The organism is Chryseobacterium sp. sg2396, assembly GCF_042610505.1.
In the GTDB taxonomy this organism is placed as follows: domain Bacteria; phylum Bacteroidota; class Bacteroidia; order Flavobacteriales; family Weeksellaceae; genus Chryseobacterium.
Window position 1 is genome coordinate 56,181 of sequence record NZ_JBHGAQ010000004.1, and the last position, 230,686, is coordinate 286,866.

Sequence of the window (230,686 nt, forward strand, 5' to 3'; positions counted from 1 at the left end):
TCCGGATACTCTTATCTTACGGACAATTCCATATCTTCCGTTTTTCCTTCTACAGGATTAAATGAAAAAGGAGAAAAGGGTTATGAATATTATGCAGAAGTGCTTCCTTGTGAAACGGGCTCACAGGTATATGGAAGCTATCAGGCTAATGCCAGAAAGAAACAGGCTTTATTCCTGTTTTATGAGAAACCAAATCCGAACAAATCCAACTTTGCAGGAGACTTTTATATTGCCAAGATGGGAGATTATTTTGTTCAGCTCTTTAAGAGATTTCCTGAACCATTACCCTCAAGTGTCGGTGGAAAATTCTTCAGGAATATTTCTTCCATGGAAGACGAAGCTGCTTACCTGGCCCAGTTAGCATATACTTATGAGGGAGATAAAATCAATGCTGCTCTGGTGCGTGATGCCTTAATGAGAGAGTATCAGTTTTTTACCGGAGACAGAAGATTTGAAGAAACCATAGGTAATATTTCTTCTATTCCAGCTGATGCGATTGGATGGTGTGCAGAACAATTAGAAAGTTTAAAACCCACAGAAAAGCATTACAATCCCGAAGCTAAAGACTATTCTCCTCTTGTTCCTATCATAGGAGCGGTTAACCTGAATAAGGCTGCACAATTCTTTGAGAGGTTAGGTGAAAATCCTTTTGTTCAGGGAGCAGAAGTTGCTTTCTCAAAAGTATGGTCATTGGTGAAACAGGCCGCAAGCAAAGTTAAAGATGCCTCAGTAGAACATCTTCCTGACGCTTTTAAAAAACTCATTAATAAAATTACAGGTGTTATTAATCATATTCGGTCCTTTCTTACCAATGTAACAGATAATATTAGTGAAATGGCTAAACAGGGAATAGAAATTCTTAAGCTGGCCAATGCTTTTTATTGTGGTGTTCATAGTGGGCTTATCAGCCTTATCCAATGCTTATTGTATATTTTAGAGTTTCTTTTACAGCCTGCGACAACTTTTTCCTACCAACAATATCTTGAAAGAAGAGATTTAATGGAGAAAGCAGAGGATGCAGTAGACTGGATAACAGAGAATGTTCCTAAATTCTTACAGGGCGTAAAAGATCTTTTTAAAGCAAGCGGAAGTATTTCTCAGTCTGATATGGAAGGAATATTTGATAAGATGAAGGAGTATTTTGGTGATATTTCTCGCTATACGGTAGCTTTTTATGTGGGTATCTTTGCATTTGAATTACTGATAAACATTCTCCTTCTAATCTTTACAGAAGGTGCAGGTAATGTGATAAAGGGAGCCACTTATGTACAGAAAGCAGCAAGCTTATTAAAGGTTCTGGCAAGGGAAACGGTTTCTGTAGCCACCTTAGGAATTACGGATTTGCCGGCTTTTCTTTCAAGATTTATTGTTAGATTTGGGAAAGCTTGTGCCAAGGGATTTAAAGGATTTATCCGCTTCATTGAGGATCTGTTACAAGGTGCTAAAAATGGGGCTAAAGCTGAGGATTTAGCCATGACAGCAGAGGAAATTGAGGAAGTTGCATTAAAAGGAAAGAAGGTCCAGAGTATTTTCAATATCCTGGCCAGTGCAAGAGCAGGATTTAAAAAGGTGGGGATTGAGATTGTAGCAAAAGTTGATGGCTATCTTCTGAAATGGAAAGAAAAACCTATCTTCAGAGGAGATTTTAAAGAGGTTAATGCATTCTGGAGTAAAATTCTGAAACCTAAATTAGGTGCCGGGACAGGAGGAGCATTGAAATATCTTGAAGTCCTTTCCAGAAATATGGTTGCTCAAGAGCATAATATGTCTTGTGCTGCTGCTTGTATAAGGCAGTTGGCTAAAGATAATGGTATTGAAATGACTGAATCTGCAATACGAAAATTAGCAGGAACTACAGAAGAATTAGGAACTTATGAGAAAGGGATGTCTGATGCAGCACAGAAAATCTTTAAAGAAAATGAATTTAGCGAGGGAACAATAGACCATATTCCTGTAGAAACTTCTGAATTGATTGAGATACTTGGTAAGAAAAACCATTGGATTGCCTGGATAAAAGAATCTCCTAATGGAGGTAACCATGCTATTATTATAGATAAGTTTGAAAATGGCTTAGTCTATATTAGAGACCCTTGGCCAATAGAAGGAATAAATAAAGGGAAAGGAGTAGAGGCAACCATAAAATTAGAAGATTTTGAAGTAGCATGGAGTAGAACAGGTAAATATGCATTTTGGTTTAAAAAATAAAAAGTAAATTATGAATATCAACCAATTACAAGAAGAATTAGAAAGTTTGGGATACTATTGTTACAAAAAAAATGGAGTGTTGTTTTCTGGTATTAAAGGAGATAAAGGTCCTATTGAAGGTACTTTTGTTTTAAATAATACATTTAGCATTAGTTTAATAAATAAAATAACTATCAGTTATCTAGTGGGTCAGATTTCTACAGAAAAAGAATTTAAAACCATTAAAGAACTTCTTAAGTTTGTGAAACAAGTGTTTCCATTAGAAGAATAATCCTTATAACAAATAAACCATTCCTGCTCTTGGAATGGTTTTCTCTATAATTATAAGAACAAGTATCAGTTAGTTCTATTTAAAGTATTCAACACCATTTTCTCCAACATAGGCTTCCTTTCCATTATCAAGAAGGATTTTATAGATATTAAAGCTTTTATTAAAGCCAGTATTAATCCTAGTTTTATTAAGGATTTTTTTATACTTAGCATCTACATATTTCAAACTATCCTCGTCAAAAAAACCTTGTTGATGATTATTAATCAAAATATTCAGCTCTTCGAAGGTTCTATTGATCTTTTCATAATTTACAGGAACAACAATCCTTTTTAAGCATACTAAACCATATGTGCCAGCCTTATTTACTTTAAAAATTGAATTTTCCCCATTTGCCATAAATAAATCAACTTCATCAAAGTTTAATTTAACAATTTCTTTTCCATCCACTAAGCTAAGAACCCCTTTAAATATACCTTTTTCAACAAAAATTAAATTATTATTCTTATCTATTCTAAAAGAATCATACTTATCTGCCAGATATTGCTCCACCTTACTTACTGTTTCATTAGAAACCCGTATCCTTTCTGATGAATCCTGCATTCCCCCTGCTTCCCCGGGTGAACTTTCTTTATCAGCTTTTATCTTTGTATCAAAAAACTCATCCATTTTACAATTCATATACATTCCCTCCTTCGAGGCTTTCCATATAAAGTTTGAATTGCTGTTATTATTTTTTTCTGAAAAAGTGATATACTTATATTCTAAAGGTATTATTTGTTTTCCTGAAGAATTAATAAGTCCATAATACCCATCTCTTTTTACAATAAAGCTTTTATTGGACTCTGCGGAAATATCGTTATAAATGCATGGTATCAGCTCTTTATTATTTTTGTAAAGACCCATTTTCCCATTTTTATAAATGTAAATTTCGTCTTGATCAAACTTTCTTATTTGTAATGAATCATACCTATTATTTTTAGGAATCAAAGCTTTCTGGAGATTATCTATGACATAATAGTTCGAGTTCTCTTCCTTTATCACAAATCTTGATTTGGATGTAAAAACGTTATACTTTATATCTCTAATTTCAGATGCAAAGGGCTTGACTTTTATGTTTCCAAGAGAATCACAAAATCCCCATAAATTATTATCTCTGTAAGGAATAAGCAACTCTTCTTGTAAATCTTGTGCTGTTAGGAGACTCCCAAACAGAATAAGTAAAATAATATAATTTTTCATAAAAGTATTTTGTTCACAAATGTATAAAAATGATATTACTATAGGAACTGGAGTGGTAATTTACAGGGTGAATTGAAATGATGTAAAAAACGGTAAAACTGACCAACTGATTTCAGTTTAAATTGGAAATGCTTGGTCAATATCACTAATATTACTTCATTGAAGAAACTCTTAAAATACATTTGTTGTAAAACTTTGGCAGAGAATTTTATAAAAATGGCTGATAACAAGTATAACATCCAATATACTGATTCCCAATTAGGTTTAGAAAAATATTCTACTAACTCTGAAGAAGGTCTTAAGTTTGTGAAACAAGTGTTCCCAATAGAAAAATAACTAACTTAATCTGTCAAAATAGAACCCTTCTTGAACCACGGTAAAGAACGGTTTTTGCTATGTATTATCAGAAATCGGCTTCCAAATTACATTCTTAATGTAGCCAATTTTATAAAATCTTCTCTACAATCTTCTGCACACTCAGCTCTTCCAGACACGCCCAATCTCCCCGGTAACATTCTTTATCCCCAAAAACGGAACATGGCCTGCACGTGAGGTCTTTGATCTGCACCACATCGTCTTCACTTTGTCCGAAACCCAAAAATCCGGCATACGGATGCGTTTGTCCCCAAATGGAAACACACCGCGTTCCCATCAGGCTCGCCAGGTGCATATTGGCCGAATCCATGGAGATCATCAGTTCAAGTCCGGCAATCTTTTGTAGTTCTTCGGTAAGGCTTAATTTTCCGGCGAGGCTGAAGGTGTTCGGGATTTCCTGTTCCCATTTTTCGAGGGTCTCCGTTTCCGTTTTTCCGCCTCCGAAAAAATAAACGGTATATTTTTGGGCTAAAATCCGGGCCAGTTCATACGATTTTTCCAGTGGCAGCATTTTCCCGCGGTGTTGGGCAAAAGGAGCAAACCCGATTCCTGATTTTTCGCCGGGAACAGGTCTCAGCTGATGCGAAAGTTGAACCTGAAATCCCATTTTACGGAAAACATCAGCGTATCTTTCGACCGTTTTTTTTAACTGGACTTTATTAAGGTTCCAGACATCGGTCAGGTGTTCCTTTTCCTCTTTTCCTTTATTGATTTTAAATACTTTAAGTCCTTTTCTGCGGTAAATCCTATCCAGTATTTTGGTTCGGATCACATCATGGAGGTTGGCCACAATATCCGGATGGAATTCTTTTACCAGCTCGTTCGCCAGTCTTCTCAGTCCGAAGACCCCCTTATACTCGTCGAGATTAACTCCTTTAAAGGTAAGATTCGGAATATCAGCAAATAAACCTTTAAAATTCTTTCGGGAAACCATGATGATTTCCACCTCAGGATTCTGTTCCAGAAATTCACGGAAAACCGGTGCCGTCATGGCAACATCACCGAATGCAGAAAAACGATATGCTAAAATTCTTGTCAAAACTAGGACTTCAGTTGATAAGCTACGGCGTAGAATTTAATTTGTTTGGTCATGGCCATCAATCCGTTGGCTCTGGAAGGGGAAAGAAATTCCTGCAGTCCGATCTCGGAAATAAAATCAAAATCGGAATCCAGAATTTCCTGGGTGGAATGGCCACTGTAAATACTTATCAGCAGGGAAACGATGCCTTTCGGGAGAATCCCGTCGGAATCGGCATTGAAAAATAATTTTCCATCACGGAACTCTGCGTCGATCCATACTTTGCTCTGGCAGCCTTTAATCAGGTTTTCTTCCGTTTTTTTATAGTCAGGAAGACCTTCCAGTTCTTTTCCGAGGTCGATAATATATTCATACTTCTGTTCCCAATCTTCAAGAAACGCAAATTCATCGATGATTTCCTGCTGTTTTTCTTTAATGGTCATGCTAAACTAATTTCTTATGGCAAAGATAGCCAATTTAAAAAAGATAAAATAATACGGTCCGGCCGGATTACAATTTTTGGTTTTTATGTTACGACCTGAAATTTTGATGTTTTGTCAAAAACGTTCAGCAATTTTACCTCTTCGTTTTCCCAGCACAAAATAGCAGCCGCCTTTTCAAGTTCGTACAGATAGGATTCTCTTCCTCTATTTAAAACAGCCTGAATAGCTTTTGCAATATCCATCGGCTCATGGCTGGCAATAATTTCCCCAATGTCAAATTGTCGCTTAATATTCTGCATTTCAGGAAGATTTGACAGAATGACCGGAACCCGCGCCTGAATGCTATCGAGGACTTTATTCGGCAGAGAATAATAATAGCTCTCTCCCCCATTTTCTTCAATGCTCATTCCGCAATCGGCCGTGAGGGTAACCTTTTGAAGATCTTCAGGCAGCAATTTACCTAAAAACTCCACTTTATGCTGCAGGTTTTCCTTCAATACCAGGTTTTCATATTCCTTTTTCTTTGGGCCGTCACCTGCAATTTTAAAAATTACATGATCCAGATGTTTCATCGCCAGAATTGCCTTATCAATTCCGCGGAAGGGATTAATGGCGCCTTGATACAAAACGATTTTAGGATGGTTATCAGGAATCTTCTGGTTAAAATTTAATTTCCTCGGTGCATTCTGTACAACTACCGGATCAACACCATATTTTTTTTTAAACCAGTCCGCATACCCTTTACTTGCCGTAATCATGAATTGTTGGTCCGGTACCAGCTTTTTTTCCAGATACCGCCAAAGTTTTTGGGACATTTTACCCTGGATCGCAGGCATTTCAGAAAAAATCTCATGGCTGTCGAAAATCAGCGGAATATTTAATTTTTTAGCTAAAATATAATTCGGAAGCAAAGCATCCAGGTCGTTGGCATGAAGAATGGTATCTAGATCCACCCTCTTTTTCAATTCTTGGTACAATTTCCAGTTGAATTCAAAATAGGCGGTCTTCAGGCTTTTCGAAACCAAAGAAATACGGGAAAACGAATATGGACGTGTCATTTTTTCAGCACCGTTCCAGTTGTTTCCGATCAGTTCAATTTCGTATCCCTTCTCATGTAATGTCCGGCAGACCTTTTCGATACGCTGATCCGTGTATAGGTTACTGAATGCGGAAGTAATGATCTTTTTTCTGTTCATTATTTCTTTTTATCCGCCAGGAGATGATAAATTTGGATGAAGCAGATCAGTCCGTTCGGGATGATGACCGGCCAGAGCATTCCGCTGTAGATTCCGTAGATCACAAAGCAGATACAGCCGATCATATTCACGATCCTGATTTTCCTGATGTCTTTCAGTATAAAGCTCAGCACGATAAACAACGATGCGGAATATCCTATGTAAGTGACAATTTCAGGAATCATGAGAAATTTTTAAAGGACAACAAACTTAATCATTTCCAATAAGATAATAAAATTTTTTCTGCCATAAAGTCATTTCTTGAAATTTGGTAAAATATTTGTAATTTAGATAATGAATAAATGGCAATGTTGCAGTTATTCTAATGAGATATATTATGGATTATAAGTTTTCACAAGGTTTGAGCCAAGTGTTCAAACAAAGCAAGAGCGAAGCGAAAAGGCTCAAAAGTGAATTTCTTAATACAGAACATCTACTTTTAGGTATTATAAAAACAGAAAACTCTGCAAAAGAAATCCTTCAAAACCTTAATGCGGATTTAACACAAATCAGAAGAAAAATTGAAACTTTAAATACAGCAAGTCTAAATCCTATTTCTGAAGAGGTTCCCAATATTTCTTTCACGAAAATGGCTGATCATGCCGTTAAGCGTGCAGAACTCGAATGCAGGCAGTATAAAAGCAACGAGATTAATACCGTACACCTGCTTTTAGGCATTCTTTATAAATATGAGGATCCAACTTCAAACATATTAGGCGCATATGACGTTGACTATGAGGGTGTTTCAAAAGAATATCAGACGATGCTTAAAAATTCCGGACAGGCACCACAGATGAGTGCTTACGATGACGATGACGAGCGGGAAGATTTCGAGCAGATGAGAAAGCCTACGGGCAATCTCGGTTCTGCAAAAAGCAAAACACCAACACTGGATAATTTCGGAAGAGACCTAACTTCATTGGCAAGAGACGGAAAATTAGACCCGGTAATCGGCCGTGAAAAAGAGATTGAAAGAGTTTCCCAGATCTTATCAAGGAGAAAAAAAAACAATCCGCTTCTTATCGGGGAGCCGGGTGTCGGTAAATCGGCTATCGCCGAAGGATTGGCTTTAAGAATCCAGCAGAAAAAAGTTTCCCGTGTCCTTTATGGAAAACGAGTGATCACTCTTGATCTTGCAAGCTTGGTTGCCGGCACAAAATACCGTGGCCAGTTTGAGGAAAGAATGAAAGCGATCATGACGGAACTGGAAAAAAACAGGGATGTCATCTTGTTTATTGATGAGCTTCACACCATCGTAGGAGCAGGAAGTTCAACAGGAAGCCTAGATGCATCCAATATGTTCAAACCGGCTTTGGCAAGAGGAGAAATCCAGTGCATCGGAGCCACAACGCTTGATGAATACCGTCAGTACATCGAGAAAGATGGTGCTCTGGAAAGAAGATTCCAGAAAGTAATGGTCGAACCGACTTCCATCGATGAAACCATCCAGATCCTGAATCAGATCAAAGATAAATACGAAGAGCATCATAATGTTGTCTATACACCGGAAGCCATTGCTGCGTGTGTGAATTTAACATCAAGATATATTACGGACCGTTTCTTACCGGACAAAGCAATTGACGCAATGGATGAAGCGGGCTCCCGTGTTTATATTAAAAACATGAAAGTTCCTACCGAAATCATCGATTTTGAAAAGAAGATCGAAGAGATTAAGGAATTGAAGCAAAAAGCAGTAAAGGCGCAGGATTATCTTGAGGCCCGAAAACTGAAAGATGAAGAAGAAAGACTCCAGATGGAACTGAATTCTGCCCAGGAAAAATGGGACAAGGATGTGAAGGAGAAAAAAGAAACCGTGAGTGAAGAAAATGTTGCGGAAGTAGTTTCGATGATGAGCGGTGTCCCCGTGACGAAAGTAGGTAAAAATGAGCTGGATAAACTCGCTGGAATGGATGGAAACCTTAACGGAAAAGTAATCGGCCAGGAAGATGCGGTGAAGAAAGTAGTCAAGGCGATCCAGAGAAACAGAGCTGGTCTTAAAGATCCGAACCGTCCGATCGGTACTTTCATTTTCTTAGGAACAACCGGGGTTGGTAAAACCGAATTGGCGAAGGTAATGGCAAGAGAATTATTCGAGTCTGACGAATCCTTGATCAGAATCGATATGAGTGAATATATGGAGAAATTCGCCGTTTCCAGATTGGTTGGTGCGCCTCCGGGATACGTTGGATATGAAGAAGGCGGTCAATTGACGGAAGCCGTCCGAAGAAAACCTTATGCGGTGGTTCTTCTGGATGAAATCGAAAAAGCACATCCGGATGTATTCAACATCTTATTACAGATTCTTGATGAAGGACACGTTACCGACAGTTTAGGAAGAAAAATCGATTTCAGAAATACGATCATTATCCTTACTTCCAACATCGGTACAAGAGATCTTAAAGATTTCGGAGACGGTGTAGGATTCGGAACTTCTGCGAAAAAATCCACTTCGGATTCAAGAGCAAGAAGTACGATTGAAAATGCCCTTAAAAAAGCATTCTCTCCTGAATTCCTGAACAGAATTGATGATATCGTGATCTTTAACTCCCTTGAAAAAGAGGATATCAAGAAAATCATCGATCTTGAGCTGAACAAACTGTATAGCAGATTGGAAAAATTAGGCTATAAAGTTCAATTAACCGAAGAAGCCAAAGATTTCATTTCTGAAAAAGGATGGGATAAAGACTTCGGTGCAAGACCATTGAAACGGGCGATCCAGAAATACATTGAAGATTTATTGGCCGAAATGCTGGTCAACAAGCAATTATCTGAAGGGGAAACTGTAGTTCTTGATGTTAATGAAGCCAAAGATGGCTTAGCAGGTAAAAGTTCAAAAACCAAAAAATCAACGGCTGAAAAATCTTAGTCTTAAGTAAATAATTTAATCATTAAAAAGCATCGGAATTTTCCGGTGCTTTTTATTTTTAAGCAATACAAAATTTTGCAATGATCCTGAATTGTTTACTATTCCTCTTACAATCCTACCACGAAACCGATATTCGGAGACAGCCCGCTTGAGAAAATACTTGAATTCTCTTTCCACAATACATTGTACATCAGCCCCAACTGCAGGAAAGAATTGTTCCCGATCCGCTGCATATAGCCTCCGCCCAGATACAAAGCATCTTCGTTGGCATTGGCTTTAACATCATAAATTTTATCTTTATAATTGATGAAATAATGCTGGTAATTCGCACTAACAAAGAATGTTCTGGCGATGTAATAGTTCAGAAACGGACCGATGCCGAACATGGTTGAACTGTAAGCATTGGACTTTTGCCAGGAAACACTACCCAAAACGCCCCCTTCAAGATCGCTGGTCAGCATATATCCGACCCTCGGTGCTGCTGAAAGGTTAAAATAATTATTGCTTCCAAAGCCGAAGCCGATTCCGCCTCCGAAAGTCCAGCGGTTATTAGTTTGCACCGGAGTTTCTGCAGCTTCCTGCGAAAACAGTAAACCTGAAAACAAGACGGATAAAGAAATAATAAGCTTTTTCATAGACATTGTTTTTATCGATGTCTAAAATTATCATTTTTTTACGAATCTTTTTAATTGTATTTTTGCAGGGTCAAACTAAGAACTCCCGTTAAGAGTTTCGTAAAATTGAAATACAATGAAAGTAGTGGTAGGCCTCTCCGGAGGCGTAGACTCAAGTGTAACAGCCTATCTGTTACAACAGCAGGGGCATGAAGTAGTGGCCCTGTTTATGAGAAACTGGAACGACGCTTCCGTAACCCTGGAAGACGAATGTCCTTGGATTGAGGACAGCAACGATGCCCTGATGGTTGCCCAAAAGCTTGGAATCCCTTTCCAGGTGATCGATATGAGTGATCTATACAAAGAAAGAATCATCGATTACATGTTCGATGAATACCAGAAAGGGCGTACGCCGAATCCTGATGTTCTTTGCAACCGCGAGGTAAAATTTGATGTTTTCCTTAAAACGGCCATGTCGCTGGGCGCTGATAAAGTAGCCACCGGACATTACGCCAGAGTCGGTTCAACGCTTGATGAAAATGGCAAAGAAATTTTCCACCTTTTGGCCGGAAAAGATAACAACAAAGACCAGTCGTATTTCTTATGCCAATTAAGCCAGGATCAGTTATCCAAAGCGTTATTTCCGATCGGTGAACTGACGAAACCCCAGGTAAGGGAAATTGCAAAAGAAATCGGGTTGGTAACAGCGGACAAAAAAGATTCCCAGGGATTGTGCTTCATCGGGAAAGTAAGTCTACCCCAGTTTTTACAGCAGCAATTGGTTCCGAAAGAAGGAGAAATCGTAGAAATTTTTAAAGACTCCCCGTTATTTGCCCAGGAAACGCCTGAATTTTCTTCAAAACAGGAAGAACTTGACTACCTGAGCCGGAAAATCGAGTATAAAAAATCCGACGGAAAAGTGATCGGAAAACATCAGGGCGCCCAGTTTTTCACGATCGGGCAAAGTAAAGGGCTGGGAATCGGAGGTCATAAAGAAAGCTGTTTTATCATCTCCAGAGATATGGAAAACAACATCCTTTTTGTAGGGGAGGGACATCAGTTTCCGGGATTGCTGAAAAGAGCTTTAAAAATTGATAATTCCGAACTGCATTGGGTACGGGAAGATCTGAAGCTGAAAAACGGAGAATCGAAGGAAGTAATGGCAAGATTCAGATACCGGCAGCCTTTACAAAAAGCGACTTTATATCAGTTTGAAGAAGCATTTTATATTGAATTTGAAGAACCGCAATCTGCCATTGCAGAAGGACAGTTTGCCGCATGGTATATTGATGAGGAACTGATCGGAAGCGGCGTGATTTCGTAATATGTATCTTAATTAAATATTAGGCCCGAAGCATTTTCGTTTCGGGTTTTTTAATTTTTTAAAAAAGAAATCCTGCTACCTGATCTTTCGATTTATATGATTTGAATTAATAAACAGAAAGACAATAATTTCCATTATTAAAATCAGCAGTAGAAAACCGACGGGTTTTCCCAGAAAAATTCCTCTTATCAGCTTGGTTGCACCCAATATAAAAATGAAGATCATCCCATAACGCGTTACCCCCGATAATGGTTCTTCAGCTATTTTCAACGCAAAAACCGAAGCGTAAAATCCAAAAAGAAGAATTAAATAGAACCTTAAAAAATCAGGACCTTTTAAAGCAATCGGATTCATCGTATTTCCTGTAAAGAAAAGCCAGATCAAACTGATGACCAGCGGAACTGAATGAATGATCATTTTTTTCATAGCAGGTAATGGTTTAATCTCCTCCGCATCCGCCACATCCTCCGCAGCTGCTTACGCATGAATGCCCGGAACCGGATGAATCATCTCCGCCGCAGGTCCCCGAAAAACAGGAGCTTCCACCAGAGTCATTGTCCTTATTATTTCCCCTTAACGATTTAATGATTATCCAGATAATGAAGATGAAAAAGATTCCTGTAAAAGCCATATTACCGTTTCCCGAGCAGGAAATTACCATCAGCAGCAACGGTAAAAGTGCTATGAAATGAAAATCTTTTTTAAAGAATTTGAAAGATCTTCCTTTCTTTTTCCTGAGCCAGATTTCTTCCGGTGGCATTTCTCCAAACACTTTACAATAGTTTTCCAGAGTTTCCTTGAACCAGTTGCTGTGCTTTTCAGCCTCGTCTTTGCCACCATTTGATGGGTGATGATGGAGTTTCCGCTGCAGGATATCCGGACAGAATTCTTCCCAATAATTTTGGGTATACGTCAGGTGCAGGTGCCAGACCTTATCTACAACTTCACCTGGAGAAGCCCCATTAGGCAATATACAGCACAGGTAGACGAATTTTTTATATTCTTCAATGGCTTTTTGGGTAAAGCTTTCCGTCCAGTTTTCTTCTTTAGCCAGTTTTTTGGAAAAAGGAAATTCCGCATCGGGATGATCCAGCTGGAAATGCTGCAGCCTGTTCCACAGCGGGTCGTTTTCAGGTAATGTGACTGTTTTCATTATATTGACTTTTAGTTTCTATTCAAATATTATTTGATTTTAAAATATAAAAGTCTTAACAGAGTCTCATTTGGTTTTAAATAAATCTTATATTCGTCTTAAATAAAACGGAATGAAAAAAGAAGATGTCCTTCACCTTGAAAAGCTGATGAATTTTCTGGGGATGCAGTTCCTGAAGAAAAGCCGTTGGGAAGATATTTCCAAGACCGAATGGTCCTATATCGCTGCCGAGCTGAATGATTTGATTATCAAAGAATACGAAGAAAAAGAAATCAAGAAAAAGCCTGATCTCCTCGGCTCCAATTATCTCTACGAACATTTGATTATCAATAAATTAAAAAAGTTCAGCCAGAACGAAAACGCCGTTCTCAGCAAACCGAATCTTGCCAAGCTGAGCCAGATCGTCAAAGTATTGGGGTACTCCAGCTATATCGATTTCATCAACTCCAATACGGAGTCTTTCAATTTCAACGACCTGCGGATCGAGATGAACAATGTAAAGCAGAATACGGAACTGCTGGACCGATTGGTGGGCTGCTGGTATTCTTATAATCGTAACCTTCCGGAAAACCCTTTGCAGGCAAAAGACAACCGGATCTGGCGTTCCGCCACGGAAATCTACAAATCCGAAACCACCGGTGAGTATTTTATTGAGCGGAGCGGCGGCGACCGCCATAAATATTTCGGGAAAGTAACGGCATATTCCGACTATGTTTTCATCATCATGAACAGCAATACCTTCATCCGGCAGCGGCATTTTATCTCAAGGATAAAAGATATCAAGGAAAAGCTGAAGAATCCAGATTATAAGCTCCATGAATTGCATTTTATAAGTACGTGCATTAGTTTTAACCAGGAACCGATCGCCCTTTTTGATATCTTCCAGAAAGCAGACCGCAAAACATTCGTTACCGACTCCATCAGCTTCCCGATCGACAGTGATGAAATCCCGAAATCCATTGTACAACAGCTTGAAGATACGGAGTCTAACCGAATAGATTACAAGTAGTTATACCTATGATTATAAATGATGAATGATAATTGATGCCTCATCTTTGTCAGCTGACCAACCAGTCTTTGAAATCCTTGACGCGCTCACGACTGACGGTAATTTCTTCCTGTGGCTGAAATTCCAGTTCTACTTTGTAATTGGGTGACGTATGGATATTTTTGATGTAATCGGAATTGATGATAAACTGGCGGTTTACCCGGAAGAACTTTTTCTCATCCAACACCTCTTCCAGTTCGTCCAGCGTAAAATCCGAAGGGTAAGTTCTTTCCTGCGTCTGCAGGTAAACGATCTTGTTTTCGCTGAAAAAACAGCTTATTTCATGAGTTTGCACGATTTTCAGGTTATACCCGATTTTCACCAGGATCCTGGACAGCGTGGATTTGTCTTTTTTAATTAACTGCTTTATTTCCTGCGAATTGACCGCATTATCAGAAGGAATGAAGGATTTGAATTTCTCCACCGCCGCAGCCAGGTCTTCATCCAGGATCGGCTTCAGAAGGTAATCGATGCTGTTCAGCTTAAAAGCTTTCAGGGTATACTGGTCGAAGGCCGTGGTGTAAATGATGAAAGCTTTGGTCCGTACTTTCTCAAATATATCGAATGATAACCCATCTCCAAGTACGATGTCCGAAAAGATCAGCTGCGGATGCTCGTTTGCCGAAAACCATTCGATGCCCTCCTCCACGGATTCTATTTTGCCAATCAATTCAATATCAGCAAATTCACTGAGCATTCTTTCCAATTTCCTTGAAGCCGGCTTTTCGTCTTCGATAATGACAGTCTTAATCATTGAGTTCCAGATTTAGTTTTAAAATTCCGAATAAAAGTAAGGAAAAATTACCGGTTTTAAAATTTGAGCGGCTGTTTTGATTTTCCCATCTCTTTTTCAATCACGCTCCTCTCCCATTCGGAATCCAGCAGGAATAGTTTTACGGCTCTTACGGTAAGAATAATTCCCCAGATTGCCAGGATAACGGATCCGTCCCAAAATGAAAAGTTAAAGATCCCTTTTTCAAAAATATCGTCAGAAAAAATAATGAAAGCCACGATAAAGAACCATAAAACGCTTTTGTAGAATTTCTTAAGGTCTTTTACCCTTTGTTGCGCCTGATTGTAGTCCATTGTATTATATTTTAAAGTTTATTAACCGATTATAAAGTCTTTGCGCTTTTTCTTTCTTCTTCCATAAGTTCTTTGATCTTACGCTCTTCCCATTCTTTTCCGATTCCGAAGGTTCCGGCAGCATGTGCAGCGACACCAATTCCCCAGCCCATCATCGGCCATACGAACCAAAGATATTCCGGTGAAGTAATCAGGTTCAGTATAACCAGAAAGGAGATAACCAAAACATAGGAAGTAAGATTTCCGTAGAACCCTTTAAGTTCTTTTACTCTTCTTGCTGCTTTTTCGTAAGCCTGTGTTTCTTTGTTGATGAATGTTTCCATAATTTTTTGTTTTAAAGATGAATTGTTTGTTTTTGTTGATACAAAGGTAGCATAGGAACCACCCCAAATCAATTTTATATAACCGAACCGTAGAATATGAACACTGAACTGTAAAAATCCCGACTCAACGGAGAATCGGGATTTTGATAGGTAATTATTAAAGATTTTTTAAAGAAGTTCAGTGGTATTTTAGGCCTAAGTGAATGAATGTATGGCCGAATTTTTATTGACCTGCATTTTATAGGACTTTATTAAACTTCAGATAATCACCTAATAAACAAACGGAATCAGTTTCTTTGTTTTCCTTCGGTATTCCAGGTATTCTTCACCGAATTGCTCGATCAGTGCTTTTTCTTCCACTTTGATCCTGTACAGGAACGCCATAAAAGGAACAGTAAAAACTAAACATAGAGAAAGCCAGTTATTTAGGTATAAACCCAGCCCTAACGAAGTAAGCAGGGAAAAAGCATACGACGGATGCCTGATGTATCTGTAAAACCCTTCTCTTTTGATCTTGTGGTCTTCGCGTATCGTAACATCTACCGTGAAATATTTACCCAGAGCCCTGATAATAACGAATCTCAAAATAATCCCGATCCAGATGCATGCAACTCCAAGGTAATGAATCCAAACCTCATCAGAAATAGGAATTCTTGTGAGGTATAAAGCTGCCACGGCACTCATAATGGACCCGGGAATAGCCATCCAGAGAATATTCAGCGTAGAGCGGTCTTTGTCTTTTTTATCATTCTCACCGGATTTCAGGATGTTCTTGTATAGAATTTCCGTGATGAACCAGGCAAACATAGAAATGGTAAATAAAATCTGTAAGGTCTTCATAGCATCAGGTTTTAAAATTTCTTAATTAAAGAATGAATAAATTACGCCTGTTTTTCTTTGTCCATCAGTTCTTTGATCTTCCGGTCTTCCCAATTACTTCCCAGCATAAAGTTAGGTATAAAAGTTCTCAGGCCCTGAATCATAACCGCAATTCCCCAAAAGAGGGGAAGTGAAAAATATTTCAGCTTCCAGATCGTTTCATCAGGTTTTAAATCCCTGTAATTCAGGTATAAAATAAAAATATTAACGGCAATATAAATAAATAAGGAACTATAAAATCTCTTTATTTTTTTTACCTGTCTCTCTGCCTCTTTGTATCTGATATCGTCTTTGCTGATATTTTCCATAATGTATTTGTTTATGGTCTGTTTCGTTTTTCTAAAATTTCCCGGATTTTTCTTTCTTCCCATTTTTTACCGATAGCAAAAACACTCATTCCATGTGCTGTAACTCCGATTCCCCAGCCCAGCATTGGGAAAAAGAACCAGATGTTACCGGGGGTTGTTATGAGGTTAATAATGATTAAAAAAGGAATGACAATACAATATGAAATTAAATTTCCATAGAAGCCTTTAATTTCTTTTACCCGTTTCTCCGCTCTTTCGTAGGCCTTATCTTTATCTCCCATTATTTCATTGGCAACATTAGGCTTAGCGAACAAAACAGGAAGCTTTACTTTAAAATAATCATCGGATTTTTCGACGAAAACATTTCGTTCCGTGAGCAGAGCATAACGCTGCACAATATTGGCCAGCCCGATTCCCGAACTCTCTTTGATCTGCTCCCTCACCTGAAGGTTGTTTTCGATGCAAAGCGTATCGTTTTCAGAGAAGATTTTAATGACCAAAGGCCTGGAGGAGGTGGCGAAATTATGCTTGATGCAGTTCTCCAACAGCAGCTGCAACGATAACGGAACGACAAATCGCCTGTAATCCTCTTTCCTAACATCAAAAACAAAGTCTACACTGTCCTCAAAACGGGTCTTTAGCAGATCACAGTAGGTCCGGGCAAATTCCAGCTCATCTTCTACCGTCACCAGCTCTTTGTCTTTCTGTTCTAAAACATAGCGGTAAATCTTTGACATAGAGGCTGTAAATTTCTGCGCCTGCTTAGGATTTTCGTCGATCAATGAGCTTAAAACATTCAGGGAATTGAATAAAAAATGCGGATCCAGCTGATTTTTAAGGCTTTCAAACTGCGCATTGGCCGATTTGGCAATCAGTTTCTGCTCGACCACTTCTTTTTTGGAAGTTTTTTTCAGTTCTTCCATGAAACCTTTGGCGTGAAGAAAAGCGGAAATCAGAAGGGCAATATTGATGGTAAACCAGTTGACAAAACCATATTTCCCGGAAAAATATTCTTCGGGGGTCGCCGCTTTCTGAAATATTACAAAATTGATGTAATTGCAGAAATACACCATGATCGTATTGGCCACCAGAATCGAAATAATACTGATAATGGCCCTTTTTGTAGTTGCTTCGGACCAGGGAAACTTCTTGTTGAGGTAATCGTTGATCAGCCCGTTTCCTGCTCCCAGGATAAATGAATACATGAAACACACCGCCACGGTAAGGATGAAATTTTCCACTGTTTTATCATTGGTAAACCCGAAGAAAAAGACCATCGATGTGGCGACCGAGATCCAGCATAAAGTAATAAGGTTCTTACGTTTCATTTCCAATTTTCTTACTTCAAAAATAGGCTATCTTGCAGGGATTAGAAATTATTTTTTCCTGAACGGTTGTTTTTTATGGCTGAATGGAAAGAAAAAACCTTCTGCAAGAGAAGGTTTTATGTACATTCTGAATTATTTCGCCGCCCCGCTTAAAAAATACTGGGCTTCAGTTTTCCCCCAGGTCGGGTCCAATCCGGTTTTCGGTTTGAAGGTGTTGAACTTTTCCAGGGCTGCCTTAAAGAGTTCCATCCCTTTCGTTTTGCTTCCTCCGAACTGCTCCGGCGTGTAGTATACATCTTCCGCTTTAATTAAAGTAACCCTCGGATTCGACGGATCCAGCTGTTCCGCCCTTTTCAGTTCCTCTTCCGCCTGTGATCCGAAGGTCCTGAACCTTTCCATCGGGTTGACCATCATTTTAAGCGAATAGATCATTTTCTGAAGCAGGTGGATTTCGGAATTGTTTTTTTCCATTGCTTCGGCGGCATCCACAAACTTCTGGGCCAGATCTGCGTTTTCTTCCAAAGCCTGGTTATTTCCACCCTGCATCTGCGATCTTCCTTTCTGGATGTAGGCCAATGCAGTGTAGTAATTGGGCTGCCATTTGTCTTTTTCCTTTTCGGCAATTCGCTGAAAATCGTTGGCCAATGCCTGCAGTTCTTCAGGAGAGCGGGTGGCTTCCAGCTTGCTTATTTTTTCAGTCATTACTTTTTCATAATTGGCCTGGGCATAAGTTACTAAGCTCATACAGCCTAAAGCGAAACTTAAAAGGTATTTTCTCATGATTTCTAAATTTTTAATATTATTCTATATTGATTTAATTAAATTATCGATTAAAGATTATTGTCTATCGCTTCCTGGGTTTTGTCGATTCCGAAGCTGATTAATGCGCCGATATAAACGAAAGTCTGGGCTGCGGGTAAAACCGGGGCACTCCTATCGCCGTTGGCAGAAAAACGGTAGCCGTATATATTTTTATTCCCTAAAATATTATTAACCCCGGCTACCAGAACAGTAAATGCTTTTGCATCTTTCTTCCCAAGATTCGGGAGGTAATTCAAACTGAAGTTCAGGGAATTGAAATCTTTCACCTTTCCTTGCGATTTCAGTATGTTTTCTCCGTTCTGCGCTATAATATTGTAGAAAGGCCTGCCGGAAGTATAGGTATAGGAAAAATTAAATCCTGTTTTCCATGAAGTAACGAACTTTTTTGCCACCAGGGAAATGTTATGCTTTGCCGCAAAGCTCGGATGGAGTTCTGTTGGGTAATTCAGGAATTCCCTTTTGCTGTCCAGATAAGAATAAGAGATCCAGTAATCCACATTCTTAATGCTTTTCTTATCCCTCCACAAAACTTCCACCCCTTTTGCAAAACCGTTTCCATAATCGGGAAGCACGACATTCTGGAAACCTGAAACTGAAGTTTTTACCAGGTTTTTATAGTCTTTGTAAAACGCTTCCATTCTTAATGTTCTGTTGTCCTCACTTCGCTGGATCTGGAAAATATAATGGGTAGCCTTCTGAAAATTTTGCTTAAAGCTCTGCGTGAGATATTTGGATTCCGGGGTCTGGTAAAAAATACCGTAAGCCAGGGAAGTTACCCATTTGTCTGATAGTCTGTATGCTGCTGAAAATCGCGGCGCCAGATTCCACTGGTTCAGAAAGCTTGAATTTTCCGCTCTTACGCCTAAGCTCGTGGAGAAATTGCGCCCGAAAGCCAGGTTATTTTCCGCAAACAAAGCGGTCGTGAAATTACTGATTGAAGTTTTCTGCTGTGGAGCATCAAAAACTGAGAGATTATTTTTATCATTCTCTGAAAGAAGCTCGAAACCGGCCTTGACATTACTCACCGCTGCAATTTTTCTTTCAAAAACGGCCCTGCTGTTCCAGTATAAACCTTCCGTATTCATATTCACCGTGCCTATTCTGTTGCCCGAATTAACTATTCCTATTTCCAGGTCATTCTTATTGATGCTGAAAGAAGTACCGAGGTTCATAAGATATCGCCCCATTTTCTTTTTGTAAGTAAGGCTGTGGAACGTGTTTTTCCCATTAACCGAAGGCTGCTGTTCGTCATAATTCTGCTCCAGGCTCGGCTGTGAAACAATTAAAGAATTGGCATCAAAACTTCCGTAATATTTCAGAAATCCACCCGATCTTGTTTTGATCCTGAAATTTCCATTGACTGAAATGCTTCTCGGAGCTTTGATAAAATCGGTTTCAAAATCCAGGACCTTCGTTACCAGCCCTAAGTCTGAAATATTGGCATCAATCCCGTAGCTGAAGGTCTTTTTTTCATTTAAATGCTGATAATTGCCCCCGAGTGAAAAAGGGAAAATATTGAAGGAATACGAACTCTGGTCCGGCATATCCACACTTTCCAATAGCAATACCGATGAAAGCGCCTGCCCGTATAAGGCAGAATAACCACCACTGGAAAATACGCTTCCTTTAAAAATCGAAGTATTAAAACGCTCTCTTCCTGCAAGACCCGGAACCGAGCTGCTGAAATAATTGTTAACCAGATTCCCGTCAATATAAAATTTTGTTTCCGCACCTGTTCCACCCCTTACGAAAAGCCCTTCGCTTTCCCCGGCGTTCTGTACACCCGGCAGGAATTTATATCCCGTAGTTGTCTGCCCCTGCGATCCTGCTGTGGTATAAATATCCATCGGGGTTAAAGCAGCCGTCGCTCTTTTCCGGTCGCTGGCTTCAATAGAGCCCACAGAAATCACGACTGCATCGATCTCGCTGATCTGTTCCTTTATTTCCGTATTTATCACCACATCCTGATTCTCTATAACAATTGTTTTTTCAACAGGTACATATTTCGGATGGGTAAAGGCCAATGTATAATTTCCTTTCTCTGCCGTTTCAAAGGAGAAGTTCCCGTCGGCATCTGTAGTCGCCCCGTCGTAGGTATCTTTCAGGGTTACATTTACCTGCCCTACCCCTTTATTTTTATAGGTTACTTTCCCTGAAATTTTAATCTGTGCAAAGGATAAGGAAAAAGATAAAAAAATGATAAGAAATAATAGTTTTGTTTTCATAGCTGTTTTTATTCCGATTCAAAAGTAAGATGAAATTCCAGGAAGAATAAATTTTTGTAACTGAACGGTAGATTTTGGAAACCGAACGGTAAGATTTGATTTTTTTGAGGGAAAAAAGCGCCTGAATTACAGATTGAGTAAATTATTTCAGTCTGCATATTTAAACCACCCTGTCAAAAATTCAGAGAATTTTTGCTACCTCTCCAAAGGAGAGGAATTTAGATTAAGGATATTAATTGCCGTTTTATGATTGAACTGAAGCTCTTCTAAACGGGCCTTGATACATTACAAACCCTGCGGACACTGTGATTGCCAAAAGAAGCGCATTGGCCATTCATCTATTTTGTTGTCAATGGTCAATTACTTCGGGTGAATCCGCTTCGCCCGTCAATTTTATGGTAGCCTGAAATTCACTTGCGCAGCAAAATTGACTCGCATCGCGAAATTGACAAGCAAGGCACATTGACCATTCACTTTAATTAACCGGAATGCAGAAATCCACGATCATTTTTCCTTCAGGGTGTTCCTTGAAATTGGTATGGTAGATTTCAAACGGGAAAGCTTTACGGACAGAATAGTCATTTTCTTTCATCCACAGAAACAGGGAGACCCAGCTTTTCTCAAAATCATCCAAAGTAATTTCCCCGCTTGCGACGATGAATTTTCCGGCTTCGATGGTTTCGGCAAAAATTTCCCCCTCCTGCTTTTCCAATTTCTTATCTAAAAGCATGCAGGCATGAATCCTCACTTTATCCGGAGACGTAACTTTGAAGCTGTCATGATACACCGAGATCATCTTCACATTCTCACCGGGAAAGAGATTTTTACCTTTTGCCCAGTCGATCAGAACATTATAAGAGAACTCTACATGGGCAATTCCCAGGCTCATCACGGCTGCAAGATTCATCTCAGCAAGGTGGATAACTTTTACGGTTAAATTCATTGTGGTCCAGTTTAAAAGATTTTCAATGTTGCAAAGGTAGGTTGTGAAAACCGCATCGGTTTGTCCGTTCTTGCTTTCCTGAAGCCGGATCTGATGAAAATTTTCCGGAGCAGATTTCCGGAATTCCGAAGGGGATTTTTCGTAATGGCTTTTAAACGCTTTGCTGAAAGCGGAATGGCTCGAAAAACCAAATTGAAGGTAAATGTCCTTAAGGCTTAACTGTTTTCTTAAAGCCAGGTAAAGGGCCGATCTCTCTATTCTTTTCCGGCTGATATACTGTTGAACCGTTTCGCCGGTCATCAGCCTGAAAATCCTGTGAAAATGAAACGGCGAATAGGCGCCTACCTCAGCAATTTTCTGCAGCGACAGGTCGGTGTCCAGATGGTCATCAATATAACTAATGACTTTAATGATTCTTTTTTTGTATTCTTCCAAGCTTTTAAGTGTTTAACGCAAAGGTATCTGTTTAGAAGATAAATGGTTTGTCTTTTATTGCTATTTTATAAAAATCCTGAAAACGTAAAGTTTTTCGGTAAATGTTTTTTAAATTTATAGAACAATCACTTTAAATCATTTACCAATGAAAAGTAAAACATTAGCCTTACTGGCAGGCTGCACGCTTTTGGCAGTTTCTTGCGGAACTACAAAAACGTATCAGGTCATGTCTAAAAGCAACACCCAAACAGGCGGAACCGCCAAATTTACCCAGAAAGGAGACGAGGTAATTATGAAACTTGCCGTGACTAACCTTACACCAGGAATCCATGCCGTACACATCCATGAGAAAGGCGACTGCTCGGCAGCAGACGGAACCTCAACCGGCGGACACTGGAACCCGGCCAAAGACGATCATGGAAAATGGGGTGCGGAACATTTCCATATGGGTGACATCGGCAACCTTACTGCGGACCAGAGCGGAAATGCCATGCTGACCTTCAAAACCGACAAATGGTGCCTCGGATGTGCGGATGTTTCCAAGAATATCATTGGAAAAGGAATGATCATTCATGCAGCAGCCGATGATTTCCATACGCAGCCGACAGGAAATGCCGGAGGACGAGTGGGATGTGTGGAGATTAAGTAATCAATTCACTTTAAAATAAAAATCGCTAGTACTATTAGCGATTTTTATTTTAAGCCAAAACTTTTCAAGCATTTCCCTTTTTTCCGGCTTTCAAAGTTTTTGGGATATTATCTGAAATCTTTGTTGAGTGGATCATTCTGTCAAAATCAGATTTGTATTCCCGATCTTGAATGGTTCTAAATTTTTCGTATTGCGTTTCTGCCAATTTTTTAGCTATGGAAGAAGATACTTTACCCGAATCTTTCAATAGATTATATTCGTTAAAGGAAAGAAAACTATCCAGCCTATTGATCCAATCTGTCATTTTCATTTCTTTCTGCCTCTTGGCCATGTTCTCTGCAAAATCCAGGTACATGGTTACGATGGTATTGAGTTCTCTCAATTCATCTTCATTCAAATAATTTTTAGCAACAGAAACATCAGTTTTCAATATTTTACCTCCACTCTTTTCATTTTTCCAAGAGGTAAGTCCCATATTGGGTTTAGCAGCATCGGCTCTGAGACTGATGAGTTCCGCCGCTGTATGGTTGTGAATTGCCCAATGAAGCTTATTCTGTACCGTTGCATAAAACTCCTTAGTAAGAGGCGATTGAATATCATAATCAATAGCTGTAGCATAAATATCCGTAATCTTTTGATAAAAAAGTCGTTCGCTTGCGCGGATCTCTCTGATTCTTTCAAGTAATTCCGAAAAATAATCTTTACCAAATAACTGATTTCCCTGTTTCAACCGTTCATCATCTAAAGCAAATCCTTTAATCAGGTACTCTTTTAAAACAGAGGTTGCCCATTTTCTGAATTGGGTGGCCTGATAAGAATTTACACGATACCCTACGGAAATGATGGCATCAAGATTGTAAAATTTTGTCCTATATTTTTTATTATCGGATGCAGTTGTCAAAATTTCTTTTACAACTGAATTTTCTTCAAGCTCTTCTTCTGTAAAAATGTTGGATAAGTGATAACTAATATTTTGTTTTGAGGTATTAAAAATGGCTCCTATCGAGTTTTGCGATGCCCAGATCGTTTCATCGTTTTTATCTACTATTACCTGCACCTTTATTTTACCATCCTGCGACTGATAAAAGATAAAATCCGATAAATTTTCTAAATTGTTTTCCATCTGTTATTCTGCTATTTTATGTTTTTTATGATGATTCAAATTTAAGAAGTTTTCTGAATAAGAGCAGATCATTACCATACATAAAAAAACCGCTGACTTCCATCAGCGGTTTCTGTATTTTAAGATTTTACACTCATGTCGGCAATAATGTTCATTGCTTCCTGAAGATACAGGTCTTTTTTAAGGTTTTTGATCCAGATCTCAGATTTCTTTTTGAAAGCTTCATCCTTTTTCTCCCTTTCAATTTCGTTCTGATACAAGGTGAACTGAAGTCCGTTCTCAAATTTCGTCAGCGACTTGAATTTATCGATCTGTGCCTTTCTCTGCTTCATCAGTTCATTAAATTTATTGATGTTCAACGTAATGGTCTCTTCTTTATCAAGCTTTTCTCGCCATTGGGCAGACTCTAATAAAAGCTGGTATTTTGCATTTTTAGCCATTCTCTCATTGCTCGCCTTTTCCAGTGCCTGAATGTTGAAATAATTCAGTTTCTGGAAGTTTGTGGACTGAATTTTATCCCAGGCCAGCGCATACTCATCATACCTTTCTCCCACCTCAGCGTAGGTAAAGAAATCTTTCATCTGAATATCGGAAACAATTCCTTTTCTCTGGGTAGATTCTCCTGTAATTCTATAGAATTTCTGAATGGTAAGTTTAAGGGATCCGAAATCATCTTCCGTATTTAAGAAACGGTTCAGGTCTACGAAAGTCTGCACCGTTCCTTTTCCGAAAGACTGAGGCGAACCAATGATCATCGCCCTTCCGTAATCCTGCATTACCCCGGCTAATATTTCCGATGCTGAAGCAGACAGTTCATTCTGCATAATCACCAACGGACCCGTCCATACCGGTGTTTCGTTCTTATTCTTTAAGGTCTGGATTTTCCCGTTTCCGTCTTTTACCTGAACATACGGTCCGGCCTGCATAAACAGTCCCATGATATCGCCTACTTCCGTAAGAGAACCCCCGCCATTATTTCTAAGATCAAGTACAATTCCCTGGATTCCCTGGGCTTTCAGCTTGACGATTTCATTTTTGATGTCATCGGAAGCGTTTCTGCCGTTCGGATTTTCAAAATCGGCATTGAAGCTTGGTAAATTGATGAATCCATATTTTTTACCGTTCGGAGAATTTACCACAATGCTTCTTGCAAATGTATCTTCGATGGCTACTTCTTCACGGATCATGGTCACATCTTTAATCGTCCCGTCCTTTTTCTGTACGGTAAGCGTCACCGGAGTTCCCTTCTCTCCTCTGATTAATCTTACGGCCTCATCCGAAAGCATTCCCACTACATTTACGGCATCTTCCTTCGGTTTGGATTTTACTTTCAGGATTTTATCGCCTTCGGAAAGCTGCTTGGATTTCCATGCCGGAGCTCCGATGGTGAGGGCACCCAGGTAAAGATTTCCTTTTTTCTCCTGAATAATCGCCCCGATTCCGATCACTTTCCCGGTAAAACTGGTATCGAAATCTTCTTTATCTTTTGGAGAATAATAGTTGGTGTGCGGATCGAACACTTCAGTATAGGCATTCATATACACCGTGAACCAATCCATCTTTTTTCTCTTCTTAAATCTCGTAAAGGTCTCTTTTACAAGATCTTTTACTTCATCCGTAGCTTTCTTAAGCTTCTGGTCCGCAGCAAGAGGCTGGTACTTAATGGTATCCTTTAAATTGTATTTCTGTACGGAATCCTTCTTCTCTTTCTGAGCCTCTTCCTTGCTGTTCATCGACTCAATTTCCTGAAGGATATTGTATTTGATAAATTTTTTCCATTCGTTATACTGCTCCTGCTTGTTAGCCGGAACTTTTTTCGCTTTAGGCTCCAAAATCAGCGTCTCATCTTCTTCCAGATTGATCGGCTTGCTGAAAATATCCTGGGTAATTTTATCAATTTCGTCAACGCGCTGGTAAAGCCTGTCGATCGTAAGCTTGTAGAATGTAAGATCTCCCTGGTTAATATAGTCGTCCAGTTTGGTTTCGTGTTTGCCAAACTCATCCATATCCGACTGAATGAAGTATCTTTTACCCGGGTCTACCAATTCGAAATAATGCTTGTATACATCTTTGGAATAAGCATCATTAATCGGTTTCGGGCTATAGTGCAAATAAGAAAGTGTATTTTTTACGCTCACCATTATCGTCTGCATCTTTTCGTCATCATTTTTAGGCGAGTTGAAACAAAACATTAGACTTGTTAATGGAATCAGGAGTAAAAATTTATTCAGCTTAAAATTTTTCCACATAAATCTGTAATGTATTTTATTAATTTTTTTATAAGTTTTTTTAATAAGTCGCCTTTTTTCCGGCACCGTTACAAACTATCAAATTTAATACCTTATTTGCAATTATCAATTACTTTTAAGAGATTTTATCAATACGTTGGTTTTCATCAATTAAGACTGTTAAAATCAACATTAATACGGAAAAAATGATAAATTTAAAAAATCCCTATGAAAACGTTTTTATTGCTTTATTCCTAATCATGTAGCAATAGAAGGTTCAGAATTTATCCTGTTCGGCAAATACTTTACTGATACAGAATGGGGTGATCAGTTTCTAAAAATGGATAAAAAATCTATATATTATTCAAATAATATTAAATACAAAGGTTTTTAAAAAAAAGCTTTTATAGTATATTTGTTAAAATTAAAATATCGATATGGAAAAGCCACTTATTCTGGTAACGAATGACGACGGAATTACAGCACCGGGTATCAGAAATCTTGTCAGTTTTATGAACGAAATAGGAGAAGTTGTGGTGGTAGCACCCAATTCCCCGCAAAGCGGTAAAGGCCACGCCATTACCATCAACTCCACTTTAAGTTATGAAGAAGTTCATTTGGACGGGCCACAGATGGATTTCTCCTGCAGCGGAACGCCGGTGGACTGCGTAAAAATGGCACTCGATAAAATTCTTCCAAGAAGACCGGATATTGTGGTTTCCGGGATCAATCACGGAGCGAATTCTTCTATTAATGTGATCTATTCGGGCACGATGTCAGCAGCGGTGGAAGCCGGTGTGGAAAACCTTCCTGCGATCGGGTTTTCACTGTTGGATTTCAGCTGGGAAGCCGATTTTATCCAAGCCAAAGAATATATTCAGAATATCGTAAAAAGAACCCTGGAAAACCCGATGCCGAAAGGAATTGTATTAAATGTAAACATACCGAAGCTAACAAAAGAAGAGATAAAAGGCGTAAAAGTCTGTAAACAGGCCAAAGCAAAATGGGAAGAAAGTTTTGATGAGAGAGTAAATCCTCACGGTAAAAAATACTATTGGCTGACGGGTTATTTCAATAATATGGATGAATCCGAGGATGCCGACGAAACCGCTCTGGCGAACGGGTATATTTCCATTGTTCCGGTAAAGTTTGACCTTACGGCGTATGAGTATATGAATACGTTGAATGAGGTGATGAAATTCGATTAAACAAAAGAAAAGAACGAAAAATTCAAGACCTGGAAGCTGAAGGCTGAAAATTAAAACTCTATCCTAAAATTCCCATAACTTGCGCGAATTCAACATTTATTTTTAATCAATATTTTTCTCGCGCTTCAAACAGTGGGAATTTTTTAACGGATCGAGTTTTAATTTTCTTAACGCTTCAGCTTCCTATGTCATTATCTATGACAGAGTGTAATGGATCAAAACAACACCTTATCCTCTCTTCTCAGTTCTTCCAGGTATTCGCTCTTATCATCCCGGTAAAAAAGGTTCATTGTTTCAAAAGGAATGAGCTTAAGATCTTTATTCACAATATGAACGCAGGATTTCTTGACGGCACGCACATCAAAATCGTGAGCATCCATAAAATTCATGATGATGATCCTGAAGAGATTGTCGTAATCCAGATTCGGAGCTGAAACTTCGGGAAGACAGCACAATAGCTGGTTGACTTTAGGCTGCACTTTATCTACGGAAATCCCTGTACTGAAAATATCCAGCAACTGCATCTGAAGTCCGGTATCCTGCTCATAGACGATCGTATTCCGGGTTTCATTGTTCAGCAAATCAGCAGGATTGATGTATCTCGTTAAAGGAATGGTTTCGCCTTCCAGTTTCAGGATATATCCCATCGCCAGAGCATCCGGGTTGCACGGAACCGGAATAAGATCATCCGAATTCAGCAGCGGAAACTGATTCAGGATTTCCTGTCTTACTTCCGTTAAAGTTATTTTTTCATGTGCTGAATCTTCCCGGTTTCTTCCGGCAATTTCTACCGGCTGAAAAGTAATTCCGCGGACACATTTCTGTTTTAAGGCAAATTCAATGATTTTTCCGATCTCGTCTACATTTTTTCCTTTCTGAAGAACAATAACGAGGGTGGTGGAAAGATTTAAAGCATTTAACTTCTCCAGAGCCTTCATCCGGACATCGGTAAGATCTTTTCCCCTGAAATCCTGCAGGACTTCCGGCTTAAAGGAATCAAACTGAAGGTAAATTTCAAATTCCGGAGCATACGTTGCCACCTTTTCAGCAAAACCCGGATCATTCGCAATCCGTACGCCATTGGTATTCAACATTAAATGTTTGATTGGCTTTGACTTGGCAATGTCCATGATCTTAAAAAACTCGGGATGGATGGTGGGCTCTCCCCCGCTAATCTGAACAACATCCGGCTCACCCTCATTTTTCACAATAATATCGAACATCGCTTCAATTTCTTCCAGGGTCCTGTGGCTGCCGTAATGCGGTGAAGACATCGCGTAACAGGTGGGACAGGTGAGATTGCAGCGGTCCGTCACCTCGACAATCGAAAGACAGCTGTGCTGCTCATGGTCTACACATAAACCGCAGTCGTAAGGACAGCCATATTCTACTTCCGTTCCGAAATGTACAGGCATTTCCGATGCTTTGTTGTAATTCCTGATATTTTTGTAATAATGCACATCCGAAGCAATTTTGGTTTTGAAAAACCCATGATCCGGGCATCTTTTGGTCATGAACACCGCTTCATCTTCAATAATGATCTTTGCACCGACTCTTTTCAGGCATTCCGGACAAAGACTGATGGTATAATCGTAATAGGTATAGTTTCTTACAGGCATAATTTCATTTTAAAGTCCTCCTCCACAAACAAATCCGCTCACCAGTCCGCAAAACAGCAGACAGATAAGCATTGTCTGGATAAACTGCTTCTTTGAAAATTTTCTGTTGTCTTTCGATTCGTAAACAAGCTTTACGATAAAAGCAACGACCAGGGAAAAAACAGAAGCGGCAAAAAGAATGACCAGGATAATCATCAGGACGAGTCCTTCCATATTACCGACTTCCAAAAGTGTCAGGGTTTTCATATTTTCTAATTTTACAGGTGGTTGAAAAGAAAGGTATTTTTAATTTTATAAATGTAATAAATAATCAGGCAAATACATACAATCTGAATGGTTCCCAGATTTCCGGCAATTTCCAGTCTCGGTTTGATAAAATCCAGCAGGAACCGAAAGGTAAAATAGCTCAGCATAAAGACCTGAAAAACAAAGCCTGAAGGATATTTATTTTTTCGAAGAATACTATTTAAGATAATCCAGAGAATAATCAGGAAGGCAATTTCATACAGTGCCACGGGATGCCTTCGATACTGGTCTCCCAAATGCATCCCGAAGATAGAATCGGTAGGAATTCCGTAGGTTTCTTCGTAAATTCCGGTAAGGAAACAGCCGATTCTTCCGATGATCATAGCCAGCATCAGAGGAAAAACGATAAGGTCTCCCGTACTTGCCTTATGACCGACTATTTTCTTAGCCAGCTCTACCCCAATTAATCCAAAAGCCAGTCCTCCGACAATCGTATTATTGGTCCAGACTGTTTTCAGATCGAAATGTTCAAAGAATTTGTACGGATTTTCCAGGTTTCCGATTAGTTTGGAACCAAATAAGGCACCGGCTGTAGCCCCGATAAGAACTGCTGCGGAAGTATTGAACGGTGTTTTTTCTTTAGACTTTCTTTTGAGATAAAAATAGTATCGCATGCCGATAAACATCCCCAATGCTTCAAAAAGCGGATGGGCAAGTACCGTTTTGCCGAACAGGTGAAAAGTGACAGGAAAATCCATGATCTCAAAAATATTGTTTTTAATTAACAAACATGATGATATTCAGAACAGATTTATAGAAAAGTATTTTTTATTTTAAGGTTTAATATATTAATTTAATTAAAATACCAAACAGATTAAAAATCATTACATTGACGTATTCAAGATGAATAGATCCATTTTCCACAATTTTAATTTGGCTGGGCCTGAAAATCGAACCTGTTCTCAGCGCTGCTCAAAAATGTTTCAATCAAAGTTTTTTTCATACATTTAAGTAAAATAATTTTCCAAATTATGAGAATAGAATATGATATTAAACTGGGATTTAAGGATGTAATGTTCCGCCCGAAGCGTTCTACGCTGAAATCCCGTTCGGAAGTGGATCTGGAAAGAGAATTTACATTTAGGCACACCCGGAAAAAATGGAAAGGAATTCCCATTATCGCTGCCAATATGGATACGGTGGGAACTTTTGAAATGGCGGTGGAACTGGCAAAGGAAAAGATCATTACCGCGGTTCATAAGCATTATTCCATTGAGGAATGGTCACAGTTTTTAAATCAGCAACCGGAAGATATTCATCAGTATATCGCTTTAAGTACAGGAACCGGAAAAACGGATGAGGAAAAGCTCCGGGAAATCCTCAGCAACCATCCGAAAATAGAGTTTCTCTGCATCGATGTAGCCAATGGCTATTCGGAGCATTTTGTGGACTTTGTGAAGAAAGCAAGGGCCAATTTTCCGGATAAGATCATTATGGCCGGAAATGTAGTAACCGGTGAAATGGTAGAAGAACTTCTTTTGGTAGGCGCCGATATTATTAAAGTCGGGATCGGGCCGGGTTCCGTATGTACGACACGGGTAAAAACCGGCGTCGGATATCCCCAACTTTCCGCAATTATCGAATGTGCAGATGCCGCACACGGATTGGGAGGCCATATTATAGCCGACGGCGGTTGTAAGATTCCGGGCGATGTAGCCAAAGCTTTCGGCGGCGGTGCCGATTTCGTAATGCTGGGCGGAATGTTTGCCGGGCACGATGAAAGTGGCGGCGAGATGGTAGAAGAAAACGGCAAAAAATACAAACTGTTTTATGGTATGAGTTCAAAAACAGCCATGGACAAACATTCGGGAGGGGTTGCGGAGTACCGCGCTTCCGAAGGAAAAACGGTAAAAGTCGCATACAAAGGTCCTGTGCTGGAAACGGTAAAAGATATTCTTGGCGGTGTGCGTTCAACCTGTACGTATGTAGGTGCCTCAACATTGAAGCAGCTTTCTAAAAGAACTACTTTTATCCGGGTGCAGGAACAGGAAAATCAGGTATTTAAAGATTGATGAGTGAATAACCTGTTTAAGCAATAGAACCTATTTCCAAAAATCTAATGTGAACTCGAAACAAAAGCTGGGTTTAAAAGGCTGGAAGAGGGAAGCTGGACGCTGGAAGTTCCTTTTGTCAACAATACTCTGAAGGTATTAATTATCAACAAATTAAACCGTTTATTACTATATAAATAAGGAAATTAATTAAAAGTCTGAATCACTAAGTTGAATTTCAATATTTCTTTCAACAATCGTTTGAAAATAAATTAAATACGGTAGAATTTACGTTAAATTTAAAGCAGAAAATCCGTCGCAGTGACGGATTTTCATTTATATTATTTAAAAAATTCTTACGTTAGTAAGCCGCCGTCTACATTTAACGTCTGACCGGTAATGTAAGAAGCCATTTCACTTCCTAAAAATACGCAGGCATTGGCAACATCCTGTGTGTGGCCCAGCTTTTTCATCGGGATGGATTCGTTCCATTTATCTTTGGCTTTATCATCAAGGGCATCCGTCATTTCAGTCTGGATGAACCCCGGCGCAATGGCATTGCAACGGATGTTTCTTGAACCCAATTCCAAAGCCACGGATTTAGTAAACCCGATTACTCCCGCTTTGGAAGCTGCATAATTGGCCTGTCCTGCATTTCCGCTGATTCCTACTACGGACGTCATGTTGATGATCGATCCTGCCCTGGCCTTCATCATCGGCTTGATCACCGCTTTCGTAAGGTTGAATACGGAATCCAGGTTAACATTGATTACTTTATCCCAATCTTCTTTAGACATTCTCAGAAGCAGGTTGTCTTTGGTAATTCCTGCGTTGTTGATCAGAATATCTATTTTACCAAACTCGGCGATTACTTCATCCACCAGAATCTGCGCAGCATCGAAATCCGATGCATCCGACTGGTACCCTTTGATTTGGGTTACAGAACTTAAAGCCGCTTCTAATTCCCTAGCTTTGTCCACAGAACCGGCGTAGGTGAATGCGATCTTTGCTCCCTGCTGGGCATACATTTCAGCGATTCCTTTACCGATTCCCCGTGTAGCTCCCGTTATTAGCGCTACTTTTCCTTCTAATAGTTTCATATATATGACAATTATTTTCTTTATAACCTATTCGCCTCCTGAAAGTTGGCTAAGATACATCATTTCGTTTCACACAAGCAAAACAGTGCGCAAAGATATTACAAAATGTTATTCATTACATTTTAAATCACTCTTTTAGCGAAATTTTTCAGCTGTTTTTTATCATAAAACAGAATGTTATTGCTTAGTCAGCAAAATTTTTGTCATTTTGTTCCGTGAAATAAATAAATTCTGTTTCCTTTCCTTTCGTGAGCCTGATGCCTTTTTTGTCGTGAATAAATTTATCATATTTTACTTCCGTCAGCGGCTCGTTTTTATGGTTGGTCACCCCGAATTTATTGTCTTTTTTCACGATAAATTCGTTGGCTCCCAGGAAAGTCGTAATATCGTCATAAACAAAAGGAACGATCTCATTTCCGTTTTCATCCATCATTCCGTAAAAGTTGCCGGTATTTTTTCCGACAAGTGCAGGATAAAGCTCGGATTCCCTGATTTCTTTAAGGTCTTTCAGTTCCCTGTAATGGCCGGTCTTTGGAGTGAATATATAATAATTATCATTTCTGTTGAGAATCAGGGTATTTGGGAATATTTTTTCGATACCGTACTCATCGCTGTTCAGGATATTTTTTAAATCTTTATCCAGGATTTCCTCTTCTTCCTCTTTTCTGAGATACAGATATTTATCACCGGAAATCGTAAGTCCTTCCACCCTGTCATATTCTTTCGGAAATACCACTTCCCCGTCCAGGCGCACAACGGCAGTCTTAGGATTTTTCTGGTCCTGAGAAGTTTTGAACAGTCCGTTAAAAAGTGGGTTTACATAATGATAATCAAGATTATATAGTTTCCCTTCTTTCTTCGAAAAAATGCTTACTTTATCATCCTTTGTGAGGTAAATGTATTCTCTTCCTACGAAAGCCTGTTCATATATTTCATCGGCGATTACATTTTCTTTTTCGTCAATGATTCCATACCTTTCTTTTGAAGCATCCAGGGTAATCAGATAAGGAAAAGCATTGATATTATCTACATTATGATTGGAAATCATACTGAGGGTATTCCCGTTATTATCGATAACTTCCCCGGATTTTTCTCCTTTCGTAAGGTAGGTTCTCCCTTTATAAAAACGGAGATCGTCGGAAAATTCCCTGTCCGATACTTTTTTACCGCTGAAATCATAGATCGTCCAAACCTCATTGTTTTTTACAAAAAACCTGTTCTCGCTGCCGAATACGATCTTTTCCGAAAAAGGGATGATCTCATTTCCGTTAAAATCATAAACGCAGTCTCTCCCCTGTCTGGTATAAATCAAACGGTCTTTGTTTTCCCAGGTCCTGAATTTAAACAAATCCATTGGAATGATTTCTTTTCCCTGAGCATTGATAACCGCCGTTTTACCATTGGATTTTCCGGATTTTGCTTTTAAGACGAACCGATCTTTCCATAAAAGTGAAATTTCGCTTTTAAAAGGATAATCAAAAGTAATAGTACCCAGAGAATCCACAATACCCGTCTTTCCGGTTCGGGCATCAGTAAATATACCGTAGCCTCTTGAGTAGGAACGGACTTCTTTACCAATCTTTTTGGTTAAAAGAATCTGCTTATACTGATCCGTCTGTCCGAGGCAGGCCGACGAAAACAGTACGAAAATTAATTTTTTCAATTAAATGGAATTATTTACAATGAGAACGATTTCGCCCTTTAAGGTCTTGCTTTTTGAAAATTCAATGAGTTCAAGAATTGTTCCGCGTTTGGTTTCTTCGAATTTTTTGGAAATCTCCCGGCTCAGGCTTACTTTGGTCTCCTCGCCGAAGAATTCCCTGATCTGCTCCAGGGTCGTATTGATCTTATGCGGACTTTCGTATAAAACGATGGTCTTTTTTTCCTCAGCAAGCTGTTTCAGTTTGGTCTGCCGCCCTTTTTTCTGAGGAAGAAACCCTGCAAAGAGAAATTCGTTATTCGGAAGTCCGGAAACAACAAGTGCCGGAACAAAAGCAGTGGCTCCGGGAAGGCAGATCATTTCAATCTGATGATCCGAACCGGCTTTCGCCAGAAGGTAACCGGGATCGGAAATTCCGGGTGTTCCCGCATCGGTAATGATGGCGATATGCTGGCCGCTTTTAAGATCGGTAATCACCTTTTCGGTCGCCTGATGTTCGTTGTGCAGATGGTAAGACTTCAAAGGCTTTGAAATCTCGAAATGTTTTAAAAGAATTCCGGAAGTTCTTGTGTCTTCGCATAAGATATAATCAACCTCTTTCAGAATATTTACCGCTCTGAAGGTCATATCTTCCAGGTTCCCGACCGGTGTAGGAACAAAATATAGGATTCCGCTCAAAATTAAGTTTATAAAAATTTATTCTCCACCAATATCCATAGCCGCTGAGCATATTCATCCACTTTGCTCCACTTTCTGGCATAGTAAAGATCACTCAGATATTCTTTAGCCTCTTCCAGTTTGTTGAAACTGTTGAGATTCGCTACCACTTCATTCAGCTCAGACTGGCTTCCTCCGAAAAGAGTTTTGGAAAAGGCAATCCTATCGTTTAAATCCAGTTTAAATTCAGGTTTTTTCTTTTCCGCTTCCATAAAATCGGTCGCCATATTGGTTCTTAATATACTTCCCGTATCTTCTCTTTTCTCTACGGGAGATGGTTTTTCTGCAGGCAGCCCCGTTTCCAGATGATCATCATCGAAAAGCGACTGAACAGCCTTGAGGCCTCTGATATTGGCCAGTTTTATTTTTTTATCATGATGATAATCTTCAATGTTTTCAAAGCTTTCATCAGATTTTAATTTTTCTCTTTCTTCGGAAACCGGAGCGTCGATATCTACAATTTTCCTTTTATCAGTGATCTCCGCCGACGTGGACTCTTCTCTTTTTTCATTTTCCGATGCCTCATTTTTGAGTTCGTTCACAATATTTTCAGCATTGGAAGTATCGGTTGCCATTTCTCCCTGTTCCATCATCATACCGGACGAAATGAAAGATTCATCGGTTTCTTCATCAGAATCCTCATTTTTTTCTTTCTCCGAAGCAGATTCAAAATTATGCAAGATCCTTTCTTCCTCTTCAAAACGGTTTAAAACTTCACCGCCGTTATCTGAAATTTCATTTTCAAATCCGTCAATTTCATTGAGCTGATTGTTGAAAACAGCCTCTTCTTCTGTTTGTTCACCATTGAAGACCTCCTCATATACATCACCATTGTCTTCAGGTTCTGCATCAGCAAGAATCTTTTCTTCATCTACAAAATGCAATGGGCTTTTGCTGGGATCAGAATCTTCGTTTTCATCAATTTCATTCAGCTGGGCATTTAAAATATCCGTACTTTCATGCAATACTTCCTGAACATCCGTTTCCGAATTTTCCTCTGCAAAATTAACTAAAGTTTCGTGAAGTTCGCCCTCTACGATCTCATTTAACTGATTATTGAAAATAGCCTCTTCCTCAGTAACCTGATCCGAATAGTTTTCCGGCTCTTTCTCATGGATTTCATTCAGTTCATTATTGAAGATGGCTTCTTCTTCCGTTACTTCGCTATTTTCACCGGATGTGTAAAAATTTTCGTTATTTTCCGGAACCGGCGAAAAATTTTCACCTCCGAAATAAGCGATATTCTTTTCCAGCAAACGCAGGAAAGAAATCCTTTCGGCAAGCTCTTCTACAAGATCCAGCTTGGAAGAAAGCTCGTCTACATGGCTTACTTTGTCCAGAATACCAATGATATTCCTGGATTCAAAAAAAATCTTTTCCTTTAAATCTTGGATGTTCTGCATAGGAGAATCTTGTTAAAAATTGCTTACTTTTGATCTTCAAAATATACGGCTAATTTAACAAATGTTTTTAGAAAATACAATTAATCATTCCAAACAAAGCGGTTGGATGGAAGTAATTTGTGGCTCTATGTTTTCCGGGAAAACCGAAGAGCTGATCCGGAGGCTGAGAAGAGCCGAAATGGCAGGGCAGAATGTGGAAATTTTTAAACCGAAACTGGATACGCGATATTCGGATGAAGATGTGGTTTCCCATAACCAGAACAAGATCCGCAGCACATCGGTGGAAAATCCCAGCGAAATCCTGCTGCTGGCTTCCAATTGCCATGTCGTAGGCATTGACGAAGCCCAGTTTTTTGATGAAAGCATTGTGTATATTGCCAATCAGCTTGCCAACAGCGGCGTTCGGGTTGTCATTGCCGGCCTGGATATGGATTTCCTGGGGAGGCCTTTCGGACCAATGCCCAACCTGATGGCCACCGCAGAATATGTTACCAAGGTTCATGCGATCTGCAGAAGGACCGGAAACCTTGCGAATTATTCGATGAGGATTTCTGAGGGAAAAGATCTTGTAGAACTCGGAGAAACAGAAGCTTACGAAGCTGTGAGCAGAAGGGTTTTCGTAGATGAAGTTTTAGATAAAAATTAAATAAATATCAAATATATTCGTATTTTTGCTTAAAATTCAATAGTAAAAACTCTCACAAAATGATATTGGAAATTAAAAATTATATAAAAATCAGCAATTCGATCGATGAGATTCTGAAAAATTCCCCTTTCAAGATGAAGTACATCATTGAGAAGAGCGGTATTTCCGAACCCACTTTTTTCCGGAAAATGAAAGAGAAAAAATTCCTTCCGGAAGAACTGCTGAGAATTGCCGAAATTATTGAACCGGAAGAAAATTCAAAAGAAGATATTCTTAAAGCCATTCAGGAAGGTTTGAAAGATGTTAAAAATGGCAGAATTCATGATCACAAGACGGTAATGAATGAGGCGAAGGAAAGACTTGCAAAAAAGAGGAATGAATATCTTCTGGACCAATAGATCTAAATCGGATTTAGAAAATCTTGAAGATTTTTTAATAGAAAAATGGGGTTTTAAAGTGGTGGAAGATTTTTACGAAATATTAGAAAGAAAGATTTCCCTTCTTGAAAACGGAAATTTAGTCCATCAAAAATATGAAGATACAGACTTTCATAAGTTACTTGTAACAAAGCACAATTATATTATTTATGAAATTGCTGCAGATCAGATCAACCTTCTTCATATGATCAATAATTTCCGAAATCCTGATGATAATTATAATTTAATCACCAAAAGGAGTTGATGAACTACAGTGTAAATCAAATTGCAGAAATCACCAATGCAGAAATTGCAGGAAACGGAAGTTTAATCATCCGGAATATTGCTTTCGACAGCAGGATTATTTACTCTACCAAAAACACGGCTTTCATTGCGATCAATACATCGAAAAATTCAGGCGAAAAATTTATTGAAGCAGCCATAGACCGCGGCATTAATGTTATTATCTCCGAGCATTATGATCCGCAGTTTGAAAATGTCACCTGGATCATTGTAGAAGATTCGGTGGTGTTTCTCCAGAAATTAGCCCGGTATCATTTTGAACATTCTCATTTAAAATCAATAGGAATCACCGGCAGCAACGGAAAAACCACTTTAAAAGAATGGCTGTACCAATGTCTGTGGAATGAGTTCCCTACCGTAAAAAGTCCGAAAAGCTTCAATTCGCAGATCGGGCTTCCCCTTTCGCTTCTTCAGATCAACGATTCTCACCAACTGGGAATTTTTGAAGTCGGGATTTCCCAGCCTGAAGAAATGGAAATACTGGAGTCTGTTTTTCACCCGCAGATCGGCCTGCTTACCCACATCGGTACGGCCCACCTGGCCAATTTCAGCTCAGAAGCAGAGCTGATTGAAGAAAAGATAAAGCTCTTTAGAAATTCTGAGGTAATCATTTATAACGGCGATCATGTTTTGGTCAAGAAAAAAATCGAAGAACAGTATTCCGGTAAAAAATTAATTGCTTACGGTTTTAGCGAACACAACCAGATTTATTATAAAAGCAATCTTCAAAAAAATGATGACGTTGTCGTACAATATTTCGACGAAGAAATCTCCTTTCCCGTACATCAGAGAGACGAAGCGACATTAACGAATGTTTTGGCACTTATTACCGTCTTAAAGGAGCTGAATATCGGAAATCAGGAGATCGTGGAAAAAATCAACGCGCTGAAGGCTGTTGAAATGAGACTTGAAGCCATTGAGGGTGTAAGAAACAATATCATCATCAATGATTCATTTAATCTGGATCTGGATTCTTTAAAGACAGCACTTCAATTTCTAAATGAATATCGGAAGCCGAAAAAATCTTTAGTACTGACTGACATCCTGGGTGTAAATTCCAATTCCAAAGAACTCTACGAAGAAGTTTCCGAGCTGGTCAACGAACAGCAATTTGATTCGGTGTTTCTGATCGGAAATGAAATATCAAAATTCAGTGAATTATTTAAAACTAAAATATTTACTTTCATCAGCACCCAGGAACTCATTGAAAGTAAACACCTTAACGAACTGGAAAATCAACTGGTCTTATTAAAAGGAGCCAGAAAATTTGAAATCGAGAAATTAAAAGATATCCTTGAGCTGAGAAAGCATGACACCGTCCTGGAAATTAATCTGAATGCACTCCTCCACAACATCAATTATCATAAATCCCTGCTTGAACCTGCGACCAGAATGATGGCCATGGTAAAAGCCAATGCTTACGGATTGGGAAGTTATGAGATCTCCGAATTTCTGCAGCATCATCATATTGATTATTTAGGGGTTGCCTTTGCAGACGAAGGCGTAGAACTGCGTAAGAAAGGGATTACCGTACCGATTGTTGTGATGAATCCGGAACAGCACAGCTATGAAACCATTATTGAATATAACCTTGAGCCGGAAATTTACAGTTTCCGTGTCCTGGAATTATTTTATGAAGCCGTTCGGAAATCCGGTTATGATAAAAAATATCCTATTCATATCAAGCTGGAAACCGGGATGCATCGCCTTGGTTTTAAAGGAGATGAGCTGGATCAGCTAAGCCTGATTTTAAGCTCGATTAACGTAAAGGTGAAAAGTATCTTCAGCCATCTTTCGTCTTCAGATATGCCTGAAGAAAAAGAATTTACACTGAATCAACTGGAAACATTTGAGAAAAATTCATCTTACTTAATAGAAAAGCTAGGTTACACGCCTATCCGCCATATCCTGAATTCTTCGGGAATTACCTCTTATACCGGTCATCAATATGATATGGTAAGAATCGGCATCGGAATGCTGGGAGAATCACCTAATAGTGAAATACAGAAGCAGCTGCAGCCGGTGGTAAGTTTTAAAACCGTCATTTCCCAAATATCGGAGGTTCAGAGCGGAGAATCAGTAGGTTACAGCAGACGTTTTAAAGCAAATCATCAGATGAGGATCGCTACAATTCCTGTCGGTTACGCAGACGGGATCCCGAGACTGATTGGCAACCAGGTAGGAAACGTTGGAATCAATAATACCCTCGCTCCTATTATCGGAAGCATCTGCATGGATATGATGATGATTAATGTCGATCACATTCCCCGTGTGAAAGAAGGTGACGCTGTAACGGTATTCAACGCTAAGCCGACCCTTAAAGAATTCGCGGCCTACTGCCAAACCATAACGTACGAAGTTCTGACTTCTATTTCACCCCGTGTAAAACGGATTTATGTAAAAGATTAAGCCATAAGCCCATGAGAAAGCTCCTGATCATTTTATTCGCATTTCAATTGCTTTTAATACAGTCCCAGGTTAAAAAAGACCTGATGATCCCTAAAAATCCAAGAATCGGGCTTTCGCTTGCCGGAGGAGGAGCTAAAGGATTTTCTCATGTCGGCGTTCTTAAAGTCCTGGATTCCTTGGGAGTAAAGGTAGATTACATTGCCGGAACCAGTATGGGTGCCATCGTCGGCGGTCTGTACGCTTCGGGATATTCCGGGAAAGAGATCGAAAAGATTGTCATGGACACCGATTTTTACTCCCTGATCATGGATCCGAAAGCAAAACGCCAGGAAACAACCTTTTTCAACAAATCCGTAGATAAATATCTTTTATCCATTCCGCTAAAGAACGGAAAGATCAACCTTCCCTCTTCCATCAGCTCCGGACAGAAAAATGTATATCTGCTGAAAGAACTCTTCAAAAACGTTTCCGGCATCCATGACTTTTCAAAACTGCCGATTCCTTTCATGTGTGTTGCTACCAACCTGGAAAGCGGAAATATGCAAATTTTTGAAAAAGGAGATCTGGTACAGTCTATTATGGCAAGTTCCGCCTTTCCTTCGCTGATGGATCCTGTAAAAATCAACGACAGCATTTATATCGACGGGGCGATGACCGTAAACTACCCTTCAAAGCCTTTAAAAGATAAGGGGATTGACATCGTGATCGGCGTAGATCTTAACCAGGACCTTTCCAAAAGAGAAGACCTGAACAGCATCATTGCCATTCTGAACCAGGTGATCGATTTCGGGATAAAAAAAGATACGGAGCGGCAGTACAAGTACACGGACATCAATATCAAACCCGATCTTCAGGGGATGACGGCAACCAGCTATGACGAAAAGAAGAAAATACTCGACAGCGGCTACTCAGAAGGCCTAAAATACACCGATATTCTGGACCAGCTGCCCAAGAGGCCTTTCGATCGGATAAGGCAGCAAATGAGCCCTATTTACTCCAATGTATATAAGATCGACAGTCTGGCCATAGAAGGCAGCAGGATTTACGCTAAAAACTATGTGCTGGGTAAAATGGGATTACGCCTCCCTTCCATGGAAACCTACGGAAGCATCAATAAAAAGATAGACAAACTTGTGGCTACAAATAATTATAAATTCATTAATTATGACATTATTTCAGACAATAAGGCAAATTATCTTAAGCTTTACGTTACGGAAGACGATACCCGGCATTTCCTGAAATTCGGGCTGCATTATGATGAAATTTTCAAAACGGGGCTTCTCCTCAATTATTCGGCAAAGCGGCTTTTATTCCGGAACTCCAATCTTTCGCTGGATGTAGTGGTCGGAGACAAGCCCAGGTATTATTTAAATTATTTTATTGATAACGGATATATTCCCGGTTTCGGAATTTATTCTTCCGGAATGAGCTTTAATCTGAAAGACACAAGCAACAATGAATACGACAAGTGGGACTGGCTCCGCAATGAAGCTTATATCCAATCCATCTGGAAAGATAAGTTTGCCATAGGCGGAGGTATAAGCCACGATTATTTTGAAGCGGAATTCAACGGTGACAACAAAAGATACAACCGTTTCCTGAATCCTTACGTATTTCTGAAAAGCGATACGCAAAACGACAGGGACTTCCCTACACGCGGGATCTATATTAACGCCGAAGGCAAGGTAATTGATCTGCTTAAATCTGAAGTAGACCGAAGGCTTGTTCAGATAAAAGCAGATATCAGGATAAACATTCCTATTTCAAAACAGTTTGCTTACAGACTAAATCTCTATGGAGGAATTACGCTGGGTGAAAACCTTCCGGAATTTTATAAATACAGGCTTGGGGGAATCTTTGAGCAGAATATCATAAACTTCCGAAGTTTCTCCGGATTTTATTTCGCACAACTGAATACCAACAACGTGATTCTGGCTTCAAATGATCTTCAGTTTAAATTCAATAAAAATTATTTCCTAAGTGGTAACTTCTCGTTTGCGAATCTTTCCAACGACATTTCTTTTGAAGATACTGTAAAACTAAACTATAGCTCCGTAGGGCTTACGGCAGGATATAAATCTCCTTTCGGACAGATCAAAGTGAATTTCAGTCACTCTCTTAAAAACAATCAAAAAGGCATATTCAGTGTTATTTTAGGACACTGGTTTTAATTACAATGATACAATTCTTTTACGAAAATTTAACGGAATCTGTAAATACGGATTACATCGCATGGCTGAAAGATCTCATTCTTTCGGAAGAAAAAAAGTTAGGTGAGATCAACTATATTTTCTGTGATGATGACTATTTGCTGAAAGTAAACCAGGATTATCTTCAGCACGATTACTATACTGATATCATTACATTTGACTATGTAAAAGGCAAAACAATAAGCGGAGAGATTTTCGTATCTTTGCAGCGCATTTCCGATAATGCTTCTAGCCTCTCCCGGGATTATGAAGAAGAACTCAGAAGGGTTTTGGCCCACGGCATCCTTCACCTTTGCGGATACAAGGATAAAACCGAAGAAGAGGAAAAACAGATGCGGGAAAAAGAAGATCATTATTTAGCGAAGTACCGTTAAGGTTCTGAATATTTTCCAGGAGCTTAATCCCGCTCTCCGTACTCGCTGTTTTCTTTTTTTAAAAAGAAAACGAGCTCAGACAAATACTGCGATCGGGGCTAAAAAAAAGACCGCGATACAGGCAATTTAAGACTGTAAAAACAGATAATGTTTCACGTGAAACATTTGTAAAAAAGAGTAAAATAAAAGGCTTAAAACAAGCAATAAAATGATTTCAGAAATATATGATGTAATTGTAGTAGGTGCAGGCCATGCCGGATGTGAAGCCGCCGCTGCAGCTGCGAATTTAGGTTCAAAGACCCTGCTTATTACGATGAATATGCAGACCATCGGACAGATGAGCTGTAACCCCGCAATGGGCGGAATCGCAAAGGGACAGATCGTACGGGAAATCGATGCGATGGGCGGATATTCAGGAATTGTAGCAGATAAATCCGCCATACAGTTCAAAATGCTGAATCTTTCCAAAGGCCCTGCCATGTGGTCCCCTAGAACACAGAATGACCGGATGCTCTTCGCTGAAGAATGGCGTCTGGCACTTGAAAACACACCGAATCTTGATTTCTTTCAGGATATGGTGAAACAGCTTATTGTTGAAAATAATAAAGTAACGGGTGTCGTTACTTCTTTAGGAATCCAAATCAAAGGTCATTCCGTTGTCCTTACCAATGGTACTTTTCTTAACGGCCTCATTCACGTTGGTGACAAGCAGCTGGGAGGCGGAAGGATGGGCGAACCCCGTGCTTTCGGAATTACCGAGCAACTGGTTTCCTTAGGTTTCGAGGCAGGAAGAATGAAGACCGGTACTCCACCGAGAGTAGACGGAAGAAGCCTGGATTATTCTAAAATGGAAGAACAGAAAGGAGACGAGAATCCTCAGAAGTTCAGCTATCTGGATACGCCTAAACTAACCAAACAATTAAGTTGCCATATTGTTTATACTAACGAAACGGTCCATGATATTTTACGTGAAGGTTTCGACAGGAGCCCAATGTTTAATGGTACGATTCAAAGTTTAGGACCTAGATATTGCCCGAGTATTGAAGATAAAATCAACCGTTTCGCAGAAAGAAACAGGCACCAGCTTTTCGTAGAACCGGAAGGGTGGAAAACCGTTGAAATCTATGTAAACGGATTCAGTTCCTCTTTACCGGAAGATGTCCAGATCAAAGCCATGAAACATATTCCGGGGTTTGAAAACGTAAAAGTTTTCCGTCCGGGCTATGCCATTGAATACGACTACTTCCCTCCTACCCAACTCAAGCATACCTTGGAGACTAAGCTGATCGACAACTTATATTTTGCTGGCCAAATTAATGGGACTACAGGCTATGAAGAAGCTGCCGGGCAGGGTCTGATTGCCGGGATCAATGCCCATAATAAAGTTAAAGAAAAAGACGAATTCATTCTTAACCGGGATGAAGCGTATATCGGAGTTCTGATTGATGACCTGATTACAAAAGGAACGGAAGAACCTTACAGAATGTTTACTTCCAGAGCAGAATATAGGCTCCTGTTAAGGCAGGACAATGCTGATATCAGATTAACCCAAAAAGCATATGATCTGGGATTGGCAAAAAAAGACCGTTTACAGAGAGTACAGGAGAAAGTAGCTAAAAGTGAAGAGCTTGAAGCTTTCCTTCGGGAAACTTCTTTAAAGCCGGGTATCATCAACCCGATTCTTGAAAACATTGAGAGCAGCCCTGTAGACCAGGCCTATCGTGCCGCTCAGATTCTTACAAGACCCAATATGACGCTGGAAAAGCTGGATGAAATTGATTTTATAAATGAATTTTCTTCTGCTTACGATGAAGAAGTGAGAGAACAGGCTGAAGTAAATATTAAATACAGGGGTTATATCGAAAAGGAAAAAGAAAATGTTGCCAAGCTGAACCGTCTGGAAAACATTAAAATCCCTGAAGACTTTGATTACACAAAGATTTCAAGTCTTTCCGCAGAAGCTAAACAAAAAATGACCAATGTAAGACCGAAGACGATTGCACAGGCCGGAAGAATCAGCGGAGTATCTCCTGCAGATATTAATGTTTTATTGGTCTATCTAGGACGTTAAATGAAAAATGTTTCACGTGAAACATTCAAAAATTATAAACGAAAATTAAGGTATTTATGAGCTTGTATCGGGCTTTGAATATCTTAATTTTTTTAAGATAAAAGAAACAAATCAAATGAAAATAAAAGATCATTTTCTTTCCCAGGAAATATTTGAAATTAAAGAAACGGAAACTAAAGGTGTTTTTAAAACTTCCCCTATCCCATCGAATATTTCCAGATACTATGAAAGTGAAGATTATATTTCCCATCACCAGGATTCAGGAAGTCTGAAAGAAAAGCTTTATAAATTTTTACAGTCCTTTAATTTACAATACAAGAAAACCATTCTGCTTGACCGTATTCCCAAAGGATCAAAAGTCCTGGATTATGGTTGCGGCGCAGGGGAATTTGTAAAATATATCGAAAATGATTTTGAAACTTTCGGATTTGAGCCGGATTCCGATGCCAGAAAAGCAGCACAGAGTAAAATTTCAAAAGCACAAATATTAGCTGATCTTAATCCGATTGAAGATCATAGTCTGGATGCAATTACTCTTTGGCATGTTTTTGAACATGTCGAAAATCAGGACGAGATACTTGAAATTTTTAACAGGAAATTAAAAGAAAAAGGTCTGCTCATTATTGCGGTTCCTAACCCAACGTCTTATGATGCGAAACATTATAAAGAATACTGGGCTGCTTATGATGTTCCGAGACACGTCTATCATTTTTCCAAGAACGGTATGGAAAACCTGATTTCCAAAAAACCAAACTGGAAACTGAGAAAAATCAAACCGTTGGTTCTGGATTCTTATTACATCTCCATGTTGAGCGAAAAATATAAAAAATCGCCTCTTTTTTGGCTAAAAGCAATGGTCTATGGAACGATTTCTAACGTAAAGGCCCTTTTTTCAAACGAATTTTCAAGTTTGATATATATTATCGAGAAAAAATAGAAAATCGATTTTTAAGCCATTTCTGAAGGTCAATTTTAATCGATTTAAGCTTAAAATTTAAAAAGTCCGGGATTCTCATCGGACTTTTTCATTTTACTCCCTCTCCCCTACTCTCCTCACCAATCAGAAAATTTTTATAAAAAATCCATTTGCTTTAAATTTCATTGTTTTTAGTTCGATATTGTTAGTAACAAGTTAGTAACTCAAATAAAAGAAGTCAAATTCTGGATAATCGTTATAATCAATTAATATTCACGAAATATCATAATCGTAAAAATTTTGGAAATTCCGGCAATGGGAACAAATATCTGAAATTTCAAATTGTTAAGAGATCAAGCAAAAAAATCATATCGATTAAGAAGTCTTCCAAAACGTCGTCGCCAGGATTTAAAATTAATTTTTTAAAATATTTCAAATGCAGGGTGAGACATCAGCAAACCAGGTTTAAAAAATAAAAAAGTCCGCTGAAAAATTTCAACAGACTTTTTTTATAAAATTTAAATTTCTTAATTATTGATCGCAGCAACTCCCGGAAGTTCTAAACCTTCCAGACTTTCCAGCATCGCTCCTCCACCGGTAGAAACATAACTTACCTTATCGGCATAACCGAACTGTTTTACGAAAGCCACACTGTCTCCTCCTCCCACTAATGAGAAAGCTCCGAGTTTTGTAGCTTCAGCTATGCTGTCTCCCAAAGCAACTGTGCCCGCCGCAAAGTTTGACATTTCAAAAACACCGATTGGGCCGTTCCAGAGAATCGTTCTCGAATTCAGCAAAACATCATTGAACTGGTCTCTTGATTTCGGACCGGCATCTAATCCCATCCATCCTTCTGGAATATCATAAATGTCGGATTCTTTTCTTTCCGCATCGTTGCTGAAACTTTCAGCAATGATCGTATCGGAAGGAAGATATACTTTTACGTTGTGCTCTTTTGCTTTTCCAAGGATCTCAAGGGCCAAAGGAAGTTTATCTTCTTCCACCAGTGAAGTCCCGATTTTTCCACCCAATGCTTTGATGAAAGTAAAGGCCATTCCTCCTCCGATGATCAGATTATCCACTGCCGGAAGTATATTTTCTATAATGGTAATTTTAGTTGAAACTTTAGATCCTCCCAGAATTGCTGTAACAGGCTTTTCACCGCTTTTAAGCACTTTATCTATTGCCTGAAGCTCATTAGCCATTAATAAACCGAAGAATTTAGTTGAAGGAAAGAATTTAGCGATAACCGCAGTAGAAGCATGGGCTCTGTGCGCGGTACCGAAAGCATCATTCACATAGGCATCCGCCAGTTTGGAAAGCTTTTCCGCAAACGCTTCGTCTCCTTTTTCTTCTTCATTGTGGAAACGCAGGTTTTCCAACAGCAGAATCTCGCCCGGCTGAAGGTCTGCAGCAGCTTTTTCAGCCTTCTCCCCTACACATTCTTCCACAAACTGAACTTCCTTACCCAATACATCGGAAACTTCATCAACGATATGCTTTAAGGAAAACTTATCAGTAGCCTCTCCTTTCGGTCTTCCCAGGTGGGCCATTAGGACGACGGAACCGCCGTCGTTCAGGATTTTATCGACCGTAGGTTTTACTGCTGTAATTCTCGTGTTATCGGTTACCTTGAGCTGATCGTCCTGCGGGACATTGAAATCCACTCTTACCAGAGCTTTCTTTCCATTGAAATTGAAATCATTGATTGTTTTCATATGTACATTTTATATTTTTTCGGGGCAAAGCAGAACCGGCTTCAGGAAATGGCTTTCGTTAAAATTTTCCGGGCAGTTCGGTTTCATGCTCTTTTTCGATTTTCGTTTCACAAATGTAAGATTTTAAAATTTTCAGGACGAGGCAGCTTTTGAAAAGTTTTAAAAAAGTTTCCCGCAGCCTCAACATTCATCAATCAACATATTTTCTTTTCTCTTAAAAAAATAAATGGGTATTGTTGTTAAGTGTTGTGAGTTTCGGGGATAAATTCTGATTTAATACTTTTTGATATTAAATCAGACCTTAACTCACATTTTATCTACATTGTAAAGGATTGTAAATAAGATTTTTATAGTAGTTATCCATAATTGTGAATAATTTTCCCAAAAACTGAATATGAATAAAGTGAGTATGGAAAACCATGGGAGTTTCTCCAGAAAACTTTGTGAAAAAATATATAGGATATTCTCCTGCCAATCTTCATTACAAAATTTTTCAATGTTACGAAAGATTTACTTTCCCTCTTTTTTCAACATTTACTCACAAGCCATTTCACATTTAATTCCCAAAAATTTAAGACTTATCCACATTATACTTAAATTTGTGTGAATAAATCTAAAAAAAGGCTTAATACAAAAATTATGAAAAGGAAAATAGCAATTGCTGCAGACCATGCAGGCTATGAATATAAAGAGATTGTGAAGAACTATCTTTCAGAAAAGTTTGATATTCAGGATTTTGGAACGTTTTCCACAGACAGTGTGGATTATCCGGACTTTGTTCATCCTGCGGCAACATCCGTGGAGAGCGGAGAAAATGAACTGGGAATCCTGATCTGCGGAAGCGGAAACGGGGTGCAGATCACGGCCAACAAACATCAGAAGATCCGCTGCGCGCTTTGCTGGATGCCGGAGATTGCAGCACTGGCCAGACAGCATAATGATGCCAACATGATTTCCATTCCTGCACGCTTTATTTCAAAGGAACTGGCAATGGAAATAGCCGATAAATTCCTTTCCACGGATTTTGAAGGCGGAAGACACCAGAACAGGGTTGATAAAATTGCATTCTGCTAGAATATAAAGGCTTGTAAATCATATTGCAAGCCTTATTTAATTTTTTATTTTGTATATTTGCAGCGTCCGACAGGTTTACCACCTGTTATTTCCATTCAAACCTGGTGAAATGGTAAAGTTACATTTCCATCAAAGGTTTTATCCATTCTTCTCCATATTTGTATTACTTTTATACAAACCTAAAACTTCCGTTATAGTAAATTTGGAAGGAAAATTGATGTCGTCATTCTGCAATCGGTAGATACAGTTAAAACAAAGCTGGTAATCACGATTTTGTTTGAAACTGTTTCTCTGTGCGGGATAAGACAAAATCTTATAACAGAAAGAATCCGGGATTGATAGATTTTCCAGGAAATATAGAGATAGAATAATAAATCACATTCAGATAAAAGAGCTGAAGCAGCAGATTACTTTAATTGATAAAAAATCAAATCTGGAATGTGAAAAGATTAATTAAATAAATTAAAATGGCAAAAAAGAAAAAATATATAAGTCAGAAAAACGACCATAAATTAAGAGAGATCGGCAAGCTGATCCTGAGATTTATGAATGGAAATTCCACCAAAGTCTACAATTACAAGCAGATTGCAGACGGAATAGATTATAAGAACCCGAGACAGCGCGAACTGGTAATCCAGTCCCTGCACAAGTTGCAGGCAGACGGAAGAATCAAGGAAAGTGAAAAGGGAAAATATATCATCAACCTTGATATTCAAGGAACATTAACCGGAACCATCGATTTCAACCAGTCCGGAAATGCCTATGTAACTGTACAGGGCGTGGATGGTGATATTTTTATCCATTCCAAAAATGTTAAAGATGCTTTGCAGGGTGATAAGGTTTTGATTGTAACCTATACCTACAAAGGAAAGAAACTCGAAGGCTCCGTATTGGAAGTTCTGGAAAGAACACGGACGGAATTCGTAGGAACTTTACAATTAGTTCCTCATAAAGATTTCGGATTTGTGGTTTGTGATAAAAAGACTATCAATACTGATATTTTTATTCCGAAAGGAAATTTCGGAGGGGCTCAGGACGGGGATAAAGTAATCGTGAAGATGACCGAATGGAGACCGGGAGATAAAAATCCTCAGGGAGAAATTATACAGGTTCTGGGAGCTCCGGGAGAGCATGAAACGGAAATTCACTCGATCCTTGCAGAATACGGATTGCCGTACGAATTTCCTGAAGAAGTGGAAAGGGATGCCGATAAGATCGACCGAAGCATCAACGATGAAGAAGTGGCCAAACGCTGGGATATGCGGGGTATTACTACTTTTACCATCGACCCGAAAGATGCCAAGGATTTCGATGATGCCCTGTCCGTAAGAAAACTGGAAAACGGAAACTGGGAAGTCGGTGTACACATTGCAGACGTTTCCCATTATGTGGTTCCGGGAACCATGCTGGATGATGAAGCTTACCAGAGAGCGACGTCTGTGTACCTGGTAGACCGCGTGGTGCCGATGCTGCCCGAAGTGCTGAGTAATGACGTATGTTCGCTTCGTCCGCATGAAGATAAATTTACCTTCTCTGCCGTTTTTGAACTGAATGAGAAAGCCGAAATCAAAAAGCAATGGTTCGGAAGAACGGTGATCCATTCCGACAGAAGGTTTACCTATGAAGAAGCCCAGGAAAGAATTGAAGGAAAAGACGGTGATTTCAAAGAAGAAATTCTTGTCCTTGACGGACTGGCAAAGATTATGCGTCAGAAAAGGATAAAAGACGGAGCCATTACCTTTGACAGAAGTGAAGTCCGCTTTAACCTGGATGAGAACAACGAGCCGATCGGCGTTTATTTCAAGATCAGCAAAGATTCCAATCATCTGATCGAAGAATTCATGTTGCTGGCGAATAAAAAAGTATCTGAATTCGTTTCACTGAACAAAAGAGGCGAAATTACCCAAAATACCTTTATCTATAGGGTTCACGACGATCCGGATCCGGCCAAGCTGGAATCGCTGAGGGATTTTGTTTCCACCTTCGGATATAAAATGGATCTGGCCAACACCAAAAAGGTAGCGGAATCTTTAAATAAACTTCTGCATGACGTCAAAGGTAAAGGGGAAGAAAACATGATCGAAACGCTGGCTATGCGAAGTATGAGCAAGGCAGTATATTCTACGGAGCCGATCGGCCACTACGGTCTCGGTTTCGATTATTACAGCCACTTCACTTCCCCGATCCGGCGTTATCCCGATTTGATTGCCCACCGCTTGCTGCAACATTACCTGGACGGCGGAAAATCCCCGAACAAAGCGGAACTTGAAGACAAAGCGAAACACTGCAGTTCTATGGAAAGGCTGGCTGCTGACGCGGAAAGGGATTCCATCAAATACATGCAGGTGAAATTCATGGAAAAACACCTTGGAGAAACTTTCAACGGGGTTATTTCCGGAGTAGCGGAATTTGGATTCTGGGTGGAAATTCCGGATAACGGTGCTGAAGGTCTTATTAAATTGAGGGACTTAATGGATGATTCTTATACCTATGATGCAAAAACGCATGCCGTATACGGATCCAGACACGGCAAAAGATATCAGCTGGGAGACAATGTTCAGATCAAGGTAGTGAAAGCCAATCTGATCGCCAAACAACTGGATTTTAAGATTGTAGACTAGACCAATCATGTAAAAGTACAAAAACCGCAAGCCATTGCGGTTTTTTTTATTTCAGTAAATGAAATTTAAAAATTATAAATTTAAATTAATACCAGTTATATTTAAAAAATAGCCTATTTTCATGTTGTATTTTGCTATAATGTTAATCTCTATAAATATCATTTTTATATGGCTCTGGCAAAACAGATAATCGTAAAAGAAATAGAACGGGAACTCAAAAGTTTATTAAGACCACAACCAATTCATTTGATTATCGACCTTTGTGGTTTTGACTATTTCTTCAATTGAATCAGACCATTGTATACACATAATTGGTATAACACCAATTTAATCATATTTAGCTTGTGTTCAGTTATTTAATTAATTTAAGAATAAAATAAAGGCTATTCATTCAGTATTCTAAATGGATTCAATTTAGTAGAATGACAGAAGATTTGGTCTGACCATCAAGACTTCCGGATCTATTTTCAAAAGGGATACTTCCAGCATCCAGCTTCCCTTTTCCAGCCAGTTAATCCGGATTCTACTGCGAGTTCATCTCTAAGTAAAATGAGTTTCGTTTCCGGCGAACCAAATTCATTTTCCTGTTTGCTTTTTAAAACATAAAGTTTAAATTTGTATAAATACATGAATTTTATTCATCGAAAACACCACTGAATGTTTGAACTTATATTGTCTGCCATCGTATTAGGATTCATGCTGAGTCTTGTTTTTATAGGACCGATCTTTTTCCTTCTGATAGAAACCAGCTTTTCCAGAGGCCCGAAACATGCATTGGCATTGGACCTTGGCGTAATTTCTGCGGACCTGCTCTGCATTTTGGCAGCCTATTATGCAAGTGCGGACATTGTAACGCTCATTGATAAGCATCCCGGTTTTTACCGGATTACTGCCATTCTCATTCTTGTGTACGGAATCGTGATGATGGTTACAAAGACCAAGATGCATATTCCCGGTGAGGAAAAATTCATGAACCAGAATTATTTCAAGACCTTTATCAACGGATTTTTCTTTAATCTTCTGAATGTCGGCGTCATTCTTTTCTGGCTGGTAACGGTGATTTCCGTAAGGAATCAGTATCCGGATACCGGCAATTTTATTTTATATATCGGGATCGTTATCGGCACATACCTTTTTATCGATCTGGTTAAAATATTCCTGGCCAAGCAGTTTCATGACAGGTTAACGCAGCGTTTAGCCAATAAAATCAGAAGGATCGTCGGCGGGATTCTGATTGTATTCAGTTTTTTCATCTTTTTGCAGAGCTTTAAGAAATTCAATCAGTTCGACAAACGACTGGAAGAAGCTGAGAAAACCGAAGTTAAATACCAAAAAAGCAGATGACAGATATAATCTTTCCCAAAGCACTAAAAAAAGGCGATAAAATAGCCGTCATTTCACCTGCAGGTTCTGTAGAGCCTGCCCAGTTGGAAAAAGGGATTGAAATGATCCGAACTAGAGGTTATGAACCTGTTCTAGGCGAACACCTGTATACTAAGTTTTCAAACGGCTACAATTATGCAGGAACCGAACAGGAAAGATTAAAAGACATGAACCGGGCACTGAATGACCCTGAAATTTCGGCCGTTTGGGCTTCCCGTGGCGGATACGGATGCCAGCATCTTATCGAAGGGCTTGATCTTAAAAGTTTTACTAAAAATCCCAAATGGTATATTGGTTATTCCGACAATACGGTGATCCAGAGTTATCTTTTTAAAAAAGGATTTGCTTCCGTCCATGGCCAGACCATAAAAACCTCAGGTTTCGGCGTAACGGAAGAAAGCTACGATCTGATCTTTGATATTTTAAAAAATAAGCATCCAAAATACATCCTAAAACCGCATCAATATAATAAACCGGGTTCAACTGAAGGAATGCTCATCGGAGGCAATTTAGCCCTTATTTATGCGCTTCTGGGTACGAAATATGCATTTGACTTCAAGGATAAAATTCTTTTCATTGAGGATATCGGAGAGAACTTCTATGCACTCGACCGGATGATCATGAGTCTGGAAATGGCCGGTGTTTTCCGTAAAATATCAGGACTGATTATCGGTGGAATGACCAATATGGGCGATGAAAAAGAAAATAAGCAATATGAAGAAAGCTTTGACGAATTTGCTTACCAATTGATTTCCGAACGGGTATCAAAGTATGATTTCCCTGTAATTTTCGGTTTTCCAAACGGACATATCAAAGACAACCGGCCATTGATCATAGGAGGAGAAATACATATGAAAATAGACAAAACGGTATCCATTAGTTATAGAAAATAAAGATGGCATATTCAAAATTTATCCTTTCTTTTTTATTGATTTCTGCAGGGATTTTACACTTTGTAAAGCCTAATATTTTCATTAAAATCATGCCTTCTTATATTCCTTTTCATTTGCAGATGGTTTATATAAGCGGCATAGCAGAAGTACTCTGCGGCCTTCTTCTTATTTTTCCTCAGACTCAAAAAGCAGGTGCTTATCTCAGTATTTTTCTTTTTATTGCCGTATTTCCCGCTAATATTGAAATGGCAAGAAAGTTTTATGAAGTTCATCATAAATATTTCTGGCTTACAGTAGCAAGGCTTCCTTTGCAGGTCGTATTAATCTGGTGGGCTTATCAATTCAGGAAATAATGGCAGACCACAACGATTTCGGTAAGACGGCAGAAGACCTGGCGGTTACCCATTTACAGAAAAATGGATATATCATTCTGATCCGGAACTTCCGGTTTCAGAAAGCGGAAATCGATATTATTGCGGAAAAAGACAAGCTGATTATTATTGTCGAAGTAAAAGCCCGTTCTACCGATATTTTTATGCTGCCTCAGGAAGCGGTGACCAAAACAAAAATAAAGCTGCTGGTTTCCGCGGCCAATCATTTTATGGAAGAATTCAACAAAGACCAGGAAGTACGTTTTGATATCATTTCAGTGCTTGCCGACCATAAAAAGAATCTCACCATCGAACATATAACCGATGCTTTTGAAGCATTTGATGCCAATTGATTATGCAAAATTTAGATTCGAACAGCATCTGCTCGGCAGTCTTGTATATTATTAAAAATTATCCGCTTACCATCCTTTTATATTGTATGGTTTGCTTTATAGCAGGTCTGCTTATCAGTCTGGTATTGATCTTGGTCATGAAGAAATGTAAGGCATTTTCCAGGATACCGAAATATTACAACTGGCTGGTAAAGCTGTATATCCCGGCTATTTTTACCATAAACAGCATTGTCTCATTACAGCTGGGCCTGTTTTGGGGTTCTTATGAAACCATAAAAAAAGACAGCTTTTCCATCTCTTCACAGATTTATTCTTCAGGTGTCGGCTCTGTTTTCAAAGATCAGAATGCAAAAGCTGAATTTATCGGAGGAGTAAGAACGGTAGTATCAGAAATAAACCGGAATAACGAAAAGGCAAAAATAAAGATAACGGATCTTGTAAGAGCCTACGATACAAAATACGGAATGATCAATCAGCCTAAAAACAGGATGGCTTCATGGCTGATGAACCGATATGGTGACCGGATCAATACCGTAATTATATATGGCATTCTGAATTCCATACCGGATGTTGAAGTTACCGGGGATCTCTCCTACCGTGAATTCGATAAAATAACAAAACAATTGTTGGTCCTTAATCCGGACGATATTGAAAAATCCATTACTGAAAAGATACAGAATCTTCTGCTGATTGCTTTACAATCACAACTTAAAAGCATGGCCGGAAGTCTGTTGATGATTTGGGTGATCCTGATGCTCATTCCGTGGCTCGAATTCTGGATATATACCTATATGATGAAAAGAGCTACCAACAGAAACAATCAAATAAATAAATGAAAACAATATTAATCACCGGAGCTACTTCCGGAATCGGAAAATCAACTGCCGAACTCCTGGCAAAACAAGGAAACAGAATCATTATCTGCGGAAGAAGATCTGAAGTTCTGGAATCGGTACAATCGGAACTGTCTGAATTTACCGAAGTATTTAGTTTAAAGTTTGATGTCAGGAATCTGGAAGAAGTAGAATCTGCCATAGGTTCTCTTCCTGAAAATTGGAAACAAATTGATGTGCTGATCAACAACGCAGGAAATGCACACGGCCTTGATCCTCTTTCAGCTGGAAAAACAGACGATTGGGATTCGATGATCGACGGAAATGTGAAAGGTCTCCTGTATGTATCGAAAATGATTATCCCTGGAATGAAAGAGAGGAATTCAGGACATATCGTAAACATTAGTTCAGTGGCGGCAAGACAGACCTATGCGAACGGCGTGGTGTATTGTGCCACCAAAAAGGCCGTCGATGTCATTTCGGAAGGAATGAGAATAGAACTCACGGAATTCGGTATCAAAGTAACGAATATCCAGCCCGGAGCAGTAGAAACCGATTTCTCCATGGTAAGGTTTAAAGGAGACAGCGAAAAGGCAGCTACCGTCTATGCAGGATATGAACCGTTAAAAGCTGAAGACATTGCGGATTCCATCGCCTATTGTATCAATGCACCGAAACATGTATGCATCTCGGATATGACGATCTACCCTGCTGCACAGGCAGAACCGAGGACGATCTACAGAAAATAATTTTCAAAATAATGCTTTACCTTTGCAGGAGTAGAGCAATTTATAAGTCAATTGCTGAACCGTTAATCATTACCTGTAAACAATGAAAATCTTATATCTTGAAACTTCTTCAAAAAACTGCTCGGTAGCCATTTCTGATAATGATAAAATGCTGTGCGTCACGGAAGAGATTTCTGAAAACTATAAACAGTCCGAAAGCCTTCATATTTTCGTAGAATGGGCGCTGGAAGGTGCCGGTATTTCCATGAAAGATATCGAAGCCGTTTCTCTTGGTAAAGGACCCGGTTCTTATACGGGCTTACGGATCGGTGCATCGTCTGCGAAAGGTTTTTGCTACGGACTGAAGGTTCCGCTGATTGCCGTAAATTCCATGGAAAGCATGATAGAGCCTTTTTTAAACCAGAACTACGATTATATTATCCCTTTGATCGATGCGAGGCGAATGGAGGTTTATACCGCAGTCTATGACGGTAATACCGGAGAAGAAATTTCTGAAACCGTAGCCAAAATCCTGGACGAAACTTCTTTCGCGGAGTATAAAAACAAAAAAGTAGTCTTTGTAGGAGACGGTGCGAAAAAAGCAGAGGAGATTTTACAGTTGCCGGATGCCGCTTTTCATAATGAGGTCTATCCTTCTGCTAAATATCTTGTAAAGAAAACCCTTGAAAAAATAGCGCACAGGGATTTCGAGGATGTTGCCTACTTCGAGCCTTTTTATCTCAAGGATTTCCACGGTGTAAAGAAAAAAAATAAAAGCGAAGAATAATCTTCGCTTTTTATTTTATTGTGCTTTAGCAGGCGTCTGGCTGGGCTGTAGCTGCTGATTGTTATTAGGTCTTTTCCTGTTGCTGTTTTCGTTCACAGGCTGCATCGGCATATTATTATTCATCATCTGATTCTGAGCCGGCTGCGGGGAATTTCTTTTTGATCCTCTGGCATTGAACTGCAGTTGCTGATCGGAAGCATTGCTATTCGCATCAGCGACATTTTGAGGAATGGTATTTCCCTTATTATCTGTGGCCTGGAAGGTCAGGTCGCTTTTCAGATAATTCAGCATTTCCTTAGCCTTTTCGCCTTCCGGGGTTTTACCGTAATTTAGAGCAATCTGCTCAAGCTGAAGGATCATAACCTCTTTCCCACTGGTTTTTCCTGAATTGAAGGCATTTAACAGATACAATTTAGGAACCAGGGCATCTTTAGGATATTGCTGGATGGTTTTATCGATAACATCCTTGCTTTCCCCGAACTTTTCAGATTCGTACAATGCAAAAGCCTGTTTGTACTGGCTTTCCACATCGCCGGAAGATTTTACAAAAGAATTGCTTTTCGGATTCCTCGCAAACTCCGCATAGGAAGTGTATGGATAATCTTTCAGTAATATCTGTTTTGCCCTTTCGGCAGCCTGCGGATTCTTCTCATAATTCATAGCGAAAATCTCGTACAAAGCCTGCAGCATCACCTTTTCTTCAGGCTTCGCATCTACCAGGTTATACAGGGTTTTTGTAGCCAGCGGTGTATTTGTGAAATAGTTCTGGTACATTACTCCAAGACCTAAAGAAGCTGTGTCCCGGTCCTTTTTCAGATGCTCAAGCTGTGCCATGTCAGTAGGTATCTGTTCAATATAGTAGGCAGGCTCAAAACGTCTCGGATTCGGTGCCGCCGCGGTTCCCAACGCATCATTTTTCATATCATCCAGCGTAGTCATTTTTTTGGAGAAACGCCAGTTATCGATTAGGGCACGGTCTCCCCATATCTGCTTAAAGGTCTGTGTTCCTTTGGAAACTGTACCGGTATTGCTGAAGTAAAATCCTTTGGTTGCTACTCCGAAATCTGCAAATGAGGTGGAGCTATTGGCAAAAATAGAGGTGGAATTATAATCTCCGGTATCAAAACCTTTGCTTCTTTCAGCACGCCTTCTTTCAAGTTCCTCTTTCTCTTCTTTAGCTTTGATTTTGGCAATATATTTTGAGAAAAAGTCTGTTTTCTGCTCCGGTGTCATCTTCGCCAGATTCAGGATGCTGTCATTTTTCTTGATTAAATAATAATTCTTTGAGATCTTTTTAATGTACACCGACTGGTCTGCCAGAAGCACCTTTGAAGGTTCATATGTCATTACGACCAAAGCGGAATCATAATATGCTCCGGCACCGATGTAATCGTTTTTATCGAGATAGCCCTTCCCTATTTCATAATACGTAAGACCCCGTACCTGGCCATCGGAAACTTTCTCTTTCAGAGATTTTCTGAAATATTCCTGCGCTTCGTCTTTCTTTCCGGCTTTATTTGCCATCAGACCCAGGGCATAATAAAATTCATTTTTACGGGATCCGTAAGTTCCTTTTTTACTGATGTCTTCCAGGTATTTCCGGGCGCCGCTGTAATCTCCGTTCCCGTTGAATGTTTTGGCAATTTCGATCTGGGATTTTACTTCGAATTCAAAGTCGTTGGCATATTTGTAGGCGGCCATAAAGCTTTCTCTGGCCTTTTCGTTTTGGTTAAGGCTTTCCAGCACCTGCCCTCTCAGGTAAGCGATCCGGCTTTTTAATTTCCGGTTGTCATTCAGCTCATAAGCATTGTCCAGCTCTCGTACGGCTTCTTCCTTTTTTCCGGCATCCAGTAAAGATTCGGAATAGTAAATGCTCAGTAACTTTTCATATTGCTTAGAGATCTTTTCGCTTTTCAATTTGGCAAACGTCTCATGGGCTTTGTGGTAGTTTTTGATCTGGTCATAGGCTAAACCCTGGTAAATTCTCGCCAAAGGAAGCCTTTTATCATCCTTCATGTGGGTAAAGACATAGTTCAGGGCATCCAGGGCTTCCAGTGATTTCCCGCGGTAAATCCTGGCCTGTGCGAGGATCATATAGGCCTCAAAGATCTGTTTGTTTTTTTCCTCCCCGTTTTTGATCACCGAATATTTGTTGATGGCTTTCAGGGCCTTTGCTTCTGCAATTTCCAGGGTAGTCGCTCCTTTCTGTTCAGGCTGGCCAGGATCTCCTGCCGGCATCCCCGGTCCTCCCGCCATTGGATTCCCTGGCATTCCGGACGGCATTCCAGGCATCCCGCCACGTGGGCCTGCGTTCTGAGCCGGACGGTTTAATTCGCCCATTTTCATGGAATTTTCCGCAAAGGCTGCAGACTGGCCCAGGTCACTTCCCAAAGGCTGGTCCTCATAGGTAAGGATAGGAATATAAGGCGCATAAAAATTGTCTTTATGGGCCTTATCCCTGGTTTCAAATTCATTATTTAAAGCATCTTTTGCATTAAATAAAGTGTTGTAATATGTGGTAAATCCTTTCATGAACTTAGATCGCTGCTCCGGTTTTTTTACCTTCATCCCGCAGGACACAACGATACACAGTACTAAAAGGAATAAAATATTCTTTTTCATTATTCAATATAACTCTCTAATCTGCTTTTTATTATCAGCAGTTTGATGATTTTGTAAAAATAACAAAATTTTATGGGGAAAACCGTTATATTTCTTTCAAAATTTTGTAAACCAAATGGGTAGGAAGGCCCATGATCGTATAAAAGCTCCCGTTTATCCTTTTAATTTTGGCCATGCCAAGCCATTCCTGGATCCCATAGCTTCCGGCTTTATCGAAAGGTCTGTAATTCTGAATATAGTATTCTGCTTCATCATCGGTAATATCATCAAACTCCACTTCTGCGACATCCGTTTCCGTAATGGTTTTTTCCGAAGTTTTAAGAGTGATACCTGTATACACCTGATGGATTTTTCCCGAAAGAAGTTTCAGCATGGCTCTTGCCTCTTCTTCATCCTCGGGTTTTCCGAGAAACCTGTTTTCAATCGCTACAACGGTGTCGGCGGTAAGAAGGACCTCTCCTTTTTCCAGTTCCCGGAATGCAGATGCTTTCAATTCAGACAGATATGCGGCGGACTCTCCTACCCTGATGTGTTCCGGAACAATTTCTTCACAGTCAATTTTTACCACTTCAAAATCAAAACCAAGACTGGCTAATAATTCTTTTCGCCTGGGCGATTGTGAGGCTAATAATAATTTCATTTTTAAAATCTTAGATGGATTGCGTATTGTCATCATGCCATTTCCCCTGTACCTTCATTACCTGTTCGATGACGTCGCGTACGGCGCCGCTTCCGCCTTTGATGGGAGAAATATAGTCGGCCACGGCCTTGATCTCCGGAACTGCATTTTCAGGACAGGCACCTATGGCAGAGACTTTCATGATGTGAAGATCAGGAATATCATCCCCCATCGTTAGAATCTCTTCATTTGTAAGGTTATATTTGGATTTAAAATCTTCGAGATCCGCAAGCTTATTATGGGATTTCGGGTAATAGTCTTCGATACCAAGATAATTGATCCTGTGCTTTACCATTTCATCATTTCCGCCGGTAATTACCCCGATCAGGTAATCGTTTTTTAAAGCTTTAACCACGGCATAACCGTCCAGCACATTCATTACACGGCACATGTTTCCTCCGGGCATCAGATAGACGCTGCCGTCTGTGAAGACACCGTCAACATCGAACACGAATGCTTTAATATCTTTTAATTTCTCTTTATAGCTCATACATTTTCTGGATTGAATGGTTCATGGTTTTATAAATTTCCAGGCTTTCATCTGTTAACAACTGTTCGTGAAGTTTAAGAATCCGTCTGTCATTTCTTACTGCCGGACCGGTCTGTGCCGATTTAGGTTCGATTTCATGAATTTTCTGAACGGTCTCATCAATTAACGGCAGGAAATAATCAAAAGGAATTTCCTGTGAATCCGAAATCTCTTTCGCTCTGGAAAAAAGATGGTTTACAAAATTACAGGCAAATACAGCCGTCAAATGGATATATTTTCTCTTTTCATAGGTGCTTTCCATTACATTTTTGGAGACTCTTGCTGCCAGTTCAGATAAAATGCTCATGTCTTTTTCATCTTCTGCTTCAATGAAAAAAGGAATTTTTGAATAGTCTAATACCTTTGATCTGGAAAAAGTCTGAAGCGGATAAAAACTGGCTTTCCGGTACTCTCCTTTCAGAACTTCCATAGGCAGCGAGCCGGAAGTATGAGCAACCAGGCAGTTTTTTTTGGTAATGATTTTAGACACATCTTCCACGGCATGATCACTGACACAAATCAGGTAAATATCTGAATCGACTAAATTTTTAGTTGAGTAAGGAATATTTAATTCTTCGGAAATGTATCGAAGTTCCCGTTCATTCCGGCCGAAAATCTGTACCGGAAGAAGCTTATTCTCTACCAATGCTCTGGCCAGATGATAAGCTACATTACCGGATCCTATAATTACAATTTGCATCCAACAAAGATAATATTTTATTTCTCCGGAAATCTTTTGTCAGTAAAAGTGCTGGATTTAACATAACATTGATTATAAAAGGAAAAACAGATACCATGATGGCATCAATTATTGTAGTTTTAGACTTACGTTATAGCAAATAATCACTATCTTGGACTAAAAATTGAATAAGTAGTTTAACTTTCAGCTATTTTTGTAATCCAAACAATGAAAGCATCTTATGAAGATTAAAGACGCGGAAATTATTTCGTTGATGCAAAGCCCACGTACTCAGGAGAAAGGAGTGCGCGCTTTGATGGATGCTTACCAAAGCAGATTGTATTGGCACATCAGAAGAATTATTGTGGACGGAGATCTTGCTCAGGATACTTTGCAGGAAACATTTATTAAAGCTTATCAGAATTTTCATCAGTTTAAAAACGATAGCCAGCTCTACACCTGGCTGTACAGAATCGCTACCAACGAAGCATTGCAGCAGCTGAATAAGCTTAAAAGAATGCAGAAGACCGATGAAGACCCGGAATACCACATGCAGAACCTGGTGGCAGATAATGCCGGAAGTGATGCCGAAGAAATACAGATCCTGCTTCAGAAAGCGATACAAAGCCTGCCCGAAAAGCAGAAACTGGTATTTATGATGCGGTATTATGATGATCTGCCTTATGAAGAGATATCCAAAATCGTGGATATGTCCGTAGGTACGCTGAAAACCAATTATCATTATGCCAAACAGAAGATAGAAGATTATATAAAGGAAAATTACCAGAATAATTTTTGAGAAACTGAAATGAAAGAGTTCGATATAGAGAAATTAGAACGCAGAAATATTTACATGGCACCGGATGATTTATTTGAAAATCTACAGGCCAGGGTATTAAGCGGAGTACATGATTTTGACCTTGAAAAACTGGAACGTAAGAATATTTATACAGTTTCCGAAAATGTATTTGAAAATATTCAGGACCATGTTACCAGTAAGGTATTGCCTCGTAAAAAAGCCCCGGTTTTTAAGATGAACTGGGCTCTTGCTGCTGCTGCATCGCTGGCCTTGATTTTTGGAGCGACTTTTGTTTTCAATAACGAAAGCGGTCCGGATGAGGTAGATCCTGAAATAGCTTATACAGTGAAAAACCAACAGTCTAAGACAGAATCTCAAATAGCTTATGAAACTTTGAAGTCTGATTTAACTTCTGTTGAAAAAGACCATCAAACTCACGAAAGCCACAAAAATGACAAGTCTGTGGCACAGAATAAGCCTCAGGCAAAAGCAGACAATAAAACGGCCGCAACAACAGGAACAGCCGTTTCAAAACAGGATGAAGCGAAGATGAACGACTATCTGGATTCCTTCTCAAATTCTGAAATCTCGGAATTGGCAAGCAATTCGACACAGGATGTTTATCTGGATTTATATAATTAAAAGAAGATGAAAAAGATATTGTTTACCCTTTTTATGATTTATGGTTTTGGTCTTAATGCCCAACAGACGGATTATGACTGGAAAAGAATGGACCCTAAGCAGAGAAAGGAAGTGATCAACAATCTCTCACCTGAAGAAAGAAAAAAGCTTCTTACCCAGTTCAGGAACAACATGGTGATGGAAAACCTGGATATCGATCCCAGCGATAAAGCGGAGTTTACCGATGTTTATAACGAATATCTGGAAAGCCAGAAGGAGATCAAAAGCCAGTTTAATTCCAACTTCAATCCTGAAACACTTTCGGATGAAGAAGCCAAAGCCAAATTGCAGCAAAGCTTTGAAGTAGGGCAAAAGCTGCTGGATAACAGAAAAAAGTATGCTGATAAGATGCAGCAGATCATTCCTTGCCAGAAAGTCCTGAAACTTTTTCAGTCCGAGGGGATGATGCGTGATAAGGTGAATGAAAGAAAACCCCGTGGAAATGCTAACAGTTTCGCCCCGAGACAGAGGCAAAACCCATAATAGTTTATTTTTTTAATGTTGGACGACCCTTGCAATTTATTGTGAGGGTCGTTTAATTAAAAAATGAATGCTTAGTTTTGCTGAAATTTTTAATCATGAAAAATATTGCTTTCATTTTTCTGCTTGCAGTTTCAGGCTTCCTGAACGCCCAAAAACAGGAACTCATCAGGCTGGACCAAAATCTGAAAGATAAAAGTTCCCGGACCCGTTCGCTTACCTTTATCGATGCAAGACCAGACAAATCTATTGGAAGTCTTGCAGATAAGGACGAAAAAGCAGAAATCGAATTCGAGGACAGTGATCTCAAAAGTCACCTTGAAAATCGGTTCGTAAGCGATAATAAAAAAGTGGGAACAAATGATATCGTCATCATGCTGGAAGATCTGAAAGCTTATGATGAGCAGGATGAAAATAAAGATTTTCCCTATGCAAAAATGAAAATCCGGATTTCCTGTTTCCTGAAAAGAAATGACCGTTATTATTTCATCAACCGTTTCGATAATGTAATCGTCTGTAATCCGAAAATAACGGTACATCCGCAACGGTTCCTCGTTCCCAGAATTTCAGATATCATTACAGATTTTATAAGAACTTCATACATGCTGAATGTTACAGGTTCCTATATTCCAGAAAACGAATTCAGTAATTATGATGCTTATCTTTCAAAAAATTACAAAGCATTCAATAATCCTGAGCTGAAAGACGGGGTATATCCGAACTTTAAAAGCTTCTACAATCAGGAGCCGAATCCCGAATACAGTATGGAAAAAAACAGAAAGGGAAAAGTGGTAAGATTGATGCATAACGGTATGCAGGTATCCCTTTCCGAAATGTACGGTTATGTGGAAGGAGGCAAAGCTTATAAACTAACACCCGTCGGTTTCGATGAGATGCAAAAAAGTGAAAAAGGATTTTATATCCATTCGTCACGGGTAAACCTTTTTCTGGAAGCTAAGAACGGAGGTGCATTTGTGGGCGCAATAGCAGGAGGTTTTGTCGGAGCCATGATCGGGGTGGCTATCGATTCAGCTTCAAGCTCAAACAACGGAGCCATGATCGGAATAGGATACAGGTCAACGTTGGAAACGGATGTGTATATCGATTCTTTAACGGGAGGATATGTTTTCACTAAATAATTTTAATCTCCGAGTGGTTGAAATGACTTAATCAACTATTGAATGAGAACATTTTTAAAATTATATCTGATTCCGCTTTCCCAATTCCTGAAAGTTGTGTAAGTTTGAAATGCCGATCATAAAATTAACCTATGAAGAAAATATTCTTTTTTTTACTATTATCCGTATTTTTATCTGCTCAGAAAACGGAACTCATCAGTTTATCCAGGCCTCCTAAAGACAATAAAAACTTTATTAAGACTTTTACCGTAATTGATCAGCGTTCTGATAAAAATATCGGCACCCTTATAGATCACAATAAAGAAGTAACTGTAGCATTCGAACATAATGCGGTTAAAGATCTTCAGGATTGGGTAGGGCAATCCATAGAAATAAAAGGGAAAAATGATTTGGTTCTATTGCTCGAAGATCTTAAAATTTCAGATGAGCAGAAAGAAAAATCGACTGTCGGAAAGCTGCAGTTCAGAGCAAGCACCTTCATAAAAAAAGCAGACGGGTATCATTTCCTGTATAGGAAAGATACGGTAACTACGGTTTCATCCCGGGTGAATCCGTTTGTTGCCCAGAACCTGGCAAGAAAATTTACCATGATCCTCACCGACTTTTTAAAAGAATCCTATGGCAAAGAAGCATGGGAAACTGGTGTTTCAGAACAGGATCTTCCACAATATGCCAATGTACTTACGGATAAACTCGACATCCTGAAAGCAGATCAGCTGAAAGATGGGGTTTATAAAGATTATCACAGTTTTTTCAGCCATCGCCCGGAGCAGGGTTTTGTTTTGGAAACCAATGATAAAGGAGTCGTGACCAAAGCGGTAAACGGTGAGGATAAAACGGCGATCCGGCGTTTCTATGCGTTTGTACAGAATGGTGTTGCCTACAAAATTATTCCCGTAGGTTATGCTGAAATTTTGAAAAGTGATCAAGGCCTTTTCATTGAGGTCAAGAAAACAGAGCTCTTTCCTGAATCATCCAATGGTGCCATGATCGGTGGAATGGCCGGAGGTCTTATCGGAGGCATCATTGGTGCTGCGATCGATGCAGGCGCCCAAAGCAGGAGAAACCGGATTCCGGAACAGGAAGTTTATCTTGATCCGCTTACAGGACAATATATTTTGCCTGAAGGATTTAAATAAGAAGCTGATTGCTATCAGCTTCTTGCTACTGGCTTTATTACAATCAGAATTTTAAAATTCTTAAATGTATTATCAAATTATTTCAAGTACTTAAATAAAATAAAAGAGAGACGCAAAGGTCTCTCTCTTTTATTTTAATATGAACCTGGAGAAAGGATAGGATTAACAGGTTGAAAGACATTACATGAAATGAAACAGAGCAAAAGGATGATGCATGATTATATCCCGAAGGGGCTTGACAATCATAACTCCGGGTGAAACCCGGAGTTAACAAAAGCAGACATCACAGCAATAACCCTTTCAGTATTCAGTCCGTTATCAAAGTAAAATCAGGTTCCTGAACAAGCATTTAAAGCGTCCGGCATCCATCTTCCAACCTATTAATCTCAAGTTAATGCAATTCATTGATGATCAGTAGAATAGGAATATGGAAAATCCTTTTCATCCGTTCCCCGGTCTTTATTGGGCTGGGAAACCATTTCAAAATTCAGTTTTGCGCTTTGCATCAGCTCCTGGTGGCTAAGCCAGTTTCTGGTATATTTCTTTCCGTTGAATTCCAGCGATTGTACAAAGCGGTTGTTCTCATTATTATTATTTGCACTAATTTCAATCGTTTTCCCGTTTTCCAGATGAATGATTGCTTTCTTAAACAATGGAGCACCCAGAACATACTGGTCCGTAGCCGGCGTTACCGGATAAAAACCCAGTGCTGAGAAAACATACCAGGCCGAGGTCTGCCCGTTGTCTTCATCGCCACAGTAACCGTCCGGTGTGGGCTGGTACAGGCGGTTCATCGTTTCCCGTACCCAATACTGGGTTTTCCAGGGTTCACCGGAATAATTGTACAGATAAATGATATGCTGGGCGGGCTGGTTGCCATGGGCATATTGTCCCATATCCGCATTCACCATTTCCTGGATCTCATGGATCGTCGATCCGTAATACGAATCATCAAAAACAGGAGGCAGCTCAAAAACCTGGTCCAGCTTTTTTGAAAAGGCCTGTCTTCCGCCCATCAGCCTGGCCAGCCCTTCAATATCCTGGAAGACCGACCAGGTATAGTGCCAAGAATTTCCTTCTGTAAAAGCATCGCCCCATTTAAAAGGGTTAAAAGGAGTCTGGAAGCTTCCGTCGCGGTTTCTTCCACGCGCCAGCTTGGTTTCAGGATCGATTACCTTTTGGAAATTCTGGGAGCGGCGGTAATATTCTTTCCACTCGGATTCCGGCTTACCTAACGCTTTTCCCAGTTGGGCAATAGCGAAATCATCATAAGCATATTCGAGGGTGCGTGCTGCATTTTCATTGATTTTTACATCATAAGGAACATAACCCAACTCTTTATAGTACTGAATGCCAAGCCTTCCCGTCGCCTGCGGCCCTTCATTATTGGCTCCGTGAAGCAGAGCCTGGTATAACTTTTCAATGTCATAGCCGCGCAGGCCTTTAAGGTAAGCATCGGCTACTACGGAAGCGGAATTGTTGCCGATCATAATATCGGAATAGGAGGGACTCGACCATTCAGGAAGCCAGCCGCCTTCTTTGTAATCGTTCATCAACCCTTTCTGCATCTCAACATTAATATTGGGATAAACTAAATTCAGGAAAGGGAAGAGCGCTCTGAAAGTATCCCAGAATCCTGTTCCTGCAAACCGGTAACCGGCTTCCGTTTTCCCTGAATACGGACTGTAATGAACGATTTCTCCGGCTTTGTTGATTTCGTACATCTTATGAGGAAAGCAGAGCATCCTGTACAGGCAAGAGTGGAAAGTACGCATCTGATCGATGGTTCCTCCCGCAACTTCCACTTTTTTCAGCTTTTCATTCCATGCCAGTTTGGCTTTTCTGAAGGTATCATCGAACGAATCCTGATCCAGTTCCCTCTGCAAATTCAGTTCCGCCTGTTCGGGACTGATGAACGAAGAAGCTACTTTAAGATTTACCTTTTCACCCTTCTTCGTGGCAAAACCGATGACGGCTCCACAGTGTTCTCCTGTAATTTCAAGCACATCTTTCACAAAATCCTTATCTTTCCAGGCTGAATATTTTATAAATGGTTTATCGGCATAGATAACAAAGTAATTTTTAAAACCGACCAGTTTTCCCCTTGAATATCTTGTGGAATAACCGACGATTTTCTTTTCGGAAGGAATGATTTTGATGCTCGATCCTTTATCAAAGGCATCCACAACAATCCATGAATTTTCAGAATCAGGGTAAGTTAACCTTAATTGTGCTGCTCTTTCCGTAGGCGTAATTTCCGCCGTCACATTATGATCAGCCAGGTAAACACTGTAATAATACGGCTTTGAAACTTCCGATTTATGGGAAAACCAGCTGGCCCGTTCGTCTTCATTGAAACGTATTTTTCCCGTTACGGGCATAATGGAAAACATGCCGTAATCGTTCATCCAGGGCGAAGGCTGATGCGTCTGCTTGATACCGCGGATCTTATCGGCATCATAGGTATACTGCCATCCGTTTCCGTTTTTTCCGGTCTGCGGCGTCCAGAGATTCATCCCGTGGGGAACAGCAACTGCAGGATAGGTATTCCCGTTGGAAAGCGAAGGTTTCGACAGTGATCCGATTAACGGATTGACGAACTCCTCAGGATGTTCCGGTGCATTTTCAATCCACTGCGACCGGATCTGAATAAACGGAACAAGTAAAAGGATGAAAAGAATCTTTTTCATGGATTAATATTAAGTGCGGCTAATTTAAACACAAATAGCAAAACAATAATCACAAATGGTATGACTTTCTATTGGTGTTTAATAAATACCCGGCCACAAATAATTTAGAATAAAATAAATAATCGAGTCAACGTTAAAAAACCTTCAAATTTTACTGTTCCGAACTCAACTTTAATATTAGAATCTGCATCTTTTGTTCCTTTTGTGGTTAATTAAAGCAAGCAGGTTTATCATAAAAGATTGGTTTAATTTAGGTTTACATCAGATTTAAAATTAAGAATCACGAATTATCCTTCATTTTATTATCTTTGCAAATTACATAGTTCTTAAATGAAAAACATACGAAATTTTTGCATAATCGCTCACATCGACCATGGTAAAAGTACTTTGGCAGACCGTCTTCTGGAATATACCAATACGGTTTCCCAAAGAGAATTACAGTCCCAGACGCTGGATGATATGGATCTGGAGAAAGAACGCGGGATTACCATTAAATCCCACGCGATCCAGATGGATTATGAGCTTAACGGCGAAAAATATATTTTAAACTTAATCGATACCCCGGGACACGTAGACTTTTCTTACGAAGTTTCCCGTTCCATTGCAGCCTGTGAAGGAGCACTTCTTATTGTAGACGCGGCGCAGAGCATCCAGGCCCAGACCATCAGCAATCTGTATCTGGCTTTGGAAAATGACCTGACGATTATTCCAATCCTGAATAAAATCGACCTTCCTTCGGCAAATCCTGAGGAGGTAACCGATGAAATCATGAACCTGATCGGTTGTGATTACGATGATGTACTTCGCGTTTCCGGAAAAACAGGGGAAGGGGTTCATAATCTGTTGGAACAGATCGTAAAGAGAATTCCGGCACCGGTAGGTGATCCGGATGCACCGCTTCAGGCTTTGATCTTTGATTCGGTATACAATCCGTTCAGGGGAATTGAAGCGTATTTCAAAGTGGTAAACGGAAGCATTACGAAAAACGAAAAGATTAAATTTTTCGCAACCGGAAAAGAATACGGGGCTGATGAGGTAGGAACGTTGAAACTGAAGCAGGTTCCTAAGAAAACAGTTGAGTGCGGTGATGTAGGCTACCTGGTATCCGGAATCAAGGATGCGCGTGAAGTAAAGGTAGGGGATACCATTACCTCATTCACCAATCCGGCAGCCGGACCGATCGAAGGGTTTGAGGAAGTAAAGCCGATGGTATTTGCCGGGATTTACCCGATCGATTCCGAAGATTTTGAAGAACTGAGGTTCTCCCTTGAAAAATTAAGGCTGAATGATGCTTCCCTGGTTTTCGAGCCGGAAAGCTCCGCTGCATTAGGTTTCGGATTCCGTTGCGGATTCCTGGGAATGCTCCACATGGAAATCGTTCAGGAACGTCTGGACCGTGAGTTCAACATGAACGTAATTACCACAGTACCCAACGTATCGTATTTCGGGTATACCAAAAAGGAACCGGAAGTTCCGATCCTGATCAACAACCCGTCTGAAATGATGGATCCTTCTACCATGGACCGGGTAGAAGAACCGTTTATCAAAGCTTCCATCATCACCAAATCCGATTTCGTAGGTGCCGTGATGACCCTTTGTATTGAAAAAAGAGGGGAGATCGTTAACCAAAGTTATCTGACTTCCGAAAGGGTAGAGCTCGTGTTTAATATGCCTTTAGCAGAGGTTGTTTTTGATTTCTACGACAGGCTGAAATCCATTTCTAAAGGATATGCCTCATTCGATTACCATCCGATCGGATTCAGGGCTTCCAAGCTGGTAAAAATGGATATCCTGATCAACGGGGATATGGTGGATGCTTTATCTTCCCTGATTCACGATTCCAACGCATACCATATCGGTAAGAAAATGTGTGAAAAGCTTCGTGAACTGATCCCGAGACAGCAGTTCGACATTGCCGTTCAGGCAGCATTGGGAACAAAAGTAATCGCCAGGGAAACCATCAAGGCGTTAAGGAAAGACGTTACCGCAAAATGTTACGGTGGGGATATTTCCAGAAAGAGAAAGCTTTTGGAAAAGCAGAAGGAAGGAAAAAAGAAAATGAAGCAGATCGGAAGGGTAGAAGTACCGCAGTCGGCATTCATGGCTGTATTGAAGCTGAATGACTAAATTAAAAGAGCCTGATAAGAAGGCAAAAGATATGAGAAATCCGCAGATAACATCTGTGGATTTTTTTTGTTTATGACTCAGATTATTTTTTATCTGTTAACTAAACCGTAACTTTGTGTAATCATAACGCAAATTTACTATATGGCAGGTTCAAAGAAGTTACAGGATATAAAAGTGGCCGTTGACGCGGTGGTTTTCGGGTATTTCGATAAGAAAGAACTCCAGGTACTGCTAATCCAAAGGAATATCGAGCCTTTCAAGGGCGGATGGGCGCTTCCGGGCGGGCTCGTTCTGGATGATGAAAACCTGGATGATGCCGTAAAGCGTGAACTCTGCGAGGAAGCCGGCATAAAGCCCGATTTTCTGGAACAACTTTATACTTTCGGCAATGTGGGCCGCGACCCGCGGAACCGGGTGGTTTCCGTAACCTATCTGGGGCTGGTAAACCCTTCTTACCATGAGCTGGCTGCCGATTCCGATGCGGATGATGCCCAATGGTTCGGCATCAACAGCCTTCCCGAACTGGCTTTCGATCATCAGACCATTATCGATACCGCATTGAAAAGGCTCCGGACTAAAATCCAGTACCAACCCGTCGGTTTCAATCTGCTGAACGAGGAATTCGCCTTTTCAGAACTGGAAAACCTCTATAAAACCATCGTCGGACAGGAAATCGACCGCCGCAACTTCCGTAAAAAGATCATGAGCTACGGGCTGCTGAATGAAACCGACAACTTCAAAAAAGAAGGCAGCGGCAGGCCCGGCAAAATGTTTACCTTCAACCAGGAGAAATACAAGGAACTGGAAGAACAGGGGTTTTATTTTGAACTAAAATAGTCTCTAACACAAATCGCACAAATACTTACACGAATTTTCACAATGAATTCTTGTTTGCTGCTATACATTACAGCGTGAAAAAATAAGAATGTAATCTTCTGACAGTAATTCTAATTCTGCCAGGAACTTTTTGGATATACAATCCGGATTAAAGCTTGTATTTTATTCAAACTTAACCAACCAGACAGAACACCAATAATAATTCGTGTCATTTGTGCAAAACATTTGTGTCATTCGTGTTTATATAAAAAATTTTCTTACTGAAAATCAATTATTTAATAAATTTAGTGTAAAATTAACGCAAATTAATTTGGCAGGTAAAGCTATATTCCTTTAAATTTGTGTAAAAATAACGCAATCATGAAATACACGATACAACAGATTATTGAAAGATTTCAGCATCACGAGAAACCGGACTTTCTGTTCTTCTGGGGCCATACAGTGAAGGAGGAAATGACCAAAGCCTGTTTCAGCCAGTGGTTTCCTGCTGAGTTTCAGGAGGGCGGAATCACTTATAAAACTGCCGAACATTACATGATGGCCGGGAAAGCAAGGTTGTTTAACGATCACGAAATTTTAAAACAGATCATCAACTCTGAAACTCCGGATCAGGTTAAAAAACTGGGAAGAAAAGTCAAAAATTTTGATCCGCAGCTTTGGGATAAGAATAAATATGAGATCGTCAAACAGGGAAACCTACTGAAGTTTTCGCAGAATGAAAAGCTTAAAGAATTCTTGCTGTCTACGGAAGATAAAGTTTTGGTGGAAGCCAGTCCTTACGATACCATCTGGGGCATCGGAATGCCGGAAACCAATCCTAAAGCCAGTAATCCATCGGAATGGAACGGTGAAAATCTTCTGGGATTTGCTTTGATGGAAGTACGGGACGAACTAAGAAGGTAAAACACAGAACCAAACACATGATATCATGGAAAAGACAATACTGCATCCGGAGATCTTCCTGATCGAAAATTTCCTGACGAATGAGGAATGCGACCATTATATTGAACTGACAAAAGACAAAGTCTTTAAAGAAGCAAAGATCAATATGCAGGGACGGCAGGTCATGAGCAAAGGCATAAGGAACAATGACCGGCTGATGGTTTTCGATAACGAATTGGCTGAAAACCTTTATCAGAGAGCCGTCGGATTTCTTCCTCAGACCCATGAAAACTATAAAGTCACAGGCTTTAATGAGATGTTCAGGATCTATAAATATTCGCCAGGACAACGGTTTAAGATGCACCGCGACGGAAGCTACATCAGGAATGAACATGAAAAAAGTTTTTACACTTTCCTGATCTATCTCAATGATGATTTTGGAGGCGGGGAAACCGAATTTGAAGGATTGTTCACCGTAGCTCCGAAGAAAGGTTCCGCTCTCGTTTTCCATCATCCTTTAAGACACGAAGGAAAAACACTGATCAACGGATTGAAATATGTGCTGAGGACAGACATCATGTACACAAGAGAACAATAAACGGATAGAATTAATTTCCGTATTGCATTAAAATAAAGCCCGGAATGCAACGGGTAACTATAAAATCAGTCTTTAACTAAAATTTACGTTATGGGAAGTACAAGATACGACATGGATGCTCGTTTCGACCGAGCAAGAAAGATGGGATATGCATCAAAAAGTGCAGGTGAAATTTTCACTCAGAACGCGGAAAGAAGGGCACACGAATCAATGAACCCGAACGGCGTCTTCTTCAGGGAAGCCCGGGATTCATCCGTACACCCGGAATCGTTTCCGATTATTTTAGGACTGGATGTTACCGGAAGCATGGGCCATATTCCGTATAACCTGATCCAGGAAGGTCTTCCTAAGCTAATGGGCGGAATTATCCAGGGCGGGGTTCCGGATGCCGCACTCCTGTTCATGGGAATCGGGGATCATGAATGCGACAGTTATCCACTGCAGGTCGGGCAGTTTGAATCCGGTGATGAAGAACTGGATATGTGGCTGACTAGAACTTATATCGAATCCGGAGGCGGTGGAAATGGCGGAGAAAGTTATCTGCTGGCCTGGTATTTTGCCGCTTTCCATACCCGGACGGATGCTTTTGAAAAAAGAGGGCAGAGAGGATTGCTGTTTACGGTGGGTGACGAGCCCTGCCTGAAAACCCTTCCTGCCTCTGCGATCCGGGAGATTATGGGAGCCGGCCAGCAGACCTTTACCCATAAGGAACTTCTGGCTGAAGCAAGAAAGAAATATGAAGTCTACCACATCAATGTTCTGCACTCAGACCAGGCGATGCGGGCTGACCGCGGATGGAAAGACCTGTTGGGAAGAAATTGCGTATCGATCACCGATTACCGGGACGTTCCGTACGTGATCAAGGAAATTGTCTGCAAAACCCGTCTAGCCGGAGCGCATACAGAACATGAACAACGGGAAGTATGGAGCGGAATGATTCAACGGTTTTTAAGATGAAAACGGCAGAAATCGTTATAGGACTGGGATTCGGGGATGAAGGCAAAGGCATCACCACCGATTTCCTCGCAGCCCGGAATCTGGAATCGGTAGTCATCCGGTTTTCAGGAGGGCAGCAGGCGGCGCATACGGTGATGATCGGTGACCGGAAGCATGTCCATTCCAGTTTTGGCAGCGGGGCATTGCGGGGCCTGCCGTCCTATTTTACGGAGCACTGTACCATCCATCCCGTTTTTATGTACAATGAATGGAAGGAACTGAAAGCCAAGGGAGGGAATACCGAACTTCATATCCATCCATTGGCAAAAGTAACGACGCCTTTTGATGTCCTTCACAACAGGAGAGATGTAAGGAATACCGCACATGGAACCTGCGGAAAAGGAGTTGGTGCCACGATGAAAAGGCATGAAAGCCCTTACCGGCTGTTTGCGGCCGACCTGATCGCACCGAGACCGATGCTGATCGAAAAGCTGAAAGGTGTTGCCCTTTATTATGGCTTTTCAGAGGGCGAAAAAATACAGCAGGCACTGGATGGTTTTCTCCACGCCATCGATGAGCTGGACTGGAATATCGAAGGCTACGGCTACCTGAAAAGTTTTGACCATCTGATCTTTGAAGGCAGCCAGGGAATCCTGCTGGATATGGACCACGGCGTATTTCCAAACGTAACCTATGCCCACACCACTTCAAAAAATGCTCATGAAGTGTGCCGGCAGCTGGGAATCGGTGATATCGAAATGTTCTATGTTACAAGAAACTATGGCACCCGTCACGGAAACGGCTGGATGAGCAATGAACGGGAGCTTCCGCTCCGGAACAATGAAGAGGAAACCTGTACGTTCAATGACTATCAGGGAGCCTTCCGTACCGGGGATCTGGATTACCAACTGCTGGACTATGCCTTAAAGATAGATGAAGGCTATGGATTTGCCCAGCGGAAAAACCTTGTGGTCACTTGCCTCGATCAACTGGACGTACCTTTCGAACCAGGAAAGCTGAATATCAGGTTTGATGAAATATGGGGATCATATTCTCCGTACTCAAAGGACTTCAGAAGAATTTAATGATCAATTATAATCAGAAAAGAGCATCATGAAGAAGATTAAATATATAAAAGGGGACGCTACAAATCCGTCAACAGCAGGAACTCAAATCATAGCCCATATCTGCAACGATACCGGAGGCTGGGGGAAAGGCTTTGTTTTAGCCGTTTCCAAAAGATGGAAGAAGCCTGAGAATGATTACCGGGACTGGTATAAAAGCGGAACTCATTTTAATCTGGGAGAAATTCAAATGGTTCAGGTGGAGGAAGACCTTTGGATATGCAATATGATCGGCCAGCATAAAACCGCCACTACTTCAAAAGGAATACCTCCGGTTCGGTATGAGGCAGTTGAAAGCTGCCTGAAAAAACTTGCTGATGAAGCTTTGTCATTAAAGGCAAGCATCCATATGCCGAGGATCGGTTGTGGCCTCGCAGGAGGAAAATGGGAAGAAATCGAACCGATTATTCAAAGTGCATTGCTTGAAAATGGTATAGAAGTATATGTTTATGATCTTGAATAGACTGTAATCATTTTATCAATAGGAATGGGCTTTAGCCCATTTTTAAAGGAAAGAAATCAAACGGCTTTAGCCAAATAATAAATAACCATGAAAACACAAACCTTATACAGACCGGTCGGAGAAAAAGAAATGCTTTTAATCATTGAAAACGGTTACAGGGCATTTCCTCCCAGACTGGAATGGCAGCCGATTTTCTATCCTGTCCTGAATGAAGATTATGCTTCCGAAATTGCCGAAAAATGGAATACCCGCGATGAAGCCGGAAATTATTTGGGATTCGTCACCAAATTTGAAGTGCTGGAGGAAGCGGTCAATAAATACCCTTCCCAAAATGTAGGGGCGAAAAACCATAATGAACTTTGGGTTCCGGCAGAAGAGCTGGAAGCTTTCAATCAGGCCATTACAGGAACCATTGAAGTTACCCAGGTTTTTATCGGGAAAGACTTCGAAGAAACGGAACATGCAGCCATTGAAAATGTATTATTCAACATTAAAAAACTCACCATGACCAATAAAGGAATGGCAAAAGATACCTTGGAAATCTTAGCCAGGAAATATTATATCAACGAAAACAACGAAAGAATAAGCATTAAAAACGAACTGGAAGCTTCTACCAGAGGAACCGTTCTGTTTTCATCTGAAGAACTTGCGGAACTTACGGAAAAAGAAATTCCGGAGAAGCATTTTGAGACCAGGTTTGAAGTCTGGAGATGCAGTTCCCTGAAAGCCATTTTACAGTTGGCGGAAGAGGAAGACCAGGAAAAAATCATGTGCCTGAATTTTGCATCAGCCAAAAACCCCGGCGGCGGCTTCATCAACGGAGCCGAAGCACAGGAGGAGAGCCTGGCAAGAACTTCGGGATTGCATGAAAGCCTGCTCCAGGCATGGGATTATTATAAAATCCACCGTGAAATGGAATCCTGCTTTTATACCGACATGATGATCGACAGCCCGAAAGTCCCGGTTTTCCGTAAGGACAAAGGGGAATTGCTGCCGAAGCCGGTTGTGTGCAATTTCATCACCTCTCCGGCAGTGAACGCGGGCGTTGTCAAGCGTCAAGAGCCGGAAAGAGCCGGTGAAATCTTCGGAGCCATGGATGTAAGAACGGAGAAGATGCTGGCGCTGGCGTTACATCAGGGAAATGAAACCCTGATTTTAGGCGCCTGGGGATGCGGCGTGTTTAAAAATGATCCGGTAGAAATAGCGGAGCTGTTTAAAAAGCATCTTCAGGGAAAATACAAAAACAAATTTAAAAGAGTGGTCTTTGCGATTCTGTCAAAAAAAGAGGAAATGATCAGGCCGTTCGAAGAAATATCATGAAACTCAAATTAAAAAAATACAAAGAACAGATACGGGACTGGCCGCAGGAAGGGCATCACCTCATGGCGCAATATGATGACGAAAAGATTATCGTGTACCGGTCTTACCGGAAAGCCATCGGGGAATTTGCCGTAAAGAACCAGTATTTCGGAGGGCCTTTCAGCCTGGAAAGGATGACCTGGATCAAGCCGAACTTTTTGTGGATGATGTACCGGAACGGCTGGGGAACAAAAGAAGGACAGGAATACGTGCTGGCCATTCACCTGAAGATGGATGCTTTCAGAAAATACCTGGAAAACGCCGTCTATTCTTCCTACAATGACCGGTTGGGAATCTCCAGGGAAGAATGGCAGGATGAGGTACAAGCATCCTCCGCCAGATTGCAGTGGGATCCGGATCATGATCCTTTCGGGGCAAAGCAGGAAAGAAGAGCAATCCAGATCGGATTGAGGAATGACCTGATCAAGTCTTTTGCCAGGGAAGATCTCATTTTAATTGAAGATATTTCGGAATTAGTAAAAGAACAGCATCAGTTTGTTTTAAATGATACACTGGATCAGCTGATGTTGCCTGAAGAAAAACCGTTGCTGTTTGATGATGAGGTTCTGAATAATAAATTAAGGCTAAAATAATGGAAGATAAACACTTACTCGCTTCGAGATCGCTTACGGGAATATCCATCGGCGATGCTTTCGGTGAATGTTTTTTCGGAGAAGAACACTCCGTGAAAAGCCATATCCAGCAAAGGATCACTCCTGAAGGGAATCTGGATTTCACCGATGATACCATTATGGCCATCGCCGTTTTCAGATCGTTGGAGCAATTCGGGGAAATTGATCAGGATTTTCTGGCGGAAGAGTTTACTGAAAATTATTATTCAGACATCAACCGCGGATATGGTCCTTCCATGCACCGGTATTTCAGAGAAGTAAAAAGCGGTGAGCACTGGAAAGAAGTGTCCTATGCGAAATTTGAAGGTCAGGGTTCTATGGGAAACGGCGGCGCGATGAGGGCTGCTGTAATCGGAGCTTACTTTTACGATGATTTTACCAGACTGAAAGAAAATGCGGAACGGTCGTGTGAAGTGACCCACGCCAACCGGGAAGCTATGGAAGGGACAAAAGCCATCGCCCTGGCTGCTGCCTTTGCGGTCCGGGAAAAGCTGGGAATGGAAAAATTCGGTCAGCAGGATTTCATCCGAAATATTCAGAACGAATTAATGGATTCCGATATGAAAAGCAAACTGAACAAATGCTTATATTTAGACGGAAATCCCAGTACGGAACTGTTATGAAAAGCAAACTGAACAAATGCTTATATTTAGACGGAAATCCCAGTACGGAACTGTTGGTGAAAACATTGGGCAACGGAACCGGAATGACGGCTCAGGATACGGTACCGCTGGTGATCTGGATGCTTTCCCGCTATCGGCACAATCTGGAAGAATGTCTCTGGAATACCGTTTCCGCATTAGGCGACCGGGATACAACCTGTGCCATGGCCGGAGGCGTAAGCATTCTGTGCTGTGAGGAAAACACGATCCCGGAATGGACAGTCACTATTGAAAACTGGAAAAAAAGCAGATTTTATGAACATTGAACTCATTAAAGGCGACATTACCAAAATACAGGTCGATGCTATCGTGAATGCAGCCAACTCCTCGTTGCTGGGCGGCGGCGGGGTAGACGGTGCTATTCACAGGGCCGGTGGAAAACAGATCTTGGAAGAATGTATCGAAATAAGGAACAGGCAGGGGAAGTGCAACACCGGAGAAGCGGTAGTAACCACAGCCGGTAATCTTCCGGCACAATACGTTATTCATACCTTTGGGCCGGTCTGGAACGGAGACGAAGAGAAGTGCTTCTCCTTGCTGGAGAACTGCTATAAAAATTCACTCAAACTGGCAGAAAGCCTTGGCGTAAAAACCATTGCTTTTCCCAACATCAGCACCGGCGTCTACCGCTTTCCGAAAGAAGCGGCAGGAAAAATTGCCGTAGAAACGGTGAAGAATTTCAAGTCAGACATCATCGAAAAAGTTGTTTTCATCTGCTTTGATGATGAAAATGAAGCGGTTTATAGAGAATTATTGGAGAACAATAATAAAATGTAAGGGCTTGCTTAAATTTGGAGCTGATTTTTTTTACCATTAAGTAATTAAGATATCTTAGCTTAAAAATCAATTTATTGAGTGCTGTCTTATTCATTAAAATTGATCTAAAAGTTTCTACAGCAGTAAAAGTTAAGAATAAACAAAGTTTATTTAAGTTCAGAAAATTAAGATTAAAAATAACAACGTAAAATTTCTGAGTTAAAATTGAAACAGGATCTAAGTTTTATGTTCTTTGCTGAGTGAAACGCCTTTGCGAACCTCTAAGCAGTTAGTTTATAAAGATTCTTTGCGAACTCTGCGTTAATTTAAAAAATAAAAACCAATGAAAAAACTAACCATATTAACCGGCGCCGGAATCAGTGCCGAAAGCGGAATAAAAACCTTCAGAGACGGAGACGGGCTCTGGGAAAATCACAGCATCACCGATGTAGCCAGTCCGGAAGGATGGCGCAGAGACCAGGCACTGGTCCTGGAATTTTACAACCAGCGCCGCCGCCAGCTTCATGAAGTGGAACCGAACGAGGCCCATCATTTACTGGCGGAACTAGAAAAATATTTCGACGTTCAGATCATTACCCAGAACATCGACGACCTGCATGAAAGAGCCGGATCGACCAATATCCTGCATCTTCACGGCGAGCTGTTCAAATCCTGTTCAAGCAACAATAAGAAGCTGATCTACGAGCATAAACATGACATTAACATTGGCGATAAAGCGGAAGACGGGTCACAGCTGAGGCCTTTCATTGTTTGGTTCGGGGAAGATGTTCCGTTGATGAGGGAAGCCACCCAAATGGCGAAAGAAGCCGATATTTTCCTGGTGATCGGAACCTCCCTGCAGGTGTATCCGGCGGCCGGACTGCTTCATGACATCAAAGACGACTGTCTTCTGATCGTGATCAATCCCAACGAAACGAACTTCGGCTACGGGCAGAGAGCAGTAGTCATGAAAGAAACCGCAACCCAGGGAATGAAACTGTTGTTTGATAAACTGGTAAACCTTGCCTGATGGAAAATAGCGTAAAAGCAGGAATTTTCGGTGTTTGTGTGGGTGATGCGCTGGGCGTGCCGGTGGAGTTTAAGAGCAGGGAAACCCTGAAAAGTTTTCCGGTCACAAATATGCAGGAATTCGGTTCCTGGAACCAGCCGAAAGGAACTTGGAGCGATGACAGCTCTTTGACCTTATGTCTTGCCGAGAGTTTAACAAAAGGCTACAATCTGGAAAAGATCGGCGAAAGTTTTGTGAAATGGGTAAAATACGGCCACTGGACAGCACACGGCAGGCTTTTCGATATTGGCGGAACGACCAGGCATTCCATTGCAAGGCTCATCAAAGGGGAAAGCGCCCGTTTTTCAGGGAATATTTTTGAAGAAGATAACGGGAACGGCTCTCTGATGAGGATCCTCCCGTTGGCTTTTTATCTTAAGGATGAAGAAGATATCGAAACTTTATACCGGACGGTAAAAGAGGTTTCATCCATTACCCACGGGCATTTCCGCTCTGTTTTTGCCTGCTTTGTCTATGTGGTTTTTGCCATTGAGCTGATTAAAGGAAAGAATAAAGAAGAAGCTTACACTCATATTCAAAAGATGGCTTTGAACTTTGCAGAAAATCAAGGTTTTAATCCAAAGGAAATACAGCTTTTTGATCGGATTCTAAAAAATGATATGTCAAAATACCCTGAAGTGGAAATAAGTTCCGGCGGCTATGTCCTTTACAGCCTCGAAGCATCCTTATGGTGTTTCCTGAATTCGGAAAGTTATTCCGAAGCGGTTTTAAAAGCAGTGAATCTGGGAGAAGATACCGATACCACCGGAGCGATTACCGGCGGGCTTGCAGGAATTTATTACGGTTTTGAAAATATTCCTGAAGAGTGGATTGATGTGTTGGCAAGAAAAGAGGATATTGACAAGCTTTGTGAAAAGTTAAATGATAAATTAAAATGAAAAGTTTTGTAAAAGCCGGAATCTTCGGCGTTTGTGTGGGTGATGCGCTGGGCGTACCGGTGGAGTTCAGGAGCCGGGAACAGTTGAAACGCTCTCCGGTTACTACAATGAGGTCGATGGGAACCCACCACCAGCCCGCCGGAACATGGAGTGATGACGGTTCGTTAACCTTATGTCTTGCTGACAGCCTTTATAACGGATACGACTTGGAGGATATGGCGCTAAAGTTTCTACAATGGTACAATGCAGAGATCTGGACACCTCACGGGCGGGTTTTCGACATTGGAATTGCCACCTCACAAGCCATTCACAGAATAGGTAAGGGAATCTTTCCTACTTTATGCGGCGGAAATTCAGAATTTGATAATGGGAATGGTTCTTTGATGAGAATTTTGCCATTGGCCTTCTATATCAAAGATCTTCCGATTGAAAAACGTTTTGATACGGTAAAAGAGGTTTCCAGCATTACCCATGGACATATCCGGTCTGTGTTGGCCTGTTTTATTTATCTGGAACTGGTTCTGGAACTTTTGAAAGGAAAAGACAAGTGGGAAGCTTACCGGATCATGCAGCAAACCGTTCGGCAGTTTCTGAATCAGCATCCGATCTGCTCGCAGGACGAAATGGACAAGTTCCATCGTATTCTGGAATTAAAAGTAGGTGACTATGAACTGGATCCGTTATACACTTTACAAGAGGAAGAAATAAGTTCTTCAGGCTATGTCCTTCACAGCCTGGAAGCATCCTTATGGTGTTTCCTGAATTCGGAAAGCTATTCCGAAGCGGTTTTAAAAGCAGTGAATCTGGGAGAAGATACCGATACCACCGGAGCGATCACCGGCGGACTGGCCGGAATTTATTACGGCTTTGAAGCAATTCCCGAAGAGTGGGTTGAGGTGTTGGCGAGAAAAGAGGATATTGAAGTGTTATGTAAAAGATTAAAGGAAAGATGTCATGAAAAATAAAGTATTCTTTACGATTGTAGATGAAAGAGAGATTATTTTTCTCGGACAAAATAATTTTCAAAAGTTTTCATCTCAAGATCAGGATATGGTTTTTGTGAATACAGTAGAAAAATGTAAAGAAATTGTACTTAAAAATTATATAGAAAACCCAAAAAACAATTACATAGGATTTGTAATAAAATTTGTAAAAGAAGAAAATGAAATTAAAGGAAAGATTAAACTAATTGATGTTTTCTTTGGCAATAAATTCAAGAATTTCACTGATGAGAGCGTAATTGATTATATCGAAGATGAGATGAGATTTTATAGAGTCAGACTTGAAAAATTTTTAGAAACCAAGTCTAGGAATATTATAGCTGATGATTATTTCATTAAACTAAATAAAGATTTTGAGACAGATGTAAAAGAGAGCAGTCGTTTAAACATAGAAGATTTAATAAAGTATGAAACCCAAAAATATAACTCTAAAAAAGAAAAGATTGCGCTGATTAATACAATAGGTGAAGCAATAGAATTTTTAGTTCAAGATTATGGGACAGAAAAAATTAATGAAATTCAAAATGAAACCGTTTTAACACAATTTAGAACAGAAAGAAATCATTTTGGGATCAATATGTATATTAGAAACTTATTCTTTTATGAAAATCAAAATGAAAATTTTATAAAAGCAATTGAAGAGTACGGCAAAATTAGTTTTGCAAATAATGGAGAGTTTGGGGAGGGTTATTTAGCAGATGCTTTTTGGAGAAAATTAAATAATTGTGAAATTAACCCTGAAATTCAGCAAAAACTTAAAAGTGCTTATGAAGAGACAGATCTTTTAACTCGTAATTATTGCAAAGGTAAAGGTGTTGAGAATGTAAATGATTTGAATGAAGAAGATTTTAATGGCCTCTTAAAAATATATAAAAGTAGAAAAAGAAAAGAATCTGGCAATTCAATATTAAGGCTTCATCTTCAGTCGTATAATATTATTGATGAAGATATAGATGAATATATTGCTATTAAAAACAATAATAAAGATAGAGAGGCAATCAAATACCAGAAATATGCTATTCTTGCTGGGGTGAAGGCAAATGAGAAAAAAACATATGAATCTCTAAAACAAGATTATTTTCAATATTATGCAATTTACAGAAGGCTAGATTCTTTTATCCTCAGAATAAAAGAACAACGCATCATTAACGATCTATAAAAATGAACGAACAACATAAAAAAAGAATCAGCAAATTTCTGAGCCTGGTTCTGAGACACAAACCTGAGGTAATCAACCTGACCCTGGATGAAAACGGCTGGGCCTCGGTGGATGAGCTGATGGAAAAATGCGCAAAGCACGAAAGAAGCTTTACGCTGGAGGAATTGACCGAAATAGTGGAAACCAACGACAAAAAACGGTTTGTTTTCAATGAAGATAAAACCAGGATCAGGGCCAATCAGGGCCATTCGATCGATATTGATCTGGCTTTGAAACCACAACAGCCACCTGAATTCCTGTATCACGGGACAGCAGAAGCAAACATCCCTTCGATCATGGAAAACGGGATTGAGAAAAGAAACCGTCAGCACGTGCATTTAAGCCAGGATAAGGAAACCGCCACCAAAGTCGGGATGCGACACGGAAAGCCGGTGATCTTAACCATAGAAACCGAAAAAATGCATGAAGCCGGAATCCCGTTTTATCTTTCCGAAAACAACGTCTGGCTGACGGATTTTGTGGATGCAAAATATATTTTGAAATAATGAAAAATAAGGTGGTATTTGAATTACACTGCTTAAAGACAGAGAATCTGAATACAGTAATTACGGTTTCAATTGATAGTAAGATTATAATTTACGGTTGTGAATACGGAAGCATAATTAAAGAAATTACCGGAGATTTTGATTATGAATATTATTTGGAAATCAATAAAATCAACACTATAAAATTTAAATTACTGAAGAGCCTGACCTCTTTTGATGATTTAAAAGATTTCTTTATTAAAAAATTTTCCGGAGAAGACGGTGTCCAAAAAATCAAAAGATTTTGCTCTCGGAATTTTATCAGGTATGAATTTAATGTTTGGAGACAATAAATGAAAAGAACATTAGCCATTGGCGATATCCACGGAGGTTTTAAAGCCCTGGAGCAGGTTTTGGACAAAGCGGGGGTGACAGAAAATGACACCCTAATTTTCCTGGGCGATTATGTCGACGGCTGGAGCGGGTCTTCCCAGGTGATCAGGTTTTTAATCGAATTGTCTGAAAAGCAGGAATGTATTTTCATCAAAGGCAACCACGATGCCTGGTGCGAAGACTGGCTTTCTTTCGGGAAAAATGAAGACGTCTGGCTGTCCAATGGTGGGAAAAGTACGGTGGAAAGCTATTCCGGATATTCTTTGGATGAACTGGAAATGCACCTGAAATTTTTTCAGCGGATGAAAAACTATCATGTGGATGCGGAAAACCGGCTGTTTATCCATGCCGGCTATTCTTCCATGCATGGTCCTGAAAAGGAAGTCTATTCCAGCAATTACCGCTGGGACCGGACGCTTTGGGAAACCGCTGTAGCAATGGATAAAAAGTTGTCGAAAAATTCCGAACTCTATCCTAAAAGGCTGCTTCTGTACAACGAAATATTCATCGGCCACACACCCACTTTACATCTCGGGAGCAAAGAACCGGTTAATAAAGCCAACATCTGGAACCTGGACACCGGAGCGGCCTTTACAGGATCTCTCACGATTATGGATGTCGATACCAAAGCATTCTGGCAGAGCGGCCCGCTTCCGTCTTTATATCCGGATGAAAAAGGAAGGAATAAAGATTAAATTAAACCTGTTAAGAGTATTCTTTCACCTAGCAGTTTAAACGACATATCCCCTGATTGTTATTTTATATAACTGAATTTCAATGCTTAATCGAAATTCCCTTCCTTCGGAGGAGTGGCTCCGGCCAAAGGCCGGAGACGGGGGTGGTCATTTACACTTAATATCAAAACTTCCGGCATCCAGCTTCCCTCTTCCCGCTTAAATCCCAAAACTTTAACTACTTTTGAAGCCTTAAACCTCCATCAATGAAACTGAACGCGCTTCTATTCCTTTTGGCTTCCTCTCTTTTATTTTCCCAAACCCATTTCAAAACCCCTTTTGAAAAAGGCAATGGCAACCAGACGGTAACTTATGACGAAATGAATTCCTGGTACCGGGAGCTGGCAAAAAATTTCAACACCATCCAATACCTGAAAAAAGGAGAGGATGATAATGGGAAACCGATCTATGTGGTTCTTTACAACCCGTTTCCGGAAAAGAAAATAGCACAACTCAGAAAAGACAAAGCGGTGCTCTTCGTCAACAACGGGATCCATCCCGGCGAGCCTGACGGAATCGATGCGACCATGATGCTGATGCGGGATCTGGCCACCGGGAAAATTAAAACTCCCCGGAATTTCATCGTGGCCGCCATTGCTGCCTATAACGTCAGCGGAATGCTTAACCGCGGTTCCTTTTCCAGAGCGAACCAGAACGGTCCCGAAGCCTATGGTTTCAGGGGAAATGCACGGAATTTCGATCTGAACAGGGATTTCATTAAAGCCGATACGAAAAATGCCAGAAGCTTCCAGGAAATTTACCAGTGGCTGAAGCCGGATGTCTTCATCGATAACCACGTGAGCAACGGAGCCGATTACCAATACACCTTTACCTACATTTCAACGTTCAAGGAACGGTTGGGAAACGTGCTCGGAAATTATTTTTACACCACCTATCAGGCGAAAAACCTGGAAGATTTAAAGAAAATCGGCTACGAAAGCACACCGTACGTCAATATCCACGGGGATGTTCCGGACATCGGATTTGCTGCTTTTGAAGATTCGCCACGATATTCTACCGGCTATGCTTCGCTGTTCAATGCCCTGTCGACGATGCCGGAAACCCATATGCTGAAACCTTATGACAAAAGAGTAGATGCTACTTACCAATACATGCTGGTGAACCTGCAAAACCTGGATAAAGAATATCGGAAAATCAAGCAGCTCAGAACAGAAAACCTGAAACAATACCAGGCCGGAAAATCCTACGGCATCCGCTGGAAAATCGATTCTACGAAATACACGGCCATGGATTTCAAAGGCTACGAAGGAAAATACAAACCGAGCGAAATTTCCGGGAAGCCGAGGCTGTATTATGACCGGAACAAACCCTTTACGAAAAACATCAAGCTCTTTACGACAGCCGTTCCGACAGGATTTATTACCATTCCGGAATATTACGTTATTCCCCAGTCACAATATCGGGTGATTGAAGAGCTCAGAAGAAACGGGATCCGGATGAAGCCGATCCAAAAAGACAGTACCATTGCCGTAGAATCCTATACAATCAACGATTTCAAGACGGCTAAAAACGCTTATGAAGGACATTATCCGCATTCTGAAACGACGGTTGACAAGTCAAACAGAAGTATCCTGTTTTCAGCGGGAGATTATCTGGTCCCAACCAATCAGGAAGGTGTTAAATACCTCATCGAAACCCTGGAACCGGAAGCGCTGGATTCGTTCTTCAACTGGAATTTCTTCGATGGTATTTTAGCACAGAAAGAATATTATTCCGCCTACATTTTTGAGGATACGGCGGCTGAACTGCTGAAAAAGGATAAAACTTTAAAGCAGAAATTCGAATCCAAAAAAGCATCCGACCCAAAGTTTGCAGAAGACGGCACCGACCAGCTGGACTGGATCTACAGGAATTCGCCGTACTTTGAAGAAAAGACTTTCCGCCAGTATCCGGTGTACAGAATATTGTAGTGATTGGTTTTTGCATCTTGCCGGTTGATTGGTTTTAATCTTCAGATCAGCAGAAGTCATGGAGATTGATGTAATCAAATACTACCCAAAAAAATGCCTCTGCTATATGGAAAGCAAGGGGTAAAGTTTTTTTTGATTTATTAATGACGGATTATGTAGTTCCTTATATTTCTTGCTGTCACAGCAGGGGATGATGGCAATCAAATTATCCGCAATATGGAAGAGCTGCTTCTGAATATTCAGCCGTGATCACGCATCAGACCGTACCCAAACGCTTACCGAACGGGCATTGACCCTGAAAACAGCTTTTCCGTTTCCATCTGCTGTAACCTCATCGTTCCTGTAGCCAAGGAAATCTTTAAATACGGCATAGGCATACTCTTTACCGATTTCAATTTCCTTACTGCCTTCTTCGCTGTTTGAAATAATCGTGACACATACTGAATGGTCTTCATCACCTTTCCTCACCCAGGCAATACAGTTTGGGTGGTCAAAATAACGGATCTGTTCACCATAGGCAAACTGATGCCTGGCTTTTAGTAAAGCGGGAAGAATTTCAACTTTGGGCATGACAATATTGATTTCTTCACCATCTTTGATATCCGTATATTCCGCGCCGAAAAGATCGGGATAAAAAACACAAGGATAAGCCTCTTCCGAAAGCAGGATGATGGCATAAGCCAAAGGTTTGAACCAGTCTTTTACGGTCGATTCCAAGGCCTGCAGCTGCTGCGTATCATGATTTTCCACAAATGAAACTGAATATAGAGGTCTTTTTTCCAAAAGGCTTCCCGTTAAAATCCGTCTGAGATCATAATCGCTGCCCTCTTCCGACGCCCTGAAAAAATTGTAATGCAACGGTGCGTCAAAACAGGAAATCAGCTCATCCATCTTGTCGGAGAAGATCCCTATTTTTTCCGCATCATCCTTCCAGAATTCTCCCAGGATATAGCAACCGGGATCCACTTCTGTTTTGATGTAGGTGATCCATTCTTTTAGAAAATCGGAGGAAAAGTGTTTGAGGGCATCGAGCCGGAACCCGTCTACTTGGGTAGTTTCAGAATACCAGCGGATTCAGTTTTTCATTTCCTGGATGACGTGGGGGTTCCGGTATTCCACATCAGCGCCCATGAGGTAGTCGTAATTTCTCAGCTGATGGCTTACGTCATCCGTCCATTCCGTACCGTATTCATTGTGGATTTTAAAAATCCCGGTTATTTTTTTCTGTTTTTCCATGCAGTATCGATCCCGCTGAAGCAGCGGTAATCCCAGATAAAATCAGAATATTTGCCTTTTCTTGCGGGAAAGGTAAACCGGGTGTTTGCAGAAACATCAAAGGGTTCGGAAATAATATTATTCCGGTTATTTTCATCCACTTCATGTACGGTGATCCATTCGTTCTCATCACCGCCCATCCTGTGGTTCAGCACAATGTCGGCATATACCGAAATGCCGGCTTCGTGGGCTTTCTCAATGGCATTCAGGTATTCTTCCCTGGTACCATATCTTGTGGGAACTCCGCCTTTTTGGTCAAACTCGCCGAGATCGTACAGATCATAAAGGTCGTATCCGCGTCCTTCCGTACCCAGGTCACCTTTGGTTGCAGGCGGCAGCCATGCGGCTGTAAAGCCCAGGTCTTTTAAAAGGATTACCCGGTCAGCAAATTCATTCCACAGATCCCCCGGATGGTACCAGTGGAAATATTGTATCATAACTCCGTTCATATCGGATTATCCGTTTACAATTAATCCTCCGTTCGGATGCAGCACCTGCCCGGTCATCTGTGCAGCAGCATCGGTTGCTAAAAATAAAAAACAGGAGGCGATCTCTTCAGGGAAAGCGTTTCGCTTCAGTGGCGGTTTGCTGTAATCTTCCTCCTCCTCTCCGAAGGTCTTTTCCGTAAGCGGTGTAGCCACAGGTCCGGGAGCTACCGCATTGACGCGGATTCCCTTAGACTTTGCCTTCAGGGCAAGAGACCTCGTAAAGGAAACAATGGCTCCTTTTGTTGCCGAATAATCCACCAGTTCCTCATGCCCCAGATATGCGACGGCTGATGTCGTGTTAATAATAGAGCTGCCTTGTTTCAGGTACGGAAACACGGCCTTCGTCAGCAAAATCATTCCGATAATATTTGAGTTGAACGTTTTTCTCACCTTTTCTTCTTCCAGGTCTGCAATACTTTCCGTAGGAAACTGGGCCCCGGCATTATTGATCAGGATATCGATTCCCCCAAATTCCGAAACGGTTTTTTCTACCGCCTGTTTACCGAATTCCGTATCGTTGATATCCCCGTCAAAATGTAAAGCTTTTCTGCCCAAAGCCGTAATTTCATTTTTTGTGGCTTCTGCATCTTCCGTGTCTTGATAATGTATGAAAGAAATATGGGCGCCTTCCCTGGCAAATAGTAAAGCCGTTGCTTTTCCTATGCCCGTAGCGGCTCCGGTGATAAATACATTTTTGTCCTTTAGCTGTAAGTTTTCCATAGATAATATTTGTGGTGTTGATGATGAGTTAATGGATCGTTAAGATTCCTCTTCTTTACGGATCTGCTGGTTTTCTATTTCTACCTTCAGGCATTCCAGCATAAATTCGCTGTAGCAGAGCTGTGCGCTGATGGAGTCTTTTCTGGAATTCAGATCCATTTTCCGGGAAAGAACAACCTTGCCCTGATAAGCGAATGAGAAGTAGGCAAATAATTTGAAATCTGATTTTTCGACGGGCGTGGCATAACCTGTGATGGCCATTCCCCAGTCGGTATTGAATGATTTGGCCACGTTCAGGGCCATGGTATCCGAAATATTCTGCGATACACAGTCACAGGCTTCCGCTTCCTTTTCGTCGACCTGCAGAAACTTCACTTTTTCTTCCAGGGTATAGACGGTGATCCCGCCCTTAAAAATTTTTGAAGCATCCTTGACCTGTGAAAAGGAAAACTGTAAAAACCCCGCAGTAACGCTTTCTGCGGTAGCAACGGTCTCCTCGGATGCCTGCAGATAGTTTCCGATACATTCTAATAAATCTTTCTGGAGGTTCATAATCAATATATTTTGTTAATACATAAAAAGTCAGGAAGTGCCTTCCGCAAGCGTCCACGGTATGATAGAAAAAGAGTAATCATGGTTGCAGTAAAAATCGGTGGCGGGATCCGGAAAACCCAAATACAGGGCTTAAGAGAAATCCGGCTTCTAATAGGGATTAGTGCTGTGGCAGAACTTCCTTCACATTCCGTAAAGTAAAACATCCGATTTTTAAATCTGTCAGAAAGAACCTTTCTCATACTCATAATGCTTCATTTCTTCCATGACAAATAAGGCTGGCGGAAGTTTTTGTGAATCAGTAACCCGAATTTCGTGATTAATACCGGATAAAGTTATGATTACAATCAAGAAGGCCGATTTATGCTGTCTATTGTGATCCTGCTCATAATAATTTCCAATAGTGGATGTTAAATTTGTAAAGACCACAACGAAAAGATTATGAAGCCGAAACAGATTCCGGGAGTTCCTATTCAGAAGAAAGGCGGATTCCATGACAGTGAAAATACCAGACCCTGTACGGACATGGATGCGGATTTAAAATTTGATATCCTTAAGCAGCGTTTTTTTTCCATCAATCAATGGAAGTCGTATGCCGGAGGGGCGTCGGCGGATTTCAGACATTTCGATTCTTTCGGAAAGCCGGCAAACCGAATGCCCGAAAAAGGGGATTTTATAAGAATAGAAATTCCGGGGCCTGCAAACCAGAAGGAAGGATACGACTGGGTGGAAATCATTTATCTGTCCCAAAGAGAAACCGGTACTTCTGAATCTTACATGATGATGTGCAGGCCCAGCAAAGAACCGCAGAAGCGCAATGAGAATATAGCCCATTTTTACAGTGCTGCGGCCACGTCCAACTTTATGATTTCAAAAGAGGGAAATACCTTAAAGGTTGGGGTTTACGGAAGGAATGAAAGACCGAACTTCAACACCGGTTTTTCAGACAAAATAAGAAATTTCTTTATTGGCATTGGCGGGATATTCGGATTCAGTAAAATACATTGGAAAAGCCTCGCTGAAGGACTATTGAAATTTTAATCACACCTATAATTTTCAGACCCATTTACTTTTCTTTAACTCCTCAGTTTTGAGGAGTTTTTCTTGTTGAAGTTCAATTTTATTGGAAGTACATCTGATTTGCTTTATCCATTCTTCCTGGGCAATGTTCTTTTTAATAAATCATCTGAGATTTTCGACATTTTGCACTACTTGGTAGCAAGCCATGCAGCCATATATTCCCTGTTCATCCGGGTGATGTTGTCGAGAGAAATCTTTTTCGGGCATTCTACTTCACAGGCGCCGATTACCGAGCAGTTTCCGAAGCCTTCCTCATCCATAGCCTGCACCATATTCAGCACTCTTCTTTTGGCTTCTACCTTACCTTGCGGAAGCAGGGCTAAATGAGATACTTTTGCCCCTACAAATAACATTGCAGCACCGTTCGGACAGCAGGCCACGCAGGCACCATAGCTGATACAGGAAGCGGCATCCATCGCTTTGTCGGCATCTTCTTTGGGTACGGAAATCGCATTGGCATCCAGCGTATTCCCTGAAGTGTTCACCGAAATAAATCCGCCGGCAGCCATGATTCTGTCAAAAGCGCTACGGTCGGTAATGAGATCTTTAATAACCGGAAAAGCAATGCTCCTCCAGGGTTCGATGACGATGGTTTCCCCGTCGCTGAACATTCTCATATGAAGCTGGCAGGTCGTGATTCCGGTATCCGGCCCATGTGCCCTTCCATTGATGTATAAAGAGCACATCCCGCAGATGCCTTCGCGGCAGTCGTGATCAAAAGCCACCGGCTCCCTGTCTTCGAGAATCAGCTGTTCGTTAAGGATATCCAGCATCTCCAGGAAAGAAGCATCAGTGGAAATATCCGAAACTTTATAGATTTCAAATTGCCCTTTGGCCTTCCTGTTTTTCTGCCGCCATATCTTTAAAGTCAGGTTTAAGTTCTTGCGTATGTTCATAGCATATTTTGATTGGTTGATTTAAAAATACGCTTAAAAAGACTGACGATTTTATGAGCAGTCTCATATTTTACTGATAAAGTTAATTTAAGTGATACAGAAAAATAAAGGTGTAAGGCAAGGAATTTGCTTTATGATTTCAATCATAATACTGCCGTTTTTTTACATTTAATTTTATTTAAAAATCCCTACATCTGCTGTAGCGGATGCAATCTTTAAAACCCTTATATATGCTGATATCAGAAGAACTTTTACGAGCTTACGGAGCAGAGCAGGAAACGCTTCAGCGTTCTCATATTATTTTCCGGGAAGGAGATAATCCCAAATACTATTATCAGGTTGTTAAAGGAAGAATTAAACTGAACCATTATAATGATGAGGGGAAAGAGCTTATTCTGGCCATTCTTGATGCAGGGCTGAGTGTTTGCGAGCTCCTTTTATTCATTGATCAGACATATCCTGTTAATGCCGTGACATTTGAAGAATGTACCCTTCTGAAGCTCCCTAAAAGTGATTTTATCAAAATGCTGGATGAGCATCCCCAGATTTCAAGGGATATCAATAAGTTTTTATCCGAAAGGCTCTATTACAAATACATCATGCTGGAAAACAATTCCTCGTTGCGTCCGGTAACAAGGATCAAGGGAATGCTCGATTATCATAAAAGCTTCCGGGAAGACCAGAGCAAGTTTTCGTACGAAGTGCCGCTTACCAGGCAGCAGATCGCTTCTATTACGGCACTGAGGGTAGAAACGGTAGTAAGAACCGTAAAGCAGCTGGAAAAAGAAAATTATCTGAAAATCATTAACAGAAAGGTATATGTTTGATTTTTTTAAGTACCACAGTTTGCTGATTCGGATCAAAGTGGTCTTATAGTTGCAGATTTACCAACACCAGACACTAAATATTTTATATTATGGAAACTAAGACAGCAACTAAAAAAGCACCGGCTAAAAAAACAACAGCACCTAAAACAACAACAGCAAAGGCACCTGCTAAAACAGCAACCAAAGCCACTGCTAAGACACCTGCAAAAAAAGGAGCCGCTAAAGAACTGAAAGATCTTTTCGAAGATTCTCTTAAAGATATTTATTGGGCAGAAAAGGCATTATTAAAAGCATTGCCTACGATGATGAAAAACGCCACTGATGAAAAACTTAAAAATGCCATCGATAACCATATCACGGAAACGGAAGGCCAGATCGGAAGGCTGGAAGAGTGCTTTAAAGCAATAGGCAAAAAAGCTCAGGCTAAAAAATGCGATGCTATGCAGGGGCTTCTGGATGAAGGAAAAAGCATTATGGAAGAGACAGAACCGGGAACGGTAAGGGATGCAGGTATTATTGCAGCTGCACAGAAAGTAGAGCATTACGAGATTGCAACTTACGGAACCCTGGCAGCCTTTGCAAAAGTACTTCAGGAAGAAGATTGCCTGAAACATCTGCTCAGTACGCTGGAAGAAGAGAAAAAATGCGATGCACTTCTAACGAAAGTAGCAGACACCAATCTCAATAGTAAAGCCATGTAAAAAGAACACATTTATTATAACGAAAGGAAACCAACTGTTGGTTTCCTTTCGTTATTATTGTTCCACGGTATTGGCTCCCTGAAACAGATCACTGTTAAAATCGATTTTACAGTTGTCGCCAAGGATATGGATTTTAAGGTTTTCCGCATAGATCGGAAAGCCTTTTTTTACGGTACGGGTATTTGTCTGCCCGATCTGTCTGGCATTGAGGATCCAGGCCATCCCTGAGCCGCGGCAGGTTGCCTTACAGCCTTCTTCAATGAGCAGTGCGGTATCTTCACTTAGTCAGATTCCCCAGCATTCCTGGTGAAGGATTACTGCGTGGGCAAGCCTTCCGAACCGGGCACGGTGTACAAAGTGTGTATCTACAATGCAGTTCTCAATAAATCCCAGTCCCGTATCGAGTTCGATATCATGTTCCAGCATGGCCTCGCCGTTCAGTGCTTCCACAATCATGATTTTGGGCATACACATGGCGCCGGCGCTGGTTCCGGCGATCATAAAGCCGTCTTCCTCCTGGTATTTTCTTTTCAGAAGATCGGTAAGAACAGACTGTTTTAAGCTTCTGCAAATCCTGCTCTGATCGCCTCCGGTAAAGAATACGGTTTTGGCTGCTTCCACTCGTTTAAAATGAAAATCCGAATGCAGGTACTCGTCACAGATGTCCAGAAAATCAAAATTCGTGTATCCGATTTCGTTAAATACTTTGGTATAGGTTTCCCGCATGCCTTCCGGTTCAGAGCTTGCAGAGGTAATTACTTCAATGCGTTCGTCTTTGGACTCAGCGAGCAGCTTGAGGATTTCTTTAGGGAAGAAATTATTGTTTTTTTTCTCCATTTCGGAATCTTTTTCGCCTTTATCTTCTTTATCGCCGATAATCAGCAGCTTTCCCTTTGGTATCATAGTTGAAAAATTTTAAGGATTTATTGTTTTTCTTCCTGTTAGTGTATTATTCGTTATCGGTTTTTCTGTCGGTGGCGTCTGGTTGTATGGCCGCCGTATCTGAAACCTGGTCCAGGGTACGAAGGGTATCAGATTCGTTATTGTTTACCGATTCTCTTTTGTTCTGCTGATCTGTATATTGAGTTTCGGATTTTGTACATGCCGATAATAAGCACAGCAGAAATGCTGCTAATAGGGACTTTTTCATAATAAAATTGATTTGATTACTTCAAACTTAATGATGAAAAACCATAAAATTTATGACGCGGGTCACAAAATCCCTGAAATAAAAAGCTCCCCGCAGAAAGGAGGAGCTAAGTGAGAATAAGTGCAAAAATTGAATAAGGATATACTTCAAAAGTATAAAGGATAATTCTCCTGGTTTATGATGTACGTCATAATTGCACCCTTAAGTTCTTCTGTTTCTTATGACCAATTCCCTACTAAAAATTCATTTAACATTTAAATTCAATGATAATTGAAAGATATATTGTTAGCGTATGGTGCAAATAGTGATTTCCTGATTTTTCTGATGCCAAACTCTAAAGCCTGTTCGAAAATGTTCCGTTGTCTCGCGGGCCGGATGTATGATAAATATAGTATGCTTTTCAATATTTCTTCTCCGGATCCCTGCTAAAAAAGACCATAATGGATTGCCTTAAAAAAGGTGAGACCGGAAGCACATACTCTTTCCAGGCTCCGATTACCAGTTAACAGCTGACTCATTTAAAAGGTCTCCTGGTAGAAACTATGATCAGGATAAAAAAATAAGCTACTCAAACAGTAGCTTATTTTATATGATAATCAATCGGCATTAAAATGTATCCCTGTAAGTAAGGTTTCCGGTGGCGCCCTGTGGAAGAAAAACCACTTTTCTCTTGATGCTTTTGGCCTTTTCCAGTGCCTTAATGGCCTTTTGACGTTCTATTTCCCTGTTAAAGTGCGAATTGATGTTTTCAGATTGTGCAGATGCTTTCATAAGTAATATTTTTTAGTGTGTTAGGATCAACCAATCTAAAAGTGTACCGTTTTTATAAATATTGTGCAAATGAGGTACCTGGGCAGATAGATGTACTGAAAAATTATTTTATTTCCGAAAAAATTCAGGACATACCGTCTGTGGCATAGTAGTTGGATACGGTAATGCAACTATTAAAAAATAAACACAATAAAGGGATCTGAAATATTTCCCGGAGCCATCCGGGAATATTTTGATTTTATCTTCAGAAAAACACCAATCACTATAAATATTAATACTTTTGATTATCCTCGGTCTGTACTGGGGATTTTTTCATGTGCTTTAATTTGAATAACTTTACGGAAAATTACAGGATGGCGTATATTATGAAAACAACATCGGATGGCCTGATCTCCATTAAAGCGTCTTACGTTATAAATGTCAGGAAGCCGAATTCACTGGAGGGCGCAAAAGTTTTGGGGCAGCCGCTTATTATTAATGCCGATCAGATCGTTTTTCTAAGTTTTAATATCGATGGCCACGTTACCTATTTTATGGCCAATGGCTTCGAGATCTCTATGAAAATTTTGTATGAAGAAGCGGAGGAAGCTTTCAACCTTGCCAAAGCCGGTAAAGAGAAAATTGTAAAGTAAATAACGTAAACTGAAGTAGAAACTGTGTTTAAAAGGCTTTAAAAAAGGAACTGGATGCTGAAAGTTTCGTCGTTCAACCTGTCGGTAACAGTCTCAAATATCAAAAGGCCTTGTTTGAAGCCCGTGAAGGACAACTCTCGAATTCACGTTAAAATAAGTAAATAAAAAAGACGTTTCCGCGGAAACGTCTTTTTTTGATTATGATCGTGGTAATCCTTTTTTCAGGGCAATCTCGGCCCTTTTGATGGCTACTTTTTCTTTCCAGTCCATGTATTTTTTCCTGAAATTCTTTTTCATCATATCGTCAAACTTGCGCTGAACGGTAAGATTCCACAAGGAGTGGGCTTTTACCGCCCAGGATTTGTCCCATGCTCTCAGTGATATAGAGAAGCTGCCATCCAGGTATTTCATCCAATGCCACCATCCCGTCGGCATAAACAGGGTGTCGCCGTGTTCAAGGTAGCATTCGATTCCTTCTACCCCATCCAATGCCGGGAACTTGGTAAAATCTGGATTTTCAATATCATAATCTTCCAGGGCATAGGTTGCGTAAGGAATCTGATAAAGCCTTTCCCTCCATTTATAATCAAAAAGGAGAATGTGTTTTCTTCCGTTGAAATGGGTATGGAAGATGTGCGCCATATCAATATCGAAGTGTAGAAAGGTTACGGAGCCCTGTCCTCCGAAGAACATATTGGGATATTTATCCAGGAATCCGCCCATTAATTCTTTGGGAGAAATGTAATCTTCCAGCAATTTCGGAGCGAATTTTATAGGATCAAAAAGGAAAATCCTGAGATCGGTAGGCTCCCGCTGAATCATATCGATGTAATCTCCGAACTTCATTTTTGCAGCGGAAGCATTGATGGGAGCAGCAGGATCCGCCTTCGAGCTGTCGTACAAAGGGACTTCTACATCACCTACAACCTCCTTCATATATTCCATCGTCCATTTCTGATACGCGGGCCATTTTTTTGCCATGTTCTTGATAACAACAGGCTTTCTTGGCTTCAAATATTTTTCAATGAACTCTTCCTGCGTAATATCATCTACAATATCAATTGGCTTTAAATTGATTCCCATTTCTTAAAATTTAATGTTACAAAATTATTAAATTAAATAGATATGTTAAGATATTTAAGCTTTTTTTAATCTATCACTCAGATTATTTTTGCCTATTTAGAATAAATAAAAATATTAAATATGGAAACAGGGAGGTTACCAAAGACATCTTCTCAACTTAAGAAAGTCTGTCCGGTAAATAATTTCAAACCATCAACATCTTTAATTTATCATTGAAAAATATTTTTCCGGATAAAGATTTTATTTCGATAAGGATAATAAGATAAAATAAAAAAACAGATTCGGCTTTTTAAGCGAAAAATTTTTAAAGCAATAACTCAAATATGTTGTGAATTATGCTCAATAAATACATCGTAATTTGCTGAATTTCTTATGCAATGGATCTCAGAATATCTTCTTAGGTTTGTGGTATGACACAAATGGGAAATTCGCGAAACCTGCTGCGGTGTCTTGCCGCAGCAGGTATTTCTTAAAGGTCATCATGATGCATCATCCGGGCCGGGTTCTTATTCTAGACAAAGGTGCCCAGCCAGAGGAAAAATTATTATTAACTATTTAAAAGCAATTTCTATGAAAAAGAAAATTTTATTCTGCGCTATGATCGGGATTTCCGTTATGGCGTTTGCAAGAGTTCAGGCGGTTTGGACTTCTACTTGCGGTGTAAAGCACTATACATCTTTTCCGGACAACTGGACATATAATCAAATGTCTAATGCAATCGCTTCAATAAATGAAGCAGAATGTGGCACAAGGCCGGATGTAACAATTAATCCTTAATCTCCAGCGGAGTCTTTGACTCCGCTATTATATAATGAATTATGAAAAAGATTTATACCTATATTGTTTTTTTTCTTTTTACTTTGTCTTTTGGTCAAAGAATCAGTTTTGAACCAACAATACGAGTTACCTATGAGGCAAATCTTCAGTTAGGAGAAAAATATCATCACAATCAAAAGTTCCTGCTAGTAGGAAATTCTCAGGATTATTATTTTGCTGCATTTCAAAATTATTTAAATGATACGGGGCAATATGGAATTAAAGGTATAGATACAAGAGCAATTAGTGATTATTTCCAGGAAAGATTAATTAAATGGAAAGATAAAACAACAGTGCTTGTCACGGTAATGGATTCTAAAATACGATATGAAGAAAACGGAAGAATAAAGTGGGTTTTGTATAGTGATACAAAAGTAATCAATGGGATAAAATGCCAAATGGCAGCAACCAATAAATACGGCAGAAGATGGATCGCTTACTTTTCTAAAGATTATCCCCAATCATTGGGGCCTTATAAATTTAATGGATTGCCCGGATTGATTTTCGAATTATATGATATAAGAAATGATTACCATTTTATACTGGAAAAAATAGAAAAATATACGGATGATTTTGATTTTAATCTTAATGAATATAAAAGTTATCCAAAAACTAAGTATTTAAAAGCTAAGTATAACATGGAATTTACTCTGGCTGGCTATCCTGCAGATATGGGCGAAGAGTTAAGAAAAGAATTGCAAAATGCATATGATAGAAAGAAAAAAATGTATAACAACCCTTTAGAGTTAAACCCTTTTGAGTGATTTTTTATTTATAATTCCGTAAAAGTCCAAGCTAAATTAATTATCAAATTACCGTTTAGATTTCCATCGAATAACAAACATATCGTAAATCCGTTGTTTATTTTTTCAGATTTTTAACCAATTCTTCCAGTTGAGAACTGATAACTTTTGCCGCCTCAGAATCGGTAATGTTGATGATAATGCCCTGCTGGATATCCTTCTGCCCATTTTCTTTATTATCATAATTATTATTTACAAATTCACTTTTGGCTTTAGCATCAAAAAGTTCAAGAATACTTACCTGAAAGATTTCTGCCAGTCTGGGAATATACTGTGATTTGATGTCCGTAGTTTCGTTTTCCCAGTTGGTATAGGTATTTCGGTCCAGCCCCAGCATATCGGCAATTTCCTGCTGGGAAAACCTGGTTTTGGTTCTTAGTTTCTTAAGATTGGTTCCTATTCCCATGGTGATGTTATTTTTTATAAATGTAGAGATTAAAAAAAAAATAGATAATCAAAAACCCTAAAATTTTATGGCTGGCTTAAAGTGATCCATTAATTCCCAAAAAAGAGAATTTTTAAGTGTCTTAAAAAGAGTTGAAAGATTTACGCTCACAGATACAATAAATATCACTATGTTTGTAGTGATAAAAAACGAACTTTAACTTTCCGCTTTTAATCCAATCTTTATAAGGGTGTAACAAAAAGCAGGAACTATTAACTAATAAGCAAATAATAAATTATGAAATCGAAAATTTCTTTATTTCTGATGATTTTTTTCTCTGTAATCGCTTTTGCACAGAAAACGGTTTCAGGAAAGATCACGGATGAAGACGGGGTTGGGATCCCAAGCGCCAGCGTAACGGTGGAAGAGCCGGGAAAAGATGCCATTCTTGCCTATGGAATCACCAATTCGAAAGGGGAATATAAAGTGACCTTCACTTCGGCGGAATCCAACGTAGATCTTAAAGTAAAGGCTTTCAACCAAAAGTCCGTAACCCGGCAGATCAGCAACAGCGACCAGACCCTGAACTTTAAAATGGAGTCAGAAGCCACGGAAATCAAAGAAGTAAAACTTAAAACCAAAATGGTTACTGCAAGGGGAGATACCATTTCATACGACCTTAAAGCTTTCGACAGCAAAAGCGACAGGACCCTCGCGGACGTTCTGAAAAAAATGCCGGGCATCGAAGTGAATACAGACGGAACGATTCTTTACCAGGGAAATGCTATCAATAAATTTTACGTTAACGGAAAAGATCTAATGGAAGGAGGATACGGAACAATCAACAACTCGCTTCCGAAAGACGCGGTACAGAAAGTGGAAGTTCTGGAAAACCACCAGCCGGTAAAAATCCTGCAGGATAAAGTGCCTTCCGATCAGGCTGCGATCAACATCAAGCTTAAAAATTCCGTTACCATGACGGGAAGAGGGGAAGTCGGTGTCGGCGCAAGTCCATTGCTGTGGAACGTTAAGCTTACCCCAATGTTTTTCGGGCAGAAAAGCCAATGGGTCGTTAACTACAAAACCAACAATGTTGGTGAGCAGGTGGAAAATGAAGGGAATATTTTATCATTCGGGAACAGGTTTGAAGGAAGAAGGATCAACGCTACCCAAAACGACTGGCTGAATGTGGAAAATGCAAGCACTCCGAATCTTCCGATAAAAAGATACCTGATGAACAGTGTGCACTATGCATCCGCCAATTACCTTACCAATATCGATAAGAAAAAAGAATGGGAATTAAAAGCCAATGCAAATTATACTAATAATGCGGTAGAAAGGGAATCATATAGCAAAACCGATTATTTTGCCACGACAAATCAGCCTGCATCAACTGTAATAAAGAATGTTTTAAATAATTTTTATACAGATAAAGCAAAGGGGGAATTAATTTTTACTAAAAATGCTAAAAAGGGATTTTTTAAAAATACCACAAGCTTTTCACAATATTGGAATGCTGACAGGGGTATTGTCGACAGAACGGTTAATAGTGTCGTAAATTCAACCCGAAATGCCGATGAAGCTATTGAATCTCCAACTACATCTTTTCAAAACTCATTAAGTACCATTGTTCCATGGAAGCAGAAAATGGTGAATATTTTATCCTATGTAAGTTATCAAACTGACCGTCAGACTTTGGATGTATCTCCCGGATCGTATCTTGATATTCCCGGATTTAATGCGGGACCATATGCAGAAACGGTGAGACAGAATTTAAGGCTTAAAACTTTTGAAGCAAATCATTCTGCCAATATAGGGTTTTCTGCAAAAGGCTGGACATTTACACCTGAAGTCGGATTAAATTTTAAATCAACTAAACTGAATACGGCTTTAACAAATCTTCAGGAAGGAACATATTACGGGTACGGACAGAATTACTATAATGATCTTGATTATACGATCGCTGTTCCATATGGAAGTGTCGGGATTAATTACAAAAGCGACTCTTGGTTGTTGTATGCCAATCTTCCGGTGAACTCTAATAATATAAAAGCAGAAGATCCTGCACGACTGGTTAATAAAGAAGTAAATAAAGTTACGTTTGAGCCTAATGTTTTTGCACAATATAATTTTGCGTCTTTCTGGAAAGCGTCTGTAAATGCTAATATTAATAATAATTTTGGTGAGATTAATACAGCATATTCAGGATTTTTAATGACTTCGCCTGAAAATCTTTTTGCTATGGCAGCAGATAATCCTATTCCGCAAAACAATTCAAAGTCTGCCGGATCCCGTTTGGAGTACAGAAACCCGTTAAATAATTTATTCTTTAATATTAATTACAGATATTCGGATGTCAAAAGAAATTTGATATCATCGCCTACAAGAAATACATCCGGACAGATGATTATGGGATATTTAGAACAGGAAAACCACGCATTAACCAATAATTATTCTGCTGAAGTTGGGAAATATTTTCCAAAATTTAAGACAAATGCTTCGGTAAGCTATAGCAATAATACCTCAAAATCGGATGCTTATCAGAATGGAGCAGCCTATACCAGCAGAAACAATTCGCAGTCATATGGATTTAAAATTAACAATACATATTTCAGTTGGATGAGCGTAGATTATAATTTTAATATTTCAGTAACCGAGCAGGTAAGTAAAAGTGCAACACCATTGCTGAATAATAAAAATTCACAAAATGGGTATAATCACAATTTAGCACTTTTCTTTTATCCAATTGAAAACCATACTATTGGATTTAATTGGGATCAAGTTAATACAAGTGCGGCAGATCAAAAGTATCACAATGGATTCTATGATTTGTCCTATCAGTTCACCTGGGCTAAGAAGAAAATTGATTTTGAAGTGAAATGGATGAATATTGCAAATAAAAGAGTATTTGAAACGTACAATATAAACCCTCAAAGTATTTCTTTTACCAGAATCCAGCTCCGTCCGAGCCAGGTCATGTTCACCGTAAAATTCAACTTTAAATAAGCAGATTTTAATATATTTTAAGAAAGAGGCTGTCACAAAAGGACAGTCTTTTTTTATTTATCGATCCAATAAAAGTCCTTATTAATAGTTTTAAATTATTGTAAATCAATTTAATATAAAAAATATAAAAAATATAAAAATATAAAACAAAAAAGTCTGTAACAAAAACTACAAAGCGTTAACTAATGATATAAACAGTCTTATTAAAATGAAAAAACTATTTTCAATATTCCTGATTGCGATTTTTGCATTCGCAAGTGCTCAGAACAGCGATTCCAAAGAAACGGCGAACCGGTTTTTCTATGAACTTAGCTTTAAGCCGAAAAAAGATTCTGCCAAAATAGAAAAAGTAATCATGGCTTTGGATATTGTTAAAGACAGATCCATTTACAGAGATTATACAGCCATTAGCCAGGACTCTATTCTTAAAGTTCAGATCGAAGCTATGCAAAAGTCCGGGGTTTTCAAAGACCTTTCCAAATCTTTTAAAATGCCTAAATTTTCAGAAAAGATCGTAAAAACGTATCCTGATATGAAAATTGAGTATATCGAAAGAATCGCAAACGGTTTTACCCCTATGAATATCGGTTATAATGAAAATGTAAAATTCAACTGGAAAATTTCCAATGAAAAAGCCAAGATCGGCGCTTATAATGCCCAGAAAGCAACAACCGAATTTGGTGGCAGAACATGGACTGCCTGGTTCAGTACAGAGCTTCCTTTTCAGGATGGGCCGTACAAATTCTCAGGACTTCCGGGGCTGATTGTAAAAATTGAGGATCAGGACAAGAACTATTCATGGGTACTTCAGGGAAATAAAAAAGTTCCGAATTGGGAAGAACTTACAAACATGGAAAAAATGTCCAACGTAGGAACAAAAGTAACGGAAATGCCGAGAGAGAAATTCGAGAAAACGTTTAACGATTTCAAAAAAGATCCTCTGGCTTCGGCAAGACCAATGATGACGCAGGAAATCATGTCCAGATCGATTCCGGGAATGGATGGGACGATCGGTGATATGATGAAGAAGCAGGAGAAAATGTACAAGGACTTCTTTAACGCCAACGATAATCCGATAGAGCTCAGCCAGCAGGATTCCGGAAAAAAGAAAAAGTAACATTCATATTTACTAAACTATATTTGAATCAACCCAAATGTTTTCATGCATTTGGGTTGATTTTTTTCATGGCACAACGTTATTTAGATTAAATTTAAATAGCGTATATTTGCAGATACAAAAATCCTGGCTTTGAAAGATAGAGGTTTACATAAGTTGAGCGGATTTCCCAAAAATAAGATGGGAAAGATATTGGGATATGACAACGATAGCCTGAAGATGCCCAACAAAATCATCGAAATGGGGCTTCTTCCCGAAACCTCTTTCAGAATTTTGTACCAGGCACCCTTCAGCGGGCCGATGTATGTGGAATTCGGTGATGAAAAAAGCCGTATTGCCCTTCGTGAAGAAGAAGGAGAATATATTATTGTTGAAGAATTGAATTGATGCAGGACAGTCAGAAAAAACAGGTGCTTTTGGTCGGAAACCCGAATGTGGGAAAGTCGACGGTTTTCAATGCTTTAAGCAACAAGAAACAGAAGACCGGAAATTATGCCGGGGTTACCGTAGCCAGTCATTCAGGAACATATACTTACAGAAATGAAGAAGTCGAGATTATCGACCTGCCGGGTTCTTACAGCATTTATCCGAGTTCCGAAGACGAGGCTATTTTTTCAAAATTCCTGATCGACGAGCAGAACAACTATGCCGGCGTCGTTTATATCCTTGAAGCATTAAGTCTGAAAAGAGGGTTGCTTCTTTTTCAGCAGATTCAGGACCTTGGGATTCCGGTGGTACTGGTAGTGAACCAGATCGACCAGGCAGAAAGAAGGGGCATTACCCTCGATATTCAGAAATTATCCGAATCTTTAGGGATAAAGATTATTCAGACCAATGCCAAAGAGCAGGTCGGAATCGATGATCTTAAAGAAGCGGTATATCATAACGAATTTGTAAAATCAGAACAGATTTCTTTTGAAACGCCGAGCGAACACAAGAATTTTATCCTTAAAGTTATTTCCCATAATGGTTTCGATAATGAATACAAGGCCTGGATGAGCCTGTCCATGGGGGCAGACCTGGGGAAAATAGAATCGATTGTCGGACTGATCGACGAACCGGATTCTAAAAGCATGGTGCCGAAAAGGCTTCAGGTCCAGGAAACTGTAAGGAGATATCAGAACATTGATAAAATTTTAGCAGATGTAATCTCTAAAAAGCCTCAGTTCAAAGAATTATTAACGGAAAAACTGGATAAGGTTCTGGTTCATAAATTCTGGGGATATGTTGTTTTCCTGATGATTCTGCTGGTGATTTTCCAAAGCGTTTTCTTTCTTGCGGAATATCCGATGAACTGGATCGACAGCTTTTTTTCATGGCTGGCTGCCTTTACATCCGGGCATTTACCGGAAGGTCCTATCAATTCACTGGTGTCTAACGGGATTGTCCCGGGGATCGGTGGAATCGTGGTCTTCGCGCCGCAGATCGGAATTTTGTTGTACTTTCTGTATCTTCTGGAAGACTCAGGCTATATGGCCAGGGTGGTGTTCCTGATGGACCGTCTGTTGCGGCCTTTCGGGCTGAACGGGAAAAGTATCGTTCCGTTGGTTTCGGGAACAGCCTGTGCCATTCCGGCGGTCATTTCTACCCGGAATATCGAAAATCTGAAAGAAAGGTTGCTCACAATTCTGGTAACGCCTTTCATGACATGCTCTGCAAGGCTCCCGGTATACAGCATCATTATCGGGCTGATTATTTCGGACGGTTCTTTTTTAGGCATAAAATACAAAGCCCTGGTGCTGATGGGGATGTACCTTTTGGGTTTTTTAGTAGCCTTATTTTCTGCGGCCGTTCTTAAAAGATTTATTAAAAACAAAGGCAAAACCTATCTGGTAATGGACCTGCCGACCTATAAAAAACCGCTTTTTGCCTACGATTTCAGAATGGTGCTGGGAAAGGTCTGGGAATTTATTACCGGGGCGGGAAAAATTATTTTCATCGTCAGTATCATCATCTGGTTCCTGAGCTATTTTGGACCGAAACAGAACCCGGAACAGTTTGTGGCGACCAATGTAAAGCTGGATCATTCATACCTGGCCAAAATGGGAAAAGGCATTGAGCCTGTCATTGCACCTTTGGGCTATGATTGGAAAATGGGAGTCGGGATCCTGACAAGCTTTGTTGCAAGAGAAGTATTTGTAGGAACAATGTCTACCTTATACAGCCTTGAGGATGATGCGCCGGAAGTGAAAGTAATCGATAAAATGAGACGGGATGTAAAACCGGACGGCCAAAAAGTATTCAGCTTTGCGACAGGGGTTTCCGTGCTTTTATTTTATGCATTTGCCATGCAGTGTATTTCCACGCTGGCAGTAGTCTACAGAGAAACCAAAAGCTGGAAATGGACCGGCTTGCAGGTAGCGATGATGACCGGTTTGGCATATTTTGTGTCTATGATAGCGTACCAGATTTTAAAATAATGGATCCTTCATTACTCTTACAATACATCATTGTTTTACTCGTCGTTGCATTCGCCTGCTATTCCCTAATCAGGATTCTCAGGAAGAATTTCGCACCGAAAAAGTTCAGCTCCAAAAGAAACGGCTGCGATAAGGATTGCGGGTGTTCTTAGCTTTAAACAACTTATAAAAATATTTAGCCGCTTCTATGCGGCTTTTCATTTGGTAATCAATTGAATGCTTTATTTCCGATATTAATCCGGGGTTTTATTTGTAATTTTGTACGTAAATATCATCTTTCCGATATCAGGAAAGTGGTATATACTAAGAAGTTTATTATTAAAAGAATAAATAAAACATTAAAATGTCATTAATAAAAAGTATTTCAGGGATCCGCGGAACGATCGGCGGCAAAGTGAACGATAATCTTACGCCGCTGGATGTGGTAAAATTTGCTTCGGCATTCGGAACTTGGCTCCAGAACAATAAAAACAAAAAAGACCTGACCCTGGTGATCGGAAGGGATGCGAGAATCTCAGGACAGATGGTTTCTTCGCTGGTTTCCGCAACACTGCAGGGGCTTGGGATCCACGTGGTGGATTTAGGGCTTTCTACGACACCGACGGTTGAAATCATGGTTCCCGAACTGAAAGCGGACGGCGGAATCATCCTTACCGCTTCCCACAACCCGAAACAGTGGAATGCCCTGAAATTATTGAATGATAAAGGCGAATTCATCAGTGGCGAAAACGGTGCGGAAGTATTGGCTTTGGCGGAAAGCGAAGATTTCAATTACGCAGAAGTGGATGATCTGGGAAAATATGAAACCAGGGATGATGCTTTCGATATCCATATCCAACAGATTTTAGATCTTCCGATGGTGGATGTGGAAGCCATTAAAGCAAAGAAATTCAAAGTGGTTTTGGATGCCGTAAATTCTACAGGCGGAATTGCCATTCCGATGCTGCTGGATAAGCTTGGCTGCGAAACCGTAAAATTATACTGTGAGCCGACAGGCCGTTTCCCACATAATCCGGAACCGCTGAAAGAACATCTGGGCGATATCTGTGAACTGGTGAAAAAAGAGGGGGCGGATTTCGGAATCGTTGTCGATCCGGATGTGGACAGATTGGCTCTGATCGATGAAAAAGGAGAGATGTTCGGGGAAGAATATACCTTGGTTACCGTTGCGGATTATCTGCTGAAACATAAAAACGGAGTGGCTGTTTCCAACCTTTCCTCAAGCCGTGCCTTAAGGGATGTGGCCAGGGATCACAACTCCGGATATTTTGCAAGTGCAGTAGGAGAAGTAAATGTAGTCACCTTAATGAAGGAAAAAAATGCTGTGATCGGTGGTGAAGGGAACGGAGGAATCATTTATCCGGATCTGCATTACGGAAGGGATTCTTTGGTGGGTGTCGCTTTGTTTTTAACACATCTGGCGAAAGAAAATAAAACGGTTTCCGAACTGAGAGCGGGTTATCCTGCCTATTTCATGGGCAAAAAGAAAATCGAGCTTACTCCGGAAATCAATGTGGACGATATTTTGTCCCAAATGGAAAAAGAATATCAGAATGAAGAAGTATCTACTGTGGACGGGGTAAAAATAGATTTTGAAAATAACTGGGTGCATCTCAGAAAATCCAATACGGAACCGATTATCAGGATTTATACAGAGGCTAAATCACAGGAAGAGGCGGATCGGTTGGGAGACGAGATCATTGCAAAGATCAGAAGTCTGATCTAATAAAATAAAGTGGGGGCGGAACTTTGGTTCCGTCCTTTTTATTTCAAAAAGGTTTAAAATTATTCAAGACAACATTTTCAAACGGTTTTAACCACTGTAATAATCAACCTTTATCAAAACGTTAAATTATTGATAATTCCCCTCTTTTTATCCACAACGGTTTGCAGATAATCTTCTTTTTACTATCTTTAAAATAGAAATTTACGAAGAGGAATGTCGAAAAAATTTCGCAACTTTGCATACATTTTGAATCTTAAATTTCAGAAGTAATAATTAATTTAAAAAAGTTTGTCGAGGTTTGTAAGCATATTCAGACATTGATTGACTAAGGATACAAGTATTGGAAGAGTATTTTGGAAATGAACTTGTGAAGAAGTTCGAAGAAATGATGGATAACCATGATGAGTTCTACTTCGATACCGAAGAACTGGAAGACATTATTGTTTATTATCTGGAGCTGGGAGATTTTAATTATGCCGATGTAGCGGTTAATTACGGACTGAAGCTCCATCCCAATTCTCTGGATATCAAGATTAAAAAGCTTGAAATTCTGCTGGAATGGGAAGATTATAATACTTCGAAAGAACTGATTGACGAGCTGAAGGGCTCTTCTATGGAAAACACCGATTTCCTGGTGTGTTATGCGAAGTATTATTCGAATCTGGGAAACCCCAAGAAATCTATTGAAATTTGCAAGAAAGCATTAGAATTGAGAGAAGAAGAAAATTTCCTTCACAATTTTATTGCGGATGAATATGTGAATCTGGGAGACCCTTTTAACGCCCTTAAACATTACAGAAAAGCACTCAAAGAAGATCCTACGGACGAATATTCCCTGGAAAACTGTATGGTGTGCTTTGCGGACCTGAATAAGAGTGATGAAGCGATTGCCTTTCTTAATGAGTATCTTGATGAATTTGCCTATTCCGAAATAGCCTGGTTCGAGTACGGACAGTTTTACTTCAACCGGAAAAATTACGAAGAAGCGATTAAAGGGTATGATTATCTGTTGGCCATCAATTCCAGTTCGGTTGGAGTGTATGCCAATAAAGCGGCATGTTATGAAGCTTTAGGACAGTACAAAAAAGCTATTGAAATTTACAAGGAAATGCTTGAGCTGGAATATACCAAAGCATTTACTTTTTACAAGATCGGGCTATGCTATAAAGCCTTAAAACAGCCGATTGTGGCCCTTAACGCCTTTCAGAAATCGCTCAGGGAAGACCCTCAGTTTTACCTGGCGATGATGGAACAGTCCTACATCTATGAAGAAATGGGCGGAATGACGGAAGCCCTGCATTTTGCAAAAGAAGCAACGCACCTGAATGAAAACAATCTGGATTACCAGAAAAGACTGGCCTTTCTGTTTATCGATTCCGGAAAGTTTGAGGAAAGTCTTTCTTGCCTGAAGAAGCTGGTGGATGCGGAACCGACAAGGTTCTACAACTGGTACGCCTATTCGGAAGTCTTAATGCTGTTGGGAGAATATGAAGAAGCGGTAATACTGCTGCAAAAGGCCGTGAAAGCGCATAACAGGGCAGAATTATTCTATCAGCTCAGTAACTGCTATCTCAACCTTAAAGATCAGGAAAAAGGTATTGCATCACTTCAGAAAGCATTGGAACTGGATCCTTCATTGGTAACGGATATGCAGAAGAAATATCCTTTCATTAAGGATGAAGTGAAAAAGGTAAAGGCCAAAGTAAAAAAGAAAAATTCATAAACGGATCGTTTATTAGAAAAGAATTATTGAACTTTTAAATACTAAAAATCCTGCAGTAATGCAGGATTTATTTGTTTATAATGTTCGGTTTCGCTCTTAAAAATATCAGCCCGGCAATGATAATGCCTGCACCTACAAACTGCGTTACAGAAAGCTTTTCGCCGTCCAGAACACCCCAGATGATGGCAACGATCGGCATCAGTAAAGTAACCGTGGAAGCAAATAGTGGTGATGAAACTTTTAGTAAACGATAGTTCATCATCATGGCGAGACCGGTTCCGAATACCGATAACAGGCTTACAAACATCAGTCCGGTCAGATGGTTCCGATCCAAGCTAAAGGTGGAGAAAAACCCGGTACCCATCAACGCAATCAGCGATGGCAGAAACAATACGAAAGAAAATACGAATGCAGAGAGTACAGTGGAAGAAACCTCCATGAGCTTTGATTTTACCGTTGTGGTGCTGATGGCATAGCATAAAGTTGCTGTTAAAAGCAGAAGGATGGGAATTAATTTAAATTCCCCCTCATCGCCGCTTCCGCCGAAAGCCAGAAGGCAAACTCCTGAAAAACTGATAAAGGTCCCGGTGATCTGCCGTTTTGTGGTTTCAAACTTCCAGACCAGTGCTCCGACGATTATCACGAAAATAGGCATCATTGAATTGATAATTCCGGCAATGCTGCTGCTTACTTTCGTTTCTGCAATAGGAAACAGGAACATCGGAATGAAATTTCCGGTAAAAGCGGCTAAAATAAGCCATTTTACATGTTTTTTCGGGAACAGTTTATACTTTGAAATCGCCACCGGCATCAGAATGATTCCTGCGATCAAGACCCTTAAAGCACCTACCTGATAAGGGCTGAAATGGTCTAACGATTTTTTAATTAAAATAAAAGAAGAGCCCCAGATCAGGCTAAGTACGACCAAAAGAATCCACTTCTCTTTATCTGCGTTCATTGTTTTCGTGTAAAATTTTTAAAAATTCTTTTTTGGCGATCATTCGTGCACCGAGGCTTTCAAGGTGTTCGGTGTGCGACTGGCAGTCGATGATCTCAAGGCTGTCCCTGTGGGTTTCCACAAAATGTATAAAGCCTGCTTTGGAAGCATTGCTTACTTTGGCAAACATGCTCTCTCCACAGAATACCTTACCGATCTGGAGCCCGTAAAATCCGCCGACCAGCACTCCGTCCTGCCATACCTCAATACTTTTTGCCAGCCCATATTCGTGCAACTGAATAAAAGTCCGCATCAGCTCGTCCGATAGCCACGTCCCGTCCTGTCCGCGGCGGCTGATTTCCTGGCAGTTTTTGATAACCTCCCTGAAATTTTGGTTTTCTGAAAAGGTAAAAACATTCCGGTCCAGTATTTTGCGCATGGATTTGGAAACTTTAAGTTCACCTGGAAACAGTACGAATCTCGGATCAGGACACCACCAGAGAATTTCTTCTCCGGGGTTGTACCAGGGAAAAATACCCAGCTGATAAGCAAACCATATCCGCTCGATCGAGAGGTCCCCGCCGAGGGCTATAACTCCTTCGTGCCCGTCGTAAATTTCCGGATCGGGAAATGAAATCTCGTTTTCGTCTAATCGGAACATATTCGGAAAAAAAATCCCGCCGTAAAAGCAGGATTTATATTTTATGTCATCTTTTAATTAGAAAGGAAGATCGTCGTCGTCGTCTCCTGCAAAAGGATTCTCGTTGGAAACCGGGGAAGCCGATTGAGAAGGAGCTGCCTGGGTGGGTTCTGAACCGTTTTCAAAAACTTTCTCCACTCTCCATCCTGTAATAGAGTTAAAGTATTTGGTCTCGCCCTGAGGAGAAACCCATTCTCTCCCTCGGATGTTGATTCCCACTTTTACGTTTTCACCTTCTTTTAAATTATCCAATAAACTGATCTTGTCAGACAAGAATTCGATGTTTATAGGCTGCGGATACTGCTCCTGCGTTAAAATAACCATTTCTCTCTTCTGAAAGCCACTTGCAAAAGTCTGTGGATCAAATATTTTCTTTACCGTTCCTTGTAATTCCATATCATATTAATTAACGGTGTAAAAGTAAGAAAATCAATCGTAATAAAGAGTATGCCGAAAAAAAAATCTAAAAATTTTAATTTTTTTCGTTGAAAAGTTTGGAGATAAAAGAAATTCTCCTATCTTTGCACCACTGAAAACGAAACAAGTTCTTTAAAATACAACTTAATAAAAACTGCGGATGTGGTGTAATTGGTAGCCACGCCAGACTTAGGATCTGGTGCCGTGAGGCGTGGGGGTTCGAGTCCCTTCATCCGCACAGTTTGCGAAAATAGCTCAGCTGGTAGAGCACAACCTTGCCAAGGTTGGGGTCGCGGGTTCGAATCCCGTTTTTCGCTCCACGCCTGCCCTGGTGGTGGAACTGGTAGACACGCAGGACTTAAAATCCTGTGCCTCTTTTGGCGTGCGGGTTCAAGTCCCGCCCGGGGTACAAAAAAGCCTCCGTAATGATTCATTACGGAGGTTTTTTGTTTTTACAGCTCGCTCCGGTACCGGATAATTTTTCCATGATTTAGATAAAAATAGCTTTGTACCACGCTAATCTATTGAGAGGCGGTGTGAGAGTCTTTTTATCTTCTATTTTCTCTTAACAGCAGGCAAACAAGATCATTTAATCGGTAAGGCGGGTAACGATACATCAGCAGAAGAAACTTCCGGCATCCAGTTTCCTTTCTTCCTTTCAGCCTGTCTTCTACTTCGGATTTACGGTATTTACCGCCTCAGCTTTTCCAATAAACTTACCTCCTCATTCCACTTTTTTAATTCTATGTTGTAATGGTCTTGTGTTTTTGTCAACCTCAAGGTATACGGAGTTGCTTTTTTATGGTTTCCATTTTCAAATTTTTACAATCGCTCATTCATTTACACTTCAAAAATGAGTGTAATTTAAAAACATAACAAATTTTGAATAATAAAAATCCATGGGCATTTTGAAAAATTCCAAAAAATAAAGACGGAATTTTAAAATTTATAATCACAATAAAAAATAGGGTAAACAAGTTATAATAAGCCTGCCGGATTCCCTTTATTAAGAAATTATCGCCATGGTTAACAGACATTTTTGCATGAAGTAAATGATCCTTTTAATCTGTTTGAATGTAGCTTTAACAAAATGGCAAAGCTCTTTTGTTCAGAATTATACGTCCGGTATGTAATAATCGGTCAACCGGAATAGGATTTTTTTTGCTTACATTCAGTTACTTATTGTTTCGGATATACAAATTTATAATCTCCGTTTCCATTTTTCCTAAAAAAATCTTATGTTTGTACCCTTAATGCGGATGTGGTGTAATTGGTAGCCACGCCAGAATCAGGATCTGGTGCCGCAAGGCATGGGGGTTCGAGTCCCTTCATCCGCACATTTTTTGGAAATTGATGAATATGTAAAAAGTATTCAATCAAGCAGATCTTAGTCTGTTTTTGCTTTCATTATATTGTTAGCAAAACGTCTGAAATCAGATTAAATTCGTTTCCTTCTCGGTTAAGTAAAACCCTTTGTAAATTTATTCTACAAAGGGTTTTACTTTTAAATAGTTTTTCCGAAATTCATTCAGTCGAGTTTAATATTCCGTAACCTTTGGAAAGTATCATTTGTATTTTCGTGTCTTTAGAAATGTTCTTTCTTAAAGTAAGTATTGGAGCAGTGTGCAGCCCTTTCAAAAAATAAAATAGTGCAGATAATATTGGGTACAATTGTAATTTTTAATATATTTGAAAAAGATAGATCCTTGCTTTTCTTTTTTAAGAAATGATGATGTTTCGTCATCGATGTGAAATTGCATAGCTTACTTCACTACATACTATCTTAATGGTGAAAATGGTACTGGTAGGTACCTTTTCAGTTCATTTTCCGGGAAAATAAAGGTACCTACCAGTACCATTTTCTGGAGTTGATAGATATAGTCCTTAGAAAATACGAAGGTTTATCAAAAGCAAAGCCCTATTCAGTTATAGGGCTTTTCATTTAAAAAAGCACACCTCCATGTCACAAAATCTTAGCAGACAACAGATTTACGACCGTATAAAAGCTTCTTCCAAAGACAACTACATCTTAGAAGAGATGAAGAGACTTGGTTTCTGGGAAGAAACTTCCACCCCTTCCTTACCCGAACAGTTGATTCAGAAAGAAGCTATTCTGCAAAAAGAATTGCAGGAGCTGATTGCAAAAAACAGGAAATATGAAGATCAGGAAGAGATGCTTCGGGAAATGCGTAAAAAGCGTATGCAGGAAGCAAAAGCGAAAAGGGAAATAACAAAACGGGAGAACGAAAAAAAACGCCTCGATAAAGCTGATTCCTGGAAAAAATTGCAACAGCAACAGGTTCTCTATCTGGGTGAAAATGTTTCAAAAGGGCTTCAGCAAAAGGAATCCGACATTGAAAAGCTGCATCGGCTTTCACTTCCCGTTTTTGAGGATGTATCAGATTTCAGCCGGCAATCAGGATTTAGCCTCTCTCAGATCAGATATCTTGCTTTTAACAGGAATGTTTCGGAAAGAATACATTACCATATCTTCGAAATTTCTAAAAAATCTGGCGGAAAAAGAAAAATATCTGCTCCGAAACCCCAGCTGAGGTTGTTTCAGCAATGGATTTTAGATAATATTTTAAACAGGCTTCCGGTAGAAGATGTTGCACATGGTTTTGTCTCCGGAAAATCAATTGTTACGAATGCAGCACCGCATTTGGGAAAAGCTGTTATCATTAATATCGATTTAAAGGATTTTTTTCCATCCATAAGTTATAAAAGAGTAAAAGGTCTGTTTTCAAAACTCGGATATTCGGAACAGCTTTCAACCATCTTTGCATTGATCTGCACGCAGGCACATACAGAAGAAGTTTTAATAGATGGTCTTACCTATTTCGTTCAGAAAGGGGAACGTTTTTTACCGCAGGGCTCGCCCGCAAGCCCGGCAATCAGTAATATGATCTCCTATAAATTAGATAAGAGATTACAGGGGCTGGCAAAAAAACTAGGGTTTACCTACACACGTTATGCGGATGATCTGACGTTTTCTGCCGACGGGGATGCAGAACATAATGCCGGCAGGCTTTTGTATTTCGTTAAAAAGATTATCAGTGATGAAAATTTTACAATTCATCCGGATAAGCTTCATATTATGAGACGGAAGCATCAGCAGAAAGTAACCGGAATCGTGGTTAATGAGAAGCTGAATGTAGAACGTGCAAAACTCAGAAAATTCAGGGCGCTCCTGCATAATATTGAAATTAACGGCTGGCAGGATCAGACCTGGGGCAGGGCAGATCATCTCATCCATGCTGTTGAAGGTTATATTAATTTCGTCCATATGGTAAATCCTTCCAAAGCATCTGCTTTTAAAGAAAAATTAAAAACAATTATTACCAGACACGGAGTTCCTTTTGTTGAAGTCAATGAAATAATCCCCGAAGTACTTGAGCCCGCCGAAAATACTGAAACTGAACGGAAAATAATCGTTATAAAAGAAGAAAAAGCAGACTGGTGGAACATCTTTTAATCTAGCCAAGGATATAAATATCAACATCTTAACTCAAAAGATAGATGAAAATTATTAAACAAGCCAAACTTTTTTTCCACGAAGGAAAATCTGATAAAGTTTATGAAATAGACCTTTGTGAAATAAATCCGGATGTATTTATTGTAAATTTCCGCTATGGAAGGCGGGGAGCTGCATTGAAAGAAGGAAGTAAAACACCTGATTTTGTCTCTAAGGAAAAAGCAGAAAGTATTTTTGATCAGCTTGAAAAGGAAAAAAGAAATAAAGGATATCAGTCTGAAATCGAGGTGTTTGTAGAACTTCCGTCGCTTGATGTCGTGAATATGAATTCAGCAGAAGGTGTTATTCTAAAACGTCTTGAGGATGCAACGCTGGGAATCAATTCTTTCAGAACGGAGTGGAAAACTTCCCGTGTCATTTGGAAAGCAGCCCAGATGAAAGTGGAGGCTGCCATACCTTATATCTTGAAACTTGCAACGAGAGGTAATGAAATGCAGTTGTATGCTTCTGTTTTCGCGATCAGAACTTTAAAGATTACCCAGGCTTCCGAACTTCTTTACAGCATTGCCCATAGTACAAGGCATAAACGATATATCAGAAATGTTGCGATCGATGCGCTTTTGGCAATTCATAAAGATTCCGGGCTGGAAAAAATAGTTTCCGAATTACTGGAAAGCCTGCCTTCGAATATCAAAGATTTTATTGACAGAGGAGATTATGAGAGCTTGAAACAGCATTATTCCGGAAGATTTCAGAATAAAGAAAAAGCGGAAGAGCTGGTTTACCTTTATCTGTTGTCGAAGCCTTACCCTTCACTGGTTCGGTTCATTGAAGAGATCCTCTGGGAAATCCCTTTCGAGCCGCCCTATTTCAGACATATCCGGGCTATTTATAAATTAGCGCGTTTCAGGGATGATGCGCAGATCTTGGGAGTGCTTTCATTTTTATTTGAAAAAACCGCTCCCCTGTTTAGAAGAACAGCAAGCCTTGATAAAGAAGCCTGGAATCAGAATCAGTATTTTTACCAGATCGGAAGCACGGTAAATGTAAGAAAGGAACTTTCCGGTGAAGAGAGTAGAATTGCGTTTTCAAATTTCACCAAGCTTTATTTTCAGAAGAACAGCTTATACTATTTAAAAGAGCTTGGGCAGCAGAATAAAGTCGTGGAATATCTTAAGTTTGCGGTAAATACGCTTATTCAATATACCGATGAAAGCTATCTTCCGGCGCAAAAAGGCCCTTTGAGCGATTATGGATCTTACAATTGGAATGATAATAAATATTACTATACCGTAGTAGATTATCCCGAATGCTACCGCTCTCCGCTTCTTACAGTAATCCTTTTCGGTAATGACAGGAGCCGTAAAATGGGTTCAAATCTCGAATTCTACATTAAAAAAGAACGGTTTTACAGCACCGAATATTATTATCAGCCCAGTAAGATGACTAAAGTGGAGCAAAACACAACAGCATCTGAAGAGGGTTCCGAAAATAAAGAATCAGGATCATTGGATCAGATCATCAGTGTGTTTAAAACCATTTTTGGTTCACCTAAAGAGAAAGCATCCATTTCTCCGAAGCTGGCAGAACCTGTCATAAAAAAGGAAGAAAAACCGGCCAGACCCGAGCTCTATCCTGAATTTTGGGATCAAATCCCGGAGGCATATATCCAGCTTCTGATGCAGGGAAAAATGGATCTGGTGATGAAGTTTGCCTACGGGAATGTTTCTGCTCATCCAAAATATAAAGATTTACTTCAGAAAACAGATGCTGAAATGATGGTCGTTTTGTTTAATAAATCTTATGAATACCCTCAGAATTTCGGAATGGATGCCTTATATGAAAAGCAGGAAGAACTTAAGCAGAACGAAGGTTTTGTTGTAAAATTACTGGTATGCGAGAGTAAGGAAGCCAGGAATTGGTCCGTAACAACTATCAATAACAATGTCGGTAATTTTCTGGATTCCACAGATTTTATAATGTATTTAATGCTGAATTCACGAAAGGAATCTGACGAATTTATTAATGATCTCCTTCAGAAAGTTTCCTTATCCGAAGAAAAACAGAAAATACTTCTCGGAAAAGTAATCATCCAACTGCTTTCTCTGGAAAATACCGAAGGCAATAATACCGTGGCAGAATCGGCTGCGAAAAAGCTTAGAATAACATCCCTAGCACATTTTTCATCGATTGGCTGGGAAATTATAGCCCAGTTACTGACATCTTCTTTAAATAACAACAGTTTTTTGGCAAGCGAAATCCTGCTTTCCAAATCCGAAAAATATCCTTTAGCTGAAATTCCTGTTTCTGTTATTGAATTATTACTGAATAATACCAACGAAACCATCAGGACAAATGGGATCCGTATTTTAAAACAGCGTCCGGAAGAAGAAATCTGCAAAAACTGGCCGCAGCTGCTTGAATTGCTTTCTTCCGGATATCAGGATGTTGTGGAATGCATTTTTTCGCTGAATGACCGGCTGGATTCCCGTTCTGAAGTTCAGTTGCTGACTTTTGAAAGGCTTTTTGCCCTTCTTATGAAAGAACAGGAATTTAAAAACTCCCATCAGCTATTCAGAGATTATCTTGAAAAATATGTTCCGGAATATATCGTTAGTGTCCCTGTAAAAAGGATTATCAGATTGTTATTTGCAGACAGTGTAAAAAATCAGCTTTTTGGGCTGGAGTTGCTGAAAAAAGTAAAAGACAGCAACCGATTTACTTTAAAACAGATCATCGCACTCGCTGATCACGAATTTCTGGCAGTGCGGCAGTGGGCTTGGGATTTTTACAGAAATAATATTGAAAGAATAAAATCAGACCGCAATTACGCATTGGGTATTTTGGATGTACAGTGGAATGACAGCCGAGAATTTGCATTCGATTTCTTCAGAAATAAATTTACAGAAGAAGACTGGGATACGGACTGCCTGGTAGGTATTGCGGATTCTGTACGGCCTGATGTAGAAAATTTTGGCAAAAATCTTATTATGCAGTTTTTCAGGAAAGAACAGGGATTGGAATATCTCATCAAATTAAGCCAGCATCCGAGCCGGAATATGCAGCTTTTTGTAACGTCATATCTGAATGAGTATGCAGCCGGGCAGCCTGAAAAGCTTAAAGAATTAGACTTTTATTTCCGGTCTGTCCTTTCAAGGGTTAACAAATCCCGTACAGCCAAAAACAGGATTTTTGATTTTCTGGAGAAGGAAGGCCGGAAAAATGCAGAATCGGCAGAAATTGTCGGTAAAATCCTGGATGATCTGTCGGCAACTACCGCCATTCAGGATAAGGCAAAATGTATCGAAATCATTTCCGACCTTAAAATGATGTATCCTCAGCTGAATGTTCATCTTCAATTAATCCCTTAAGCCATGTTATTCGAATATAAATTTCATAAAAATACGGCTGTTGCCAATTCTGCGACGAGCACCCAAATGAGCTTTTCTCCGGATCTGCAGAGAGACCCGACGTTTTTCGTAGGAAAGCTGAATAAGAAACTCCCGTTTCGGGAAGCAATTTCTGCACTGCATGATGTTGTGGTTTCCGATCTTCGTTTTAAACCTAAAGACAGGGCGGAATATCATGAATGGGTTGCTGAACAGGAAAAACTGTGGCTGAGCGATTATATGGCTGCGTTTCAGGTGGAAGAAATCAGGAAAAGGATGGCCGAAGTAAGGGAAGAACTCGATCTGGTATATAAAGACAAAAATAGGATTTTAGGTCCTTTTAATACTGCTAAAAAAGCTTATTTCGATTATTTGTATCAAAAAGACAGAGATGCGTGGTTTGTCCTTGATCCTGTAATTACAGTTCATCCCGATGAAGTTTTTTTTGAATGCTTCAGTCAGGATGAATCCACTTATGGAAAACTGAGCAGCAGCTATAATGTCTTTACGGAGATCAGTGAATTTAAATACGGAACCACCAACATCGATTATTCCGCCTCGCTTTACAATGAGTTTCAGAAAATAAGAGGATACAAGGATACGGAATTTAAAATTGACCCTTCAGGATTTGAAGCGCTTACAACAAATGAAGAAGTGTATAAGGAAGAAAAGATAGACCTTCCGGATTCCTGGGTGCGTGGCTTTCTACAGGTAAGTTCTGCAATGACTTTACCTGCAACGGCCTTTGATCTTCACCCGATGGATATTTTTAGCATTTGTCAGTTTTTAAGAAGATTTAAAGAGAAAAAAGGCCCTAGGGCGCTGCGGTTTATTCTTGAACCGGGTAAACCTGTTCAGGCGGTTTTTGAACCGTGGTACGAAACGCTTACTTTTCATCGTTCCGTCTACACAGGAACTGAAAGTAAGACGATAAGAATCTGGGGAAGAAGAAGGCTGCTGACCCTGGAAAGATTAATTCCGATCGCCAAGAATTTCAGGGTAATTCTGATGGGAAGCGGATTGCCTTCCTTCTACATTGCAGACTTAGGAGATATGGCATTCACTTTAGGACTTTCAGGATGGACAACGAATGACTGGAGCCGGGCCGGAAATTTTGATCTTATGGCTCCCAGGGGTAATGTAGACCTTCTTACTCAGGAAAAAGTTTTTAATACATTAAAAGAAACCTGGTTCGGCACTCCCGCTGAGCTTGCAAGAAAATTAAACCTTGATACGGCTGCTGTTTCATCTTCGCTGACTTCCTATACACAGGCGGGAAGAGTGATTTATGATCTTAATCTTGGAGTATACAGGGTCCGTGAGCTTACTCAGGATCCTCTGGATATGTCGAGGCTGCGTTTTTCAAGTCCGCAGGAAGAGAAAGCCAGTCAGCTGATTGCATCTGATAAAGTGAAAATACGTTACAATGTGGAAGATGATATCCTAAAAATTGAGGGAACCGTTCAGGAATCGCAGGCCACTTATCAGACGGCAGCTTTTATTGATAAAGATCAGCGGTTAACCGATGGAAGCTGCCAGTGTGGATTCTACAGAACAAATGGTCTCAGACAGGGGCCCTGTGAACATATTCTTGCGACAAGAATGATGATTAATAAAAAGCATTAAAGGTTACGTGCTTTATGAATATCCGCAATAGTAATAATTAGTTTTCAACGGCTGTTTGTTATTCCGGGGAAAACTAAATTAGCCTTATTCCAGTGTGGTAAGATTCCGGCAGGAATCAAAGGACTGCTGATTTTAGCGTTACGATTAAGAGCAGACATTCATTTTGTTTTTCCTATTTTTGTAAAATTCCAAGTTTCAAATGAAAAAGATCATCCTTATCGAAGACGAAACCAGCGTGGTGTCCTTTATCAAAAAAGGCTTGCAGGAAAACGGCTATGAAGTTTCCGTAGCTTTTGACGGCCGGACCGGTATACAGCTTGTACAGTCGAACGATTTCGATCTGGTGATCCTGGATATTATGCTGCCGGAAATGAACGGATTGGATGTCTGCAAGGAAATAAGGAAAACCAATCAGCATGTTCCGATTTTATTTCTGACGGCATTGGGAACTTCGGAAAATATCGTCCTGGGACTGGAAAGCGGAGGGGATGATTATCTGGTAAAGCCTTTCAAATTTATTGAACTGGTGGCAAGGATCAAATCCCTCTTACGGAGAAGCGGGAAGGGCAGTGCTCCGGAAATGGCAGAGTCTGAAGCGGATCATGACCATGTCTTCCGGTTTTCGGATCTTATTCTAAACGACTACACCAAAAAAGTTACGCGGGGAGGGGAGGAGATCCCCCTTACTTCAACCGAATACAAACTGCTTTTATATTTTTTAAACAATCCTGAAAAAGTAATTTCGAGGGCCGAAATTTTGGATTCGGTGTGGGGTGTAAATTATGAGTTAGGAACCAATGTCGTGGATGTGTACGTGAATTATCTAAGGAAAAAACTCGACCATAACGAAGATAATAAATTGATCCATACGGTAATAGGAATGGGATATGTTCTTAAAAAATCATGATGATGTTTAACCGGGTGATCACAAATCAGACCAAAACAATGGTGCTCCTGATGTTGGTTTTTACTGCCATCATCTTGCTGTTCAGTGGATTGGTGTATTTTTCAATTGTGAACTTCTCACACCAGCGGTTTTATGAGCTGCTGAAAATCCGTACCACGACGATCATCCAGATTGAAAAAGGAAAAGATGATCTCGATCTTCCGGAAAACTATATTTTAAACGGACTGAATGACGAAGAGCTTCCCATGGAGCGGGATTATGTCTTTGCGATTCCCATGGATTCCAATTTTCAGAAAATTTCCGATGAAATTCATATTCCTGCTTATTTTTTCAAAAGTATCGTGAAAAAAGGAGAGGCCAATTATAATGATAAAGAGTTTTACTATATCGGGCAGACCTTCAGGCATGATGATAAAAATTATATTGCCATTGCCTCGGCCAAGAACCATTATGTGGTGTATTACCTCGGCTTCCTTAAACGGACACTGATCACCTGCATCGTTCTTTCGCTGTTCTTCAGTATGATTTTTTCCTTTTATCTTTCCAAGACCTTATTTAAGCCGATCTTAAAAATTACGGGAAAAGTTAAGGAGATCAGCTCTGAAAACCTTCACCTCAGGCTTGAACCCCAGGCTGATAATAAAGAGCTGAATGAACTTGTAGATACTTTTAACGGGATGCTGAACCGTATCGAGACTTCTTTTGAAACCCAGAACCACCTGATCGGAAATGTTTCCCATGAATTGCGAACACCGCTAACGTCGATTATGGGGGAAGCCGATGTGGCGCTTTCCATTTCCCGAACCAACGAGGAGTACAAGGAAACACTCGGGATTATTCTGAGTGAGGCAGAAAAATTAGACAAGAAAATCAAAGCATTGCTGATGATTGCCCAGACCGGATTCGACGGAAAGATTCAGAAAATGGACCAGGTGCGCATCGACCAGCTGTTGTGGGATGTCATTGAAACCCTACGGAAGATTGATTCCCGGAACAATATTTATCTGGACATCAGCATGCTGCCGGATAATCCCAAGAAACTGAAAGTCCAGGGGAATGAGCAGCTGCTTCATCTTGCCGTAACAAATATTATCCAGAACGGCTGCAAATATTCCAACTTCCAGCAGGTAAAGGTTTCGCTGGGAGCTACCGATACGGATGTTTATATCATTGTCAAAGATCATGGAATCGGTATTCCCGGACAAGAAATGAATAAAATTTACGATCCGTTTTTCCGGGCTTCCAATACTCAAAATTATGAAGGATACGGGATCGGCCTTCCGCTGGCCAGGAATATTGTCAGGATGCATCAGGGGGAGCTGATCGTAAATTCCTACGAAAACCAGGGCACTACCGTACAGCTGCGTTTCCCGAATTTCTACAATGCCCACGCTGAAGAGGGTATTTAAAAGAATTGTCAGTAAGTAAAATGTAAAAAGAGTCGGGTGTTTTTTAGCGGAAAAAAATTTCCAGCCTCCGTCTTTCTTCTTCCGGCCTAAACTGCTCCCCCCATTTTCTAATCACATTTTAATCTCTTTAATCACATTTTAATTCCATTCCAAAAGGAATCTAATTTGGTCAGTCTAGATTTGTATTATCAAAAAAGATATACGAACCTAAATCTTAGAAATATGACCAAGACGATTTTAATAGCCACCGATTATTCTCTTGAATCTTTAAATATTTTAAAGAAAGTCATGAGAGAAAAAGATGCTTCAGAAGACCAGAATCTATACAATATTCTTTTGGTTTCAGGGTACGATACGGGAGATTCCATCCGTGACCTTCTGTTCAATACGAAAAGTACGGTCTTTAATAAGCTGAGGCCGCAGGAATTCTGCGATGCTTATGGAATTATCAAAAATAAATATTCTCATTTAATCAATAAAATTGTCTGTGATATTTTCACCGGCAGCTTTCAGCGGACGTTTAACAATTACGTCAAAGCTGAAAATATTGAAGAGGCTTATTACTCGATGTCTGTCAGGGGCAAAGGAAAAGGGAAATTCGACCTTATTCCGTATATCAGAAAATGTAAAGACCTCACATCCCGCGAAATTCCTCTTGAAGTTTGCGACCGCCTTCCGGAAAAAGGAAGACTGGCAGAGATCTTTGTGGAAGCTTAAATTAAACTTTAAAAATTGTAAAAATGTTAAGGAATTATAGTAACAGCAGAACGTTGGGAGACAACATCAGATTGGGGACGCTGACTGCCTTTACGGCGGGTACTATAAACATTGCCTCTCTTCTGATTTTCCTCTCGTTTACCTCAAACGTTACGGGACACTACGCCATTTTCGCTGCAGAAATCAGCAAGGGAAACTGGTCACAGGTGGCCGTTGTGGGATTATGGATTTTCCTGTTCTTCTTCGGGGGATTTGTCTCGAACTTCATTGTAATCACCTTTAATAAAAAAAGCAAATACTTCGCTCACGCCATGCCGTTGGTCCTGGAAATTGCCTGTCTTCTGTTTGTGGGAGTTTACGGCCAGCTTTATTACCGGAAAACCTTGGAAGAGACCGAACTGCTGGTTGCGTTAATGCTGTTTGCTACAGGTCTGCAGAACGGTTTAACGGCCAGTATCTCCAACTTCTCGGTAAAGACAACCCACCTTACCGGTACGACAACAGACCTTGGAATTTTGTTTTCGATGTTTACCAAGAAAGAATTCAGAAAGAATGGGGAATTGGTCGCAAGGGCTAAATTGCTGATGAGCATCATGCTTTCGTATGTGCTGGGAGCCGTTTTTTCAGGACTGACTTATTATTACCTGGAATTCAGTGTGTTTTATGTAATCAGTGCCTGTCTCATGGTGGTTATCGGTTATGATGCATATAAAATCCATATAAGGCATTTTAATACCAAATACAGGTATAGTAAAATTTATAATAAGCCGAATCCGATTGCTGACCTGTATCATAAAATTCACGGAATCCCGGAAATTAAGGTTCCTGAAAGGCAGAAGAAAAGAAAGCTTGTTTTTGATGAATAAGCGCGTAACAAGCAGCAGCGAAACGGAAAAGTGTTGATAAGATTTTTCCATTCCATAACCTGAACTGCAAGTCTAAAAATAAAATGTTAATTAAGAGATATCAATATCAGTATTAATTTTGTGTAAACTAGCTGTGAATCAATCCTCTGAATGCCCCCGTGCAATCAGGGGATTGTGTTTTAAAGAAAGCCTGAAGCCAGGCCTCTGCAGCGCTGAACCGGTCATTCCGCACTTTGTTAAAATGTTGATAATTAAATTTTAATTCAGACGTTTATAGTTTTAATTCTTAATTTGAATGACTATTTTTGTAAGTTGATTAACGTTTTTTATGTCAGATATTATTCAGCTTTTACCGGATCATGTAGCCAACCAAATTGCGGCAGGAGAAGTCGTGCAGAGACCCGCATCCATCGTAAAGGAACTTTTGGAAAATGCGATCGATGCAGAAGCTACCAAAATTGAGTTGATTATAAGGGATGCCGGAAAAAATCTGATCCAGGTGGTAGACAATGGCAAGGGAATGTCTGAAACCGATGCGAGAATGGCCTTTGAAAGACATGCCACTTCAAAGATCCGGGGAACGGAAGATATCTTCAGGATTGCCACTAAGGGATTCCGGGGGGAGGCACTGGCTTCCATTGCGGCAGTATCGCAGGTGGAATTGAGAACAAAACAGCCGGAAGCAACCATTGGGACGAATATCTATATTGAAGGCGGCGTGTTCCAGTTTCAGGATCCCGTACAGACGGCGGACGGGTCTAATTTCCTGGTAAAAAACGTATTCTATAACGTTCCGGCCCGAAGGAAATTCCTGAAAAACAATAACGTTGAATTCAGGCATGTGATCGATGAATTCCAAAGGGTGGCCCTGGCGCATGAGAACCTGGAGTTTTCCCTGTTTCATGATGACGATGCGGTATTCAGATTGCGTAAAGGGAGCCAGATGCAGCGGATCGTGGATATTTTCGGAAGAAAGCTGCAGCCGCAGCTGGTGCCCATCAAAGAAGATATCATCTGGTGTAAGCTTCACGGATTTGTAGCAAAACCTGAAGGCGCTAAAAAAACAAGAGGCGAGCAGTTTCTTTTTGTAAACGGAAGATATTTTAAAAGCGCCTATTTCAACAAGGCGGTACAGGAAGCTTTTGAAGGATTGCTCCTGCCGGGCTATTCTCCTACTTTTTTCCTTTTCCTGGACCTCGATCCCGAGAAAATCGATGTGAATATCCATCCGCAGAAAACGGAAGTTAAATTTGAAGACGAGCACCTGATTTTTGCCCTGCTTCGCTCTACGATCAAAAGAGCTCTGGGGATTTATAATGTTTCCCCAAGCCTGGATTTCGAAAGGGATCCGGAACTGGACAGCATGATGCAGAAGACCTTTCCGAGCAAAAGCAACGGTGGAGGAGGCGTATTGAAAATGCCGGAAATCATTGTAGACCGCGATTATAATCCTTTCCTGGAAGAACGGGAGATCACCCATACCGAAATCCATAACCTGACGGAAATGTACCAGCAGAATATTTCAACAGCGGAACCTTCAAAAATCAACCTGTTTGAGGATGAAGATTTTGACGAAGACCTGATGAGGCTGCCGAACGGCTACTGGCTTTTCAACAAAGGGGATAAAACCCTCATGCTGGATTTGGGAAGAATGCACAGGCTATGGGTCTCCGAAAACACAAAACCTTCAAAAAGAGGAGCTACGAACAGTCATTCCCTGCTTTTTTCTCTTGAATATCACATGAATGAAATCGAGAAATCGAAATATGACTCGATAAAAAAATACCTTCCGGAATTAGGGTTCGAAATGAGTGTGGCACATGAAAGCGTGCTTAGGATCGATGCCGTACCCGAAGGGCTGAAAGAGACCCAGGTGATGAAATTCCTGGAAAACCTTTTCGATATGCTGGAATATAAGTCGGAAGAAGAATTCATACAGCATTACCAGAACCAGTGGAGCAAGATGCAGTCCAAATCCAGGTTCGATTTCATATATAAAAAAGATGCGGAACAGCTGATCCGGGATTTTACAGCCCTTGGCTTCCCGGAATTTTTACCGGACGGGAAAAGATGTTTCTTCGAGGTTCCGTTTAATGATTTTAAGAATAAATTTTAGAAAATGTTTAATACGATACCTCCGATTACAAGAAATATAATTATTATAAACGTTGTCGTTTATGTAATATCCAATTTTCTTTTTCCACAATTATACAATACCTTTTCTGCTTTTTATCCATTTTCTCCGAATTTCAGATCTTGGCAGATTATTACCCACATGTTTATGCATGCCCAGATGGGAGATGGGATTGGCATTATGCATATTTTATTCAATATGTTCACTTTATTCAGCTTTGGGCCGATACTGGAACAGAGCTTAGGTGAAAAAAAATATCTTATCCTGTATTTTGTAAGTGGCTTAGGTGCTTTCTTTTTATTTAATCTCTGGAATTTTATTGAGATACAACAGATTATATCCGGACTTGAGGGATTAGGGTTAAATGTCTCTGAAATTTATGCTAAATCGGCAATTGATTATTCGGGAGATCTGAAAATCAGTGCAACAAGTGCAGAAGGACAAGCGCTCTCACAACAACTTTATATAGCTTTACGGACCCCTATGCTTGGTGCTTCAGGAGCGATATTCGGAGTTATAGCTGCTTTTGCCACCCTGTATCCGGAAGCAAAAATTGCCATTATGTTCATCCCGATTCCCGTAAAAGTAAAATATGTTCTGCCGGTCGTTATTATTGGCTCGATATATCTGGGAATTTCCGGAGATGCAGGAGGAGTTGCGCATCTTGCCCATGTCGGTGGAGCCATTGTCGGTTTTATCCTGGCAAAAATCTGGAAAAGGCATCTGTACCGGTTTAATTAGAATTCTATGAAAATTGTCCGGCTTATTCTCCTTCTGCTTCATATAGGCGTTTTCCTGCTTTTAACGGGAATGCTCCTCAATGTCTATATTGCTCCAAAGGTTTTTCCCTGGTTTAATTTACTTTCCCTTGCATTTCCTGGACTGATTTTCGGGTATGTCGCCCTCACGATATTTTGGATCATCTGCTGGAAAAAAAGAGCTTTCCTATTCTTTTTCCTGGGATTGCTGTTCTTTAATCCGGTATTGCGGTGGGTAAATTATTCTTCCGTAAAAAGTGAAGTGCCGGATCTGAAAGTTATGTCTTTCAATACGAGGACGGGAGGTAATGAAAGAAGCGAGGTAAAGGAATATTTAAAAAATTCGGGTGCGGATATTATTCTGCTTCAGGAAGATGAAGGGAAAGGATATGGAACCTTAGGCTATGAAACCGCAACTTTTGGAAACATCACCATTCTGTCAAAATATAAGATTATTGACAGACAGTTTATTAAGATCAATAATAAGCTGATCGATGATCCGGCCCTGCAGGTTGATGTGGAAATCAAAGGGAAGAGATACCGGTTCATCAGTGTCCACCTGCAGTCTTTCGGGTTTGTAAAAAAAATGGTCAGGCTTAACGGTGATAATGAAGAAGACGAAAAAAAAGTAAAGAATATCGTAAAAAAACTGATCCCTACGTTTAAAATGCATCAGGAACAAGTGGATATCATTAAAGAAGAGGTAGAAAATTCACCTTATCCGGTTATCCTGACGGGTGATTTCAACTCCGTTCCCAATTCTTACGAATATTATCATATTTCCGAAGTGTTGCAGGATGCCTTTGTAGCTGCAGGACGGGGGAGTGGCACCAGCTTTCATGACTATAAATTCCCAATCAGGATCGATTATATTTTTACCTCAAAATCAATTAAAGCACTCAGTTACAAAGTTGACCGTTCAACAGGGGTTTCCGATCATTTCCCGGTGATAGCAACCTTCAGTCTTAAAAACTGATCATAAAAACCGTTAAAGTTTTGGCCATGGTAAGATTTTTGCTGAAATTGCCGCGGTACCTTATCCTGTTTTTATGAAACTGAGCCAGCTATTGTTATTTGCCCATATTACCGTTGCTGTTTTGCTGCTGTGTACCTTAGGGAATGCATGGGTGCCACCTAACCTGTTAAGTGTTCTTAATCTCCTTTCTTTAGGATTTCCCTATTTAATTTCGCTCCACCTTATTTTTACCCTATTCTGGATCGTCAGAAAAAAGAAATTCGCCATTGCTTTCGTGCTGGGAACATTTCTATTTTATAATCCGATCAGGAGGTGGATCAATTTCACCCCGAAAACGGAAAATGTAAAGTCGGTAAGAGACATCAAGGTCATTACTTTCAATGTGAAATACGGGGAATCGGGCTGGGAAAAAGTAAAGAAATACATTATGGATCAGGATGCGGATATCATTCTCGTGCAGGAAAAAGATACCAACCGCGCTTTGAAAAAAGATATGGTAAAATATCCGTCCGTTATTCTGAAAACAAAACATAACATCGTAAGACAGGAAGAGCTGATTACCGATAAATCCAGAGGAAATTCCTTTTATGCCGATGTAGATATCAACGGAAAAATTATCAGGATCATCAATGTCTATCTTGAACCCTTCCGTTTACACAAATCCATGCTTAAATTTGACGGCTTTGCAAAAGAAGGAAATAAAATAAATACCCTTCTCTCCCATATGACCCCGACCTTTAAAGCGCATGAAGATCAAATTAAAAAAATAAGGAAAGCAGTAGACCTTTCGCCATATCCTGTGATTCTGGCAGGTGACTTCAATTCCGTTCCGAATTCCTATGAATATTACAATCTGGGGAAAGATCTTCAGGATGCTTTTTTAGCAGCAGGAAACGGTAATTCCTCCAGTTTTCATGACTATAAGGTGCCATTGAGGATCGATTACATTTTCAGTTCGAAATCCATCATTCCTTTAAGCTATAAAGTGGATAATTCGGTACAATTATCGGATCATTATCCTGTAATTGCGGAATTTCTGTTAAATTAGTTCCCATGAAATATTTATTTTTTTCCGCTTTTGTTTTTTCCGCTTTATCGGTATCCTGTTCCAGGAAAGAACCGGCCGACCTGTACCCTGCAGACAGTCCCATAGCGGATTATGATACGGCAGCCATCGATTCTTTTTCCAATGGAGCCACTTCAGTCGATGTGGTAAGAAAGATACAAATGTCTTCAAAGAAATACCAGGATTCCGTGAAAGAAGCATTAAAACTTCAGGAGCAGGAAAAGAAACTGAAGGAAGATTTGGAAAAAGAAAATAAGAAAAAAGCGGAAGAAGAAAAGAAAACGGAGGAAAAGAATAAGGTTAAAACTGCTGAAACCCAAACCGGCGAAGCAAAGACAGAATAATCACACAGAATACATTTTAAAAATTTCAATACGTATGAAAAAAATCATTTTATCAGGATTTATGATCGCTGCAGTGGCTGTATCATGTACAAAATCGACAAAGACGGAAAAGGTGGAAAACGCTGATGGTACCGTAACCACTACCACAACCACTGAAACAGGAGTTGGTGTAGATACCGCAAAGATTAACCGGGCAAAAGAAAATACCCAGGCAAAAATTGATGAAACCGGAAAGAAAATCGATAATGCTGCGGAAGAAGCAAAAAATAAAATTGACGCTACTGCAGATAAGGCGAAAGAGGATCTCCACAAAGCAGGCCAGGATGTGAAAGATGCCGCAGCCAAAGGGGCCTCGAAAGTAGAAGAGGGAGCCAGAAAGCTGAAAGAAGATTTAAAAAAATAACATTAAAGAAAAACCGCAGATTTCCTGCGGTTTATTTTTATCTGTTAAGCTCCAGCAGAGGATCGATATACTCTCTGTCATTGCTCAGCCTCGGGACCTTATTCTGGCCGCCAAGCTTTCCTTTGGATTCCAGCCAGCAGTAGAAAAGATTTGGCTTGGCAATATGTACGATAGGCCGTTTCAGTGTAATATTGTTATAGCGTTTTGCCTCATAATCCGAATTGATGGATTTCAGATAGCTGTCAAAAATATCCGTAAAACGGTCCAGGTCATCCGGTTTTTTACAGAACTCAAAAATCCATTCGTGGGCACCGCTTTCATTTTCCCTCATGAACACAGGGGCTCCTGTAAAGTCGGAAACAGCGGCATTGGTTTCCTCACAGGCTTTCGTAAGGGCAGATTCTACGTTTGTGATCATCAGCTCTTCCCCGAAGGCATTGATATAGTGTTTCGTACGGCCCGTAATTTTGATTCTGAATGGGTTGGTGGAAGTAAACATAACGGTATCGCCAATCAGGTATCTCCATAAGCCGCCGTTGGTGGTAATAACCATCGCATAGTTTTTTCCTACTTCAGCATCCTCAATGCTGATGACTTTCGGATTTGAAGAGTGGAACTGGTCCATGGGGATGAATTCATAGAAAATGCCGTAATCCAGCATCAGAAGCATTTCGTCACTGTTGGACCGGTCCTGGATCCCGAAGAAGCCTTCCGAAGCATTATAAATCTCGTAATAATTGATGTTTTTCCCGATGATCTGCCTGTACTGTTCCCGGTAAGGCTTAAAGCTGATCCCGCCGTGAAAGAAAACTTCCAGATTCGGCCAGAGTTCCGAAATATTGTTAAATTCCGTTTCCTTTAATACCCGCTGAAGAAGCACCATCATCCAGCTGGGTACCCCGAGAATACTTCCTACGTCTTCATTTTTCACTTCAGAAGTAATGGCTTTGAGCTTGCTTTCCCATTCTCCCATCAGGGAAACCTTTTTGCTCGGCGTGGTCGTTACTTCTACCCAGAACGGAAGATTGTCGATCAGGATGGCCGAGAGATCACCGAATTTGGTGTTAAAATCAGCGTAAAGTTCGGAACTGCCGCCCAGGCGTAAGTTTTTATAATTGAACAGCTGATTTTCAGGATGATTATTGGCATAAATGGAAACCATGTCCTTTCCGGCTTTCATGTGGCAGTATTCCAGGCTTTCCGCCGAAATCGGGATAAACTTGCTTTTGGCATTGGTGGTTCCGGAAGATTTGGCGAAATGCTTGATGTAGCCGGGCCAGCTCACATCTTTCTGCCCCTGTCTTGCTTTTTCAATGTAAGGTTCCATTTCTTCGTAAGTAACAACCGGAACTTTGTTCTTAAAGTCCTGATAGCTCGAAATGGAATTAAAACCGTATTTCCTGCCATACTCCGTATCTTCGGCATGAAACAGCTGGGAAAATAAAATACCCTTCTGTGTTTCAATGGGATGATCCATGAAATTCTGAATCTGATCGATCCGCTGGCGGATAAACCAATTGACCACTGTATTGAAAAGTGCTTTCGTTGCCATTCCAACAAATATAATAATAATTGGATTTTCCCGGAACTTTTTCCAAGGTAAAAATGTAAATTTTATAGTGTTTAAATGTATATTTAATCGGGATTAAATACCACTGTAAATAATTGTGGAGGGTAATTGTTTATCAATAGATTAAATGAATTTCTGGAAATAAAAAACCGCTGCAAATTTTGCAGCGGTTTCGATATTTAAAGTTTCGTTCTTAGCAGTACTCGTCATAAGCAGCCTGAAGGTTTGCAGCGATGGCTCCTGCAGGGTTTCCTTCGATGTGATGTCTTTCCAGCATGTGAACCAGTTCACCGTCTTTGAAAAGCGCTACACAGGGAGAGCTTGGAGGAAACGGCGCCAAATGCTTTCTCGCTTCCGTTACAGCTTCCGTATCGAAACCTGCGAAAACAGTTGTTAAATGGTCCGGTTTCTTATCTCCTGTCAAAGAATATACAACACCCGGTCTTGCCGCTCCCGCTGCACATCCGCAAACGGAGTTGATCACCAAAAGGGTAGTTCCCGACTGTTTTAATGCTTCTTCTACCTGAACCGGTGTGGTCAGATCCTCAAAGCCTTTATCTGTAAGTTCAGCCTTCATCGGCATTACTAAATCTTGTGGATACATATTTTTGTTTTTTGTAAGATACAAATTTAAGGAATTCCCCGCTTTTCATCAATATATAAAAACTATTAGTGTTTTTGTTAAATAAAATGTATTGTATATTAATTATTTAACAGTATTTGATTTTTTGTAAATTTAATTTGTTAATTAACTTAAAATATTGCTAAATTTGAAATGATTCTAAAAACAATGGGCATGAAAACAATGTCTACCATTTCCCTCGGTTTTATTTAAATGATCTATTCTGAAAGATAATGGTGTCATTAAATGAAATCTGAACACAAAATGAAGCCCGGAAGTTAAAATTCCCGGGCTTCTTTAATCAAATCGATATGCAAAGGTTGAATATCCAACAATAAATAAAATTAGTAAATGATGAATCGTTATCGGCCATCATTTATTAATCATAGTTAAGAAAGCAGCTTTTTTGCCATCTCGGATATGCTTTTGCCATCCGATTTTCCGGCTAAAGATTTTGATGCCACTCCCATTACTTTTCCTAAATCTTTTATGGATCCAGCGCCGGTTTCAGCGATAATATTTTTCATTTCGGCTTCCAGCTCTTCTGCGGAAAGCTGCTTTGGCAGGAACTGCTCAATGATTTTCATCTGCGCTTCCTCCACTTCGGCAAGGTCGTTTCTTCCCTGTGCAGAAAACTGCTCACAGGAATCCTTTCGCTGCTTTACCATTCTCTGAAGGATGGCGATTTCCTGCTCTGCCGAAACTTCAGCACCTGGTGTTTCCGTTTTCAACAGTTGGATCTGGGATTTTACAGCACGCAAAGAATCCAAAGCCACTTTATCTTTGGCTCTCATGGCTGTTTTTATAGCTTCGTTTATGGTATTTTCTAAACTCATGATTTTAATTTAACAATGTATCAATGTAACAGTTTATCAATAAGCATCAATAAAGTAATTGTTACATTGGTACATTTCTACATTGTTATATTTTTTAGTCTACGTCTTTATTCAAAAACCGGTTTTCTCTGATCTGTATGTTTCCGTTGTTATCAGACAGGTAGGTGTTGATATTCTGCTCTGAAGCATTGGATCCTTCAATCGAGATGTTTTTTCTCTTGAATGCGGGAACCGATTCAAATTCGCTGGAGCTGTCGAAACTCTGGTAGCGTGAGTTGAACTCTTTCAGTTTATTTCTTCGCTCCATAACCCTTTCTTGGTCAACGGTTTTGTTGACGAAGGTAAATTCTTCTTCGGCCGGCTTCGGAGCCGAAGTTTCCGCCTTGTTTTCAACCACGGGCTCTTCTTTCAGGTGCTGGAAAAAATGTTCCACCTTCTGAAGAGGTTCTTCCGTAAGCTGGTTCACTTCTGCTGAATTGGTAAATTCGGCTTTTGGCTGGCCATAGTCGGATTTAGAATCGTTCTTCGGTTCGTTCACAAAAAAGCTGAATTCCACCGGCTTATCCTCAGCATAAGAATGGCTGGTAGAATGGCCTGGCTGAGGTTCGTCCTTCTTGCTGTCGAAATCAAAAGTAAAAGATTCGATTTCCAGATCATTCGGATCTTCGGTTTCGTCATCTACGGAAAACAGGCTGAAAGATTCCTGTTTTTCTTCCTCTCTCCATTGATGATCAGAAGGGTCCGTATCTTCCTCTTTATCAAAGAATTTTATTTCGGTTCTAGTCTCTTCGTTGCCAATAGTCATTTTTTTTTCAGTAGCAGTGCTTCCGAATTGCGGCATATCGCCATCTTCGTCATCCAGTCTGAAAAGATTTTTCCCGCCAAAATCATAGCTATGATCTGAAGCTCTTTCATCTCTTGTCTTAAAAGGCGATTCTTTCGGGGCTTCCAGGCTGTCGTTCAGGCTGATTTTAATTTTTTCAGTCGGCCCTGCAAATTTCTTGTTGTCATTTGAAAAACCTGTGGCAATAACAAGAACACTTACGGAATCTCCGAGTTCTTCGTCAGCACCCACCCCGAAAATAATATCGGCGGTGTGTCCGGCTTCTTTCTGGATATGATCCATGATGACCCCGATTTCGTCCATCGTTACTTCTTCCGCACCGCTTCTGATAAGCAAAAGTACGTTTTTGGCTCCTGTGATCTTGTTGTCGTTCAGCAATGGGGAATCCAGCGCCTTTCTTACCGCTTCTTCGGCTTTGTTTTCACCGGAAGCAATTCCGGTAGACATCAATGCCGTTCCTGAATTCTGCAATACAGATTTAGCATCTCTAAAGTCAATGTTTACATCAAAGTAACCGGTAATTACTTCCGCCATTCCTTTGGCGGCGTTCGTCAATACCTCATCGGCTTTGGAGAATCCCTGCTTGAATCCAAGGTTTCCGAATTGCTGTCTTAATTTATCGTTATTGATGACAATTAAAGAGTCAACATTATTTCTTAATTTATCAAGGCCGTTTTCAGCCTGTTCCAGCCTTCTTTTACCTTCAAAGCTGAAAGGAACGGTTACGATTCCTACTGTCAGAATACCCATGTCTTTGGCTACCTTGGCAATCACGGGAGCAGCACCGGTTCCGGTACCACCGCCCATTCCGGCTGTGATGAATACCATTTTGGTATTCTGGCCCATGGCCGCTTTGATGTCTTCAATGCTTTCGATAGCAGATTTTTCCCCTACTTCAGGGTCTGCACCGGCGCCGAGGCCTTCTGTAATGGTGGTTCCCAACTGTACTTTGTTGGCCACCGGGTTATTATCTAAAGTCTGTGCATCCGTATTACATATCACGAAATCTACTCCATGAATCCCCTTCTCGTACATGTGCTTGAGTGCATTGTTTCCACCGCCTCCTACACCGATAACCTTGATGATCGACGAATTTCCCTTTGGCAAATCAAACGAAAACCCCTGTGTACCTATATTTTCCATAACTTTTCTTTTTAATAATTAATAATCGATTCATGATAATTGAGGCATCATTCACATCTTATCACTTGTCATTTATAATTTACTCTACTTCCTCAAAAAATTTTTTCACCTTTTCCATCAGCGACTGCCCGAAAGTCAGTTTTGCAGCTCTTTTCTGCTGCTGTTCATTCACGGTTTCCACCGGCTGCACAGCCTCCGGCTGCTGTACCTGCTGCACCGTTTCTGAAGGAACAGCTACCGTATCTGCTTTAGGCTGCGGCTGAATTTCCTCTTCCACAGGCTGTTGCGCTTCAGCATTCTGCTTTTTGTCGCGGATTTTCAGGCTTTCCATCAATAACCCGATCGAAGTAGCAAATTCCGGGCCTTTAAGATACTGATTTTTATCATTCGCCACATACTCATTGGCAAAACCTATACGGCTGTCGAAACCGGTGGTGTAATTGGCGAGCTGTCGAAGATGCTTCAGATTGGATCCGCCCCCTGTCAGCACGATTCCTGCAATCAGTTTTTTCTTCTGCTCAAAGGCACCGTAGGCTTTCAGTTCGGTATTTACCATCTCCAGGATTTCTTCTACCCGGGCATTGATGATCTGTGCCAGGGTTTTCAAGGAAATTTCTTTATCCGGTCTTCCGTGAAGCCCCGGAATGGTAACATAGGTACTGTCTTTTTCCAGTTCAGGAACCGCGGAACCGAATTTCACTTTCAGTTGCTCGGCATGCTTTTCGATGATGGAGCATCCTTCTTTGATGTCTTCCGTAATGATACCGCCGCCGTAAGGGATCACACAGGTGTGACGGATAATGTTGTCTTTAAATATGGCAATATCCGTTGTTCCGCCACCGATATCTACGATGGCCACACCGGCTTCTTTTTCTTCTTTCGTAAGAACTGCTTCTGAAGAGGCGAGGGGTTCAAGGGTAAGGGCCTCCATTTCCAGCCCGGCTTCACGAACGCACCGTGCAATATTGCGGATGCTTCCCATCTGCCCGACTACCACATGGAAATTGGCTTCCAAGCGTTTGCCGTGCATTCCTACGGGCTCCTGAATTTCACCCTCGGAATCCACTTTATATTCCTGGGGAAGAACATGGATAATTTCTTCGCCGGGAAGCATAACCAGCTTCTTCACCTGGTCTTTTAATGCTTCAATATCGTCATCTGTAATAAACTTGTCGGGGTGCTCACGCATAATATAATCCGAATGCTGCAGGGAACGAATGTGTTTTCCTGCAATTCCCACCGTTACTTTACGGATCGGAACGCCTGCACTGGATTGTGCTTCTAACACCGCAGCCTTAATTGAATTAATGGTCTGCGAAATATTATTCACAATACCTTTGTGAACCCCAAGACTTTTCGCCTTTCCTACACCGAGAACTTCTATTTTCCCGTGTGCATTCCTCCTTCCTACAATCGCGACAATTTTTGTTGTCCCGATGTCCAGACCTACTGAATACTCTTGATTTTCCATTTTATATCGATTTGATTTTTTACTCTATTTTAACGGTTGCCTTTTTCTTAGGCTTTGCAGCCGTAGGTTTTTGTTCTGTTTTTTTTGTTTTTTGCGGCTTGGTTACCGTTTTCTTCTTTATGCTTTCCTTAGGCTTTGCCTGAGTAGAGCTGATTTTATTCTCTGTTAATTTGGGTTGAGCGCCCGTCTTTTTTACGGCAGCTACGGGTGCTTTGGCCAGTTCTTTATTCCCGGCCTGAAGGACACTGTCGTTTTCCTTAAAATAAGGATTCAGCGTGGTCACAATCTGGTTCTGGTATTTTACGGAAACCCGGCTGTATTTTTCGGGATCCTGATATACTAGGTATTTTTCAACAAAGGTTTTAAAGCCTTTCACTTTAAAATCGATATTGTCCAGATCGCCGATTTCCACTTTGTAATTGCTTTCGCTGGTCAGCAGATTATAGTTGCCGTTCCGGTCTTTGGATATTCCGATGAAGTATTTTCTGCTGAAATCATCTTTATCGATTTTCTCCACCAGCTCAGCCAGTTTTTGATATTCATCCTTATTTACGTTTCCGGTCACCAGCATGCATGGATGCGAATAGGTTTTCGAGATTGGGAATTCAATTCCTTTTTCATCGACGTAAAAATCGCGGCCTTCTTTATTCAGCCTGAATACCGGAACCCTCTGCTTGATGTCGAGGTTCAGTTTTCCGTTCAGATTCAGATAGACATTGGCGCTGTCTACCGCAGGAAGGTTATTGATCTTCTTTTCCAATGCCGGAATATCCAGGTCGCCTACTTCTCCGGAAGGATTTTCCTTCTTTACAATCTCACGGATGTCTTTCTCATCGACGAAATACACCGGTGTTTTTTCATTCATTTTTACAGAAATCTGCTTATCCGTAATCTTCTGACCGCTGAATTTCTTTAACGAAAAACTCAGCAGGAACCCAAGAATGATTACGGTAATGGCAATTTTTAATATTCTGTATTTATTTTTCATTTATTTTTTCTGAACACGAAGTTCACGAAGCTTTTTCTTTTTTTGTTTCACCAAGCCGCTTCGCTTATAAAAGCTAACAGCTATTTTACATATCCGTTTATTATTCTGTTAATTCCGTTCTTAAAAAGTTTAGAATTAAAATTTAATAACAAGCCTAATTTATAATTTCCCAATTTTAAATAATTTAAAAGTTGGGCATTATGGTAATTGTCAAGACTTTCCTGCGCTTTAATTTCTACTACCACTTTGTTTTCAACTAATAAGTCGATTTTAAAGGCATTCAATACTTTTAGATTTTCATATTGTATTGAAAGAAATTTTTGCCTCTCAACAAATAATCCTCTGTTTAATAGTTCATATTCAAGACACTGCTCATAAACCGTTTCATATAATCCCTGTCCCAGACTTCTATGAACTTTTAAACCTGCATCAACAATAATTTTCGCAATTTCATTTTCATTCATTTGTGTGTTTTATAATTTCATTTTACAATGCTCTTCTCTTATAAGCGAAGCGGCTTTGTGAAACGATTCTTGCCTATCTCTGTGCGCTTTGTGTTCCATTCATCCACTCACAAATAGGATCGTAAAGGGTATCGATGTTTCCTGCGCCTACGGTGAGAAGGATGTCGAAATCTTTTTCTTTTATCTTTTGGAAGGCTTCCCCTAAGGCTGAAACTTCCTTTTTATCTAAAGTTACTTTTTTTAACAACCAATCGGAAGTAATTTCTGCAAAATTTTCCTGAAGTTCTCTTGCCGGGTAGATATCCAGTAAAATTAATTCGTCCGCTCGACTCAGGCTTTCGGCAAATCCGTCGGCAAAATCACGTGTTCTGCTGAACAGGTGCGGCTGGAAGACCACCAATAATTTCTTATCAGGGTAAAACGTCCGGATCGAACCCATTACAGCATTGATCTCCGTCGGATGATGAGCATAATCATCGATGTAAATTTTACCGTTCGGATACCGGTGTTTGGTGTATCTTCTTTTAATTCCTTTGAAATTGGCAATCGCTTTTTTCAGGGTCTCGAAATCCACGCCTAAGTTGTGGAGAATTGCCAGGGCTACCGTTGCATTTTCTACATTGTGGATGCCCGGCGTTTCCCAGATGAAATCCTTTACGGTTTCAGCAGGGGTATGGAAGTCAAAATAGATTTTGTCTCCCTCCATCCTCAGGTTGTCCGAATAGTAATCGGCTTCTTCGTTTACGGCATAAGTTAGCGACGGTCTTCCGATTTCGATTCCTTTTCTTACAAACAGTTGCTTGTCGTCCGGAACCAGGGCTGCAAATTGCCTGAAGCCTTCTTCGATGGTATTTTTATCGCCGTAAATATCCAGGTGGTCTGCATCGGTAGAGGTGATGACCGCCCAATCCGGTGAAAGATTCAGGAAACTTCGGTCGTATTCATCAGCTTCCACCACAGAGTACTGAGCGCCGTTGTACAGGAAATTCGATTTGAAATTTTCGGAAATTCCGCCCAGGAAGCATGAAAAAGGCAGATCGGCTTCTTTACACAGATGGGAAACAAGGGTAGACGTCGTTGTTTTTCCGTGGGTCCCGGCAACGGCGATACAATCGGTGTTTTCCGTGATCAACCCTAATACTTTGGCCCTTTTTAAGACTTCAAACTGATGACCGTTAAAATAATCCAAAATCCCCAAAACCTTAATGGCGGGTGTATAAATCACCAATGTATCTTCTTTATGAAGCGAGGTAATTTTTTCGTCAATAACATCTTCAAAAACAATATCGATTCCTTCGGCCATCAGCGTCTGCGTCAATTTGGTTGGGGTCTTGTCGTAGCCCAAAACTTTTTTGCCCGAAGCATGGAAATACCGTGCCAGCGCACTCATCCCGATACCCCCGATTCCAACGAAGTAAAAATTCTGATATGTATTTAAATTGTTCATTGTATAAAATCCTTACGGGATCTAAATATTTATTATGTTAGAAATCTCGTCTACGATCTCTTTTGCGGCGTTGGGCTTGGCAAAATATTTAATGTTTTCCGACATTTCTTTTCTTATATTTTCATTTTTACAGATTTCTGAAAGCGTATTCCAGAACTGGTCTTTCATTTCGGTATCTTTCACCATCCGGGCGGCATTTTTTTCCACCAGGGTCATCGCATTTTTGGTCTGATGATCTTCCGCTGCAAACGGGAAAGGAACCAGCAAAACCGGCTTCTGTGCTACGGCCAGTTCGGAAATAGCAATGGCACCCGCACGGGAAACGATTACATCCGCTGCGGAATAGGCGGTTTCCATATCCTTAATAAATTCTTTCAGCTGGATGGAAGGTGGGAGCCGGAGGCTGGAAGACAGTTCGCTGTAGTCCAGTTTCCCGGTCTGCCAGATCAGCTGGTAGCCTTTTTCTTTTAGGTCTTCCAGATTGTCTTTCCACCCGTTGTTTAAAGTTCTCGAACCCAGAGATCCTCCGACCGATAAAATAGTCAGTTTATCTTTGGCAAGTCCCATTTTCTCTTTAGCAAGAATAGTATCCTGCATTCCCGAAACAATATTTTCACGGATCGGGTTACCGAGGAACTTAATTTTTTCAGCAGGGAAGCCTTCCACTTTAGGATAGGCAGTAAATACGGCTTTTGCTTTTTTGCTTAAAATCTTATTCGTTACGCCGGCGTGGGCATTCTGCTCCTGAATAAAAATCGGGATCCCCAACTTGCTGGCTTCATATAAGGCTGGTCCGCTTGCAAAACCTCCGGTTCCGATGGCAAAATCAGGATTGAAATTTTTAATGATCTTTTTTGATCTGGACAGGCTTTTTAAAATCTTAAATGGCAGGCCTAAATTCGACAGCATATTGCCTCGGTTGATGCCGGCAATATCGATTCCTTCAATATTATAACCAGCCTGTGGAACCTTTTCCATTTCCATCTTACCGTTCGCTCCGATAAACAGAAACTCGGCATCCGGATATCTTCTCCTGATCTCATCGGCAATAGCAATGGCCGGAAAGATATGTCCTCCCGTTCCTCCTCCCGATAATAAAATACGGAGGGTTTTTGGCTGCTGGCTATTGGCTGAATGATTGTCCATTAATTAATCAAAAATTTATTTATTCAATTTTGATAGGATTTTATCCTATCCTTTGTTAAATCGTTCCTTTGGAACTTTTATGCTATATCGTTTATTTCTGCGACACTTTGTTTTTTACCCATTCCTTCTTCATCGTAGATCTGTATCCTGGAGCTGATGTTTAATATAATCCCCAGCTGCAGATACGTCACCAGCATTGAAGTTCCTCCGTAACTGATGAGGGGCAGCGGTTGTCCGGTAACGGGGATCAGGTTGACGGCAACGGCGATATTCACCGAAAGCTGTACAAAAATCATAACCCCCAGGCTGAGTACCAGCAGCGATCCGAAAAATGCGGGCATCTTGCTGGCGATCATCACAATACGGATGATCATAATTAAATACAGGCTGACTAAAAATGCAGCTCCGATCACCCCGTATTCTTCCACAATGACTGCGAAGATAAAATCGGAAGCAGACTGGGGAAGCATTTGTTTTAAAGCACTTTTTCCGGGACCCATTCCGGTAATTCCTCCGTGAACGATGGCGGCTTTAGCCTGCATCACCTGGTAATTTTTGGCTTTTACGCTTTCATCATCTACATCAGCACTTTTAGCTTTGCTTGAGGTAAATGTTTCGATCCGGCTCATCCAGGTATGTACACGGTTTCCGCCGATGAGGTTCGTATTCAAAGCGATCACTAAAAATAATACGATAGCGATGAATGAAGCAGAGATAAATCCGGCAATGTATTTCCAGTGCAGCTGTCCGATGACGAGCACCACTACGGAAACCATCAGGATCATTAAGGCGGTGGAACCATTATCTTTCGCTACCAGTACAAAAACGAGGAGGATCGGCCCGAAAATGTACATGATATTTTCGATAGGAAGCCTTTCGCGGGTGATTTTCTTGGTTAAATACCGGCACAGGTAAATAATCAACATCAGGAAAGCGAAGGAGGAAGGCTGGAAGGAAATCGGTGTTCCCGGGATTTTCAGCCACCGGGAGGCACTCGCTCCGTCGATGGTCTGCCCGGTGAACATGGTAACGATCAGTAGCACCACCATTAAACCAAGCAGAATGCTGCTGAGCTTCCCGATGTATTCGTACTTGATCATTCCGACCACTCTCATGATTCCCAGTCCCAGAACTACAAAGAACATATGTTTGATCACGTGACCGGTCGTGGTCCCGTTATTCACAATATATTCAAGATTCGAACTTGCGGAATATACAGGGAAAATAGAGAAGATGGAGATCACAAGAATGACCATCCAAAGTACTTTATCGCCCTTTAGAAATTCAAATCTGTTTTCTGTGTCCTGTCCGTTCATATCTGGTGTTCGCTATTGATGATTAGCGGATTTCTTTTAATACCTCATTTTTAAACTGACGGCCTCTGTCTTCATAGCTTTTAAATAAATCAAAGCTTGCGCAGCATGGAGATAATAAAACCGTATCGCCTTTTTGGGCAAGGGATTTTGAAATTTCTACTGCTTTTTCCATGCTTGAGGTGTCGTAAATAAATTCTTTCTTGTCCTTAAAGAAGTTAATGATCTTATCGTTATCAATTCCCAGGCAGACAATCGCCTTTACTTTTCTTTTAACTAACTCTTCTATTTCGGTATAGTCGTTTCCTTTATCCACGCCTCCGACAATCCAAACGGTCGGGGTTTTCATACTTTCCAGTGCATAATATGTGGCATTTACATTAGTGGCCTTGCTGTCGTTGATGTATTTTACCCCATCGATTTCCGTTACTAACTCCAATCTATGTTCTACGGCCTGAAAGGTCATTAATGAATTCCTGATGCTGTCATTATTGATCTCCAGTATTTTACCCGCAATGGATGCAGCCAGGCTGTTCGCCACATTATGAGTTCCTAAAAGCGACAATTCATCAATTTTCATGGAAAAATCGTCTTTCAGTTTTACCTCTATCTTATCTTCATCAATGAAACCTCCTTCAGCCAGGTGTTCTTTGGTGGAAAAAGGAATCATTTTAGCTTTTATCTCTAATTTTTCGAGAATATTTTTGCTCATTTCATCATCTTTGTTGTAGATGAAAAAATTGTCATTCTCCTGGTTTTCAGCAATCCTGAACTTGGCCAGTGCATATTCCTCATAGTTGTAATTGTATTGGTCCAGGTGATCCTGAGACAAATTCAGCAACAAAGAAATATACGGTCTGAAATTCTGAATATCATCCAGCTGGAAGGAACTTACTTCCAGAACATAATATTCATGGTTTTCGTCGGCTACCTGTCTGGCAAAGCTGTATCCGATATTTCCGCCCAGGCCTACATTTAATCCGTCGTTTTTCAGGATGTAATAGATCAGGGATGTGGTGGTTGTTTTTCCATTGCTTCCGGTGATGGCGATGATCTTGGCGTCGGTAAATTCCGACGCAAATTCGATCTCTGAGGAAAGCCTGATGCCTTTCTCCTGAATCTTTTGGATCATGTCAGCTTTTTTCGGAATGCCCGGACTCTTTACGATCCAGTCGGCATCCAGAATTCTTTCTTCATCATGGCTTCCTTCTTCAAATTCAATTTCGTTATCCGTCAGGAACTGTCTGTAATTGTCTTTGATGGCACCTTTGTCCGAAAGAAAGACTTCCATGCCTTTCTTTTTCGCCAGATAGGCAGCTCCGCAACCGCTTTCCCCTCCTCCTAAAACAACTATTTTCATATCATTTTGATTTAATGACCGAATGATTCAATGTTTTAAATAATCCGGTTTTTAAATTAATTTTTATCTCATTTTCAGGGTAATCAGGCAGACAATCGCCAACATTACACCGATAATAATCATTCTGTTTACTATTTTGCTTTCATGAAAACCTCCCTTCTGGTAATGGTGATGCAAAGGGGACATTCTGAAGAGCCTGTTGTTCTGGGCATATTCCAGCCCGAATTTTCTTTTTCTATATTTAAAGACGACCACCTGCAGCATTACGGAAATATTTTCAATCAGGAAAATTCCGCACAACACCGGGATCATCAGTTCTTTTCTTAAAATAATCGCCAATACGGCAATTACGCCGCCGATCATCAGACTTCCCGTATCGCCCATAAAAACCTGGGCGGGATAGGTGTTGTACCAGAAAAATCCGATCACGGCTCCTACCATAGCGACTACAAAAATGGTGGTTTCCCCCATATTCGGGAGGAACATGATGTTGAGGTAATCCGCAAAAATGATGTTTCCGGAAAGGTAGGCGAATAAGCCGAGGGTAAGGAGAATCACCGTGCTGGTTCCTGCGGCAAGACCGTCGATCCCGTCGGTGATATTGGCTCCGTTTGAAACGGCTGTTACAATAAAGATCACGATCGGGATAAAAACAATCCAGGCCCATTCGTGGGCATCTTTATCATTCATCCAAAAGAGCATTCCGCTGTAATCGAACTCATTGTTTTTGGCAAAAGGAACGGTAGATACCGCAATTTTTTCAGTGGGCATAAAGTTCTGTTCTACATTGTTCCTGTTTACGACTTTAGCATCCGAATATTTTCTTTTTACCGTAATGTCGGGATGGAAATACATGGTCACGCCGACGATCATTCCTAAACCGACCTGCCCGACGATCTTAAATTTACCGCTCAGGCCGTCTTTATTTTTCTTTATTTTCTTCAAATAATCGTCCAGGAAACCGATGGCTCCCATCCATATGACTGACACAATCAGAAGAACAATGTAGACATTGGTAATTCTGGTAAAGAGCAGCACGGGAATAAGGGTTGCCAGAATGATAATCAATCCTCCCATAGTCGGGGTCCCTTCTTTCTGCTTCTGTCCGTCCAATCCAAGATCACGGACCAGCTCACCCATCTGTTTTGCCCGCAGGTAATTGATGATCCTTTTACCGAAAACCAAAGCGATGGTCAGAGAAAACAGAACCGCCATCCCGGCGCGGAACGAGATGTATCTAAGCAGTCCCATTCCCGGAACATGGATGCCGTGGTGGGTTAAATATTCATATAAATAATACAACATGGGTTCTTCTAGTTTAATTTTTTAACAAGTTTTTATCTAATTTATTTACTCATTAATTTCCACAGCTCATTGATGGTTTCCTTATCATCAAAATGATGCTTTACACCATTGATTTCCTGATAGTTTTCATGTCCTTTTCCGGCTACGAGAACGATATCCTTCGGTTCTGCAAACTTAATCGCCATCTTGATCGCTTCCTTCCGGTCGGGAATAGAGGTGTATTTGCTGAAGTGCTGCGGTTCAACGCCCGCTTCGATTTCTTTGATAATGGCTGCCGGATCTTCCGTTCTTGGATTATCCGAAGTTATAATGGCCAATGTGGATTTTTTAGTGGCAATATTTCCCATTTCAGGTCTTTTGGTATGATCCCTGTCGCCGCCGCAACCGAAAACCGTGATTAACCTTTCATTTTTTGTACGGATATCGTTGATGCTGTCCAGAATATTTTCCAGGGCATCCGGTGTATGAGCATAATCGACGATGAAAAAGATTCCACCATCGGATTTAAAGGTTTCGAATCTTCCGGAAACCCTTTTCAGCTGACTGATCGCCTGAAGGATTTCTTCCTGCTCAAAGCCAAGTTCAGAGGCAATACCGAATACCAGTAGTAAATTGTATACATTAAATTTCCCGGTAAGGGTGGTCCAGAATTCTTTTCCATTGAAATTCAGCAGCATTCCGTTAAAATCCACTTCCAGCAGTTTCCCGTGATAATCGGCCATGGTTTTCAGGGCATAAGACTTTTTAGCAGCCTTTGTATTCTGAAGCATGACGTTTCCGTTTTTATCATCAACATTGGTGATGGCAGTAGCGGTGCTGCTTAATCCGTCAAAAAATCTCTTTTTCGTTTTTAAATATTCTTCAAATGTTTTATGATAATCCAGATGGTCGTGGGTCAGGTTCGTGAAACCGGCTATTGAAAAATGAAGCCCTTCAATTCTGTTTTGGGCGATGCCGTGTGAGCTGACTTCCATAAAAGCGAATTCACAGCCTTCTTCCACAGCTTCGGCAAGGATTTTATTGATGGTAATGACATCCGGCGTCGTATGGGTTGCAGGAATCACCTGATCGGCAATTCTGATTTCAACCGTAGACAATAAAGCGGAATCGTAACCTAAATTTTTGAAAACATCAAATAGCAAAGTGGAAACGGAGGTTTTTCCGTTGGTTCCCGTTACTCCGATCAGTTTTAGTTTTTCGGAAGGGTTGCCGTAAAAGTTGGAAGCCAGCTGTCCTAAAGCTTTGGATGAATCCTTTACTTTCACATACGTAATATGTTCATCCTTGTGGTCAGGAAATTCTTCACAGACAATGGCTTTTGCTCCCTTTTCTACCGATGATGCAATAAATGAATGCCCGTCCACAACGGTTCCTCTCATCGCGATGTATAAAGAGTTTTCCGTAACCTTTCTGCTGTCGAAAACCAATTCGGAAACTTCCAGACTGTCGTTGCCCAAGATTTCAAATACCGGAATTCTTTTTAATAATTCATTTAACTGCATTTCTCTGATGCTTTTTATTTTTTAACAGGACTTTGTCCTATTTTGGTTTAAATTGTCCTTTGGGACCGCTATTAATTCTGCAGGGATAAATAAATCCTCTGGTTTTTGCTGATCGTCGTACCTTCCATCGGGAACTGTTCCGTAATCCTGCCAACACCTTTATAATCTACCCGATAGCCCAGGTTTTCCAGCTGCGGGATTACGTTTTTACCGATTAATCCTACTACATTCGGCATTTGTTTATTGGTGACGGCGACTTTTACATTGGGCTCAACCATTTTGTTAAGGTTTACTTTTTTGTCGACCAGCATTTCTTTTTCAACATTCTGCGGGGTTTTCAGGAAGGTCTTCCCTGCAATTTCCTTGAATACCGGTGCCGCAACGGTGGCTCCGTAGAATCCTTTTGCCGTATTCGGCTCGCTGATCATCACATAGCAGGTATACTTCGGATTATCGGCAGGGTAGAAGCCCGCGAATGATGCACGGTACTTCATCGGTCCGGGCAGCCAGTATTCGAATCTTGCCGTTCCCGTTTTTCCGGCCATCTTTAAATTAGGCGTGAAAATACTCTTTGCCGTTCCTTTTTCCACTGCTTTCGTTAAAGCGTGGGTCATCATCTTAATGGCTTTTTCGGAAGCCATTTTGCTGACCATTACTTCCGGTTTGGCCGTATAGGATATTTTCCCGTCTTTCATAATTTTATCAATGAAAAGCGGTTTCAGCATTTTCCCGTTATTGGCGACTCCATTATAAAAAGTGGCCAGCTGCAACAGGTTGATGTTGGAAGCGTATCCGTAAGCAAGCGAGGCAAGGGCTGCCGGGTTCCATCTTTTGCTTTCCGGCGTTACAAACCTTGGTTTGGTAATGCCCGGAAGTTCGATATCCATTTTGTCGAAAAGTTTCCAGCGTCTTAAATGATCCAGGAAGATCTGCGGCTTTTCGGCATAATATTTTGTAATCAGCTTTGCGGAGCCTACGTTACTGGATTTGGCAAGCACATCACTGATGTCATAAATTCCGTGGCCGTGACCGTCTGAAATTCTCTGCTTGGCATACACCCAGACTCCGTTTCCTACATCTACTGTCGTGTTTTCATCGATAAAGCCGTCATCCATGGCGGCCAGAAGCGAAATGGTTTTGAAGGTAGAGCCCGGTTCGATATTATCTTTCAGGGCATAGTTGTAGGAATCTACATATTCACCGTCGTCGTCTCTTCTTAAATTTACCATGGCACGGACTTTCCCGGTTGCAACTTCCATCACGATCACGGTGCCGTGCTTGGCTTCAAAATTAATAAGCTGTTTCTGCAGAGCCGAATGGGCAATGTCCTGAATTCTAAGGTCTAATGTTGTATAAACGTCCTCGCCGTCAACCGGTTCCTGAACTTTCCAAAAATCGATCGGTTTCCATTGGGAGGAATTGATTCTCTGCTCCAGCCTTTTGCCGTCTGTACCTCTAAGGTATTTTGAGAAAGCGCCTTCAAGTCCGGCGGTGTGTACGCCGTCGTCCATTCCGATGGTTCCTGCCCCAATTTCGGAAGTGGCAAGTTCGCGCTTATAGTTTCTGTCTACGATAAATCCACCTTTGTTTTTACCTTTTCTGAAGATCGGGAATTTCCTGATCCTGTCGTATTGGTCGAAATCCAGGCCTTTTGCCAAAGTAAAATACTGGTTCTTCTTTTTTCGCTGTTCATCGAATTTCTTTCTGAATTCACCTCTGGGTTTTCCGAACATCTTACTTAAAGAATCCGTAAGGGCGCCGATGTTGTTGGTGTATATCGTGTCCCTCATGGTTTTGAAATCCAGATAGATGTCGTAACGCATTACGGTAGTGGCGAGGATGGAGCCATCGGAGGCAAACAGGTTTCCTCTAGCGGCTTTTAGGGTAGCTTCCCGGTAATTTTTATTGATGTAATCGTCTTTGATCTCCTGGACATTGGTGTTCTGAAGGATAACGATCCGGGCAAGGAAAAGGGTAAATACGCACAAAGCCACCACTGCAAAGAGGTAGCCCCAACGTAATGTTTTCTTACGCTTGTTATCGTATTCATTTTGCTTTTGCATCCGTACTGTCCAGTTTTATGAGCAATTTATGAGGATGGTTTTCCAGGGTCATCAGAGAATCCCGTGCTACTTCCTTCCCCAGTTCCGATTCCATTTTTACTTTAATAAGCTTACTTTGCGCGTAAGCGTTCCGCGATTTATATTCTTCCGTTTCTTCTTTTAAGGCGTTGACAATTTTAATTTTTTTATTGACAAGATGGTTGCTGTAAATCATGGCCATCATGAGGACAAAGAGCAGCAGGAAATACTTGTAGTGCATTTTGATCTCGTCACGGTTCAGGAAGTTTCCTTTTATAATGTCTATAAAAGTAAGTCTCTTCTGAGGACGGTTTGTTGTTGCTCTTTTTGCCAATTTATTGTCAGTTTGCTTCGCAGTGAATCCGCTTTGGTTGTGAATGGTCAATTTAAATTCACCATTGACGATTCACCATTCACTTTTTTACACTTTTATTCCTGTTCTCATTTTAGCGCTTCGGGCTCTTGAGTTTTCCTCGATTTCCCGGTCGTCGGGAATGATGGCTTTGCTCTTTACCAGCTCGAATGCTTTTTTATAATTTCCGTAAATGTCTCTTTCGGGCTCCCCCTCAAACATTCCGTTTTTCAAAAATCTTTTTACCAGCCTGTCTTCCAGCGAATGATAGGAAATCACAACCAGTCTTCCTTCAGGTTTCAGAATAGTATAGGACTGCACCAGCATTTCCTTCAATACCTCCAGTTCCTGGTTTACTTCGATTCTGATCGCCTGAAACAACTGTGCATAAAATTTATTTACTTTATGCGGCGGAAGGTAGCTGAATAGTTTTTTCAGGTCTTCCGTGGTGTTGATGCTTTTTATTTTCCGGTGATGAACGATATCCCTCGCCAATTTCCGGGCTTCCCTCAGTTCGCCGTAATAATAAAAAATATCGGCCAGCTGCTCTTCGTCGTAATCGTTAATCACTCTTTTGGCATCAAGCCCCTGCATTACGTTCATCCGCATGTCCAGTGGTGCATTGCTCCTGGTAGAGAATCCTCTTTCGGCTTCGTCGAACTGGTGCGAGGAAACGCCCAAATCGGCCAGGATTCCGTCAACCTGTGAAATGCCGTAGATCAGCAGTGAGTTTTCCAGAAACCGGAAATTCTGATTGATCAGGGTAAACCGGGGGTCATCGATGGCATTTTTCAGCGCATCAAGATCCTGATCAAAACTGAACAGTCTGCCTTTATCCGAAAGCCTGCTCAATATTTCTCTTGAATGGCCTCCGCCACCAAAAGTACAGTCTACATAGATTCCGTCCGGATTCGTCACCAAATCATCAACACTTTGCTTCAACAAAACGGGGTTATGATACATTCTTAAGGTGTGTTTTTTTATCGCCTTTCAGCGGTTATTCTTCATCTAAAGCGCCCATTACATCTTCAGCAAGGCTGGCGAAATCTGCTTCGTCTATGGAAATTACCTTTTCATAGGCTTCTTTGTCCCAGATCTCAAAGAGTTCTCCTGCGCCGGTGATCACGAGGTCTTTCCGAAGACCGGCGAAAACCGTAAGGTCTTTCGAAATCTGTAGCCTTCCTGCATTATCCAGTTCTACAGTTTTTACTCCTGCCGTAAACATTCTGATGAAATCAGCGTTCTTTTTTATAAAACGGTTCAGTTTATTGATCCTGGCCATCATTTTATCCCACGCATGCATAGGGTAAACTTCCAGACAGGACTGGAACACAGATCTTTTGACTACAAACGCCTTGTCGTCGAAGTTTTCCATCTGTTTAATTAAAGATGAAGGAACTTTTAAGCGGCCTTTGTCGTCAATTTTACACTCATATGTCCCAATGAAACTTTTCATTTGGGACAAATTTATATAATAATTTCTAAATCCTCCCACTTTTTACCACTTTTTACCTTAATGTTAATAAGTTTTATTAAAGATTTAATTTCAGGGGGTTAATATTCTGATATGATGAGGATTGTAGAAGGTATTATTTAGCCCATACAAAAGAGTTTCACAAAAAAGTGAAGAAAAAGGAGTTTGGTATATTATTTTTATTTTAAATTAGAGTATTCAAAATATTTTTGAGGTTTAATTTGTATTTTTGCAAGGCTTTATTAAGGCATTTTATGATATTTAGTACGAAAAAAGAAAAGAAATATACCTTTATAGAGGCGGGAGAGGGACATCCATTGGTGCTGCTGCACGGTTTAATGGGTGGGTTGAGCAATTTCGATAAGATGGTAGATTTTTTTTCGGACAGGGGATTCAAGGTATATGTTCCCCAACTGCCGATCTACGAATTGCCGGTACTTAATACCAATCTCACCACGTTGGCAAAATATATTGCCAAATTCCTGGAAGCCCATGTAGAAGGCCCCGCAACCATTGTCGGAAATTCAATGGGCGGTCATGTCGGGCTTATCCTTGCACTGGCAAGACCGGATCTGGTGAAAAATCTTGTACTTACGGGAAGTTCAGGTCTTTATGAAAGGACTTTCGGGGACAGTTTCCCGAGAAAGAACGACCGTTCCTATATCAGAAAAAAAACGGAGGAAGTTTTTTACGACCCTTCCGTAGCGACCGAAAGCCTTGTAGATGAAGTTTTTGCGGTGGTAAATGACCGGATGAAAGGAATAAAGACCGTGATGCTGGCCAGAAGCGCGATCAAACACAATATGCTGAATGATCTTCCGAAGATCAAGACACCGACCTGCCTGATCTGGGGGAGGAATGATAATGTAACGCCGCCTGAAGTTGCGGAAGACATGCACAAATTTATTCCGAATTCGGATCTGTTCTGGATCGATAAATGCGGCCACGCGGCTATGATGGAAAAGCCGGATGAATTCAACGAAATTCTTTACGGCTGGCTGAAAGATAAAATTTAAATTAAATAGGAGGTAAGTTGTTGCTTCCTATTTTTTATGGCCGGAATGTAGATCTCCGCGATAATGCATGAGATTTCTTGATACTTATATGAAAATTTAGAAAGAGTATGTCCAAAAGGGAGCAGTCTTTTTTGTTAAACTTTTTTCAGATTTATTTCTATAATAATTTTGCAACATAGCGTGTGAAATTATCACTTAATCTGCTTCGTTGGAGCAACATCTGTGCAGACCGACATCAGCATCTTGTAATACCAGAACTCCGAAGGAGTTCTATCTTATCATAGCACACGACGGTGTGCTTGCCATATTCTATATTTTTTTTCTACACAGATACTGCTCTTCTGGAGCATAAAAAATTACTTGTTTATTTTGTTACAAAAAAAGACAGCCTAAACTTTTAGGACAGCTTCTTTAGCTAAAGCGATCTGTAAATAATCATTTTCGTTAAGGCTAAAAATTTCCCTGTCCAAAACTTAAGTTTTTATGTCGTTTATTTTATTACGATATTTGACGAATTAAAATATGCAAAGAAATGGTTATTAAAACAGCAACGTTTGTAAAAAGCAGCGGAAAATGGCAGGAATGTCCGGAGCCCAATATGCCGGAATATGCCTTTATCGGAAGGTCGAATGTAGGAAAATCTTCTTTGATTAATGCGATGATGAATCATAAAGATCTTGCCAAGACTTCAGGAACTCCGGGAAAAACGCAGCTTATCAATCATTTTTTAGTTAATGAAAACTGGTACCTTACCGATTTGCCCGGATATGGCTATGCCAAAGTGTCCAAATCGATCCGAAAGGATTTCGAAAAGCTGATTACCAATTATATCCTGAACCGAAAAAACCTGGTTAACCTTTTCGTGCTGGTGGATTCCCGCCATAAACCTCAGCCCATCGACCTGGAATTTATCCAGTGGTGCGGAGAAAGCGGGGTGCCTTTTTCAATCGTTTTTACGAAGGTAGACAAGCTGAAACCGAATGCGGCCATTCAGAATGTGGAGCATTATAAAGCAGAACTGCATAAAACCTGGGAAGATCTGCCGGAAATTTATGTTACTTCGGCTGAAAAGAAACAAGGCTGCGACGAAATCCTGAATTTCATCCAGAAGACCAACGAATTCCTGGCCAATAACAGTGTAAGCTTCGATGAATAATATAGTCTGGAAAATCAAAACGTTTGATGAACTTACGGTTACCGAGCTGTATGCCGTTATTAAAGCCAGGATTGATGTTTTTGTGGTAGAGCAGAACTGTCCGTATCCGGACCTTGACGGTTACGACCAGAAGGCTGTTCACCTGTGGGCGGAAGAAGACGGGGAAGTGCTGGCCAACTGCCGGATTTTCGACAAAGGTATCAAGTATAACGAAGCCTCGATCGGAAGGGTTTTAACCACCGAAAAAGCACGAGGTAAAAACTTGGGCAGACAACTGATTGCCTATGCTGTACAAACCATCGAAAACCGTTTCAGGACTTTCGAAATCAGAATTTCTGCACAGGATTATCTGCTGCGGTTCTATGGTGATTTCGGTTTTGAGGATACGGGAAAGAAATATCTCGAAGATGACATTCCACATACGGAGATGCTGAGAAAATAAAAAAAGCGAAGAGTGGTTCTTCGCTTTTTTGATGGTTATATGAAAGTGTTTTTTATTTTCCTGCAACCGCTTTCAGAATAATCGGTTCTAGGTTGGAGGGCAGGTCAGCCGATTTGATCTGATAACTCTTGATTTTCATTTCTTTGAACCAGTTTTCCCAGTATTCTTTAATAACGGCCTCTTCAAAAGGATTTCCTTTTTCGGGATTGATCCCCAAGACAATCACTTCAAGGTTGCTAAGGTTATCATTGGCTTTTACAAAACCATATTTGTTCTGTTCAATGGTATTCTTAAAATGAGAAGTGGTAAGATTATTTGCTTTAATTAATTTTCCAGTCAGATAGGAAGTTTTATTTTCTTCTTCAAACTTTGTGTTTTCATGATACATATATCCGTCGGTGAGAATGAAAAGAATATTCCTTTTGTCGTCTTTTATACAATAATCCTTTACTTTATTTTTAAAAAATTCCCAGATGTCTGAGCCTACAAAGTTGCCGTCTTTTATGGCTGACTGATAGATATGAGAAGGGGTCTCAGCATATTTCTTTTCAACAGATGCGAAATATTCTTTTGGGATATTTTTATCGAAAGAAACTTTTAACTCTTTCGTGAATCCGTTGATTTTAGGATCGGAAGGCTCCGGATTGAAAAATACCTGCATCTGATCATCATACGTAATGATTTTTTTAGATTTCATATGATTGAGAAAACCTTTTTCGATGGCTTTGATGTATTCAATATCTCTTTGAAAATACGGCATCGCAGGATTAGGGTTGGTAGTGGGATCTATTCTGTCCGACAGGTCGATCAAAATACTGACATTGATATTGTTTGGATCAGCAACAACGGTGTCTGTTTTATTTTCTTTATTTTCTCCTCCTTTTTTACAGCAAGAAACAGCAAAAACGATTAATAGCAAGTAGAATATTTTTTTCATAAAATTAGATTTAAAGAGATGATAAATAAACCAGGTTCTGGTTATCCGAATTGGCTCCGACGGTTTCCAGATTAGTTGTGTAGGTTTCGATACAGCTGTCGATCATGGTTTGCTTTTCCGTTTTGGAAACAGCGATTTTTTCTCCGATAAATGTAATCCAGCCCTGCACATATTCCGAAGCATAGAGTTTATAATCTTTGGTAGGAATAATAACGCCGTCTATGATGTTCTGCAGTTCTTCGATTCTGCCTCGGGTTTTGATAATGACTTCTTTAGTATTCCCGATATTGGCTATTATCTCTTCAATCTCTTTTTTCAGTGTGTTGATCTTTTCCTGAAAGAATTCCACTTTTTTCTGCCGGATTTCCTGCTCGTTTTTAATCCTGTCTTTTTCCCGGTGTTCTTTCATGATGAAATCAAAAACCAGCCCCCAGATAACATATACAACGAATCCCGCAAAGATAATTCCCCAGAACTGAATCTTTGTAAAAGCAATTTTTAAATAGAATGAGGGAGACTCAAAAGTCCTGTTTAGTTCGTATAATTTTGACTCGATTTCATAAGCTAAAATAGCATCGAAAATGAAGGTTACGATAAACAGCATAGCCAGTTTTATATAGTTGATTTTGGTTTTATTTTCTCCGAACATATGAATCAGAAATCCTAATCCTAAGAAAACAAATGGAATCAGGGTGACGAATGCCACTTCGATAAAACCGTCATTCCACGCTTTCATCCAGGCATTGGCATCCAATACACTTTGGATAACCGTACTTTTTGCATCAAAACTTTTGAAAAAGGCTGAATATGAGGTTGATATATAAAAAGTAGCAAGATATAAAGTGATGGGAATCAGAAGAATTGTGCCAATCCAGAATTTGGCAGAAGCTCCTCTTCCCGCTTTCACATTGTACTTTTCAGGATTTCTGGGCAGATCAAGGATTTCAGCTTTTAAGTTTTCAATGGTATGCTGATGGTTTTCAATTTCTGTGTTCTTTGTTTTCAGCTGTTCCTCCCGGGTTTCCTGTGAGACCGTTAATGCTTTGATTTCCGTTTCCCTGTTTTTCTGTTCATTGACATAAGATTCTTTCAGTTTCTGCTGCTTTTCGACCATTTCTTTTTCTTCATTCTGGAATTTGGAATATACCGCATCCAGGCAGATGGAAAGGGTAGAGTGGTTTCCGCTGGTACGCGAACTGTCGCGGTATCCCGATTCATGATAGGTTCTTCTCCTGCTTTCTTCAAGAGATTCATCATCAGGATTCACTTCGGCCTTGGGAAGCTCTTCCTGTGCTGGTTCGGCAGGAGCCGGCTTCAGCCGGAATAAATTTTTTATGTTGGAGGTATCCATAATGCTTAGTTTTTAAGTTCATATAAAATTTCACTTTTGTTTTTTCCGGTTTTTACAGCTTCAATAAGATAGTCTACGATAGCCGTTGTATTTTCTTCCAGGAATCCGAACATAATCACGTATTTCTGTAGGGCAGAATATTCATCCGGAGAAACCGTGCCGTCTGCCCAGATCATGGCGGTAAGATCATAGAGATAATCCACTTTTTCTTCGATGGTCTGTGGCACCCATGATTTTAAATTGATCGGATTCATCAGAATTTCATCCAGATTTTTAGGGGAAATGCCTCTTTCTTCGGCACATCTGTAGAGCATCTTCAGTTCCAGTGCGCTGAAATCATCGTCACAGACAGCCATTTGATAAAGTCTTAAAAAATGGGCTTTGAGGTTTTCCGTTATCTGATTGTTTTCCATACGGTTATTGTTCTTTTAGTTTTTTAGGGTTAATGATTCTGTCTCTGGAAACAGCTCTCTGGTGTATCGGTAATGCATGTTCCTGTGTTTCTTCGGTAATTTCCTCTTCTTTTTCAGGCATCTTTTTTTCGATGAAATTGATCAGCAAAAACAGAATCCCCGTTATAGTATCAATCGGAATCCAGATGCCTTTCCGGTAGAGATAGATCGGGAAAACAGGATTGAAAAGAATGAGGATGGCAAGAAATACAATACTGAAATAAGGCTGCCTCGAAGTTATCGTATGGTATAGAACCAATAAAGCTCCGGCGGAAACGAGAATTCTCAGAAAAGTATAATATTCGATAGGAAGCTTGAAAATACCGATGAAACAGCACAGCGCACAGAAGGTGAGAAATGGTTTCATGATAACTGTTTTTAAAATCCGGTTTTGGAATTATATTTATAATTAAAACGGCTTTCAGACATGCAGAGAAAGACGAAAAAATCGATAAGGGCAATGCAGGAGGGAATAAAAGTCCAGCAGAATAACAGGTAAAGAAGCCCCAGTATGTTCTGTCCTAAATAAAATCTGTGAATGCCTAATCCTCCAAGGAAAAAAGTCAGTAAAACGGTGGTAGATTTTGATTTCATAGCTTAAACGCGAGATAGGATTTCGTTCTTTTTTGTTTCAAATTCTTCCGGAGAAATTACTTCATTTTCCTTCAGGTTTTTTAATTTCTGCAATAGAGCGAAAGGATCTTCGTTTTCGATCATCAGAGGTTTTTTCTCCTGCTGAAATTGTTGTGGCTGCGAGATAATCGGAGTGGCGTTATTTACGGTAACTCCACCGGCACCGGCTCTCAGTGTTTCAAGATTTTTTTCTCTTCTTACTCCGCGCATTCTTTCTTCTATTTCCTGTGCGAACTGGTACAGTTTTCTGGCCTGGTTTTTAGGGAGATAATCTACCGTATTGGTGAAATTCCTCGTGGTTTTCATCATAAAGGCAGAACCTATAATTCCTTCTTTAATGTGGCAGTCTGCAACGTCTACCCAGCTGTAATCCTGAAAATCCATAGATAAGCCGAAATTTCTGGGCCTGCAGAAAATGATTCTTCTGTTAGTCAGAGCAATACATTCTGGAGAGAAATTGAGGATCGGTTTTTTTTGGACAGCAATATATTCTACTGTTTCCTGTGAAGTCAGCAGGCTGTTTATTCTTCCCAGAAGCTTTTCAACAGCCTGGGGGTCCTGTTCTTCGTTTAAAAATTTCTTTAAGTTCATGATATTTGTTTTTAATTATTTTACATCTTTTCTTTTAACATATCCGGTTATCCCTTCTGGCTCTACTTTTACTTTATACCAGTCTTTCAGCTCTTGAAGCTTAATCAGCCTGTTATTTTTGGTAACGGTTAATATAGCCTTTGACTTATCGGAAGGTTGCGTGTAAATTCTGACTGCCGCAACGTGTGCAAAGTACATGTTGCCAGAGTTGATATTGATATTTACTTGATCAACACGAACTTTTGGTGGCTTATTGGATTTTGCTTTTGGAGCTTTATGTTTTTCGGATTTGTGTATTTTGGAAGAGCTTCCGGAAGACGAACTTCTTCCGGAAGATTTTCCAGTACATGCTCCACAGCTTCCGCCGCTTCCGCAATGCCCGCACCTTGAACAGGTGGTGCAGGCAGAACATGGAGCAGAGCCGGTACATCTGCCGTCATGGCCTACGCTGTCGTTGGCTTTAAAACAGGAGTTTAAAATAAATACACTGAAAGTAATTATGATGAAGGCTATTAGTTTTTTCATGGTTATTGATTTAGTTGTAGTTCTCCAGGGTCATCAGGAGTTTATCACGGTAATTATAAATTTCATCCAGGCTACCCAACAGTATTTTTTCACCGGCTTCCTTTCCGTTATGGAAGGTTTCCAGGTATTTGTTGTTTGTGTTAAAATGGAGCCTGCAGAGCGGTTTGCGGTTGTTGTCGTCCAGCAGGACTCCGAAATAAGATAACGTATCGCGGTACGCTATTCTTGCAGCCGGAATTTTCTCCCGCAGAATGGCTTTTACAATCTGGAAACCTTCCAGTTCCTCTTCGGTGGTTACGATTTTCGATTCGTTATTTTCATCAACCGGCTGCTGTGTTTTTACCGCATCGTCCTGCTTTTCGATCTGTTCATTAATGCTTAGAGCTGACTTCAGCCTGAAGCTGATGGACTCATTAATCGATGTTGTAAGTGCTTTTTTCGTATACTCTTTAAAAGTTACCATCCGATTAGCCGTAATTGATTTTTCAAAAAATCGGCTTACCAGAAGCCTGACTATTTCATCTGAAGGATTTTCGATTTCCTTTTCAAATTCTTTACGGATCGCTTTGATGTATTTCAGGGCTTCTGCAGAATCCAGGATCTCTTCAAGATTGTAATCCTTTTTGGTAAATTTCTCCAGGATCTTGATCGAACTGTCTTTAATGTCTTCAATATTAATGGTGAAAAATGGCTTTTCATCCATGATATTCGGCTTTTCCAGGTCGGTGTAGAAATTATAGACAATTCCGTTGGTAAGCACACCGAACCGCGTTTTTGAAACATGGTAATACCGGTGAAGTTGGGAATTGTGGGCATCGGCGCTTTCTTTCCAGTGCTTGCATTCAATGATAAAGATCGGGGCATCGTTATGCCGGATCACATAATCCACTTTTTCCCCTTTTTTGGTTCCGATATCACAAACGTGCTCCGGAACGACTTCGGTAGGATTGAAAATGTCATAACCTAAAATCTGGATAAAAGGCATGACGAATGCATTTTTGGTGGCTTCTTCCGTTCCGATCTGGTCTTTCAGGCCAACGACCCTCTGATGCAGCTGCTCAAGTTTAATTTTAAGATCCATATTGACTGGTTTTTGTGGTTTCATCAATTATTTCGGCGGTGTGTGCGTTGAACTTTACGGAAGCAATTCCGCTTTCCATTCCCGCTTTCGAGCTGTACATCTGGCTTTTTCCGATAATTTCGCCGTTCCTTGCTTTTAAAACAAAATACAATTTCCCGTTGACGGCCGTTCTTTTATCGTATCGGGAGTCATCCTGCGCATTGGCTTTTACCGATTCAATTCCTTTCTGGCAGGAAACTTTCTGAACATAGCCTTCGCTGGTTAAAATAATTTCGCCGTTTCCGGCTTTCAGATTAAACTGATATTCGTTGTTTACTCTTCGGGTGATTACGAATTTTCCCATGGTTACTGATTTTTATTTTTGATAAATCTTTCTGAAATTTCCGATTCGTTCAGAATCTGTTGATTGGGTAGGACAATATGGCTTTCTCCTGCCGGGTTTTCGATGATACAGGCTCCGGATCTGCAGTTTTGGAAGCGGTATTTCAATGCTTTTATTCCTGAAATAAATCCATCTGCTGTTGTTTTCTCATATACATACTTTGAACAGCTGGTTCTGAAAATACACTTTCTTCTTTTTGATGCAGGGATCAGCCGCCAGTATATTCTAATTGATAGTAACAGGAGGTTTTTCATCTTCTTTTTTACTGAATACGACCATCTGAAAGGAAGTCATGTAGCCAGGTTTGACAGGATTCCCGAAGCAACCTTGCACAGGCTGGACGTAGGTGGAGACACTTTCGAGCCTTACATATTCCCAGCCGCCTGTAGCCTGTGTTTTTATTAACTGATCTAATTGTTCGGCGATATTTTTGGAACTCATATTGTTTGGGTTCGCTGTTGCCACAAAAGGGATTACTTTGTATTCCATGATTGTTTTTATTTTATGTTTCAAAAGTATCACCCTTTAATGAGTAATTTTTACGGAAAACCGTAAAACCAGCAAAAAATAAAAAAACCTTTCAAAAAAACTTGAAAGGCTGTAAACAAAATAAATAAGTTAAATGATTCCGAGATCTTTGCAGAAGGCGACCAGCTGCTCGTTGCTGTTGACGCTGAGGTCTTCTTTCAGGCTGTTAAGTCTTTTCTCTACGCTGCTGAGGCTGCAAGGGCTGATGCTTTTTTCTTTAAGGTGGGCCGGAATATTTTTTTGCAGGATGCCTTTGGAGAGCAGGGAGACAATCACAATATCATAGGTGGAAAATTCGTAATTGTTGAATTTCTTCATTTCCTGTTTCAGATCAAAGGAAAGATGTTCCTCTCCGATATAAACCGATGCGATGGCTTTTTTTAAGTCTTTGGAATCGTTTCGGGCTTTCCCCACATAGCCGTTGATGTGATAATCGGAAAAAAGATTTTCGATGACGCCTGTCCTGCGTTCGGCGGAGAAGACGATCACTTTCAGGCCGGGCTGCAGCTCTTTTGCTTTTTCAATAAGCGCTCTTCCGTCTTTAAGCTCCTGGGTACGGTGGTCTTCTTCATAGTAAAGGTCGGTGATCAGCAGGTCGTACGGCTGTTCTTCCCGCAGGGCTTTCCGGATTTTTCCAATCGCATCATCGCAGTAGTACACATAGTCTACCTTCGGAACATTCAGGTCCTCGAGGGTTTTCTGAACGGAAATATTGATGCTTTCGTGATCTTCGGCAATTAAAATTTTTTTGAACATGGTTATACGGTTTAATTAGAAACATAGGTTTAAGACCTCAAAAGTAAAAGCATTTATCATTCCGTCATTACGGGTTCTCGTAAAACGGTAAAAAAAACAAACAATCCGGTCTTTTTAAATCAAATCAGGCCGATGTCTTTACAGATCACAATCATCTCCACATTGTTTTTCGCGCCGAAGCTGTCGCGGAGCTCATTCAACCGCTTTTCGATGGAGCGGATGCTGTGCGGCTGCATCTGATGGTCTTTCAGATAGGCCTGGATTTCATTTTGCCGGGAGCCCTGAGCCAGCAGTTCCAGCAATTTGAGGTCGTACGCATTCAATGCGAAAGGAACATTGCGGATGGCATTCAAAATTTCCCGGGACATCACAATTTCTCCCTCAAAAACTTTTCCGATTGTATTTCTGAGTTCTTTCCCGTCATTTCTGGCTTTGCTTACAAACCCGTCGATGCCATAGATTTTATAAAGATCGTCGATGACTTTCGCCCGTTTTTCTACGGAGAACACCACCACTTTCAGCTCAGGCTGGAGTTTTTTCGCTTCCCGGATCAGTTCCTGCCCGTTTTTCAGGTTTTGGCGGATGTGGTCTTTTTCAAAAGAGAGGTCGGCAATCAGCAAGTCGTACGGTTCTTTTTCTGCAGCTGCCTTCTTCAGCCGCTGTAAGGCTTCGTCACAATACGTTACAAATTCAAAACGGGAAATGGATAATCCTTCCAGGGTTTGTGTGATGCCCAGGTTGGCGACTTCCTGGTCTTCAACAATTAATACTTTTTTAAACATAACAAAACGGTTACGAAGAAGGGAAGGAAAGGTTCACCTTCAGCCCTTTTTCAATTTTCGTGTCAAAAGTAATCGTCCCGCCGATGGCTTCAATACGGGAAGCCGTATTCCGTAAACCATTTTTATAAATAAGGTCCCCGGAAATCCCTACACCATTGTCTTTGTACTGGATTTCAACGGTTTCACCGGTCTTCTCAAATTTAACCGCCACATGGCTGGCCTGGCTGTGCTTTTTCATATTCACCATCAGCTCGCGGACCATCTGGTAGACTTCTTCTTTCACGGCCGGAGATACTTTTTCCCAGACCGAAGGATCGTTTCCTGCCGTAAACGTTTTCACCGTAGTATTATTAAATCCGGCAATCAGTTCCGAAATTTCCTGGCTGAATTCTTTTTCTTCACCCGCTTTTTCATAAGAAAGATCCCGTGATTTTTCGTATACGAATTCCAGTTCGTCCAGTGCCTTGTTCCGGTCAAAATCTTCCTGGTTTTCAATCTTGGCCATCACCTGGTAAATCCCGTTCGCCACTACATCATGTACCTTTTTAGACATTTTAAGCTGCGTGTTTTTGACTTCGAGTTCTTTTTCTTGTTTTAATTGTTTTTGGCGTTTGGTGTACCATATTATTATAATGATAACTGCTAATCCTAAAAGACCTAAAAAATAGTATTGTCTTGTAATTTTTAGTTCTTTTTGAGCATTATCTAGTTTTGTTTCTTCTACTCCATAAACAATAGTTGCAAACTTATCATTATCAATATTTCTAGCTGTTTGTATGCTGTCTCTTAATAAAATATACTGATCAAAATTTCTTAAATAATTTTTCCGATCTAAAAATGATATTTTTTGGAGGGCCTCTAACCGGTCATCAACACTATTAACCTCTTGAGCAACATGTTGCATTAGATTAGCATATAATAAAGATTTTTGTAAATTATTATTTTTAAAATAATCGGATAATTTTGCAAAACTTGCATTTAGACCTAACTTATCATCAATTTTATTTTGTAAGCTGATGGAATTTAGTATTAACGGTTCAGGATTATAGTACTTGTTATTAAGCCATTTAGTATATGATAAATTTGAGAGTATTCTTGCAAACAATAATGTGTCGATCTGCTGTGCTTTTGAAATAATGCTTTCATAGGTATTTATTGCCTGTGAATATTTCTTTTCTTCTTTAAATATATTAGCTATGTTTGCTGCTAATATTATCTTATCAGTTTCAGATTCTGCATACTTGATACCATCATTATAATAATCCCTGGCTTTTTTATACTGTCTTAAATTATTACTTATCATCCCTAAATTATTGTAATTGTCAGAGATATGGTAGTATTCATTTTTATCTTTTTTATTAAACAGCAAGTTTGCTTGAAGAGAAAAACTCTGAGCTTTAAAATAATTCCCTTTTGTGGTTAAAATCTTAGACATATTTAAAAGACATTTTGCCTGTCCGAAACTATTTTTATTTTTTTTAAACACCTCTAGCGCCTTACCATAATAAATATAAGCACTATCAGAAACTCTTATGCTATCAAATTTGAAAGCTTTGTCATAATCTGGATTAATAGTGCTTGTTGACTGTTTTTTATTGCAAGAGAACAGCATTATAAATGCTAATATTAAAAGTATAAATGTTTTATATTTCACAATAATTAGTTTTTTATAAAATTATAAAAGAAATTTTTATAAACTTAGCTAAAAAATAAAAGAAGGGAAAATTAATTTTCCCTTCCATAATTATTTTTATTTTTTTGGTGGAAATGGTATTGTATCTCCACCCGTATCTCCACCTGATCCTCCGGTTCCCGGATCTGTCCCTGTTCCTGGGTCAGTGCCCGTTCCCGGATTGGTAGTCTGAACGGTTACCGTTCCATTATTATCGTTGTTGCATGTTTGCGTATTGGCATTATTATGTCCGAATGCTAATCCTAATAGCATCAAAATGAATTCGATCATTGTCAAAAAATTTAATTGTTAAAGCATTCGTGTTCTTCCCTGCGAAACAGATCGCAGATCGGATTACACGTGAAAAATTTTGAAGCGCTTCTTAAATTTTTTGGGAAGTAAACCTTCAAAAACGGAAGAGAAACATCTGCTTCCCAACCCGGATATTTTCTTCCGTTTTATCTGGCGATTTTTGAAATCAGTTTTGTAACTTTGGTTTTGTCTTTTGTTTTAATTGTTTGTTTTTCACTGATTTCTGATACAAATTTCTAGTAATTATTGGAGGTGTGACAGACAAAGTATTGACATGAATGGACAAAATATGGACAGGAATTCATTACGGAAAACCGTATTGTAAAATGGGAGAAAATCATCTATTTTGTACTAACCCTTAAAAACTAATTATGTCCAAAGTAAAACTACTAATCAACGAGGTATTTAAAAAAGGAGAACAAGAATCTGGTAAAAACAAGAAAAATGGAATAGCTCTTTTTCTAAGCGTATGTTTAAAAGATAATCTTAAAATAAGCATTGATGAAAGAACACTTGTTAGATATTATGATGCCTACGTTATAGGAAATGATGAAATAAGCATTGAGCCTTACAAGCTTGATAAATTAAGTCAATATATTGGCTATAAAAATTTTGCAGATTTTTCCAATACTATTGTTAAAAAAAATGAGGATGCGAACTTTACTGAGGTAAAAATAAATGTTGACGGTAATGAAATTCCCTCTCCGCATAATTCACCGAATGTAACTATTAGTATAACAAATGTCATTGAGTCAAAAGTAAATGATGTAAAAGATTTTATAACGAGAAATGGAATAGGTATTCTAGAAATGACATTTTTATTACTTCTTGTAACTGGTGGTGTTGTATTTTCTAAGGGAAAAGGAAAAGAACCGGCATTCGGAATTTCATCACTCTGGGGTGTTCCAGCTATAGATAAACCTTATATGTATTGGGATAAAGACCGATATATGGCAACTGACAGTGCTTCTCTTCATTCCAGAGCTAAGGTTATACCTATGAATGATTTTGCTTTCATAAATCTTCAGAAAATTACAAGACCGGATACACTTACTATTGAGAACGCAATGGGAAAAGTATGGTACGATAAAAGTGATAACCACGTAGAGTTTTTTACGAGTTTTGGCAAACATCCCGAAAATGAAAAAGCATTAAAAGATGTTAGTGAGCATATTCTTGAAACCTATGGCGGCGAAAATGCGGTACTTGAACTGGCCGACAATTAAATTTCTTTACAATGATTTAAACTTTACGTAAAACAATTCACCGGATATTCCTTTACTTTCGTCTTTTTTAGGATGAATAAAGGAATATTCTCATTTTTAGTGCTTGCTTTTTCCCTGTTTCCGGCGCAGCAAAAACCGGTGCAGATTGCTTTTCTTTCGGATGTGCATTTCCAGGATCTGTACGGAAGCTTTTCAGACAATGATTTTAAAGGGATTACTAATCCCGGAACGGGAAAATCCACGATTCTCAGGACCATGGATTCGCAGCTGCATTCAACCCGGATTTTCAACGAAAACTATTTCGCTTTCCTGAAAGCACTGGACGATATTGCGGCAAAAGGAATTAAGATCGTAGCGATGCCCGGTGACTTTTCGGACGACGGGCAGGCCTACAACATCCGCGGGCTGCACCGGATCCTCGACCGGTACCATCAGCAGTACGGAATTGATTTTTACCTCACCACCGGAAACCATGATCCTGTTGGTCCGTTCCGCCAGGAAGCCGGAAAGGGCGATTTTCTCGGGCAGGACGGCAATCCTCTGGGAATATACAGCCGGGAAAATATCGGGAAAACCTATCCTGAAATCATTACGAAGGACATTGCTGAATCCGGGTATCTGGAAATTCTGCACGAACTGAAAGACTTCGGGTTCTATCCGAAAAAGAAAGATCTGTTCTGGAGCACGCCTTTCAGTTCTGTAGTTATTGAAAATTATTCCTATGAAAAAATATTGGCGAATGCCGGTTACGATAAAAGAATGTACGAAGTCGCCAAAGGATTTTCCGTTCCTGATCTCAGCTACGTCGTGGAGCCGGTAAAAGGGATCTGGCTGATGGCCATCGACGGCAATACCTACCTTCCGAAAAACCTCAGCGAAAATCCCGGCAACCCTTCCAATTATAAAGGAGCCAGTATCGGGTACAATAACGTTTTAACCCATAAAAAACACCTGATCGACTGGGTAAAAAGGATTACCTCGGAAGCGAAACGAAACGGTAAAACGGTGATTGCCTTTACCCATTATCCGATGATCGATTTCAATGACGGAGCCACCGGTGAAATCAAAAAGCTGCTGGGTGAAAAGAAATGGCAGCTGGAACGGGTTCCGGAAGAAGAAGTCGCCCAAGCCTTTGCAGAAGCCGGACTGGCTGTCCATTTTGCCGGGCATATGCACATCAATGATACGGGCATCCGGAAATTCGGGGAGAAGATGCTGGTGAACATCCAGGTCCCTTCCCTGGCGGCCTATCTTCCGGCGTATAAAATACTGACCGTCCAATCTCATGATCGGATGGAAATCACCACCGAAGTTTTAAATGATGTCCCCAACTTCAACGAGTTGTTCCCGCTTTATGAAAAGGAATACGAAGCTTTACGAAAGGATACAACAAAGATCCTCTGGAATAGGGACATCCTGAAAACAAAATCCTATCACAATTTCATGCTGTTTCACCTGAAGGAGTTGGTTCGCCTGCGGATGATCCCCGGTGAATGGCCGGATAATTTTATAAAAAGAGCCAAAAAAATGAATGGGGAAGACCTGTTGCTGCTTGTTCATACCAAAGCGCAGTTAAAAAAGAAAGGAATTGATGCTAAAGCTTTCAGGCTGTGGAATGTTGAAGATCTTCTGCTCGATCTGTATAAATTTCAGTCGGCGGATGAGCTGGCGAAAAAGGATATTCCTGAAGAAAGGCGTCACCAATATCGGATAATGGAGGAAATATATGAAAAGAGCGGAATAGAAGATGCGTTTATTACACAATTGAAAGCGGTTTTTAAAATACTTTCCAAACTATCCTCAGGAGATCCCGCCGACCATTTTGTAATCGATCTGGAAAAGCAGAAGATTAAAAAATTGTAGTAAAGCACCCGCATATTTCGCAGATCTTTGCATTTAATGTCCTGTGCCATCTGTGAAAAACACTTGTGTCCTTTTTGTTTAAAAATCAGAAAAGACCGCCAGTAATCCGGCTGCCTTTTCCTTTATAAATCTAATCGTAAAAAATGTTCTATTTTCCGGTTACCGGATTTTTCCTTTCATAGCTGTTGTTGTCAAAGCTGATTTTATAGTTTGACTTAAACAGTGTACTCTGCTGATAATAATCGGTTGTGATCACCTGTGCCCCGCTTGCTTTTGCCTTTTCAAATCTGGAATAATCTTCTTTCCTCGCTTCCATCGTATCGGCATCGGCCCTCGTCCGGACAAGGTACCCTTGTTTCACCAGCCCGGTAATTTCGGGACCCGGATCATTCCGGAATAAAACCGCTGCTTCAGCAGTTCCCGGTTCTGAATTGGTAAAAACCATCCTCCCTTTCAGCGACGGATGTCCTTGGATATACAGATCCCGGTTTTCACTGTTGTTGTCGAGAACAAATAAGAATTTTCCTTTTACATCTTTCACTTTTGGCCAGTGTTTATTGAGAACCGCTGCATTTAAAGTGGGATAAGAACCCCGGATCTCATCAGGCGTAATGATTTTATTCTTCCCCAAATACTTTTTAAGTTCACCATCCAGCTCATCGAAAAGCTTTGACGTATAATGTTCCGGTTCGGTGCCATACGCGTTGGCTTTTCCGTCCTTGGTTTCCAGCGTAATAAAAACCGGATCGTGATCGGGATGCGAATCCGACCATTTTTTCAGGTCTTTCAGACAGTCTTCCAGCGTGTAATATTGCGTCTGGTAATCGATATCGGTAATATGGATCATTTTATATCCCGGTTTTTTCATCTTTCCTTCCGGATCGAAAGGCTGCGCAGTTTTTACCAGGTCTAAAATTTTCGGGTGGGCATATTTCCCGCCTTTGCTGTCGGCATACACATCAATTTCAAGATTGCGGAGCCCCAGGTCAAGCTGTTGCGGGATCGGGATATGCTCATACTGAATTCTCGGAAGCAGGTTGAGCGAATCCCTTTTGGAAAGGTATTCATAGAATTCCGGAAGGATGGCTTTTTTGTAGGAATTATGAGAACCGATCACCTGGATCTCGTTGATCTTCATCTCTTCGAGCTTTGGGGCCTGTGCCTGCATAAGAATAAAAGAAGATAAACATGCACCTAAAAAAACTGCCTTTTTCATGAATTCAGAATTTGTTTCAGCGAAAATAGCAAGTCTTTTTGCGACGGTACTTATACAATATGTTAAGTCTTTTTTACGGTTGTGTAAATTGCAAAAATACGCTGTCTGTAAGTCGTTGAAGATGAATGAGGTCCTATGATCTCCAAAAGGGACATTTATATTTATTTGACTTTAAGATAATATTAGGTTAAAATCATTTCAGCTTAAACGTTTTTACTTTGTACCCCGAAAATAAAAACTAACGGGGCCTGAAATGAAAACCACTGTTGCGGGAACAACAGCGGCTTTTATCAAGCAATGTAACGTCTTGCAATTACTTTACTTAAAGATATGTACCACAAAATTAATTCTTTTACATTTAAAAAACTAATTCCGATCGCCTTGATTTTCCTGGTGGCCCATCAGGTTCATGCAGAAAGGCTTCCGGCACATGATGCCGTAGCTTTGCAGGCAAAGGAAAGCATCACCGGGAATGTAACCGATCAGGATGGTTCGGCCGTAGAAGGCGCCAAAGTGACGGTTGTAGAAACGGGAGAAACGGTTACCACGGATGCTTCCGGAAATTTTACGGTTTCGGCTGCCATCGGACAGACGTTATCCGTTTCCTATGACGGATATGCCGCGCAGATGGTGAAAATTTCAGGCCCGGTTGTTTCCATCAGCCTGAAATCTAAAAAAGGGGCCACTTCCATTGAAGAAGTAACCCTGGTGGGATACGGTTCGCAGAAAAAATCTGATCTTACAGGAGCCATCAGCCAGCTGAAAGCGGAAAATTTCAAAGAAGGGATGAATATCTCCGTCGATAACCTGATGCAGGGTAAAGTAGCGGGGGTACGTATTGTGCAGACCAGCGGTGAGCCGGGAGTCGGCGTGAATGTTTCCATCCGGGGGATCGGATCCATCAGAAGCGGAAGTACGCCTTTGTTCGTAGTAGATGGTGTTCCATTGAACAATGATCCGGTAAGTGCCCAAAGCCCGAATGTAGGACTGGGAAATGTACAGGCAAAAAACCCTTTGAACTTTTTAAATACCAACGACATCGAATCCATCACCGTATTGAAAGATGCTTCTGCAGCCGCGATCTACGGAGCCAGAGGATCAAACGGGGTGGTATTGGTGACGACAAAAAGAGGAAAAAAAGGAGAGCCGATGTTTACCTACGACACCTATTTGGGATTCTCTTCGGTAATCAAAAAACTGGATGTGCTGACGGCAGACGAATATCGGGCAGCAGGAATCAATAAGCTGTACGACCACGGTGGAAATACCGACTGGCAGGATGAGATCTACCGAAATGCGGTTTCTTCCAATCATTCGGTTTCTTTTTCCAAAGCAACGGATACGGGAAGCTATTTTGCATCCGTTTCCCATATGGATCAGGACGGGATCGTACTGAACAGCAGCTTCAAGAGAAACACCGCCCGGATCAACGCAGAAGAATCTTTTTTTGATAACAAAAGGCTGAAAGTAAAGGTAAACCTTACCGCAAGTGATATCAAAGAAACCGGAATCCCGAATGGCGGAAACGCCGGGTCCGACGGGCAGCTGATCATCCATGCGCTGATGGCCAACCCTACGCGTTCGGTATACGATGAAAACGGAAATTATACCAATTTCAACATGAATGCCCACTACAACCCGTTGTATTTGCTGAGCGTGTACAGTGACAAAACCAATACCTTCAGGGTGCTGGGGAATACGGAAGCCACGCTGAGGATTTTACCGGGACTGAATTACAAATTCAATCTGGGAATCGATAAAACCATCTCGGAAAGGAATACCACCATGTACCCGAACCTTACCGACCGGACACCGAAGGGTGTATATGTGCAGGCTAATCTTGATGCTTACAATGTACTCCTGGAACATTACCTGACGTATGATTTTACGCTGCAAAGGCATAATTTCAGTCTGTTGGGCGGTTTCTCCTATCAGAAATTCAAAAATACCGGAACGTATTTCGGCGTAAAAGATATTGCAGCACAGGGAGCAGGAATTGCTCCGGAAATCAATCCGGGATATTCGGGAACGGCATTTGTTCCGGGGGCCGGCTACGCTCAGGAAAATGAGCTGCAGTCGTATTTCGGAAGGGTAAACTATAACTTCGATAAAAGATATTTAATCACGGCCTCCCTGAGGGCGGACGGTTCCACCCGTTTCGGGACGAACAACAAATACGGATATTTCCCGTCAGTAGCTGTAGGATGGACGGTTTCCAATGAAAATTTCCTGAAAGGAAATGCGGTAATCAACGAACTAAAACTAAGGGGAAGCTGGGGGCAAACCGGAAATCAGGAAGTTCCGAACAAGATCACCCAGGCAAGTTCTTCACTGACCCAGGCTTCAGGATATTATCTGTACAGTAATTTAAATCTCATCAACGGGGTTTCCATCAACAGAACGGTAAATCCGGATCTTAAATGGGAAGTGGTGGAACAGACCAACATTGGGGCAGACTTCAGCCTTTTCAGAAATAAGCTATACGGATCATTGGAATATTACCATAAAACGACAAAAGATCCGATCCTGAATATTCCTTCCCGACCGTTGAGTCCTACCAGCAATGTATGGAAAAATGTGGATGCACAGATTGTAAACAAAGGGTTTGAATTCTCTTTAGGTTCGGAAATCATCAGAAACGAAAATTTTACATGGAATTTGGATGTGAACGGAGCAACGGTTAATAATGTGGTGAAAGACCTTCCGGTTTCAGCAATTTATTCAGGAGAGGTTTCAGGGCCGGGACTTTCCGGGGTTACGGCAAATATTTACAAAAATGGTTATGAAGCCGGTTCATTCTATATGTATAATTACCTGGGGGTAGACGCCAATGGAAAATATATCTATGAAGACCTCAATGGCGACGGAAGGATCGATCAGAATGACCGTAAAATTTTTGAAGGGGCCATTCCGAATTTCACCTTCGGGATCAATTCCTATATGAAATACAAAAATTTTGATTTTGCCTTTTCATTCATCGGGCAGACCGGTGGGTACCTGGTCAACAATACAGCACTGGATTTAAACATTAACAACCTGGCCTCCGACCGGAATGTGCTGAAAAGCTTTTATGAATCAGGCGCCAGCTTCACCAATCAGCCCCAATTGTCTTCCCTGTATCTTGAGAAATCAGACTTTATCCGTCTGAATAATGTAAGGCTGGGATATACCTTTAATATGAATCAGCTGAAATTCCTGAAAAGTATCAATCTGTATGTAAGTGCACAGAATGTATTTACGATAACCCAATATTCAGGTTACGATCCGCTGGTGGATACCAACAAGCAGGTCGGAGGAAACCAGTCGCTGGGAATCGATTATACGACTTATCCTTCTGCCAAGACCTTTGTCCTGGGCGCAACCGTTAAATTTTAATTAAAAGAAATTATGAAATCTAAATTTTTAAATATCAATACCTTTGTCTTATCCGTGGCCGCAATGGCTTTGGTAGGATGTACCAATCTGGATGAGAAAGTAATCGACGAGGTGCTGGGTTCTGAAGTGGCCGATCCTGAAGCGGCCCTGGCTGCAGCTTACAGCCAACTTGGTGAAGGGACTTTTGTTGACCATGGCGGCGTTTTCGCTCTGCAGGAATATTCTACCGATGAAGCGATTCTGCCGACCAGGGGAAGCGACTGGGGCGACGGCGGAAAATGGAGAGCCATGCACGAATTTACCTGGGATGCCAACAGTGATGTGGTAAAGAATACCTGGAATCAGCTGAATTTCGGGATCACCAAATCCTTAACGGCAATCGCCAGTGCCAATAAAAGCACTGGGGCTAATAAAGCTTTGTTTCTGGCTGAAGCGAAAGGTTTGCTGGCATTTTATACCTATACCACGATCGACCTCTTCGGGCAGGCCCCGTACAGGGATCCTGAAAACATCAACGCCCCGATCGAAATCCGGAAAGCGGAAACTACCATTGATGCTTTAATTACGGAAGTGGAGGGGCTTATCCCCAATCTTGCCGATATTAAAACCCAGAATACCCATGCAGGAAGGTTTACCAAGCAGGCCGCATACGCATTGCTTGCTGATATGTATCTGAACAGGGCCGTTCTGAAAAATAAAACAGCCAGCACCTTCAGCTTTAAGGAGCAGGCGATCAACGGAGGCGGAACGGATATGGATAAAGTGATCCAGTATTCGAACCTGTTGATCAACAATTCTCTTTTCAGCCTCGAATCCAATTATTTCCACAATTTTGATATCGACAACGATACAAGTAAGGAAATGATTTTTGCAGTAGTTCAGAAGAAAATTGCGAATTCGGATAAAGGGTCCGATAATGACCTGGCCTATATGTCCATGGAAAGAATCCAGAAGCCCTCGCCGGATAACAGAGGAACAAACGCCTCCTGTGTAACTCCTGAATTTTATTATTCCTGGGACGGAAACCATAGCGATCCCCGTTTCCAGAGAAGCTACCAGTATTCCGATGGGACATGGTTCAGAAACGACGGCACCGATGTAAGCGTACCGTCTACCAGCAAAGTGGAAGGAACGGGAAAGCCTTGGTTCCATTTCAACAGAGGCCTGCAGGTGGGGCAGCAGTATGGCCCTAAAATCGTTAATGGAAATTTTGATATGACAGCAGACGGAAGAATTAAAGTTTATAAACTCTTCACGGAAAAAAATACAACGCTGGCTGCGGATTTCACACCTGATCTTAATTTTGATAATCCTTCGGAAGCAGTCTTTACCCAGGCGCAGATCAACAGAGGGGTAAGAAACTTCAAGTTTGAGTTTGATCCCGGCTATGGAAATAACGGAACGAGCGGGGTTGATGTTCCTTTATACCGATTGGGAACCATCTATATGATGAGAGCGGAAGCTTATTTCAGAAGTGAAAATATAACGGCAGCTCTGGCAGATGTTAATAAACTCAGGCTAAGCCGGACGAATGATGCCTTGAAAGGCAATGCTCCGGGAGTTGCGCTTACTTCTCTGGATGCCAATACTTTATTTAAGGAATCGGGCTATGAGCTGTATTGGGAATTATACAGGAGAAAAGCCATGATCCGCTTCGGGAAGTTTGATCTTGCGGGAACGGCAAAACCGGCTACCCAGCCTTACCGGAGAATTTTTCCAATCCCTCAGTCCACCATTGATGCTTCAAAGGATTTTACCCAGAACCCTGGATATTAAGACGGTTATTTCTTTTTATAAGACGATTATTTTTGTAAACAAAAAGCGAAGGGATGATTCTCTTCGCTTTTATTTTAGGCTTTGTTTCAATTATTCTGCATTCAGCATCCCCAGCTCCCCGAAATGCTTTTTGAATTTCTGGATTTTCGGTCCGACTACCGCGCTGCAGTATGGCTGGGTCGGGTTGTCATTATAATATCCCTGGTGGTATTGTTCCGCCGGCCAGAATTTTTCGAATGGGGTCAGTTCGGTCACGTAGGTGCCGGCCCATCTTCCGGATTGTTTGGATTTTTCGATGGCTTCTTCGGCTTTTGCCTTTTCCGCGTCGTCTTTATAATAGATTACGGAACGGTATTGGGTCCCGATATCATTGCCCTGCCTGTTGAGCTGGGTAGGATCATGCAGGAAGAAGAAAACATCCATCAGCTGTTCGTAAGAAATAACCGCAGGATCGTAGGTAATCTGCACCACTTCCGCATGGCCTGTTATGCCTGTACATACTTCTTCATAAGTAGGATTGTCTTTATGCCCTCCGGAATATCCTGAAACGGCAGATTGTACCCCTTTCAGCATATTGAAGCAGCTTTCTACACACCAGAAACACCCGCCCCCGAAAGTGATCTGTTCTAAATTATTGTTGTCCATTGTTGTTTGATTATTGTCGTTAAAATATTTTTCTCTTCAAGGAATAGGATGGAGAAAAAACCTATCAAAAATAAGGAAAACTTTTCCAATTTTCGCGCCATCTTCCGTCTCATCAGCAAATGATGATGATAGATCAGACAAATTACTGAAGCTTTAAGTGACGAAAATCTGCGTCATCTGCAAAATCTGCGTGCTGTTTTTTTTAACGCAAAGTTTTTTACTCTTAAATCCGCATATTAAGTGAGCAAAGGACGAATCAGCAAGCTGATTGATGAAGGTAACGTCCACTTCGTGCAGCAGATTGATCTGCCTTGCCCCCTGAAATGAGCGGTCTGTGATAGATCTTTTCGTTGAAAAAATTATGCAGTAAATCGGTCACCTGCCAACATCTGCGTGCTGTTTTTTTAACGCAAAGTTTTTTACTCTTAAATCCGCATATTAAGTGAGCGAAGGATGAATCAGCAGGCTGATTGATGAAGGTAACGTCCACTTCGTGCAGCAGATTGATCTGACTTGCCTACTGAAATGAGCGGTCTGTGATAGATCTTTGCGTTGAAAAAATTATGCAGTAAATCGGTCACCTGAAAAAATCTGCGTGCTGTTTTTTTAACGCAAAGTTTTTTACTCTTAAATCCGGATATTAAGTGAGCTAAGGATGAATCAGCAGGCTGATTGATGAAGGTAACGTCCACTTCGTGCAGCAGATTGATCTGCCTTTGCCTCCTGAAATGATCGGTCTGTGATAGATCTTTGCGTTGAAAAAATTATGCAGTAAATCGGTAACCTGAAAAAATCTGCGTGCTTTTTTTTAACGCAAAGTTTTTTACTCTTAAATCCGGATATTAAGTGAGCTAAGGATGAGTCAGCAGGCTGATTGATGAAGGTAACGTCCACTTCGTACAGCAGATTGATCTGCCTTTGCCTCCTGAAATGAGCGGTCTGTGATAGATCTTTGCGTTGAAAAAATTATGCAGTAAATCGGGGTCATCTGTTTAGTCTGCGTGCTAATTTTTAATGCAAAGAATCATACAGGCATCAATAGGATGGGCTTCAGCCCATTTATAGGAAGGTTCCATGACCGGCTTTAGCCAAATTCAGATATCGGTAGGCTCTAATCAGTAAACCTGTATTAATTCAATAATTCGCAAAAAAAAGCACCCTGAAAAGGATGCTTATGTATTTTAAATGAATTTCAATTATTTTTCCCAAACCAAAGCGCTGGCTCCTAAGATGGCAGCATCCGCTTCGTCCAGTTCACTGAAAACCAGTTTTACTTTATTTCTGAAAATAGGGAGTAAGTTTCTTTCCATGTGAAGTTTTGTCGGTTTCAGAATAAAATCGCCGGCCTTGATCACTCCGCCAAAAAGAAGGATAGCCTCAGGAGAGGAGAACATCACGAAATTGGCCAGCGCCTCTCCCAGTTTCTGCCCGGTGTAGCGGAATACTTCGATGGAGATGGGATCGCCTTTTAAAGCACATTCGTGAACGGTTTTAGAATTGATGGATTCTTCAGGATATTGGTTCAGGATGGATTCCGGGAATTCAGCTCTCATTTTCTTGGCTGTGATCGCGATTCCGGTGGCGGAGGCATAAGCTTCCAGGCTTCCTTCGGAACCGGTGCTCCAGTGTTTCCTTCCGCCGGGTTTTACGATGGTATGTCCCAACTCTCCGGCAAATCCGTCATGTCCGTAGATCAGCTTGCCGCCTGCAACGATTCCGCTTCCTACGCCGGTCCCCAGGGTAATCATGATAAAGTCTTTCATCCCGCGGGCTGCGCCAAAAAGCATTTCTCCGATAGCCGCAGCGTTGGCATCATTGGTAATGGTGCACGGAAGGCCGAATTTTTTCTTCATCAGGTCTGCAAAAGGGATGGTGCCTTTCCAGGGAAGGTTGGGTGCCTGTTCAATGGTTCCCGTATAGTAATTGGCATTAGGAGCGCCTACTCCGATCCCGTCGAAATTCTTTTCTTCTCCGTGGTTTTCGATCAGGGGAGCTACTGCTTCGTACAGGGCATCGATATACGCTTCTACGGTAGGATAGGCATCTGTGCGGATGTTTCCTTTTTCCAGGACTTCACCCCGGTGGTTTACGACTCCAAATTTTGTGTTGGTCCCGCCGATATCAATTCCGAGCGCAACGTGTTTTGACAAATCTACTAATGACATTCTGTTCTAAAATTCTAAAAGGTTAAAATTATAAAAAAGATTGTATTAATGGATTATTAACTAAATAATAATTGAAATTTTTTTTCAGGCATTTTTCACTTTTTTCTTTTTTCGCCGTCCCCACCAGATCATGAAACCGGTGACGGGTAATGAGGCACATATAAGGCTGACGATAAAAGCAATGATCTTGGTCGGAAGCCCGAGAATGGATCCTACATGGATGTCGTAATTGGCACCGACCGCTTTTTCGCCGAAATTTTTGTCTTTCATATCATGGGCATGCAGCAGTTCGCCGGAATTTTCGTCAAAGATCAGGCTGCTGCTTTTGTGATACGAATAAGACAGATGCTTTACGTATACTTCAAAATGCGGATGTTCGTGGTCGTCCATATGCTCGTGGCCTAAATCGATAGAGAATCCGTAGGAATCCGGGTATTTTGCCTTAACGGTATTGCTTATTTTATCCAGGGTTCCTTCCGTCCGCAATTCGATCGGAGCTTTGGTGGTAATGGATGAAAAATCCGGATAAGCCGTCTTTCCGCCGGAGAAAATAAAATAAATTGCTGCCTGAACGGCAAAGAAGGCATAAAACAATCCGGTAATGGAAAAGATCAGGGCAAAAATGGAAGCATAAAAGCCAAGGACATTGTGTAAATCGTAGTTCTTCCTTTTCCAGTTTTTTACATTCTGCCATCTGAAAGAAAACCGCTGTTTCCTGGCCGCTTTGTTTTTAGGCCACCAAAGAACAATCCCTGAAACCAGCATGATGACGAAGATAATCACAGGAATGCCGACCAGGTACGTTCCCCATGACTGTTTCAGCAGATAGCTCCAGTGGATCATCTTAACGATCTGGAAGAAACCGTTTTTCTCGTCGTAAGTCCTCAGAACTTCTCCGGTATACGGATTGACATACGCCACTTTGTAAATAGGAAATTCTTCAAAATAATTCCATCCATCCGGGTTGTGCTCATACCAGTAGAACAGGTAAGACATCTTTTTGTCGATCGGGATATTCACCCAGTGGACGGGGTATTTTTCTTTCACCTGATCCACGACAGCCTTTTCCAGTACTCTGATCGGAAGAACCTGCTTCTGCTCTATATTTTTTTCGTGGTGATAAATAACATCTTTCCGGGTGGCATTTTCAATTTCATCTTTAAAAACATATAAAGCGCCGGTAATGGAAATGATAAAAACCAGGAACCCGACACCCAGGCCCAGCCATAAATGCAGTTTCCCGGTCCATTTCTTAAATGTGCCGGGACTTTTTTTATGATGATGCTTTTTCCTCATGTTTTTCCTTAAGTCTGGCAAAGATAAAACTTTAATTTTTATTTAGAATACTTATAATTAACGAAATTTGATTAAAATTTTTATCTGATGTTGGAAAACGCCAAGCCACAAAAGGTTTGTGGATACTTCACGTGGTACGGTGCAAGATTTTATCTTTGGTAAATTGAATACTTCAATACTCCGTATTAATTTTTAATACCAATTTTAGCCCTGCGATTTTCAACGGTATAAAAATTTGACATTGTTAAGTTCATTACGCCTTTAGCATCCTCTTTTACCATTTTATACGCGGCTTTGCGCTTTTCCAAAAGTATGAGCTAACGTTTTTAGATGGCTGGAATGTCATTTGATATTCAATGGATTATCCTAAATGATGACTGAAAAAAGTTTTAGATCGAGTTTCCTTCTTCCGGCCTGCTACACTTAAAACCTGTATTCCACCATCAGAGTTCCCCTTGTTCCTAAGGCGTTCACAAAATCGCTGTCCCGGGCTGCCCACCAGGCAATGGCGGGCTGATAAGACCTGTTGAGCAGATTCTCGATTCCTCCGGCAACCCTCCAGCTTTTATTAATTTCGTAACTTGATTTAAAGTTAAAAACCGTGTATTCCGGAACCCGTCCTTCGCCGTACGTATACGATCCTGTTTTGGCATTCGGCTGGAACCTGTTTTGCCCGAAAGCATGAAGCATATCCAGTCCTACCGATAAGCCCCTGATCGGCCTTACCTGAATATACGCCAGGACTTTCGGAGCTGAAATCCTGCTGTTATTGATTTTGGTTGAATAATCGCCGTCGTCTTTTGGAGAAGTGATGCCTTCCATCCAGCTGTAGCTTCCGCCGAAGTTGATCCACCGTGCCGGCGGGGTGAACTGAAGGAATCCTTCTACGCCGTACACCACTTCCGGAGCTCTCTGGATCATCAGAGAACGGTCGGGGCTCTGTACAAAGGTGGCTCCTAGCTTGGAGGTGCTTACATAAGAGGTGATTTCATAATTCAGCCATTTGGTGATTTGCCCGGTCGCTCCCAATTCGTAATTGTTGACGATAATCGGTTTAGTTTCCAGCTGATTGATGGTCTCTGCGGTTGAGGTTCTAAGGATTCGTCCCAGCTCATTGATGGAGTAGGACTGTGAAAAACTTCCGAAAAGATTGATCTGTGGATTAAAGTTATAACGGAACCCGATGTTTCCTACCAGGGCATTATATTCGAGGTCTCCACCTTTTACGAAAATACTTTTGGTAAAGGTTCCGTCGTTTTTAATAGTGGAAAGGGTGTTGAAATCGCCTACTTTTACTTTGATGTTCTCGTACCGGAGTCCTCCTTTCAGGATCAGTTTTTTAAATAAATCGATCTTTACGAGCATAAAAGGAGCGATGTTGGTCATGTCCATATCCGGGGTCCAATACCGGCCGTCTTCCAGCTTCTGAACGGTTTGGTCATTTAAAATATCGGCTCCGTAAATCACTTCTCCTTGGGAATTCACCGTATTCCAAAGTTGGGTATCAAGATTAAATCTTGCTCCTTTTTTCCTTGAAATGACGTTGGACTGGCCGCCGTTCAGGAAGGTGTCGCTGTACCCGTATACCGTTCTGAAATCCTGAAGGTATAAGTTAATATTCAAAGCTGTGCCTTTCCAAAGATTCCGGTTGTCGTAGCTGATCTTGAAATTGTGGTTCCTCGGCGTTCCCTGCGGGGTAGTTTCCTGGTTTTTCGCTGAGCCTTCGCCAATGGTCGGTGTCATGCCGTATTTACCGGTTTTAAGGCCGAGATCGAGGTCGGATTTTGAGGCATACCCGATGTAGGAAGCTTCAATTCTCTGGTTATCGTTCAGATTGTACCCCAGTTTCAGCATCCCGTTGTAATTATCCATTTTGGCCGGACTGGAAGTCGGACTCAGATTAACGCCATCAGCATCCTTCATGTAACCCGTTCTTTCATACGCAAGAGAGACGGCATAGTCAAACTTTGAGGTAATCTTTCCCGTTAAAAATTGGCTGGCCCTAACGCCCAGGGTTCCTTCGTACAGCTGCCCGGTAATCCCGACCTGCGACTGCCCGGAAATCGTTTTTTCATCATTTGATTTTTTGGTGATGTAATTGATGATCCCTCCGTCGGATCCGTTTCCGTAAATGGAGGTAGCCCCTTTAATGACTTCAATTCGTTCGATAACGGACGGATCGATGGAACGGATATCCCTGGAGCCGTTCCGTAAAGGCGTCGACTGCGGGATGCCGTCGATGAGGACGAGCACCTGTCTTCCCCTGAGGGTCTGGCCGCTGTTGGTTGTCATTCCCGAGCTGGTAGCCAGACTGGGAACGGTGTATTGTAAAATATTGGTAATGTCGGAATTGACGGTAAGCTGAGACTGGATCTGCTTTTGGCTCACGATCGTTACGGAGCTCGGGACCTCTTTTATGCTTTCTTTTTTCCTTGAAGCGGTCAGGACGACTTCATCCACGTCTTTCACCTGTAAAGAGTCTTTCTGCTGTCCTGCAACAGTAATGGCGGCCAAAGCAGCAGCCGATAAAATGATTTTCTTCATGATGCTTTTTTAATTCCTTTTTTCTTCCTTTTCCCCAGCCATACCAGAAATCCGGTGACGGGCAATGAGGTACAGATCAGCCCTGCAATGAACCAGATGACTTTTCCTGCGATTCCAAAGTAAGAACCGGTATGGATGTCATAATTGGCATGGGCATATTTTTCTGCTGTGTTTAATTTCTGATGCGGTTTGTTTAATAATAATTTCCCGGAGTATTTATCAAAAGCCAGCTGGTTTCTCACGGCGAATCTTCCTTCTTCCCCATAAACCGTCACCGGAATATTTTTTAATGTTTTTCCTTTTTTGTTTTTGCCGTTCAGAGGAATCCTGAAGCTTGATGAGGTGGCATAAAGCCGTCTTGTTTCCTGTGCCGTCAGATCAAACACCGAATTGTTTCTCGCAAGTAACGAATCGGGCGATTTTACTTCCTTTTCTTTCGGAAGCTCCATCGAGCCAGACAGGGTAACATTGAAAACCTTTTTTACCAATGGATAAGCAAAGTAAATTCCTGTTATGCTCATCAGCAGGGCAATGAAGGATGCATAAAACCCGAGGATGTTATGAAGGTCGTAGTTTCTGCGTTTCCAGGTTTTCACATTTTTCCAGTCGAAACGGAATCTTCCTTTCCTGGCATTTTTGTTTTTAGGCCACCACAACACAATCCCTGTGATCAGCATGATGATAAAAAGCACCACCGGAATTCCCACTGCATACTTTCCCCAGTCGGTTTTTAAAAGCAGGCTCCAGTGAATCGATTTCAGGATCGGGAAGAGGTCGTATTTCTCATTGTAGATCCCTAGTATTTCACCCGTGTACGGATTCACATAAACCAGTTTGTTGATCTTAACTTCATCAAAGTAATTCCATGCTTTTTTATCCTTTTCATAATACAGGAATTCATAAGCCCTGTTTCTGGCTAAAGGGATTTCAACCGAGCTTATGGGATATTGTTCATTAACTTCCAGCACCACCTTTTCCTTCAGGGTTTCAATGGAAAGGGGGGCTCGCGTAATCGTTTCAGCATCTACGTACAATACTTCCTTCCGGAGCTGATGCTGGATTTCATCTTTAAAAACGTACAGCGTTCCTGAAAGGGAAACGATAAAAACGATCAGCCCGACGGACAAGCCCAACCACAAATGCAGTTTGGCAGACCACTTTTGGACAAAAGAAGGTTTCTTTTTATGATGATGCTTCTTTCTCATGAGAAAAAAGTTAACCTTTTGAGGGGTTAACTTTAATTTATTTAAAATTTATATCCTATTGAAAGTCTGAAGTTTCTTGGCGCCTCAGCCTGATAGTAGTAATAGTTTCCGTATGGAGAACCGGAATAAAGGTATCTGTTGAATACATTAAATACGTTTAGGCCCACTCTGAATTTCGTATTCTCCCAGGAAAGACCGGCATCAAATTTCACATAATCATCAAGGCCTCTCTGGGTGCCGGAATTTGCCCATGCCCAGGTACTTCTATCAGCTAAATAAGTTCCCCCAAAGGAAAGCCCGAAACCTTCCAGGGTTCCGTTTGTAAATGTATAGTTCAACCATCCGTTCGCCGTGTGTTTCGCATATCCCGGAACTCTCATTCCCACCGGGTTTCTTACAGGATCATTGGATTCCGTTATTTTATTCTCGGTAAAAGCATAGTTAAAAATAGCGTTAAAGCCTTTTACGATTTCTCCTTTTAAGTCAAACTCTACTCCCTGCACCCTGGTTTTTCCAAGCAGGATAGAAAATTGCTCATTCCCTGTATTGGCAGGGTCATTGGTCGTAGCATTGTTTTTTATAATGTTGTATAGAGATAAGGTCGTATTCCATTTTCCGCCAAACCAGTCTTTCTTCACACCAACTTCCATATTGTTGCCTGTAATCGGTTTTACGGTGCTTCCGTCCCTGAAAATGGCTGCCTGCGGTACGAAAGACTGATCATATAAACCATAAACGGACAGGTCTTGATCTATAGAATAGCTGATTCCTACACGTGGTGTTATTTTATCGGCTTCCATTTTAGTACCGTAATTGCTTTCTTTTACGGTAGTATAGCGTGCCGCCAGTGTAAGTCTTAATCTGTCATCCAAAAATCCTAATTCATCCTGTAAGTACAATCCGGTATAATTTTGCTCGAGCATACTTGCTGATCCTGCTCTTACAGATAGGGGTTTTGTTTTATCAAACGGTACATATGCTGAATTGTTGTTAGGGCCATAGTACGTTCCCGGATTGTTGTCGTAATTATTGGTGTTCAGGTTATACCAGTAGCTGTAATCGGCAACCATATTTCCCGGATCCGTTGCAGTTGCGGGTCCGTAATCCCCGTTTGCATTAAATTTATCCAGATTATATCCCTGAGACCAGTCTGCCATATATTTTTTGCTTCCTAGATCCAGTCCTGCTAATATCTTATGAGAAACGACTCCTGTTTTAGCATAACCGTTTAAGAAGACCTGCCCGAATTTCATTGTATTATCTGCTTCCCAATATCCCAGACGACGGATCATGTAATTGCCTACAAATTGACTTGGCCAGAGGTTGCTTCCCATCGTATACTCGTTTACATAAGTCAGCTGAGACGTAAGCTTCCAGTTTTCATTGAATTTATGATGTAAATTGATGTTTACCGTATTGTTGTCCACTCTGGTTGGTTCAATACCCGGATCAGTTGCCGTATAGGAAACCGGTCTTGTGGCATAGCCGTCATAGCTGAAAACATACGCTGAACCTACTTCAGACATTTTTGCTTTCTGATAGATGTATTCTGCTGTTAAAGTGGTTTTGTCGGTGAGGTTTACTTTCAGGGAAGGATTGATGATATACCGGTCGTTAAATTCATAATCTCTGAAGCTCTTTTTATTCTGAGCCATTAAATTTAATCTGAATGCTACTTTATCAGTAATTTTTGTATCGATATCCGTTTCACCCCTGTACATATTGAAGCTGCCCAGTGTTACTCTGGCGGAACCATTTAAAGACTGTCCGGTAGGCTTTTTAGTTACGATATTGTAAATGCCGCTTGGCTCACCGTTGGACATTAAGAATCCTGAAGGTCCTTTAATGAATTCGATATGGTCAACAAAAGACATATCTTCGGACAATGGACCCCAGTTTGAGGTTACGTTTACCCCGTTCATGAAGGCGGCCGCCCGGGAACCTCTCATATTGATTCTTGTGTACATATCGCCCCAGTGTTCCAGCCTTTGAGCTCCTGCAACGTTTCTTAAGACCCCGTCGCTCATGGTAGTCACCTGCTGATCTTCCAGAGCACGGTTGGTAATGATCGAAATATTCTGAGGAATCTTTATCAGTGCCTCATCCAGGCGAATGGATGAAGATCCTTCTTTCTCAACATATTTTTTATAATACTTACCGTTTACAATAACTTCTTCGATGTCATTCGATTTTATGGTGTCATTGTGCTGGGCCAATGCCAGCGTCGTAGTAAGGAATGCTGCAAAAATTATAAGTTTTCTCATTCAGATGATCCTTATAGGATGTGGTTTAAAATTTATAGGTTATGCTTCCCAGCGCGTTGATAAGCTTCTGTGGGTTTGCAGTAGTGTATCCTGTCCAGTAGTGCTGATTGGTAAAATTGTCTACTTTTACTCCAACCCTGAATTTTTTTGTATCATAGAATGCATTGGCATTGAGTACAAAATATTTTGGAAGAATAAAATTCCCTGTTACGTTATTATCGCTGGCATAATTCCCCCCAATACCAAAGCCAAGGCCTTTCAGGTTTCCATCAAGAAACTGGTAGCTTGCATTGAAATTGGCAAGCCAGTATGATCCCGCAGTATTAGGACGAAGACCGGTCTGCACATCCCGGGTATCGTTGTATGCAACTCCTCCGATGAGGGAAAACCCTTTAACCAGATATGCATTCACTTCCAGCTCCACTCCTTTGCTGTGAAGCTTTCCGGCCTGGGTCTGCACACTTTGGAAATTGGCCAGATATTCACCGGTATCCAAAAGCATATTTTTAACTTTGATATCGTAATAGCTCACCGTAGCGTTGATTCTTCCATTGAAAAGATTCCCTTTAAGCCCTCCTTCAAACTGATTTGCCTTTTCAGGATCGGATAACGCAATATTAGACTGTTTATCTACGATGTAATAGCCATTGCTCTTGAAGCTGTTCTGATAGTTCCCGAAAACCGAAAACTTATCTTTTATGATCTGATATACCAAACCGGCCTTCGGAGACCATGCAGATTGCTTATAAGGGGCACTGTCATTAACATAAATTCTTCCGCCAAGGAAATCGTTATTTTCGTAACGTAACCCTACCACAAGATTCAATCCTTCTAATGGTGTGAAAACATTCGACAGATAACCGCTGTATGTCTTCAAATCCCCGATATTATTGGTAGAGCTTACATTGGCAGGATCACTGTAGATGGCTCCAAGGACGTTTGCATTGAAGTTGGAATAATCTGTTCCTTTCACAGGTACAAAATCAAAGAATCCCATCGGATATTTTTCGCTGTTCAGTCCGTAGTAGTGTAATCGTGTCGTTGTTCTCAGGAAATCAAAACCGATTACCGTCCTGTTTCTCATTCCGTTTGCGAACTTATAATCAAAGTTAAAATTCTGCTGGATCTGAAAATACGATTTAGTACTGTTATTGGTTGCCTGATCTGCTCTTCCTACAACAAGGGCGTTGGCTTCATTCTGCAATACCGTAAAATAAGGGTTGTTGCCATTAGAGAAACCGTAGCTGTTATTGATATTGGTAGAAGATCTGATATTATCATTAATCTGGTAATTAACCTGTCCGAAAATGTTGCTGTTTCTTGCTGTCGTATAAAGACCTTTTCCTGAATATGACTGTTTATAATCAAGTCCTGCCTTCTCCAGGTCTTTCATATTATTAATACCTCCCAGGGTGTCCGGCGAAAGGTAAAAGAAGAAGCTGTCTCCTATTGCCCTGGACTGGAAAAATTCGTATTCCAGGTTGAACTGCAGCCGATCCGTTGCATTATACGTTAGGGTGGGAGTGAAGGCAAAAAAAGAATTTTGAGCATCCTTTTTCTGAAAAGTTCCTTCATTGGTATAGGCGGTATTTATTCTGAAAAGAAGTTTTTTATCATTGGTAAGCGGTGCATTTACATCCGCCTGTGCCCGGTAGGTATTATAACTTCCTCCGAACAGGCTTACCTGCCCTTCAAATGTATCAGACGGCTTTTTGGTCGTCCTGTTGACAAGTCCTCCGTAAGAAGCTACATTACTTCCGTAAAGTGTTCCTGATGGTCCTTTCAGTACCTCAAAACGTTCTATGTTTATCGCATCAATTACGGTGGTTACAGGCGAAACCAATCCGTTTCTCACGGAGTTGTTGGAAGGAAATCCCCTTAAAACAATGTACGATCCGCCGTCTCCTGCACGGCTGGTAGCCGTCCACATAGGCTGTAGCCCGGTAACGTTCCTGTATGCATCATCCACCTTAAAAAGCACCTGATTTTCCAGTACAGCCCGGCTCACAGAAGAGTACACCTGAGGATCTTCAATCGCTTTTAAAGGCATTTTGTTGCTGTAGTCAGAATCTTTTTTTGTCACTGAATTGATAACAACTTCTTCAATATTCTTTGTATTTGCCGAGTCCTTTGTCTGTGCAGCTACAGTTACAGAACCAAGAATAATTACAGATACCAAAACTTTCTTCATAGAAACTCAAAATTTTCTGCAAATATATTGTTTTTAATTATTCTAAATAAATTAATGGATTGATATTTATCATAGATTTAATGTGAATTACAGGCAAACCGAGTAAAAAGGCTGGAAGAAGGGAGCTGGATGGTGGAGGTTTTACGGTTACAGTTTCAGATCTTCAATGATTCTATTTACATTTTCTAAAGGACTAGCCGCATTTAAATTTTTATTCTTTATCTGTTTTTCTTTTTAAATGATTGAAAACAAATTAAATGCTATCGGATTTATACTGGCTCTTAATAAGAATAACCGCTTCAGGATAGCCTGAAGCGGTTGTTGTATGGTAAAAACTATTATTTCTTATGCCGGAATTTCTCCTTTGTATAAGAATGAAATAATTTCTCTGTTTAATTTATCGATCATTTCACTGAACAAGTGGAAAGATTCCTGTTTGTAAATTACCAGAGGATCTTTCTGTTCGTACACGGCCCCCTGTGAAGATCTTCTCAAATCGTCCATTTCACGCAGGTGGAGCTTCCAGTTTTCGTCGATAATGGATAAGGTGATGTTCTTTTCAAAATCATTGATCAGACTGTCGCACTGCGTTTCAAAAGCTTCCTTAAGATCCGTAACGATGGTCATCGTTTTATGCCCGTCGGTGAAAGGAACCTGGATCATCCTGAACATCGAACCCTGATTCTGATATACATTTTCAATGATCGGGAATGATTTCTCTTTCAGCAGGTTCAGTTTCATTGTATAGTCGTCCTGAGCTGCTTTAAACAGGATGTTTGTTAAATCCTGAACGGTTTTAGATTTGAAATCGTTTTCAGAAACCGGAGATTCCATCGTGAACGTCTTAATGATCTCATATTCGAAATCTTTGTAGTTCCCGGTAGCTTTCCCTTTTGCAGCGATGGAATTCGCCACGTCAAAGATCATATTCGTAATATCATACTTCAGGTGATCTCCGAACAAAGCGTTCTTCCTTCTCTTGTAGATTACGTCACGCTGCTTGTTCATTACGTCATCATATTCAAGAAGCCTTTTCCTGGTTCCGAAGTTGTTTTCCTCCACTTTTTTCTGGGCTCTTTCAATTGACTTGCTGATCATGGAATGCTGAATTACTTCGCCTTCCTTATGGCCCATTCTGTCCATCATTTTAGCGATTCTTTCAGATCCGAACAAACGCATCAGATTATCTTCAAGGGAAACATAGAACTGGGAACTTCCAGGGTCTCCCTGACGTCCCGCTCTACCTCTCAGCTGTCGGTCCACACGTCTGGAGTCGTGTCTTTCGGTTCCGATGATGGCTAATCCTCCCGCTTCTTTTACTTCTTTCGTGAGCTTGATATCGGTACCACGACCGGCCATGTTGGTAGCAATGGTTACCACGCCCGGCTGTCCTGCGCCCGCTACGATTTCAGCTTCCTTTTTGTGAAGTTTCGCGTTAAGAACCTGGTGCGGGATTTTTCTCAGCTGTAAAGCTTTTGAAAGCAACTGCGAGATTTCCACCGAAGTGGTTCCCACAAGTACCGGTCTTTTTGCAGCCGTTAATTTTTCGATTTCTTCGATTACGGCATTGTATTTTTCTCTGTTGGTCTTGAAGACCAGATCCTGTTTGTCATTTCTTAAAATCGGACGGTTGGTAGGAATTACCACCACATCCAGTTTGTAGATTTCCCAAAGCTCGCCTGCTTCCGTTTCTGCAGTCCCCGTCATCCCCGCAAGTTTGTTGTACATCCGGAAATAATTCTGAAGGGTAACGGTAGCAAATGTCTGGGTAGCCGCTTCGATCTTTACGTTTTCCTTCGCTTCGATCGCCTGGTGAAGACCGTCTGAATACCGTCTTCCTTCCATGATACGTCCCGTCTGCTCATCAACGATTTTCACTTCACCGTCGATCACCACATATTCATCATCTTTTTCAAATAAAGTATACGCTTTCAGCAATTGGCTCATGGTATGAACCCGTTCTGACTTTTCACCAAACTCGGAGAACAGTCTTTCTTTGGCTTCAAATTCTTCCTCTTTGGATAAATTTTTAGCTTCCAGTTCGGCAATTTCAGTACCAATGTCCGGAAGGACGAAGAAATTAGGGTCTGAGTTCCCTTGGGACATATACTCAACCCCTTTGTCGGTAAGGTCTACCTGGTTGTTCTTCTCTTCGATTACGAAGTAAAGGTCTTTATCAACGATCGGCATATCGCGGTTGTTGTCCTGCATGTATTGCGCTTCTACTTTCTGAAGCAATGCACGGTTTCCGCTTTCCGATAAGAATTTGATTAATTGTCTGTTTTTAGGAAGCCCTCTGTAGGCCTGAAGCAATTTGAATCCTCCTTCTTTGGTGTTTCCGGCGGAGATTAATTTTTTCGCCTCATTGAAGATGGTGGAAACAGTCTTTTTCTGAACTTCAACGATTCTGTCGATTGAAGGTTTCAAGATATCGAATTCCTGACGGTCTCCCTGAGGAACCGGCCCGGAAATGATCAACGGCGTTCTCGCGTCATCCACCAATACGGAATCCACCTCATCCACGATGGCAAAGTTCAGTTCTCTCTGCACCAGTTCAGATGGGGAAGTTACCATGTTGTCTCTCAGGTAATCGAAACCGAATTCGTTATTCGTTCCGTAGGTAATATCTGAATTGTAGGCTTTTCTTCTTCCGTCGGAGTTCGGCTGGTGATTGTCGATACAGTCGATCGACATCCCGTGGAACTGATATAATGGTCCCATCCATGCGGAGTCCCTTTTGGCAAGGTAGTCATTCACCGTAACTACGTGAACGCCTCTTCCCGGAAGGGCATTTAAGAAAATAGGAAGTGTTCCTACCAGGGTTTTTCCTTCACCGGTTGCCATTTCGGCAATTTTTCCGCTGTGCAGGATCACCCCTCCGATAAACTGTACGTCGTAGTGGACCATGTCCCAGTTAACCGGTGTTCCGGCAGCATCCCATAAGTTTTTCCATACAGCCTGATCTCCCTGAATTTCCACGAAATCTTTTCCGGCAGCAGCCAGTTGCCTGTCCCAATCGGAAGCGGTTACCCGGATTTCTCCGTTTTGTGCCCATCTTCTTGCGGTTTCCTTTACCAAAGCAAAAACTTCAGGAAGGATCTGCCCCAGGACTTTTTCTTCAATTTCGTATGATTCTTTTTTCAGGGATTCGATCTTCGAGAAAAGGGATTCTTTTTCGTCCACGTTCTTCGAATTCTTGATCTGTTCCTGGATCTGTTCTATCTGCGCTGTAATTTTACTGGTTGCAGATTTGATATTTTCTTTAAACTCAGCAGTTTTCTCTCTTAAACCGTCATCAGACAATTGCTGGATCGCCGGTTCAACAGCTTTGATTTTTGTTACAACTTTTTTTACTTCTTTTAGGTCCTGCGCTTTTTTGTCTCCCAAAAACCCTTTTAGAACTTTGTTTAAAAAACTCATAAATTTTTTGCTTTATGCTTAAAAGAATATCCTTTAAGCGTTGAAATAACACTTAACGTGTAAAAAAATGATATAAAAAGGGCAAAAAAGCTCTAAGCATCGCCTAAAGCCTATTGCTTTTAATTAATATTCGTCTTCGTTCCAAAGATAATCTTCGTCCGTAGGGTAGTCGCTCCAGATTTCATCAATGGCATCATAGATTTCCCCTTCATCTTCGATTGCCTGAAGATTTTCCACGACTTCCATAGGAGCACCGGTTCTGATGGCATAGTCGATAAGCTCTGCTTTTGTCATTGGCCAGGGTGCGTCACTTAAATAGGAAGCTAATTCTAATGTCCAGTACATAATTTTCTAATTTTTTGCAAAAGTATAAAAATAGCTTATATGATATGCTTTTTTACACCTGATTTTCAATTCTTTTTATTAATTTTTGTTCACCGTCGGCTGCGGAAAGTATCTATAAGCCTTCCGTGACCTACTCGAGGTCATTTTCTCAAAAACCATTCCACAAATTTTTTTATGCCATTTTGGAAGTTTGTGTCAGGTTTGTAGCCGATTAATGTCCTTGCTTTGGTAATATCGGCATTGGTTTTCAGGACATCTCCGGGCTGCATTGGCAGATTTTTCCGGATGGCAGATTTTCCTAGGGCGTCTTCTATGGCGGCCAGCATTTCATTCAGGGTGATGACTTCACTTTCCCCGAGATTGATGATCTCATACACTCCGGAATTGTTTTCCAGATAACGGATGGATTTTAAGATCCCATCGATAATATCGTCGATATACGTATAGTCTCTGGCGGTGGTTCCGTCGCCGTAGAAAGGAATCTCATGGTTTCCGGAAATCAGTCTTGTAAATTTATGGATGGCGAGATCGGGTCTTTGCCGTGGGCCGTAGACCGTGAAAAACCTCAGCTGGATCATGTCTATTTTATACAGTTCATGGTAAACGTGACCTAAGATCTCTCCGCATCTTTTGGTGGCGGCATAAGGTGAAATCGGGCGGTCTACATTGTCGGTTTCCGTAAAGGGAACTTTTTCATTGTTGCCATACACACTTGAAGATGAAGCACAGATAAATTTTGTTATGTTGAAATCCCGGCATAATTCCCAAAGGTTCATGGTTCCTCTTACATTTACTTCTTCATATTCCAAAGGCCTCTCGATGGAAGGACGTACCCCGGCCAACGCTGCCAGATGAATAACGGTATCGATGGAATGGGCTCTAAAAATTTCCTCCAATCCTTTTTTGTCACGGATATCCTGATTGTAAAGATTATAGTTTTCAGATTCAGAAAGGAAAATTAATTTTTTAAGATCTTTCTCTTTATCGAAATACTCAAAATCCGAAAAATAACGGATAGCGCCTAAAGTATTTTGAATTTTTATCTGATAATTGTAGAAATCGTCAAAATTGTCAACGTTTATGACAGAATGTCCTTCTTTTAATAATTGTTCAGTGAGGTGGGAACCAATAAAACCGCTTCCGCCGGTGATAAGATAATTCATCCGTATGTTTTTCGTGCTACAAAAATATAAATTTACTTCGGGAAAAATATAATCATTAAATTTACTTAAAAAAGTAATATAAAATTAATATGCAGTTTCAAGGGCAAATTTTAAAGATGACGAGCTTCCATGATGAGCCGGTCCAATACTACCTCAACCTTTCAGGCGACCTGATCCACATGAACGAGCTTTTTGGAAAGGAACTTACCATAAAACATATCGGATATCAGTGTGTGAACTGCCAGGAAGACAAAACCATCTACCGTATGGGTTTCTGTAAAAACTGCTTCTTTGAAAGTCCGTATGCCAGCGATACCATTATCCGTCCTGAGCTTTCTACGGCCCATCTGGGAATTGCGGAACGGGATTTGGATGTAGAAAAACAAATTCAGTTACAGCCTCATACGGTTTATCTGGCATATACGGGAGAAGTAAAAGTTGGGGTAACGCGAAATACGCAGATCCCCACCCGATGGATCGACCAGGGAGCTACTTTTGCGTTACCGATTGCCAGAACGGAAAACCGGTATGAAGCGGGAATGATAGAAGTTGCCCTCAAACAGCATGTGCCGGACAAAACCAGCTGGAAAAAAATGCTCCAGGATGATTTTGAAGGTGAAGTAGACTTGGCGGATTTCCAGCAGAAGATAAAAGAGTATTTCCCTGAAGATTTTCAGAAGTTTTACAGCGAAGGCGAAAACCTCTGGACCTTCGATTATCCTTATGATAAACCGGAGAAAGTGACTTCCTTTACCCTGGACAAGAAACCGGAGTTTACCGGAAAATTAACCGGGATCAAAGGACAGTATCTAGCGTTCGACGGGGGGCAGTTTATCAATGTAAGAGGACATGAAGGGTATGTGATTGAATTGAGTGTAACCAATTAACCGGATCTCAAATTAAACAAGATCACAAAATGAAAAAATGGGTCAGAAAATTATTAATCAGCCTTGGAGTCCTTTTAATCATCCTCTTACTGGCAAACTTCGGGCTAAATATCTGGCTTAAAACCCAGCTTCCCAAATACATCAAAAACAATACGGATTATAAGATCTCTTACAAAAGCATGGAGGTCGATTTGTTGTCGGGAAACATTCTGTCAACGGGAATCACCGTTAATAATAAAAATCCGCAGAACATCAATGTGATCGGTTTGCAGGGGACGGTAGATACCCTGAAAGTAAGCCGTTTCGGAATTTATGATGCGCTGTTCAACAATCAGATCAGCTCATCGGATTTATTGCTCTCCAAACCCAGTATGAATGTGGTCCTGGCCCGGCCTGTCGATACCAGAACGGGGAAAAAGAGAGACCCTTTTCTGTTTGAGAACATCAGGATCAATGAAGGGAATATTAGTGTTTTCAGGTATACGAAACAGAAATTCTTTTCTGTGAAAGACCTCAGCCTGTATGTGGAAAATCTCCAGATGACAGAAGAAGATGTGCAGGACAAGCTTCCCATCGTTTTCGATCAGTACAGCATAAAAGGAACGGATTTTTTCTTCCGTCCGGATAATGTGTACGCTTTACAGATCGATAGGATTGAAACAAAGAACGGACAAATGTCGATTAACAAGCTTCAGCTGACTCCCCTTGTAACTTTTGAGCAGTTTAAAAAATATTATCCCAAAAAAACACAGCTTTTTCAGTTCAATGTTGAAAAAATACAGTTCAGGGATATTTTGCTGGCAAAAAATAAAATTTCTTTAGCCAATGCCATTTTTTACAATCCTGATCTTTTCGTATATACTACCAATGCCGTTCCCATTAAAGCCAAAAAACCTTTTAATTTAGAACTGAATCTGCAGGATATCCGGTTGAACAATGCTACGGTTCAGGTCATGAAGCCTGACGGAAGCAAGCTTTTGTATGCCCATAAAGCCAACCTGAATATCAATCAGCTTCATTTCGATAAGGAAACACGTGAAGAATTGATCCCGGTGGGCTATAAAGATTTTCAGTTTTCGGCACAGGATATCCTGTATTCCAACCATCAGGATTTTACGGTAAAAAGTTTCACTTTAACCCCCAAAAAGGGAGAGCTTAAAACAATATCTGTAGTTCCGAACGGTTTATCGAATGGAAAAACGGCCATGGATCTTACGGCAGATTATATAGGTTTTGCTATGAATAAATGGGATGTAGCAAATAAAAAGATGAACCTTGATATTAAAGAAGTGCTGGTCGATCGGGTAAAAGGAGGCATTAAAGCAGGAGAAGCAAATAACAAAACTGATAAGCAAGGAGATATTCAAGGAATTAAGTTTCCCGTCAATATCAGGAAAGTAACACTTAGGAATTCAGATATTACCTACGATAAAAACAATCAGCCATTTACCTTAAACAACCTGAATGCAACAATTAATGACATTCAGCTGAATTCTAAAGAAGGAAAACCGGGAACGAATGTCGGGATTAAAAGTTATACAGTGACTTCTGATAATTTCATTTATAAAACCCAGTTTTACCGCATTACCGCAGGGGCTTTTAAAGCAGACCAGAGTAGCGTCAATATTTCTCAGTTTGTCATGAAACCTCTCATTTCGAGAGCCCAGTTTATCAAGATGATACCGGTGGAAAAGGATTTATATGATATTAAGGCCGCACAGATTACTGCTAACGGAACCTGGGACTTATTTTCAGATCATAAATCCATCAACGCTTCCCATGTGACGATCCAATCGGCGGATGCAAATATTTTCAGGAGTAAGATACCGGCTGACGACCCGAAAGAAAAGCCTTTGTATTCCAGATTGTTGCGGTCCATTAAAATACCGATGATCGTTAATAATCTTGATCTAAAAAATTCATTGCTGGTCTATGAAGAAGATACACCGGAAAGTGCAGGCCCGGGTACGCTGACGTTCAGCAATTTCAATATGAATGTAAAAAACCTGAATTCTGCCAAAATAAAAGGCAAACCGACCCGGGTTGATATTAAGATCAACTGTTCCTTTATGAATTTAGCACCGCTTTCCGTAAACTGGAATTTTGATGTTGCAGACCCGCGCGATATATTTACTATTTCGGGGCGTACCATCAATCTTCCGGCGAAGGGCATTAATCCGTTTATCCGGCCCTATCTGCATGTGACGGCTACCGGAACCATCCAGGAAATGCTGTTTAATTTCAGGGGGAATCCTAAAGGACTGAACGGAAGTTTTAACCTTAGACATAAAGATCTCAAAGTCGCTATTTTGGATAAGGAAAACCGTGAGAAAAAAGGAATTTTAACGGCCATCGCCAATCTGCTCGTTAAGTCCGATTCCGGGAAACTTCCCGAAGATGTAAAAGTTGAAGACGTGGAAAGAGATCCGACAAAATCCTTCTTTAACCTGTTCTGGAAAGGAATTGAACAGGGACTGAAGAAAACCCTGATCGGAATCAATATCGATACGTCCAAAAAAGGAAAGGGTGATGCTAAAGCGAAAGAAACAAAACCGTCCGTAAAAGAAGCAAAGGCTGAAAATAATTCAGGAAATACCATGCAACAGCCCGCAGAACAAAAGGAAAAGAAAGGGTTTCTGAAAGGGATATTCAAGAAAAAAGATAAATCCGGAAATAATTAATTTCCGGATTTATTGCAGATATAAAGTTGGCTGTTTATTCGAAATCAAACTCATTACTTTCAAGGATCGGGACCGCTCGTAAAAACTTGTCGAAATCCTCACCGGGATAATTGCTTTCGGCTCCGTAAGAGTCAATAATCATTCCCATGTTTCCGGCATCATCTTTTACGACATACAGAACCGCGTTGTCGTCCGGAGCACTTGGACCTTCAAAACGATAGGTCTTCACGATGGTCAGCTCATGTGGCTGATAAATCTTTTCGGAATTTTCAAATTTCATTTCGCAGTTTTCATTCATTCTGAACTCCCGGTGTACACCTTTCTGTGCCAGTTTGGCCATTACCTGGCTCAATGTCGTCATCTTATCAATATTTCCTGTACTGTCCATAATAATTTTTTCATTAAACCTGCAAGAATTAAACCATTGCACTTTAAAACATGGTATTCCAGTTGTATTGCAGCTGTTAAAAAGAGAGGTTTGATATTAACAAAATTTATAATACATAAACGATCTTGGGTATACTTTTTGCAGTTGGTACCGGTACATAAATCAGACGAAATATGAAAAAAGAAGTCGGCGTTTTACTGGCAGGAGGAGTAGGTCTTTTGGCGGTATTAAGTATCATCGGAATAAAGAAAATTTTACACAGAAAAGATAAAAAATACAGCGATGCCTATTCGGATTATCACCGTCATTTTGAGGATAAAAATCATGATGACGAATATCACGGTATCGAATTTTATGCATTGAAGTAGTTACAAAATATATCCTTACTATGTAGATCCGGCACTATTACAGTGTTGGATTTTTTTTGTTACAATTTTTAACAATAAAACCTTCATTTTCCGGAAATTACCTTTTAATTTTACATCAACAATGCAGAACGAGGATATCATAAAAGGTCAGGGTGCTCAGCGAAATGTCATCAACCGTTTCGACCGCTATACCTATGAACCGGAAGAAGAGGACTTCGAAACGATAAAAACATCCTTCACTGAAGTTTTTCCGAAAACCATTGTTAATCAGGTTAAAAGCGAGGATCTGCCCATGGAGTATTCCATGAATCCTTACCAGGGTTGTGAGCATGGCTGTTCCTACTGTTTTGCACGGCCTACCCACGAATACTGGGGCTACAGCGCCGGAATTGATTTTGAAAGAAAGATCATGGTGAAGAAAAATGCTCCTGAACTATTGGAGAAATTCTTTCAGAAAAGAGGTTACCGGCCGGCTCCGATTTTACTTTCCGGGAATACCGACTGCTACCAGCCGGCAGAACGGCAGTTTGAGATTACCCGGAATCTTCTCCAGGTCTGCCTGGATTACCGGCATCCTGTTCATGTCCTTACCAAAAATGCCCTGGTGCTGAAGGATATGGATATTCTGAAGCCTATGGCCGAGCAGAATCTTGTCTCCGTCTCATTAAGCATACCGACGATCAATGAGGAGCTGCGGAGAAAAATGGAGCCCAGAACCAGTTCGGCTAAAAACAGATTGAAGGCCGTCGAAATTCTGGCTGAAAATAAAATCCCGGTAAATGTGATGGTGGCTCCGGTTATTCCCGGATTGAACGGTGATGAACCGCTGTCTATCTTAAAAACCATTTCTGATGCAGGGGCGCAGAGTTTCGGATATACGCTGGTAAGACTAAATGATTCGGTGGAACCTGTTTTCGTTAATTGGATTGAACATGCTTTTCCGGACCGTGCCCAGAAAGTCTTAAGCCTGATCCGTTCGATGCGTGGCGGAAAACTGGGTGAGAAAAAGTATTTCGACCGGCAGAAAGGGGAGGGCAATATTGCTGAAATGATCCACAACACGTTCAGGATCGGCAGGAAAAAGTTCTTTGACGGAAAAGATTTCCCGAGGCTTTCAATCCAAAACTTTACGGGGGCAAAGGATCAGCAGCTGAGGTTGTTTGATTAATTTTAATTATTTATAATGGTCAAACAACAAGTTATTGCCGGAAATGTTTGTAAATAGAAATTTTAATAATTTGTATTGAAAAGACTTTTTATTTTACTTTTACTTTTTGCGAAAACTATGTTGTTTTCGCAAAATTTGTCATTTGTTTATGAAGTAACAACAAATTCAAATAAAAAACTCTTCAAAAGAGAGAATTACTTTCTTGATATTTCTGGTGAGAAGTCAGTTTTCAGATCAGAAAATGACAGATATTATGATTCTTTGAGAGAAAAAACGGGAAAGGGTTTAGGAACCCCTCTCGACTTTAATCAATTATATAGTCATAAAAGAAAGTCCAAAGAAGAAATATATAAAACGGTGACCATTCCTTTTGTTTTAAATACTTATGATGTTTTAATTGATGAAAAACTTGATTGGAAATTATTAAGTGATTCAGCAACTATTGCAGGTTTGAAATGCCAGAAAGCAACCGTAAATTATGGCGGAAGAACGTGGGAAGCCTGGTTTGCAAAAAGCATTGCCATTCAGGACGGGCCTTATATATTTCATGGATTACCTGGATTAATTATACAGATTGCTGATTCAACTAATGATTTTAAATTCAGCCTTGTATATTATACGGATAAAAAAAACAGTATGTTTTTTCCTTCTAAGAAAGGTAAAATTTTAAGCTTTACCCAATTTAAACTTTTGCAAGAAAATTTTTACAGTCAACCATTTGCTGAGCTTGAAAGCAGCGGAATGAAAATAGTACATGCAGATGAAAAAGGCAATAAGTTGCCTTGGAATTCTCGTGAAATGTCGCAAAAAATGCAAAAAGTGCTGAAGGAAAATAATAATCCTATAGAGCTTAATTATAAGCCTAACTTCAAATAGCAAAAATTCATCAAAAATAGAAAACCGCTCCCAAAGCAACGGTTTTATCATTTGCAGATGAAATCTATCGTTTAGATCGAATCATCCGGACATTTGAAATCATCGCTGCATGTGGCACAGATTATCATATTACCGCAAGCATACATGCAGAATTCCGGCTCCGGAACCGGCTTGATTCCTCCGCCTCCTTTAATGCTTTTTAATTGTGTTTTGTTTAGTTTTTTTAAATTTTTCATATGGTTTGAGTTAAAAGTTTGATACTAAAGTAAAGTTAATCAAAAAAATAATATATCAATGAACTGTGGTATATTTTGTTTTCCGAATTAGTGTAAAATTCATTTTAATGTGAATAAATAAGGCTAAATGTTTGATTGTTAGTTTGAAAATTTTTAATTTTAAAAAATAAAGCGGAATCCGAAAAGCTGAAAGAGTAGGAAAATATTAAAATCAAAAGCTATGAAAAATTTCAAAAAGCTTTCAAGAGAAGAAAAGAAAGGAATATCTGCCGGTGCTCCTCCGGCATTCTGTTTTGAAGGTGACGGCCCGGGAACGGGGGGCTGCGGAGCCAACGAGATATGTTCCGGCGGAAAATGTATACCTTATTCACCGGATCCCGGTGGCGGTGGTCCGGGAAATCCCGGTGGTAGTACCTATACCTGTATCTGCCCGTGGGGAACCGTGGTGCAGACGACTCCATGTCCTGAATTTTATTGTATTACAGGATAATTTTTAAAGGGCTATCTTAAAAGGTTTCACGTGAAACTGGTATAAAATAAAACCGGGTGTAAAAACCCGGTTTCTTATTATTTTTTAATTAATCCTAATTCAATAAGTCTTTCATGCAGAAATTCACCAGCCGTCGTATCTTCGTACAGTTTCGGATGATTTTCATCCACACAGTTTTCCAGTGCATTTAGCGACATAGAGCTTACCGGGTGCATAAAGAATGGAATGGAATATCTTGAAGTTCCCCACAATTCCCTTGGCGGGTTCACCACCCGGTGGATGGTAGACTTCAGCTTGTTGTTGGTATGTCTGGATAACATATCACCTACATTGATCATCAGTTCGTCCGGTTCTGCGATCGCGTCGATCCATTCACCTTTGTGGTTCTGAACCTGAAGGCCTTTTCCCTGTGAACCCATTAGTAAGGTAATTAAATTGATGTCTCCATGAGCTGCCGCTCTTACCGCATCATCCGGTTCCTCTGTGATTGGCGGATAATGGATCGGTCTTAAAATAGAGTTTCCTTCAGCAATCTTGTCATCAAAATAAAATTCATCAAGACCAAGATACAGTGCCAATGCTCTCAAAACATACTGTCCTGTTTTTTCCAGCATCTGGTACGCTTCTTTTCCTACTTCATTGAACTTGGGAAGCTCTTCAACAATCACATTGTCGGGATATTCGTCTTTGTATTCGGAATCTTCGGACACGTATTGTCCGAAATGCCAGAACTCTTTCAGGTCTCCCTTTTTAAAGCCTTTTGCCGTTTCTTTACCGAAGCCGACATAACCTCGCTGTCCACCGATTCCCGGAATTTCATACTTCTGTTTCGTTTCCGTTGGCAGTTCAAAAAAGTTTTTTACCTCTCCATACAATTCCTCCACCAATTCGTCATCAAGAAAATGGCCTTTTAAGGCTACAAAACCAATTTCTTCATAAGCTTTTCCGATTTCATTTACAAATTTCTGTTTGCGTTCCGGTTCACCCGAAAGGAAATCACGCAGGTCTACACTAGGTATTTTATCCATTTTTAGAAATTTACGAATGGCTAAATTACAGATTTTTAAATTAATTTCTTTTTTGTGTTAAGCATTTATCAATTAAATTTGTACTATGAAAAAATATTCCTCCAAAAGAAGTATTCAGATACTCGCACACCTTCTTCAGCAATACGGAATTTCAGATATCATTGTTTCTCCCGGATCCAGAAATGCACCTTTGGCGATTCATTTTTCAGAGATCGACAGTTTCAACTGTTACAGTATTGTAGATGAAAGAAGTGCGGCTTTTGTAGGAATGGGAATGGCAATGAGCGAGAAAAAACCGGTGGCCATCACCTGTACCAGCGGTTCTGCGGCAGCGAATTATTATCCTGCTGTTACGGAAGCTTTTTATTCCAACATTCCGTTGCTGGTGCTTACGGCGGACCGGCCGATGGATTATGTGGATATCTTCGACGGGCAGACCATCAGGCAGAATAATCTTTTTCATCAGCATTCCTACGGCGATTTCCAGCTGATGGAAGACGGCAAGGAAAATGCGGAGGACCATAATTTCGGCATTATCAAAACAGCGATCGAGCTCTGTATTGAAAAGCAGGGACCGGTACACATCAATATTCCACTGGAAGAGCCTCTGTATGAGTTGATTTCCGAGCTACCGACTTTTCCGACAGTGGAAAAAAACATCCGTCAGAAAGAATATGAAGTGCCGTCCAATCTTATTGCCGACTGGAATACGTCACAGAGAATCATGATCCTGGTAGGAACCAAAGACCACAGTCCAGAGCTGGAAAACCAGCTGACGCAATTGGTGAAAAATCATACCGTCGTAGTGCTGAGTGAAGCCAATTCCAATTTATATCACGAAAAATTTTTCAGGCATATCGACCGGTATGTTTTCAACTTTACCGAAGAGGATTTTAAAATGTATGCACCTGATTTGCTGATTACAGTAGGGCAAAACGTCGTTTCCAAAAAAGTAAAACAGTTTTTAAGAAAAGCAAAACCGAAGCAGCACTGGCATCTTGACCCCGTGTGGCAACCGGATACGTATTTTGCTCTAACGGAAAAGATCGAAGTGAAGCCGGAAGTTTTCTTTTCGAAACTATTGAGCTTTATTAATCTTGAGCCGAGGCCTTATTACAATCTCTGGGATGTACTGCGGGATAAGAAAGATGCCAAGCACGAAAAGTTTTTAAGCACGGTGGATTTTTCGGATTTTTATTTCTTCTATAAAACCACCCAGACGGTTCCTGAAAATTACAATATCCATTTCAGCAACAGCTCGGCGATCCGCTATGCACAGCTCTTTGATTATGGTAGAAGAAAAATCTACTGCAACCGGGGAACCAGCGGAATCGACGGTTCTACCTCAACGGCGATGGGATTTGCCATCAAAAATACAAATCCGACTTTACTGATCACGGGGGATTTAAGTTTTTTCTATGACATCAACGGGCTGTGGAACCAGTACATTCCGCCGTTTGTAAGAATTATCATCTTTAACAACGGGGAAGGTAATATTTTTAAAATTATTCCGGGACCGGGAAATGCCAACCCGAATACGCTGGATGAATTTATTGCCACAAAGCACCATAAAAATGCAGAGCACCTGGCGAAGCATTTCGGGTTTTCATATACCAAAGTGGATGAGGAAGTAACCTTAGACCGAGTACTGGAGAATTTCTTCAAGCCGGATACGCAGCCTAAAATATTGGAAGTAAATACCATGGCGATGCATAATGCGGATATACAGAAAGCGTATTTTAATTTTTTAAAGGAAAATTAAAGCTCAAGATAGTCTTCATTTCCCGGCAGGTTGATGATACGATCGATCGGGTAAATAAAGTTTTCATCAAAATCATTCAGTGCATTGATCATCTGGAAATGAGAAAACTCCTTAAGGTTTTGTAAGGTGATTTCCGTTTCTTTGATTTTCTTATGCTTTAAAAGGTTCTGCCTTTGCACGCCGTTCAGAAGGTAGGTGGAAGGCGTGAACCAGTCTTTGCCTTTTTTGAACAGAAGGTTGCTGTAAGACGTATCCGTAATATGGTTATTCTTCACAATGATGATTTCCTCCGCTTTGGATTTCATCTTCATCCTTTCCAGTTCCTTACGGTCTTCGGATTTGAAGGAATAATCGAAGCTGTTGTTTTCCACCAGTTGAAAATCCTCCAGTTCGGGAATGGCGTAAGGAATCATCTGGGTACGGATTTTTTTATCCAGGTCATAGACAATTCTCAGTTTGAAAAGCCCGTCTTCGTCATGTTCCAGGTGCTTATAAATTTTTGCCAGATCTATGGAGCCTTCTTTCCCGAAATGGGCGAAAGTCTGGTCTACACGCTTCTGATGAAATTCCAACAGGAAAATTTCCTGATCTTCTACTTTAATACTTTCAATGAATTGGGACATAGATTTTATTTTTCATTTCCTGATATTCGTCTTCTAATACGCTCATATGGGTAATTCCGCCGCCACTTTTGAAATAAAGCGACTCGCCTTCTTTTTCAATAAAACGGATCATCACACAGCTATCTGTATTTTTTCCGTCGAACCAGCCGCAAACGCCGGTGTAATAGCCTCTGTCGTAGCCTTCCGCCTCAAGGATGATCTCCATTGTTTTCGGCTTCGGAGCCCCTAAAATAGAACCGGCAGGAACCAGTGTTTTCATGATGCTGCCTAGTTTCCCTTCAAATTCAGGCTTGATATTTCCTGAAATTTCGGAACTCATGGCGTACAGGTCTTTCTGTTTGGTTTTGATAAAATCGATGTACTGAAACTTATCTACCTTTACCTCATCCGCTACCATGCTGAGATCATTCCGGAGCAGATCGACGACTGTATAATGTTCGGCCTTCTCCTTTTTATCGTTTTTCAGGATTTCGGCGGCATTGTCCAGTGAGGCATCAATGGTGCCTTTCATCGGGTAGGTCGATATTTTTCCGTTAGCGATCTTGACAAAAGTTTCAGGAGAAAAAAATACGAAAAAATCTTTATAAAAAGCTTTATATTTCGCCGAGGAATGAAAAAAAATTTCCTCAAGTGTTAAATTGGTTTCAATCTTGGTTTTCCTTGTATAATTAACGAGATAGGAATTTCCAAAACGGATATTTTTCTGAACTTTATCAAAGCCTGCTTTAAAGCTTTCCAGCGTTTCGGGGTACGATCTCCATTCCACTTTTTTCTGTAGGGTCTGTATGGTTTTTGCCGTTGAGAAGTTTTGAAAATCAACCAATAAGCCTGATTTTTCGATTTCATCGGCTTTAAAGATTTCAACATTTCGGGCGAGGAAATCGATAATGAAAAAATAAGGAACCTTCTGAAGCGAAAGTTCGTCCATTTCCATAAATTTTTGATGATTCACTGAAAACATTCCGCAAAAGTAATTATTGATGTTTACTTTTGCACAAAATATTTTTAATGAACAGCAAATATCCGCAGAAACCGGGATTGGATTTTATATTGAAGCAGGCATTTTTCTACTGGAACAAAACATTGGTTTTCCAGCTGATGTTCTCTATCATGTATTTTGGAATTTTTCTTACTGTATTTTTTATGTGTGATATGAAATATGGCATTATAGGGGAATTCAACGAGGTCGGAAAATACATGCAGGATGGGATGAAGGTTTATATGGAACAGCTTAATAAGCTTGTTTCTACCGATAATTACCAGAATTTTTCTCTATGGATCATGGGCACTACGATTTTTCTGTATCCGCTCAATCTGGGATTTTTCCAGATTTACAGAAAAATGGATACCGGCGAGAAGCCGGAACTCAGCGATTTATTTGCCGGGTATAACGGACTGAATTTTTTCAGGTATGTTTCCTATTATATCTTCTGGTATTTTATTTATCGGTTTACCTTTCCCACGATCATCCTTGCGGTAGCCTGGGTTTGCATTACCCTATTTGTGGCACCGATGATGTTTTTTATGAACAAAACAATTTTCGAATCGCTTTCCCTCAGCTTTAAAGCCATGAAAGTGTATTTTCTGGAAATCCTGGTTTGTGTCATGATAGCGATAATTTTCAAATATATCGGTTTTGCTTTGTTCTTTATCGGCGGACTGTTTACTTTTCCTTTCTGGAATGCCGTTATTTACTCACTGTACAAAACCATATTTTCAGAGAAGATGTAATTTCATGGATTTTTAATGTTTTTAATGCTAAAAAAGGGTAAATTTGGTAAAATCACATTAAAAATTTAAACACCATGTCAGAATTTAATGAATTTGACCAACAGGGCTCTGTTCCGGAAAGAAGTACGGGAGCTGTAATTTCTCATGCATTTGAAATGTACAAAGGCGTTTTCCTATACGCTGTTGTGGCCATGATCATCTACGGTATCTTAGGCGCAGTCATTCAGGGGCTTACCGGAATGAATTCCGCTGCTATGTTTGAAGACATCCGCGATTCCGGAGATTATTCAAACTTTTCCGTATTCAGTACGCCGGGGTTTCCTTTGTACTTAACTTTGTCCGGGATCTTGGGACTTGTGCTTTCGCCTTTGTATGTGGGATTGATCTATATGATCAACAAATACAATACGAAAAATCCTATTGAGTTCTCCGATCTTTTCATCGGGTACCGTCAGAATTTTATTAATATTTTAATCTATGCCCTGCTATCGGGTATTATTTCATCCATTGCCATTTCGCTTTGTTTCTTTCCTATTATTTTCGTGTATCCGCTTCTGATGTTGGGATATCCTATTTTATTGTTTGAAAATGCTTCTGCTACCGAGGCTTTAGGAAAGTCATTCAACATTGCTAAAGAAAATTACGGGGTTTTCCTTGGCGCAACATTTGTAGGTTTTCTGCTGTCAATGGCAGGAATTGTGTTGTGCTTTATCGGAATTATTGTTACGGCACCTTTCATCTTTGCTGTAATGTATTCCCTCTATTGTGCCCATTTAGGAAAACCGAGACCAGTAATTTTAAATAAATGATGAATAAAGATCAGCAAATCAGCAGTATCAAGATCAAGCAGGTTTTTTTGCTTGCCATAATTTTAATTTTAACAGGGTTAATCTGTTTTAATCTTGCCCTTTTTATCCCTTCCGTTTTAGGAGCCATTACCATCTATGTCCTGTGCCGGAAGTATAATTTTTATCTGCAGGAGCAGAAAAAATGGAAACCGTGGCTTGCTTCTATGACGCTGATGGGTGCAAGTCTGATCGTTCTTATTCTTCCAATCTATTTTATCGGAGACCTGCTGATTGAAAAGCTTGGAAATGCCCAGGCATACATGGAAAAATTCAATGTTTTCTTGGAAAAAATCCATACCTACATTTATAAAGAATTCAAGTTTGATATTCTGAGTAAAGAAAATATGAGTAAACTGAAGAACAGTGTAGGACAATATTCAACAAAGGCCCTCAGTGGTACGGTAAATACTTTAACCATCGTAGCTTCCATGTATTTCATCCTTTACTTCATGTTGGAAAGACCCCGTTTCTTTGAGAAAATCCTTGCTTCTGCAGCACCTCTCAAAAGATCCAATGTATCGATGATCGGCGAAAAAATGAGAAAACTGATCCTGGCCAATGCCATCGGAATTCCTGTAGTCGCTCTCGGTCAGGGTATTGTTGCATTGGTAGGTTACTATATATTTGGGGCTCCAAGCCCAATACTTCTTTTTGCGCTTACTGCGGCAACTTCCATGATCCCGGTAGTAGGGGCGGCCATCGTGTATGGCCCGGTCTGTATTTTTATGATTGCGGAAGGAGATATGGGAAGCGGTCTGGGGCTGGCTGCCTATTGTATGATTGTAGTCGGATTGACGGATAATGTTCTGCGTTTTACCCTTCTGAAGAAGCTGGAAGATATCCATCCTTTAAATACAGTGTTCGGAATTATCATGGGGATGAATTTATTTGGCTTTATGGGGCTGGTTTTCGGACCGATTATGGTTTCTCTAACTTTGCTCCTGATCCAGGTTTACCGGAATGAATTTTCTGATGACGATACGCCTGAACTGGAGCTGCCGGATAAAAATAAAGAGTTGGAAACCAAAATCGATTTAATAGTATAAAAACAGAATATGCAGGACGGAATAAACCCGGAAATATTGAAAGAAATCTGTATCGTAAAAATGCCCTTCGGAAAATATCAGGGAACTGTTCTTGCTGATCTGCCGATAAGTTACTTAGAATGGTTTCAACGGACCGGGATGCCAAAGGGCAAGCTGGGAATACAGCTGGCAACGGTTTATGAAATCAAGTTAAACGGTTTAACGGAATTGTTGATCCCTATCCGCTCAGCAGTAAGGAATCAACGATAAGATTAATTTAATTTTAAAAATATCTAAAAAGCCCAACATTTTAAAGAATGTTGGGTTTATTTTATTTGCTTTTGATTTTACAATAACAATGAAATCAAATAATCCAAATAGTAAACAAAAAAGAGACTGAAAACCAGTCTCTTTTATTTATTCTTTCAGTGCTGCAATTTCATCCCTCAATTTAGCCGCTTTAATAAAATCGAGATTTTTGGCGGCCATTTCCATTTCTTTTTGTTTCTGGGAAATGACTTTTTCCATATCTTCAGAAGTGTAACTGGCCTTGGCTTCAGCCACCTTTTGAAGAATTTCCTTCTGGGTGTATTTTTCATCTGGAAAATCCTTGCTTCTTCCAACCAGACTTTCCGAAATCTTTTTATTTAATGCTACCGGAACCATTCCGTGTTCTTTGTTGTACTCTTCCTGTTTGGCGCGCCGGTATTCTGTTTCATCAAGGGTGGCCTGCATCGATTTCGTAATCTTATCGGCGTACATGATGGCCCTTCCATTGAGATTACGGGCCGCACGGCCTACCGTCTGGATCATCGACCGGCGGCTTCTCAGCATCCCTTCTTTATCGGCATCCAGGATGGCCACCAGGGAAACTTCCGGTAAATCCAGACCTTCCCTCAACAAGTTTACCCCGATCAGAACATCGAAAAGCCCTACCCGCAGGTCCTGCATGATCTGAATACGTTCCAGGGTTTCGACATCCGAGTGGATGTATCTAGTCCTGATGCCGAATTTGGTAAAATATTTCGTGAGCTCTTCCGCCATTTTCTTGGTTAAAGTGGTTACCAACACCCTTTCATCAAGATCGGCTCTTTTCTGGATTTCTTCCATCAGGTCATCGATCTGGTTGATGGTCGGACGGATTTCAATAACAGGATCCAGAAGACCGGTCGGGCGGATGATCTGTTCGATATAAGCACCTCCCGTTTTTTCCAGTTCATAGTCTGCGGGGGTTGCCGAAACATAAATCACCTGGTTCTGGATGGCCTCGAATTCCTCAAATTTCAACGGGCGGTTGTCCATGGCAGCAGGAAGCCTGAAACCGTATTCCACCAACGCTTCTTTCCGGCTTCGGTCGCCTCCGTACATCGCGTGAACCTGCGGTACGGTAACGTGGCTCTCGTCGATCACCATCAGGTAATCCTTCGGAAAATAATCCAGCAGGCAGAAAGGCCTTGTTCCCGGTAGTCGTCCGTCCAGGTATCTTGAATAGTTCTCAATTCCCGAACAATAGCCCAGTTCCTTGATCATCTCGAGGTCGAGCTCCGTTCTTTCCTGTAATCTTTTGGCTTCCAACGGTTTTTCAATCGAACTGAAAAAATCCACCTGCTTCACCAAATCGTCCTGAATATTCCGGATGGCCCCGTTCAGGGTTTCTTTTGAGGTTACGAAAAGATTGGCCGGATAAATCTGGATCTGTTCAAAATTGCCCGTTACGTTTCCTGAAACCGGGTCAAAACTCTGGATCTTTTCAATTTCGTCCCCAAAAAACTGGATCCTGATGGCATTGTCCGCATACGCCGGAAATACATCGATAACGTCTCCTTTTACCCGGAATGTTCCGCGCTGGAATTCATTCAGCGTTCTGGAATAAAGGGCATTTACCAAAGCATGCAGCAATGCGGTACGCGTAACCTTTTCACCGATGGCAATCGAAATCAGGGATTTGTGGAATTCCGTCGGGTTTCCGATACCATAAATACAGGAAACGGAAGCAACGATCAGCACATCCCTGCGTCCTGAAAGTAGGCTGGCCGTGGCAGAAAGCCTCAGCTTTTCCACTTCTTCGTTAATGCTCAGGTCTTTCTCAATATAGGTTCCGGAAGTCGCAATATACGCTTCCGGCTGATAATAATCGTAGTAACTTACAAAGTATTCTACGGCATTTTCAGGGAAGAATTCTTTGAACTCCATAAACAGCTGAGCGGCCAGTGTTTTATTATGAGCCAGCACCAAGGTAGGTTTCTGTACATTCTGTATGACATTGGCCACGGTAAAGGTTTTACCGGATCCGGTTACCCCCAGCAGCGTCTGGTATTTTTCGCCGATGTTTATGCCTTCGGTAAGTTTTTCGATAGCTTGCGGCTGGTCTCCGGTAGGTTTATACTCTGATTGAAGTTTAAAATTCATAAAATTGGTGATGTTATCCTAACAAAAATACGAAAGAATTATTTGGCATTCAACCATATGATGGATCTTAATTTGTATTTTGATGATTCATTTTATTTATCATCTGTTAAATAAAAAAGCATCCCGGTTTGGGATGCTTGTCTGTTTATTCAAATGACATGGTCAAAGGCAGTCGCATGGCGTAATTCACAGGTCTTCCATCTTTTTCAGCAGGCTTCCAGATGACATTTTCATTGGCTTTTTTAAATGAGATCAATGCTTCATTATTAAAAGACTCATTATTTCCTGCGACTTTTACATTCACGACATTACCGTTTGCATTAACGGTATACAGAATATCCGCTTTTAATAAGCCTTTCGGTTTTCCAGCTTCCAGCTTGGAACCGTCAAACGATTTTGAAACTCTTGTTCTCATTTCATTTATCCCACCCGGAAATTGGGGAAGCACCGTCGGCTCGTCCTGCAAGGAATTGTTCATGGCTTCATGGGTTGTGCCGGATACGCTTTGCCGGTCTGAATTTGTGTTTTTACCTTCTTTCGGCCGGATGGTATCCTGAATCTTTTTTTCTTCAGTGGTATTTCCGGTTAATTCTTCAGGAATTTCAGGTGCTTCAGGCCTATCGTATTTTATGGCTTCTGTACTGTTATCTTCCTGAATTTGTACTGCCGGACTGAGATCACTGCCTGAAATTTTTTTCTGTGTTTCCTGAATTATTTTTTCAATCGGAAGGGCATAGGTTTTTTCAGCAAATAATCCGAAAGCAATCAGTAAAGCAGGAACACTGATGGCTTTTTTCACTTGTGCCCATTTGGACTTCTTGGTGTTCATCATAATAAATCGTTTTTTGGTATTTTTAAAATTGAAGGTATGGGTAAGGTTATAGTTTTGGGATGAAATAATTTCATCCAATATTAAATTCTGATATTCTTTTACATTAAAATGATTCTTCAGGACCGATTCATCCGCCAGGAATTCATGATTCATCAGGATGGCTTTTTTATAAAAATAAACTGCCGGATTGAACCAGGTGAATGCTTTGATTATTTCAACGATCATGAGATCGATACTGTGCCTTTGGTCAACATGGCTTTTTTCGTGAAGGAAAATTCCTGTATCTATTTGGTGACCAATGAAATAGTTTTTTCCCAAATAGATCGTTTTCCAAAAGCTGAAAGGAGATGTCGCTTTTTCCGTTATCAAGATTTCCTGGTTGCGGTAAATGATCTTTTCTCCTTTTAAATTTCTGATTTTCACCAATGAAACCACCATCCTGCCTAAAAAGATACAGGTTATAATCCCATAGGCTATCCGGATACCGGTAATCCAGTCGAATCTGTCCTGTTCTGGAGTAAGGTTTACTATCTGCTGAGTGGCTTCAAAGGTTGTCTGTAAACGGTTTAATGGTTTCGGAGCTTCCATACTGACCGAGATAAAAGGAACTGTATAAGAAAACAACAGCGAAAAAAGCAGGTAGATCCTGTTAAACCGATACATTTTTTCTTTCTGCAGAAAACTGTAATAAAACGCAATCAGCAAGGTAGAGCACGCGATAATTTTAAAAAGGATAATCATTTTTCATCAATTTGACGGTCTATAATTTCACGGAGTTCTTTCAGCTGTTTCTGGGAAAGCTTTGCATTCGAAGTAAAAAACGAAGCAAACTGGGTGACGGAGCTGTTGAAAAAACGGTCAATCATGGAAGACATTTCTTCTTTGAAATATTCCCCTTTCGCTATTTTCGGAAAGTATTCGCGGGAATTTCCATACAATCTATAGCCGACAAAATCTTTATTCTGCATTCTTTTCAGCAGCGTGGCAATGGTGGTGGTCGCCGGTTTCGGCTCGGGATAAGATTCCAGGATATCTTTCATGAATGCTTTTTCTTTTTCCCAAAGAATATCCATGAGGTCTTTTTCGGAATCGGTAAGTTTTATTTCTTTCATATTCTACGGATTGATAATTTGTTCTACAAATGTAGAGTAAATATTTTAAATACCAAATTTTTATGGCATTATTTTTCCATCCATTCCGGCAACCACCAAATCTAATGATATGAATTTCAATAAATTTTATATTTCCGCCTTCAGTTTGTTCCTTATTTTATCTTCGTGTAAAGACAACAAACTTAATGCTCAAAAGCTGGGAAAAGATGGCAGCGTAGAAACGAAAGAGCCGAACTCTCCGGAATATAAGCCCGCCTTTGCCGGACAGACTAGGATAAAAGCGGTGAAAACCTCAACGCCTTACCATGTGGAAGTTTTGAGTAAAGATCTCGGAAAGCCCTGGGGAATCATTAACCTGCCTGACGGACGGTTTTTAATTACGGATAAAAGAGGCTATATGAACATTGTTTCAGCCGACGGAAAACAGATTTCCAAAATCGAAGGTTTTCCGAAAGTGGATACCAAAGGGCAGGGCGGTATGCTCGATGTAGCCCTGGATCCGGATTTCAGCAACAACCGCATGATCTACTTCAGCTTTTCTGAGCCTTATGAGAAGGGAAATCACACTGCTGTAGGAAAAGGAATGCTTTCTGCGGATCTGAAAAATATTTCGGGAGTGCAGGTTATTTTCCGGGCTACCCCGACTTATGACGGCGACAAGCATTACGGCAGCCGGCTGGCGTTTGATAAAGATGGAAATCTTTTTGTAAGCACAGGCGAAAGATCAGACAAGCAGACCCGGGTTTATGCCCAGAGAACCGATAACTATTTAGGAAAAATTTTAAAAATAACCAAAGACGGCAAACCTGCACCCGGAAACCCTTTTATCGGCAAGAGCGGATTTAAACCCGAAATTTACGCGTACGGCATCCGGAATCCGCAGGGAATGGCCATCGATCCGAACGGAAATCTCTGGGATGTCGAAATGGGGCCGAGAGGCGGTGATGAGATCAACCTGATTAAGCCGGGAAAAAATTATGGCTGGGGCGATGTAACCTACGGTATTGAATATTCCGGGCAGAAAATAAACAACGGAACCACAAAGAAAGCTGGTACGGAACAGCCTGTTTATTATTGGGACCCGGTAATCTCACCAAGCGGCGTTGCTTTTTATACCGGAAACATAGAAGAATGGAAAGGAAACCTGATGATCGGCTGCCTAAGCGGGGAACACATCAACCGGATCATGATGAAAGATAACAAAGTGATCGGCGAAGAGCGCCTGCTGGAAAATGAAAACGAAAGGTTTCGCGATGTCCTGAATGGCAGTGACGGAAATTTGTATGCGGTTACCGACAGTGGAAAGCTGTATAAAATTTCTAAAAAATAAGTTTCTTCGGCTAATAACACAACTGAAGTTCTCAAATATCAAATGAATATTGTTGATGAAAAAATAATCCGATCAGTAAATAATAAAGTCCGGGGAGAATGTAGATTGTGCCCGGACTCATTTATTTTATAGTTTTTATTAAAAGCTGTTGATCAATCTATTCAATCCTTCCGTCAGAATTTCCTGAGAAGTGGAGAAACAGATCCGGATATGTCCTTCCGCACCTTTTCCGAACCACCTTTCAGAGCCGGGAACAATAGCTACTTTTCCTTCTTTTAAAACGTGCAGGGCAAATTCGTCACTCGACATTCCGTTTTCAATTTTTGGAAAAATCACGAAGGTTGCTTCCGGAAGATTAGGCGTTAAAATCCCGGAGTTGTTCAGCATGCTGTGCGCCAGATCCCTGTTGTGCTGCAAATGGGTAAGAAAATCGTTGAACCACGGTTTAGCCCGGTCAATCGCAACACTTGCTGCGATTTGTGATAAGGTAGAAGCCCCTTCGATGGTAGAGTTAAATTGTGATTTCTCAGTAAAGTCATCCAACAATTCCTGATCGTTGCACAGAACGGCACCGATCCTCAGGCCTGCGATGCCGAAAGATTTTGAAAATCCGAAAACCGTAAAGCTTTTTTTCTTTGCTTCCTCCGAAACGGAAGAATAAGTGTTGAATTCTCTCCGATCGTATACAATATCGCTCCAGATTTCGTCACTCATTACCCATAGGTCGTGGGCAGCGGCAATTTCTGAAATCTTTTTAAGAATTTCTTTAGAATAAACCCTTCCCACCGGATTGTGTGGGTTGCAGATGCTGATCAGCTTCGTTTTCGGGGAAATCAGGGAAACCAGCATCTCGAAATCGATATCACCGGTTTTGGAATCGACGGCGCATAATTTTATATTTCCGCCAACGGCTTCCACGGTCTTTTTAAACAGGAAATCCACCGGATCGAAGATGATGGCTTCATCACCGGGATTCAGGACGTATTTGGCGATCAGGAACATTCCCTGGGCGGCACTGTTTACGGCCAGTACGTTTTCCGGGATAAAGCTTCCTTTTTTCTCAACATTAAAGTGTTCGGCCACGCTTTTTTTAAATTCCGGGATTCCGGAGAACGGGCCGTAGCTTAAGTAACCGTCCTTAATATATTCAATAATCCCGTTTTCTATCTCTTTGGACATTCTGAAGTCGGGATCAGCGGCCGTTAAAGGGATGATTCCGTCTTCAAGGGTTGCCCATCGGCCGTTATAGGCCTTTCTTTTAAGGGCTTCAAAATTGATATCGTTATTTGTAAACATCTTATTTGTATGAAATGGGTAAAGTATTTTTCGGTTGTTCGTGAAGCGGCAGGAGAAACTGCTCCAGCAAAGCCCTTCCATTGGCGATATGGATATCGATTTCAGGTCTTCTTTCTTCTTCGTATTCCCTGAAGGTTTCCTGAAGGGTGTTGCCTTTACCCAGAAGATTGGTTAAGGTAAAGGAATCTTTCAGAGCAGAAGTTACACCCTGGCTGGTAAACGGAATCAGCGGATGCGCTGCATCACCGATGAATACTATGTTCTGATGATAGAACGGATTCAGTTTTTCCAGCTCATACACGCGCCAGATATGGGCATTTTCATAGCTGGAACCTTCAATGATGGAGGAAATCAGGGGATTCCAGTCGCCGAAATGGTCAAGCATAAACTGTCTGATGCAATCTGCGGTGTAATCTTCATTAATGAAATATTTAGTGATATCAAACTGGCAATACCAAAGGATTTTAGATGGAGAAAGCTTTAGAACACCAAAAGTAAGTCCTCCGTTTTCATGATGGAATTTCAGAAAATTGCTTTCAATTTCTCCCGCCAATGTTTCGTTTTCGATAATATTCACCACTTCATTTTCCAGCACGGCTTTCATGGTTTCATCCCGGAAAATCGTTCTTCTGATGCGGCTTCTGGAACCGTCTGAGGCAATCACGATATCAGCATCCAGGGTTTGGCTGCCGTCCAGGGTAATCTGGGCTTTACCATTTTCAAAGCCGTTCAGGGCAACAGTGGAATTGTAGGATATTTTATCCGCCGGAACCCCTTTTGCCAGGATTTCGATCAGTGCGCTTCTGGAAACGACAAACACATCATCCAGATCTTTTTCGGAAATAATTTCTCCCGACTGGTTATAATGAATATACTTTTTAAGAAAACTTCCCTTTGCGTAAAGGTCGTCGATGTTGATGATATTGGAAAGAAATTCGATGCCTTCCTTGGGAAGAATGAATCCGTGTCCTTTCAGGTCATTTGGAGTTCTTCTTTCGTAAAGGTGATAGTCGATCTTGTTTTTTTCCAGATAATTCGCCATGCTCAGTCCGGATACGCCGGCACCTATGATTGCAGCTCTGCCCATCTTTATTGGTTGTTGGTTTTTGTTTGTTGTAGGATGTAATTTTTCATTAAAACTTATAAAACGATGCCTGGCAAAGTAATTTTAATGAAAAGAAAAGTGGCCTTTAGCCAAAATGATTGAAAGTAGATAATGTCAGGACGATATTATCTTTTGGAAACATCTATTCCGGTGCTTTAAAAATATTGTCATCGGAATGGAATCCTGCCACACCGCCGCTCACCGCAAATTTCATAGCGGAAGCTGCCGTCATTCCCACAACAGGCTTGATGTTTTTTTCTTCCGTCACGATAACCCATCCGGAGATCGCGTAAGAGTGGGGGAGGTATACGGCAACGTAATTGTGTTTCTCTACATCGGCCATTTCTTTCTGGGTTAAAAAACCGATTCTCCATATTTCAGGGTTTTCATTGGTTTTTACCCATACCGGATCATTGAATTTCTTCTTATCTCCCACAAAGGAAGACATAACATCTTTTGTCGGGGTATAAATGTGTTTTACGCCAGGCGTTTTTTCCAGCAGCCTGTCCATGGAATCGAAGAAGAACTTTCCGACCACGAATTTATTTCCCAGGAATCCCAGCAAAGCCGTAATTAAAATGGTAGAAATAAAAACCAGTCCCGGAATTTCGCGGGCTACGGAAGGGATGATGTTGTCTATCGACGTTACCACATACCATATCACGAAGATCGTCAGCCCGATCGGGCCGATGATCACTAATCCCTGAAAGAAGTTTTTCAGGAAAAAATTGGTCATATTTTCAAACGTCGGTTTTTTCAACATTTTTTATTTTATCCGTGGATGGTCTCTCCTTTTCCGTAAGACCGAATGACTTTGGCTTCATATTCCAGCCATTCTTCCCATCTTGTATTTACTTTCTGCTCATCGCCCAGCTGTCTGGCAAATCCGATGAAAGTGGTATAATGATTGGCTTCGGAGATCATGAGTTCCCTGTAAAAAACCTTCAGCTCTTCATCTTTAATGTTTTCGGTAAGCACTTTAAATCTTTCGCAGCTTCTCGCTTCAATCATGGCGGCAAAAAGCATTTTATCAATAATAAGGTCGTCCCTGTTTCCGCCTTTCTGGATAAACTGAACCAGCTCGTTTACATAATCATCCTTCCGGGTACGCCCAAATGTGTAACCTCTTTTTTTAATGATCTCGTGCACCTGTCCGAAATGCTCCAGTTCTTCCTGCGCAATGGCCAGAAGTTCGGTTACCATTTCCGGATATTCCGGCAGCATGGTGATCAGTCCGATTGCATTAGTTGCGGCTTTCTGTTCGCACCAGGCATGGTCTGTTAAAATTTCTTCAATGTTTTCTTCTGCAATATTTGCCCACCTTGGATCAGTAGGAAGTTTCAACTTAAACATGTTTTAAAATTTTGTGTAAAATTAAAACAATTTGCAATACAATTAAAGATTATTTACGAGTCCGTTAAAACTAATGTATCATAAGCCATCGAATATTTTATATAATAATCAGCTAGCATATGGCAATTAGAAGAAGAATAAGATGATTTATTTAATTTAAAGCAAACTTATATCGTTTGTATAAATCTGTTGTAGTTAAATAAAAGCGAAATAAACTTATGTGTGCTTTAAAATTTACAGTAAAAATTAAATTGCGATTAAAATATTTCAACCGGATGGTATTTTTTTTGTTAGTACTTAAAAAACCAAACAAAAAAATATCAGCAATGGAAACAATTACTTATTTAAAATCCCGAGTGAATACCTTATTACTAATGATGTTTACGATGTTCATGTCTGTTCTTAATTTTGCTCAGGAAACGAGTGCCGGTGGCGGAGCCGTAACGACGGAACAAAAAACAACGACAACTACAGAATGGTATGCTGACCCGATGTACATTATCGGCGGAGCGATTCTTCTGATCATCATTATTGCACTGATCGCAAGAAACGGAAGAAGCAGGGCTTAACCGGCAGCTGTTTTCTTTCTCAGAAATTCCAGGATTTTCCATCCCGCCTGATCCACTTTTTTCAAGCCGGCGGAAATGATGAAGGCAAGCATGATATTAATCCCGTAGATTAGAATCATAAGAACCCACCAGGACATATATTCTTTCAAGGGAACTACTATAAAATAAACTAACGAAGAACTTATTCCCTGGGCGAAATAAAAGAATATAGCATTTTTACCAATATAGGTCACAAAGTTTTCTTTTGTGACCTTTAATCTGTTGTAGCAGACAAAGAGGGTTACCAGAGAAAATAAGGTCCAGATAATGTAAGGGATCTGTGGCGGGAATTTATTTTTATTGATTTTAAAAAATACATCGTTACCGTAAAAGATAAACATTCCGGCCAAAGCTGTGGCAACCATTCCGTATAAAACCGGGATGAATTTCGCAGGTATCTTTTTGCCTTTCATCCTGTTTCCTATGAGGAAAATCGTCATATAAAAAGCGACATAGCCCACCTGCCCCGACGGATAGATTTCCGGAAAAATATTGAATAGTAAAGTCAGCCCGGCACAAAGGGCGATAAACCAATGGATATGCTTCGGAAAAAATCTTAGGATCAGTACGCCGAAAACCGTTAGGATATAATAGACCTTCAAGTACCAGAAGCTTCCCATCACAACCGGAAAGGTATCTGCATTGGTGTATTGGTGGAGATACCAGTTGCCCAGGTTTTCCCATTGCGGAACGGTGGAAATGCTGGTGGTTGCATATTTGGATCCGAAGGTAGAATAAAAATTCTGCAGCCACTCCAGCGAAAAAAATGTCAGCCCGAAAACTTTAAAGAAATAATCCAGAAAGAACAGCAGGGTTACGAAAATCATGTAGGTGATTTGCAGTTTCAGCAATCTGTACAGTGTTTTTTCAATGTTGGATCCGGAAGTAATCCCGCTGAGCGCATAAAATAATGCCACATCAAAAACCAGGGAAAATACCCGTACTTCAGGAAGAATATAAAACTGTCCCGACCAAAACGCGGTATGAATGAATATAATGGAAAGGGTGGCCAGTCCTTTGGCGAAGTCAATATAAAGGTCTCGGTTCATGGATACAAATATGATGGCTCAAAAGTAAATAAACTTTCTGAATTTAAGGATAAAGAAAAAAGAGACAGGAACCATGCCCTGCCTCTCAAGAAAAGATATTTCAAAAATGATGATTACTTTAAGTTCTTAAATTCTTCAGCAGAAATTTCGCCGGTCTGAAGTTTTTTGATCTCATCCAGATACTGCTTCATATACGCATCAAGCTCAGGGTATTTTGAATTTTTTGCCATTTTATAAGTTCCGTTCAGTACACCCTGGTAATAATAGAAGAAATTATAATCGAAGGCCGAAGCAGTAAGGTCATATTGTCCTAAAAGGAATCCCAAACGTACGGCAGACCTTCTCTGCGGGGGTGTCCCGTGATGCCCCGGGCTGTTCGTCTGGTAATCTCCGATGCTTTGGGCAAATTCGTAGGCTGCAGCAATCTGTGCGAAACTAGTCTGGTTGTAGCCATTCGGTCTTCTAAGGTAGTATCCTGCAAAGCCGTCGGCTTCCAGTTCGTTTGGTCTGGCCGTAGATTCGGTTACGGAAGGCAATCCGAAAATGTATTGCAGCTGATGTCCGTATTCATGGGAAAGGATCATGGCATTGACGATGTCCCCGCCTTTTGATTTCGCGTCATAATAGATGGCATAGCCATAGTAGATCTTTCCGGTAGAATAAGAAATCGCATTGTAGGTGGAGTTGTAATTCGACGGATCGTTTACGAATCTCAGCGTCGGATTGCTCCTTCCCCACAAACCTGCGATTTTCGTCATCTGTGCATTCATGAAGTTTGTATCCGCAGTATTCTGCAGTGAAGTCAGAAGAACTGCCGAAGAGCTCCAATTCTGGTCTACATAATAACACACTTTTTCAAGAGCATTGGGCTGGTCGATTCTGAGGTTTTCCGTCTGCTGTTCAGGCTGTACGGGCGTTTCTATATTGTCGTCGTTACATGCCGATAATGAGAGTGCGGCAATAGCTCCCCATAAGATTGGGAAATAGAAGTTTCTTTTCATATATAAATATTTTGTTTAACGAAGTTATTCATTTTAACGTCACAAAATATCACTTTATTGTGATAAATTATTCAGAGCATAGTTAAAATTTTATTTTAAAAAAGATTGGGTTGAATTTGAATGGATTAGAAAATATTTCTTATATTTGCACCTCGAAATAACTAAAAATCTTATAAACAATGTTTGCAATTGTAGAAATAGCAGGGCTTCAATACAAAGTTGAGCAAGACCAAAAGCTGTTTGTAAACCGTTTAGCAGGAGATAAAGGAGGTAAAGTATCTTTTGATAAAGTACTTCTTACTGTAAACGGAGCAATCACGGTAGGCGCCCCAGCTGTAAGCGGAATCACTGTAGAAGCAGAGATCCTGGATCACGTAAAAGCTGATAAAGTAATCGTTTTCAAAAAGAAAAGAAGAAAAGGTTACAAAGTGAAAAACGGTCATAGACAATCTTTAACTCAGATTCAGATCACTGGTATTACAGGATTTGAAGGAGCTCAGAAAGCAGAAAAACCTGCTAAAAAGACAACTAAAAAAGCTGACGCTGAGGCAACCGAAAGCGCAGAATAATTGTAAAACCAAAAAACCTTAAAATAAAATGGCACATAAGAAAGGAGTTGGTAGTTCCAAGAACGGTAGAGAATCTCACTCCAAAAGATTAGGAGTAAAGATTTTCGGTGGTCAGGAGGCTATTGCCGGAAACATCATCGTTAGACAAAGAGGTACGCAACACCACCCGGGTGCAAACGTGGGTATCGGTAAAGACCACACTTTGTTTGCTTTGATCGATGGTAAAGTAGTTTTCAGAAAGAAAGCAAACAACAGATCTTTTGTATCTGTAGAAGCAAACGCATAATCAGGCGTTTTATAAAATCAAAACCTCAGCAGATGCTGAGGTTTTTTTATGCCCATCTTCTGGTTAAAAAGTTAAATTTTTTGTAATTAGTCAATCTAAAGGGAAATATTTATATATTTGAAACTATCAAATAATCAATATCCTGCGGATGCCGAAAAGCAAATAGAGTAGGCAGCAAATTAAAACGAATTATTATGAAAAATTTGAAAAAACTAACTAAGAAAGAACTGAAGACCATTGCCGGTGGAGCGGGGAATTGTCCACCCCTTGCAAACTGGTGTGCTGAATGGTGTACGTGGACACCTTGGCAAAAGGCTCATTGCTTAAATGCGGTGATAGACACTCCGTGTGATTGCTAAATAAAAATAAAACTCCTTCAACCGAAGGAGTTTAGTATTTAAAAGTTTACCTGGAACCCAGCTTTTATGCCGAAGGTTGAAATATCCGGACGATCGAGATAGTTTCCCCGCCAGTTGAAATCTACTCTGAAAATTCTGAGGTTTCCGAAGCCGATGTTTTCGATTCCGAAACCGTATTCGTAGTATATGTGTTCACTGGGCGCGGAGTATTTAAATCCTTCTACATTGATGGCTTTTGAAGCGTCACTCAAGGTTCCGTAAGCGCCCCGGATAAATGCAATTTCCCTTAGCTTTAATTTCTTGATCAGAGGGATAAACGAAAGTATTTTTCCATTGAAATGATGCTCTAAATGAAGGGTAGTATAAGTGTCCGCAACAAATTCATAATAATTAAGCTGGGCGAAAGTATTCTGCGCCAGACTGTATGATTGGTTTCCCGGGATTACATTCTGTAAAGCCAACGGGACGGTATCGAAATTTTTTCCGGCTTCAAAGTTCAGCATCAGTTTACCCCAGCTTCCAATCAGAATCGGTTTATAAAATAGGAACTGCAATTTATTATAGTTAAAATCCGATCCGAATAATCCTTCCACTCCTTTCGTATATTTCAGTACAATGGTTGGTGCCAGTGTTCCGTGTTCGGTACGGTCCAATCCGGTTTGTGAGAATTTAGCACCCGGTCTGGCGATCAGGCTTAAGGTGAAATGGGAATCGTTGGTCGTCTTTCTCAAATCTCCGTTTTTATAATACATCAGGTTAAAACCTGATGGATTGGCCGATTTAATGCTCTGCATGGTTCCGTCCAGCCGGATCTGGATGTTTTTCCAAGGCTCGATTGATGTGAAAACGTTGGTCTGGTTTACCGAGCTTAAAGAAGCATTTTCTCCTCTGGCAAAAATAGTGGAAGAAGCAAAAGTTCTGGCCATAATTCCGTCATCGTTGGTCAGCTGAACCCCAAGCTGAAGAATGTCTCTTCGTGTTCCGGCGCCTATCGTAAACCGGTTTACCCTGTTGAACATATATCTTGCTTCGGCCCCGTATTTTACCTGATGGTCCTTAAAGCCGTATGCGGTATAGAACTGAAGCCTCCAAGGATCATTTCTGGTAAAGTACGTTCTTGCCCCAATTCTTATCCGATCGCCTTCTACCTCGTTCTTTCCGTAAACAGAGAAAATAGGGCCCAAATCTACTGCGTTACCTACGTGGTAATAACCGGACGCCAATGTTTCGTAAAGCTTTACAATCCTGTTGAATTTCGGAGTCTGCTGAAGCTTGTCCAGCATTTCATATACGCCTTGCTCGCTTTTCGATAAAGAATCCGGTCTTGCCTGTACCCAATAGGCATCATCTTTTTCTACGAATTTATCTTCATATTCCGCTTCCTGCCTTTTGAAAATTTTATCTTCCAGCGGCTTGTTAAACTGGTATTCAGAATAATCAACGGTTCGTTTGGCGACAATGCTTTTCGCACTTTTCTTTTTGGAAAAAGGCGTCATTTCTATTTCCGTGATTACCTTTCGGGGTAAAAATGTATTTTCGTCAGGATTATCGTATTCCAGTTCCGTTGAAATCCCATTAATAAAATTGACGTTGATTTTCTGGGTGGATTTCAGGGTAGCTCCCAGAACGGCATAGCTATCGGTATCAATATATAGATAGCCCTGAAACGCAAGGACTTCTGTTCTTTTGGGTTGGTAGCGAATTTTAAAAGCTTCTTCTCCGCGTATCGAAATGGTGTCGATCAGGTTGTAATCATACGTGCTGAAACCGGTTTCTCCAACCGGACTTGGAAAGCCGATGTCGAAATAATTCAGGGTATTGTCGTAAATATTAATGTCCCGGTATAGGTTTTTGGCTGTTAAAGTAATGATCTGGTTGTCCTGGAAACCGGAAGTTTTCTGAGCAACAAGAAGCTTTTTGGTTCGTTTTGCCGGCCTGTTTTCTCCGTAACTTTCATAAACCGCTTCGTTGAGAAACACCGGGAGTGCTAATTTTCCGCTTGCCGTGGAATCTTTATAATCGAAAATAAATTCAAGCTTGTTGAAGATTTTCCGTTTCATGAAGGCACTATCGAGATTGTTGGCGTCAAACTGGATCTTCTCATACTCTTTGTAAGTATAGGTATCGAATTTATCCAGTCCGTTGTTTCTTTTCCTTTCCCAGACCTTCTGCATAATCGCATAGGCCGGATTCTCCTTTTTGTTTTTGTATTTCGGTTTTTCATTGTGGATAACGACTTCCTGAATGCTGCTTACTTTCTCCTGGGCAAGCTTTACAAAAATATTCACGGCGTTTTCAGGAGTGACCTCTATGGTTTCTAAAGAATAGTTTTTCCTTAAAAATTTTAATTTATAAATAATGGTGTCGGACTGCACCATAAAATTCCCGGAGGTAGTCGTTAAGGCAGGTTTATCGTTCTCATTGATGAATATTTCCACACCACTGATCTGTTTATTGGTTTTCCCGTCTACAATTTTTCCGCTGGCTGTATTTTGGGCATGCGCCCATCCGGTAAAAAACAGTAAAAAAAACAGGGGGTAATATCTGGAGTTACTAATTAGCATTTGTTGTTTATTCAAGCTATGGCATAAACAAAAAGTATGCAGATTTATTGCGCTGCATTAATAATCTTTACATTCGAAAGGAAGTAAATGCCAAGCCACAAAGGTAAGGAAATAAGGCGATGGTTGGGCGGTCTATGTTCCGCTGTTTCATAAAATAAAGAATATAATTGAGATTCTGTTGGGCTAGGCTTGTATTTTGTATCATCCAGTGAGCATTTCGATTTAATGCATGCTCTTTGCGATCACAAACTATAAACTTTATATATTATGAAAATAGAAATCAAAACCCCGATTGAAAAAGTAACCCTGGAATTTGACAATGAAGAATATTTCAAAAAGATTCATATGGAAATTACCGAAGCTTTAACCGATGACCTGAATATAAAAGGGATTTATTTTGAAAAGGACGGTTCCGGTACGATGTTTCCCGCTTTATTGCTGAAGAACAGCATTATTACGGTTCATACGACAACGGATCCATCTTCCGCTTCCCCGTTTTTTATATAACAGAAAGCCCTTCTCAAAGGGCTTTTTTAATTTGTATGAATTTAAAATAATATGAATCCGGCAGCATTGAATTTGTTTTCAGTAATTGACGAAGAAAACAATTGGTAAAGCGAGAAAGTGACCAGGAATTTTAATTGGAATTTTTTCTTTAAACTTTTAATAATACATTCACCGAAGAAATTTCCAGTGTCTTTCTCCTGCCTTTTAACCTGATTTCTGCTAAAATAAAGTATTCGGAGCTTTCTCCGGTTCCAGGTTTATGTATTCCAGCTCAGGCGAATAGTTCGGGAACTGGAATTTTTCGATGGGCTCCTGCTCCAGGAATTCTCTTCCTGTTTTTGCGTCAAGGGTGATAATCATCCGGTCGTGGATTTTCGCCTGTACCGGATTAGGAAGTGTGGTTACCAGGCCAAATCCTAAATTACCATCGGCATACACATCAAAATATCCTGCGATGTAAAATTGTGCTTTGTCTTTCCAGAACATTTCATGCTTTGCCTTTGCCGGGGTTTTCCTGCTTGGAATATAAATGCTTTTGTGCTCAAAATAGGAGGATGCCGGAATCAGACATCTGTTCTTTTCGATTTTCCGGTAATAAGTATGGGTATTTTCAGATTGCAGGTTTTTACCCTTGGTAGGAACGTCCGGATTTTCTTTAACGCCCCAGAAGGTATTCATTAAAACAATTCCGTTATAATTAACCACGGCTGGAATAGTCGGAGCGGTCTGTTTGGTGAATGCGTTGATGCTGCCGTTCAGTACAAAGTTTTCCGCTTCATATCCTTCCGCCTCAAGATCCTCTACCGCTTTCTGTAAACTTACTTTTTTATTATTGAAATTATAACACATATGAAATTTTATAAAGAGGTGCAAAATATATGCAAACCGCACTTCAACAGTGAAGGAGGGGTATCATAAATAAAAAAGACTTACATTGCTGTAAGTCTTTTTGCTCCTCCTGCTGGGCTCGAACCAGCGACCCTCTGATTAACAGTCAGATGCTCTAACCAACTGAGCTAAGGAGGAATTTTCCTCTATTGGAGTGGTGCAAATATAATATGAATATTATGATTACACAAATTTTTATTTTAAAAATATTGATATTTTTCCTCTATTCATCGGTGATTGTAGCTTATTCCGCTATTTATCAATCAATTAAATTTATAAAAAATATTCGGTTTTAGCCATAAAAAAAGACTTACATTGCTGTAAGTCTTTTGCTCCTCCTGCTGGGCTCGAACCAGCGACCCTCTGATTAACAGTCAGATGCTCTAACCAACTGAGCTAAGGAGGAAGGTCCTTTGTTTTAAGTGGTGCAAATATAGGACGAATATTTATACCCTGCAAATATTTTTTATTAAAATTGAAAAATGTTATAATTTTCCTGCAAAGATCTTGAAAATGTCACTTCCGAAAATCACTAACATCAAGCCTAACAGGAAGATAACGCCGATCATCTGTGCGTTTTCCAATACTTTCTGAGGAACCGGCTTTCCGACAATCATTTCATATAAAGTGAAAAGTACGTGCCCGCCGTCCAGTCCCGGAATCGGGATTAAGTTAAGAAATGCCAGCCATACGGAGAACATGGCTGTAAAGCTCCAGAAGGCGGCCCAGTTGATGGAAATACTTCCGTCTGCACCTTTGTCTACCGGCATGTTTTTAACGATGGCAATAGGCCCACCTACATTTTTATACCCCTGGATCTTTGAATTGAACATGATTTTGAACTGTTTCACCTGCATGGTTAAAGCTTCGATGGTTCTTTCAAAACCTCTAGGGATGGCTTCTCCAAAAGAATATTTTTTATTGGTAGTAACGTTAGCCATAACATTGGCCATCAATTTCTGATTGATTGCTACTCCCAGTTTACCGTCTTTGTCAACGGCTGCATTCAAAGTTTCCTGCTTGCCGTTTCTTAACACTTCAATAGCTATGGTCTTTCCTTTGTTTTCAGATAATACGGAGCTTACTTCGTCGAAGAAAGGAGTTGGTTTCCCGTTCACTGCAATTACTTTATCGCCTTTTGCCAGGCCTGAAGCTTTTGAAGACGGGCTTGCTAAAGAATCGATAATCATCGGGAATCGTGGCGTGATGTATAATTTAGCTTCTTTCTGCTTTAAAACTTCTGCCACTCCTTCTTTTTCAATCGGGAAAGTAACTTCCTTTCCGTTTCTGAGTACCGTTACATGATCACCTAAAAGAATATTGATAGAGGCATTATCCAGTCTTTCGGCAGGTTTTCCGTCGATATTAATGATTTTATCACCGCTCTGGAATCCCATTTTTTTACCGGCTTCCGTTACGCCGACTCCGTTGTTGAATTTCGTAAGATCAGCATATACTTCTCCATTAAAAAAAGAAAGGCAGGTATAGATGATCCACGCCAGGAAAAAATTTACCGTAACTCCTCCCAACATGATGATCAGTCGCTGCCATGCCGGTTTCGCACGGAATTCCCAAGGCTGTGCAGGCTGCTTCAGTTGTTCGGTATCCATACTTTCATCCACCATTCCGGCGATCTTCACATAACCCCCGAAAGGAAGCCAGCCGATCCCATATTCGGTTTCGCCCACTTTTTTCTTTACCAGAGAAAACCACGGATCGAAGAAAAGATAGAATTTTTCAACTTTGGTCTTGAACCATTTGGCGGGTAAGAAATGCCCAAGCTCGTGAAGGATGACCAGGATAGAAATGCTCAATATAAATTGAAACATTTTGATTGCTATTTCCATTAATGCTTTTTAAGTTTAATTTGCAAAGGTAACAATTCTCAAAACTATGCCAAATAAAAAAGCCTCCCGAAACGGGAAGCTTTGTCATATAAAGCCATAATGTATTACAGATTAATGGAAACCCCGAGACTGCCATTGTTGCCGACTTCGGCGAAAACGCCGATTCTCTCGGTGAAAAAGTATCTGGCGCCGATGTGTGCCCCAAGCCCGAAATTCCTGCCCACAACACCCACGTCAACGCCCGGATAAATATCCAGCTTCTCCGGCAGCTGCAGGGCGTTTTTCAGGTGAAAATTTACCCTTCCGAAAGCAAAAACCCTGTTTTCGTCGTTGCTGTCTTTATAATTATCGAAATAAACATTCAGCCCGGCTCCTACGGAAATCAGGCTGTTCAGTCCGTAGTCATAGGTCCCGGTAATTCCTGTTCCGTATCCCCAGGCGCTGAGCCCGGCATTGATCTTCTGGTCTCCTTTTCCCGTCCAGGCCTGAGCATCAGCAGCAGTGCCGGCGAAAATGAGTATCAGCATAAAAAACAGTTTCTTCATAAATTTATTTTTTAATATTATTATTTAGCTAAAAGATAAATGCCGTATCAATACCAAACTTGTTTAAACTTTTGCAGTTTACGACATCCGCAACAAAAATAAAACCGAAATCAATGAAAAATCGTATTTTTAGGGAAGTTTTTTAACAAAGTTTATGAAGATTACAGGACTGAATCTGGATATTGTCTGGAAAAATAAAACGGAAAACTTTCAGCGTATTGAAAAAGAACTGCAGAATCAGAAAGCGGATTTGTTCCTGCTCCCGGAAATGTTTTCGACGGGCTTCTGCATGGATGCCTCGGAAGTCTCCGACCGGAATCTGGAATCGCTGGAATTCCTTAAGAAAATGACGAAAGAAAAAAATGCGGCCTTCTGTGGAAGTGCTCCTGTAGAAGATAATGGCCTTTTTTACAACAGGATGTATTTTGTGCATCCGGATTCCCATATTGACCTTTATAATAAAAGGCATTTGTTTTCTTTCTCAGGGGAAGATAAAGTATATGCCCCTGGAAAAGAAAGGGTATTGTAAATTATAAAGGGTTCAGGATATTGCTGCAGGTCTGCTATGATCTGCGTTTTCCGGTTTTCGCAAGAAACAATAACGATTATGATGCTATTCTGTACGTAGCCAACTGGCCTGAAAAAAGGGTCGGAGCCTGGGAACATCTGTTGAAGGCAAGGGCTATTGAGAACCTGGCTTTTGTTTTCGGGTTAAACAGGATCGGGACCGATGGAAATAGTTTGTTTTACCAGGAAAGCTCCCATTGTTTTTTTGCAGACGGAACGGAGATATCAGAGAAAAAGGGTAATCTCGTTACAGCGGAAGTTAATTTGGAAGATCTTAAAGAATTCAGGAACCATTTCCGGTTTCTGAACGATCGCGATTCTTTCTCGATTGAGTTATAAAAAGTAAGGCTGAGGATCAATTTTTGCCTCAGCCTTACTCTTGTATTTAAGTATATTGTTTTAAAAGCTGCGTTAAAGTATTCACGTCATGTACGCCGCTTTCTTTCCATAGCATTTCTCCTTTTTTAAAGATTGCAAGGGTAGGAACTCCCCGGACGCCATACTGACTGGCCAATGCCGGGTACTGGTCTACATCCACTTTAATGATCCTGGCATTTTCACCAACATTTTCTTTTACGGTATTTAAAACGGAAGACTGTACTTTGCACGGTTGGCACCAGGTAGCAAAGAAGTCGATCAGTACCGGCCTTTCTGAATCAATAATTTCCTGAAATTTTTGTGACATAGAATATTGGTTTTTAATTAAAAGAAACACTTTAGTTTATAAAATTTAAATCACTTAAAATATCCGAACTTATCAGACAGGTGCTTTAAATACGTTTTACAAACTAAAGTGTATTGAATTTGTTATGCATACGAATTATTGCAAAAATAATTCCATTTTAAATTACTTTTGACTGACAGATAAAATCCGTGGTCGGAAACTTTTCCGTTTTTTTAATGGCACCGAAGCCGCCTTCTATTTCGGTAAAATTTCGGATGCCATGCGAATTCAGGATGCTTGCCGCAATCATACTCCGATAGCCTCCTGCGCAGTGAAGAAAGAAATGTTCGGCACCATTAATGGTTTTCACCCAATCGCTTATTGTGTCTAAAGGCTTATTGTAGGCATTATCGATATGCTCCGCAGAATATTCTGATATTTTACGAACATCGATCACTTTGGAATCTGCTGTAAACTGTTGTGAAAATTCTTCCGGAGAAATTCTGTGTATCTCGTCTGTTTCTCCACCGCTGTTTTTCCATGCTTCAAAACCACCTTTCAGATAACCCAGGACATTATCAAAGCCCACGCGGCTGAGTCTTGTAATGGCTTCTTCTTCGGTTCCTTCTTCCACAACTAATAGCAGAGGGTGTTTTACGTCGACAATCAGCGTGCCTACCCAAGGAGCAAAATCACCTTTCAGCCCGATATTAATGGAATTCGGGATAAATCCTTTCCAGAAATCGCCAGGATTTCTCGTGTCTAAAATCAATGCTCCTGTTTCTTCCGCGTATGCTTCGAAGTCTTCTGCCAAAACCGGTGTAAGTCCCTTGTCCATTACGATATCAAGACTTTCGTAGCCTCCTTTATTTAAGGCAACATTCATCCCGAAATATTTTGGAGGAGCAGTTAAGCCATCCAGCACTTCTCGCACAAAAGATGCTTTATCCGGCTGATTTAAGGCATAATTCGTCTTTTTCTGATTACCCAGGATATCTACGGTTTCTTTCTGCATGTTTTTTCCGCATGCCGAACCTGCGCCATGTGCCGGATATACCGTAATACTGTCGTCCAAAGGCATGATTTTCGTCTGCAGGCTTTCATATAATATTCCTGCAAGGTCTTCCTGTGTGAGGCTTCCTGCTTTTTGGGCAAGATCAGGCCTTCCTACATCTCCCAAAAACAGAGTATCCCCCGTAAAAATAGCGGTTTCCGTTCCATTCTCGTCAATCAGCAGGTAAGTGGTGCTCTCCATTGTGTGGCCGGGCGTGTGAAGTACTTTTATCTTTATGCTTCCGATGGTAAAGATCTGGCCGTCTTCTGCAATAATGGCTTCAAATTCCGGCTGAGCTGTAGGTCCGTATACCACGGGTGCGCCGGTTTTTTTGCTGAGATCCAGGTGTCCCGAGACGAAATCTGCATGAAAATGGGTTTCAAAGATATATTTTAAAGTAACCTTGTCTTTTTCCAGCCGGTCCAGGTAAGGTGTTACCTCCCGGAGCGGATCGATGATCGCGGCTTCATTTTCGGATACGATGTAGTACGCACCCTGGGCCAGGCATCCTGTGTATATTTGTTCAACTTTCATTCTGTGATTGTATCCGTTTAATGTTTCTTATTTGAAATACAAAAATCGTGTTTATTTTTTTAATACCACCAAAAATAAAAAATGGATATTGATAGAATAAATCTATAAAGCGCAAACTGCTTTATATTTTACAAATAATTTTGTAGGAACAGCTCGTCACTCTTAATGGCAAAATTTGCAAAAAATAAATTCTTCCATTTTAAATGAGGAAAACACAAAAAAAACACCGGAAACTTCCGATGTTTTGTTTTATAGAATTTTTCTGATGTGTTACGGCAATACCGGTGCAGGTATTGAAGCTGTCCCTGTAGTTACAGCATTCATATCATAGCTGATCTGATTGTTGATCGTAGTAAGCATATCTCTACGGTAAGCACTGATACTGAGACGGATTTCAGGAACGCGGTCGAATATACGCCCGTTGTTCGGTGTAAACTGTATTCTCCAGGTTCCGTTTTGTACGAATGACCGGGTTGAATATTGAGGGATATAATCCCCAAGATTGTTTGGGCGGGTAATATTTATATTGGAATCGTTATTTTGCCCCCTCACGATAAATCCTCCGATCACAACATAATATTTGCTTGCCGGGATACCGGTATCAAAATTGGTCACACCACTTGTGCTGATATTGGTTATAAAATATACCGTACTGTTGATGGCACTAAACTCGGAAGTGGCAGGCACATATCTTTTGATTACATTATCGCTGTTATCCCTTACCAGAAAGTAAGAACCTGCGGAGCTTCCGGTATAGGTACCCGGATCTTCAAAATAAAGATTTCCGCTGAGTTTGGTGTTTCCGTTCACTTCCAGGGTATGCGTCGGTGTTGTGGTACCGATTCCTACTCCATTTGTCTGAGCGGATAGGATTAAAAAATTACCTACCAAGGCGATTATGGCTAAAATATTTTTCATGATAATGTATGGTGTATTAGATTCCAATTGGTGCTGCAGTAGCGGATCCGTTGTTTGATCCGTTAAAGTCAACATTTATAGTTCCAAGGTTTTTAAAAAATCTTTTTGAATAGATGATAATATCGAAATTGTAGGTGTACCGGTCCGTAGTGTTCTGCGTATTAAGCGTAGGATAACCGATGTTGACATGCCAGCTCTGTCCCGATTCAAAAACCTTAATGGTAAAATGACCTCTGTTGGTATTGCTGTCAGGGTTGGCCACGGGAGAATAAATTCCGTTATTTCCGGATGACGGAATGGCTTCAAAATTGGCAATGGTAATAAAGTATTTATCGTTAGGGATATTGAGATTTATATCATTAAGGTCATCCCTGTAGATGTTGCTGATAGAATAGGGCTGTACGATAAGAGGGGTATAAAGGGTCTCTATAGCCAGCACTTTTCCGCCTACGGTAGAAGACAGAGGGTCGGTTCCTAAAATAGTAAAGCCTGATGTATTATTCACATAAGCTGTCGGGTCGATGGTTACGGATTGTCCAATGGCCACACTTCCCGCCACTTGAAGCTTTTCAGTAGGTGTTTGCGTACCGATGCCGACCTGAGCCAGACCTAATCCTGAAAGTAATAAGGAGATAAATAAGAAATTCTTTTTCATAGTATTAATATTTATGGGAGAATAGGAGCATTGTCTGATCCTGTGGTTGAGCCATTAAGGTTAAAAGGTCCGTGTTCAGGGAATATTTTTACATATGTTTTAGGGTATACTGCACATACAATGGTCCACACGCCGTTTGATTGAGGAGCAACCTGAGAATAGTCTGCGTAAATCTGCCATTCGTTATTTACGCTTTTTACTCCATAAGATGGAATTGCGATGTTTCCTCCGTAAAGATCCAGATTAAAATAGGCGGACAGCACCATCAGAGAATAATCGTTTGAGTTTATCTTAGTATTGAAATTTTCTACCCAGTCACCGTTTACGTTGTTTAATGAATATGTAATGATACTGGCAATCCCCGGGGCATTTGCCTGTCCGGGATTAATTTTCTGCACTGTATTATCGGATATAGTGTGGTTGAGCAAAAGGTAGCGATCTTTCTCTACAGAGGTAACGGATGGGATCGTTCCGGAGATAATTTTTCCGGTTTTGTAAGTTCCGGCAACATCAAGCTTGACACGCGGAGTTTTCGTATTTATACCAACATTCCCTACTTGGGCGAACAAAAATTTGGAAACGCACAGGATTGCAAATAATAGTGTTTTTTTCATGTGAGTTAATAAGTATTTTTTAGGCTGCAAATATATCACTTTTTATGAAAAGTCCAAATTGTTAATTATGAGTGATTTAGCAATGTTATTTCACTTAATTTTGATATGGAACCCACTTTTTCCTATTGATTTTTTTCACAATTGTACTTTACATACATGTTTATGCCCTTTTTGAAATTTATTTGTTTACTGCAGTGTAGAATTAATTCGATAACAGATTTCTTAGAAAAATTAATATTATTTTAATTTTTTACTGAAAAAAGTCATGTTTTTACCTCAAATATTAATATGCTAAGAATAGCAATGCGGCTGATTTTGATGTTTTAGAAGTAATTTTAAAAAAATGGTACGGATATAATCTCGTGGAATATATTTTCTTCGCAACTATTTTTTAAAAACTTTATATTTATAAGGTAAAAAAAATCAAATGGCAGATAAAATAAAATTCATCGAAGAATTAAATGCAAGGTATAATCCGAAAGGAGATCATATTATATTGGGTAAGGGCATGCTGGATGGAGAAGTTGTTCAGGAAGTAAATGTTACCGTTCCCCTAAAGACCATCAACCGCCACGGGCTTATTGCCGGAGCAACGGGGACGGGTAAAACTAAAACCCTGCAGGTCTTTGCAGAACAGCTTTCCCATCAGGGAATTCCTTCTCTGGTCTTGGATATCAAAGGCGATTTCTCGGGAATTGCTGAGGCAGGAACGGAAAATCCGGCCATCCAGGAACGGTATGCCAAAACACAGCTGCCTTACCGACCGCAGGCTTTCCCTGTAGAATTAATGACTATTTCCGGGGAAAGGGGGGTAAAGCTCAGAGCCACCGTTACTGAATTCGGCCCGGTACTTCTAAGTAAAATTTTACAGTTGAATGAAACGCAGCAAAGCATCATGTCGATTGTATTTAAATACTGCGATGACAAAGGCCTTCCGCTGATTGATCTGAACGACCTCAAAAAAGTCCTTCAATACGTTACTGAAAATCCGCAGGGAAAAGCGGAACTGTCTTCCAATTACGGATCTATTGCATCGGCTTCACTTGGGGCTATTTTAAGGTCTATCGTTGCTCTGGAACAGCAGGGTGCTTCAGCTTTCTTCGGAGAGCTGAGTTTCGATGTTCACGATCTGCTTCAGACCAGAGACGGAAAAGGAGTGGTGAATATCCTTCGGGTAGCAGATATCCAGAGCAAACCGCAGCTGTTTTCAACCTTTATGCTTTCACTATTTGCTGAAATTTACATGACGTTTCCTGAAGAAGGTGATAGTGGGAAGCCTAAATTGGTTTTGTTTATTGATGAAGCCCATTTGATATTTGACGAATCTTCCAAAGCTTTGGTTGCCCAGATCGAAACAATGGTAAAGCTGATCCGTTCAAAAGGAGTGGGAATTTATTTCATCACGCAGATTCCCGGAGATGTTCCGGAGTCCGTTCTTTCACAGTTGGGACTGAAAATTCAGCACGCGCTGAGAGGATTTACGGCAAAAGATAAAAAGGAAATCTCGAAAGCGGTAGAAAATTATCCGACCACAGATTTCTACAATGCGTCAACCTTGATACAAAACCTGGGAATAGGTGAAGCGTTTGTTACGGCCCTGGATGAAAAGGGAATTCCGACGCCGCTGGTACACACATACCTGATTTCACCCGAGTCCCGGATGGATGTCCTCAACGATGCGGAAATCTCCGAATTGACCGGCCGCTCTGCTTTGGTCGCCAAATATGAAAAAGTAGTGGATAATGAATCGGCTTACGAAATGCTGGTTAAAAGGATGGAGCAGGCATCACAGGAAGCGGAAGCCTCCCGTAGCCAGAAAACCAAGCCTGTGAAAGAAGAGCCGGGAATGTTTGAGCAAATCCTTCAGAGTAAGGCAGGAAGAACATTTACCAGCACGCTGATGCGAGAAGGGGCAAAAGCGATTCTGGGAATGCTGGGCCTTGGCGGGAGACGAAGATAAATATTTTTACTATTTTAGCAGGATTAGACCGTTTTTTAACATCTGTTGGCATAAGTTGTGCAAATATATCCGCATACTTTAATAAAAAGCGTTTGTCGTTAATTTAAAAAAGAAGATTGTATAAAATTAAATGTATTCCATAATTGACATAGAAAGTAATGGTGCAGGTTACAGAAAAGAATGCATTATCGATATTGCGATATACCGTTATGATGGCCAGAAAATCGTCGACCAGTTTATTTCGCTGGTAAACCCTGAGAGCGATATTACGCCTTTCGTACAGAAACTGACGAACATTACTCCTAAAATGGTAAAGACGGCCCCGAAATTTCATGAAATTGCCCGCCGGATCGTCGAAATTACAGCCAATACCACCTTGGTAGGACACAACATCGATTTTGATTACCGCATGCTCAGGCAGTCTTTTCAGCGGTTGGGATATGAGTTTAAAATCAATACGCTGGATACAATACCTCTTGCCAAAAAACTTGTTCCTGATGAGGTGAGCTACTCCCTTGGGAAACTGGTCAAATCTCTGGGAATTCCGCTGACGAATGCTCACCGGGCGGAAGGCGACGCAAGGGCGACACTGGAATTGTTTAAACTGCTTATTGCAAAAGATACCGAAAACGAAATTATCCAGAAGCAGCATGAAGAAACCAATGCCAAGACCTACATCAATAAGATTAAGATACTGACGCAGGATCTTCCGAATGAAAAAGGTTTTGTTTATTTTCAGAGTGAAGCCGGAAAAATCATTTTTTCGGATCATGTTCAGGATGTCAACAAGTTTTCTAAAAACGTTTTCAATTCAAAATCAAAAAAATGGGAGCTTATCCAGAGAGAGGTTGAGCAGATCAACTATGAGCTTACGGGAACGGATATTATTGCGAAGCTGATCCTTAGCTCAAAAGGAGTTAAGAAAAAGGAAACATTGCCTTTCGGCCTTTATTACAGAAACGGAAAATACCAGGTAGAAAAAAACAAGCTGAATAAGCTGGAAAAACCGATTTTAAAGTTCAGATCGTTTACGCAGGGTTCTAAAGCCGTGCAGTTTATCGGCAGGTTTGAAGAATACCAGAATATTGATCAGTTCAAAAAGAAAATTGATTTCAAAAAACGGAATGAGCTCTGGCTTGGACAGGGCAGAAAGCTGGGCGAAAAATTATTCCTGATTATTGAAAACGGAAAAGTTATGTCATACGGTTTTTACGAACTGTTTACGCAAATCCAGACATTAAACAAGCTTAACAAATTGAAAATCGATTTGCTCTACCAGTCTGCGGATATGATAAACGAACTGCAGCTGGCCTTGCTGCGTGGAGATTTTGAGACCCTGCCGCTGCCCAAATAGTTTTTTATGAATCCGTTTTATAAAAATCCGCCCCAATGGAAGTTTGGTCTCTTTTACTATAATAAACAGGATAAAAGGTTGTTTCCCCCTAAACGATATGGTTTCGGATGGACGGTGAACTTCGCGAATCCACGCTCTGTCATTGTGTTTTTGATAATTCTGCTTCTCATTTTTATAATTGGTTTTTGTTTAAATAATAAAAATAAAATTCTTTAAAATCGCATTTAAAAAGCATTTTATTCTGTTTAATTGAAAAGATAAGCATAATCTTCTGTCTCATTGGTTTTAAATTATTAACAATTTCTTACTACCTTTGCCCTTTCTTTAATTACAAAAAAAGAGTTTTTTACTTATTAATTATGAATCCAAAAGAATTGCTGAAGATTGCCAATGAGTTTGGCACACCGGTGTACGTGTATGATGCTGAATCAATCAAAATTCAATATGAAAAACTTACATCCTCTTTTTTGAAACATACTAAGTTCTTCTACGCTGCCAAGGCGTTAACCAATATCAACATACTGAAGTACGTCAAGAACCTGGGAGCTTCTCTGGATTGTGTTTCTATTAATGAAGTAAAACTCGGTTTAAAAGCCGGTTTCGCGAAAGAAAATATATTATTTACACCCAATTGCGTAGATCTGGCTGAAATCGAAGAGGCAATGACTTTCGGAGTTCATATCAATATCGATAACATATCTATCCTGGAGCAGTTTGGGAACAAATACGGAAATACCTATCCGATTTTGGTAAGGATCAATCCGCATATTTTTGCCGGAGGAAACTATAAGATTTCTACCGGGCATATCGATAGCAAATTCGGGATTTCTATCCACCAGGTGCGTCACATCGAAAGAGTAATGAAATCTACAAACCTCAACGTAGAAGGTCTTCATATGCATACGGGAAGTGAGATTAAAGATCCGGATGTATTCCTTCAGGCTCTGGACATTATGCTGGAACTGTCTGAACAATTCCCGAATCTAAAGTACCTGGATATGGGAAGTGGTTTTAAAATCCCGTATCAGGATACCGAGGAAGAAACCGATGTGAAAACGTTAGGTAAAAAAGTGGAACAGAAGATTTCCGAATTTTCCGAGTCTACCGGCAAGAAATTCGAATTGTGGTTCGAACCCGGTAAATTCCTTGTTGGAAAAAGCGGATATTTATTGGTAAAGGCAAATGTAATCAAACAGACTACCGCTACGGTTTTCGTTGGTGTCAATTCAGGATTCAATCACCTGATCCGTCCGATGTTCTACGATTCTTATCATGTTATTAAAAACCTGTCCAATCCTA

216 protein-coding genes, 6 tRNA genes and 3 pseudogenes (2 of these 225 only partly in view) are annotated in these 230,686 nt (G+C 40.5%); 109 read left to right on the top strand and 116 right to left on the bottom strand.

The window, feature by feature from the left end:
- Nucleotides 1–2,205, top strand: partial view of a cysteine peptidase family C39 domain-containing protein gene (locus tag ACED20_RS05345; protein WP_378103706.1) — the 3' portion only. It extends 168 nt beyond the left edge of the window; only the last 2,205 of its 2,373 coding nucleotides appear in the window; the start codon falls outside the window, past its left edge; the stop codon is at nt 2,203–2,205.
- A gap of 10 nt (nt 2,206–2,215) precedes the next feature.
- A complete protein-coding gene (locus tag ACED20_RS05350; protein WP_378103707.1) occupies nt 2,216–2,476 on the top strand; it encodes a hypothetical protein in 261 nt (86 codons plus the stop codon).
- A 75-nt stretch (nt 2,477–2,551) separates the two neighbouring features.
- Here ACED20_RS05350 and ACED20_RS05355 read toward each other — a convergent pair whose 3' ends face one another.
- The 5 genes from ACED20_RS05355 to ACED20_RS05375 form a co-directional block, all read right to left on the bottom strand.
- A complete protein-coding gene (locus ACED20_RS05355; protein WP_378103708.1) occupies nt 2,552–3,715 on the bottom strand; it encodes a WG repeat-containing protein in 1,164 nt (387 codons plus the stop codon).
- A 445-nt stretch (nt 3,716–4,160) separates the two neighbouring features.
- Complete coding sequence (locus tag ACED20_RS05360; RefSeq protein ID WP_345766826.1) at nt 4,161–5,129, bottom strand: glycosyltransferase family 9 protein; 969 nt, start codon at nt 5,127–5,129, stop codon at nt 4,161–4,163.
- Nucleotides 5,130–5,131: 2 nt separating this feature from the next.
- Nucleotides 5,132–5,551, bottom strand: coding sequence for a SufE family protein (locus ACED20_RS05365; protein ID WP_288376942.1), 420 nt, complete (start codon nt 5,549–5,551; stop codon nt 5,132–5,134).
- A gap of 83 nt (nt 5,552–5,634) precedes the next feature.
- Nucleotides 5,635–6,747 (bottom strand): glycosyltransferase, encoded by a 1,113-nt coding sequence (locus tag ACED20_RS05370; RefSeq protein ID WP_378103710.1) that lies wholly within the window; start codon nt 6,745–6,747, stop codon nt 5,635–5,637.
- Nucleotides 6,747–6,971: a uroporphyrinogen decarboxylase gene (locus ACED20_RS05375; protein ID WP_378103711.1), complete on the bottom strand. Its 225-nt coding sequence runs from the start codon at nt 6,969–6,971 to the stop codon at nt 6,747–6,749. Before ACED20_RS05375 ends, ACED20_RS05370 begins: the two co-directional genes overlap by 1 nt.
- A 152-nt stretch (nt 6,972–7,123) precedes the next feature.
- On the opposite strand from ACED20_RS05375, the gene ACED20_RS05380 reads away from it, so the two are divergent.
- A complete protein-coding gene (locus ACED20_RS05380) occupies nt 7,124–9,652 on the top strand; it encodes an ATP-dependent Clp protease ATP-binding subunit (RefSeq protein WP_294264214.1) in 2,529 nt (842 codons plus the stop codon).
- Nucleotides 9,653–9,759: 107 nt separating this feature from the next.
- Here the strand turns inward: ACED20_RS05380 and ACED20_RS05385 are convergent, their stop codons facing one another.
- On the bottom strand, nt 9,760–10,287 hold the full coding sequence (locus tag ACED20_RS05385) for a hypothetical protein (protein ID WP_288376934.1): 528 nt from the start codon (nt 10,285–10,287) through the stop codon (nt 9,760–9,762).
- 115 nt (nt 10,288–10,402) lie between these two features.
- Here ACED20_RS05385 and mnmA point away from each other — a divergent pair, with 115 nt between their 5' ends.
- Complete coding sequence (gene mnmA / locus ACED20_RS05390; RefSeq protein ID WP_294264215.1) at nt 10,403–11,590, top strand: tRNA 2-thiouridine(34) synthase MnmA; 1,188 nt, start codon at nt 10,403–10,405, stop codon at nt 11,588–11,590.
- A gap of 75 nt (nt 11,591–11,665) precedes the next feature.
- Here mnmA and ACED20_RS05395 read toward each other — a convergent pair whose 3' ends face one another.
- A complete protein-coding gene (locus ACED20_RS05395; protein ID WP_294202912.1) occupies nt 11,666–12,007 on the bottom strand; it encodes a hypothetical protein in 342 nt (113 codons plus the stop codon).
- A gap of 22 nt (nt 12,008–12,029) precedes the next feature.
- Nucleotides 12,030–12,743 carry a hypothetical protein gene (locus tag ACED20_RS05400; protein ID WP_294264217.1) on the bottom strand — a complete coding sequence of 238 codons (714 nt, stop codon included), beginning with the start codon at nt 12,741–12,743 and terminating at the stop codon, nt 12,030–12,032.
- A gap of 112 nt (nt 12,744–12,855) precedes the next feature.
- On the opposite strand from ACED20_RS05400, the gene ACED20_RS05405 reads away from it, so the two are divergent.
- Entirely contained in the window at nt 12,856–13,752 is an 897-nt protein-coding gene (locus tag ACED20_RS05405) for a hypothetical protein (RefSeq protein ID WP_378103714.1), read from the top strand.
- A gap of 49 nt (nt 13,753–13,801) precedes the next feature.
- On the opposite strand, the gene ACED20_RS05410 is transcribed toward ACED20_RS05405, so the two are convergent.
- The 9 genes from ACED20_RS05410 to ACED20_RS05450 all read right to left on the bottom strand — a co-directional run bounded on the left by ACED20_RS05410 (nt 13,802) and on the right by ACED20_RS05450 (nt 22,140).
- A complete protein-coding gene (locus ACED20_RS05410) occupies nt 13,802–14,545 on the bottom strand; it encodes a LytTR family DNA-binding domain-containing protein (protein ID WP_294202918.1) in 744 nt (247 codons plus the stop codon).
- 56 nt (nt 14,546–14,601) lie between these two features.
- The gene (locus tag ACED20_RS05415) at nt 14,602–14,877 is read right to left on the bottom strand and encodes a 2TM domain-containing protein (protein ID WP_378103716.1); all 276 of its coding nucleotides are present in this window, start codon (nt 14,875–14,877) and stop codon (nt 14,602–14,604) included.
- A 29-nt stretch (nt 14,878–14,906) separates the two neighbouring features.
- Nucleotides 14,907–15,200, bottom strand: coding sequence for a 2TM domain-containing protein (locus ACED20_RS05420; RefSeq protein WP_378103718.1), 294 nt, complete (start codon nt 15,198–15,200; stop codon nt 14,907–14,909).
- Nucleotides 15,201–15,470: 270 nt separating this feature from the next.
- Entirely contained in the window at nt 15,471–16,040 is a 570-nt protein-coding gene (locus ACED20_RS05425; RefSeq protein WP_378103720.1) for a methyltransferase family protein, read from the bottom strand.
- Nucleotides 16,041–16,081: 41 nt separating this feature from the next.
- Entirely contained in the window at nt 16,082–16,387 is a 306-nt protein-coding gene (locus tag ACED20_RS05430; RefSeq protein ID WP_294221513.1) for a 2TM domain-containing protein, read from the bottom strand.
- An 11-nt stretch (nt 16,388–16,398) separates the two neighbouring features.
- The gene (locus tag ACED20_RS05435; protein ID WP_294221517.1) at nt 16,399–17,715 is read right to left on the bottom strand and encodes a 2TM domain-containing protein; all 1,317 of its coding nucleotides are present in this window, start codon (nt 17,713–17,715) and stop codon (nt 16,399–16,401) included.
- A gap of 132 nt (nt 17,716–17,847) precedes the next feature.
- On the bottom strand, nt 17,848–18,495 hold the full coding sequence (locus ACED20_RS05440; RefSeq protein ID WP_294221520.1) for a hypothetical protein: 648 nt from the start codon (nt 18,493–18,495) through the stop codon (nt 17,848–17,850).
- A gap of 50 nt (nt 18,496–18,545) precedes the next feature.
- Nucleotides 18,546–20,762 carry a carboxypeptidase-like regulatory domain-containing protein gene (locus ACED20_RS05445; protein WP_378103723.1) on the bottom strand — a complete coding sequence of 739 codons (2,217 nt, stop codon included), beginning with the start codon at nt 20,760–20,762 and terminating at the stop codon, nt 18,546–18,548.
- A 475-nt stretch (nt 20,763–21,237) separates the two neighbouring features.
- Complete coding sequence (locus tag ACED20_RS05450; RefSeq protein ID WP_294237925.1) at nt 21,238–22,140, bottom strand: GyrI-like domain-containing protein; 903 nt, start codon at nt 22,138–22,140, stop codon at nt 21,238–21,240.
- Nucleotides 22,141–22,285: 145 nt separating this feature from the next.
- Here ACED20_RS05450 and ACED20_RS05455 point away from each other — a divergent pair, with 145 nt between their 5' ends.
- Nucleotides 22,286–22,789 (top strand): superoxide dismutase family protein, encoded by a 504-nt coding sequence (locus ACED20_RS05455; RefSeq protein ID WP_294200580.1) that lies wholly within the window; start codon nt 22,286–22,288, stop codon nt 22,787–22,789.
- A 64-nt stretch (nt 22,790–22,853) separates the two neighbouring features.
- Here the strand turns inward: ACED20_RS05455 and ACED20_RS05460 are convergent, their stop codons facing one another.
- Complete coding sequence (locus ACED20_RS05460) at nt 22,854–23,912, bottom strand: virulence RhuM family protein (protein WP_294221529.1); 1,059 nt, start codon at nt 23,910–23,912, stop codon at nt 22,854–22,856.
- A gap of 119 nt (nt 23,913–24,031) precedes the next feature.
- The gene (locus ACED20_RS05465; protein WP_294221532.1) at nt 24,032–26,161 is read right to left on the bottom strand and encodes a carboxy terminal-processing peptidase; all 2,130 of its coding nucleotides are present in this window, start codon (nt 26,159–26,161) and stop codon (nt 24,032–24,034) included.
- 416 nt (nt 26,162–26,577) lie between these two features.
- Between ACED20_RS05465 and surE the strand changes: the two genes are divergently transcribed.
- Nucleotides 26,578–27,348 carry a 5'/3'-nucleotidase SurE gene (surE, locus tag ACED20_RS05470; RefSeq protein WP_294221535.1) on the top strand — a complete coding sequence of 257 codons (771 nt, stop codon included), beginning with the start codon at nt 26,578–26,580 and terminating at the stop codon, nt 27,346–27,348.
- 215 nt (nt 27,349–27,563) lie between these two features.
- Here surE and ACED20_RS05475 read toward each other — a convergent pair whose 3' ends face one another.
- Genes ACED20_RS05475 through ACED20_RS05485 form a run of 3 tightly spaced genes read right to left on the bottom strand, consistent with a single transcriptional unit; the run spans nt 27,564 to nt 29,971 of the window.
- A complete protein-coding gene (locus tag ACED20_RS05475; protein WP_378103727.1) occupies nt 27,564–28,967 on the bottom strand; it encodes a radical SAM protein in 1,404 nt (467 codons plus the stop codon).
- A gap of 9 nt (nt 28,968–28,976) precedes the next feature.
- Nucleotides 28,977–29,213: a hypothetical protein gene (locus ACED20_RS05480; RefSeq protein ID WP_294200584.1), complete on the bottom strand. Its 237-nt coding sequence runs from the start codon at nt 29,211–29,213 to the stop codon at nt 28,977–28,979.
- A gap of 11 nt (nt 29,214–29,224) precedes the next feature.
- Nucleotides 29,225–29,971, bottom strand: coding sequence for a prolipoprotein diacylglyceryl transferase (locus tag ACED20_RS05485; protein WP_294221538.1), 747 nt, complete (start codon nt 29,969–29,971; stop codon nt 29,225–29,227).
- A 273-nt stretch (nt 29,972–30,244) separates the two neighbouring features.
- Here ACED20_RS05485 and ACED20_RS05490 point away from each other — a divergent pair, with 273 nt between their 5' ends.
- Nucleotides 30,245–31,285, top strand: a complete 1,041-nt coding sequence (locus ACED20_RS05490; RefSeq protein ID WP_294310677.1) for a GMP reductase — start codon at nt 30,245–30,247, stop codon at nt 31,283–31,285.
- 335 nt (nt 31,286–31,620) lie between these two features.
- On the opposite strand, the gene fabG is transcribed toward ACED20_RS05490, so the two are convergent.
- From fabG to ACED20_RS05510, 4 genes are all read right to left on the bottom strand, one after another.
- The gene (gene fabG, locus ACED20_RS05495) at nt 31,621–32,364 is read right to left on the bottom strand and encodes a 3-oxoacyl-[acyl-carrier-protein] reductase (protein ID WP_294221544.1); all 744 of its coding nucleotides are present in this window, start codon (nt 32,362–32,364) and stop codon (nt 31,621–31,623) included.
- A gap of 184 nt (nt 32,365–32,548) precedes the next feature.
- Nucleotides 32,549–34,027 carry a WG repeat-containing protein gene (locus ACED20_RS05500; protein ID WP_294237927.1) on the bottom strand — a complete coding sequence of 493 codons (1,479 nt, stop codon included), beginning with the start codon at nt 34,025–34,027 and terminating at the stop codon, nt 32,549–32,551.
- Entirely contained in the window at nt 34,028–34,702 is a 675-nt protein-coding gene (rsmI, locus tag ACED20_RS05505) for a 16S rRNA (cytidine(1402)-2'-O)-methyltransferase (RefSeq protein WP_294237933.1), read from the bottom strand. It lies immediately after the preceding gene.
- Between the two features lie 8 nt (nt 34,703–34,710).
- Nucleotides 34,711–36,144: a hypothetical protein gene (locus ACED20_RS05510; RefSeq protein WP_294221554.1), complete on the bottom strand. Its 1,434-nt coding sequence runs from the start codon at nt 36,142–36,144 to the stop codon at nt 34,711–34,713.
- Between the two features lie 61 nt (nt 36,145–36,205).
- Between ACED20_RS05510 and ACED20_RS05515 the strand changes: the two genes are divergently transcribed.
- The 8 genes from ACED20_RS05515 to ACED20_RS05550 all read left to right on the top strand — a co-directional run bounded on the left by ACED20_RS05515 (nt 36,206) and on the right by ACED20_RS05550 (nt 45,510).
- Entirely contained in the window at nt 36,206–36,790 is a 585-nt protein-coding gene (locus ACED20_RS05515; protein ID WP_149245970.1) for a thymidine kinase, read from the top strand.
- 59 nt (nt 36,791–36,849) lie between these two features.
- Entirely contained in the window at nt 36,850–37,188 is a 339-nt protein-coding gene (locus ACED20_RS05520; RefSeq protein WP_294200593.1) for a hypothetical protein, read from the top strand.
- Nucleotides 37,166–37,471, top strand: a complete 306-nt coding sequence (locus tag ACED20_RS05525) for a type II toxin-antitoxin system RelE/ParE family toxin (protein WP_294200594.1) — start codon at nt 37,166–37,168, stop codon at nt 37,469–37,471. The genes ACED20_RS05520 and ACED20_RS05525 overlap by 23 nt, the downstream gene beginning before the upstream one ends.
- Nucleotides 37,471–39,918 (top strand): bifunctional UDP-N-acetylmuramoyl-tripeptide:D-alanyl-D-alanine ligase/alanine racemase, encoded by a 2,448-nt coding sequence (locus ACED20_RS05530; protein WP_294221557.1) that lies wholly within the window; start codon nt 37,471–37,473, stop codon nt 39,916–39,918. The genes ACED20_RS05525 and ACED20_RS05530 overlap by 1 nt, the downstream gene beginning before the upstream one ends.
- A gap of 11 nt (nt 39,919–39,929) precedes the next feature.
- Nucleotides 39,930–42,089: a patatin-like phospholipase family protein gene (locus ACED20_RS05535; RefSeq protein WP_378103734.1), complete on the top strand. Its 2,160-nt coding sequence runs from the start codon at nt 39,930–39,932 to the stop codon at nt 42,087–42,089.
- 5 nt (nt 42,090–42,094) lie between these two features.
- Nucleotides 42,095–42,502 (top strand): rRNA maturation RNase YbeY, encoded by a 408-nt coding sequence (gene ybeY / locus ACED20_RS05540; protein WP_294221561.1) that lies wholly within the window; start codon nt 42,095–42,097, stop codon nt 42,500–42,502.
- Nucleotides 42,503–42,710: 208 nt separating this feature from the next.
- Entirely contained in the window at nt 42,711–44,573 is a 1,863-nt protein-coding gene (mnmG, locus tag ACED20_RS05545) for a tRNA uridine-5-carboxymethylaminomethyl(34) synthesis enzyme MnmG (RefSeq protein WP_294221565.1), read from the top strand.
- Between the two features lie 115 nt (nt 44,574–44,688).
- Complete coding sequence (locus tag ACED20_RS05550; protein ID WP_294221568.1) at nt 44,689–45,510, top strand: bifunctional 2-polyprenyl-6-hydroxyphenol methylase/3-demethylubiquinol 3-O-methyltransferase UbiG; 822 nt, start codon at nt 44,689–44,691, stop codon at nt 45,508–45,510.
- 506 nt (nt 45,511–46,016) lie between these two features.
- On the opposite strand, the gene ACED20_RS05555 is transcribed toward ACED20_RS05550, so the two are convergent.
- Nucleotides 46,017–47,207 carry a phosphoglycerate kinase gene (locus ACED20_RS05555; RefSeq protein WP_294221571.1) on the bottom strand — a complete coding sequence of 397 codons (1,191 nt, stop codon included), beginning with the start codon at nt 47,205–47,207 and terminating at the stop codon, nt 46,017–46,019.
- Between the two features lie 639 nt (nt 47,208–47,846).
- Here ACED20_RS05555 and rpiB point away from each other — a divergent pair.
- The 11 genes and pseudogenes from rpiB to tsaB all read left to right on the top strand — a co-directional run bounded on the left by rpiB (nt 47,847) and on the right by tsaB (nt 56,250).
- Nucleotides 47,847–48,281, top strand: a complete 435-nt coding sequence (gene rpiB / locus ACED20_RS05560; protein WP_294221574.1) for a ribose 5-phosphate isomerase B — start codon at nt 47,847–47,849, stop codon at nt 48,279–48,281.
- 467 nt (nt 48,282–48,748) lie between these two features.
- Nucleotides 48,749–50,902 (top strand): ribonuclease R, encoded by a 2,154-nt coding sequence (gene rnr / locus ACED20_RS05565; RefSeq protein WP_294221578.1) that lies wholly within the window; start codon nt 48,749–48,751, stop codon nt 50,900–50,902.
- Nucleotides 50,903–51,559: 657 nt separating this feature from the next.
- Nucleotides 51,560–52,246 (top strand): LysE family translocator, encoded by a 687-nt coding sequence (locus ACED20_RS05570; protein ID WP_294198340.1) that lies wholly within the window; start codon nt 51,560–51,562, stop codon nt 52,244–52,246.
- Nucleotides 52,243–52,632, top strand: a pseudogene (locus ACED20_RS05575) (LD-carboxypeptidase); the annotation flags it as partial. The gene ACED20_RS05570 and the pseudogene ACED20_RS05575, both read left to right, overlap by 4 nt.
- A 121-nt stretch (nt 52,633–52,753) precedes the next feature.
- The gene (locus ACED20_RS05580) at nt 52,754–52,798 is read left to right on the top strand and encodes a tetracycline resistance efflux system leader peptide (RefSeq protein WP_365992423.1); all 45 of its coding nucleotides are present in this window, start codon (nt 52,754–52,756) and stop codon (nt 52,796–52,798) included.
- A pseudogene (locus ACED20_RS05585) lies at nt 52,783–53,178 on the top strand (LD-carboxypeptidase); the annotation flags it as partial. The gene ACED20_RS05580 and the pseudogene ACED20_RS05585, both read left to right, overlap by 16 nt.
- A gap of 2 nt (nt 53,179–53,180) precedes the next feature.
- Complete coding sequence (locus ACED20_RS05590; protein WP_294221585.1) at nt 53,181–53,531, top strand: MauE/DoxX family redox-associated membrane protein; 351 nt, start codon at nt 53,181–53,183, stop codon at nt 53,529–53,531.
- A complete protein-coding gene (locus ACED20_RS05595) occupies nt 53,531–53,902 on the top strand; it encodes a YraN family protein (protein WP_378103737.1) in 372 nt (123 codons plus the stop codon). Before ACED20_RS05590 ends, ACED20_RS05595 begins: the two co-directional genes overlap by 1 nt.
- Nucleotides 53,903–53,904: 2 nt before the next feature.
- Nucleotides 53,905–54,738, top strand: a complete 834-nt coding sequence (locus tag ACED20_RS05600; protein ID WP_378103738.1) for a hypothetical protein — start codon at nt 53,905–53,907, stop codon at nt 54,736–54,738.
- A complete protein-coding gene (locus tag ACED20_RS05605; protein WP_294198349.1) occupies nt 54,735–55,484 on the top strand; it encodes an SDR family NAD(P)-dependent oxidoreductase in 750 nt (249 codons plus the stop codon). The genes ACED20_RS05600 and ACED20_RS05605 overlap by 4 nt, the downstream gene beginning before the upstream one ends.
- Nucleotides 55,485–55,566: 82 nt before the next feature.
- On the top strand, nt 55,567–56,250 hold the full coding sequence (gene tsaB / locus ACED20_RS05610; RefSeq protein WP_294198351.1) for a tRNA (adenosine(37)-N6)-threonylcarbamoyltransferase complex dimerization subunit type 1 TsaB: 684 nt from the start codon (nt 55,567–55,569) through the stop codon (nt 56,248–56,250).
- Nucleotides 56,251–56,265: 15 nt separating this feature from the next.
- On the opposite strand, the gene ACED20_RS05615 is transcribed toward tsaB, so the two are convergent.
- The 4 genes from ACED20_RS05615 to ACED20_RS05630 all read right to left on the bottom strand — a co-directional run bounded on the left by ACED20_RS05615 (nt 56,266) and on the right by ACED20_RS05630 (nt 60,780).
- The gene (locus ACED20_RS05615; RefSeq protein WP_378103740.1) at nt 56,266–58,872 is read right to left on the bottom strand and encodes a tetratricopeptide repeat protein; all 2,607 of its coding nucleotides are present in this window, start codon (nt 58,870–58,872) and stop codon (nt 56,266–56,268) included.
- Between the two features lie 85 nt (nt 58,873–58,957).
- On the bottom strand, nt 58,958–59,512 hold the full coding sequence (locus tag ACED20_RS05620; RefSeq protein WP_294221598.1) for a Maf family nucleotide pyrophosphatase: 555 nt from the start codon (nt 59,510–59,512) through the stop codon (nt 58,958–58,960).
- Between the two features lie 10 nt (nt 59,513–59,522).
- Nucleotides 59,523–60,041, bottom strand: a complete 519-nt coding sequence (locus ACED20_RS05625; protein ID WP_294221601.1) for an HAD family hydrolase — start codon at nt 60,039–60,041, stop codon at nt 59,523–59,525.
- On the bottom strand, nt 60,031–60,780 hold the full coding sequence (locus tag ACED20_RS05630) for a Rossmann-like and DUF2520 domain-containing protein (protein ID WP_378103742.1): 750 nt from the start codon (nt 60,778–60,780) through the stop codon (nt 60,031–60,033). Before ACED20_RS05630 ends, ACED20_RS05625 begins: the two co-directional genes overlap by 11 nt.
- Nucleotides 60,781–61,000: 220 nt before the next feature.
- On the opposite strand from ACED20_RS05630, the gene ACED20_RS05635 reads away from it, so the two are divergent.
- The 5 genes from ACED20_RS05635 to ACED20_RS05655 all read left to right on the top strand — a co-directional run bounded on the left by ACED20_RS05635 (nt 61,001) and on the right by ACED20_RS05655 (nt 64,997).
- On the top strand, nt 61,001–61,558 hold the full coding sequence (locus ACED20_RS05635; RefSeq protein WP_294198361.1) for an RNA polymerase sigma factor: 558 nt from the start codon (nt 61,001–61,003) through the stop codon (nt 61,556–61,558).
- Nucleotides 61,559–61,567: 9 nt separating this feature from the next.
- Entirely contained in the window at nt 61,568–62,200 is a 633-nt protein-coding gene (locus ACED20_RS05640) for a hypothetical protein (RefSeq protein WP_294198362.1), read from the top strand.
- 6 nt (nt 62,201–62,206) lie between these two features.
- Nucleotides 62,207–62,722, top strand: coding sequence for a hypothetical protein (locus tag ACED20_RS05645; RefSeq protein WP_294198364.1), 516 nt, complete (start codon nt 62,207–62,209; stop codon nt 62,720–62,722).
- Nucleotides 62,723–62,817: 95 nt separating this feature from the next.
- Nucleotides 62,818–63,858 (top strand): hypothetical protein, encoded by a 1,041-nt coding sequence (locus ACED20_RS05650; RefSeq protein ID WP_345766859.1) that lies wholly within the window; start codon nt 62,818–62,820, stop codon nt 63,856–63,858.
- A 131-nt stretch (nt 63,859–63,989) separates the two neighbouring features.
- On the top strand, nt 63,990–64,997 hold the full coding sequence (locus tag ACED20_RS05655) for a hypothetical protein (protein ID WP_378103745.1): 1,008 nt from the start codon (nt 63,990–63,992) through the stop codon (nt 64,995–64,997).
- 401 nt (nt 64,998–65,398) lie between these two features.
- Here the strand turns inward: ACED20_RS05655 and ACED20_RS05660 are convergent, their stop codons facing one another.
- Nucleotides 65,399–67,687 carry a GH92 family glycosyl hydrolase gene (locus ACED20_RS05660; RefSeq protein ID WP_294240254.1) on the bottom strand — a complete coding sequence of 763 codons (2,289 nt, stop codon included), beginning with the start codon at nt 67,685–67,687 and terminating at the stop codon, nt 65,399–65,401.
- Between the two features lie 330 nt (nt 67,688–68,017).
- Here ACED20_RS05660 and lepA point away from each other — a divergent pair, with 330 nt between their 5' ends.
- The 19 genes from lepA (at nt 68,018) to ACED20_RS05755 (ending at nt 83,803) form a co-directional block, all read left to right on the top strand.
- Complete coding sequence (lepA, locus tag ACED20_RS05665; protein WP_294201222.1) at nt 68,018–69,814, top strand: translation elongation factor 4; 1,797 nt, start codon at nt 68,018–68,020, stop codon at nt 69,812–69,814.
- Between the two features lie 141 nt (nt 69,815–69,955).
- Complete coding sequence (locus ACED20_RS05670) at nt 69,956–70,651, top strand: NUDIX domain-containing protein (protein ID WP_345766862.1); 696 nt, start codon at nt 69,956–69,958, stop codon at nt 70,649–70,651.
- A 360-nt stretch (nt 70,652–71,011) separates the two neighbouring features.
- A complete protein-coding gene (locus ACED20_RS05675; RefSeq protein WP_345766863.1) occupies nt 71,012–71,554 on the top strand; it encodes an NADAR family protein in 543 nt (180 codons plus the stop codon).
- 25 nt (nt 71,555–71,579) lie between these two features.
- Nucleotides 71,580–72,131, top strand: a complete 552-nt coding sequence (locus ACED20_RS05680) for a 2OG-Fe(II) oxygenase (protein WP_345766864.1) — start codon at nt 71,580–71,582, stop codon at nt 72,129–72,131.
- A 90-nt stretch (nt 72,132–72,221) separates the two neighbouring features.
- Nucleotides 72,222–73,088: a hypothetical protein gene (locus tag ACED20_RS05685; protein ID WP_345766865.1), complete on the top strand. Its 867-nt coding sequence runs from the start codon at nt 72,222–72,224 to the stop codon at nt 73,086–73,088.
- Nucleotides 73,055–74,152, top strand: a complete 1,098-nt coding sequence (locus tag ACED20_RS05690; RefSeq protein ID WP_345766866.1) for an adenylosuccinate synthetase — start codon at nt 73,055–73,057, stop codon at nt 74,150–74,152. The genes ACED20_RS05685 and ACED20_RS05690 overlap by 34 nt, the downstream gene beginning before the upstream one ends.
- Nucleotides 74,153–74,180: 28 nt before the next feature.
- Nucleotides 74,181–74,654 carry a macro domain-containing protein gene (locus tag ACED20_RS05695; protein WP_378103750.1) on the top strand — a complete coding sequence of 158 codons (474 nt, stop codon included), beginning with the start codon at nt 74,181–74,183 and terminating at the stop codon, nt 74,652–74,654.
- Nucleotides 74,655–74,741: 87 nt separating this feature from the next.
- Nucleotides 74,742–75,974, top strand: coding sequence for a TIGR02452 family protein (locus tag ACED20_RS05700; RefSeq protein WP_345766867.1), 1,233 nt, complete (start codon nt 74,742–74,744; stop codon nt 75,972–75,974).
- Nucleotides 75,971–76,606, top strand: a complete 636-nt coding sequence (locus ACED20_RS05705; RefSeq protein WP_378103752.1) for a DUF4291 domain-containing protein — start codon at nt 75,971–75,973, stop codon at nt 76,604–76,606. Before ACED20_RS05700 ends, ACED20_RS05705 begins: the two co-directional genes overlap by 4 nt.
- Entirely contained in the window at nt 76,606–77,268 is a 663-nt protein-coding gene (locus tag ACED20_RS05710) for an ADP-ribosylglycohydrolase family protein (RefSeq protein ID WP_378103754.1), read from the top strand. The genes ACED20_RS05705 and ACED20_RS05710 overlap by 1 nt, the downstream gene beginning before the upstream one ends.
- Entirely contained in the window at nt 77,265–77,573 is a 309-nt protein-coding gene (locus tag ACED20_RS05715; RefSeq protein ID WP_378103756.1) for an ADP-ribosylglycohydrolase family protein, read from the top strand. The genes ACED20_RS05710 and ACED20_RS05715 overlap by 4 nt, the downstream gene beginning before the upstream one ends.
- On the top strand, nt 77,563–78,084 hold the full coding sequence (locus tag ACED20_RS05720; protein ID WP_378103757.1) for an O-acetyl-ADP-ribose deacetylase: 522 nt from the start codon (nt 77,563–77,565) through the stop codon (nt 78,082–78,084). The genes ACED20_RS05715 and ACED20_RS05720 overlap by 11 nt, the downstream gene beginning before the upstream one ends.
- A 322-nt stretch (nt 78,085–78,406) precedes the next feature.
- A complete protein-coding gene (locus ACED20_RS05725; RefSeq protein ID WP_345766870.1) occupies nt 78,407–79,093 on the top strand; it encodes an NAD-dependent deacylase in 687 nt (228 codons plus the stop codon).
- Nucleotides 79,093–80,031, top strand: a complete 939-nt coding sequence (locus ACED20_RS05730) for an ADP-ribosylglycohydrolase family protein (protein ID WP_294241118.1) — start codon at nt 79,093–79,095, stop codon at nt 80,029–80,031. The genes ACED20_RS05725 and ACED20_RS05730 overlap by 1 nt, the downstream gene beginning before the upstream one ends.
- Nucleotides 80,028–80,996: an ADP-ribosylglycohydrolase family protein gene (locus ACED20_RS05735; protein WP_294241120.1), complete on the top strand. Its 969-nt coding sequence runs from the start codon at nt 80,028–80,030 to the stop codon at nt 80,994–80,996. Before ACED20_RS05730 ends, ACED20_RS05735 begins: the two co-directional genes overlap by 4 nt.
- Complete coding sequence (locus ACED20_RS05740) at nt 80,986–82,191, top strand: hypothetical protein (protein ID WP_345766871.1); 1,206 nt, start codon at nt 80,986–80,988, stop codon at nt 82,189–82,191. Before ACED20_RS05735 ends, ACED20_RS05740 begins: the two co-directional genes overlap by 11 nt.
- A 2-nt stretch (nt 82,192–82,193) precedes the next feature.
- Nucleotides 82,194–82,736, top strand: a complete 543-nt coding sequence (locus ACED20_RS05745) for an RNA 2'-phosphotransferase (RefSeq protein WP_294241124.1) — start codon at nt 82,194–82,196, stop codon at nt 82,734–82,736.
- Nucleotides 82,736–83,068: a hypothetical protein gene (locus ACED20_RS05750; RefSeq protein WP_294202518.1), complete on the top strand. Its 333-nt coding sequence runs from the start codon at nt 82,736–82,738 to the stop codon at nt 83,066–83,068. Before ACED20_RS05745 ends, ACED20_RS05750 begins: the two co-directional genes overlap by 1 nt.
- Nucleotides 83,069–83,803, top strand: coding sequence for a metallophosphoesterase family protein (locus tag ACED20_RS05755; protein ID WP_294241125.1), 735 nt, complete (start codon nt 83,069–83,071; stop codon nt 83,801–83,803).
- Between the two features lie 86 nt (nt 83,804–83,889).
- Here the strand turns inward: ACED20_RS05755 and ACED20_RS05760 are convergent, their stop codons facing one another.
- Nucleotides 83,890–84,012, bottom strand: coding sequence for a hypothetical protein (locus tag ACED20_RS05760; RefSeq protein WP_295212055.1), 123 nt, complete (start codon nt 84,010–84,012; stop codon nt 83,890–83,892).
- 36 nt (nt 84,013–84,048) lie between these two features.
- Between ACED20_RS05760 and ACED20_RS05765 the strand changes: the two genes are divergently transcribed.
- Nucleotides 84,049–85,773, top strand: a complete 1,725-nt coding sequence (locus ACED20_RS05765; RefSeq protein WP_378103761.1) for a hypothetical protein — start codon at nt 84,049–84,051, stop codon at nt 85,771–85,773.
- Nucleotides 85,774–86,022: 249 nt separating this feature from the next.
- On the opposite strand, the gene ACED20_RS05770 is transcribed toward ACED20_RS05765, so the two are convergent.
- The 5 genes from ACED20_RS05770 to ACED20_RS05790 are packed head-to-tail and all read right to left on the bottom strand — an operon-like array spanning nt 86,023 to nt 88,808.
- The gene (locus tag ACED20_RS05770) at nt 86,023–86,847 is read right to left on the bottom strand and encodes an alpha-amylase domain-containing protein (RefSeq protein ID WP_345767755.1); all 825 of its coding nucleotides are present in this window, start codon (nt 86,845–86,847) and stop codon (nt 86,023–86,025) included.
- Nucleotides 86,848–87,009 (bottom strand): hypothetical protein, encoded by a 162-nt coding sequence (locus ACED20_RS05775; RefSeq protein ID WP_378103762.1) that lies wholly within the window; start codon nt 87,007–87,009, stop codon nt 86,848–86,850.
- A complete protein-coding gene (locus tag ACED20_RS05780; RefSeq protein ID WP_378103765.1) occupies nt 86,988–87,497 on the bottom strand; it encodes an alpha-amylase family glycosyl hydrolase in 510 nt (169 codons plus the stop codon). The genes ACED20_RS05775 and ACED20_RS05780 overlap by 22 nt, the downstream gene beginning before the upstream one ends.
- A gap of 6 nt (nt 87,498–87,503) precedes the next feature.
- Entirely contained in the window at nt 87,504–88,256 is a 753-nt protein-coding gene (locus ACED20_RS05785) for an SDR family oxidoreductase (RefSeq protein WP_378103768.1), read from the bottom strand.
- 39 nt (nt 88,257–88,295) lie between these two features.
- Complete coding sequence (locus ACED20_RS05790; protein WP_294233191.1) at nt 88,296–88,808, bottom strand: CinA family protein; 513 nt, start codon at nt 88,806–88,808, stop codon at nt 88,296–88,298.
- A gap of 441 nt (nt 88,809–89,249) precedes the next feature.
- On the opposite strand from ACED20_RS05790, the gene ACED20_RS05795 reads away from it, so the two are divergent.
- Complete coding sequence (locus ACED20_RS05795) at nt 89,250–89,849, top strand: hypothetical protein (protein WP_294241132.1); 600 nt, start codon at nt 89,250–89,252, stop codon at nt 89,847–89,849.
- Between the two features lie 167 nt (nt 89,850–90,016).
- Here the strand turns inward: ACED20_RS05795 and ACED20_RS05800 are convergent, their stop codons facing one another.
- On the bottom strand, nt 90,017–90,784 hold the full coding sequence (locus ACED20_RS05800) for a succinate dehydrogenase/fumarate reductase iron-sulfur subunit (protein WP_345766872.1): 768 nt from the start codon (nt 90,782–90,784) through the stop codon (nt 90,017–90,019).
- Nucleotides 90,785–91,014: 230 nt separating this feature from the next.
- Between ACED20_RS05800 and ACED20_RS05805 the strand changes: the two genes are divergently transcribed.
- Both ACED20_RS05805 and ACED20_RS05810 read left to right on the top strand, forming a co-directional pair.
- Entirely contained in the window at nt 91,015–91,611 is a 597-nt protein-coding gene (locus ACED20_RS05805; RefSeq protein WP_294201180.1) for a Crp/Fnr family transcriptional regulator, read from the top strand.
- 89 nt (nt 91,612–91,700) lie between these two features.
- Nucleotides 91,701–92,312: a ferritin-like domain-containing protein gene (locus ACED20_RS05810; protein ID WP_294241134.1), complete on the top strand. Its 612-nt coding sequence runs from the start codon at nt 91,701–91,703 to the stop codon at nt 92,310–92,312.
- A 54-nt stretch (nt 92,313–92,366) separates the two neighbouring features.
- Here ACED20_RS05810 and ACED20_RS05815 read toward each other — a convergent pair whose 3' ends face one another.
- The 4 genes from ACED20_RS05815 to ACED20_RS05830 all read right to left on the bottom strand — a co-directional run bounded on the left by ACED20_RS05815 (nt 92,367) and on the right by ACED20_RS05830 (nt 94,233).
- Entirely contained in the window at nt 92,367–92,534 is a 168-nt protein-coding gene (locus tag ACED20_RS05815; RefSeq protein WP_378103771.1) for a hypothetical protein, read from the bottom strand.
- A gap of 63 nt (nt 92,535–92,597) precedes the next feature.
- Nucleotides 92,598–93,215: a cyanophycinase gene (locus tag ACED20_RS05820; RefSeq protein ID WP_294241139.1), complete on the bottom strand. Its 618-nt coding sequence runs from the start codon at nt 93,213–93,215 to the stop codon at nt 92,598–92,600.
- Nucleotides 93,216–93,261: 46 nt separating this feature from the next.
- Nucleotides 93,262–93,462, bottom strand: a complete 201-nt coding sequence (locus tag ACED20_RS05825) for a hypothetical protein (RefSeq protein ID WP_294221684.1) — start codon at nt 93,460–93,462, stop codon at nt 93,262–93,264.
- A 606-nt stretch (nt 93,463–94,068) separates the two neighbouring features.
- Nucleotides 94,069–94,233, bottom strand: a complete 165-nt coding sequence (locus tag ACED20_RS05830; RefSeq protein ID WP_294201187.1) for a hypothetical protein — start codon at nt 94,231–94,233, stop codon at nt 94,069–94,071.
- 365 nt (nt 94,234–94,598) lie between these two features.
- Between ACED20_RS05830 and ACED20_RS05835 the strand changes: the two genes are divergently transcribed.
- The gene (locus ACED20_RS05835; RefSeq protein ID WP_294241141.1) at nt 94,599–94,865 is read left to right on the top strand and encodes a hypothetical protein; all 267 of its coding nucleotides are present in this window, start codon (nt 94,599–94,601) and stop codon (nt 94,863–94,865) included.
- 198 nt (nt 94,866–95,063) lie between these two features.
- Here the strand turns inward: ACED20_RS05835 and ACED20_RS05840 are convergent, their stop codons facing one another.
- The gene (locus ACED20_RS05840) at nt 95,064–95,948 is read right to left on the bottom strand and encodes a cupin-like domain-containing protein (protein ID WP_294201191.1); all 885 of its coding nucleotides are present in this window, start codon (nt 95,946–95,948) and stop codon (nt 95,064–95,066) included.
- Nucleotides 95,949–96,518: 570 nt separating this feature from the next.
- Here ACED20_RS05840 and ACED20_RS05845 point away from each other — a divergent pair.
- Nucleotides 96,519–96,725 carry a hypothetical protein gene (locus ACED20_RS05845; RefSeq protein WP_294233199.1) on the top strand — a complete coding sequence of 69 codons (207 nt, stop codon included), beginning with the start codon at nt 96,519–96,521 and terminating at the stop codon, nt 96,723–96,725.
- A 41-nt stretch (nt 96,726–96,766) separates the two neighbouring features.
- A complete protein-coding gene (locus ACED20_RS05850; RefSeq protein ID WP_294221699.1) occupies nt 96,767–97,528 on the top strand; it encodes a GLPGLI family protein in 762 nt (253 codons plus the stop codon).
- 97 nt (nt 97,529–97,625) lie between these two features.
- On the opposite strand, the gene ACED20_RS05855 is transcribed toward ACED20_RS05850, so the two are convergent.
- Nucleotides 97,626–97,973 (bottom strand): helix-turn-helix domain-containing protein, encoded by a 348-nt coding sequence (locus tag ACED20_RS05855; RefSeq protein ID WP_378103776.1) that lies wholly within the window; start codon nt 97,971–97,973, stop codon nt 97,626–97,628.
- Nucleotides 97,974–98,249: 276 nt separating this feature from the next.
- Here ACED20_RS05855 and ACED20_RS05860 point away from each other — a divergent pair, with 276 nt between their 5' ends.
- The 6 genes from ACED20_RS05860 to ACED20_RS05885 all read left to right on the top strand — a co-directional run bounded on the left by ACED20_RS05860 (nt 98,250) and on the right by ACED20_RS05885 (nt 107,944).
- Nucleotides 98,250–100,958: a carboxypeptidase regulatory-like domain-containing protein gene (locus ACED20_RS05860; protein WP_294221705.1), complete on the top strand. Its 2,709-nt coding sequence runs from the start codon at nt 98,250–98,252 to the stop codon at nt 100,956–100,958.
- A 208-nt stretch (nt 100,959–101,166) separates the two neighbouring features.
- Complete coding sequence (locus tag ACED20_RS05865) at nt 101,167–102,075, top strand: GLPGLI family protein (RefSeq protein WP_294199655.1); 909 nt, start codon at nt 101,167–101,169, stop codon at nt 102,073–102,075.
- A gap of 132 nt (nt 102,076–102,207) precedes the next feature.
- A complete protein-coding gene (locus ACED20_RS05870) occupies nt 102,208–102,462 on the top strand; it encodes a FeoA family protein (RefSeq protein ID WP_294199654.1) in 255 nt (84 codons plus the stop codon).
- Nucleotides 102,462–104,495 carry a ferrous iron transport protein B gene (gene feoB, locus ACED20_RS05875; protein ID WP_294221708.1) on the top strand — a complete coding sequence of 678 codons (2,034 nt, stop codon included), beginning with the start codon at nt 102,462–102,464 and terminating at the stop codon, nt 104,493–104,495. The genes ACED20_RS05870 and feoB overlap by 1 nt, the downstream gene beginning before the upstream one ends.
- 343 nt (nt 104,496–104,838) lie before the next feature.
- Nucleotides 104,839–106,221, top strand: coding sequence for a phosphoglucosamine mutase (gene glmM, locus ACED20_RS05880; RefSeq protein ID WP_378103782.1), 1,383 nt, complete (start codon nt 104,839–104,841; stop codon nt 106,219–106,221).
- A 340-nt stretch (nt 106,222–106,561) separates the two neighbouring features.
- Complete coding sequence (locus ACED20_RS05885) at nt 106,562–107,944, top strand: tetratricopeptide repeat protein (protein ID WP_378103785.1); 1,383 nt, start codon at nt 106,562–106,564, stop codon at nt 107,942–107,944.
- Between the two features lie 67 nt (nt 107,945–108,011).
- Here ACED20_RS05885 and ACED20_RS05890 read toward each other — a convergent pair whose 3' ends face one another.
- The 3 genes from ACED20_RS05890 to ACED20_RS05900 are packed head-to-tail and all read right to left on the bottom strand — an operon-like array spanning nt 108,012 to nt 109,977.
- On the bottom strand, nt 108,012–108,902 hold the full coding sequence (locus ACED20_RS05890; protein ID WP_294221713.1) for a DMT family transporter: 891 nt from the start codon (nt 108,900–108,902) through the stop codon (nt 108,012–108,014).
- Entirely contained in the window at nt 108,889–109,542 is a 654-nt protein-coding gene (gene aat, locus ACED20_RS05895) for a leucyl/phenylalanyl-tRNA--protein transferase (protein ID WP_345766881.1), read from the bottom strand. The genes ACED20_RS05890 and aat overlap by 14 nt, the downstream gene beginning before the upstream one ends.
- Nucleotides 109,543–109,599: 57 nt before the next feature.
- Nucleotides 109,600–109,977, bottom strand: a complete 378-nt coding sequence (locus tag ACED20_RS05900) for a DUF3127 domain-containing protein (RefSeq protein ID WP_294199647.1) — start codon at nt 109,975–109,977, stop codon at nt 109,600–109,602.
- 177 nt (nt 109,978–110,154) lie between these two features.
- Here ACED20_RS05900 and ACED20_RS05905 point away from each other — a divergent pair.
- The 17 genes from ACED20_RS05905 to ACED20_RS05985 all read left to right on the top strand — a co-directional run bounded on the left by ACED20_RS05905 (nt 110,155) and on the right by ACED20_RS05985 (nt 128,068).
- A tRNA-Leu gene (locus tag ACED20_RS05905) sits at nt 110,155–110,236 on the top strand.
- A 6-nt stretch (nt 110,237–110,242) separates the two neighbouring features.
- Nucleotides 110,243–110,318 (top strand) — tRNA-Gly (locus ACED20_RS05910).
- Between the two features lie 5 nt (nt 110,319–110,323).
- Nucleotides 110,324–110,407, top strand: a tRNA-Leu gene (locus ACED20_RS05915).
- 846 nt (nt 110,408–111,253) lie between these two features.
- Nucleotides 111,254–111,335: transfer RNA gene (locus ACED20_RS05920), tRNA-Leu, on the top strand.
- A 623-nt stretch (nt 111,336–111,958) separates the two neighbouring features.
- The gene (locus ACED20_RS05925; protein WP_294240258.1) at nt 111,959–113,473 is read left to right on the top strand and encodes a retron St85 family RNA-directed DNA polymerase; all 1,515 of its coding nucleotides are present in this window, start codon (nt 111,959–111,961) and stop codon (nt 113,471–113,473) included.
- 44 nt (nt 113,474–113,517) lie between these two features.
- A complete protein-coding gene (locus tag ACED20_RS05930; protein WP_294240261.1) occupies nt 113,518–116,844 on the top strand; it encodes a WGR domain-containing protein in 3,327 nt (1,108 codons plus the stop codon).
- Between the two features lie 3 nt (nt 116,845–116,847).
- Nucleotides 116,848–118,488, top strand: a complete 1,641-nt coding sequence (locus ACED20_RS05935) for an SWIM zinc finger family protein (RefSeq protein WP_378103792.1) — start codon at nt 116,848–116,850, stop codon at nt 118,486–118,488.
- 199 nt (nt 118,489–118,687) lie between these two features.
- Nucleotides 118,688–119,395, top strand: a complete 708-nt coding sequence (locus ACED20_RS05940; protein ID WP_294199643.1) for a response regulator transcription factor — start codon at nt 118,688–118,690, stop codon at nt 119,393–119,395.
- Nucleotides 119,392–120,804, top strand: a complete 1,413-nt coding sequence (locus tag ACED20_RS05945; RefSeq protein ID WP_294222244.1) for a HAMP domain-containing sensor histidine kinase — start codon at nt 119,392–119,394, stop codon at nt 120,802–120,804. The genes ACED20_RS05940 and ACED20_RS05945 overlap by 4 nt, the downstream gene beginning before the upstream one ends.
- A 222-nt stretch (nt 120,805–121,026) precedes the next feature.
- Nucleotides 121,027–121,521 carry a hypothetical protein gene (locus ACED20_RS05950; RefSeq protein ID WP_294222241.1) on the top strand — a complete coding sequence of 165 codons (495 nt, stop codon included), beginning with the start codon at nt 121,027–121,029 and terminating at the stop codon, nt 121,519–121,521.
- A gap of 23 nt (nt 121,522–121,544) precedes the next feature.
- Entirely contained in the window at nt 121,545–122,387 is an 843-nt protein-coding gene (locus ACED20_RS05955; protein ID WP_294199639.1) for a YoaK family protein, read from the top strand.
- A gap of 328 nt (nt 122,388–122,715) precedes the next feature.
- Nucleotides 122,716–124,503, top strand: a complete 1,788-nt coding sequence (mutL, locus tag ACED20_RS05960) for a DNA mismatch repair endonuclease MutL (protein WP_294199637.1) — start codon at nt 122,716–122,718, stop codon at nt 124,501–124,503.
- 3 nt (nt 124,504–124,506) lie between these two features.
- Entirely contained in the window at nt 124,507–125,262 is a 756-nt protein-coding gene (locus ACED20_RS05965) for a rhomboid family intramembrane serine protease (protein WP_294240267.1), read from the top strand.
- 6 nt (nt 125,263–125,268) lie between these two features.
- A complete protein-coding gene (locus tag ACED20_RS05970) occupies nt 125,269–126,255 on the top strand; it encodes an endonuclease/exonuclease/phosphatase family protein (RefSeq protein ID WP_378103797.1) in 987 nt (328 codons plus the stop codon).
- A 73-nt stretch (nt 126,256–126,328) separates the two neighbouring features.
- Complete coding sequence (locus tag ACED20_RS05975) at nt 126,329–127,303, top strand: endonuclease/exonuclease/phosphatase family protein (RefSeq protein ID WP_294199634.1); 975 nt, start codon at nt 126,329–126,331, stop codon at nt 127,301–127,303.
- A 5-nt stretch (nt 127,304–127,308) separates the two neighbouring features.
- Nucleotides 127,309–127,665, top strand: a complete 357-nt coding sequence (locus ACED20_RS05980; RefSeq protein WP_378103800.1) for a hypothetical protein — start codon at nt 127,309–127,311, stop codon at nt 127,663–127,665.
- 34 nt (nt 127,666–127,699) lie between these two features.
- The gene (locus ACED20_RS05985) at nt 127,700–128,068 is read left to right on the top strand and encodes a hypothetical protein (RefSeq protein WP_294240275.1); all 369 of its coding nucleotides are present in this window, start codon (nt 127,700–127,702) and stop codon (nt 128,066–128,068) included.
- 37 nt (nt 128,069–128,105) lie between these two features.
- Here ACED20_RS05985 and ACED20_RS05990 read toward each other — a convergent pair whose 3' ends face one another.
- From ACED20_RS05990 to mraZ, 17 genes are all read right to left on the bottom strand, one after another.
- Entirely contained in the window at nt 128,106–129,620 is a 1,515-nt protein-coding gene (locus tag ACED20_RS05990; protein WP_378103802.1) for a GH3 auxin-responsive promoter family protein, read from the bottom strand.
- Between the two features lie 211 nt (nt 129,621–129,831).
- The gene (locus ACED20_RS05995) at nt 129,832–130,242 is read right to left on the bottom strand and encodes a BrxA/BrxB family bacilliredoxin (RefSeq protein ID WP_294202982.1); all 411 of its coding nucleotides are present in this window, start codon (nt 130,240–130,242) and stop codon (nt 129,832–129,834) included.
- A 407-nt stretch (nt 130,243–130,649) separates the two neighbouring features.
- A complete protein-coding gene (locus ACED20_RS06000; RefSeq protein ID WP_294220355.1) occupies nt 130,650–131,096 on the bottom strand; it encodes a GatB/YqeY domain-containing protein in 447 nt (148 codons plus the stop codon).
- A gap of 94 nt (nt 131,097–131,190) precedes the next feature.
- Nucleotides 131,191–133,083: a cell division protein FtsZ gene (gene ftsZ / locus ACED20_RS06005; protein ID WP_378103805.1), complete on the bottom strand. Its 1,893-nt coding sequence runs from the start codon at nt 133,081–133,083 to the stop codon at nt 131,191–131,193.
- A gap of 79 nt (nt 133,084–133,162) precedes the next feature.
- Nucleotides 133,163–134,554: a cell division protein FtsA gene (ftsA, locus tag ACED20_RS06010; RefSeq protein WP_294202976.1), complete on the bottom strand. Its 1,392-nt coding sequence runs from the start codon at nt 134,552–134,554 to the stop codon at nt 133,163–133,165.
- Between the two features lie 19 nt (nt 134,555–134,573).
- Complete coding sequence (locus ACED20_RS06015; protein WP_295221039.1) at nt 134,574–135,542, bottom strand: cell division protein FtsQ/DivIB; 969 nt, start codon at nt 135,540–135,542, stop codon at nt 134,574–134,576.
- An 80-nt stretch (nt 135,543–135,622) separates the two neighbouring features.
- The gene (locus tag ACED20_RS06020; RefSeq protein WP_294202974.1) at nt 135,623–136,006 is read right to left on the bottom strand and encodes a GxxExxY protein; all 384 of its coding nucleotides are present in this window, start codon (nt 136,004–136,006) and stop codon (nt 135,623–135,625) included.
- Between the two features lie 73 nt (nt 136,007–136,079).
- Entirely contained in the window at nt 136,080–137,453 is a 1,374-nt protein-coding gene (gene murC / locus ACED20_RS06025; RefSeq protein ID WP_294202973.1) for a UDP-N-acetylmuramate--L-alanine ligase, read from the bottom strand.
- 21 nt (nt 137,454–137,474) lie between these two features.
- Nucleotides 137,475–138,599, bottom strand: coding sequence for an undecaprenyldiphospho-muramoylpentapeptide beta-N-acetylglucosaminyltransferase (gene murG, locus ACED20_RS06030; protein ID WP_378103808.1), 1,125 nt, complete (start codon nt 138,597–138,599; stop codon nt 137,475–137,477).
- Nucleotides 138,600–138,676: 77 nt separating this feature from the next.
- Entirely contained in the window at nt 138,677–139,915 is a 1,239-nt protein-coding gene (locus ACED20_RS06035; protein ID WP_294200316.1) for an FtsW/RodA/SpoVE family cell cycle protein, read from the bottom strand.
- 22 nt (nt 139,916–139,937) lie between these two features.
- Nucleotides 139,938–141,272, bottom strand: a complete 1,335-nt coding sequence (murD, locus tag ACED20_RS06040) for a UDP-N-acetylmuramoyl-L-alanine--D-glutamate ligase (RefSeq protein ID WP_294200317.1) — start codon at nt 141,270–141,272, stop codon at nt 139,938–139,940.
- Between the two features lie 63 nt (nt 141,273–141,335).
- Entirely contained in the window at nt 141,336–142,577 is a 1,242-nt protein-coding gene (gene mraY / locus ACED20_RS06045) for a phospho-N-acetylmuramoyl-pentapeptide-transferase (RefSeq protein WP_294200318.1), read from the bottom strand.
- Nucleotides 142,578–142,618: 41 nt separating this feature from the next.
- Nucleotides 142,619–144,079 (bottom strand): UDP-N-acetylmuramoyl-L-alanyl-D-glutamate--2,6-diaminopimelate ligase, encoded by a 1,461-nt coding sequence (locus ACED20_RS06050; RefSeq protein ID WP_294264449.1) that lies wholly within the window; start codon nt 144,077–144,079, stop codon nt 142,619–142,621.
- 71 nt (nt 144,080–144,150) lie between these two features.
- Entirely contained in the window at nt 144,151–146,142 is a 1,992-nt protein-coding gene (locus ACED20_RS06055) for a penicillin-binding transpeptidase domain-containing protein (RefSeq protein WP_294200322.1), read from the bottom strand.
- A complete protein-coding gene (locus ACED20_RS06060; protein ID WP_294200324.1) occupies nt 146,126–146,494 on the bottom strand; it encodes an FtsL-like putative cell division protein in 369 nt (122 codons plus the stop codon). Before ACED20_RS06060 ends, ACED20_RS06055 begins: the two co-directional genes overlap by 17 nt.
- Nucleotides 146,495–146,581: 87 nt before the next feature.
- The gene (gene rsmH / locus ACED20_RS06065; RefSeq protein WP_294200325.1) at nt 146,582–147,475 is read right to left on the bottom strand and encodes a 16S rRNA (cytosine(1402)-N(4))-methyltransferase RsmH; all 894 of its coding nucleotides are present in this window, start codon (nt 147,473–147,475) and stop codon (nt 146,582–146,584) included.
- Nucleotides 147,476–147,509: 34 nt separating this feature from the next.
- Nucleotides 147,510–147,968 (bottom strand): division/cell wall cluster transcriptional repressor MraZ, encoded by a 459-nt coding sequence (mraZ, locus tag ACED20_RS06070; RefSeq protein WP_295221034.1) that lies wholly within the window; start codon nt 147,966–147,968, stop codon nt 147,510–147,512.
- Nucleotides 147,969–148,240: 272 nt separating this feature from the next.
- On the opposite strand from mraZ, the gene ACED20_RS06075 reads away from it, so the two are divergent.
- The 3 genes from ACED20_RS06075 (at nt 148,241) to ACED20_RS06085 (ending at nt 150,600) form a co-directional block, all read left to right on the top strand.
- Nucleotides 148,241–149,002, top strand: a complete 762-nt coding sequence (locus tag ACED20_RS06075) for an alpha/beta fold hydrolase (protein WP_294200327.1) — start codon at nt 148,241–148,243, stop codon at nt 149,000–149,002.
- Nucleotides 149,003–149,534: 532 nt separating this feature from the next.
- A complete protein-coding gene (yihA, locus tag ACED20_RS06080) occupies nt 149,535–150,158 on the top strand; it encodes a ribosome biogenesis GTP-binding protein YihA/YsxC (RefSeq protein WP_294220335.1) in 624 nt (207 codons plus the stop codon).
- Nucleotides 150,151–150,600, top strand: coding sequence for a GNAT family N-acetyltransferase (locus ACED20_RS06085; RefSeq protein WP_294230165.1), 450 nt, complete (start codon nt 150,151–150,153; stop codon nt 150,598–150,600). The genes yihA and ACED20_RS06085 overlap by 8 nt, the downstream gene beginning before the upstream one ends.
- 52 nt (nt 150,601–150,652) lie before the next feature.
- On the opposite strand, the gene ACED20_RS06090 is transcribed toward ACED20_RS06085, so the two are convergent.
- The 15 genes from ACED20_RS06090 to ACED20_RS06160 form a co-directional block, all read right to left on the bottom strand.
- Entirely contained in the window at nt 150,653–151,537 is an 885-nt protein-coding gene (locus ACED20_RS06090; RefSeq protein ID WP_378103816.1) for a hypothetical protein, read from the bottom strand.
- A gap of 10 nt (nt 151,538–151,547) precedes the next feature.
- Nucleotides 151,548–152,888 (bottom strand): beta-carotene 15,15'-monooxygenase, encoded by a 1,341-nt coding sequence (locus ACED20_RS06095; RefSeq protein ID WP_378103818.1) that lies wholly within the window; start codon nt 152,886–152,888, stop codon nt 151,548–151,550.
- Nucleotides 152,889–152,893: 5 nt separating this feature from the next.
- Nucleotides 152,894–153,301 carry a hypothetical protein gene (locus ACED20_RS06100; RefSeq protein WP_294220324.1) on the bottom strand — a complete coding sequence of 136 codons (408 nt, stop codon included), beginning with the start codon at nt 153,299–153,301 and terminating at the stop codon, nt 152,894–152,896.
- 4 nt (nt 153,302–153,305) lie between these two features.
- A complete protein-coding gene (locus ACED20_RS06105) occupies nt 153,306–153,707 on the bottom strand; it encodes a DUF6804 family protein (RefSeq protein WP_294220323.1) in 402 nt (133 codons plus the stop codon).
- 11 nt (nt 153,708–153,718) lie between these two features.
- A complete protein-coding gene (locus ACED20_RS06110; RefSeq protein WP_294220322.1) occupies nt 153,719–153,934 on the bottom strand; it encodes a TM2 domain-containing protein in 216 nt (71 codons plus the stop codon).
- 3 nt (nt 153,935–153,937) lie between these two features.
- On the bottom strand, nt 153,938–154,564 hold the full coding sequence (locus ACED20_RS06115; protein WP_294200335.1) for a PH domain-containing protein: 627 nt from the start codon (nt 154,562–154,564) through the stop codon (nt 153,938–153,940).
- Nucleotides 154,565–154,579: 15 nt separating this feature from the next.
- Nucleotides 154,580–155,089, bottom strand: a complete 510-nt coding sequence (locus ACED20_RS06120; RefSeq protein ID WP_294240308.1) for an SH3 domain-containing protein — start codon at nt 155,087–155,089, stop codon at nt 154,580–154,582.
- Between the two features lie 10 nt (nt 155,090–155,099).
- Nucleotides 155,100–156,170: a type I restriction endonuclease gene (locus tag ACED20_RS06125; RefSeq protein WP_378103822.1), complete on the bottom strand. Its 1,071-nt coding sequence runs from the start codon at nt 156,168–156,170 to the stop codon at nt 155,100–155,102.
- On the bottom strand, nt 156,160–156,513 hold the full coding sequence (locus ACED20_RS06130) for a YegP family protein (RefSeq protein WP_294220314.1): 354 nt from the start codon (nt 156,511–156,513) through the stop codon (nt 156,160–156,162). Before ACED20_RS06130 ends, ACED20_RS06125 begins: the two co-directional genes overlap by 11 nt.
- Nucleotides 156,514–156,515: 2 nt before the next feature.
- Complete coding sequence (yidD, locus tag ACED20_RS06135; RefSeq protein ID WP_294220313.1) at nt 156,516–156,806, bottom strand: membrane protein insertion efficiency factor YidD; 291 nt, start codon at nt 156,804–156,806, stop codon at nt 156,516–156,518.
- Nucleotides 156,778–157,041, bottom strand: coding sequence for a hypothetical protein (locus tag ACED20_RS06140; RefSeq protein ID WP_294220311.1), 264 nt, complete (start codon nt 157,039–157,041; stop codon nt 156,778–156,780). Before ACED20_RS06140 ends, yidD begins: the two co-directional genes overlap by 29 nt.
- A 129-nt stretch (nt 157,042–157,170) precedes the next feature.
- Nucleotides 157,171–157,836 carry a response regulator gene (locus ACED20_RS06145; RefSeq protein ID WP_378103827.1) on the bottom strand — a complete coding sequence of 222 codons (666 nt, stop codon included), beginning with the start codon at nt 157,834–157,836 and terminating at the stop codon, nt 157,171–157,173.
- Between the two features lie 119 nt (nt 157,837–157,955).
- A complete protein-coding gene (locus tag ACED20_RS06150; protein ID WP_345766909.1) occupies nt 157,956–158,618 on the bottom strand; it encodes a response regulator in 663 nt (220 codons plus the stop codon).
- A 10-nt stretch (nt 158,619–158,628) separates the two neighbouring features.
- Nucleotides 158,629–160,272 carry an ATP-binding protein gene (locus ACED20_RS06155; RefSeq protein WP_378103829.1) on the bottom strand — a complete coding sequence of 548 codons (1,644 nt, stop codon included), beginning with the start codon at nt 160,270–160,272 and terminating at the stop codon, nt 158,629–158,631.
- Nucleotides 160,273–160,368: 96 nt separating this feature from the next.
- Nucleotides 160,369–160,581, bottom strand: a complete 213-nt coding sequence (locus ACED20_RS06160) for a hypothetical protein (protein ID WP_294198427.1) — start codon at nt 160,579–160,581, stop codon at nt 160,369–160,371.
- A gap of 392 nt (nt 160,582–160,973) precedes the next feature.
- Here ACED20_RS06160 and ACED20_RS06165 point away from each other — a divergent pair, with 392 nt between their 5' ends.
- The gene (locus tag ACED20_RS06165) at nt 160,974–161,828 is read left to right on the top strand and encodes a hypothetical protein (RefSeq protein ID WP_345766913.1); all 855 of its coding nucleotides are present in this window, start codon (nt 160,974–160,976) and stop codon (nt 161,826–161,828) included.
- A 72-nt stretch (nt 161,829–161,900) separates the two neighbouring features.
- A complete protein-coding gene (locus ACED20_RS06170) occupies nt 161,901–163,691 on the top strand; it encodes a metallophosphoesterase (protein WP_378103833.1) in 1,791 nt (596 codons plus the stop codon).
- A 148-nt stretch (nt 163,692–163,839) separates the two neighbouring features.
- Here ACED20_RS06170 and ACED20_RS06175 read toward each other — a convergent pair whose 3' ends face one another.
- Nucleotides 163,840–164,907, bottom strand: coding sequence for a phosphatidylinositol-specific phospholipase C1-like protein (locus ACED20_RS06175; protein ID WP_378103836.1), 1,068 nt, complete (start codon nt 164,905–164,907; stop codon nt 163,840–163,842).
- A 330-nt stretch (nt 164,908–165,237) separates the two neighbouring features.
- Between ACED20_RS06175 and ACED20_RS06180 the strand changes: the two genes are divergently transcribed.
- Together ACED20_RS06180 and ACED20_RS06185 are read left to right on the top strand one after the other, a co-directional pair.
- Nucleotides 165,238–168,282 (top strand): SusC/RagA family TonB-linked outer membrane protein, encoded by a 3,045-nt coding sequence (locus tag ACED20_RS06180; protein WP_378103838.1) that lies wholly within the window; start codon nt 165,238–165,240, stop codon nt 168,280–168,282.
- Nucleotides 168,283–168,294: 12 nt separating this feature from the next.
- Entirely contained in the window at nt 168,295–170,058 is a 1,764-nt protein-coding gene (locus tag ACED20_RS06185; protein WP_378103841.1) for a RagB/SusD family nutrient uptake outer membrane protein, read from the top strand.
- A gap of 90 nt (nt 170,059–170,148) precedes the next feature.
- Here ACED20_RS06185 and msrA read toward each other — a convergent pair whose 3' ends face one another.
- The 10 genes from msrA to ACED20_RS06235 all read right to left on the bottom strand — a co-directional run bounded on the left by msrA (nt 170,149) and on the right by ACED20_RS06235 (nt 187,296).
- Nucleotides 170,149–170,703, bottom strand: a complete 555-nt coding sequence (msrA, locus tag ACED20_RS06190; protein WP_294264494.1) for a peptide-methionine (S)-S-oxide reductase MsrA — start codon at nt 170,701–170,703, stop codon at nt 170,149–170,151.
- Between the two features lie 1,196 nt (nt 170,704–171,899).
- Nucleotides 171,900–172,868, bottom strand: coding sequence for an ROK family protein (locus ACED20_RS06195; protein ID WP_294199627.1), 969 nt, complete (start codon nt 172,866–172,868; stop codon nt 171,900–171,902).
- Between the two features lie 84 nt (nt 172,869–172,952).
- Nucleotides 172,953–174,164, bottom strand: a complete 1,212-nt coding sequence (locus ACED20_RS06200; protein WP_294199625.1) for a PepSY domain-containing protein — start codon at nt 174,162–174,164, stop codon at nt 172,953–172,955.
- A gap of 423 nt (nt 174,165–174,587) precedes the next feature.
- Nucleotides 174,588–176,708: a TonB-dependent receptor gene (locus tag ACED20_RS06205; protein WP_378103846.1), complete on the bottom strand. Its 2,121-nt coding sequence runs from the start codon at nt 176,706–176,708 to the stop codon at nt 174,588–174,590.
- Nucleotides 176,705–177,913 carry a PepSY-associated TM helix domain-containing protein gene (locus ACED20_RS06210; RefSeq protein ID WP_378103848.1) on the bottom strand — a complete coding sequence of 403 codons (1,209 nt, stop codon included), beginning with the start codon at nt 177,911–177,913 and terminating at the stop codon, nt 176,705–176,707. The genes ACED20_RS06205 and ACED20_RS06210 overlap by 4 nt, the downstream gene beginning before the upstream one ends.
- Before the next feature lie 41 nt (nt 177,914–177,954).
- Complete coding sequence (locus ACED20_RS06215; RefSeq protein ID WP_378103851.1) at nt 177,955–180,177, bottom strand: TonB-dependent siderophore receptor; 2,223 nt, start codon at nt 180,175–180,177, stop codon at nt 177,955–177,957.
- A 25-nt stretch (nt 180,178–180,202) separates the two neighbouring features.
- On the bottom strand, nt 180,203–182,368 hold the full coding sequence (locus tag ACED20_RS06220) for a TonB-dependent siderophore receptor (protein WP_294229191.1): 2,166 nt from the start codon (nt 182,366–182,368) through the stop codon (nt 180,203–180,205).
- A gap of 345 nt (nt 182,369–182,713) precedes the next feature.
- A complete protein-coding gene (gene secA / locus ACED20_RS06225) occupies nt 182,714–185,788 on the bottom strand; it encodes a preprotein translocase subunit SecA (protein WP_378103854.1) in 3,075 nt (1,024 codons plus the stop codon).
- 123 nt (nt 185,789–185,911) lie between these two features.
- The gene (locus ACED20_RS06230; RefSeq protein ID WP_027382805.1) at nt 185,912–186,133 is read right to left on the bottom strand and encodes a DUF2795 domain-containing protein; all 222 of its coding nucleotides are present in this window, start codon (nt 186,131–186,133) and stop codon (nt 185,912–185,914) included.
- A 140-nt stretch (nt 186,134–186,273) separates the two neighbouring features.
- Nucleotides 186,274–187,296: a GDP-mannose 4,6-dehydratase gene (locus tag ACED20_RS06235; RefSeq protein ID WP_378103857.1), complete on the bottom strand. Its 1,023-nt coding sequence runs from the start codon at nt 187,294–187,296 to the stop codon at nt 186,274–186,276.
- Nucleotides 187,297–187,385: 89 nt separating this feature from the next.
- Between ACED20_RS06235 and ACED20_RS06240 the strand changes: the two genes are divergently transcribed.
- Together ACED20_RS06240 and ACED20_RS06245 are read left to right on the top strand one after the other, a co-directional pair.
- Complete coding sequence (locus ACED20_RS06240; protein WP_294200803.1) at nt 187,386–188,183, top strand: DUF2797 domain-containing protein; 798 nt, start codon at nt 187,386–187,388, stop codon at nt 188,181–188,183.
- Between the two features lie 29 nt (nt 188,184–188,212).
- Nucleotides 188,213–190,864: a hypothetical protein gene (locus ACED20_RS06245; protein ID WP_378103860.1), complete on the top strand. Its 2,652-nt coding sequence runs from the start codon at nt 188,213–188,215 to the stop codon at nt 190,862–190,864.
- Nucleotides 190,865–190,898: 34 nt separating this feature from the next.
- Here the strand turns inward: ACED20_RS06245 and ACED20_RS06250 are convergent, their stop codons facing one another.
- Nucleotides 190,899–191,252, bottom strand: a complete 354-nt coding sequence (locus ACED20_RS06250; RefSeq protein ID WP_378103863.1) for a hypothetical protein — start codon at nt 191,250–191,252, stop codon at nt 190,899–190,901.
- Nucleotides 191,253–191,425: 173 nt separating this feature from the next.
- On the opposite strand from ACED20_RS06250, the gene ACED20_RS06255 reads away from it, so the two are divergent.
- From ACED20_RS06255 to ACED20_RS06265, 3 genes are all read left to right on the top strand, one after another.
- A complete protein-coding gene (locus ACED20_RS06255) occupies nt 191,426–191,620 on the top strand; it encodes a hypothetical protein (RefSeq protein ID WP_294220276.1) in 195 nt (64 codons plus the stop codon).
- A 121-nt stretch (nt 191,621–191,741) separates the two neighbouring features.
- Entirely contained in the window at nt 191,742–192,788 is a 1,047-nt protein-coding gene (locus ACED20_RS06260; protein WP_378103868.1) for a PA0069 family radical SAM protein, read from the top strand.
- Nucleotides 192,789–192,863: 75 nt separating this feature from the next.
- Nucleotides 192,864–193,664 (top strand): GLPGLI family protein, encoded by an 801-nt coding sequence (locus tag ACED20_RS06265; RefSeq protein ID WP_378103870.1) that lies wholly within the window; start codon nt 192,864–192,866, stop codon nt 193,662–193,664.
- A gap of 71 nt (nt 193,665–193,735) precedes the next feature.
- Here ACED20_RS06265 and ACED20_RS06270 read toward each other — a convergent pair whose 3' ends face one another.
- Nucleotides 193,736–193,900: a hypothetical protein gene (locus ACED20_RS06270; RefSeq protein WP_294264523.1), complete on the bottom strand. Its 165-nt coding sequence runs from the start codon at nt 193,898–193,900 to the stop codon at nt 193,736–193,738.
- Nucleotides 193,901–194,120: 220 nt separating this feature from the next.
- On the opposite strand from ACED20_RS06270, the gene ACED20_RS06275 reads away from it, so the two are divergent.
- The gene (locus ACED20_RS06275; RefSeq protein WP_294229165.1) at nt 194,121–194,390 is read left to right on the top strand and encodes a hypothetical protein; all 270 of its coding nucleotides are present in this window, start codon (nt 194,121–194,123) and stop codon (nt 194,388–194,390) included.
- A 77-nt stretch (nt 194,391–194,467) separates the two neighbouring features.
- Here ACED20_RS06275 and ACED20_RS06280 read toward each other — a convergent pair whose 3' ends face one another.
- Nucleotides 194,468–195,418, bottom strand: a complete 951-nt coding sequence (locus tag ACED20_RS06280; protein WP_294229163.1) for an isopenicillin N synthase family oxygenase — start codon at nt 195,416–195,418, stop codon at nt 194,468–194,470.
- Between the two features lie 85 nt (nt 195,419–195,503).
- Between ACED20_RS06280 and menD the strand changes: the two genes are divergently transcribed.
- Complete coding sequence (menD, locus tag ACED20_RS06285; RefSeq protein ID WP_345766934.1) at nt 195,504–197,180, top strand: 2-succinyl-5-enolpyruvyl-6-hydroxy-3-cyclohexene-1-carboxylic-acid synthase; 1,677 nt, start codon at nt 195,504–195,506, stop codon at nt 197,178–197,180.
- On the opposite strand, the gene ACED20_RS06290 is transcribed toward menD, so the two are convergent.
- Both ACED20_RS06290 and ACED20_RS06295 read right to left on the bottom strand, forming a co-directional pair.
- Nucleotides 197,177–197,803, bottom strand: coding sequence for an aminotransferase class IV (locus ACED20_RS06290; RefSeq protein ID WP_294199218.1), 627 nt, complete (start codon nt 197,801–197,803; stop codon nt 197,177–197,179). The genes menD and ACED20_RS06290 overlap by 4 nt on opposite strands.
- The gene (locus tag ACED20_RS06295; protein WP_378103874.1) at nt 197,787–198,764 is read right to left on the bottom strand and encodes an aminodeoxychorismate synthase component I; all 978 of its coding nucleotides are present in this window, start codon (nt 198,762–198,764) and stop codon (nt 197,787–197,789) included. The genes ACED20_RS06290 and ACED20_RS06295 overlap by 17 nt, the downstream gene beginning before the upstream one ends.
- Nucleotides 198,765–198,811: 47 nt before the next feature.
- Here ACED20_RS06295 and ACED20_RS06300 point away from each other — a divergent pair, with 47 nt between their 5' ends.
- The 4 genes from ACED20_RS06300 (at nt 198,812) to ACED20_RS06315 (ending at nt 201,677) form a co-directional block, all read left to right on the top strand.
- On the top strand, nt 198,812–199,534 hold the full coding sequence (locus ACED20_RS06300; RefSeq protein WP_378103876.1) for a hypothetical protein: 723 nt from the start codon (nt 198,812–198,814) through the stop codon (nt 199,532–199,534).
- A gap of 74 nt (nt 199,535–199,608) precedes the next feature.
- A complete protein-coding gene (locus tag ACED20_RS06305; protein WP_294236634.1) occupies nt 199,609–200,343 on the top strand; it encodes a beta-carotene 15,15'-monooxygenase in 735 nt (244 codons plus the stop codon).
- Nucleotides 200,340–201,428 carry an AI-2E family transporter gene (locus ACED20_RS06310; RefSeq protein ID WP_294264547.1) on the top strand — a complete coding sequence of 363 codons (1,089 nt, stop codon included), beginning with the start codon at nt 200,340–200,342 and terminating at the stop codon, nt 201,426–201,428. Before ACED20_RS06305 ends, ACED20_RS06310 begins: the two co-directional genes overlap by 4 nt.
- A gap of 21 nt (nt 201,429–201,449) precedes the next feature.
- Nucleotides 201,450–201,677, top strand: a complete 228-nt coding sequence (locus tag ACED20_RS06315; RefSeq protein WP_294236647.1) for a DUF3820 family protein — start codon at nt 201,450–201,452, stop codon at nt 201,675–201,677.
- A gap of 147 nt (nt 201,678–201,824) precedes the next feature.
- On the opposite strand, the gene uvrB is transcribed toward ACED20_RS06315, so the two are convergent.
- The 3 genes from uvrB to ACED20_RS06330 all read right to left on the bottom strand — a co-directional run bounded on the left by uvrB (nt 201,825) and on the right by ACED20_RS06330 (nt 205,760).
- Nucleotides 201,825–203,816: an excinuclease ABC subunit UvrB gene (gene uvrB, locus ACED20_RS06320; RefSeq protein ID WP_294199335.1), complete on the bottom strand. Its 1,992-nt coding sequence runs from the start codon at nt 203,814–203,816 to the stop codon at nt 201,825–201,827.
- Between the two features lie 145 nt (nt 203,817–203,961).
- Complete coding sequence (locus ACED20_RS06325; RefSeq protein WP_294236630.1) at nt 203,962–205,389, bottom strand: M56 family metallopeptidase; 1,428 nt, start codon at nt 205,387–205,389, stop codon at nt 203,962–203,964.
- Nucleotides 205,386–205,760 carry a BlaI/MecI/CopY family transcriptional regulator gene (locus tag ACED20_RS06330; RefSeq protein WP_294236628.1) on the bottom strand — a complete coding sequence of 125 codons (375 nt, stop codon included), beginning with the start codon at nt 205,758–205,760 and terminating at the stop codon, nt 205,386–205,388. Before ACED20_RS06330 ends, ACED20_RS06325 begins: the two co-directional genes overlap by 4 nt.
- Before the next feature lie 109 nt (nt 205,761–205,869).
- Between ACED20_RS06330 and ACED20_RS06335 the strand changes: the two genes are divergently transcribed.
- Nucleotides 205,870–207,090, top strand: a complete 1,221-nt coding sequence (locus ACED20_RS06335) for a PQQ-dependent sugar dehydrogenase (protein ID WP_378103880.1) — start codon at nt 205,870–205,872, stop codon at nt 207,088–207,090.
- 138 nt (nt 207,091–207,228) lie between these two features.
- On the opposite strand, the gene ACED20_RS06340 is transcribed toward ACED20_RS06335, so the two are convergent.
- The 4 genes from ACED20_RS06340 to ACED20_RS06355 all read right to left on the bottom strand — a co-directional run bounded on the left by ACED20_RS06340 (nt 207,229) and on the right by ACED20_RS06355 (nt 210,844).
- Nucleotides 207,229–208,386: a pyridoxal phosphate-dependent aminotransferase gene (locus ACED20_RS06340; protein ID WP_378103882.1), complete on the bottom strand. Its 1,158-nt coding sequence runs from the start codon at nt 208,384–208,386 to the stop codon at nt 207,229–207,231.
- Between the two features lies 1 nt (nt 208,387).
- Complete coding sequence (locus tag ACED20_RS06345; RefSeq protein ID WP_294220261.1) at nt 208,388–209,473, bottom strand: NAD(P)/FAD-dependent oxidoreductase; 1,086 nt, start codon at nt 209,471–209,473, stop codon at nt 208,388–208,390.
- Nucleotides 209,474–209,633: 160 nt separating this feature from the next.
- Nucleotides 209,634–210,251, bottom strand: a complete 618-nt coding sequence (locus tag ACED20_RS06350; RefSeq protein WP_378103925.1) for a DUF502 domain-containing protein — start codon at nt 210,249–210,251, stop codon at nt 209,634–209,636.
- A gap of 11 nt (nt 210,252–210,262) precedes the next feature.
- Nucleotides 210,263–210,844 carry a tRNA-(ms[2]io[6]A)-hydroxylase gene (locus ACED20_RS06355; RefSeq protein WP_294321975.1) on the bottom strand — a complete coding sequence of 194 codons (582 nt, stop codon included), beginning with the start codon at nt 210,842–210,844 and terminating at the stop codon, nt 210,263–210,265.
- A 326-nt stretch (nt 210,845–211,170) separates the two neighbouring features.
- Here ACED20_RS06355 and ACED20_RS06360 point away from each other — a divergent pair, with 326 nt between their 5' ends.
- Nucleotides 211,171–211,413 carry a hypothetical protein gene (locus tag ACED20_RS06360; RefSeq protein ID WP_294203812.1) on the top strand — a complete coding sequence of 81 codons (243 nt, stop codon included), beginning with the start codon at nt 211,171–211,173 and terminating at the stop codon, nt 211,411–211,413.
- Here the strand turns inward: ACED20_RS06360 and ACED20_RS06365 are convergent.
- Nucleotides 211,410–212,501, bottom strand: a complete 1,092-nt coding sequence (locus ACED20_RS06365; RefSeq protein WP_294236624.1) for an acyltransferase family protein — start codon at nt 212,499–212,501, stop codon at nt 211,410–211,412. The genes ACED20_RS06360 and ACED20_RS06365 overlap by 4 nt on opposite strands.
- A gap of 113 nt (nt 212,502–212,614) precedes the next feature.
- The gene (locus ACED20_RS06370; protein ID WP_294229138.1) at nt 212,615–213,502 is read right to left on the bottom strand and encodes a metalloprotease; all 888 of its coding nucleotides are present in this window, start codon (nt 213,500–213,502) and stop codon (nt 212,615–212,617) included.
- Nucleotides 213,503–213,681: 179 nt separating this feature from the next.
- On the opposite strand from ACED20_RS06370, the gene rplU reads away from it, so the two are divergent.
- The gene (rplU, locus tag ACED20_RS06375; protein ID WP_146940402.1) at nt 213,682–214,071 is read left to right on the top strand and encodes a 50S ribosomal protein L21; all 390 of its coding nucleotides are present in this window, start codon (nt 213,682–213,684) and stop codon (nt 214,069–214,071) included.
- Between the two features lie 28 nt (nt 214,072–214,099).
- Nucleotides 214,100–214,357, top strand: a complete 258-nt coding sequence (rpmA, locus tag ACED20_RS06380) for a 50S ribosomal protein L27 (RefSeq protein ID WP_027387413.1) — start codon at nt 214,100–214,102, stop codon at nt 214,355–214,357.
- A gap of 397 nt (nt 214,358–214,754) precedes the next feature.
- On the opposite strand, the gene ACED20_RS06385 is transcribed toward rpmA, so the two are convergent.
- On the bottom strand, nt 214,755–217,280 hold the full coding sequence (locus tag ACED20_RS06385) for a DUF5686 family protein (RefSeq protein WP_294236622.1): 2,526 nt from the start codon (nt 217,278–217,280) through the stop codon (nt 214,755–214,757).
- A gap of 267 nt (nt 217,281–217,547) precedes the next feature.
- On the opposite strand from ACED20_RS06385, the gene ACED20_RS06390 reads away from it, so the two are divergent.
- Nucleotides 217,548–217,787: a hypothetical protein gene (locus ACED20_RS06390; RefSeq protein WP_294203801.1), complete on the top strand. Its 240-nt coding sequence runs from the start codon at nt 217,548–217,550 to the stop codon at nt 217,785–217,787.
- Between the two features lie 219 nt (nt 217,788–218,006).
- On the opposite strand, the gene ACED20_RS06395 is transcribed toward ACED20_RS06390, so the two are convergent.
- From ACED20_RS06395 to ACED20_RS06415, 5 genes are all read right to left on the bottom strand, one after another.
- Entirely contained in the window at nt 218,007–218,636 is a 630-nt protein-coding gene (locus ACED20_RS06395; protein ID WP_294236620.1) for an SOS response-associated peptidase family protein, read from the bottom strand.
- Nucleotides 218,637–218,739: 103 nt separating this feature from the next.
- Nucleotides 218,740–218,813: transfer RNA gene (locus ACED20_RS06400), tRNA-Asn, on the bottom strand.
- Nucleotides 218,814–219,007: 194 nt separating this feature from the next.
- Nucleotides 219,008–219,081 (bottom strand) — tRNA-Asn (locus ACED20_RS06405).
- A 79-nt stretch (nt 219,082–219,160) separates the two neighbouring features.
- Nucleotides 219,161–220,522, bottom strand: coding sequence for an RIP metalloprotease RseP (rseP, locus tag ACED20_RS06410; protein ID WP_378103887.1), 1,362 nt, complete (start codon nt 220,520–220,522; stop codon nt 219,161–219,163).
- Between the two features lie 104 nt (nt 220,523–220,626).
- Nucleotides 220,627–221,067, bottom strand: coding sequence for a DUF6646 family protein (locus tag ACED20_RS06415; protein WP_294203796.1), 441 nt, complete (start codon nt 221,065–221,067; stop codon nt 220,627–220,629).
- Between the two features lie 154 nt (nt 221,068–221,221).
- On the opposite strand from ACED20_RS06415, the pseudogene ACED20_RS06420 reads away from it, so the two are divergent.
- Nucleotides 221,222–221,973 (top strand): annotated as a pseudogene (locus ACED20_RS06420) (nitrilase-related carbon-nitrogen hydrolase).
- A gap of 46 nt (nt 221,974–222,019) precedes the next feature.
- Here ACED20_RS06420 and ACED20_RS06425 read toward each other — a convergent pair.
- The 5 genes from ACED20_RS06425 to ACED20_RS06445 form a co-directional block, all read right to left on the bottom strand.
- The gene (locus ACED20_RS06425) at nt 222,020–222,319 is read right to left on the bottom strand and encodes a co-chaperone YbbN (RefSeq protein WP_294203794.1); all 300 of its coding nucleotides are present in this window, start codon (nt 222,317–222,319) and stop codon (nt 222,020–222,022) included.
- Nucleotides 222,320–222,476: 157 nt separating this feature from the next.
- Nucleotides 222,477–223,886: a rhodanese-like domain-containing protein gene (locus ACED20_RS06430; RefSeq protein ID WP_294203793.1), complete on the bottom strand. Its 1,410-nt coding sequence runs from the start codon at nt 223,884–223,886 to the stop codon at nt 222,477–222,479.
- Between the two features lie 270 nt (nt 223,887–224,156).
- Nucleotides 224,157–224,804 carry a hypothetical protein gene (locus ACED20_RS06435; RefSeq protein ID WP_294203791.1) on the bottom strand — a complete coding sequence of 216 codons (648 nt, stop codon included), beginning with the start codon at nt 224,802–224,804 and terminating at the stop codon, nt 224,157–224,159.
- 16 nt (nt 224,805–224,820) lie between these two features.
- On the bottom strand, nt 224,821–225,459 hold the full coding sequence (locus ACED20_RS06440; RefSeq protein WP_294203790.1) for a hypothetical protein: 639 nt from the start codon (nt 225,457–225,459) through the stop codon (nt 224,821–224,823).
- A gap of 11 nt (nt 225,460–225,470) precedes the next feature.
- Complete coding sequence (locus ACED20_RS06445; RefSeq protein ID WP_294203789.1) at nt 225,471–226,073, bottom strand: hypothetical protein; 603 nt, start codon at nt 226,071–226,073, stop codon at nt 225,471–225,473.
- 427 nt (nt 226,074–226,500) lie between these two features.
- Between ACED20_RS06445 and ACED20_RS06450 the strand changes: the two genes are divergently transcribed.
- The 4 genes from ACED20_RS06450 to lysA all read left to right on the top strand — a co-directional run.
- Nucleotides 226,501–228,033 (top strand): helicase HerA-like domain-containing protein, encoded by a 1,533-nt coding sequence (locus ACED20_RS06450; protein WP_294223777.1) that lies wholly within the window; start codon nt 226,501–226,503, stop codon nt 228,031–228,033.
- 130 nt (nt 228,034–228,163) lie between these two features.
- A complete protein-coding gene (locus ACED20_RS06455) occupies nt 228,164–229,387 on the top strand; it encodes a PolC-type DNA polymerase III (RefSeq protein ID WP_294292294.1) in 1,224 nt (407 codons plus the stop codon).
- 6 nt (nt 229,388–229,393) lie between these two features.
- Nucleotides 229,394–229,603 carry a DUF5808 domain-containing protein gene (locus tag ACED20_RS06460; RefSeq protein WP_294236610.1) on the top strand — a complete coding sequence of 70 codons (210 nt, stop codon included), beginning with the start codon at nt 229,394–229,396 and terminating at the stop codon, nt 229,601–229,603.
- Between the two features lie 143 nt (nt 229,604–229,746).
- Nucleotides 229,747–230,686, top strand: the 5' portion of a protein-coding gene (gene lysA, locus ACED20_RS06465; protein ID WP_294203785.1) for a diaminopimelate decarboxylase. Its footprint extends 260 nt past the window's final position; 940 of the gene's 1,200 nt are visible here — the first part of the coding sequence; its start codon is at nt 229,747–229,749; the stop codon falls past the right edge of the window.

What these genes read in the sequence shown, in the direction of transcription:
- ACED20_RS05840 (WP_294201191.1), bottom strand. Translation starts at nt 95,948, where the DNA reads ATGGGAATCAATTTAAAGCCAATTGATATTGTAGATGATATTACGCAG.
- ACED20_RS05485 (WP_294221538.1), bottom strand. Translation starts at nt 29,971, where the DNA reads ATGGATTTTCCTGTCACTTTTCACCTGTTCGGCAAAACGGTACTTGCC.
- ACED20_RS05400 (WP_294264217.1), bottom strand. Translation starts at nt 12,743, where the DNA reads ATGAAAACAGTCACATTACCTGAAAACGACCCGCTGTGGAACAGGCTG.
- ACED20_RS05435 (WP_294221517.1), bottom strand. Translation starts at nt 17,715, where the DNA reads ATGAAACGTAAGAACCTTATTACTTTATGCTGGATCTCGGTCGCCACA.
- ACED20_RS05480 (WP_294200584.1), bottom strand. Translation starts at nt 29,213, where the DNA reads ATGAAAACCCTGACACTTTTGGAAGTCGGTAATATGGAAGGACTCGTC.
- ACED20_RS05835 (WP_294241141.1), top strand. Translation starts at nt 94,599, where the DNA reads ATGAAAACAACATCGGATGGCCTGATCTCCATTAAAGCGTCTTACGTT.
- ACED20_RS06175 (WP_378103836.1), bottom strand. Translation starts at nt 164,907, where the DNA reads ATGAAAAAGGCAGTTTTTTTAGGTGCATGTTTATCTTCTTTTATTCTT.
- ACED20_RS05785 (WP_378103768.1), bottom strand. Translation starts at nt 88,256, where the DNA reads ATGGAAAACTTACAGCTAAAGGACAAAAATGTATTTATCACCGGAGCC.
- ACED20_RS05395 (WP_294202912.1), bottom strand. Translation starts at nt 12,007, where the DNA reads ATGATCATTCATTCAGTTCCGCTGGTCATCAGTTTGATCTGGCTTTTC.
- ACED20_RS06000 (WP_294220355.1), bottom strand. Translation starts at nt 131,096, where the DNA reads ATGAGTTTAGAAAATACCATAAACGAAGCTATAAAAACAGCCATGAGA.
- ACED20_RS06280 (WP_294229163.1), bottom strand. Translation starts at nt 195,418, where the DNA reads ATGGATAAAATACCTAGTGTAGACCTGCGTGATTTCCTTTCGGGTGAA.
- ACED20_RS06075 (WP_294200327.1), top strand. Translation starts at nt 148,241, where the DNA reads ATGATATTTAGTACGAAAAAAGAAAAGAAATATACCTTTATAGAGGCG.
- mnmG (WP_294221565.1), top strand. Translation starts at nt 42,711, where the DNA reads ATGATTTCAGAAATATATGATGTAATTGTAGTAGGTGCAGGCCATGCC.
- ACED20_RS06260 (WP_378103868.1), top strand. Translation starts at nt 191,742, where the DNA reads ATGCAGAACGAGGATATCATAAAAGGTCAGGGTGCTCAGCGAAATGTC.
- ACED20_RS06015 (WP_295221039.1), bottom strand. Translation starts at nt 135,542, where the DNA reads ATGAAAAATAAATACAGAATATTAAAAATTGCCATTACCGTAATCATT.
- ACED20_RS05890 (WP_294221713.1), bottom strand. Translation starts at nt 108,902, where the DNA reads ATGAACGCAGATAAAGAGAAGTGGATTCTTTTGGTCGTACTTAGCCTG.
- ACED20_RS06310 (WP_294264547.1), top strand. Translation starts at nt 200,340, where the DNA reads ATGATGAATAAAGATCAGCAAATCAGCAGTATCAAGATCAAGCAGGTT.
- ACED20_RS05370 (WP_378103710.1), bottom strand. Translation starts at nt 6,747, where the DNA reads ATGAACAGAAAAAAGATCATTACTTCCGCATTCAGTAACCTATACACG.
- ACED20_RS06365 (WP_294236624.1), bottom strand. Translation starts at nt 212,501, where the DNA reads ATGAACCGAGACCTTTATATTGACTTCGCCAAAGGACTGGCCACCCTT.
- ACED20_RS06335 (WP_378103880.1), top strand. Translation starts at nt 205,870, where the DNA reads ATGAATTTCAATAAATTTTATATTTCCGCCTTCAGTTTGTTCCTTATT.
- ACED20_RS06455 (WP_294292294.1), top strand. Translation starts at nt 228,164, where the DNA reads ATGTATTCCATAATTGACATAGAAAGTAATGGTGCAGGTTACAGAAAA.
- ACED20_RS06035 (WP_294200316.1), bottom strand. Translation starts at nt 139,915, where the DNA reads ATGAACGGACAGGACACAGAAAACAGATTTGAATTTCTAAAGGGCGAT.
- ACED20_RS06160 (WP_294198427.1), bottom strand. Translation starts at nt 160,581, where the DNA reads ATGATCGAATTCATTTTGATGCTATTAGGATTAGCATTCGGACATAAT.
- ACED20_RS05605 (WP_294198349.1), top strand. Translation starts at nt 54,735, where the DNA reads ATGAAAACAATATTAATCACCGGAGCTACTTCCGGAATCGGAAAATCA.
- mraZ (WP_295221034.1), bottom strand. Translation starts at nt 147,968, where the DNA reads ATGAAAAGTTTCATTGGGACATATGAGTGTAAAATTGACGACAAAGGC.
- ACED20_RS06340 (WP_378103882.1), bottom strand. Translation starts at nt 208,386, where the DNA reads ATGTTTACAAATAACGATATCAATTTTGAAGCCCTTAAAAGAAAGGCC.
- ACED20_RS05945 (WP_294222244.1), top strand. Translation starts at nt 119,392, where the DNA reads ATGATGATGTTTAACCGGGTGATCACAAATCAGACCAAAACAATGGTG.
- ACED20_RS06435 (WP_294203791.1), bottom strand. Translation starts at nt 224,804, where the DNA reads ATGAAAAATATTTTAGCCATAATCGCCTTGGTAGGTAATTTTTTAATC.
- ACED20_RS05675 (WP_345766863.1), top strand. Translation starts at nt 71,012, where the DNA reads ATGAAATACACGATACAACAGATTATTGAAAGATTTCAGCATCACGAG.
- ACED20_RS05985 (WP_294240275.1), top strand. Translation starts at nt 127,700, where the DNA reads ATGAAAAAAATCATTTTATCAGGATTTATGATCGCTGCAGTGGCTGTA.
- ACED20_RS05995 (WP_294202982.1), bottom strand. Translation starts at nt 130,242, where the DNA reads ATGTATCCACAAGATTTAGTAATGCCGATGAAGGCTGAACTTACAGAT.
- ACED20_RS05405 (WP_378103714.1), top strand. Translation starts at nt 12,856, where the DNA reads ATGAAAAAAGAAGATGTCCTTCACCTTGAAAAGCTGATGAATTTTCTG.
- ACED20_RS06250 (WP_378103863.1), bottom strand. Translation starts at nt 191,252, where the DNA reads ATGGACAGTACAGGAAATATTGATAAGATGACGACATTGAGCCAGGTA.
- ACED20_RS06105 (WP_294220323.1), bottom strand. Translation starts at nt 153,707, where the DNA reads ATGAAACCATTTCTCACCTTCTGTGCGCTGTGCTGTTTCATCGGTATT.
- fabG (WP_294221544.1), bottom strand. Translation starts at nt 32,364, where the DNA reads ATGAAACTATTAGAAGGAAAAGTAGCGCTAATAACGGGAGCTACACGG.
- ACED20_RS06255 (WP_294220276.1), top strand. Translation starts at nt 191,426, where the DNA reads ATGAAAAAAGAAGTCGGCGTTTTACTGGCAGGAGGAGTAGGTCTTTTG.
- ACED20_RS05660 (WP_294240254.1), bottom strand. Translation starts at nt 67,687, where the DNA reads ATGAAAAAGATTCTTTTCATCCTTTTACTTGTTCCGTTTATTCAGATC.
- ACED20_RS06390 (WP_294203801.1), top strand. Translation starts at nt 217,548, where the DNA reads ATGAAAATAGAAATCAAAACCCCGATTGAAAAAGTAACCCTGGAATTT.
- ACED20_RS05670 (WP_345766862.1), top strand. Translation starts at nt 69,956, where the DNA reads ATGGCAGGTTCAAAGAAGTTACAGGATATAAAAGTGGCCGTTGACGCG.
- tsaB (WP_294198351.1), top strand. Translation starts at nt 55,567, where the DNA reads ATGAAAATCTTATATCTTGAAACTTCTTCAAAAAACTGCTCGGTAGCC.
- glmM (WP_378103782.1), top strand. Translation starts at nt 104,839, where the DNA reads ATGTCATTAATAAAAAGTATTTCAGGGATCCGCGGAACGATCGGCGGC.
- ACED20_RS05490 (WP_294310677.1), top strand. Translation starts at nt 30,245, where the DNA reads ATGAGAATAGAATATGATATTAAACTGGGATTTAAGGATGTAATGTTC.
- ACED20_RS06020 (WP_294202974.1), bottom strand. Translation starts at nt 136,006, where the DNA reads ATGAATGAAAATGAAATTGCGAAAATTATTGTTGATGCAGGTTTAAAA.
- ACED20_RS05600 (WP_378103738.1), top strand. Translation starts at nt 53,905, where the DNA reads ATGCAAAATTTAGATTCGAACAGCATCTGCTCGGCAGTCTTGTATATT.
- ACED20_RS05425 (WP_378103720.1), bottom strand. Translation starts at nt 16,040, where the DNA reads ATGAAGACCTTACAGATTTTATTTACCATTTCTATGTTTGCCTGGTTC.
- ACED20_RS06125 (WP_378103822.1), bottom strand. Translation starts at nt 156,170, where the DNA reads ATGGATCTTAAAATTAAACTTGAGCAGCTGCATCAGAGGGTCGTTGGC.
- ftsZ (WP_378103805.1), bottom strand. Translation starts at nt 133,083, where the DNA reads ATGGAAAATATAGGTACACAGGGGTTTTCGTTTGATTTGCCAAAGGGA.
- ACED20_RS05730 (WP_294241118.1), top strand. Translation starts at nt 79,093, where the DNA reads ATGGAAAATAGCGTAAAAGCAGGAATTTTCGGTGTTTGTGTGGGTGAT.
- ACED20_RS05635 (WP_294198361.1), top strand. Translation starts at nt 61,001, where the DNA reads ATGAAGATTAAAGACGCGGAAATTATTTCGTTGATGCAAAGCCCACGT.
- ACED20_RS06130 (WP_294220314.1), bottom strand. Translation starts at nt 156,513, where the DNA reads ATGGGAAAATTCGTAATCACCCGAAGAGTAAACAACGAATATCAGTTT.
- murD (WP_294200317.1), bottom strand. Translation starts at nt 141,272, where the DNA reads ATGAAAATAGTTGTTTTAGGAGGAGGGGAAAGCGGTTGCGGAGCTGCC.
- aat (WP_345766881.1), bottom strand. Translation starts at nt 109,542, where the DNA reads ATGTTCCGATTAGACGAAAACGAGATTTCATTTCCCGATCCGGAAATT.
- rnr (WP_294221578.1), top strand. Translation starts at nt 48,749, where the DNA reads ATGGCAAAAAAGAAAAAATATATAAGTCAGAAAAACGACCATAAATTA.
- ACED20_RS05825 (WP_294221684.1), bottom strand. Translation starts at nt 93,462, where the DNA reads ATGAAAAAGTCCCTATTAGCAGCATTTCTGCTGTGCTTATTATCGGCA.
- ACED20_RS06180 (WP_378103838.1), top strand. Translation starts at nt 165,238, where the DNA reads ATGTACCACAAAATTAATTCTTTTACATTTAAAAAACTAATTCCGATC.
- ACED20_RS05780 (WP_378103765.1), bottom strand. Translation starts at nt 87,497, where the DNA reads ATGAACGGAGTTATGATACAATATTTCCACTGGTACCATCCGGGGGAT.
- ACED20_RS05365 (WP_288376942.1), bottom strand. Translation starts at nt 5,551, where the DNA reads ATGACCATTAAAGAAAAACAGCAGGAAATCATCGATGAATTTGCGTTT.
- ACED20_RS05930 (WP_294240261.1), top strand. Translation starts at nt 113,518, where the DNA reads ATGAAAATTATTAAACAAGCCAAACTTTTTTTCCACGAAGGAAAATCT.
- ACED20_RS05900 (WP_294199647.1), bottom strand. Translation starts at nt 109,977, where the DNA reads ATGGAATTACAAGGAACGGTAAAGAAAATATTTGATCCACAGACTTTT.
- ACED20_RS05955 (WP_294199639.1), top strand. Translation starts at nt 121,545, where the DNA reads ATGTTAAGGAATTATAGTAACAGCAGAACGTTGGGAGACAACATCAGA.
- mnmA (WP_294264215.1), top strand. Translation starts at nt 10,403, where the DNA reads ATGAAAGTAGTGGTAGGCCTCTCCGGAGGCGTAGACTCAAGTGTAACA.
- yidD (WP_294220313.1), bottom strand. Translation starts at nt 156,806, where the DNA reads ATGAAAAACCTCCTGTTACTATCAATTAGAATATACTGGCGGCTGATC.
- ACED20_RS05980 (WP_378103800.1), top strand. Translation starts at nt 127,309, where the DNA reads ATGAAATATTTATTTTTTTCCGCTTTTGTTTTTTCCGCTTTATCGGTA.
- ACED20_RS05745 (WP_294241124.1), top strand. Translation starts at nt 82,194, where the DNA reads ATGAACGAACAACATAAAAAAAGAATCAGCAAATTTCTGAGCCTGGTT.
- ACED20_RS06295 (WP_378103874.1), bottom strand. Translation starts at nt 198,764, where the DNA reads ATGTTTTCAGTGAATCATCAAAAATTTATGGAAATGGACGAACTTTCG.
- ACED20_RS05535 (WP_378103734.1), top strand. Translation starts at nt 39,930, where the DNA reads ATGAGAAAGCTCCTGATCATTTTATTCGCATTTCAATTGCTTTTAATA.
- rplU (WP_146940402.1), top strand. Translation starts at nt 213,682, where the DNA reads ATGTTTGCAATTGTAGAAATAGCAGGGCTTCAATACAAAGTTGAGCAA.
- ACED20_RS05570 (WP_294198340.1), top strand. Translation starts at nt 51,560, where the DNA reads ATGTTTGAACTTATATTGTCTGCCATCGTATTAGGATTCATGCTGAGT.
- ACED20_RS05765 (WP_378103761.1), top strand. Translation starts at nt 84,049, where the DNA reads ATGAAACTGAACGCGCTTCTATTCCTTTTGGCTTCCTCTCTTTTATTT.
- ACED20_RS05925 (WP_294240258.1), top strand. Translation starts at nt 111,959, where the DNA reads ATGTCACAAAATCTTAGCAGACAACAGATTTACGACCGTATAAAAGCT.
- yihA (WP_294220335.1), top strand. Translation starts at nt 149,535, where the DNA reads ATGGTTATTAAAACAGCAACGTTTGTAAAAAGCAGCGGAAAATGGCAG.
- feoB (WP_294221708.1), top strand. Translation starts at nt 102,462, where the DNA reads ATGCAGGACAGTCAGAAAAAACAGGTGCTTTTGGTCGGAAACCCGAAT.
- ACED20_RS05795 (WP_294241132.1), top strand. Translation starts at nt 89,250, where the DNA reads ATGAAGCCGAAACAGATTCCGGGAGTTCCTATTCAGAAGAAAGGCGGA.
- ACED20_RS06395 (WP_294236620.1), bottom strand. Translation starts at nt 218,636, where the DNA reads ATGTGTTATAATTTCAATAATAAAAAAGTAAGTTTACAGAAAGCGGTA.
- ACED20_RS05525 (WP_294200594.1), top strand. Translation starts at nt 37,166, where the DNA reads ATGAATATCTTCTGGACCAATAGATCTAAATCGGATTTAGAAAATCTT.
- ACED20_RS05735 (WP_294241120.1), top strand. Translation starts at nt 80,028, where the DNA reads ATGAAAAGTTTTGTAAAAGCCGGAATCTTCGGCGTTTGTGTGGGTGAT.
- ACED20_RS05475 (WP_378103727.1), bottom strand. Translation starts at nt 28,967, where the DNA reads ATGCCTGTAAGAAACTATACCTATTACGATTATACCATCAGTCTTTGT.
- murC (WP_294202973.1), bottom strand. Translation starts at nt 137,453, where the DNA reads ATGAACAATTTAAATACATATCAGAATTTTTACTTCGTTGGAATCGGG.
- ACED20_RS05820 (WP_294241139.1), bottom strand. Translation starts at nt 93,215, where the DNA reads ATGATACCAAAGGGAAAGCTGCTGATTATCGGCGATAAAGAAGATAAA.
- rpiB (WP_294221574.1), top strand. Translation starts at nt 47,847, where the DNA reads ATGAAAAGGAAAATAGCAATTGCTGCAGACCATGCAGGCTATGAATAT.
- ACED20_RS05990 (WP_378103802.1), bottom strand. Translation starts at nt 129,620, where the DNA reads ATGGCAACGAAAGCACTTTTCAATACAGTGGTCAATTGGTTTATCCGC.
- ACED20_RS05975 (WP_294199634.1), top strand. Translation starts at nt 126,329, where the DNA reads ATGAAACTGAGCCAGCTATTGTTATTTGCCCATATTACCGTTGCTGTT.
- ACED20_RS05815 (WP_378103771.1), bottom strand. Translation starts at nt 92,534, where the DNA reads ATGGCCTGGATCCTCAATGCCAGACAGATCGGGCAGACAAATACCCGT.
- ACED20_RS05700 (WP_345766867.1), top strand. Translation starts at nt 74,742, where the DNA reads ATGAAAACACAAACCTTATACAGACCGGTCGGAGAAAAAGAAATGCTT.
- uvrB (WP_294199335.1), bottom strand. Translation starts at nt 203,816, where the DNA reads ATGAATTTTAAACTTCAATCAGAGTATAAACCTACCGGAGACCAGCCG.
- rsmH (WP_294200325.1), bottom strand. Translation starts at nt 147,475, where the DNA reads ATGTATCATAACCCCGTTTTGTTGAAGCAAAGTGTTGATGATTTGGTG.
- ACED20_RS06275 (WP_294229165.1), top strand. Translation starts at nt 194,121, where the DNA reads ATGAAAAATTTCAAAAAGCTTTCAAGAGAAGAAAAGAAAGGAATATCT.
- ACED20_RS05865 (WP_294199655.1), top strand. Translation starts at nt 101,167, where the DNA reads ATGAAAAAACTATTTTCAATATTCCTGATTGCGATTTTTGCATTCGCA.
- ACED20_RS05430 (WP_294221513.1), bottom strand. Translation starts at nt 16,387, where the DNA reads ATGGAAAATATCAGCAAAGACGATATCAGATACAAAGAGGCAGAGAGA.
- ACED20_RS06445 (WP_294203789.1), bottom strand. Translation starts at nt 226,073, where the DNA reads ATGAAAAAAACACTATTATTTGCAATCCTGTGCGTTTCCAAATTTTTG.
- ACED20_RS05615 (WP_378103740.1), bottom strand. Translation starts at nt 58,872, where the DNA reads ATGAAAAAGAATATTTTATTCCTTTTAGTACTGTGTATCGTTGTGTCC.
- ACED20_RS05965 (WP_294240267.1), top strand. Translation starts at nt 124,507, where the DNA reads ATGTTTAATACGATACCTCCGATTACAAGAAATATAATTATTATAAAC.
- ACED20_RS06215 (WP_378103851.1), bottom strand. Translation starts at nt 180,177, where the DNA reads ATGAGAAAACTTATAATTTTTGCAGCATTCCTTACTACGACGCTGGCA.
- ACED20_RS05950 (WP_294222241.1), top strand. Translation starts at nt 121,027, where the DNA reads ATGACCAAGACGATTTTAATAGCCACCGATTATTCTCTTGAATCTTTA.
- ACED20_RS05685 (WP_345766865.1), top strand. Translation starts at nt 72,222, where the DNA reads ATGGGAAGTACAAGATACGACATGGATGCTCGTTTCGACCGAGCAAGA.
- ACED20_RS05640 (WP_294198362.1), top strand. Translation starts at nt 61,568, where the DNA reads ATGAAAGAGTTCGATATAGAGAAATTAGAACGCAGAAATATTTACATG.
- ACED20_RS06085 (WP_294230165.1), top strand. Translation starts at nt 150,151, where the DNA reads ATGAATAATATAGTCTGGAAAATCAAAACGTTTGATGAACTTACGGTT.
- ACED20_RS06330 (WP_294236628.1), bottom strand. Translation starts at nt 205,760, where the DNA reads ATGAAAGAAATAAAACTTACCGATTCCGAAAAAGACCTCATGGATATT.
- ACED20_RS05465 (WP_294221532.1), bottom strand. Translation starts at nt 26,161, where the DNA reads ATGTGGAAAAATTTTAAGCTGAATAAATTTTTACTCCTGATTCCATTA.
- ACED20_RS05830 (WP_294201187.1), bottom strand. Translation starts at nt 94,233, where the DNA reads ATGAAAGCATCTGCACAATCTGAAAACATCAATTCGCACTTTAACAGG.
- ACED20_RS05355 (WP_378103708.1), bottom strand. Translation starts at nt 3,715, where the DNA reads ATGAAAAATTATATTATTTTACTTATTCTGTTTGGGAGTCTCCTAACA.
- ftsA (WP_294202976.1), bottom strand. Translation starts at nt 134,554, where the DNA reads ATGGAAAATCAAGAGTATTCAGTAGGTCTGGACATCGGGACAACAAAA.
- ACED20_RS06200 (WP_294199625.1), bottom strand. Translation starts at nt 174,164, where the DNA reads ATGAGGAAAAAGCATCATCATAAAAAAAGTCCCGGCACATTTAAGAAA.
- ACED20_RS05530 (WP_294221557.1), top strand. Translation starts at nt 37,471, where the DNA reads ATGAACTACAGTGTAAATCAAATTGCAGAAATCACCAATGCAGAAATT.
- ACED20_RS05385 (WP_288376934.1), bottom strand. Translation starts at nt 10,287, where the DNA reads ATGAAAAAGCTTATTATTTCTTTATCCGTCTTGTTTTCAGGTTTACTG.
- ACED20_RS05550 (WP_294221568.1), top strand. Translation starts at nt 44,689, where the DNA reads ATGAAAATAAAAGATCATTTTCTTTCCCAGGAAATATTTGAAATTAAA.
- ACED20_RS06165 (WP_345766913.1), top strand. Translation starts at nt 160,974, where the DNA reads ATGTCCAAAGTAAAACTACTAATCAACGAGGTATTTAAAAAAGGAGAA.
- ACED20_RS06120 (WP_294240308.1), bottom strand. Translation starts at nt 155,089, where the DNA reads ATGAAAAAACTAATAGCCTTCATCATAATTACTTTCAGTGTATTTATT.
- ACED20_RS06425 (WP_294203794.1), bottom strand. Translation starts at nt 222,319, where the DNA reads ATGTCACAAAAATTTCAGGAAATTATTGATTCAGAAAGGCCGGTACTG.
- ACED20_RS06355 (WP_294321975.1), bottom strand. Translation starts at nt 210,844, where the DNA reads ATGTTTAAGTTGAAACTTCCTACTGATCCAAGGTGGGCAAATATTGCA.
- ACED20_RS05940 (WP_294199643.1), top strand. Translation starts at nt 118,688, where the DNA reads ATGAAAAAGATCATCCTTATCGAAGACGAAACCAGCGTGGTGTCCTTT.
- ACED20_RS05740 (WP_345766871.1), top strand. Translation starts at nt 80,986, where the DNA reads ATGAAAAATAAAGTATTCTTTACGATTGTAGATGAAAGAGAGATTATT.
- ACED20_RS06300 (WP_378103876.1), top strand. Translation starts at nt 198,812, where the DNA reads ATGAACAGCAAATATCCGCAGAAACCGGGATTGGATTTTATATTGAAG.
- ACED20_RS06450 (WP_294223777.1), top strand. Translation starts at nt 226,501, where the DNA reads ATGGCAGATAAAATAAAATTCATCGAAGAATTAAATGCAAGGTATAAT.
- ACED20_RS05420 (WP_378103718.1), bottom strand. Translation starts at nt 15,200, where the DNA reads ATGGAAACATTCATCAACAAAGAAACACAGGCTTACGAAAAAGCAGCA.
- msrA (WP_294264494.1), bottom strand. Translation starts at nt 170,703, where the DNA reads ATGGACAACAATAATTTAGAACAGATCACTTTCGGGGGCGGGTGTTTC.
- ACED20_RS05725 (WP_345766870.1), top strand. Translation starts at nt 78,407, where the DNA reads ATGAAAAAACTAACCATATTAACCGGCGCCGGAATCAGTGCCGAAAGC.
- ACED20_RS06235 (WP_378103857.1), bottom strand. Translation starts at nt 187,296, where the DNA reads ATGAATTATCTTATCACCGGCGGAAGCGGTTTTATTGGTTCCCACCTC.
- ACED20_RS05510 (WP_294221554.1), bottom strand. Translation starts at nt 36,144, where the DNA reads ATGCAGAACATCCAAGATTTAAAGGAAAAGATTTTTTTTGAATCCAGG.
- ACED20_RS05595 (WP_378103737.1), top strand. Translation starts at nt 53,531, where the DNA reads ATGGCAGACCACAACGATTTCGGTAAGACGGCAGAAGACCTGGCGGTT.
- rseP (WP_378103887.1), bottom strand. Translation starts at nt 220,522, where the DNA reads ATGGAAATAGCAATCAAAATGTTTCAATTTATATTGAGCATTTCTATC.
- ACED20_RS06210 (WP_378103848.1), bottom strand. Translation starts at nt 177,913, where the DNA reads ATGAGAAAGAAGCATCATCATAAAAAGAAACCTTCTTTTGTCCAAAAG.
- ACED20_RS06185 (WP_378103841.1), top strand. Translation starts at nt 168,295, where the DNA reads ATGAAATCTAAATTTTTAAATATCAATACCTTTGTCTTATCCGTGGCC.
- ACED20_RS05800 (WP_345766872.1), bottom strand. Translation starts at nt 90,784, where the DNA reads ATGAACATACGCAAGAACTTAAACCTGACTTTAAAGATATGGCGGCAG.
- ybeY (WP_294221561.1), top strand. Translation starts at nt 42,095, where the DNA reads ATGATACAATTCTTTTACGAAAATTTAACGGAATCTGTAAATACGGAT.
- ACED20_RS05645 (WP_294198364.1), top strand. Translation starts at nt 62,207, where the DNA reads ATGAAAAAGATATTGTTTACCCTTTTTATGATTTATGGTTTTGGTCTT.
- ACED20_RS06270 (WP_294264523.1), bottom strand. Translation starts at nt 193,900, where the DNA reads ATGAAAAATTTAAAAAAACTAAACAAAACACAATTAAAAAGCATTAAA.
- ACED20_RS06290 (WP_294199218.1), bottom strand. Translation starts at nt 197,803, where the DNA reads ATGTCCCAATTCATTGAAAGTATTAAAGTAGAAGATCAGGAAATTTTC.
- ACED20_RS05520 (WP_294200593.1), top strand. Translation starts at nt 36,850, where the DNA reads ATGATATTGGAAATTAAAAATTATATAAAAATCAGCAATTCGATCGAT.
- ACED20_RS05590 (WP_294221585.1), top strand. Translation starts at nt 53,181, where the DNA reads ATGGCATATTCAAAATTTATCCTTTCTTTTTTATTGATTTCTGCAGGG.
- ACED20_RS06110 (WP_294220322.1), bottom strand. Translation starts at nt 153,934, where the DNA reads ATGAAATCAAAATCTACCACCGTTTTACTGACTTTTTTCCTTGGAGGA.
- ACED20_RS05695 (WP_378103750.1), top strand. Translation starts at nt 74,181, where the DNA reads ATGAAGAAGATTAAATATATAAAAGGGGACGCTACAAATCCGTCAACA.
- ACED20_RS05775 (WP_378103762.1), bottom strand. Translation starts at nt 87,009, where the DNA reads ATGGAAAAACAGAAAAAAATAACCGGGATTTTTAAAATCCACAATGAA.
- ACED20_RS05705 (WP_378103752.1), top strand. Translation starts at nt 75,971, where the DNA reads ATGAAACTCAAATTAAAAAAATACAAAGAACAGATACGGGACTGGCCG.
- ACED20_RS05410 (WP_294202918.1), bottom strand. Translation starts at nt 14,545, where the DNA reads ATGATTAAGACTGTCATTATCGAAGACGAAAAGCCGGCTTCAAGGAAA.
- ACED20_RS05850 (WP_294221699.1), top strand. Translation starts at nt 96,767, where the DNA reads ATGAAAAAGATTTATACCTATATTGTTTTTTTTCTTTTTACTTTGTCT.
- ACED20_RS05650 (WP_345766859.1), top strand. Translation starts at nt 62,818, where the DNA reads ATGAAAAATATTGCTTTCATTTTTCTGCTTGCAGTTTCAGGCTTCCTG.
- ACED20_RS05715 (WP_378103756.1), top strand. Translation starts at nt 77,265, where the DNA reads ATGAAAAGCAAACTGAACAAATGCTTATATTTAGACGGAAATCCCAGT.
- ACED20_RS05630 (WP_378103742.1), bottom strand. Translation starts at nt 60,780, where the DNA reads ATGCAAATTGTAATTATAGGATCCGGTAATGTAGCTTATCATCTGGCC.
- ACED20_RS05935 (WP_378103792.1), top strand. Translation starts at nt 116,848, where the DNA reads ATGTTATTCGAATATAAATTTCATAAAAATACGGCTGTTGCCAATTCT.
- ACED20_RS05415 (WP_378103716.1), bottom strand. Translation starts at nt 14,877, where the DNA reads ATGGACTACAATCAGGCGCAACAAAGGGTAAAAGACCTTAAGAAATTC.
- ACED20_RS06050 (WP_294264449.1), bottom strand. Translation starts at nt 144,079, where the DNA reads ATGCAGTTAAATGAATTATTAAAAAGAATTCCGGTATTTGAAATCTTG.
- ACED20_RS05750 (WP_294202518.1), top strand. Translation starts at nt 82,736, where the DNA reads ATGAAAAATAAGGTGGTATTTGAATTACACTGCTTAAAGACAGAGAAT.
- ACED20_RS05460 (WP_294221529.1), bottom strand. Translation starts at nt 23,912, where the DNA reads ATGGAAAACAATTTAGAAAATTTATCGGATTTTATCTTTTATCAGTCG.
- ACED20_RS06195 (WP_294199627.1), bottom strand. Translation starts at nt 172,868, where the DNA reads ATGTCATTAGTAGATTTGTCAAAACACGTTGCGCTCGGAATTGATATC.
- rpmA (WP_027387413.1), top strand. Translation starts at nt 214,100, where the DNA reads ATGGCACATAAGAAAGGAGTTGGTAGTTCCAAGAACGGTAGAGAATCT.
- ACED20_RS05350 (WP_378103707.1), top strand. Translation starts at nt 2,216, where the DNA reads ATGAATATCAACCAATTACAAGAAGAATTAGAAAGTTTGGGATACTAT.
- ACED20_RS06245 (WP_378103860.1), top strand. Translation starts at nt 188,213, where the DNA reads ATGAAAAAATGGGTCAGAAAATTATTAATCAGCCTTGGAGTCCTTTTA.
- ACED20_RS05380 (WP_294264214.1), top strand. Translation starts at nt 7,124, where the DNA reads ATGGATTATAAGTTTTCACAAGGTTTGAGCCAAGTGTTCAAACAAAGC.
- ACED20_RS06205 (WP_378103846.1), bottom strand. Translation starts at nt 176,708, where the DNA reads ATGAAGAAAATCATTTTATCGGCTGCTGCTTTGGCCGCCATTACTGTT.
- ACED20_RS05455 (WP_294200580.1), top strand. Translation starts at nt 22,286, where the DNA reads ATGAAAAGTAAAACATTAGCCTTACTGGCAGGCTGCACGCTTTTGGCA.
- ACED20_RS05515 (WP_149245970.1), top strand. Translation starts at nt 36,206, where the DNA reads ATGTTTTTAGAAAATACAATTAATCATTCCAAACAAAGCGGTTGGATG.
- lepA (WP_294201222.1), top strand. Translation starts at nt 68,018, where the DNA reads ATGAAAAACATACGAAATTTTTGCATAATCGCTCACATCGACCATGGT.
- ACED20_RS06460 (WP_294236610.1), top strand. Translation starts at nt 229,394, where the DNA reads ATGAATCCGTTTTATAAAAATCCGCCCCAATGGAAGTTTGGTCTCTTT.
- mutL (WP_294199637.1), top strand. Translation starts at nt 122,716, where the DNA reads ATGTCAGATATTATTCAGCTTTTACCGGATCATGTAGCCAACCAAATT.
- ACED20_RS06095 (WP_378103818.1), bottom strand. Translation starts at nt 152,888, where the DNA reads ATGGATACCTCCAACATAAAAAATTTATTCCGGCTGAAGCCGGCTCCT.
- ACED20_RS06345 (WP_294220261.1), bottom strand. Translation starts at nt 209,473, where the DNA reads ATGGGCAGAGCTGCAATCATAGGTGCCGGCGTATCCGGACTGAGCATG.
- ACED20_RS05440 (WP_294221520.1), bottom strand. Translation starts at nt 18,495, where the DNA reads ATGAGAAAATACCTTTTAAGTTTCGCTTTAGGCTGTATGAGCTTAGTA.
- surE (WP_294221535.1), top strand. Translation starts at nt 26,578, where the DNA reads ATGGAAAAGCCACTTATTCTGGTAACGAATGACGACGGAATTACAGCA.
- ACED20_RS06145 (WP_378103827.1), bottom strand. Translation starts at nt 157,836, where the DNA reads ATGTTCAAAAAAATTTTAATTGCCGAAGATCACGAAAGCATCAATATT.
- ACED20_RS06440 (WP_294203790.1), bottom strand. Translation starts at nt 225,459, where the DNA reads ATGAAAAAGAATTTCTTATTTATCTCCTTATTACTTTCAGGATTAGGT.
- ACED20_RS05755 (WP_294241125.1), top strand. Translation starts at nt 83,069, where the DNA reads ATGAAAAGAACATTAGCCATTGGCGATATCCACGGAGGTTTTAAAGCC.
- ACED20_RS06220 (WP_294229191.1), bottom strand. Translation starts at nt 182,368, where the DNA reads ATGAAGAAAGTTTTGGTATCTGTAATTATTCTTGGTTCTGTAACTGTA.
- ACED20_RS05690 (WP_345766866.1), top strand. Translation starts at nt 73,055, where the DNA reads ATGGAGCGGAATGATTCAACGGTTTTTAAGATGAAAACGGCAGAAATC.
- ACED20_RS06140 (WP_294220311.1), bottom strand. Translation starts at nt 157,041, where the DNA reads ATGGAATACAAAGTAATCCCTTTTGTGGCAACAGCGAACCCAAACAAT.
- ACED20_RS06305 (WP_294236634.1), top strand. Translation starts at nt 199,609, where the DNA reads ATGTCAGAATTTAATGAATTTGACCAACAGGGCTCTGTTCCGGAAAGA.
- ACED20_RS05970 (WP_378103797.1), top strand. Translation starts at nt 125,269, where the DNA reads ATGAAAATTGTCCGGCTTATTCTCCTTCTGCTTCATATAGGCGTTTTC.
- ACED20_RS05855 (WP_378103776.1), bottom strand. Translation starts at nt 97,973, where the DNA reads ATGGGAATAGGAACCAATCTTAAGAAACTAAGAACCAAAACCAGGTTT.
- ACED20_RS06115 (WP_294200335.1), bottom strand. Translation starts at nt 154,564, where the DNA reads ATGAACTTAAAGAAATTTTTAAACGAAGAACAGGACCCCCAGGCTGTT.
- ACED20_RS06150 (WP_345766909.1), bottom strand. Translation starts at nt 158,618, where the DNA reads ATGTTTAAAAAAGTATTAATTGTTGAAGACCAGGAAGTCGCCAACCTG.
- mraY (WP_294200318.1), bottom strand. Translation starts at nt 142,577, where the DNA reads ATGTTGTATTATTTATATGAATATTTAACCCACCACGGCATCCATGTT.
- ACED20_RS06385 (WP_294236622.1), bottom strand. Translation starts at nt 217,280, where the DNA reads ATGCTAATTAGTAACTCCAGATATTACCCCCTGTTTTTTTTACTGTTT.
- ACED20_RS05720 (WP_378103757.1), top strand. Translation starts at nt 77,563, where the DNA reads ATGAACATTGAACTCATTAAAGGCGACATTACCAAAATACAGGTCGAT.
- ACED20_RS05805 (WP_294201180.1), top strand. Translation starts at nt 91,015, where the DNA reads ATGCTGATATCAGAAGAACTTTTACGAGCTTACGGAGCAGAGCAGGAA.
- secA (WP_378103854.1), bottom strand. Translation starts at nt 185,788, where the DNA reads ATGAGTTTTTTAAACAAAGTTCTAAAAGGGTTTTTGGGAGACAAAAAA.
- ACED20_RS05625 (WP_294221601.1), bottom strand. Translation starts at nt 60,041, where the DNA reads ATGAGCTATAAAGAGAAATTAAAAGATATTAAAGCATTCGTGTTCGAT.
- ACED20_RS06360 (WP_294203812.1), top strand. Translation starts at nt 211,171, where the DNA reads ATGGAAACAATTACTTATTTAAAATCCCGAGTGAATACCTTATTACTA.
- ACED20_RS06090 (WP_378103816.1), bottom strand. Translation starts at nt 151,537, where the DNA reads ATGAAAAAAATATTCTACTTGCTATTAATCGTTTTTGCTGTTTCTTGC.
- ACED20_RS06415 (WP_294203796.1), bottom strand. Translation starts at nt 221,067, where the DNA reads ATGAAGAAACTGTTTTTTATGCTGATACTCATTTTCGCCGGCACTGCT.
- ACED20_RS06370 (WP_294229138.1), bottom strand. Translation starts at nt 213,502, where the DNA reads ATGAAAAGAAACTTCTATTTCCCAATCTTATGGGGAGCTATTGCCGCA.
- murG (WP_378103808.1), bottom strand. Translation starts at nt 138,599, where the DNA reads ATGGACAATCATTCAGCCAATAGCCAGCAGCCAAAAACCCTCCGTATT.
- ACED20_RS05860 (WP_294221705.1), top strand. Translation starts at nt 98,250, where the DNA reads ATGAAATCGAAAATTTCTTTATTTCTGATGATTTTTTTCTCTGTAATC.
- ACED20_RS05710 (WP_378103754.1), top strand. Translation starts at nt 76,606, where the DNA reads ATGGAAGATAAACACTTACTCGCTTCGAGATCGCTTACGGGAATATCC.
- ACED20_RS05375 (WP_378103711.1), bottom strand. Translation starts at nt 6,971, where the DNA reads ATGATTCCTGAAATTGTCACTTACATAGGATATTCCGCATCGTTGTTT.
- menD (WP_345766934.1), top strand. Translation starts at nt 195,504, where the DNA reads ATGAAAAAATATTCCTCCAAAAGAAGTATTCAGATACTCGCACACCTT.
- ACED20_RS06430 (WP_294203793.1), bottom strand. Translation starts at nt 223,886, where the DNA reads ATGAAAGTTGAACAAATATACACAGGATGCCTGGCCCAGGGTGCGTAC.
- ACED20_RS05845 (WP_294233199.1), top strand. Translation starts at nt 96,519, where the DNA reads ATGAAAAAGAAAATTTTATTCTGCGCTATGATCGGGATTTCCGTTATG.
- ACED20_RS05620 (WP_294221598.1), bottom strand. Translation starts at nt 59,512, where the DNA reads ATGAAATTATTATTAGCCTCACAATCGCCCAGGCGAAAAGAATTATTA.
- ACED20_RS06230 (WP_027382805.1), bottom strand. Translation starts at nt 186,133, where the DNA reads ATGTACTGGACATTAGAATTAGCTTCCTATTTAAGTGACGCACCCTGG.
- ACED20_RS05445 (WP_378103723.1), bottom strand. Translation starts at nt 20,762, where the DNA reads ATGAAAACAAAACTATTATTTCTTATCATTTTTTTATCTTTTTCCTTA.
- ACED20_RS05555 (WP_294221571.1), bottom strand. Translation starts at nt 47,207, where the DNA reads ATGAAAACAATCAATGATTTCAATTTCAATGGAAAGAAAGCTCTGGTA.
- ACED20_RS06100 (WP_294220324.1), bottom strand. Translation starts at nt 153,301, where the DNA reads ATGGAAAACAATCAGATAACGGAAAACCTCAAAGCCCATTTTTTAAGA.
- ACED20_RS05655 (WP_378103745.1), top strand. Translation starts at nt 63,990, where the DNA reads ATGAAGAAAATATTCTTTTTTTTACTATTATCCGTATTTTTATCTGCT.
- ACED20_RS06055 (WP_294200322.1), bottom strand. Translation starts at nt 146,142, where the DNA reads ATGCAAAAGCAAAATGAATACGATAACAAGCGTAAGAAAACATTACGT.
- ACED20_RS05810 (WP_294241134.1), top strand. Translation starts at nt 91,701, where the DNA reads ATGGAAACTAAGACAGCAACTAAAAAAGCACCGGCTAAAAAAACAACA.
- ACED20_RS06170 (WP_378103833.1), top strand. Translation starts at nt 161,901, where the DNA reads ATGAATAAAGGAATATTCTCATTTTTAGTGCTTGCTTTTTCCCTGTTT.
- ACED20_RS05790 (WP_294233191.1), bottom strand. Translation starts at nt 88,808, where the DNA reads ATGAACCTCCAGAAAGATTTATTAGAATGTATCGGAAACTATCTGCAG.
- ACED20_RS06325 (WP_294236630.1), bottom strand. Translation starts at nt 205,389, where the DNA reads ATGATTATCCTTTTTAAAATTATCGCGTGCTCTACCTTGCTGATTGCG.
- ACED20_RS05680 (WP_345766864.1), top strand. Translation starts at nt 71,580, where the DNA reads ATGGAAAAGACAATACTGCATCCGGAGATCTTCCTGATCGAAAATTTC.
- ACED20_RS06240 (WP_294200803.1), top strand. Translation starts at nt 187,386, where the DNA reads ATGCAGTTTCAAGGGCAAATTTTAAAGATGACGAGCTTCCATGATGAG.